210 protein-coding genes, 1 tRNA gene, 1 other RNA gene and 1 pseudogene (2 of these 213 running past the window's edge) are annotated in these 225,147 nt (G+C 65.6%); 87 read left to right on the forward strand and 126 right to left on the reverse strand.

Going from position 1 to position 225,147, the window contains the following annotated elements; genetic code table 11:
* The 6 genes from FGU64_RS06125 to FGU64_RS06150 form a co-directional block, all read left to right on the forward strand.
* A protein-coding gene (locus tag FGU64_RS06125; RefSeq protein ID WP_139951317.1) for a UvrD-helicase domain-containing protein crosses the window boundary here: on the forward strand, positions 1-461 show its end. It extends 2,281 nt beyond the left edge of the window; 461 of the gene's 2,742 nt are visible here — the last part of the coding sequence; the start codon falls outside the window, past its left edge; it ends in the stop codon at positions 459-461.
* A 10-nt stretch (positions 462-471) separates the two neighbouring features.
* Positions 472-1,395 (forward strand): hypothetical protein, encoded by a 924-nt coding sequence (locus tag FGU64_RS06130; protein WP_139951319.1) that lies wholly within the window; start codon positions 472-474, stop codon positions 1,393-1,395.
* Positions 1,396-1,664: 269 nt separating this feature from the next.
* A complete protein-coding gene (locus tag FGU64_RS06135) occupies positions 1,665-2,144 on the forward strand; it encodes a VOC family protein (RefSeq protein ID WP_139951321.1) in 480 nt (159 codons plus the stop codon).
* 541 nt (positions 2,145-2,685) lie between these two features.
* On the forward strand, positions 2,686-2,880 hold the full coding sequence (locus tag FGU64_RS06140) for a hypothetical protein (RefSeq protein WP_139951323.1): 195 nt from the start codon (positions 2,686-2,688) through the stop codon (positions 2,878-2,880).
* A 260-nt stretch (positions 2,881-3,140) separates the two neighbouring features.
* Entirely contained in the window at positions 3,141-4,529 is a 1,389-nt protein-coding gene (locus tag FGU64_RS06145) for a DUF2778 domain-containing protein (protein ID WP_139951325.1), read from the forward strand.
* Between the two features lie 36 nt (positions 4,530-4,565).
* On the forward strand, positions 4,566-5,138 hold the full coding sequence (locus FGU64_RS06150) for a TMEM175 family protein (protein WP_139951327.1): 573 nt from the start codon (positions 4,566-4,568) through the stop codon (positions 5,136-5,138).
* Positions 5,139-5,184: 46 nt separating this feature from the next.
* Here the strand turns inward: FGU64_RS06150 and FGU64_RS06155 are convergent, their stop codons facing one another.
* Both FGU64_RS06155 and FGU64_RS06160 read right to left on the reverse strand, forming a co-directional pair.
* Positions 5,185-5,463: a hypothetical protein gene (locus FGU64_RS06155; RefSeq protein ID WP_136352924.1), complete on the reverse strand. Its 279-nt coding sequence runs from the start codon at positions 5,461-5,463 to the stop codon at positions 5,185-5,187.
* A 69-nt stretch (positions 5,464-5,532) separates the two neighbouring features.
* Positions 5,533-5,964 carry a low affinity iron permease family protein gene (locus tag FGU64_RS06160; RefSeq protein ID WP_136352922.1) on the reverse strand — a complete coding sequence of 144 codons (432 nt, stop codon included), beginning with the start codon at positions 5,962-5,964 and terminating at the stop codon, positions 5,533-5,535.
* Positions 5,965-6,290: 326 nt separating this feature from the next.
* Between FGU64_RS06160 and FGU64_RS06165 the strand changes: the two genes are divergently transcribed.
* A complete protein-coding gene (locus FGU64_RS06165) occupies positions 6,291-7,415 on the forward strand; it encodes a hypothetical protein (RefSeq protein ID WP_139951329.1) in 1,125 nt (374 codons plus the stop codon).
* An 84-nt stretch (positions 7,416-7,499) separates the two neighbouring features.
* Here the strand turns inward: FGU64_RS06165 and FGU64_RS06170 are convergent, their stop codons facing one another.
* Positions 7,500-7,838: a hypothetical protein gene (locus FGU64_RS06170; RefSeq protein ID WP_136352920.1), complete on the reverse strand. Its 339-nt coding sequence runs from the start codon at positions 7,836-7,838 to the stop codon at positions 7,500-7,502.
* A gap of 298 nt (positions 7,839-8,136) precedes the next feature.
* Between FGU64_RS06170 and FGU64_RS06175 the strand changes: the two genes are divergently transcribed.
* On the forward strand, positions 8,137-9,039 hold the full coding sequence (locus tag FGU64_RS06175) for a CPBP family intramembrane glutamic endopeptidase (protein WP_180375641.1): 903 nt from the start codon (positions 8,137-8,139) through the stop codon (positions 9,037-9,039).
* Here the strand turns inward: FGU64_RS06175 and FGU64_RS06180 are convergent.
* Positions 9,036-9,668 (reverse strand): DapH/DapD/GlmU-related protein, encoded by a 633-nt coding sequence (locus tag FGU64_RS06180; protein ID WP_139951334.1) that lies wholly within the window; start codon positions 9,666-9,668, stop codon positions 9,036-9,038. The genes FGU64_RS06175 and FGU64_RS06180 overlap by 4 nt on opposite strands.
* 209 nt (positions 9,669-9,877) lie before the next feature.
* Positions 9,878-10,366, reverse strand: a complete 489-nt coding sequence (locus FGU64_RS06185) for a CreA family protein (RefSeq protein ID WP_139951336.1) — start codon at positions 10,364-10,366, stop codon at positions 9,878-9,880.
* A 228-nt stretch (positions 10,367-10,594) separates the two neighbouring features.
* On the opposite strand from FGU64_RS06185, the gene FGU64_RS06190 reads away from it, so the two are divergent.
* The 3 genes from FGU64_RS06190 to FGU64_RS06200 all read left to right on the forward strand — a co-directional run bounded on the left by FGU64_RS06190 (position 10,595) and on the right by FGU64_RS06200 (position 13,989).
* Positions 10,595-11,173, forward strand: a complete 579-nt coding sequence (locus FGU64_RS06190) for an SCO family protein (protein ID WP_139951338.1) — start codon at positions 10,595-10,597, stop codon at positions 11,171-11,173.
* 12 nt (positions 11,174-11,185) lie between these two features.
* Positions 11,186-12,058 (forward strand): 50S ribosomal protein L11 methyltransferase, encoded by an 873-nt coding sequence (locus FGU64_RS06195; protein WP_136352910.1) that lies wholly within the window; start codon positions 11,186-11,188, stop codon positions 12,056-12,058.
* Positions 12,059-12,144: 86 nt separating this feature from the next.
* Positions 12,145-13,989 (forward strand): aminopeptidase P family protein, encoded by a 1,845-nt coding sequence (locus tag FGU64_RS06200; RefSeq protein WP_139951340.1) that lies wholly within the window; start codon positions 12,145-12,147, stop codon positions 13,987-13,989.
* 152 nt (positions 13,990-14,141) lie between these two features.
* On the opposite strand, the gene FGU64_RS06205 is transcribed toward FGU64_RS06200, so the two are convergent.
* From FGU64_RS06205 to mraZ, 23 genes are all read right to left on the reverse strand, one after another.
* Positions 14,142-14,438 carry an AzlD family protein gene (locus FGU64_RS06205; RefSeq protein ID WP_139951342.1) on the reverse strand — a complete coding sequence of 99 codons (297 nt, stop codon included), beginning with the start codon at positions 14,436-14,438 and terminating at the stop codon, positions 14,142-14,144.
* Complete coding sequence (locus tag FGU64_RS06210; RefSeq protein WP_139951344.1) at positions 14,435-15,163, reverse strand: AzlC family ABC transporter permease; 729 nt, start codon at positions 15,161-15,163, stop codon at positions 14,435-14,437. Before FGU64_RS06210 ends, FGU64_RS06205 begins: the two co-directional genes overlap by 4 nt.
* A gap of 109 nt (positions 15,164-15,272) precedes the next feature.
* Positions 15,273-15,965: a TIGR02453 family protein gene (locus tag FGU64_RS06215; protein ID WP_139951346.1), complete on the reverse strand. Its 693-nt coding sequence runs from the start codon at positions 15,963-15,965 to the stop codon at positions 15,273-15,275.
* Positions 15,965-18,169, reverse strand: a complete 2,205-nt coding sequence (gene ligA, locus FGU64_RS06220; RefSeq protein ID WP_139951348.1) for an NAD-dependent DNA ligase LigA — start codon at positions 18,167-18,169, stop codon at positions 15,965-15,967. The genes FGU64_RS06215 and ligA overlap by 1 nt, the downstream gene beginning before the upstream one ends.
* 144 nt (positions 18,170-18,313) lie before the next feature.
* Positions 18,314-19,987, reverse strand: coding sequence for a DNA repair protein RecN (recN, locus tag FGU64_RS06225; protein WP_139951350.1), 1,674 nt, complete (start codon positions 19,985-19,987; stop codon positions 18,314-18,316).
* Positions 19,988-20,040: 53 nt separating this feature from the next.
* Positions 20,041-20,910, reverse strand: a complete 870-nt coding sequence (locus tag FGU64_RS06230; RefSeq protein ID WP_136352895.1) for an outer membrane protein assembly factor BamD — start codon at positions 20,908-20,910, stop codon at positions 20,041-20,043.
* 299 nt (positions 20,911-21,209) lie between these two features.
* Entirely contained in the window at positions 21,210-22,160 is a 951-nt protein-coding gene (lpxC, locus tag FGU64_RS06235) for a UDP-3-O-acyl-N-acetylglucosamine deacetylase (protein ID WP_139951352.1), read from the reverse strand.
* A 294-nt stretch (positions 22,161-22,454) separates the two neighbouring features.
* Positions 22,455-24,116, reverse strand: a complete 1,662-nt coding sequence (gene ftsZ, locus FGU64_RS06240) for a cell division protein FtsZ (RefSeq protein WP_136352891.1) — start codon at positions 24,114-24,116, stop codon at positions 22,455-22,457.
* 69 nt (positions 24,117-24,185) lie between these two features.
* Positions 24,186-25,496, reverse strand: a complete 1,311-nt coding sequence (gene ftsA, locus FGU64_RS06245) for a cell division protein FtsA (protein ID WP_136352889.1) — start codon at positions 25,494-25,496, stop codon at positions 24,186-24,188.
* Entirely contained in the window at positions 25,493-26,434 is a 942-nt protein-coding gene (locus tag FGU64_RS06250; RefSeq protein ID WP_139951354.1) for a cell division protein FtsQ/DivIB, read from the reverse strand. Before FGU64_RS06250 ends, ftsA begins: the two co-directional genes overlap by 4 nt.
* Entirely contained in the window at positions 26,422-27,345 is a 924-nt protein-coding gene (locus FGU64_RS06255) for a D-alanine--D-alanine ligase (protein WP_139951356.1), read from the reverse strand. Before FGU64_RS06255 ends, FGU64_RS06250 begins: the two co-directional genes overlap by 13 nt.
* 230 nt (positions 27,346-27,575) lie before the next feature.
* Positions 27,576-28,541, reverse strand: coding sequence for a UDP-N-acetylmuramate dehydrogenase (gene murB / locus FGU64_RS06260; protein ID WP_139951358.1), 966 nt, complete (start codon positions 28,539-28,541; stop codon positions 27,576-27,578).
* Positions 28,538-29,947, reverse strand: coding sequence for a UDP-N-acetylmuramate--L-alanine ligase (gene murC / locus FGU64_RS06265; protein WP_139951359.1), 1,410 nt, complete (start codon positions 29,945-29,947; stop codon positions 28,538-28,540). Before murC ends, murB begins: the two co-directional genes overlap by 4 nt.
* Positions 29,944-31,071: an undecaprenyldiphospho-muramoylpentapeptide beta-N-acetylglucosaminyltransferase gene (gene murG / locus FGU64_RS06270; protein WP_139951361.1), complete on the reverse strand. Its 1,128-nt coding sequence runs from the start codon at positions 31,069-31,071 to the stop codon at positions 29,944-29,946. The genes murC and murG overlap by 4 nt, the downstream gene beginning before the upstream one ends.
* A 6-nt stretch (positions 31,072-31,077) precedes the next feature.
* Positions 31,078-32,238 carry a putative lipid II flippase FtsW gene (gene ftsW / locus FGU64_RS06275; RefSeq protein WP_139951363.1) on the reverse strand — a complete coding sequence of 387 codons (1,161 nt, stop codon included), beginning with the start codon at positions 32,236-32,238 and terminating at the stop codon, positions 31,078-31,080.
* Entirely contained in the window at positions 32,238-33,638 is a 1,401-nt protein-coding gene (gene murD / locus FGU64_RS06280) for a UDP-N-acetylmuramoyl-L-alanine--D-glutamate ligase (RefSeq protein ID WP_139951365.1), read from the reverse strand. The genes ftsW and murD overlap by 1 nt, the downstream gene beginning before the upstream one ends.
* Positions 33,639-33,646: 8 nt before the next feature.
* Positions 33,647-34,729: a phospho-N-acetylmuramoyl-pentapeptide-transferase gene (gene mraY / locus FGU64_RS06285; RefSeq protein WP_136352873.1), complete on the reverse strand. Its 1,083-nt coding sequence runs from the start codon at positions 34,727-34,729 to the stop codon at positions 33,647-33,649.
* Between the two features lie 24 nt (positions 34,730-34,753).
* Positions 34,754-36,181: a UDP-N-acetylmuramoylalanyl-D-glutamyl-2,6-diaminopimelate--D-alanyl-D-alanine ligase gene (locus FGU64_RS06290; RefSeq protein ID WP_139951367.1), complete on the reverse strand. Its 1,428-nt coding sequence runs from the start codon at positions 36,179-36,181 to the stop codon at positions 34,754-34,756.
* Positions 36,178-37,626 carry a UDP-N-acetylmuramoyl-L-alanyl-D-glutamate--2,6-diaminopimelate ligase gene (locus tag FGU64_RS06295; RefSeq protein ID WP_139951369.1) on the reverse strand — a complete coding sequence of 483 codons (1,449 nt, stop codon included), beginning with the start codon at positions 37,624-37,626 and terminating at the stop codon, positions 36,178-36,180. The genes FGU64_RS06290 and FGU64_RS06295 overlap by 4 nt, the downstream gene beginning before the upstream one ends.
* A 76-nt stretch (positions 37,627-37,702) precedes the next feature.
* Entirely contained in the window at positions 37,703-39,445 is a 1,743-nt protein-coding gene (locus FGU64_RS06300) for a penicillin-binding protein 2 (protein ID WP_139951371.1), read from the reverse strand.
* Positions 39,442-39,813 (reverse strand): hypothetical protein, encoded by a 372-nt coding sequence (locus FGU64_RS06305; RefSeq protein ID WP_139951373.1) that lies wholly within the window; start codon positions 39,811-39,813, stop codon positions 39,442-39,444. Before FGU64_RS06305 ends, FGU64_RS06300 begins: the two co-directional genes overlap by 4 nt.
* A gap of 6 nt (positions 39,814-39,819) precedes the next feature.
* Positions 39,820-40,836, reverse strand: coding sequence for a 16S rRNA (cytosine(1402)-N(4))-methyltransferase RsmH (gene rsmH, locus FGU64_RS06310; RefSeq protein WP_139951376.1), 1,017 nt, complete (start codon positions 40,834-40,836; stop codon positions 39,820-39,822).
* Entirely contained in the window at positions 40,833-41,291 is a 459-nt protein-coding gene (gene mraZ / locus FGU64_RS06315) for a division/cell wall cluster transcriptional repressor MraZ (protein WP_139951379.1), read from the reverse strand. The genes rsmH and mraZ overlap by 4 nt, the downstream gene beginning before the upstream one ends.
* 429 nt (positions 41,292-41,720) lie before the next feature.
* On the opposite strand from mraZ, the gene FGU64_RS06320 reads away from it, so the two are divergent.
* Positions 41,721-42,863 carry a cystathionine gamma-lyase gene (locus FGU64_RS06320; RefSeq protein WP_139951382.1) on the forward strand — a complete coding sequence of 381 codons (1,143 nt, stop codon included), beginning with the start codon at positions 41,721-41,723 and terminating at the stop codon, positions 42,861-42,863.
* Between the two features lie 6 nt (positions 42,864-42,869).
* On the opposite strand, the gene FGU64_RS06325 is transcribed toward FGU64_RS06320, so the two are convergent.
* From FGU64_RS06325 to FGU64_RS06360, 8 genes are all read right to left on the reverse strand, one after another.
* Positions 42,870-43,163, reverse strand: a complete 294-nt coding sequence (locus FGU64_RS06325) for a type II toxin-antitoxin system RelE/ParE family toxin (protein ID WP_139951384.1) — start codon at positions 43,161-43,163, stop codon at positions 42,870-42,872.
* 9 nt (positions 43,164-43,172) lie between these two features.
* Positions 43,173-43,445, reverse strand: a complete 273-nt coding sequence (locus tag FGU64_RS06330) for a type II toxin-antitoxin system ParD family antitoxin (RefSeq protein ID WP_136352857.1) — start codon at positions 43,443-43,445, stop codon at positions 43,173-43,175.
* 194 nt (positions 43,446-43,639) lie between these two features.
* Positions 43,640-44,049, reverse strand: an RNA gene (gene rnpB, locus FGU64_RS06335) — RNase P RNA component class A.
* 85 nt (positions 44,050-44,134) lie between these two features.
* A complete protein-coding gene (locus tag FGU64_RS06340; RefSeq protein WP_139951387.1) occupies positions 44,135-44,899 on the reverse strand; it encodes a transglycosylase SLT domain-containing protein in 765 nt (254 codons plus the stop codon).
* 196 nt (positions 44,900-45,095) lie between these two features.
* Positions 45,096-45,851 carry an N-acetylmuramoyl-L-alanine amidase gene (locus FGU64_RS06345; protein WP_139951390.1) on the reverse strand — a complete coding sequence of 252 codons (756 nt, stop codon included), beginning with the start codon at positions 45,849-45,851 and terminating at the stop codon, positions 45,096-45,098.
* Positions 45,848-46,567, reverse strand: coding sequence for a DnaJ family molecular chaperone (locus FGU64_RS06350; RefSeq protein ID WP_139951394.1), 720 nt, complete (start codon positions 46,565-46,567; stop codon positions 45,848-45,850). The genes FGU64_RS06345 and FGU64_RS06350 overlap by 4 nt, the downstream gene beginning before the upstream one ends.
* Positions 46,568-46,735: 168 nt before the next feature.
* Positions 46,736-46,951, reverse strand: coding sequence for a hypothetical protein (locus tag FGU64_RS06355; RefSeq protein ID WP_136352848.1), 216 nt, complete (start codon positions 46,949-46,951; stop codon positions 46,736-46,738).
* A gap of 160 nt (positions 46,952-47,111) precedes the next feature.
* Positions 47,112-48,494: a serine hydrolase gene (locus FGU64_RS06360; protein WP_139951397.1), complete on the reverse strand. Its 1,383-nt coding sequence runs from the start codon at positions 48,492-48,494 to the stop codon at positions 47,112-47,114.
* A gap of 234 nt (positions 48,495-48,728) precedes the next feature.
* Between FGU64_RS06360 and FGU64_RS06365 the strand changes: the two genes are divergently transcribed.
* On the forward strand, positions 48,729-49,529 hold the full coding sequence (locus tag FGU64_RS06365) for a GH25 family lysozyme (RefSeq protein WP_139951400.1): 801 nt from the start codon (positions 48,729-48,731) through the stop codon (positions 49,527-49,529).
* A gap of 111 nt (positions 49,530-49,640) precedes the next feature.
* The gene (locus FGU64_RS06370) at positions 49,641-50,870 is read left to right on the forward strand and encodes a lytic murein transglycosylase (RefSeq protein WP_139951402.1); all 1,230 of its coding nucleotides are present in this window, start codon (positions 49,641-49,643) and stop codon (positions 50,868-50,870) included.
* A 90-nt stretch (positions 50,871-50,960) separates the two neighbouring features.
* On the opposite strand, the gene FGU64_RS06375 is transcribed toward FGU64_RS06370, so the two are convergent.
* The gene (locus tag FGU64_RS06375) at positions 50,961-52,181 is read right to left on the reverse strand and encodes an alanine racemase (RefSeq protein ID WP_136352841.1); all 1,221 of its coding nucleotides are present in this window, start codon (positions 52,179-52,181) and stop codon (positions 50,961-50,963) included.
* Positions 52,182-52,355: 174 nt separating this feature from the next.
* Here FGU64_RS06375 and FGU64_RS06380 point away from each other — a divergent pair, with 174 nt between their 5' ends.
* The 3 genes from FGU64_RS06380 (at position 52,356) to FGU64_RS06390 (ending at position 55,435) form a co-directional block, all read left to right on the forward strand.
* Positions 52,356-53,435, forward strand: a complete 1,080-nt coding sequence (locus FGU64_RS06380) for a YeiH family protein (protein WP_139951406.1) — start codon at positions 52,356-52,358, stop codon at positions 53,433-53,435.
* A gap of 43 nt (positions 53,436-53,478) precedes the next feature.
* Positions 53,479-54,378 carry a LysR family transcriptional regulator gene (locus tag FGU64_RS06385; protein ID WP_139951409.1) on the forward strand — a complete coding sequence of 300 codons (900 nt, stop codon included), beginning with the start codon at positions 53,479-53,481 and terminating at the stop codon, positions 54,376-54,378.
* Positions 54,379-54,517: 139 nt separating this feature from the next.
* On the forward strand, positions 54,518-55,435 hold the full coding sequence (locus FGU64_RS06390) for a DMT family transporter (protein ID WP_139951412.1): 918 nt from the start codon (positions 54,518-54,520) through the stop codon (positions 55,433-55,435).
* A 362-nt stretch (positions 55,436-55,797) separates the two neighbouring features.
* Here FGU64_RS06390 and metF read toward each other — a convergent pair whose 3' ends face one another.
* Both metF and FGU64_RS06400 read right to left on the reverse strand, forming a co-directional pair.
* The gene (gene metF / locus FGU64_RS06395) at positions 55,798-56,730 is read right to left on the reverse strand and encodes a methylenetetrahydrofolate reductase [NAD(P)H] (protein ID WP_139951414.1); all 933 of its coding nucleotides are present in this window, start codon (positions 56,728-56,730) and stop codon (positions 55,798-55,800) included.
* The gene (locus tag FGU64_RS06400) at positions 56,730-57,749 is read right to left on the reverse strand and encodes a metalloregulator ArsR/SmtB family transcription factor (RefSeq protein WP_139951417.1); all 1,020 of its coding nucleotides are present in this window, start codon (positions 57,747-57,749) and stop codon (positions 56,730-56,732) included. Before FGU64_RS06400 ends, metF begins: the two co-directional genes overlap by 1 nt.
* 127 nt (positions 57,750-57,876) lie before the next feature.
* Here FGU64_RS06400 and tsaA point away from each other — a divergent pair, with 127 nt between their 5' ends.
* The 3 genes from tsaA to FGU64_RS06415 all read left to right on the forward strand — a co-directional run bounded on the left by tsaA (position 57,877) and on the right by FGU64_RS06415 (position 59,748).
* Positions 57,877-58,380, forward strand: a complete 504-nt coding sequence (gene tsaA / locus FGU64_RS06405) for a tRNA (N6-threonylcarbamoyladenosine(37)-N6)-methyltransferase TrmO (protein WP_139951420.1) — start codon at positions 57,877-57,879, stop codon at positions 58,378-58,380.
* A complete protein-coding gene (locus FGU64_RS06410; protein WP_139951423.1) occupies positions 58,377-58,691 on the forward strand; it encodes a DUF2293 domain-containing protein in 315 nt (104 codons plus the stop codon). Before tsaA ends, FGU64_RS06410 begins: the two co-directional genes overlap by 4 nt.
* 100 nt (positions 58,692-58,791) lie before the next feature.
* A complete protein-coding gene (locus tag FGU64_RS06415) occupies positions 58,792-59,748 on the forward strand; it encodes an aminotransferase class IV (RefSeq protein WP_139951426.1) in 957 nt (318 codons plus the stop codon).
* Between the two features lie 12 nt (positions 59,749-59,760).
* Here FGU64_RS06415 and FGU64_RS06420 read toward each other — a convergent pair whose 3' ends face one another.
* The 6 genes from FGU64_RS06420 to FGU64_RS06445 form a co-directional block, all read right to left on the reverse strand.
* Positions 59,761-60,375, reverse strand: a complete 615-nt coding sequence (locus tag FGU64_RS06420) for an MOSC domain-containing protein (RefSeq protein WP_139955277.1) — start codon at positions 60,373-60,375, stop codon at positions 59,761-59,763.
* A gap of 14 nt (positions 60,376-60,389) precedes the next feature.
* Positions 60,390-61,511 (reverse strand): beta-ketoacyl-ACP synthase III, encoded by a 1,122-nt coding sequence (locus FGU64_RS06425; RefSeq protein WP_139951429.1) that lies wholly within the window; start codon positions 61,509-61,511, stop codon positions 60,390-60,392.
* Between the two features lie 93 nt (positions 61,512-61,604).
* A complete protein-coding gene (locus FGU64_RS06430; RefSeq protein ID WP_246671250.1) occupies positions 61,605-61,907 on the reverse strand; it encodes a hypothetical protein in 303 nt (100 codons plus the stop codon).
* 142 nt (positions 61,908-62,049) lie between these two features.
* Positions 62,050-62,823, reverse strand: a complete 774-nt coding sequence (gene tam, locus FGU64_RS06435; protein WP_139951435.1) for a trans-aconitate 2-methyltransferase — start codon at positions 62,821-62,823, stop codon at positions 62,050-62,052.
* Between the two features lie 53 nt (positions 62,824-62,876).
* Positions 62,877-64,526, reverse strand: coding sequence for an energy-dependent translational throttle protein EttA (ettA, locus tag FGU64_RS06440; RefSeq protein WP_139951438.1), 1,650 nt, complete (start codon positions 64,524-64,526; stop codon positions 62,877-62,879).
* 141 nt (positions 64,527-64,667) lie between these two features.
* A complete protein-coding gene (locus FGU64_RS06445) occupies positions 64,668-65,687 on the reverse strand; it encodes a ribonuclease (RefSeq protein ID WP_139951441.1) in 1,020 nt (339 codons plus the stop codon).
* Positions 65,688-65,879: 192 nt separating this feature from the next.
* On the opposite strand from FGU64_RS06445, the gene FGU64_RS06450 reads away from it, so the two are divergent.
* The 3 genes from FGU64_RS06450 to FGU64_RS06460 are packed head-to-tail and all read left to right on the forward strand — an operon-like array spanning position 65,880 to position 69,709.
* Positions 65,880-66,833, forward strand: a complete 954-nt coding sequence (locus tag FGU64_RS06450) for an alpha/beta hydrolase (protein ID WP_139951444.1) — start codon at positions 65,880-65,882, stop codon at positions 66,831-66,833.
* A 54-nt stretch (positions 66,834-66,887) separates the two neighbouring features.
* Complete coding sequence (locus FGU64_RS06455) at positions 66,888-68,063, forward strand: CaiB/BaiF CoA-transferase family protein (RefSeq protein ID WP_139951447.1); 1,176 nt, start codon at positions 66,888-66,890, stop codon at positions 68,061-68,063.
* Positions 68,060-69,709, forward strand: coding sequence for a thiamine pyrophosphate-binding protein (locus FGU64_RS06460; protein ID WP_139951450.1), 1,650 nt, complete (start codon positions 68,060-68,062; stop codon positions 69,707-69,709). Before FGU64_RS06455 ends, FGU64_RS06460 begins: the two co-directional genes overlap by 4 nt.
* Before the next feature lie 41 nt (positions 69,710-69,750).
* Here the strand turns inward: FGU64_RS06460 and FGU64_RS06465 are convergent, their stop codons facing one another.
* The 9 genes from FGU64_RS06465 to FGU64_RS06505 form a co-directional block, all read right to left on the reverse strand.
* A complete protein-coding gene (locus FGU64_RS06465) occupies positions 69,751-70,560 on the reverse strand; it encodes a class I SAM-dependent methyltransferase (protein WP_139951453.1) in 810 nt (269 codons plus the stop codon).
* Positions 70,561-70,672: 112 nt separating this feature from the next.
* A complete protein-coding gene (locus tag FGU64_RS06470) occupies positions 70,673-71,956 on the reverse strand; it encodes a cystathionine gamma-synthase family protein (protein WP_139951456.1) in 1,284 nt (427 codons plus the stop codon).
* Positions 71,957-72,091: 135 nt separating this feature from the next.
* A complete protein-coding gene (locus FGU64_RS06475) occupies positions 72,092-73,063 on the reverse strand; it encodes an ABC transporter substrate-binding protein (protein ID WP_136352797.1) in 972 nt (323 codons plus the stop codon).
* 49 nt (positions 73,064-73,112) lie between these two features.
* On the reverse strand, positions 73,113-74,270 hold the full coding sequence (locus tag FGU64_RS06480; protein WP_139951459.1) for an ABC transporter permease: 1,158 nt from the start codon (positions 74,268-74,270) through the stop codon (positions 73,113-73,115).
* Entirely contained in the window at positions 74,267-75,145 is an 879-nt protein-coding gene (locus FGU64_RS06485; protein ID WP_136352793.1) for an ABC transporter permease, read from the reverse strand. The genes FGU64_RS06480 and FGU64_RS06485 overlap by 4 nt, the downstream gene beginning before the upstream one ends.
* Before the next feature lie 173 nt (positions 75,146-75,318).
* Positions 75,319-76,140: an ABC transporter ATP-binding protein gene (locus tag FGU64_RS06490; protein WP_136352791.1), complete on the reverse strand. Its 822-nt coding sequence runs from the start codon at positions 76,138-76,140 to the stop codon at positions 75,319-75,321.
* Positions 76,141-76,186: 46 nt separating this feature from the next.
* The gene (gene hydA, locus FGU64_RS06495; protein ID WP_139951461.1) at positions 76,187-77,638 is read right to left on the reverse strand and encodes a dihydropyrimidinase; all 1,452 of its coding nucleotides are present in this window, start codon (positions 77,636-77,638) and stop codon (positions 76,187-76,189) included.
* 59 nt (positions 77,639-77,697) lie between these two features.
* Positions 77,698-78,948 carry a Zn-dependent hydrolase gene (locus FGU64_RS06500; protein WP_139951464.1) on the reverse strand — a complete coding sequence of 417 codons (1,251 nt, stop codon included), beginning with the start codon at positions 78,946-78,948 and terminating at the stop codon, positions 77,698-77,700.
* 70 nt (positions 78,949-79,018) lie between these two features.
* Positions 79,019-80,347, reverse strand: coding sequence for an aspartate aminotransferase family protein (locus FGU64_RS06505; protein WP_139951466.1), 1,329 nt, complete (start codon positions 80,345-80,347; stop codon positions 79,019-79,021).
* Between the two features lie 227 nt (positions 80,348-80,574).
* Between FGU64_RS06505 and FGU64_RS06510 the strand changes: the two genes are divergently transcribed.
* Both FGU64_RS06510 and FGU64_RS06515 read left to right on the forward strand, forming a co-directional pair.
* A complete protein-coding gene (locus FGU64_RS06510) occupies positions 80,575-81,222 on the forward strand; it encodes a TetR family transcriptional regulator C-terminal domain-containing protein (RefSeq protein WP_139951468.1) in 648 nt (215 codons plus the stop codon).
* 99 nt (positions 81,223-81,321) lie between these two features.
* On the forward strand, positions 81,322-82,062 hold the full coding sequence (locus FGU64_RS06515; protein ID WP_139951470.1) for an NYN domain-containing protein: 741 nt from the start codon (positions 81,322-81,324) through the stop codon (positions 82,060-82,062).
* A 46-nt stretch (positions 82,063-82,108) separates the two neighbouring features.
* Here the strand turns inward: FGU64_RS06515 and FGU64_RS06520 are convergent, their stop codons facing one another.
* The 5 genes from FGU64_RS06520 to FGU64_RS06540 all read right to left on the reverse strand — a co-directional run bounded on the left by FGU64_RS06520 (position 82,109) and on the right by FGU64_RS06540 (position 86,441).
* Positions 82,109-82,567 (reverse strand): carboxymuconolactone decarboxylase family protein, encoded by a 459-nt coding sequence (locus tag FGU64_RS06520; protein WP_136352780.1) that lies wholly within the window; start codon positions 82,565-82,567, stop codon positions 82,109-82,111.
* 13 nt (positions 82,568-82,580) lie between these two features.
* Positions 82,581-83,096, reverse strand: coding sequence for an Rrf2 family transcriptional regulator (locus tag FGU64_RS06525; protein ID WP_139951473.1), 516 nt, complete (start codon positions 83,094-83,096; stop codon positions 82,581-82,583).
* 135 nt (positions 83,097-83,231) lie between these two features.
* Positions 83,232-84,545: an NAD-dependent dihydropyrimidine dehydrogenase subunit PreA gene (gene preA / locus FGU64_RS06530; RefSeq protein WP_139951475.1), complete on the reverse strand. Its 1,314-nt coding sequence runs from the start codon at positions 84,543-84,545 to the stop codon at positions 83,232-83,234.
* A 113-nt stretch (positions 84,546-84,658) separates the two neighbouring features.
* A complete protein-coding gene (locus tag FGU64_RS06535; protein ID WP_246671251.1) occupies positions 84,659-85,078 on the reverse strand; it encodes a GFA family protein in 420 nt (139 codons plus the stop codon).
* A gap of 7 nt (positions 85,079-85,085) precedes the next feature.
* Positions 85,086-86,441 (reverse strand): NAD(P)-dependent oxidoreductase, encoded by a 1,356-nt coding sequence (locus tag FGU64_RS06540; protein WP_139951478.1) that lies wholly within the window; start codon positions 86,439-86,441, stop codon positions 85,086-85,088.
* Positions 86,442-86,662: 221 nt separating this feature from the next.
* On the opposite strand from FGU64_RS06540, the gene FGU64_RS06545 reads away from it, so the two are divergent.
* Together FGU64_RS06545 and FGU64_RS06550 are read left to right on the forward strand one after the other, a co-directional pair.
* Positions 86,663-87,439, forward strand: coding sequence for a VOC family protein (locus FGU64_RS06545; protein WP_139951481.1), 777 nt, complete (start codon positions 86,663-86,665; stop codon positions 87,437-87,439).
* A 149-nt stretch (positions 87,440-87,588) separates the two neighbouring features.
* Complete coding sequence (locus FGU64_RS06550) at positions 87,589-88,176, forward strand: hypothetical protein (RefSeq protein WP_139951484.1); 588 nt, start codon at positions 87,589-87,591, stop codon at positions 88,174-88,176.
* A 6-nt stretch (positions 88,177-88,182) separates the two neighbouring features.
* On the opposite strand, the gene FGU64_RS06555 is transcribed toward FGU64_RS06550, so the two are convergent.
* From FGU64_RS06555 to FGU64_RS06585, 7 genes are all read right to left on the reverse strand, one after another.
* Complete coding sequence (locus tag FGU64_RS06555) at positions 88,183-88,602, reverse strand: hypothetical protein (protein ID WP_139951487.1); 420 nt, start codon at positions 88,600-88,602, stop codon at positions 88,183-88,185.
* A 177-nt stretch (positions 88,603-88,779) separates the two neighbouring features.
* Positions 88,780-91,155, reverse strand: coding sequence for an ABC transporter ATP-binding protein (locus FGU64_RS06560; protein ID WP_139951490.1), 2,376 nt, complete (start codon positions 91,153-91,155; stop codon positions 88,780-88,782).
* Between the two features lie 64 nt (positions 91,156-91,219).
* Positions 91,220-92,377: an ABC transporter permease gene (locus tag FGU64_RS06565; RefSeq protein ID WP_139951493.1), complete on the reverse strand. Its 1,158-nt coding sequence runs from the start codon at positions 92,375-92,377 to the stop codon at positions 91,220-91,222.
* Positions 92,378-92,389: 12 nt separating this feature from the next.
* Entirely contained in the window at positions 92,390-93,424 is a 1,035-nt protein-coding gene (locus FGU64_RS06570) for an ABC transporter permease (protein ID WP_136352762.1), read from the reverse strand.
* Between the two features lie 210 nt (positions 93,425-93,634).
* Positions 93,635-95,293 carry an ABC transporter substrate-binding protein gene (locus FGU64_RS06575; protein ID WP_136352760.1) on the reverse strand — a complete coding sequence of 553 codons (1,659 nt, stop codon included), beginning with the start codon at positions 95,291-95,293 and terminating at the stop codon, positions 93,635-93,637.
* A gap of 417 nt (positions 95,294-95,710) precedes the next feature.
* Positions 95,711-100,195, reverse strand: a complete 4,485-nt coding sequence (locus tag FGU64_RS06580; RefSeq protein WP_139951496.1) for a translocation/assembly module TamB domain-containing protein — start codon at positions 100,193-100,195, stop codon at positions 95,711-95,713.
* A gap of 3 nt (positions 100,196-100,198) precedes the next feature.
* Positions 100,199-102,037, reverse strand: coding sequence for an autotransporter assembly complex family protein (locus tag FGU64_RS06585; RefSeq protein WP_139955279.1), 1,839 nt, complete (start codon positions 102,035-102,037; stop codon positions 100,199-100,201).
* A gap of 404 nt (positions 102,038-102,441) precedes the next feature.
* Between FGU64_RS06585 and FGU64_RS06590 the strand changes: the two genes are divergently transcribed.
* The 8 genes from FGU64_RS06590 (at position 102,442) to FGU64_RS06625 (ending at position 116,248) form a co-directional block, all read left to right on the forward strand.
* Positions 102,442-107,907, forward strand: coding sequence for an alpha-2-macroglobulin family protein (locus FGU64_RS06590; RefSeq protein WP_139951499.1), 5,466 nt, complete (start codon positions 102,442-102,444; stop codon positions 107,905-107,907).
* A 239-nt stretch (positions 107,908-108,146) separates the two neighbouring features.
* On the forward strand, positions 108,147-110,237 hold the full coding sequence (pbpC, locus tag FGU64_RS06595) for a penicillin-binding protein 1C (RefSeq protein WP_139951502.1): 2,091 nt from the start codon (positions 108,147-108,149) through the stop codon (positions 110,235-110,237).
* 237 nt (positions 110,238-110,474) lie between these two features.
* Positions 110,475-111,503, forward strand: a complete 1,029-nt coding sequence (locus FGU64_RS06600; RefSeq protein ID WP_139951505.1) for a sulfate ABC transporter substrate-binding protein — start codon at positions 110,475-110,477, stop codon at positions 111,501-111,503.
* Positions 111,504-111,624: 121 nt separating this feature from the next.
* Positions 111,625-112,476 carry a sulfate ABC transporter permease subunit CysT gene (cysT, locus tag FGU64_RS06605; RefSeq protein ID WP_139951507.1) on the forward strand — a complete coding sequence of 284 codons (852 nt, stop codon included), beginning with the start codon at positions 111,625-111,627 and terminating at the stop codon, positions 112,474-112,476.
* Positions 112,469-113,353: a sulfate ABC transporter permease subunit CysW gene (gene cysW, locus FGU64_RS06610; protein WP_139951511.1), complete on the forward strand. Its 885-nt coding sequence runs from the start codon at positions 112,469-112,471 to the stop codon at positions 113,351-113,353. The genes cysT and cysW overlap by 8 nt, the downstream gene beginning before the upstream one ends.
* A 13-nt stretch (positions 113,354-113,366) precedes the next feature.
* Positions 113,367-114,410: a sulfate/molybdate ABC transporter ATP-binding protein gene (locus FGU64_RS06615; RefSeq protein ID WP_139951514.1), complete on the forward strand. Its 1,044-nt coding sequence runs from the start codon at positions 113,367-113,369 to the stop codon at positions 114,408-114,410.
* A 173-nt stretch (positions 114,411-114,583) separates the two neighbouring features.
* Entirely contained in the window at positions 114,584-115,570 is a 987-nt protein-coding gene (cysP, locus tag FGU64_RS06620; protein ID WP_139951517.1) for a thiosulfate ABC transporter substrate-binding protein CysP, read from the forward strand.
* A 228-nt stretch (positions 115,571-115,798) separates the two neighbouring features.
* Positions 115,799-116,248 carry an Rrf2 family transcriptional regulator gene (locus FGU64_RS06625; protein WP_139951520.1) on the forward strand — a complete coding sequence of 150 codons (450 nt, stop codon included), beginning with the start codon at positions 115,799-115,801 and terminating at the stop codon, positions 116,246-116,248.
* A gap of 13 nt (positions 116,249-116,261) precedes the next feature.
* On the opposite strand, the gene FGU64_RS06630 is transcribed toward FGU64_RS06625, so the two are convergent.
* Positions 116,262-117,494: an MFS transporter gene (locus FGU64_RS06630; protein WP_139951523.1), complete on the reverse strand. Its 1,233-nt coding sequence runs from the start codon at positions 117,492-117,494 to the stop codon at positions 116,262-116,264.
* A gap of 150 nt (positions 117,495-117,644) precedes the next feature.
* Here FGU64_RS06630 and FGU64_RS06635 point away from each other — a divergent pair, with 150 nt between their 5' ends.
* Positions 117,645-117,938, forward strand: a complete 294-nt coding sequence (locus FGU64_RS06635) for a DUF3175 domain-containing protein (RefSeq protein WP_180375642.1) — start codon at positions 117,645-117,647, stop codon at positions 117,936-117,938.
* An 18-nt stretch (positions 117,939-117,956) separates the two neighbouring features.
* On the opposite strand, the gene FGU64_RS06640 is transcribed toward FGU64_RS06635, so the two are convergent.
* The 7 genes from FGU64_RS06640 to FGU64_RS06670 all read right to left on the reverse strand — a co-directional run bounded on the left by FGU64_RS06640 (position 117,957) and on the right by FGU64_RS06670 (position 124,500).
* Positions 117,957-119,507: an alkaline phosphatase family protein gene (locus FGU64_RS06640; protein WP_139951530.1), complete on the reverse strand. Its 1,551-nt coding sequence runs from the start codon at positions 119,505-119,507 to the stop codon at positions 117,957-117,959.
* A 25-nt stretch (positions 119,508-119,532) separates the two neighbouring features.
* On the reverse strand, positions 119,533-120,306 hold the full coding sequence (locus FGU64_RS06645; protein WP_139951533.1) for a FadR/GntR family transcriptional regulator: 774 nt from the start codon (positions 120,304-120,306) through the stop codon (positions 119,533-119,535).
* Positions 120,307-120,379: 73 nt separating this feature from the next.
* Complete coding sequence (locus FGU64_RS06650) at positions 120,380-121,150, reverse strand: ATP-binding cassette domain-containing protein (RefSeq protein ID WP_136352729.1); 771 nt, start codon at positions 121,148-121,150, stop codon at positions 120,380-120,382.
* A 10-nt stretch (positions 121,151-121,160) separates the two neighbouring features.
* Complete coding sequence (locus tag FGU64_RS06655) at positions 121,161-121,865, reverse strand: ABC transporter permease subunit (protein ID WP_139951536.1); 705 nt, start codon at positions 121,863-121,865, stop codon at positions 121,161-121,163.
* A 5-nt stretch (positions 121,866-121,870) separates the two neighbouring features.
* Positions 121,871-122,593, reverse strand: a complete 723-nt coding sequence (locus FGU64_RS06660; RefSeq protein WP_139951539.1) for an ABC transporter permease subunit — start codon at positions 122,591-122,593, stop codon at positions 121,871-121,873.
* 101 nt (positions 122,594-122,694) lie between these two features.
* On the reverse strand, positions 122,695-123,534 hold the full coding sequence (locus tag FGU64_RS06665; RefSeq protein WP_139951542.1) for a transporter substrate-binding domain-containing protein: 840 nt from the start codon (positions 123,532-123,534) through the stop codon (positions 122,695-122,697).
* Between the two features lie 198 nt (positions 123,535-123,732).
* Positions 123,733-124,500: an IclR family transcriptional regulator C-terminal domain-containing protein gene (locus FGU64_RS06670; RefSeq protein ID WP_139951545.1), complete on the reverse strand. Its 768-nt coding sequence runs from the start codon at positions 124,498-124,500 to the stop codon at positions 123,733-123,735.
* Between the two features lie 123 nt (positions 124,501-124,623).
* Here FGU64_RS06670 and FGU64_RS06675 point away from each other — a divergent pair, with 123 nt between their 5' ends.
* The 4 genes from FGU64_RS06675 (at position 124,624) to FGU64_RS06690 (ending at position 128,794) form a co-directional block, all read left to right on the forward strand.
* Positions 124,624-125,481 (forward strand): CoA-transferase, encoded by an 858-nt coding sequence (locus FGU64_RS06675; RefSeq protein WP_139951548.1) that lies wholly within the window; start codon positions 124,624-124,626, stop codon positions 125,479-125,481.
* Positions 125,478-126,281 carry a CoA-transferase subunit beta gene (locus FGU64_RS06680; RefSeq protein WP_139951551.1) on the forward strand — a complete coding sequence of 268 codons (804 nt, stop codon included), beginning with the start codon at positions 125,478-125,480 and terminating at the stop codon, positions 126,279-126,281. Before FGU64_RS06675 ends, FGU64_RS06680 begins: the two co-directional genes overlap by 4 nt.
* Entirely contained in the window at positions 126,274-127,482 is a 1,209-nt protein-coding gene (pcaF, locus tag FGU64_RS06685) for a 3-oxoadipyl-CoA thiolase (protein ID WP_139951554.1), read from the forward strand. Before FGU64_RS06680 ends, pcaF begins: the two co-directional genes overlap by 8 nt.
* Positions 127,483-127,630: 148 nt before the next feature.
* Positions 127,631-128,794, forward strand: coding sequence for a M20 aminoacylase family protein (locus tag FGU64_RS06690; protein ID WP_139951557.1), 1,164 nt, complete (start codon positions 127,631-127,633; stop codon positions 128,792-128,794).
* 6 nt (positions 128,795-128,800) lie between these two features.
* Here FGU64_RS06690 and FGU64_RS06695 read toward each other — a convergent pair whose 3' ends face one another.
* The 5 genes from FGU64_RS06695 to FGU64_RS06715 all read right to left on the reverse strand — a co-directional run bounded on the left by FGU64_RS06695 (position 128,801) and on the right by FGU64_RS06715 (position 134,475).
* Complete coding sequence (locus tag FGU64_RS06695; protein ID WP_139951559.1) at positions 128,801-129,868, reverse strand: ABC transporter ATP-binding protein; 1,068 nt, start codon at positions 129,866-129,868, stop codon at positions 128,801-128,803.
* Positions 129,865-130,920, reverse strand: coding sequence for an ABC transporter ATP-binding protein (locus FGU64_RS06700; protein WP_139951562.1), 1,056 nt, complete (start codon positions 130,918-130,920; stop codon positions 129,865-129,867). The genes FGU64_RS06695 and FGU64_RS06700 overlap by 4 nt, the downstream gene beginning before the upstream one ends.
* Positions 130,917-131,861: an ABC transporter permease gene (locus FGU64_RS06705; protein WP_139951565.1), complete on the reverse strand. Its 945-nt coding sequence runs from the start codon at positions 131,859-131,861 to the stop codon at positions 130,917-130,919. The genes FGU64_RS06700 and FGU64_RS06705 overlap by 4 nt, the downstream gene beginning before the upstream one ends.
* Positions 131,858-132,838 carry an ABC transporter permease gene (locus tag FGU64_RS06710; protein ID WP_139951568.1) on the reverse strand — a complete coding sequence of 327 codons (981 nt, stop codon included), beginning with the start codon at positions 132,836-132,838 and terminating at the stop codon, positions 131,858-131,860. The genes FGU64_RS06705 and FGU64_RS06710 overlap by 4 nt, the downstream gene beginning before the upstream one ends.
* Before the next feature lie 68 nt (positions 132,839-132,906).
* On the reverse strand, positions 132,907-134,475 hold the full coding sequence (locus FGU64_RS06715; RefSeq protein ID WP_246671327.1) for an ABC transporter substrate-binding protein: 1,569 nt from the start codon (positions 134,473-134,475) through the stop codon (positions 132,907-132,909).
* 406 nt (positions 134,476-134,881) lie between these two features.
* Between FGU64_RS06715 and FGU64_RS06720 the strand changes: the two genes are divergently transcribed.
* Complete coding sequence (locus tag FGU64_RS06720; RefSeq protein WP_139955280.1) at positions 134,882-135,727, forward strand: MurR/RpiR family transcriptional regulator; 846 nt, start codon at positions 134,882-134,884, stop codon at positions 135,725-135,727.
* A gap of 20 nt (positions 135,728-135,747) precedes the next feature.
* Here the strand turns inward: FGU64_RS06720 and FGU64_RS23235 are convergent, their stop codons facing one another.
* The gene (locus FGU64_RS23235) at positions 135,748-136,083 is read right to left on the reverse strand and encodes a hypothetical protein (protein WP_180375513.1); all 336 of its coding nucleotides are present in this window, start codon (positions 136,081-136,083) and stop codon (positions 135,748-135,750) included.
* A gap of 123 nt (positions 136,084-136,206) precedes the next feature.
* Between FGU64_RS23235 and FGU64_RS06725 the strand changes: the two genes are divergently transcribed.
* Genes FGU64_RS06725 through FGU64_RS06740 form a run of 4 tightly spaced genes read left to right on the forward strand, consistent with a single transcriptional unit; the run spans position 136,207 to position 139,645 of the window.
* On the forward strand, positions 136,207-137,082 hold the full coding sequence (locus FGU64_RS06725) for a TRAP transporter substrate-binding protein (protein WP_246671252.1): 876 nt from the start codon (positions 136,207-136,209) through the stop codon (positions 137,080-137,082).
* A gap of 15 nt (positions 137,083-137,097) precedes the next feature.
* The gene (locus FGU64_RS06730; RefSeq protein WP_246671253.1) at positions 137,098-137,667 is read left to right on the forward strand and encodes a TRAP transporter small permease subunit; all 570 of its coding nucleotides are present in this window, start codon (positions 137,098-137,100) and stop codon (positions 137,665-137,667) included.
* Positions 137,664-138,968 (forward strand): TRAP transporter large permease, encoded by a 1,305-nt coding sequence (locus FGU64_RS06735; protein ID WP_139951574.1) that lies wholly within the window; start codon positions 137,664-137,666, stop codon positions 138,966-138,968. Before FGU64_RS06730 ends, FGU64_RS06735 begins: the two co-directional genes overlap by 4 nt.
* Positions 138,965-139,645, forward strand: coding sequence for an aspartate/glutamate racemase family protein (locus tag FGU64_RS06740; protein WP_139951577.1), 681 nt, complete (start codon positions 138,965-138,967; stop codon positions 139,643-139,645). Before FGU64_RS06735 ends, FGU64_RS06740 begins: the two co-directional genes overlap by 4 nt.
* Positions 139,646-139,861: 216 nt before the next feature.
* Here FGU64_RS06740 and FGU64_RS06745 read toward each other — a convergent pair.
* Positions 139,862-139,937: transfer RNA gene (locus FGU64_RS06745), tRNA-Ile, on the reverse strand.
* A 142-nt stretch (positions 139,938-140,079) separates the two neighbouring features.
* Here FGU64_RS06745 and FGU64_RS06750 point away from each other — a divergent pair.
* Complete coding sequence (locus FGU64_RS06750; protein ID WP_139951580.1) at positions 140,080-140,790, forward strand: SIMPL domain-containing protein; 711 nt, start codon at positions 140,080-140,082, stop codon at positions 140,788-140,790.
* Positions 140,791-140,889: 99 nt separating this feature from the next.
* On the opposite strand, the gene FGU64_RS06755 is transcribed toward FGU64_RS06750, so the two are convergent.
* Together FGU64_RS06755 and FGU64_RS06760 are read right to left on the reverse strand one after the other, a co-directional pair.
* Positions 140,890-141,246, reverse strand: a complete 357-nt coding sequence (locus FGU64_RS06755) for a hypothetical protein (protein WP_139951583.1) — start codon at positions 141,244-141,246, stop codon at positions 140,890-140,892.
* Between the two features lie 160 nt (positions 141,247-141,406).
* Positions 141,407-141,853 (reverse strand): YcgN family cysteine cluster protein, encoded by a 447-nt coding sequence (locus FGU64_RS06760; protein ID WP_139951585.1) that lies wholly within the window; start codon positions 141,851-141,853, stop codon positions 141,407-141,409.
* 181 nt (positions 141,854-142,034) lie between these two features.
* On the opposite strand from FGU64_RS06760, the gene FGU64_RS06765 reads away from it, so the two are divergent.
* From FGU64_RS06765 to FGU64_RS06780, 4 genes are all read left to right on the forward strand, one after another.
* Entirely contained in the window at positions 142,035-144,284 is a 2,250-nt protein-coding gene (locus FGU64_RS06765; RefSeq protein WP_139951589.1) for an OmpA family protein, read from the forward strand.
* A 223-nt stretch (positions 144,285-144,507) separates the two neighbouring features.
* Positions 144,508-145,395 carry a transferrin-binding protein-like solute binding protein gene (locus FGU64_RS06770; RefSeq protein ID WP_139951591.1) on the forward strand — a complete coding sequence of 296 codons (888 nt, stop codon included), beginning with the start codon at positions 144,508-144,510 and terminating at the stop codon, positions 145,393-145,395.
* Positions 145,396-145,397: 2 nt separating this feature from the next.
* Positions 145,398-146,567: a surface lipoprotein assembly modifier gene (locus tag FGU64_RS06775; protein ID WP_139951594.1), complete on the forward strand. Its 1,170-nt coding sequence runs from the start codon at positions 145,398-145,400 to the stop codon at positions 146,565-146,567.
* Between the two features lie 90 nt (positions 146,568-146,657).
* Positions 146,658-147,734, forward strand: a complete 1,077-nt coding sequence (locus tag FGU64_RS06780) for a helix-turn-helix transcriptional regulator (RefSeq protein WP_139951597.1) — start codon at positions 146,658-146,660, stop codon at positions 147,732-147,734.
* Between the two features lie 44 nt (positions 147,735-147,778).
* On the opposite strand, the gene FGU64_RS06785 is transcribed toward FGU64_RS06780, so the two are convergent.
* Both FGU64_RS06785 and FGU64_RS06790 read right to left on the reverse strand, forming a co-directional pair.
* Positions 147,779-148,645 (reverse strand): NAD(P)-dependent oxidoreductase, encoded by an 867-nt coding sequence (locus FGU64_RS06785; protein WP_139951600.1) that lies wholly within the window; start codon positions 148,643-148,645, stop codon positions 147,779-147,781.
* Between the two features lie 96 nt (positions 148,646-148,741).
* Positions 148,742-149,167, reverse strand: a complete 426-nt coding sequence (locus FGU64_RS06790) for a VOC family protein (protein ID WP_139951603.1) — start codon at positions 149,165-149,167, stop codon at positions 148,742-148,744.
* Between the two features lie 69 nt (positions 149,168-149,236).
* On the opposite strand from FGU64_RS06790, the gene FGU64_RS06795 reads away from it, so the two are divergent.
* The gene (locus tag FGU64_RS06795) at positions 149,237-149,830 is read left to right on the forward strand and encodes a TetR/AcrR family transcriptional regulator (protein ID WP_139951606.1); all 594 of its coding nucleotides are present in this window, start codon (positions 149,237-149,239) and stop codon (positions 149,828-149,830) included.
* A gap of 24 nt (positions 149,831-149,854) precedes the next feature.
* Here the strand turns inward: FGU64_RS06795 and FGU64_RS06800 are convergent, their stop codons facing one another.
* Both FGU64_RS06800 and FGU64_RS06805 read right to left on the reverse strand, forming a co-directional pair.
* Positions 149,855-150,148: an HlyU family transcriptional regulator gene (locus FGU64_RS06800; protein WP_139951609.1), complete on the reverse strand. Its 294-nt coding sequence runs from the start codon at positions 150,146-150,148 to the stop codon at positions 149,855-149,857.
* Between the two features lie 142 nt (positions 150,149-150,290).
* Positions 150,291-150,962, reverse strand: coding sequence for a PadR family transcriptional regulator (locus FGU64_RS06805; protein ID WP_139951611.1), 672 nt, complete (start codon positions 150,960-150,962; stop codon positions 150,291-150,293).
* Positions 150,963-151,210: 248 nt separating this feature from the next.
* Here FGU64_RS06805 and FGU64_RS06810 point away from each other — a divergent pair, with 248 nt between their 5' ends.
* The gene (locus FGU64_RS06810; RefSeq protein ID WP_136358759.1) at positions 151,211-151,468 is read left to right on the forward strand and encodes a DUF2798 domain-containing protein; all 258 of its coding nucleotides are present in this window, start codon (positions 151,211-151,213) and stop codon (positions 151,466-151,468) included.
* A 5-nt stretch (positions 151,469-151,473) separates the two neighbouring features.
* Here the strand turns inward: FGU64_RS06810 and FGU64_RS06815 are convergent, their stop codons facing one another.
* Both FGU64_RS06815 and FGU64_RS06820 read right to left on the reverse strand, forming a co-directional pair.
* Entirely contained in the window at positions 151,474-151,899 is a 426-nt protein-coding gene (locus FGU64_RS06815; RefSeq protein WP_139955282.1) for a secondary thiamine-phosphate synthase enzyme YjbQ, read from the reverse strand.
* A gap of 11 nt (positions 151,900-151,910) precedes the next feature.
* Positions 151,911-152,522, reverse strand: a complete 612-nt coding sequence (locus FGU64_RS06820; RefSeq protein WP_139951614.1) for a LysE family translocator — start codon at positions 152,520-152,522, stop codon at positions 151,911-151,913.
* 218 nt (positions 152,523-152,740) lie between these two features.
* Between FGU64_RS06820 and FGU64_RS06825 the strand changes: the two genes are divergently transcribed.
* The gene (locus FGU64_RS06825; protein WP_246671254.1) at positions 152,741-155,032 is read left to right on the forward strand and encodes a cation:proton antiporter; all 2,292 of its coding nucleotides are present in this window, start codon (positions 152,741-152,743) and stop codon (positions 155,030-155,032) included.
* An 86-nt stretch (positions 155,033-155,118) separates the two neighbouring features.
* On the opposite strand, the gene rpoD is transcribed toward FGU64_RS06825, so the two are convergent.
* From rpoD to aphA, 4 genes are all read right to left on the reverse strand, one after another.
* Entirely contained in the window at positions 155,119-157,152 is a 2,034-nt protein-coding gene (gene rpoD / locus FGU64_RS06830) for an RNA polymerase sigma factor RpoD (RefSeq protein WP_139951619.1), read from the reverse strand.
* 301 nt (positions 157,153-157,453) lie between these two features.
* Entirely contained in the window at positions 157,454-159,394 is a 1,941-nt protein-coding gene (gene dnaG / locus FGU64_RS06835; RefSeq protein WP_139951623.1) for a DNA primase, read from the reverse strand.
* A 142-nt stretch (positions 159,395-159,536) separates the two neighbouring features.
* Positions 159,537-159,878 carry an RcnB family protein gene (locus FGU64_RS06840; RefSeq protein WP_139951626.1) on the reverse strand — a complete coding sequence of 114 codons (342 nt, stop codon included), beginning with the start codon at positions 159,876-159,878 and terminating at the stop codon, positions 159,537-159,539.
* A gap of 184 nt (positions 159,879-160,062) precedes the next feature.
* Positions 160,063-160,749, reverse strand: coding sequence for an acid phosphatase AphA (aphA, locus tag FGU64_RS06845; protein WP_136358775.1), 687 nt, complete (start codon positions 160,747-160,749; stop codon positions 160,063-160,065).
* A 358-nt stretch (positions 160,750-161,107) separates the two neighbouring features.
* Here aphA and FGU64_RS06850 point away from each other — a divergent pair, with 358 nt between their 5' ends.
* Positions 161,108-162,772, forward strand: a complete 1,665-nt coding sequence (locus FGU64_RS06850; protein ID WP_139951629.1) for a Na/Pi cotransporter family protein — start codon at positions 161,108-161,110, stop codon at positions 162,770-162,772.
* 102 nt (positions 162,773-162,874) lie between these two features.
* Entirely contained in the window at positions 162,875-164,059 is a 1,185-nt protein-coding gene (locus tag FGU64_RS06855; RefSeq protein ID WP_139951632.1) for an MFS transporter, read from the forward strand.
* Positions 164,060-164,104: 45 nt separating this feature from the next.
* On the opposite strand, the gene FGU64_RS06860 is transcribed toward FGU64_RS06855, so the two are convergent.
* Positions 164,105-164,758 carry a glutathione S-transferase family protein gene (locus tag FGU64_RS06860; protein ID WP_139951634.1) on the reverse strand — a complete coding sequence of 218 codons (654 nt, stop codon included), beginning with the start codon at positions 164,756-164,758 and terminating at the stop codon, positions 164,105-164,107.
* A 138-nt stretch (positions 164,759-164,896) separates the two neighbouring features.
* Here FGU64_RS06860 and FGU64_RS06865 point away from each other — a divergent pair, with 138 nt between their 5' ends.
* The 6 genes from FGU64_RS06865 to FGU64_RS06890 all read left to right on the forward strand — a co-directional run bounded on the left by FGU64_RS06865 (position 164,897) and on the right by FGU64_RS06890 (position 167,854).
* Entirely contained in the window at positions 164,897-165,772 is an 876-nt protein-coding gene (locus FGU64_RS06865) for a sigma-70 family RNA polymerase sigma factor (protein ID WP_139951637.1), read from the forward strand.
* A 77-nt stretch (positions 165,773-165,849) separates the two neighbouring features.
* The gene (locus FGU64_RS06870) at positions 165,850-166,173 is read left to right on the forward strand and encodes a metalloregulator ArsR/SmtB family transcription factor (protein ID WP_139951639.1); all 324 of its coding nucleotides are present in this window, start codon (positions 165,850-165,852) and stop codon (positions 166,171-166,173) included.
* On the forward strand, positions 166,170-166,580 hold the full coding sequence (locus FGU64_RS06875) for an SRPBCC domain-containing protein (protein WP_139951642.1): 411 nt from the start codon (positions 166,170-166,172) through the stop codon (positions 166,578-166,580). Before FGU64_RS06870 ends, FGU64_RS06875 begins: the two co-directional genes overlap by 4 nt.
* A 148-nt stretch (positions 166,581-166,728) precedes the next feature.
* Positions 166,729-166,944: a hypothetical protein gene (locus FGU64_RS06880; RefSeq protein ID WP_139951646.1), complete on the forward strand. Its 216-nt coding sequence runs from the start codon at positions 166,729-166,731 to the stop codon at positions 166,942-166,944.
* Positions 166,925-167,395, forward strand: coding sequence for a DUF1801 domain-containing protein (locus FGU64_RS06885; protein WP_139951649.1), 471 nt, complete (start codon positions 166,925-166,927; stop codon positions 167,393-167,395). Before FGU64_RS06880 ends, FGU64_RS06885 begins: the two co-directional genes overlap by 20 nt.
* 39 nt (positions 167,396-167,434) lie before the next feature.
* Positions 167,435-167,854: a DUF1801 domain-containing protein gene (locus FGU64_RS06890; RefSeq protein ID WP_139951652.1), complete on the forward strand. Its 420-nt coding sequence runs from the start codon at positions 167,435-167,437 to the stop codon at positions 167,852-167,854.
* Between the two features lie 52 nt (positions 167,855-167,906).
* Here the strand turns inward: FGU64_RS06890 and FGU64_RS06895 are convergent, their stop codons facing one another.
* Complete coding sequence (locus FGU64_RS06895; protein WP_139951655.1) at positions 167,907-168,356, reverse strand: GatB/YqeY domain-containing protein; 450 nt, start codon at positions 168,354-168,356, stop codon at positions 167,907-167,909.
* Positions 168,357-168,612: 256 nt separating this feature from the next.
* Here FGU64_RS06895 and FGU64_RS06900 point away from each other — a divergent pair, with 256 nt between their 5' ends.
* Both FGU64_RS06900 and carA read left to right on the forward strand, forming a co-directional pair.
* Positions 168,613-169,056 (forward strand): SRPBCC family protein, encoded by a 444-nt coding sequence (locus tag FGU64_RS06900; RefSeq protein WP_139951658.1) that lies wholly within the window; start codon positions 168,613-168,615, stop codon positions 169,054-169,056.
* A gap of 172 nt (positions 169,057-169,228) precedes the next feature.
* The gene (gene carA, locus FGU64_RS06905) at positions 169,229-170,425 is read left to right on the forward strand and encodes a glutamine-hydrolyzing carbamoyl-phosphate synthase small subunit (protein ID WP_139951661.1); all 1,197 of its coding nucleotides are present in this window, start codon (positions 169,229-169,231) and stop codon (positions 170,423-170,425) included.
* 234 nt (positions 170,426-170,659) lie between these two features.
* On the opposite strand, the gene FGU64_RS06910 is transcribed toward carA, so the two are convergent.
* The 5 genes from FGU64_RS06910 to mntR all read right to left on the reverse strand — a co-directional run bounded on the left by FGU64_RS06910 (position 170,660) and on the right by mntR (position 174,497).
* Positions 170,660-171,028: a hypothetical protein gene (locus tag FGU64_RS06910; protein WP_139951663.1), complete on the reverse strand. Its 369-nt coding sequence runs from the start codon at positions 171,026-171,028 to the stop codon at positions 170,660-170,662.
* Between the two features lie 140 nt (positions 171,029-171,168).
* Positions 171,169-172,440 carry a TCR/Tet family MFS transporter gene (locus FGU64_RS06915; protein WP_139951666.1) on the reverse strand — a complete coding sequence of 424 codons (1,272 nt, stop codon included), beginning with the start codon at positions 172,438-172,440 and terminating at the stop codon, positions 171,169-171,171.
* Positions 172,441-172,643: 203 nt separating this feature from the next.
* Complete coding sequence (locus tag FGU64_RS06920) at positions 172,644-173,582, reverse strand: neutral zinc metallopeptidase (RefSeq protein ID WP_139951669.1); 939 nt, start codon at positions 173,580-173,582, stop codon at positions 172,644-172,646.
* 172 nt (positions 173,583-173,754) lie between these two features.
* The gene (locus FGU64_RS06925; protein ID WP_136358811.1) at positions 173,755-173,943 is read right to left on the reverse strand and encodes a hypothetical protein; all 189 of its coding nucleotides are present in this window, start codon (positions 173,941-173,943) and stop codon (positions 173,755-173,757) included.
* Positions 173,944-174,041: 98 nt separating this feature from the next.
* Positions 174,042-174,497, reverse strand: coding sequence for a manganese-binding transcriptional regulator MntR (gene mntR, locus FGU64_RS06930; protein WP_139951672.1), 456 nt, complete (start codon positions 174,495-174,497; stop codon positions 174,042-174,044).
* A gap of 280 nt (positions 174,498-174,777) precedes the next feature.
* Between mntR and FGU64_RS06935 the strand changes: the two genes are divergently transcribed.
* A complete protein-coding gene (locus FGU64_RS06935; RefSeq protein WP_139951675.1) occupies positions 174,778-176,154 on the forward strand; it encodes an Nramp family divalent metal transporter in 1,377 nt (458 codons plus the stop codon).
* Positions 176,155-176,161: 7 nt separating this feature from the next.
* On the opposite strand, the gene FGU64_RS06940 is transcribed toward FGU64_RS06935, so the two are convergent.
* Positions 176,162-177,343 carry an MFS transporter gene (locus FGU64_RS06940; RefSeq protein ID WP_139951678.1) on the reverse strand — a complete coding sequence of 394 codons (1,182 nt, stop codon included), beginning with the start codon at positions 177,341-177,343 and terminating at the stop codon, positions 176,162-176,164.
* Between the two features lie 208 nt (positions 177,344-177,551).
* Between FGU64_RS06940 and FGU64_RS06945 the strand changes: the two genes are divergently transcribed.
* From FGU64_RS06945 to carB, 4 genes are all read left to right on the forward strand, one after another.
* Entirely contained in the window at positions 177,552-177,887 is a 336-nt protein-coding gene (locus FGU64_RS06945) for a helix-turn-helix transcriptional regulator (RefSeq protein WP_139951681.1), read from the forward strand.
* 116 nt (positions 177,888-178,003) lie between these two features.
* Entirely contained in the window at positions 178,004-178,660 is a 657-nt protein-coding gene (locus tag FGU64_RS06950) for a dihydrofolate reductase family protein (protein WP_139951683.1), read from the forward strand.
* Between the two features lie 215 nt (positions 178,661-178,875).
* Positions 178,876-179,826 carry an SH3 domain-containing protein gene (locus FGU64_RS06955; protein WP_180375644.1) on the forward strand — a complete coding sequence of 317 codons (951 nt, stop codon included), beginning with the start codon at positions 178,876-178,878 and terminating at the stop codon, positions 179,824-179,826.
* Positions 179,827-180,003: 177 nt separating this feature from the next.
* The gene (gene carB / locus FGU64_RS06960; RefSeq protein WP_139951686.1) at positions 180,004-183,489 is read left to right on the forward strand and encodes a carbamoyl-phosphate synthase large subunit; all 3,486 of its coding nucleotides are present in this window, start codon (positions 180,004-180,006) and stop codon (positions 183,487-183,489) included.
* A 101-nt stretch (positions 183,490-183,590) separates the two neighbouring features.
* Here carB and FGU64_RS06965 read toward each other — a convergent pair whose 3' ends face one another.
* From FGU64_RS06965 to FGU64_RS06980, 5 genes are all read right to left on the reverse strand, one after another.
* Positions 183,591-184,157: a hypothetical protein gene (locus FGU64_RS06965; protein ID WP_180375645.1), complete on the reverse strand. Its 567-nt coding sequence runs from the start codon at positions 184,155-184,157 to the stop codon at positions 183,591-183,593.
* 107 nt (positions 184,158-184,264) lie between these two features.
* Positions 184,265-185,394, reverse strand: a protein-coding gene (locus tag FGU64_RS06970; RefSeq protein WP_139950890.1) for an IS3 family transposase whose coding sequence is annotated in 2 segments (ribosomal slippage) — positions 184,265-185,151 and positions 185,151-185,394 — 1,131 coding nt in all. Because the reading frame shifts where the segments join, the coding sequence is not laid out codon by codon here.
* Between the two features lie 56 nt (positions 185,395-185,450).
* Positions 185,451-185,585 carry a hypothetical protein gene (locus FGU64_RS23715; RefSeq protein WP_281405290.1) on the reverse strand — a complete coding sequence of 45 codons (135 nt, stop codon included), beginning with the start codon at positions 185,583-185,585 and terminating at the stop codon, positions 185,451-185,453.
* A 911-nt stretch (positions 185,586-186,496) separates the two neighbouring features.
* The gene (locus FGU64_RS06975; RefSeq protein ID WP_139951692.1) at positions 186,497-187,015 is read right to left on the reverse strand and encodes a hypothetical protein; all 519 of its coding nucleotides are present in this window, start codon (positions 187,013-187,015) and stop codon (positions 186,497-186,499) included.
* A gap of 130 nt (positions 187,016-187,145) precedes the next feature.
* Positions 187,146-188,153 (reverse strand): lytic transglycosylase domain-containing protein, encoded by a 1,008-nt coding sequence (locus FGU64_RS06980; protein ID WP_246671255.1) that lies wholly within the window; start codon positions 188,151-188,153, stop codon positions 187,146-187,148.
* A gap of 160 nt (positions 188,154-188,313) precedes the next feature.
* Here FGU64_RS06980 and FGU64_RS06985 point away from each other — a divergent pair, with 160 nt between their 5' ends.
* Positions 188,314-188,877 carry a methylated-DNA--[protein]-cysteine S-methyltransferase gene (locus FGU64_RS06985; RefSeq protein ID WP_180375646.1) on the forward strand — a complete coding sequence of 188 codons (564 nt, stop codon included), beginning with the start codon at positions 188,314-188,316 and terminating at the stop codon, positions 188,875-188,877.
* Between the two features lie 21 nt (positions 188,878-188,898).
* On the opposite strand, the gene FGU64_RS06990 is transcribed toward FGU64_RS06985, so the two are convergent.
* Positions 188,899-189,240, reverse strand: coding sequence for a hypothetical protein (locus FGU64_RS06990; RefSeq protein WP_246671256.1), 342 nt, complete (start codon positions 189,238-189,240; stop codon positions 188,899-188,901).
* Positions 189,241-189,517: 277 nt separating this feature from the next.
* Between FGU64_RS06990 and FGU64_RS06995 the strand changes: the two genes are divergently transcribed.
* Positions 189,518-189,730, forward strand: a complete 213-nt coding sequence (locus FGU64_RS06995) for a cold-shock protein (RefSeq protein ID WP_136358829.1) — start codon at positions 189,518-189,520, stop codon at positions 189,728-189,730.
* A gap of 225 nt (positions 189,731-189,955) precedes the next feature.
* Here FGU64_RS06995 and FGU64_RS07000 read toward each other — a convergent pair whose 3' ends face one another.
* From FGU64_RS07000 to FGU64_RS07015, 4 genes are all read right to left on the reverse strand, one after another.
* Positions 189,956-190,582: a glutathione S-transferase family protein gene (locus tag FGU64_RS07000; protein WP_139951698.1), complete on the reverse strand. Its 627-nt coding sequence runs from the start codon at positions 190,580-190,582 to the stop codon at positions 189,956-189,958.
* Positions 190,583-190,625: 43 nt separating this feature from the next.
* Positions 190,626-191,243: a glutathione S-transferase family protein gene (locus tag FGU64_RS07005; protein ID WP_136358831.1), complete on the reverse strand. Its 618-nt coding sequence runs from the start codon at positions 191,241-191,243 to the stop codon at positions 190,626-190,628.
* Between the two features lie 93 nt (positions 191,244-191,336).
* On the reverse strand, positions 191,337-192,206 hold the full coding sequence (locus FGU64_RS07010; protein WP_139951700.1) for an EAL domain-containing protein: 870 nt from the start codon (positions 192,204-192,206) through the stop codon (positions 191,337-191,339).
* Positions 192,203-193,102: an EAL domain-containing protein gene (locus tag FGU64_RS07015; RefSeq protein ID WP_139951702.1), complete on the reverse strand. Its 900-nt coding sequence runs from the start codon at positions 193,100-193,102 to the stop codon at positions 192,203-192,205. The genes FGU64_RS07010 and FGU64_RS07015 overlap by 4 nt, the downstream gene beginning before the upstream one ends.
* 177 nt (positions 193,103-193,279) lie before the next feature.
* Here FGU64_RS07015 and FGU64_RS07020 point away from each other — a divergent pair, with 177 nt between their 5' ends.
* A complete protein-coding gene (locus FGU64_RS07020; protein ID WP_139951705.1) occupies positions 193,280-194,482 on the forward strand; it encodes a pyridoxal phosphate-dependent aminotransferase in 1,203 nt (400 codons plus the stop codon).
* 87 nt (positions 194,483-194,569) lie between these two features.
* Here FGU64_RS07020 and FGU64_RS23825 read toward each other — a convergent pair whose 3' ends face one another.
* Complete coding sequence (locus FGU64_RS23825; RefSeq protein ID WP_348639795.1) at positions 194,570-194,860, reverse strand: DUF2127 domain-containing protein; 291 nt, start codon at positions 194,858-194,860, stop codon at positions 194,570-194,572.
* Entirely contained in the window at positions 194,806-195,054 is a 249-nt protein-coding gene (locus tag FGU64_RS23830; protein ID WP_348639784.1) for a DUF2127 domain-containing protein, read from the reverse strand. Before FGU64_RS23830 ends, FGU64_RS23825 begins: the two co-directional genes overlap by 55 nt.
* Before the next feature lie 38 nt (positions 195,055-195,092).
* Between FGU64_RS23830 and FGU64_RS07030 the strand changes: the two genes are divergently transcribed.
* Positions 195,093-195,635 (forward strand): phosphatase PAP2 family protein, encoded by a 543-nt coding sequence (locus tag FGU64_RS07030; protein WP_139951708.1) that lies wholly within the window; start codon positions 195,093-195,095, stop codon positions 195,633-195,635.
* Positions 195,636-195,686: 51 nt separating this feature from the next.
* On the opposite strand, the gene FGU64_RS07035 is transcribed toward FGU64_RS07030, so the two are convergent.
* Positions 195,687-196,082, reverse strand: coding sequence for a cupin domain-containing protein (locus FGU64_RS07035; RefSeq protein ID WP_139951711.1), 396 nt, complete (start codon positions 196,080-196,082; stop codon positions 195,687-195,689).
* A gap of 234 nt (positions 196,083-196,316) precedes the next feature.
* Between FGU64_RS07035 and FGU64_RS07040 the strand changes: the two genes are divergently transcribed.
* Entirely contained in the window at positions 196,317-198,383 is a 2,067-nt protein-coding gene (locus tag FGU64_RS07040) for an elongation factor G (protein WP_139951714.1), read from the forward strand.
* Positions 198,384-199,124: 741 nt separating this feature from the next.
* Here FGU64_RS07040 and FGU64_RS07045 read toward each other — a convergent pair.
* Together FGU64_RS07045 and trxB are read right to left on the reverse strand one after the other, a co-directional pair.
* Complete coding sequence (locus FGU64_RS07045; RefSeq protein WP_139951717.1) at positions 199,125-200,021, reverse strand: LysR family transcriptional regulator; 897 nt, start codon at positions 200,019-200,021, stop codon at positions 199,125-199,127.
* A gap of 82 nt (positions 200,022-200,103) precedes the next feature.
* Positions 200,104-201,078, reverse strand: coding sequence for a thioredoxin-disulfide reductase (gene trxB, locus FGU64_RS07050; RefSeq protein ID WP_139951720.1), 975 nt, complete (start codon positions 201,076-201,078; stop codon positions 200,104-200,106).
* 228 nt (positions 201,079-201,306) lie between these two features.
* On the opposite strand from trxB, the gene FGU64_RS07055 reads away from it, so the two are divergent.
* Entirely contained in the window at positions 201,307-201,783 is a 477-nt protein-coding gene (locus FGU64_RS07055; protein WP_139951723.1) for an Lrp/AsnC family transcriptional regulator, read from the forward strand.
* A 534-nt stretch (positions 201,784-202,317) separates the two neighbouring features.
* On the opposite strand, the pseudogene FGU64_RS23500 reads toward FGU64_RS07055, so the two are convergent.
* The 4 genes and pseudogenes from FGU64_RS23500 to FGU64_RS07075 form a co-directional block, all read right to left on the reverse strand.
* Positions 202,318-202,548 (reverse strand): annotated as a pseudogene (locus FGU64_RS23500) (glycosyltransferase family 25 protein); the annotation flags it as partial.
* A 329-nt stretch (positions 202,549-202,877) separates the two neighbouring features.
* Positions 202,878-203,918 carry a glycosyltransferase family 4 protein gene (locus tag FGU64_RS07065; protein ID WP_139955286.1) on the reverse strand — a complete coding sequence of 347 codons (1,041 nt, stop codon included), beginning with the start codon at positions 203,916-203,918 and terminating at the stop codon, positions 202,878-202,880.
* 64 nt (positions 203,919-203,982) lie between these two features.
* Entirely contained in the window at positions 203,983-204,456 is a 474-nt protein-coding gene (greA, locus tag FGU64_RS07070; protein ID WP_136358855.1) for a transcription elongation factor GreA, read from the reverse strand.
* 183 nt (positions 204,457-204,639) lie between these two features.
* Positions 204,640-204,990: a DMT family protein gene (locus FGU64_RS07075; RefSeq protein WP_139951728.1), complete on the reverse strand. Its 351-nt coding sequence runs from the start codon at positions 204,988-204,990 to the stop codon at positions 204,640-204,642.
* A 134-nt stretch (positions 204,991-205,124) separates the two neighbouring features.
* Here FGU64_RS07075 and FGU64_RS07080 point away from each other — a divergent pair, with 134 nt between their 5' ends.
* The 5 genes from FGU64_RS07080 (at position 205,125) to FGU64_RS07100 (ending at position 209,554) form a co-directional block, all read left to right on the forward strand.
* Entirely contained in the window at positions 205,125-205,550 is a 426-nt protein-coding gene (locus FGU64_RS07080) for a DUF3775 domain-containing protein (protein WP_139951731.1), read from the forward strand.
* Positions 205,551-205,626: 76 nt separating this feature from the next.
* Entirely contained in the window at positions 205,627-206,523 is an 897-nt protein-coding gene (locus tag FGU64_RS07085) for an extensin family protein (protein ID WP_139951733.1), read from the forward strand.
* A gap of 104 nt (positions 206,524-206,627) precedes the next feature.
* On the forward strand, positions 206,628-207,440 hold the full coding sequence (locus tag FGU64_RS07090; protein ID WP_139951736.1) for an extensin family protein: 813 nt from the start codon (positions 206,628-206,630) through the stop codon (positions 207,438-207,440).
* A 36-nt stretch (positions 207,441-207,476) separates the two neighbouring features.
* Positions 207,477-208,178, forward strand: a complete 702-nt coding sequence (locus tag FGU64_RS07095) for an LssY C-terminal domain-containing protein (protein WP_139951739.1) — start codon at positions 207,477-207,479, stop codon at positions 208,176-208,178.
* A 65-nt stretch (positions 208,179-208,243) separates the two neighbouring features.
* Complete coding sequence (locus FGU64_RS07100; protein WP_139951742.1) at positions 208,244-209,554, forward strand: hemolysin family protein; 1,311 nt, start codon at positions 208,244-208,246, stop codon at positions 209,552-209,554.
* 77 nt (positions 209,555-209,631) lie between these two features.
* Here the strand turns inward: FGU64_RS07100 and FGU64_RS07105 are convergent, their stop codons facing one another.
* Positions 209,632-210,237, reverse strand: a complete 606-nt coding sequence (locus FGU64_RS07105; RefSeq protein ID WP_139951745.1) for an NADPH-dependent FMN reductase — start codon at positions 210,235-210,237, stop codon at positions 209,632-209,634.
* Between the two features lie 88 nt (positions 210,238-210,325).
* On the opposite strand from FGU64_RS07105, the gene FGU64_RS07110 reads away from it, so the two are divergent.
* The gene (locus FGU64_RS07110; RefSeq protein ID WP_230978795.1) at positions 210,326-210,697 is read left to right on the forward strand and encodes a helix-turn-helix domain-containing protein; all 372 of its coding nucleotides are present in this window, start codon (positions 210,326-210,328) and stop codon (positions 210,695-210,697) included.
* Between the two features lie 2 nt (positions 210,698-210,699).
* On the opposite strand, the gene FGU64_RS07115 is transcribed toward FGU64_RS07110, so the two are convergent.
* Positions 210,700-211,098 carry an acyl-CoA thioesterase gene (locus FGU64_RS07115; protein ID WP_139951748.1) on the reverse strand — a complete coding sequence of 133 codons (399 nt, stop codon included), beginning with the start codon at positions 211,096-211,098 and terminating at the stop codon, positions 210,700-210,702.
* A gap of 179 nt (positions 211,099-211,277) precedes the next feature.
* Between FGU64_RS07115 and FGU64_RS07120 the strand changes: the two genes are divergently transcribed.
* A complete protein-coding gene (locus FGU64_RS07120) occupies positions 211,278-212,894 on the forward strand; it encodes a GMC family oxidoreductase N-terminal domain-containing protein (RefSeq protein ID WP_139955287.1) in 1,617 nt (538 codons plus the stop codon).
* A complete protein-coding gene (locus FGU64_RS07125; RefSeq protein ID WP_139951751.1) occupies positions 212,891-214,102 on the forward strand; it encodes a mandelate racemase/muconate lactonizing enzyme family protein in 1,212 nt (403 codons plus the stop codon). The genes FGU64_RS07120 and FGU64_RS07125 overlap by 4 nt, the downstream gene beginning before the upstream one ends.
* A gap of 58 nt (positions 214,103-214,160) precedes the next feature.
* On the opposite strand, the gene FGU64_RS07130 is transcribed toward FGU64_RS07125, so the two are convergent.
* Positions 214,161-215,096, reverse strand: coding sequence for a diacylglycerol kinase family protein (locus tag FGU64_RS07130; protein ID WP_139951754.1), 936 nt, complete (start codon positions 215,094-215,096; stop codon positions 214,161-214,163).
* A gap of 649 nt (positions 215,097-215,745) precedes the next feature.
* Between FGU64_RS07130 and FGU64_RS07135 the strand changes: the two genes are divergently transcribed.
* From FGU64_RS07135 to FGU64_RS07145, 3 genes are all read left to right on the forward strand, one after another.
* Positions 215,746-216,180: a DUF4383 domain-containing protein gene (locus FGU64_RS07135; RefSeq protein ID WP_139951757.1), complete on the forward strand. Its 435-nt coding sequence runs from the start codon at positions 215,746-215,748 to the stop codon at positions 216,178-216,180.
* A 6-nt stretch (positions 216,181-216,186) separates the two neighbouring features.
* The gene (locus FGU64_RS07140; protein WP_139951759.1) at positions 216,187-217,317 is read left to right on the forward strand and encodes a hypothetical protein; all 1,131 of its coding nucleotides are present in this window, start codon (positions 216,187-216,189) and stop codon (positions 217,315-217,317) included.
* A gap of 263 nt (positions 217,318-217,580) precedes the next feature.
* Complete coding sequence (locus tag FGU64_RS07145; protein WP_139951762.1) at positions 217,581-218,945, forward strand: hypothetical protein; 1,365 nt, start codon at positions 217,581-217,583, stop codon at positions 218,943-218,945.
* Between the two features lie 72 nt (positions 218,946-219,017).
* On the opposite strand, the gene FGU64_RS07150 is transcribed toward FGU64_RS07145, so the two are convergent.
* Both FGU64_RS07150 and FGU64_RS07155 read right to left on the reverse strand, forming a co-directional pair.
* Positions 219,018-219,644 (reverse strand): hypothetical protein, encoded by a 627-nt coding sequence (locus FGU64_RS07150; RefSeq protein WP_246671257.1) that lies wholly within the window; start codon positions 219,642-219,644, stop codon positions 219,018-219,020.
* Positions 219,641-221,272 (reverse strand): FAD-binding oxidoreductase, encoded by a 1,632-nt coding sequence (locus FGU64_RS07155; protein WP_139951765.1) that lies wholly within the window; start codon positions 221,270-221,272, stop codon positions 219,641-219,643. The genes FGU64_RS07150 and FGU64_RS07155 overlap by 4 nt, the downstream gene beginning before the upstream one ends.
* Positions 221,273-221,461: 189 nt before the next feature.
* Here FGU64_RS07155 and FGU64_RS07160 point away from each other — a divergent pair, with 189 nt between their 5' ends.
* Entirely contained in the window at positions 221,462-221,719 is a 258-nt protein-coding gene (locus tag FGU64_RS07160) for a SemiSWEET transporter (RefSeq protein WP_230978797.1), read from the forward strand.
* Between the two features lie 6 nt (positions 221,720-221,725).
* On the opposite strand, the gene FGU64_RS07165 is transcribed toward FGU64_RS07160, so the two are convergent.
* A complete protein-coding gene (locus FGU64_RS07165; protein WP_139951767.1) occupies positions 221,726-222,901 on the reverse strand; it encodes a CapA family protein in 1,176 nt (391 codons plus the stop codon).
* A gap of 190 nt (positions 222,902-223,091) precedes the next feature.
* Here FGU64_RS07165 and uvrB point away from each other — a divergent pair, with 190 nt between their 5' ends.
* Positions 223,092-225,147, forward strand: the 5' portion of a protein-coding gene (uvrB, locus tag FGU64_RS07170; RefSeq protein ID WP_139951770.1) for an excinuclease ABC subunit UvrB. It continues 1,067 nt past the right edge of the window; the window shows 2,056 of its 3,123 coding nt (coding positions 1-2,056); the start codon lies at positions 223,092-223,094; the stop codon falls past the right edge of the window.

The raw sequence follows: 225,147 nt of genomic DNA on the forward strand, positions 1-225,147 counted from the left end.
CGGCCGGCCGCCAGAACCCCTACGGCGCCTCTCGCTTCGACAGCGTCGGCTCGCCGTCAGGCGCCCGCGCCGCCAGAGGAGATCAATCCGGTTCGGGCGGCGGCGCCTTCTCCAACACCTACGCCACCCCCGGCTGGCAGCGCGCGCAGCAAAACCGCACCGAGGCGACGAGCCGCAACTGGGGCACGCGCAGCGGCCACCAGGTCGAGCGCATCGGCTACGGCGAGGTGGATTCCGGCTACGGCGCCGGCAGAGGCTCGGTGAAGGGCCGCGTCATCGACGGCGAACTGGTGGCGAAATCGGTCGCCGACACCCCCTCCCCCTTCGCCGTGGGCGACCGCGTCTTCCACCAGAAATTCGGCAACGGCAACATCGCGGCCATCGAGGGGAATAAGCTTACGATCGACTTCGATCGCGCGGGGCAGAAGAAGGTGCTGGATGGGTTTGTGAATGCGGTTTGAGGGATGATACGTGCTATCCGAAGAAAAATACGCAATTGCAAGTATCTTTTTGAGCGATCGATTTCTCCATGAAATATCCTTTGCAGACTTTGCTCGATACCGCAAATCCTATTTGTTCTTACTCGAATATATGACACTTGAAGAATTAGTTTTACAGAATTTATATGCATTTGAGGATTATGAGAAATTTATTTTAGAATCGGCTCTTCACAATCACCTTTTTCCCTTGAGTGAATATCATTTCCATCAAGATCACAGGATACGCGCCAACATCAAAGTAGTTGGCTTTCTAAATTCTGTAACAAGCTTACGCGATCAGTTTCCAAAATTCAGAGAAAGTGCGCCTGAAAAAGGCATAAGAGACGATTTTATTAAATTTTGGAATGAAGAGAAGAGTAAGTCTATTCCTTTTGAGTTTTGTGAAGCTTTTAGAAATTATGCTCAGCACCAAACTCAGCCAGTCGCCTACTCGACAAGCGGTAGCAATTGGGACGAAAGTCGAGCTCTTTCGGAGGCCCACGCTACAGTATACGCGGATGTCACCGACGTTTGCAAAAACAGAAATATCTCTCCGGATAAACGCGAAAAGTTTTTCAAGGAATTTGGATTAAAGGCTGATATAAGCCTTATATTTAGAGAAACAGTCGGAAAAATAGGAAAAATTATTGAAAAAATTCGCGAAGAAACTCGTAGCGAATTCGAAATTTCAGCAAAAATATATAAGGATATTTTAGACACATACAGATATAATGACGAAGATGTCATTGTCTTTGATATTGTCAGAATTTCTGAAGGTAAGAGATATAAGGAGTTCTCCATTTTTTTGGAATTTCTAGAGCGGGCAAAGAATCTCAGGCGGACCTTTCTGATAAAGAACAACGAGTGTCATTTGGTCTCAAATCGCGCGTTCGGTCACAAAACTAAACCAAAATGATCGGTTCAAAGTTAGAACACTCTGGCTTTTACGCGGCAGGCGCAGTCTCGCCCCGTTTACGGGGAGAGATGTCCGGCAGGACAGTGAGGGGCAGAGCCTAGCTTGCGAAGGTTCGCACCGCCCCTCATCCCGTCACTTCGTGACACCTTCTCCCCGTAAACGGGACGAAGGAAGAGTTTTCTCCCCCCTGTCGGCATCCCTCCCCTTGGAACGTCCTATGCCTAGCCGTCGTTCAGGACGCGCAGTTAAACCAGCGAGGAGTTCCGCCCATGCCTGCCCCGAAAAACCAGATCTGCTTGTGGTACGACAAGGACGCCGAGGCCGCGGCGCGGTTTTATGCGAGCGTCTTCCCGGACTCTGAAGTCGGTTCTATCTGGCGTTCGCCCAGCGACAATCCGGGTAACAAGGAAGGCGACGTGCTGGTCGTCGAGTTCACTGTCTGCGGTATCCCCTGCATCGGCCTCAACGGCGGGCCGCAGTTCCCGCACAGCGAAGCCTTTTCCTTCCAGATCGCCACGGACGACCAGGAAGAAACCGACCGCTACTGGAACGCCATCGTCGGCAACGGCGGCCGGGAGAGCGAATGCGGCTGGTGCAAGGACCGCTGGGGCGTCAACTGGCAGATCACGCCGCGCACGCTGACGGACGCCATGGCCGCCGGCGGCGCCGAGGCCAAGCGCGCTTTCGATGCGATGATGACGATGCAGAAGATCGACGTCGCCGCCATCGATGCCGCCCGGCGAGGGTGAAGCGTCGGCGTCGAAACTGTCTCCTCTCCCCGTAAACAGGGAGAGGAGCGTCGGCGGCGCATCCCCTCCTGCAAATAATTTTCCCGAAATCTATCCCCGCCCTTCGGACCCGCCTCATACTCCCCGTCAGTTCCTTCCATGGGAACACCGGTCGCGACGGTGATTGCGTGGGAAGGAACCGGCGCCTCCGTCCTGTTGCTAACGTGGCGACGGGACCGGGGAGGGTGAGAAGCCGGTTTCGAGCGCAGCGAGAAAATCATGATGCCAGTGGCATCATGATAGGCGCCGAACGCCCTGAGCCGGAGCGAAGGGCCGTCCAAGGGCCCTGCCGGGCGTTCATCACTCGAAAAGCCAAGCAATTGGCTTTCGTCCGCTGCGCGGACCGCTCTTCACCCCCTACGGGTATTACGGCCCGTGTGCGCTGGACGAGCGCTGCAAGCCATCGGCCGATGTCGGCGCAAATGCTGGCACCGTAAGCTGCGGCGAAGCGGAACGGACGGGAACAGAAATCGCCGGACGGCGGTCTTCGGATCGCAGTTTTATGAAATTCGGCAGCGTTTCGACGACCGCCGTCTTCCCGACCTCAATTCACCGAGGTCCGCTCCTTGACAATGGCCAGACGGATGAAAATCCGGGCGTGGTGGCGGCAGGTTTTGCCCGCCCGCATCTTGCCTCATCTGTTCAGGCTTTAACGATCTTCTGCGACGGGAGCGCGCAAGAACTTGCATTTCCTTGACTTTCCCGGCAAAACCGGGCAGCAGAACCTCAGGAAACGGCGATTTCGCCATTTCCGGACCAAGGAGGCGGCAACGCCCGCACGGGCACATGCCAAAAAATGAAGGGGACCGGCAAAGGGTTGGTTAACCATCTTTGTCCATCTTGAAAGTCAATCGGCAACAAACGACGGGCGCGGGGGCGCGCTGAGGGGTCGTTCCTGACATTCGCAGCGGCAAGCGTCGCAGGCTGGAAGGCCGATTGAGAAAAGATTGGTTTGGCATGGCGTTCTTGCGTATCGACACCGCTCACCATGAGCCCACCGGCCGCACCGGCCGTTCCTTCATCAAGCCCGAGGCGCTGCTGCGCTGGGTCACCGTGCCCGGCGCGGTGGCTGGCCTTGCGCTATGGTCGCTGACCACGCTGTCCAGCGCCTATACGGCGACGGCGCCGGCCGCTTCCGCCACCTCCTTCATGCCGCACCTGCCGCCCGGCGCCATCGTCGCGCAGAACGGCGCCGCCGTGCAGCAAGGCAAGGCCGGGCGCGTCGCGCCGGTCCAGGTAGCCTCGGCTGCCGCCATGAACGTCTCGATCTTCCCCCGCCGCACGCTGAACGAACGTTTCGAGAAGGTCGCCTCCGCCGCCGACCTGTCACCGAAGAAGCTGGCGAAACTGTTCGCCGGCGCCGGCCTGTCGCGCGCCAAGGCCGCGCACACCCCGCCTGCGCGCGAGCGCTTCGAGGCTGCCCATGCGGTGGCGGAAGCCGGCCATGCCGCGCCGGTGTCCAACCGCTTCGGCCCCGGTCCGGCCGAAACCGTGCGCGCCTCGCGCCTCGCGCTGGCGCTCTCCGGTTCGTCCGACATCCAGCTTGCCTATGCCGATCCTTCGCCGGCGTCGGCCGCCTCGGCGGCCTTCGACGCGGTGCTGGTCGCGCCGCAGGATGACGCGCTGCAAGCCGATACCGGCGAGGACAGGCCGCTGTTCAGCGAACTGCCGGACAGCATCGCCCCGCCGATGGCCCGTCCCCGGATCGCCAAGCCGGAGGCGCAGGCACCCGAAAGGGCCGTCGCCGAAAAGCCTGCCGAAGCGGCAAAACCTTCGGTGGCGGAGGATACGAAACCGGCCAAGCGCAGCAAGTCGCAGCAGATGCTGGCCTTCGCCAAGCCCGACAACCCGACCGAGCGCGGCGGGCTGGCCGGCGCCTTCTCCAACCTGTTCTCGCCCAAGCCGAAGCGCCCGCGCGCCGGCGTCGCCATCTACGACATCAGCGCCGCCAAGGTCTACATGCCGGACGGCTCGGTGCTGGAGGCGCATTCGGGCATCGGCAAGATGGCCGACAACCCGCGCTACGCGAACCAGAAGATGCGCGGGCCGACGCCGCCCGACACCTACAACCTGTCGATGCGCGAATCGCTGTTCCACGGCGTCCAGGCGCTGCGCATGACCCCGACGGACGGCAAGGTCGAATTCGGCCGCAGCGGCATCCTGGCCCATTCCTACCTGCTGCGCGGCGGCCGGGCGGAATCGCATGGCTGCGTCGCCTTCAAGAACTACGACAAGTTCCTGAACGCCTTCAAGCGGGGTCACATCAAGCAACTCGTCGTCGTGCCCGGCTCGCGCGGCCGCAAGGCGCCCGCCACGACCGTGGCGCAGAACGGCCGCGGCGCCTGAATGCAGCCGATCTGACAAGGCGCCGCGAAGGGCAGGATGGGCAAGGGACGGGTCGAAGCCTTCACCGATGGCGTCGTCGCCATCATCATCACCATCATGGTGCTGGAACTGAAGGTTCCGCATGGCGAGGACTTTTCGGCCCTGCTGCCACTGTGGCCGGTCTTTTCCAGCTATGTCCTGTCCTTCATCTTCGTCGGCATCTACTGGAACAACCTGCACAACATGTTCCATGCGGTGCAGCGGGTCGACGGCCGCGTCCTGTGGGCCAACCTGCACCTGCTGTTCTGGCTTTCGCTGATGCCCGTTTCCACCGCCTTCATGGGCGAGAACCATTTCGCGCCCGCGCCCGTCGCCATCTATGGCATCGACCTGACCCTCTGCGCCGCCGCTTACTGGGTGCTGGCGACGCAGCTGCACCGGCTGCATGCCGAAGACACCGCTTTCGCCAAAGCCTTGGGAGACGACCGCAAAGGCAAGTTTTCCCTCCTCTTGTGCGTCGTGGGCGTGCTGCTGAGCTTCGTCAGCCCGTGGCTGGGTTTGGCCTGCTACGTGGCGGTGGCCGCGATCTGGCTGGTTCCCGACCGGCGGTTCGAAAACCAGTTGGAATAGGCGCCGGAATATCCTTCGACGGGCGACCGGTGCCGCGTAAGCCAGATCAGAGCATCGCCTTCAGCTTCTCGGCGACGACGGCGGCAAGGTCGGCATAGCGCTCCTCCAGCCGCTCGGCGGCCTCGATGACGGGAAAGTCGTGGCCGGACGTTTCCAGCGCCATGCGCAGCTTCTCGGCGAAATCGGCCTGCGTCTCCAGCGCAGAGAACAGCGTGCGGACCTGCCGTTCGCTGATATCGGGATTGCCCAGCATATCGGGAACTTCGCGGGCCATCGTCTCGCCCGTCGCGGTCTGTTCTTCCAGGATCGCCAGCCAGTCGGTCATCGTCACCTCACACGAGGGAACAATGGGCAGCCCCGCCGTCGCGGTCAACCCGGCGAGCTATCGGAGCATTCAGGCGCGGGTCCGTTTGCGGGATCCGCCTTCCTCCTTCAGCACCTCGTGCGCGGTCTCCTTCGCCACCTGCTTTTCATGCCGCTTCACGGCATTCTCGCAGGTCCGGCGGATGTCCTCGACCTCGCTCTCGGTCAGGTGCTCGATGCCGATGAAGTGGTTGTGGCCTTTGCTGACGCGGATCAATTCGTCCAGCTTGGCCTGCATGGCGGCGCCGTCGCGATTCTGGGTGTTCTGGATCAGGAACACCATCAGGAAGGTGACGATGGTGGTGCCGGTGTTGATGATGAGCTGCCAGGTGTCGGAAAAGCCGAACACCGGTCCGCTCATCGCCCATACCAGCACGATCAGGCAGCAGCAGGCAAAGGTGACCGGCAAACCGGCCAGATGCGCGACCTGATTGGCGATGCGGGTGAACGTTCGTTCGATCATGGATGTCCTCGGCCACGCCAAGAACACGCAGGACCGGCATCCGGTTCCCATGACGGAGACACAACTCGATACAACCTAAAAACGCATCCGATACAACCTGCGCCTTAAAGGCGATATGCGAGAGTGATCTCGCAGGCAAGAAGCCTGCTCCTTCCGCCCAAGAGCGGTACCTCCGGCCCCTTCCGCCTCGCCACCCCCGCACGGCGGAAGGGGCTCATACCCCCGGGAGAGGAACGATGGGTTCGGGACGGCAAGCATCGAGGCTTCGGACGAAGTGCCTGCCTGCCCTCCCCCTGACAGCGCTCGGCCTCGCCTTTTCCTGCTCGATGATTAACCCAGTCCTGGCAGACGCCGAACCGTCCGCCCGCTTCACCGGCTCGCTCGAGCGCCACTACACCACCAATGCGCTGGACAGCGATCGCGCCGTGGGTGACTGGTACACGCTGCTGCGCGGCTCGCTTCGGCACGAGTTCGGCGAGGCCGACGCCAATGCGGTCCTCGGCGCCGATTTCGAGGCCACGCGCCACGATACCGTCTCCATCGAGGACGACAGGGCGCTCGGCCTGTCGCTCACCGCTTTCCGGCGGCTGGAGACGGGGCTGGAGCTGAAAGGCACGCTGAGCTACCGCGTCACCAGCGACGGCGACGACCTCCCGATCGGGCCGGTTACGCTCGGCATGCGCACGCTCAAGCAGGTCGTCGCCGGCCATGGCCAGATCGGCATCGACCTCGGCAACGCCACCGCACTGATCCTCGAAGCGGGCGACAGCCTGGAAAGAGCCAGGCCGACGCGTTTCGAACACGACCTGCTTCCCGAAAGCCGGCTCGATCCCGACACCAACAGGTTCCAGCTTGCCGCCCGGATCACGCGCACATTCGGCCGCCTCGCGCTCGGTACTTCCGCCTCCGCGCTGCTGACGACGGTCGAACGGCTGGGCTCCCCGCCGGTCGGCGTGTCGTTCGAGCAATATGGCGCCCGCATGGAAGCGGCCTATACGGCTGCCGACGGCACGACGCTCGGCGCCGCCCTTGGCGTGGAACTGCTGGACGCTGCCGACGGACTTTACCGCCGGGTCCGTCCAGCGTGGCAACTGACCTTCGCCAAGCCGATCCCCCATGGCTTCAACCTGCGGGGAACCTATTTCGGCCGCTACGAGAGCACCGACAGCGACGATCCGCTGGCCTCGTGGCTGCAACGCGCCGAACTGGAAGGCAGCCTGCAGATACGGCCGGATTGGACCCTGGCGGCCGGCCTGTTTTGCGAAGTGAAGGAAAACCTGCTGTTCGAGAACAAGGAGCGTAGCCGCGGCTTCTACGCCGAAGCGACCTATCGGGTGACGCCTTCCACGTCGCTCGTTCTGCGGCTGGACGCCTCGCGGACCGAGAAGACTGTCATCGACGTCCGCGAAAGCACCGTCGACACGTTCGTCGGCCTGCGCGCGAAGCTTTGAACGTCCTCTCCACAACGTGAAAGGCAGGGGGCTTGCAAGGCCCCCTGCCCTTTCGATCCGGGTCTGCTCACCCGGAACGAGCGCTCAGTGCCGGCGACCCAGCTTGTAGGAGTGGTTGCCCTGCGACACGGCGTTGCCGACCGTACCGAGGATACCGCTCAGCACATTGGTGTTGTTCCCGTTCAGGATGCCCGACACGGTGTTGCCGCTGAGGATGGCATTGCCGCTCAGCACGTTGTTGAGCGCCGTGACATCGCCGAGCCCAATCGACGGCGAAATGTTGATCAGCCCGCTCGAAACGCCGGTGTTGCCTCCCGAACGGAACATGTTGGTGCTGCCTTTATGGCCGAAGCCACCGGCATAGGCACCCGCTGCCGAAAAGGAACAAACGGCGACGGTCAGTGCAAAAGCGTACTTCTTCATGACTACTCTCCTGTGTTGCCAATGTTTCCTTCCGTCCTTTGCAAGTATCTCCGCCATCTGTACTGCCTGTTCGATTTTGATATTTCAACTGAAAATTGAAAACAAAGACGAACACAACCAGTTTTCACATTTTTAACGCTAATGCTTTACCTTAAGCGGAATGGTTACCGCGCCGCTGAGTTCAGGTCGGCGGATCGATGCCAAAGACGGTCGCGGCTGCGACACTGGCCCCGCCGCTTTGACAGGCCTTCGCCAAGCGGATATCGAGGCCCGCCAACCTGCATTCGCGGCGAACCGGATGACGCGCTACAGAAACCTTGCCCTCCTGCTGATCGGCTTCACCCTGGCGATCGTCGTCGCGGAGGCGATCCTGCGTCTCGCCGACGCGCCGATCTCGGTCACCGATCGCAAGGGACCGGGAGAGATGATCGTCTTCCTCATCGCCCTGCCCATGCTGGTCTGGTTCTCGGTGGCTGTCGGCGGCGTCAATCCGCTAATCTGGTTCGGCGGCTACCTGCGCGATTGGCCCCGCATGCTGCGCGGCTTCCTGACCATGTTCCTGGTCGCGACGGCGACGATGATCGTCATCTATCTGGTGCTCGGCCTGACGGGGAAGGTGCAGTGGTCCGAGGAGGCCTGGCAGAATCTGACGCCGAAGATATGGTGGCGCACTGTCGTTTCCCTGCTGGTGGTCGTGGTGCTGGCGACGACGGAAGAAGCGATCTTTCGCGCCTTCATCCTGCGTTACCTGCGCTGGAAAGCGACGCTCGCCGTAACCGTGTCGGCGCTGCTCGTCTCGTCCGTGATCTTTTCCTTGTCGCACCTCATCGCATTGCTCGGTTCGGTGAACCAGCCGGACTATCTGCCGCTGCTGTTCGGCCTGTTCCTGTTCGGCTTCCTGATGGGCACCGTGTACCTCGTCACCGGTTCGCTCTCATGCTCGATTGGCCTGCACGCCGGCCTGCTCGGATTCAAGGTCTTCCTGCGGCGCACCGAGCTTCTCATCCAGCATGAAAGCTGGCTGACCGGTGGCTCCGACCTGCGCACCGGACCGGCCATGTGGGGATTGCTCCTGCTTGCGGCGCTTATCGTCTTTCTCTGCCGCAACTGGCTGTGGCCGCGCCTGTGGATCGAGAACGTCGTTTCCACCCGTCAGGATTCGCCCGAAGGACTCGGCTTCCGGCTGGCATCGAGGATCTAATCCCGCTCCTCCCAGCGCGCCAGGAATTCGTCTATCGACAGGCTCTGCATGTCGGGGATCGCCTCGGCGAGCCGCTCGAACGGCAAGTCCCACCAGGCGAGCGCCTCGATGCGGCGGGCGATATCTGCCGAAAAACGCTGTTTTAGAGGCTTCGCCGGTACACCGGCGACGATGGCGAAGGCAGCGACGTCACGTGTGACCACTGCGTTGGCACCGATGACAGCGCCGTTACCCACCGTCACGCCCGGCAGGATGACAGCGCCATGGCCGATCCAGACGTCGTGCCCGATCGTCACCGGCCTGCCGCGTCGCCGCTCCAGAAAATCTGAATCGACACCCAGCCCGCGAAAATACTCGTTCGGCCGATAGCTCACCTTGTGCGTTGTGAGACGTTCGACCGGATGCTCCAGCGCATTCAGGCGCGTGTTGGCGGCAATCGAGCAGAACTTGCCGATGCTGGTGTAGGCCGCCTCGGCGTGCCTTTCGAAATAGGAGAAATCCCCGACCGTCACTTCGCGCAGGATGACCCGCTCGCCGACGGCGGCATAGCGGCCGAGCCGGCAGCCCTTCAGCTCCGCCGTCGGATGGATGCGAGGCTCGGGTTGCCTGAGAAGCAGATGCGGGTCCATGGGCGGGCTTTACGACGCTTGATGAGGGCCAGCAAGAAGGCGTCAATTTTCAGAAATCTGAAGACACAGAATGTGCCGAAATTCAGGTCAGGCCGAGTCGAAAATGGTGGGTTTCGAGAACCGGAGCGGAGCGTACTTGTAGTACGTGAGCACCGGAAGCGGAGAAAGCCGCTATTTGCAGGCCGGCCCCACCTGAATTACGGCACATCCTACTGCGGCTTGCCCTTCGTCCATGTCACCTGCTGCCCGTAGAGCGGCACGCTGGTCAGCGCCATCTTGGCCGAGCCGTCCTGCACCTGCCGCGAATGGGAGAGATAGATCAGCGTGTCGTTGGCCTTGTCGTAGATGCGGTTCACCACCTGCTTCTTCCAGATCAGGCTGATGCCTTGCTTGAACACCTCCTCGCCACCTTTGCCGAGGTCGATATCGCCGATGGTGATCGGCCCGGTCTGCTGGCAGGAAATGGCGGAGTCGGACGGGTCCTCGAACCAGTTGCCCTTGCGCAGCCGGTCGATCACGCCGCGGTCGAAATAGGAGACGTGGCAGGTCACGCCGTCTACCTTGGGGTCCTTGATCGCTTCCACGATGATGTCGTTGCCGGTCCAGTCGACGCCGACCTTGCCGATCTCCTGCGCCAGTGCCGTACCGGCGCAAAGGACCAATGACGCCGCCGCCAGCCAGCCGATTCGTTTCAGCAATGGAGCCTCCTGTGGACGTGGGTGCTGGCGTCAGGTGGGTGGGCGGCCGGGCTTTTGCAAGCCGCCGTCTGCGACAATGGCTGCATGGTCCCCTCCTTTGCGCGGCGTGCCCGAACGGATAAGATCGCATCATGAAACCCGACCCGCTGTCTCGGCCAGTCCCATCGTCATTCGCCCGCCGGCCCCTTTGAGGCTGGCTAAGCGCGAAGCCCAACCGGATATTGTTCCATGATGCGCTCCATCCTGATCGGCATACTCGTGCTCATGGCCGCCGGCATCGGCTGGCTCACCTTCGACTGGTATCGCGGCCACTATGGCGGCGAGCCGTTCGGCGCGCCCTTCGCGCTGACCGACCAGAAGGGCCAGCCGATCACCGAGGCCGCCTTCCGCGGCCACCCGAGCGCGGTCTTCTTCGGCTTCACCCACTGCCCGGAAGTCTGCCCGACGACGCTGTTCGAGCTTGCCGGCTGGCTCAAGACCATCGGCGACGAGGGCAAGGACATCCATGCCTACTTCGTCTCCATCGACCCGGCACGCGACACGCCGGACGTGTTGAACACCTATGTCAGCAACTTCTCCGATCGCATCGTCGGCATCTCCGGTGACCCGGACAAGGTCTACGCCATGGCCAAATCCTTCGGCATCTACTGGAAGAAGGTGGACACCGGCGACGGTGACTATACGATGGACCATACGGCCTCCGTCCTGCTGCTCAACAGCAAGGGCGATTTCGCCGGCACCATCGCCTATGGCGAGAATGCCGACACGGCCATGACCAAGCTGAAGAACCTTGCCGCCAAGGGATAACGGATCGCTCCGATGGGACAGACCCGCCTTTACCTGACCGGCTCGAAGGCCGAGACCGACCGCATCTATGCCGCGCTCGACCTCGCCTTCGAGGACGACGGACTGCCGCTTGCCGTCATCGAGATCGACGAGGACGGCGACGTGCACGAAGTCTCGCTCTACGCCGAGGAGGACGTCGAGACGGTCGAAAACCGCATCCGCGACGTGCTGGCGGGGCTTTCGCTGTCACGCGCCGTGCAGCGCGAGGAGCTGCCCGACATCGACTGGGTGGCGAAGTCGCTCGAAGGGCTGCAGCCGGTTCGCGCCGGCGGTTTCTTCGTCCACGGCGCACACGACCGCGACAGGATCGAGGAAACCGATATCCCGATCGAGATCGAAGCAGGGCTCGCCTTCGGCACCGGCCATCACGGGACCACCGCCGGCTGCCTGGAAACCATCGCCCGCGTCGTGGCCGAGGAAAAGCCGGCCAATGCGCTCGATCTCGGCGCCGGCAGCGCAGTGCTCGCCATCGCACTCGCCAAGCTGGCCCGCATCCCCGTGCTGGCGACCGACATCGACCCGGTGGCGACGGACGTAGCCGAGGCGAACGTGCGGCTGAACGGTGTCGGTGACTTTGTGGAGACCGTCACCGCAACCGGCTTCGACCATCCCGTTTTCGCCGGGCGCGGCCCGTTCGCCCTCGTCGTCGCCAACATCCTCGCCGGACCGCTGATGGAACTGGCGCCCGCCATGGCCCGCAACGTTGCGCCGGGCGGTTCGCTGGTGCTCTCGGGCATCCTCGACCGGCAGGAAGATGGTGTTCTGGCCGCCTACACCGCGCAAGGCTTCCGCCACATCGACACACTGCACCGCGAAGGCTGGGTGACGATCCGCATGAAGCGGTGACCCGCTGGCCCAGCGCCGCCCGATTGTCAGCCGCTGCGCCTGCCGCTACGGTCGCGGCCCGTCAACCAGCGAGGCAAGCGGCAGCCATGTTCCAGACCTTCGATTCGGCCGGCGACCCGTCCGTCGGCAAGCCGCGCGTGGCGAAGCTGCGCGAATGGCTGGCGGCGCACGATCTCGATGGCTTCATCGTGCCGCGCGCCGACGAGCACCAGGGCGAGTACGTCCCGCCCCACGCCGCGCGGCTGAGATGGCTGACCGGCTTTTCCGGCTCGGCGGGTGCGGCCGTCGTGCTGAAGGACCGCGCCGTCATGTTCGTCGACGGCCGCTACCAGTTGCAGGTACGCCAGGAGACCGACCAGACTGTATTCACCGTCGAGAGCCTGATCGACAACCCGCCTGCTGCCTGGCTCAGGGACAATATCGGCAAGGGCGCGCGTATCGGCTTCGACCCGTGGCTGCATACCGTAGGCGAGGTCAAGGCGCTCAGGGCTTCGGCCGGCAAGGCCGGCGCCGAGCTGGTGCCGGTGGCGGAAAACCCTGTCGACGCGATCTGGGACGACCAGCCGGCGCCGCCGCTGGAGCCGGTCGAGATCCACCCCATAGCCTTCGCCGGCGAACTCGCCAAGGACAAGCTGGCCAGGCTCGCGGCAGCGATCGAAAAAGACGGCGCGACCCACGCCATCCTGACCGACCCTTCCTCCATCGCCTGGGCTTTCAACATCCGCGGCAACGACGTGCCGCACACGCCGCTGGCGCTCGGCTTCGCCATCCTGGCCGCTGACGGCAAGCACCAGCTTTTCATGGCCGGCAGGAAATTCTCGCGCACGGTCGCCGCCTACCTCACCCAGCTTGCCGACCTGCACGAACCGGCCGGCTTCGAGCCCGCCGTGGCGGCACTGGCCAAGGCCGGCGCGAGGATCGCGCTCGATCCCGCGCTGGCGGCGGAAAAGCTGCGGGCGCTGATCGCCGACAATGGCGGCACCGTCGTCGAGGCGCCGGACCCCGCCCGTATCCCGCGCGCGGTGAAGAACGCGGCGGAGATCGCCGGCAGCCGCGTCGCCCACCGTCGCGACGGCGCGGCCATGGCGAAGCTTCTCGCCTGGCTCGACCGCCAGGAGCCCGGCACCACCGACGAGATCTCCGTGGTGACGAAGCTGGAGGAATGCCGGCGCCGGACCGGCGAAGAAACCCAGATGCCGCTGCGCGACGTCTCCTTCGACACCATTTCCGGCGCCGGGCCGAACGGTGCCGTCATCCACTACCGCGTCTCGCGCGCCACGAACCGGCCGCTCGCCGACGGCGAGCTGTTCCTGCTCGATTCCGGCGCGCAATATCAGGACGGCACCACCGACATCACCCGCACGGTTCCCGTCGGTCGGCCGAGCGAGGAGATGCGCGAGCGCTGCACGCTGGTGCTGAAGGGCCTGATCGCCCTTTCGATGTTGCGCTTTCCCGCCGGCACGCGCGGCTCCGAGATCGACGCCATGGCGCGCATGGCGCTGTGGCGGCATGGCCTCGACTACGCCCACGGCACCGGCCATGGCGTCGGCTCCTACCTCGCCGTGCACGAAGGCCCGCAGCGCATCGCCAAGACTGGCACGGAAAAGCTGCTGGAAGGCATGATGCTCTCCAACGAGCCCGGCTACTACAAGGAAGGCGCCTACGGCATACGGCTAGAGAACCTCATCCTCGTCACCCCGGCAGAGCCTGTCGAGGGCGGCGACATCGCCATGCACGCCTTCGAGACGCTGACGCTGGCGCCGTTCGACCGCCGGCTCATCAAGCCGCATCTCCTGACCCGCGACGAACTGCACTGGCTGGACCAGTATCACGCCCGCGTGCTGGCCGAGATCGGCCCGATGCTGGACGGCGAGACGCTGGCCTGGCTGGAAGCCGCCTGCGCGCCGTTTCCGCAGGAAGAGAAGGGGTGATGACCGAATTCGTCGGTGCGTCCTTCGAGGCGAGCTCCGCTCGCACCTCAGGATGAGGGAGGCAGGGTGCCAACGCAATCTACCGAGGTTTGCACCAAACGGTCCTCATCCTGAGGTGCGAGCGGAGCTCGCCTCGAAGGACGCAGTGAAAATCAAGCCACGAACTGCCTCAGCGCGACCAGCACGACCGCACCCGCCAGAAACATCGACATCAGGCCGCCGCGCAAGGCGACCAGCGTCGCGACAATGACGGCGGCCCATTCGGCCGGCCCGGCGTCCAGCATGGCCGGCGCCACCAGCGTCGTCAGCACGGCCGCCGGCACGGCGTTCAGGCCCGCCTCGACGCGCGGATGGATATTCTCGAAGCGCGAAATGACGAGATGGCCGCCTATGCGCGTCAGGTAGGTCGCCACCGCGGCGGCAATCGTGATCCAGAAGATCGTGCTCATGGCCGCGCCTCCCGCTTGCCCGAGGATGGCATCAGCGCGGCGAAGACGACGCCGGCGAAGGCGCCCACGGTGACGTGCCACGGCGAACCGATAGTCTTGTAGGCAAGGATCGAGGCGACGGCGCTGGCCACCACCACCGGCAGCCACAGCGGCCGCTTGCGAAAGCCCATCACCAGGCCGAGGAAGTAGATCGGCAGCAGGAAATCGATACCCAGCGCATGCGTGTCGGGGATCATCTGGCCGAAGAAGGCGCCGAGCGCCGTCAGGATGTTCCAGGACACATAGACCGGCAGCGCGGCCCCCATATAGAAGGCGAAGCCGACCTTGCGTCCGCTCTCGGCCTTGCTCTCGGCGATGGCGTATTGCGGATCCGTCAGGATGAAATAGCCTACCGCCTGCTGGAGGAGCGGCCAATGCGCCAGGTGCCGGCCGATCGCCGCCGAATAGAGCACATGGCGGAAATTGACGGCGAAGATCGACAGCACGATCAACCATGGTGCCACATGCTGGCCGAACAGTTCGATGCCGACCATCTGGCTGGCGCCGCCGAACACCGCAGCGCTCATGAGGAAGGCCTCGAAGACGGTGAAGCCGTTACCCACGGCCAGCGCGCCGAACAGCATGGCGAAGGGGCCGGACGCCACCACAACGGGGATGCTCAGCCTGAAGCCTTCCCAGAAGTCGCCTGTGGCCGGCGAGCGTTCGGCAGTAGCCTGCGATGACATTGGATTTCTTCCTTTGGGAGCGCCGTATGTAGGGACGGCGGCCGGCCGTGTCACACGAATTCGCTTGAGCCAAACGATCAGCGGAAGTGATGCCGTGTCAGGAGCGGCGTCAGGATCGGGCCACCCTGCCCTCGATCGCCCGCCCCCAGTCGAGCAGCGGCCGCGCGCGCCGGACGAAATCGAACAGCTCGTCGGCAAGCGCCGGCGAATGGATGCGCCCCGGCTCGATCTCATGGCGCACGACGAAATGGCGGTTGCGCACCGCCGCCGCCAGATCCGGCTCGGTCACCGCCTCGAAACCGCGCGGCGCCCGCTTCAGCTGCCCCTCGGCGCCGATCTCCAGCCCGTTCTTCTTGAGCGCCGAGACCATCGCGCGAAAGACCTTCGGCTTTTCCACGATCGCCATGCGCATGGCTTGTAGAAGCGGCGGTGCCGGCTGCCACCATGCCACGGCCGCGAAACAGCGTTCCAGCCCGACATGGACGAAGAAGACGCCCTGCTCCATCTTGGTGCCGTCCGGCGACAGGATCGCCGACACGTGGTCGGTATAGGGCCGCTTGTCCTTGGAAAAGCGCACGTCGCGGTTGATGCGGAACTGCGATCTTTTCCGGTCACCCCTGAGGGCAATCCCGGCCTCGCCGAAACGCTCGCTCAGAACGTCGATCAGGTCGCCCAGCGGCTCGCGCAGGTCCTGCTCGAACAAAGCGCGGTTTTCCTGGAACCACTCCCGGCTCTGGTGGAAATTCAGCGCCTTGAGGAAGGGAAGCACCTTCTCGCCGAAACCGTTGAATTGAGCGGCCATCAACTGCGTCCAACCCGCTCGAGCCACGCATCCTCGTCGATCACCTCGATGCCGAGTTCGGTCGCTTGCTTCAGCTTGGAGCCGGCGCCCGGCCCCGCCACCACGAGGTCGGTCTTGGCCGACACCGAGCCGGCTACCTTGGCGCCCAGCCGCTCGGCCATGGCCTTTGCTTCGGAGCGCGTCATCTTCTCCAGCGAGCCGGTGAACACCACCGTCTTGCCGGCGACGACGCTTTCAGCCGAGACCGTAACGACGTAGGGCTTCGGCCGGACCTCGGCCAGCAGCGCGTCCAGCACCGCGTCGTTGCGCTCGTTGCCGAAGAAATCGCGCAGCGCCCCGATCACCGTGTCGCCGATGCCGTTGACGGAGGGGAACACCGTATGCGGGTCCTCGGCCGCCGCCGTCTCCTTGCCGACGCGAATCCATTCCTCGACGGTCGAGAAGGTGCGGGCGAGCACCGCCGCCGTGGTCTCGCCGATGTGGCGGATGCCGAGGGCGAAGATGAAGCGGTCGAGTTCCGGCTCACGGCGCGCGTCGATGGCGGAAAACAGCTTGTCGAGGCCCTCGAAATTGCGCTGGTCGGCGCTGCGCACGTTCTTGCGCTCCTTGCCCGACGCCGCCTCGCGCAGTCTTGCCTGCTCCTCGCGGCGCGTGGCCAGCGCCTGCTGTGCCTCGGCCCGGCGGTTCTTCAGCGTAAAGATATCGGCGGCGGTCCTGATCAGCCCGGCATTGAAGAACAGGTCGATATTTTCCGCCCCCAGCCCCTCGATATCAAAAGCGCCGCGCGACACGAAATGGCGCAACCCCTCCACCGCCTGTGCCGCGCAGATCAGTTCGCCGGTGCAGCGCCGGCGCGAATCCTCCTTGCCCGTCTTCTCGTTGATCTCGCGCGTCGCCGGCGAACCGCAGACCGGGCAGGTATGCGGCATCCGATAGGGTTCGGCCGTCGGCGGGCGCTTGTCGAGCAGGACGTCGACGATCTGCGGGATGACGTCGCCGGCGCGCTGGATGACGACTGTGTCGCCGATACGAATGTCCTTGCCGTCACGGATTAGCTGACCGGTGGAATCGATGCCGGCAATGTAGTCCTCGTTGTGTAGCGTGACGTTTTCGACAGTGACACCACCCACCGTCACCGGGTCGAGCCGTGCGACGGGGGCGAGTGTGCCTGTGCGGCCGACCTGGATGTCGATCTCCCTCAACGTCGTCGTCGCCCGCTCGGCCGGAAACTTGTGGGCGATGGCCCAGCGCGGTTCGCCGGTGACGAAGCCCCAGCGCCGCTGCAATTCCAGCTGGTCGACCTTGTAGACGACGCCGTCGATGTCATAGCCGAGCGACGACCGCTGTTCCTCGATCAGCCGGTATTGGGCGATCAGCTCGTCCACCGATTTCGCCCGCACCATCAGCGGGTTGACCCTGAAACCCCAGTCGCCGAACTTCTGCACCGCCTCGTATTGCGTCGGCGCCGGGTCCTGGGTGGTGAAGCCCCAGGCATAGGCGAAGAATTTCAGGTTGCGGCTGGCGGTGACGGAGGCATCCTTCTGCCGCAGCGAGCCCGCCGCCGTGTTGCGCGGATTGACATAGTCCTGCCCGCCGGCCGCCGCCGAGCGCGCCTTCAGCGCCTCGAACTCGGCATAGGTCATGTAGACCTCGCCGCGAATCTCGATCACGTCCGGCCAGCCGGAACCTTTCAGCCGGTGCGGTATGTCGGCGATGGTCTTCAGGTTCGCGGTGATATCCTCGCCGACGGCTCCGTCGCCGCGCGTCGCGCCCTGCACGAACACGCCGTTCTCGTAGCGCAGCGAGGCCGACAGGCCGTCGATCTTCGGTTCGGCGGTGAAGGCGATGTTGAAGTCCTTGTCCCGCTCGAAGAAGCGCTTCGCCCGCTCAAGAAAATCGACCACGTCCTGGTCCGCATAGGCCTTGGCCAGGCTGAGCATCGGCACCGCGTGGCGCACCTTGGCAAAACCCTCGGCCGGCGGCGCGCCGACCTTTTGCGAGGGAGAATCCTCACGAACCAAATGAGGAAAACGGTCCTCGATGGCATCGTTGCGCCGGCGCAGCGCATCATATTCGGCGTCCGAAATCGTTGGCGCATCTTCCGTGTGGTAGCGCCGGTCATGCCCGGCGATCTCAGCGGCCAGACGTTCCAGTTCGGCCGCGGCTTCGCTTTCGCTGAGGTCTTCGACGGGCTTTTCGGACATTGCTCTGCTTCCTCGGATATCGGGCGCCACCATAGAGCAGGATCAATCGGCGCGGGAGCCGGAATTAGGGAAGATGCCACGCAAACAGCAGGATGGCCCCGCTTGCTGACTCACGCTGACAGGGACCGTTTGGCGGCAAAATCGTCAGGATACCGCCGTGTTTTCCCTCAGCAGGCGCTCGGCGGCGGCGCGGGCTTCTTCGGTGATGGTGGCGCCGGCAAGCATGCGGGCGATCTCCTCCTGCCGCGCGGCGCGATCCATCTCGGCGATGCCCGTCGCCACCCGGTCGGCGCCGCCAGCCTTGGAAATAAGGAAATGCGTCGCCGCACGCGCCGCCACCTGCGGCGCATGGGTGACGGAAAGCACCTGTACCCGCCCCGCCAGCCGCGCCAGCCGCTGGCCGATGGCATCGGCCACCGCGCCGCCGACGCCGGTGTCGATCTCGTCGAAGACCAGCGTCGGCGCCGAGCCGCGATCGGCCAGCGCCACCTTGAGCGCCAGCAGGAAGCGCGAAAGCTCGCCGCCGGACGCCACCTTCATCATCGGCCCCGGCCGCGTGCCGGGATTGGTGCGCACCCAGAACTCGACCTGGTCGATGCCTTCCTCCATGCGGCTGTCCGGCTCGCTGGAAAGCTCGACGATGAACTCGGCGCGCTCCAGCTTGAGCGCCGGCAGCTCGGCCATCACCGCCCTGGCAAGGCCGGTCGCGGCACCATGGCGCTGCGCCGAGAGCTGGGCGGCCGCCTCGTCATAGGCCTGTCGCGCAGCGGCGGCCTGCTTTTCCAGCCCATGCAGCTTTTCCTCGCCGGCATCGAGGTCGGCAAGGTCGGCGGCCATGGCGTCGCGCAACTGCGCCAGGTCGTCGACGGCGACATTGTGCTTGCGGCCGGCGGCGCGCAGTGCGAACAGCCGCTCCTCCGTCCTCTCCAACTTCTCGGGGTCGTATTCGGTGGCGCGCAGTGCCGCCTCGACGCCCGATTGCGCGGCGTCGAGCGAGATCATCGCCTCGTCCAGCGACTTCACCACCTCGTCGAGCAGGCCGGGCACCTCCCCCGCCTTGCGCTGCAGCCGGCGCAGCAGCGCCGCAAGCTGCGGCAGCGGCGACGCCGGGCCGGACAGCACGTCCTCGGCGTCCTTGATCTCGGCGGCGATCTTTTCCGAGCGCATCATGACGGCGCGCTGTTCGGCGAGGTCGGTTTCCTCGCCGGGCTCGGGATCGAGCTGGGCAAGCTCGGCCACCGCCGCGCGCAGGTAGTCGGCCTCACGCGCCGCCGCTTCCACCCTCGCTCTGTGGCGGGCAAGCTCGCTCTCGCAGGAACGCCAGTGGCGCCACGCCTCGCCGACGGCGCGCACCGAGCCGAAATGGCCGCCGAAAGCGTCCAGCAGGTCGCGATGCGCGGCCGGGTCGACCAGCGCGCGCTCGTCGTGCTGGCCGTGGATCTCGACCAGTGCATGGCCGATAGCGCGCATCAGCGCGACGCTGGCCGGCTGGTCGTTGACGAAGACGCGCGTGCGCCCGTCCGCCGTCTGCACGCGGCGCAGGATGATGTCGCCGTCGTCCTCGATGGCGTTGTCGGCGAGGATGGCTCGGGCCGGATGGTTGCGCGGCACGTCGAAGACGGCGATCACCTGGCCCTGGGTGGCGCCGTGGCGCACCAGCGAGGCGTCGCCGCGCGCGCCGAGCGCCAAGGACAGGGCGTCGAGCAGGATGGACTTGCCCGCGCCCGTCTCGCCCGTCAGCACCGACAGGCCGGACGAGAAATCGATGTCCAGCTTCTCAATCAGGACGATATCGCGAATCGACAGTCTGGAGAGCATCGGCGCTCTATACCATCATACGCCGCCGGCGTGATGCCGCCGACGTCTCTGGATCAGGCGTCGCCGCCGATGATGAGCTTGCCGGCCTTGGAAATCCACGAGCCGGCGTTCTCGCGCGGCTGCAAGCCCTTGCTCTGCAACAGCTTGTAGGAATCCTTGTACCACTGGCTGTCCGGATAGTTGGTGCCGAGCACCGCCGCCGCCGTCTGCGCCTCGTCGGTCAGGCCCATCGCGTAATAGGCTTCCGTCAGGCGCGCCAGCGCTTCCTCGATGTGGCGCGTGTTGGAGTAATTCTCGACCACGGTGCGGAACCGCTTGATGGCGGCGATGTATTCGCGCCGTTCCAGATAATAGCGGCCGATCTGCATCTCCTTGCCGGCGAGCTGGTCGTTGGCGAAGCGGATCTTCGCCTTGGCGTCCTCGACATATTCGGAATCGGGCCAGCGCTGCACCAGGTCCTGCATCGCCTGGATCGTCTGGCGGGCTTCCTTCTGGTCCTGGGTGACGTCCTTGATCTGCCGGTAGTAGGACAGCCCGATGATGTATTCCGCGTAGGCCGCGTCCTCGGTCGACGGATAAAGCGTCAGATACCGCTTGGCCGAGGAAATGGCGTCGTCGTAATTGCCCTGGCGGTAGTTGGCGAAGGCGCCCATGACCATGGATTTGCGGGCGGCTTCCGAATAGGGGTGCTGGCGGTCGACCGCCGCGAACTTCTTGCTCGCCTCGTTCAGCCTTCCGGCGTTCATGTTGGCGAGGCCCTGATTGTAGAGCACGTCGGCCGGTTCCGTCTGGTCGACATAGGTGGAGAGGTCGACGTCCTTCTCCGACATGCAGCCGGACAGCAGCAGTGGCGCGGTCGCGGCCAAGGCAAGGACCAGAGACTTCGCCGGCGCGGTCGTCTTGTCGGCTTTGTTGAACAGCATAATCGGTTCTCGCCCTCTACCGAATGTCTCCCGAAAGTGGCCCCTGTCCCGGGAAAGACATACGTAAAATCAAAAAGCTAAAGCGTACCGGGCGATTCTGAAAGATCGCGACACGCTTTAGGCGCCTTGTCGATCGTCGGCGCGCAGCCATAGACCATAACCGCATCGCGCGGCAACGCCATGACCCGGCAATCGCACATTTTTATGGCTTTTTGCAAAGCGCACGCTTTCGCGCCATTTCCTCGGCCGGTGATGCAACGGGGCAACAGCCCGGCCGGCGACGGACGTGAAGCGGGAGATCAGAGGATCCAGGGCGCATGCAGCGGCGCACTCACCGCTTTCATCTCGGCGCCGCGGCCGCGTTCGCGCCGGGTCGTCTCGACGATCTCGAACGCCGAGCGGTCGGACAGCAGGCGCCGCAAGGCGGCGGCGTTGAGCCGGTGGCCGCCGCGATAGGAGCGGAAGCAGCCGATGAAGCAGGCGCCTGCCAGCGCAAGGTCGCCCATGGCGTCGAGCGTCTTGTGGCGCGCGAATTCGTTCGGGAAACGCAGGCCGCCCATGTTGATGACCTTGTGGTCGTCGCCGATGACCAGCGAGTTCTCCAAGGAGGAACCGAGCGCGTAGCCGGCGGCCCACAGCCGCTCGACGTCCTTCATGAAACCGAAGGTGCGGGCGCGCGCGATGTCGTGGCGGAAGACGTCGGCATTGATGTCGGAAGCGAATTTCTGCCGGCCGATGGCCGGGCTCTCGAAATCGATCTCGACCTCGAAACGCGTGCCGTCGTAAGGCCGGAACTCGGCCCAGGAGGCACCGTTCTCGATGCGCACCGGCTTGACGATGCGGATGAAGCGGCGCTTGACCGCCTGGGTTTCGATGCCAGCAAGGTCGATGGCCTCAACGAAGGGCATGGAACTGCCGTCAAGGATCGGCACTTCGTTGCCGTCGATTTCGATGACCAGATTATCGATGCCGAGCCCGAACACCGTCGCCATGAGATGCTCGACGGTGGCGACATGAGGACCGTCCGGATTGCCGAGCATCGTGCACAGGTCGGTCGCGCCGACTTCCGAAACCAGAGCACGCAGCTCACGCACCTGGCCATCATTGCCGGCGAGATGGAAGACGATCCCAGTATCGGCGTCGGCGGGAAGAAAATGGATCGAAACGGGCTTGCCGCTATGGACTCCGGTGCCGGAAAGAGTCGCGCGCGTTTTCAGGGTCGTCTGATAGTCGTTCAAAATGATCCCCATATGCCCGCGCGCTTCGGTCGGCCATGCCGACTCCCGGTCGTAATCTGCGATCGAAGCTGTTCGTCTGTTGGTACCGCGCCAGACCTCCACCCCAAGAGAAAATCCGCGCCGCTTATAAGATGCCGCGAAGATAAGCACGCCGCAGGCATCCTCCAAATCACGCTTTCTTACTTTTTGTAACGACGAAGCCGATTACACCCCGCATCATAAGCAATTGTTTTAAAACGACAATAAAAGAAAGCGGGCAAACGGTCTCCCGTTTGCCCGCTTACGATCGTCGCAATGCGCTTTCGATCAGTTGGCCTGGCGGCGCAGGAAGGCCGGAATCTCCAGCTGATCGTCCTCGTGAGTCGCGCGCGGCTGTGCGGCGATGCGGCCATGATCGTCGAGCTGGCCACGGCGCGGCGCGTAAAGCTGCGCGTCCTGCGGCGCGAGACGGCGCACTTCCGGAGCCGCCTGGCGCAGCTTCGGCTCGCGCGGCTGCGCGGGCTGCAGGCGTGCCGGCTCTTCCTCGCGGCGGGTCAGGCCGGTCGTCAGGCGCTTGAGAAGCCCCATCGGTCCGCGATCCTCATGATCAATCGGGTTGGTCTTGGCCTCGACCTCGGCCTTCACCACCGGCGGGAAATCCTCGACGCGCGGCATGCGCTGCGGTGCCGCGGCAACCGGCTGCGGAGCGGGCTCCAGGCGCGGCTGGTGGACAGGCGCGGCCATCGGCTGCGGCTGCATCTGCGGCTGGGCCGGCGGCGCCTGGAAGATGCGGTTCTGCGGATGGATGTCGTCGGCCGGCTGGTGCGCCGGAGCCGGGCGGGCCTGCGCCATCGCGGCGGCGTTGGCTTCGGCCTGCTGGATCGCTTCGGCCACCGGATCGGCGGCGCGCGGCTGCTGCACCGCCGGCTGCGCCGCGGCCGGACGCTCATCGGTTACCGGCCGACCGGCCGGCTTCGGCTGCGCCGGACGGATGGCGATCGGCGCGGCGGCGATCTGCTCGGCCGTCTTGTCGATGCCGGTGGCGACGACCGACACACGGATGACGCCTTCCAGTTCCTCGTCGAAGGTGGCGCCCAGGATGATGTTGGCGTCCTGGTCGACCTCCTCGCGGATACGGGTCGCGGCTTCGTCCACCTCGAACAGGGTCAGGTCCCGGCCGCCGGTGATGGAGATCAGCAGGCCCTTGGCGCCCTTCATCGAGGTCTCGTCGAGCAGCGGGTTGGCGATCGCGGCCTCGGCCGCGGCCATCGCCCTGCCCTCGCCGGAAGCCTCGCCGGTGCCCATCATGGCCTTGCCCATCTCGCGCATGACCGAACGCACGTCGGCGAAATCGAGGTTGATGAGGCCTTCCTTGACCATCAGGTCGGTGATGCAGGCGACGCCCGAATAGAGCACCTGGTCGGCCATGGCGAAGGCGTCGGCGAAGGTGGTCTTGTCGTTGGCCAGCCGGAACAGGTTCTGGTTCGGGATGACGATCAGGGTGTCGACGCACTTCTGCAGTTCCTCGATGCCGAGGTCCGCCGTCTTCATGCGGCGCTGGCCTTCGAAGTGGAACGGCTTGGTCACCACGCCGACGGTCAGGATACCCTTCTCGCGGGCAGCGCGGGCAACGACGGGAGCGGCACCCGTGCCGGTGCCGCCGCCCATGCCGGCGGTGACGAAGCACATATGGGTGTTGGACAGGTGGTCGATGATCTCGTCGATGCACTCCTCGGCGGCGGCGCGGCCGACTTCAGGCTGGGAGCCGGCGCCGAGCCCTTCGGTGACATGCGCGCCGAGCTGGATCAGGCGCTCGGATTTCGACATGGTCAACGCTTGGGCATCTGTGTTGGCCACCACGAATTCGACCCCGCGCAAACCGGCGGTGATCATGTTGTTGACCGCGTTGCCGCCGCCGCCGCCGACACCGAAAACGGTGATGCGGGGCTTCAGCTCGGTGATGTCCGGCTTTTGCAGATTGATGGTCATTGTTCCTCGTCCTTTGTCTTTCCCGCCGCTTCGCCGCTGCGGCCGCCTATGGGGCTGTCCCCGTCAAACTTAAAAACTGTCTCTCAACCACTGACTTACGCGCTGTAACCGCCCCCCGGTTCCCGTCATCCTGAAGCGGAAACCGCCGAAAGCCGCCTGGCTTTCGAAACTCGCCATCTGCTGCGGATAGATGAGCAGGCCGACCGCCGTGGAAAACGCCGGCCCCTTGGCCGCTTCCGGCAGGCCGGCGACGCCGAGTGGGCGGCCGACGCGCACGTTGCGGCCGAGCACGCGCCGCGCGGCTTCCGGCAGGCCGGCAAGCTGGCTGGCGCCGCCCGTCAGCACGACGCGCTTGCCGACCGCGTTGCCGAAGCCGGACTTGTTGATGCGCTCACGCAGGATTTCCAGCGTCTCGTCGACGCGGGCGCGGATGATGCGCGTCATCACCGCGCGCGGGATTTGCAGCGGCGCCTCGCCGTCCTCGCCGATCGGCTGGATGCTGATGACGTCGCGGTCGTCGGCGATGCCGGGCAGAGCCGAACCGTGCATGACCTTGAGCCGTTCCGCCGCCTCCAGCGACGTGGACAGGCCCTTGGCCAGATCCAGCGTGACATGGTTGCCGCCGACGGGAACAGAGTCGCCATGGACGAACTTGCCTTCGGCGAAGATCGAGATCGTGGTGGTGCCGCCGCCCATGTCGATGCAGGCAGCCCCCATCTCCAGTTCGTCGTCCACCAGCGAGGCCAGGCCGCTGGCATAGGGCGTCGCCACCATGCGCTCGACCGAAAGATGCGAGCGGTTGATTGCGAGCTCGATGTTGCGCAAGGGCGCGGCATCACCCGTCACGACATGCATGTCCACGCCCAGCGTCTCGCCGACCATGCCGCGCGGATCGCGCACGCCGCGTTCGGCGTCGAGCGAGAAGGCCACCGGCAGCGAATGGATCACCTCGCGCTCGGCCTTCAACGCCTGCTTGGCGCCGGCAGCCAGCACGCGGCCGATGTCGGCTTCGTCGACCTCGTGTCCGCCGAGATTGATGGTGGCGGCGAAGGTGTCGCTCCTCAGGCGGCCGGCCGTCATGTTGACGATCAGCGAATCCACCGTCAGCCCGGCCATGCGCTCGGCCGCGTCGACGGCCAGCCGGATCGCATGCTCGGCGCGGTCGAGATCGACCACGACGCCCGACTTCACGCCCTGCGACTTCTGGTGGCCGATGCCGATCACGCGGGCGCGATGCGAGCGGCCGCGCAGCAGATTGCCGTCATCGCACGGCTTGAGCTGCGCCACCACGCAGCAGACCTTGCTGGAGCCGACATCCAGCACCGTCAGAACGCCGGAGCGGCGCGCGGCGGCATCGCCATGGGAGCCGAGCCAGTTCATATCTTGCGCTCCAGCTTGCGCGTCGCCGCCTTGGGCTTGTTCTTCAGCGCCGCGACGCGCGCCTCGGCGGCATCGGGCGACAGCTGCACGACCAGCCGGTCGGCGATGCGCATGTCGACGGCGACGATGTCGCGCGACAGAAGACCCTTGTCGTGATCCAGCCGGACCAGGTCGGCGATCGCCTGATCCTCGCCGCTTTCCGGCAGCTTGACGGTGACGCCGTTGTCCAGTTTCAAATCCCAGCGCCGTTCGCCGACGCGGATATAACCCTTCACCCGAGCCGCCAGTTCGGGATAGCGACCGATCCTGGCCATCAGGTCCGGCGCATATTGCGGCGCGCCGACGCCGACCAGCAGCGGCAGCTCTGCCTGCTTGCCGCCCGAATAGGGCGCGATGATGCGGCCGTCCTTCTCGATGACGGAAAGCTCGCGGCCCTGTTGCCAGATGGCAAAGGCCTGACGCTCGTCGACGCGGACTTCCAGCGTGTGCGGATAGACCTTGCGCACCGCCGCCTGCTCGACCCACGGCAGCGAGGCGATGCGCTCGCGCGCGGCCTCGGCATCGAAGCCGATCAGCGACGTCCAGCCGTCCAACCCGAGCTTGTCCAGCACGTCGATCTCGGACGTCTGGCGGTTGCCCACCACCTTGATCTGGTCGACGGCGAAGCCGGTGCGCGCCGTCACCCCTTGCACGAAGCCGTCGAGATGACCGCCGAGATAGCCGCCATAGGTGGCGCTCGAAGCCAGGAGCACGGCGGAAAGGACAGCCGCCGAGAACGGCGGCGCGGAGAAATCGTCCTCGCCGAGACGCGCGATGAGGCGCACCGGCCGGCGCAGCCAGCGCGGTAACACGAAACGCTCGAACGAGGGGAACGTGCCAAAAGCCGGGCGACGGCCCGCGCCCCTCCTGCTTTCCTGTCCCCACCTCAACGCAGGCACGAAGCGTCCTCCACCATCCAACTCAACAGATCGCCGAACGAATGTCCCGCATGCGCGGCGATTTCAGGCACCAGAGACGTCGGCGTCATGCCCGGCTGGGTATTGATCTCCAGCCACACGACCTCGCCATTTTCCGAATGGCGGTCGTCGTAGCGGAAGTCCGACCGGGAGACGCCCCGGCATCCCATAGCTTGATGAGCCTTGAGCGCCAGTGTCAGTATTTTTTGGTAAATATTCGGTGAAACTTTCGCGGGGCATTCGTGTTTTGAGCCGCCCGCGACATATTTCGAGTCGTAATCGTAGAAGGCGTGACCGGTCGGGATGATCTCGGTAACGCCCAACGCCACATCGCCCATCACCGCGCAGGTCAGCTCGCGTCCGTGCACGTAGCGCTCGACCATGACCGCGGAGCCGTACTTCCACTCGGTCGAGGAGATGACCTGCGGCGGATGCGACTGCCCTTCCTTGACGATGACGACGCCGAAGCTCGAGCCCTCGTTCACCGGCTTGACCACGTAGGGCGGCTTCATCGGATGCTCGCCGCCGATGGAGAAACGATCAATGATCTTCGATTCGGCGACCGGGATTCCCGCCGCCTTGGCGATCTTCTTGGCCTGCCCCTTGTTCATCGCCAGCGCCGAGGCCAGCACGCCCGAATGCGTATAGGGGATGGCGAGATACTCGAGGATGCCCTGGATGGTGCCGTCCTCGCCGAAGGGCCCATGCAGCGCATTGAAGGCGACGTCCGGCTTGAGGTCCGCCAGCACCGAGCCGACATCGCGGCCGGCATCGATGCGGGTCACCCGATAGCCCTCCGCCTCCAGCGCATCCGCGCATGCCGTGCCGGACGACAGCGACACCGGGCGCTCGGACGAAAACCCTCCCATGAGGACAGCGACATGCTTCTTCATACGCCGGTGATCCCCTCTCGCGGCGGCCTACACTCCTGTTTCCCGATTCAGAGTCCGAGTCTTCCGGCAGGTGCCCCCTCCAGACGGAAAACGCGCCGTACGCGACGCACGACTCAAATCAGGAAACGCTTCAGGGCAGAGAATCAGAGAGTTGATTCCGTGGCAAGTCCTTAAGATTCCGAGAGATTCACTTTATGGAAAAAATCGGAAAAATTTCCGGACCTGAGTCCCTAGAGCAACTGGCCGAGGAACTCCTGAACCTCGCGTCCCGGCCGGAAGGCGCCGGTGCGCTTGATCTCCCAATGCAACCGGACGCCGGAGTTTTCCAGCACCCGCGCGCGTACGGTTTCACCCAGAAATTCAAGGTCGTAGCCGGTGGCGTTACCGGTGTTGATCATGAAGTTGCAGTGCATGGGCGACATCTGCGCGCCGCCGACCATCAGGCCTCGGCAGCCGGCCTCGTCGATCACTTTCCAGGCCGAATGGCCTTCCGGGTTCTTGAAGGTGGAGCCGCCGGTCTTCTCGCGGATCGGCTGCACCGTCTCGCGATGATGCTGGACGGCGTCCATCGCCGCCCTGATGGCGTCCTTGTCTTCCGCATAGCCTTCGAACACGGCTGACGTGAAGATCAGCCCGGCCGGAGCCGAGGAGTGCCGGTAGGCGTAGCCCATCTCGGCATTGGACAGGACATGGAGATTACCCTGCCGGTCGAGCGCGCGCACCTCGACGACACGCTCGCGCGTCTCCACGCCATTGGCGCCGGCGTTCATCCTGAGCGCCCCGCCTAGGGCGCCCGGAATGCCGTGATAGAAGTGGAAGCCGCCGATGCCGGCCTCCAGCGCCGCCGCCGCCAGCCGCTTGTCGGGAAGTGCGGCACCGGCGCGGATGCGCGTCGGCGACACGACTTCCGCCTCGCCGAAGCCCTTCGCCGAAAGCCTGACGACGAAGCCCTCGATGCCGCCGTCGCGCACCAGAAGGTTGGAGCCGATGCCGACGATGGTGAGCGGGATGTCCCGCGGCACCGCCTTCAGGAAGGCGGCGAGATCGTCCTCGTCGGCCGGCTGGAACAGCGCGTCCGCCAGGCCGCCGGCACGGAACCAGGTGATCTTGTCCATCTCGGCGTTTGGCGTGATACGGCCGCGCAAGGTCGCGAGCCGGTCGCCCAGCGAGGCAAGGAGCTTTTCACCGCGCGTCATGAGGCTCCTGCCTCCGCCAGTTCCTTCGGCAGCGCGTAGGCCCATTGGGTGATGTTGCCGGCACCGAGGAAGATGACGAAGTCGCCGGGTTTTGCGATCTCGCGCACGATCGGCGCGATCGCCTGCGGCCCCTCGATGTAGCGCGCGTCGCGATGGCCGCCGGCGCGGATGCGCGCCACCAGCGTCTCGCCGGTCACGCCCTCGATCGGGTCTTCGCCGGCCGTGTAGACCGGCGCCACCATCACCGTATCGGCGTCGTTGAAGCAGGCGGCGAATTCGTCGAACAGGTCGTGCAGGCGGGTGAAGCGATGCGGCTGGGCAATCGCCACGATGCGCCCCTTGGTGGCGTCGCGCGCCGCCTTCAGCACCGCCTTGATCTCGACCGGATGGTGGCCGTAGTCGTCGAACACCTCGACGCCGTTCCACGATCCGGTGTGGGTGAAGCGCCGCTTGACCCCGCCGAAGGACGACAGGCCCTTGCGGATGTCCTGCTCCGAAATGCCGAGTTCGTTGGCGACCGCGATTGCCGCCGTGGCGTTGGAGACATTGTGACGGCCCGGCATCGGCAGGCGCAGGCCGGCGATGGTCTTGTCCGCGCCGCTCTTGCGGTTGCGGATCGTCACGTCGAACAGGGAAGCGGCGCCATCCATGCGGTGGTTGATGAAGCGTACGTCGGCCTGCGCGTTGCCGCCATAGGTGACGACGCGGCGGTCGCCGATGCGCGAGACCAGCGCCTGTACCTCCGGGTGGTCGGTGCACATGACGCCGAAGCCGTAGAACGGCACGTTCTCGACGAACTGGCGGAATGCTTCGCGCACCGCGTCGAAGGAACCGTAGTGGTCGAGGTGCTCGGGATCGATGTTGGTGACGACGGCGATGTCGGCCGGCAGCTTGAGGAAGGTGCCGTCGCTCTCGTCGGCCTCCACCACCATCCAGTCGCCGGCGCCCATGCGCGCATTGGTGCCGTAGGCGTTGATGATGCCGCCGTTGATGACGGTGGGGTCGAGCCCGCCGGCTTCGAGCAGCGTCGCCACCATGGAGGTGGTCGTCGTCTTGCCGTGCGTGCCGCCGATGGCGACGGCATTGCCGAAACGCATCAGTTCGGCCAGCATTTCGGCCCGGCGCACCACCGGCAGAAGCTTTTCGCGCGCGGCCATAAGTTCCGGGTTCGATTTCTTGATCGCGGTCGAAACCACCACGACCTCGGCGTCGCCGAGGTTTTCAGCCCTGTGGCCGACGAAGCACTCGATGCCCTTTTCGCGCAGGCGCTGCACGTTAGCGCCGTCGGCCTGGTCCGAACCCTGCACCTTGTAGCCGAGGTTGTGCAGTGCCTCGGCGATACCGCTCATGCCGATGCCGCCGATGCCGATGAAATGCACGAGGCCAATGGTCTGCGGCATCTTCATGCGCGCTCTTCCTTCCTGAACGTCTCTACGGATTTGCGCGCTGCAATAGCCTCTGCGAGGTCGGCAAGCAACCGCGTGGCGTCGGGCTTGCCGGCGGACTTCGCCGCCGCAGCCATTTTCGCCAGGCGCGCCGGATCGTTCATCAGCGCGCCGATCAGTTCGGCGATGCGCCCGGGCGCCAGCGTCGATTGCGGGTGCACCTCCGCCCCGCCCGCCGCCGCAAGCGCCGCCGCATTGGCCGCCTGGTCATGGTCGAGCGCATGCGGATAGGGCACCAGCAGCGCCGGCCGGCCGACGACGGCGATCTCCGAGACGGTGGAAGCGCCGGAGCGCGACAGCACCAGATGCGACGCCGCCATGCGGGCGGCCATGTCGGTGAAGAAGGGAGAGACCTCGGCCGTGACGCCGAGTTCGCCATAGGCGGCCTTCACCCGCTCCGCGTCGTCGGCGCGTGCCTGCTGGGTGACGACCAGCCGCGCGCGCTCGGCCGGCGAAAGCAACTTGATCGCGGCGGGCACGGCATCGGAAAAGAACTGTGCGCCCTGGCTGCCGCCGAACACCAGCAGCCGGAACGGCGCACTGCCTTCGGCCGGTAAATAGGGTTGCGCCGACGCCTCGATAACCGCCGGGCGCACGGGATTGCCCGTCGTCACCGTCTTGCCGGCGAACGCGCCCTGCCCTTGCGGCAGGAAACCGCCGGCGATCGCGTCGACACGCGCAGCCAGCGCCCGGTTGGCGCGGCCCATCACCGCGTTCTGCTCATGGATCAGGCTCGGCACCTTGCGGCGTGTCGCGGCATAGACGGGCGGCAGCGTCGGATAGCCGCCGAAGCCGACGACCGCCGCCGGTTTTGTCCGCGCGATGACGGCCGAAGCCTGCCTGACGCCGCGCCAGATCGCCCACAGCGCGCGCGCCAGCGCCAGCGGATTCTTCGAACCGATGGTGGCCGAGCCGACGGTATGCACGGCGTCCGCCGGAAAGCTGCCGGTGAAGCGGCCGACGCGCTCGTCGGTGACGAGATGCACGCTCCAGCCGCGTGCCTCCAGTTCATGCGCCAGCGCCTCCGCCGGGAACAGGTGGCCGCCGGTGCCGCCGGCGGCGAGAAGGATGGGACCCTTTGCCATCGTGTCTCATTCTGCCGGCAGGGTGCGCCGGACGAAATCGGTGAAGCCGACCTGCTTGCGCCGTTCCGGCTTGCGCCGCGTCAGCGCCAGCACCATGCCCATCGAGATGGCGATGGCGATTTGCGAGGAGCCGCCATAGGAGATGAAGGGCAGCGTCATGCCCTTGGCGGGCATCAGCTGCAGGTTGACGCACATGTTGATCATCGATTGCAGGCCGAACACCGTCACCAGCCCGCCGATGGCGTAGCGGGTGAAGTCGTCGTGCTCCTTCAGCGCCGTGTTCAGGCCGCGCAGCACGATGAAAGCGAAGATCGCCATGATGAAGAAGCACATGATGAGGCCGTACTCCTCGCCCGCGACGGCGAAGACGAAGTCGGCGTGGCTGTCGGGGATGACGCGCTTGATCGTGCCCTCGCCCGGCCCGAGCCCGAACCAGCCCCCGTTGATGAGCGCTTCCTTGCCCATGTCGACCTGGAAGGTATCGCCCTCGCCGGTGAGGAACTTGTCGATGCGCAACGCCACGTGCGGGAAGACCGAATAGGCGGCGAAGATGCCGCCGACGCCGGCCGCGCCCAGCACCACGATCCACAGCCACGACAGGCCGGCCATGAAGAACATGACGCCCCAGGTGCCGGTCACCAGCATGGTCTGGCCGAGGTCGGGCTGCGCCACCAGAAGCGCGAGCACGAGGCCGAGCAGGATCATGGCCAGCACGTTGCCGGGGATGTCGGGCTGGCGCTTCTGCTCGGAAAACAGCCAGGCGCAGATGACGACGAAGGCCGGCTTGAGGAATTCCGACGGCTGGATCGACATGCCGGCGAGCGACACCCAGCGCCGCGCGCCCTTGACCTCGATGCCGATGTAGAGTACCGCCACCATCAGCACCAGCATGACGGCCAGCATGAGGATCGCCATGCGCCGGATCTGGCGCGCGTCGAGGAAGGAAACGGCGAGCATGGCGCCGAGCGCCAGTACGGTGAAGACGATCTGGCGGGTGGCGAAATGGAACGGGTCGAGGCCGATGCGCAGCGCCACCGCCGGGCTTGCCGCGAAGGACAGCACGATGCCCAGCCCCATCAGCGACAGGAAGGCGGCGAGGAACCAGCGGTCGATCGTCCACCACCAGGTGGCGACGGGGCTCGTGTCGAGACGGCTTGCAACGGCCATTATCGTGACCCTCCGATAGCTTCTATGCCCTCGATAGCATTCACGGCTTGCCTGAAGGCTTCGCCGCGCACCTCGAAATTGCGGAACTGGTCGAAGCTGGCGCAGGCCGGCGACAACAGCACCACCGCCTCGCCGCCGTCGTCTCTGGCCGCATCGGCCGCCGCATGTTCGACAGCCGCCGCCAGCGTGCCGGAAATCTCGTAGGGCACGGCGTCGCCCAGCGTCGCCGAAAAGGCGGGGGCCGCCTCGCCGATCAGATAGGCCTTGGCGATGCGCGGGAAGAAACCGCGCAGCGAGGAGATGCCGCCTTCCTTGGGCAGGCCGCCGGCGATCCAGTAGATGCGCGGGAACGACGACAGCGCGGGTGCCGCCGCATCGGCGTTGGTCGCCTTGGAATCGTTGACGAACAGGACGCGGCCCTTCCGGCCAACCTGCTCCATGCGGTGCGCAAGGCCCGGAAAGCTTTCCAGCCCCGACTGGATCTCGCCGAGATCGAGGCCGACTTTCAGGCACGCCGCCACGGCGGCCAGCGCGTTCTGCGCGTTGTGCTGGCCGCGCAGCGAGCCGATGCCCTCGAGGAAGCCGATGCGCTCGTAGCGGCCATGTATGGCCTCCATCAGGTCCGTGCCGTCGGCGAAATAGCCGTCGGGCAGCGGCAGCCGCTTGGAGATGCGCACGACCTGCCTTCCGGCCTGCTCCAGCCGGTCGGCGATCTGCGCGCAATAGCTGTCGTCGACGCCGACGATGGCCGTGTCGCTGCCGGCCACCAGCCGTTCCTTGATGTCGGCGTAGTGCTGCATGGTGCCGTGGCGGTCGAGATGGTCGGGCGTCAGGTTGAGCAGCACGCCGGCGGTCGGATTGATCGAGGGCGCGAGGTCGATCTGGTAGGACGAGCATTCGACCACGTAGAAGCGGTCCGGCGACGGCTCGTCGAGCGTCATCACGGCACGGCCGATATTGCCGCCCATCTGCGCGTCGCGCCCGGACGCCTTGATGATGTGGGCGGTCAGCGCCGTCGTGGTCGACTTGCCGTTGGTGCCGGTGATGGCGATGAAGGGCGCCCCCGGCGCGCGCCGATTGCGCTCGCGCACGAACAGCTCGACATCGCCGATCACCTCGACACCGGCGGCCCTGGCAAGCTCGACGGTCCAGTGCGGCTTCGGATGCGTCAGCGGCACGCCGGGCGACAGCACGAAGGAGGCGAAGCCGCTCCAGTCGACGCCGCGCAGGTCCGTCGTGGCGATGCCTTCTGCATCCGCCTTGGCGACGCTTTCGGGATTGTCGTCCCAGGCGAGCACCTCGGCGCCGCCTTCGGCCAGCGCGCGCGCGGTCGCCAGCCCCGAGCCGCCGAGCCCGAACAGCGCGACCTTTCTGCCTGCGAAGGAAGTGGCGGGGATCACGGACGACCCTATCTCAGCTTGAGGGTGGAAAGGCCGATCAGGGCCAGCATCACGGCGACGATCCAGAAGCGGATCACCACCTGGCTTTCGGTCCAGCCGAGCTTTTCGAAATGGTGATGGATCGGCGCCATCAGGAAGACCCGCTTGCCGGTCATCTTGAAGTAGCCGACCTGGATGATGACCGAGAAAATCTCGACCACGAACAGGCCGCCGATGATGGCCATGACGATCTCGTGCTTGGTCGCCACTGCGACCGTGCCGATCAGGCCGCCCAGCGCGAGCGAGCCGGTGTCGCCCATGAAGATGGCGGCCGGCGGCGCGTTGAACCACAGGAAGCCGAGGCCGGCGCCGATGACCGCGCCGAGGATGACGGCGAGCTCGCCGGTGCCGGGCACGAAATGGATCTGCAGGTATTCCGCGAACACCGCGTTACCCGACAGATAAGAGATGACGCCGAAGGAAGCGGCCGCGATCATGATCGGCACGATCGCCAGCCCGTCCAGCCCGTCCGTCAGGTTCACCGCGTTGCCGGCGCCCACCATGACAAAGGCGGCGAAGGGAATGAAGAACCAGCCGAGGTTGATGATCAGTTCCTTGGCGAAGGGAAAGGCCAGCGACGAGGAGAAAGGCTCCAGCCCAGCGCGCATGATGACGAAGGAAGCGATGCCGGCGATGACGAACTCCAGCGCCAGCCGCGCCTTGCCGGAAAAGCCGAGGTGCGACTGCTTGGTCACCTTCAGGTAGTCGTCATAGAAGCCGATGCCGCCGAAGCCGATCATGACGAACATCACCACCCAGACATAAACGCTGGTCAGGTTCGCCCACAAAAGCGAGGAGCCGATGATGCCGGTGAGGATCATCAGCCCGCCCATGGTCGGCGTGCCGGCCTTCTTGAAATGCGTCTGCGGCCCGTCGGCGCGGATCGGCTGGCCTTTGCCCTGGCGGATGCGCAGCGAATTGATGATGGCCGGGCCGAAGATGAAGACGATCAGCGCCGAGGTGATCAGCGCGCCGCCGGTGCGGAAGGTGATGTAGCGAAAGACGTTGAACACCGTGTGGTGCTCGGCGAAATCGACGAGAAGCGTCAGCATGCGATTCTATATCCCCCGATCGCCTCAGGCCCGTTTCTGGGCCTGGGCGGGAAATCTGTTGAGCAAAGCGTCCACCAGCCTGGCGAGGCCGATGCCCTTCGACGATTTGACCATCACCACGTCGCCCGGCTTCAGCGCCTGCATGAGCACGGGCTTCAAATCCTCGGCCGTGGCCTTCAGCGTGACGGCGATCCCTTCCGGCAGCGCCGCGGCGAGGTTCTGCATCTCGGCTCCGGCGAGCAGCACGACATTGGCGCCGGCATCCACCACCGGCTCGGCCAGAGCGGCATGCAGCTTCTGTGACTGCGCGCCGAGTTCCAGCATGTCGCCCAGCACCGCCACGCGCCGTCCCCCCTCGGGAACCGGCGTCGCCTTGAGCAGCGCAAGGGCCGCCCGCATGGAGACGGGATTGGCGTTGTAGCTTTCGTCGATCAGCGTGATCGGCCCCTTGGGGTGCGGCAGCACATGCCGCCGGCCCCTGCCCGGCTCGGCCGAAAGATCGGCGAGCGCCAGCGCCGCTCTGGCGACGTCGGCGCCGACCAGATGCGCCGCGCCCAAAACGGCGACCGCGTTCTGCACCATGTGGCGGCCCGGCGCGCCGATGCGCGCGACGATCTCCTTGCCGCCGATCTTGGTGGTGACGGTGGAATGGTCGGCCTCCAGCGTGAAATCGACCAGCCGGTAGGTCGAGCGCGCATTCTCGCCGAAGCCGTAAACATGCTCTACGCCGGCCGTGCGCGCCATCTTCTCAAGCAGTTTCCAGCGCGGGTCGTCGCGGTTGAGCAGGGCGGCGCCGCCGGGCTCCAGCCCCTCGAATATCTCGGCCTTGGCGGCGGCGATCTCGTCCAGGCTGCGGAAGAAGCCGAGATGGGCGGCGGCAATGTTGGTTATGACGGCGATGTGCGGGCGCACCATCCTGACCAGCGGGCGGATCTCGTTCGGATGGTTCATGCCGATCTCGAACACCGCATAGGCACAGTCGGCCGGCATGCGCGCCAGCGTCAGCGGCACGCCCCAATGGTTGTTGAAGGACGCCGCCGAGGCATGCACCTTGCCGACGCTGGCAAGGACGTGGCGCAGCGCTTCCTTGGTCGAGGTCTTGCCGACCGAACCGGTGACGGCGACGATCTTCGCCTGGCTGCGCGCGCGCGACGCCAGCCCCAGCCGCTCCATGGCGGCCAGCACGTCCGGCACCACGATCATCGGCGCAGTCAGCCGGCCGAGCGCCGGCAGTTTGCCCTCGGCCACCACCAGCACGGCGGCGCCCGCCTTGACAGCGGCGGTGGCGAAGTCATGGCCGTCCATCGCGTCGCCCTTGATGGCGAAGAAGGCCTCGCCGGGCTTGAGGGTGCGGCTGTCGATGGAGATGCCCGAAATGCCCTCCGGCATTGGCCCGAGCGGCCTGCCGCCCATTGCCTCCACCATCGCTTCGGATGTCCACAGATGGCTCATGCGGCGCGCTCCGTCAGCGCTGCGCGCACTTCCGCATGGTCCGAGAACGGCAGGGTCTGGGTCCCGACCGTCTGGCCTTCCTCATGGCCCTTGCCGGCGACGATGAGGGTATCGCCTGCGGCCAGCATCGCCACCGCCTCGTGGATCGCCTTGCGGCGATCGCCGATCTCGATGGCGCCGGGCGCGGCGGCCAGGATGGCGGCGCGGATGTCTTCCGGCACTTCCGAGCGCGGATTGTCGTCGGTGACGATGACGACATCGGCGAGACGGGTGGCGATCTCGCCCATGATCGGCCGCTTGCCCCGGTCGCGGTCGCCGCCGCAGCCGAAGACGACGACGACGCGGCCGGTGGTGAAAGGCCGGACTGAGGTCAGAACGTTCTCCAGCGCATCGGGTTTGTGCGCGTAGTCGACATAGACCGGCGCGCCGGCGGCCGTGGTGCCGACGAGGTCAAGCCGGCCGGGCGCGCCCTTGAGCTTTTCCAGTGCGGCGAGTGCCTTGCCCGCCGGCGTGCCGGTGGCGATCGCCAGCCCGGCGGCGACAAGGGCGTTGGAAATCTGGAAGTCGCCGGCCAGCGGCAGGTCGATCTCCGAAATCAGGCCGTCATGCTCGATCTCGGCGCGCTGCCGGTGGCGCTCGTGCTCGACGCGTTTCAAGGTCAGGAAGTCGCCGTGGCGGCCGACGGTCAGCACGGCCAGCCCCGCAGCCTTGGCCGCCGCGACCGTCGGCGCCGACCACGGATCATCGGCGAAGATCACCGCCGGCGCGCCCTTCGGCAGCAGGTCCTTGAACAGGCGAAGCTTGGCGCGGTGATAGTCCTCCACCGTCGGATGGTAGTCCATGTGGTCGCGGCCGAGATTGGTGAAGGCGCCGGCGGCAAGCCTGACGCCGTCCAGCCGGCGCTGGTCGAGGCCGTGGCTGGAGGCTTCCATCGAAGCGTGCGTGACGCCGGCCTCGGCAAGTTCCGCCAAAAGCCGGTGCAGCGCCACCGGATCGGGCGTGGTCAGCGAGCCGTATTCGTTGCGGCCGGGCGCCACCACGCCGGTCGTGCCGATGGAGGCGGCGGAAAACCCGGCCTGCTCCCAGATCTGGCGCGTGAAGGCGGCCACGGAAGTCTTGCCGCTGGTGCCGGTCACCGCCACCATGGTCTCGGGCTGCCTGCCGAAGAAGCGCGCCGCGACCAGCGCCAGCGCAAGGCGCGGGTCGTCGACCGCGATGACGGGGACGGTCAGGCCGTCCAGCGTCGCTCCTTGAGCCACGACAACCGCAGAGGCGCCGCGCCGTGCCGCATCGGCGGCATAGGCAGTGCCGTCGGCCTTCGTTCCATGCAGCGCGAAGAACAGGTTGCCGGCTTCGACATGGCGGGAATCCGACGACAGCCCGGTGACCGCGATGTCGGAGAGCCTCTCGACAGGCAGGATACCGGCTAGGTCTTTCAGCTTCATAGAGATCGCAAACTCACAAATTCGTTTGAACAAGGCGCCGGTTGTCCCCTCGGCGCCCGCATTCAGGAGCTAAGAATCACTCATCCAAGGAAACCAGCGTTGCGCCGTTTTCATGGCTGAAATCTGGCTTCACGCCAAGCATGGCAGCCGAGCGGGCGATAATGTTGTGGGCCATGATGCCGGCGTTGGAAGCGGCCGTGGCGCCCATGCCCGGCTTTTCCGGCTTCGGCTCGTCGGCGATGGTCAGGACGATGTATTGCGGATCGTCCATCGGGAACGCCGCGACGAAGGCGTTGAAGTTCTTGTCCTTGGAATAGCGGCCGTTGACGACCTTCTCGGCCGTTCCGGTCTTGCCGCCGACGCGGTAGCCGGGAACACGCGCATTGCGGCCGGACCCCTTCTCGGCGTTGAGGGCATAGACGTAGCGCATGGCGGCGACGGTGCTGTCCTTCACGACGCGCTTGGCCGTCTCCATCGCCTCCTGCTCGGTACGCTTGAGGAAGGTCGGCTCCATCAGGAAGCCGTTCATCAGCGCCGCGCAACCCACCGCCGTCTGCAAGGGGGTGGTGGAAACGCCATGGCCGAAGGCGATGGTGATGGAATTGACCTGCTTCCATACCCGAGGCTCCGTCGGCCGCGCCACTTCCGGCAGTTCCGTGTTCATCCGTTCCAGGATGCCCAGCCGGTGTAGGAACGCGCGGTGCCCGTCGATGCCGACGGCCAGCGCCTCGCGCGCCGAGCCGATGTTGGAGGAGTAGATGAACACCTCCGGCAGCGTCAGCACCCTGCCCTTGCCGTGGAAATCGTGGATCGTCTGGCGACCGACCCTGAGCGGGTGGGACGCGTCGAAGCGGCTGTTGAGCGTCGCGTCGCCGTCGTCGAGCACCATGGCGGTGGTGAAGCTCTTGAAAGTCGAGCCCATCTCGTAGAGGCCGGCCGACATGCGGTTCAGCCGGTTCTTGTCCTGGGCGTTGTAGGGGTTGTTGGGATCGAAATCGGGCACCGAGGCCATCGCCACCACTTCGCCCGTCTTGATGTTGAAGACGACGGCGCCGGCGGCGATCGCATGGAAGCGTTCCATGCCGGTGGTGATCTCGTCATGCACGACATGCTGGACGCGCAGGTCGACCGACAACTTGACCGGCTTCAGGTCCTTCGGGTCGGCGAGGCCCGACTGCTGGAGCGCGGTCAGCCCCTGCTGGTCGATATACTTCTCCATTCCGGAGATGCCCTGGTTATCGATGTTGGTCAGGCCGACGATGTAGGCCGCCGTCGAGCCGGCCGGATAGAAGCGCCGCTTTTCGGTGCGGAAGCCGATGCCGGGAATGCCGAGCTGAAGGATTTCGGCCTGCTGCTTCGGCGTGAGCTGACGTTGCAGCCAGACGAAGCCCGCGCCGCTCTTGAGCTTGTGGTAGGTCTGCTCGTAGTCTATTTCCGGCAGCACCGTGGCGAGCTTCTCGATGGCCTCGTCTGCATCGACGATGTGGCGCGGCTCGGCATAGAGCGAGGCCGTCTTGATGTCGGTCGCCAGCACCTCGCCGTTGCGGTCGACGATATCGGGGCGAGAAGCCGTCACGCGGCTGGCCGGCGGGCCGGAATTGTCGGGCTCCTGGAAGCCCAGCCAGACGAGACGGCCGGCGATCGCAGCATAGATGCCGAGGAAGACCGCCATCGTCATGACGACGCGCGTGCGGGTGCGCCCGCCCGTCGCCTTGCGCGCGCCGTCGACGACGATGGTATTGGCGTCGGCCGGGCCGGACTTGCGCCGGAACCTGAAGGCCGGAAGCCTGACCTTGAATTTGGGCAGTGAACCGATCATCGCACCGCTCCGGTGATCGTCTGGTCGGGCTGGGCGTCCGCCGCGCCGCGGGAACCGTCGGCGGTCAGTTCCTCAATGGTGACCGGCCGCGCCGGCAGGTCGTCGAGCGTCACGAACTGATGCCCGTCCACCGGCTCCAGGTTGAGCTGGGCCTTGTAGATGTCGGCCAGTTTCTGCAACCGCGCCGGCTGGGTCAAAAGGCTCCAGTCGGCCTTCAGAAGGTCGATCGTGTCCTCTTCGGTGCGGATCTGCGCCTGCAGGTAATGCACCTGCGCGCGCTGCTCCTCCGCCTCGCGCTTGATCTTGTAGGTCATGGCGGCGGCCGAGACCATGACGGCAATCAGCACTATGTCACTCGTACGGAACACGCTGTCTCACCTCTCTCCCGGCAAGGCGGCGCCGGGCAATCTGGGAAGGCCGAAGGCCGAAAGGTCGTCCTGGCGGGCAGGCGCCGCGGTGCGCACGGCGGCACGCAGCCGCGCGGAGCGGGCGCGCGGATTGCCGGCGAGTTCGGCCTCGCCCGCCGTCACCGCGCGGGCGGGCTTCTCGAACGTCGCTTCCCGCGTCTTTGTCTCGGGCATGTGGCGCGAGCCGGCCGACGCCGTCGCCCGCTCGGCGATGAAGCGCTTGACGATGCGGTCTTCGAGCGAATGGAACGTCACCACGGCGAGCCGCCCGCCGGGCTTCAGCACGCGCTCGGCCGCCATCAGCGCCTTCGCCAGCTCGCCAAGTTCGTCGTTGACGTAGATGCGCAGTGCCTGGAACACCCTGGTCGCCGGATGGATCTTGTCGCCCAGCTTGCGGCCGACATGCGTCTCGATGGCGTCGGCAAGGTCGAGCGTGCGCTCGAACGGGCGCTTGGCTCGCCGCTGCTCGATCATGCGGGCGATGCGCCCGGCATGCCGTTCCTCGCCCAGCAGGCCGAAAATGCGGGCGAGATCGTTCGCCTTGAAGCTGTTGACCACGTCGGCCGCGCTCATGCCCGCCTGCGCCATGCGCATGTCGAGCGGCCCGTCGGCGCGGAAGGAGAAGCCGCGTTCAGCCTGGTCGATCTGCATGGAGGAAACGCCGATGTCGAGCACGAGGCCGTCGGCGCTCTCCACCGCCTCGTCGAGGGTCGAGAACGGTGCCTGCACCAGCCTCAGGCGTCCCGCCGCTTCCTGCTCCAGCGCCCGGCCGGCCTCGATGGCGTCGGGGTCGCGGTCGATGGCCACCACGGAAGCACCGGCATTCAGGATCGCGCGCGTATAGCCGCCGGCGCCGAACGTGCCGTCGACGACCGTCTCGCCGGGCTTCGGGGCAAGTGCGGCGAGCACCTCGGCAAGGAGGACCGGAATGTGGCGGGCCGGTCCGCCAACGGCGTGGAGGTCATCGCCGTGGCCCGCCATCATTCCGGCCGCTCCCCGGGCTTCGTCCCCTGCCGAAGCTGCAACAGCCGTGCCCTCACCTCGGCGCCATGGGCGGCAAGCCGGGAAGGCTCCCAGATCTGGAAGAAGTTGCCGCGCCCCACGAAGGCCACCTCCGAGGAGATGCCCGTGTGCTCGCGGATGAAATCGGAAACCGTGATGCGCCCATCCTGGTCGAGCTTCAGGAACATCCCGTCGCCATGGCAGAAGAAGGACATGTCGTCCGCCGTCCGCAGGAACGGATCCTCCTGCGCGATGCGCTGCTCGTAGCGGTCGAGCAGGTCGAGCCCGCCGACGTCCAGCGCCGGAACATCCAGGCAGCGCAGCGCGTAGAGTTCCGAATAGCCGCGCTTCTGCACCACCGCGCGGAAATGCGCCGGCACCGACACCCGCCCCTTGGCGTCGATCCTGTTCACCGCGCTCGACAGGAAACGGTCCATCCGATGCTCCGGCCGCCCTGCCCTGCAGCGCAATCGCGCTGCCCGGGGCCAAGGCCGCCGTACCCCTTTCCATTGTTGCGTCCGCGCTGCCGCAGCGCGGCCCCTTCCCGGCTTTTCCGTCGCCTGCGCAGGCTGAAACCGGCAAACGGACAGCCGCCGCGACGGCCCGTTTGGCGTACGCTTCACCCTGACACGGAACGAAGGCTTGATTGTCGAAATGGGATACCATGGGGCACTATGGGCGTCAACGGGAACAAGCTTCACGACGATGGGCTGAAGGCCGCTTCGGGCGACTTTCCGGGGCATCGCCTGTTTATCCTCCATTAAGCCTAATGAAGTGTTTAAGCCGCCCGCTGAGCGCATCCGGCCCTTGCCGCGCCGGGCCGGCGGTTCTAGGACCGGATCGGCATTTTGAAGAAAGGCCTCTCCATGTCCCTGTCGTCCAAGGATCGGTCCTCCCCGAATCGGTCGTCCAAGGCACGCGCCGCCGGTCTCGCCCATCTGCGCGACAAGGGCCTGAAGCGCGGGGACGCGATCCCGCTGCCGCTGACGATGGCCTCGATCTTCCATTCGCCCGGCGATTCCACCGGCTTCCATCAGTACGGCCGTTTCTCCAACCCGACATGGACGGCGGTGGAGGAGATGCTGGGGCATCTGGAGGATGCGCCCTGCGTCGGCTTCCCCTCCGGCATGGCGGCGATCTCGGCGGTGCTGTTCGGCCTCGTCAAAGCCGGCGATCGCATCCTTCTGTCGTCGGACGGCTACCCCACCACCCGCCTCGTCGCCGAGCGCCTGCGCACCTTCGGCGTCGAGTTCGATGTGCGCCCGACCGCGTCCTTCCTCGACGGCGGGTTCGACGGCTATCGGCTGGTCTATGCCGAGACGCCGGCCAATCCGGGACTGGATATCTGCGACATCGCCGCCGTGGCGAAGGCGGTGCATGCGGCCGGCGGCCTTTTCGTCGTCGACAACACGACCATGACGCCCTTCGGCCAGCGCCCGCTCGACCTTGGCGCCGACATCGTTCTCGCCGCCGACACCAAGGCGCCGAACGGCCATTCCGACGTGCTGTTCGGCCATGTCGCCAGCCGTGACCCGGAGATCGTCACCGCCATCCAGGACTGGCGCAAGACGACGGGTTCGATCCCCAGCTCCTTCGACGCATGGCTGCTGCATCGCGGGCTGGAAACGCTGGAACTGCGCTTCGAGCGCATGTGCGACAATGCCGAACTGATCGCGCCGCGCCTGAAGGCGCATCCGGCCGTGCGCTCGATCCGCTTCCCCGGCCTGCCGGACGATCCCTCGCACAACCTCGCCCGTGTCCAGATGGAACGCTTCGGCTTCCTCATCAGCTTCGTGCTGGATTCCGAGGAAAAGGCGGAAGATTTCATTCAGGGCTGCGCGCTGATCCACTCGGCCACCTCCTTCGGCGGCGTTCACACCTGCGCGGAGCGGCGCACCAAGCGCGGCGACGCCGTGCCGCCGGGCTTCGTCCGGCTTGCCGTTGGCTGCGAACCGGGCGAGGAACTGTGGCAGGCGATCGAGGCGGCGCTGGACGGCCTGGGCGACTGAGGCCGGCTATTCCTCAAGGTTTTCCGCCGCCAGATCGCGCCTGCCGTGCAGGACGCGCGGGATCAGGATGTCGTCGCCTTCCACGCGGTATAAGAGCAGGTAGTTGCCGACGACCACCTGTCGTATCTCCCTGCCAAGATCGTCCCGCGCGACACCCGAAAGAGGCTGCGTCGCCAGCAACCGGATGCGCCGCTCGAATCGATCCAGCAACCGGTCGGCCGCATCAGGATTTTCCGTTGCGACATACAGCCAGATCTCGATCAGGTCGTCTTCGGCGAGTGCGGAGTGCCGGACTTTCATGCAGGCTGCCTACCGTTCACCGGCGATATGCCGCCGTCGCGCCTCGGCCTTGATTTCGTCCATCGAGGCGAAGCGGCCCGGCCCGCTGGCGATCCCTTCATCCCAAAGCACCCTGAGTTCCTCCACCGTATAGCCGAGCAGGTCGCGGCGCTCCTTCCACAGCCTCAGCGCATCGCGCACGACCTCGCTGGCCGAGGCGTATTCGCCGGTCGCGACGGCCTCGTCCACCGCCGTCGCCAGTTCGGACGAGAGGGTGATGCTGCGCTTGTCGATCTGGCCCATGGTCGTGCCTCCATTTCAGATGCGAAATGGTAGGATTAAATCGTACCAGCTTAAAGCCGGAGCGCGGCCGCTCAGCCAATCTTGATTCATCGCGTCAGGATCATGACTCGAAACGGCAGCTCACCGTTGCAAGCCTTTAGGATGACGGCGATTTCGCCGAAAGAGGACGAAGACCACCATATCTGAGGGAGAAAAATGCCAGCCGGCCTGTAAGCCGGGTTCTGTATGGCCCCTGCCCTTGCAGACAGGAACGTGGCGGCCATTCATCTTGGACGCGCATTGCTGCGCGCCTCACGCAACCTACCCGGACGGCTGGGCCGGAAACAGCCCCGAGGGTTGCCCCTCGCACCGCCCCTATTCGGTTTTGCTCCCGGTGGGGTTTGCCGTGCCGCTCCCGTTTCCGGTCGCGCGGTGGGCTCTTACCCCACCCTTTCACCCTTGCCACGCGTCGCCCCGGAGGACGGGCATGGCGGTTTGCTTTCTGTGGCACTTTCCCTGGGGTCGCCCCCGCCGGCCGTTAGCCGGCACCGTGTCTCCATGGAGCCCGGACTTTCCTCATCCGCAGCCTTTCGGCTGTCGCGGATGCGGCCGCCCGGCCGGCTGGCAGGGCGTATAAAGGGGTTCGCGCGGCAAAACGCAAACGAAAAAGCCGGCGCGGGACGCCGGCTTTCTTGTCTCACACGCAAAAATCAGGCGGGCGAGCCCGCCGAGGCCATCTGAACCTTCACCTTGCGGCAATAGGCGGACGAGATCGGATTCATGCGCGTCGCCGCATGGCCGGCATTGTATTTCAGGATCGTGCCGCAGGTCGTGCCGCCGCCGAGGTCATGCGCCATAGCCAGGTATTTCATGCCGAACCTGATGTTGGTTTCGGGATCGTAGAGACCCTTGACCGAACCGGTATAGCCCAGCATGCGCGCCGTGGCCGGCTTGATCTGCATCAGGCCGACCTCGCCGGCGCTGCCGGTCATGTGCGGCCGATAGTTGCTCTCGATGCTGATGACGGCCTTCGCCAGCGACACCGGCACGCCGTAGCTGGCGGCATAGCGGGCGATGATCGCGCCATAGGGTCCGGCACCCGTCGAGGTGGACGGCGCGATCGATCCCGTCCGCACCGGATCGACGGTCGAAGCACGTGCCGCTGCCGTGTGCCGGCCCTTCTTCTTCACAGACCGGGATTTCGTTGCCTTCTTCGCAACGTGCGCGGATTTGCTCGTTTTCGCGCCGGCGGCGGCTTTCGCCTTGGCCGGACAGCCGAAAAGATAAGGGCACGGTTCTTCACTCTTTGCCGCCTTCGCGGCGGCAGCGGATTTACGGGCGGGCTTGGCGACCGTCGCGGCGGCGGTCGCGTTGCGTCCGACCGTCAGGCTCCTGGCCGCTCCGGCATCCGTGCTGATGGCAAAACTTGTCAATGCGACAGCGAAGGCTGTCGCCAAAAGGGTCGGGGTTTTCATGCAGTCCTGTCGTGTATGGCCGGCGAAAAAGCTTCGCGCGGCCCTTGTCTCGGTTGGATGCCGGATGGGGGATCATAGCCGGCATCGGCGGGGAAGCCGGCACTTGCAGGGCGAATGAGCGCCAAAAATGACCGCTCAAGTCACTTTGCGTGACAGAATGTAATCCGGAACTAATACAGCGATTGCTTGAAGGCCACTACGCGGCAGCTGTAGCGACCGCACGGCGAAGCGTCCGCAGCGTGGAGCCGTCGGCGACGCCGTCGACGCGGCGGGGGCGGAAATGCCGCTGGAACGCCTCCACCACCACCCGCGTGCGGTCATCGAAGACGGCGGTGATGTCGATGCCGTAGCCGTAGAGCGAAAGCAGCGTCTGGAGTTCTTCGACCGCGCCGCCGGCATCACCCTCGGCCAGAACCGCTCCCTGCCGGATCGGCGAGGCCGGCACGAAAAGCCCGACGCCGGCCTCGGCAAGCCGCCGCCAGGGAAACTTCTCGCCCGGATCGACCTTGCGCCCCGGCGCGACGTCGGAATGCGCCAGCACCCGCTCGGGCCGGATGCCGTGGCGTTCGCAAATGCCGGCGCTGAGTGCGATCACCGCCTCCACCTGCCGCTTCGGGAAAGCGCTGTAGCCCAGCACATGGCCCGGATTGACGATCTCGATGCCGACCGAGCAGGAGTTGATGTCGGTGACGCCCTGCCAGAAGCTCTTGCCGGCATGCCAGGCGCGCTCGGTCTCGCGCACCATCTGCACGATGCGGCCGTCCTCATGCACGAGATAGTGCGAGGACACCTCGCTCGCCGGGTCGCACAGCCAATCCTCGGCCGCCCGTCCGGTCGCCATGCCCGTATAGTGGAGGATCAGCATGTCCGGCGCCGACGGCCCCCGCCGCGCCCCGAAATTCGGCGACGCTCGCACCTCGGCGCCCGGCTGGTCGGCGGCGAAGCCGCTCATGCGGGCGCCAGGTCCCGCTCGATCATCTCATAGGCGGCGTTGATCGCCGCCAAGCGTGTCGTCGCGATCCGGATGAATTCCTGCGGCAGGCCGCGCGCGATCAGCCGGTCGGGATGGTTGGCGGCGACGAGCTGGCGGTAGCGTGTCTTGATCTCGGCGAACGGCTTGCCCCGCTCTATGCCCAGCACGACGTAGGGATCGCCCTCGCCGAGATGGACATGCCGGGCCATGATCGTCTGGTAGTGGTTTTCCTCGATCTCGAAAATCTCGGCCACATGATGCAGGAAGCGCCCTTCCCGCTCATGCAGCACGCCGTCTGCGGTCGCGATATGGAACAGGCCGTCGAGGATGTCTTCCAGCATCATGCAGTTGCGATGGCCGGACCCGCACAGCCGCGCCAGCTGCGCCGCATAGGCCTCGTAACCGGCAACGTCCTGCTTGGCGAGATCGTAGAGACGCGCGACGTTGCGCGCTTCCTCGGGCGGGACCTCGAAAATCTCGCGGAAGGCGCGGATCTCGTCCTGCGTGACGATGCCATCGGCCTTCGCCATCTTGGCCGACAGCGCGATCATCGCCACCGAGAAGGCGACGCGCCGCCTGAGCTCGGCGTCGCCGGCAAAGACCGTACGCACGGCCTCCACCATCTCGGCGATCCCCGACGAGGCGGAAGACGACAGGCGGGCGATGAAATCGCCGATACGGCCCCAAATCGACATGCGCGCCCTTTTAGGGCCACGGCATGCGCCTATCAAGCAGGACGTTTTTGCAGACCGGTTCCGCTCGTCACGATGCAGTGAACGCGCAGGGGCGATACGGCAACGCTCCCCGCAAAGAAGAAGGCCGGCGCGAGGCCGGCCTTCCCGATCGGATCAGGGCATCCGCGTTCAGTTCGCCGGGGCGGGCGAACTGGGCGCCGGCTGCGGCTGCATCGTGTTGTCGGCCGGCGGGGTCGCCTCGGGCGTCGCCGGGGCCGGCTGCTCGGTCGCAGGCGGCGTGGTGCTCTGGGTGGTTGTGCTGTCCGACCCGCTGCCGCTATCGCTGCACGCAGCAACGGCCAGCAGGGCCAACGCCGAAACCGACGCGAAAATGAGCTTCCTCATATCTCTCTCCTTCGCAAACAACGCCCGGTCAGTCATTTAACGGGCGGTCGACACCAAAATGCGGCCGCCGCCGTTCGGTTTCGTCACATTGCGTTTCGCGCTGTAACAGCATTCACGAACTTGTGATCCGCGGCAGGAGATCGTGCGACTGTCCCGCCCGCTACTTCAGCGCCTGCATCAGCGCCAGCAAGAGCGTCTGCGGGCGATAACGGAGCTTGGACGGCGTCAGCCCCATGCGCACCACGACAAGCTGCTCGGACGGAATGACGGCGACGGTCTGCCCGTCATGGCCTTCCAGCCAGAAGGTATCGGCTGGCAGGCCGCCTGCGACGCCGGCGCCGGGCTTGTCCTCGTCGCCCGGCGCCTCGATCCACACCTGTCCCTTGCCATAGGCTTTCGAGGCCGACGCCGGCTCGTGCATCCAGCCGACGAAGCCGTCCGGCAGGATGCGGTTGCCGTTCCATACCCCGTCCTGAAGCAGGAACTGGCCGAAGCGCGCCCAGTCATGCGCGGTCGCGTACAGGTAGGAGGAACCGACGAAGGTGCCGTGCTCGTCCGTTTCCAGCACGGCCGAGCGCATGCCGAGCGGAGCGAAGAGCGCCTGCCTGGGCCACGCCAGCGCCTTCGCCGGATCGCCGACCGCGTCCTGCCACAGCCGCGACAGTATGTTGGCGGTGCCGCTGGAGTAGTTGAAAACCGTGCCCGGCTTCTCCGCCAGCGGCTTGGCGGCGGCGAAACCCGCCATGTCGGTCTCCAGATAGAGCATGCGGGTGACGTCCGTGACGTCGCCGTAGTCCTCGTTGAAGGCAAGCCCGCTCGACATCGCCATCAGGTCGGCGAGGCTGATTTCCGCGCGCCCGTCCGCCTTCCAGGCCGGAAAGAGACCTTTCGCGTCGAGGCTCATGCGCCCGTCCTTCACCAGCGTGCCGATGAGGGCGGCGTTCACCGTCTTGGTCATCGACCAGCCGAGCAGCGGGGTGGCTGTAGAAAAGCCTTCGCCGTAGCGTTCGCCGACGATGCGGCCGTTCTTGACCGCCACGATGGCGCGCATCCCCTCGCCCACCAGCGCCGCGTCGTCGAGGACCGCCGCCAGTGCCCGGTCCTGCGAGGCATCCACCTGCTCGCCCTCAGGCCACACCGCCTCGGTGTCCGGCGCGGCCGCCGGCGGCACGGTGGCGCCCAGCGCCTTCACCGCCTCGACATTGCCGTCCGGCGCGTTTGCGCAGCCGAAGCCTTCGCGCGCCACCGCGACACTCCTGCCCAAGATCCACAACAGCCCAGCCGAGACGGTACCCGCCTCGCGGTCGACATTCACCTTCATCAGCCTCAGCAGCGGATGCCCCGGCGCCTGAACGTCGACCGCCAGCACCTCGCCGGGGTCGCGCCCGGCGAGGAAGACATTGGAGCAGACGATCTTGGCGCTGTAGCCGGAGCCGACGCGGATCAGGTCGGGCGGCGCGAGATAGAGCCAGACGAACAGGCCGACGACGGCGACCACCACCAGCCGGACAAGCCACTTGAGCCCCGTCAGCACAACACCCATGTCGCCTCCCCGCAGACCGATTCCGCCATCGATTTGCCGCCATTGCTCCCGCAAATCGACCGGCATGTCGAGCGCCATCAACCGAAAATCAACCATGATGGCCGATGACGCTGGGAGACAGGACGGTGTGCGTGGGGCTGCCGTTCGCCGGGGGATCGCAGGATCACCACAGGATTGAACCCACCAGCGGCCGGCTGGCACCGGCCTTGGACACGTCTGGGGTCGGGAGAGGTCATGCGCCGTTTCGCGGCATTGATAGCGCTGGTCACGCTCGCCGCCTGTTCGACCGCGGGCGGGCTCGCCGACCTGGCACCTTCCGGGTCCGAGACGCCGACGGTGGCGGTGCGCGCGCCGCGCTTCGCCGACGCCGACCCGCACGAATGGGAAAGCGGCGCGCCCTGGACCTACGCCGTCCACGGCACCGACGTCGCCAAATACCAGACCAACATCGATTGGAGTTCGGCGAAAGCCAGCGGCATTTCCTTCGCCTTCGTCAAGGCGACGGAGGGCGGCGACCGCTACGACGAGAATTTCGAGCGCCACTGGGCCGGCACGCGCGCGGCCGGCATTCCGCGCGGCGCCTACCATTTCTTCTATTTCTGCCGGCCGGCGAGCGAGCAGGCCCAGTGGTTCATCGACCATGTGCCGAGGGAGCGCGGCGCCCTGCCGCCTGTGCTCGACATGGAATGGAACCCGCATTCACCGACCTGCAAGACAAGGCCGCCGGCGGCGACCGTGCGTGCAGAAATGAAAACCTTCCTGACCATGGTGGAACGCCACTACGGCAAGAAGCCGATCATCTACACCTCGGTCGACTTCTTCGACGACAACGATCTTTCTACCTTCCGCGGCTATCCCTACTGGCTGCGCTCGGTCGCCGGCCACCCGCGCGAGAAATACGGCAGCCACCCCTTCACCTTCTGGCAGTACACCGGCACGGGCCTCGTTCCCGGCATGCCCGGCCAGTCGGACATCAACGTTTTCAACGGCTCCGAGTCCGCCTGGCGCACATGGCTGCGGCAGAACACCCGTTGACAGGGACCCTGTCGCCTGCTTTTCGGAGCGCGGGATCGCAGCCCGATCCTTGAAGAAGCGATGCAGGCGGACAGTTGCCTCCATCGGCTCGACAGGTTCGGAAGGAAAGCGATGTCCCCGCGCATCACGTTCAGGTGCCACCGGCTGGCTTTGGCGCTGCTTCTGGCGGGCACCGCCTGCACCACGGCGACCGCCTTCGCGCAGGAAGCTCCCGCAACGGCGCCGTCCGTCGCCTGCGGCGGCGATTTCGAGGCTTGGAAGCAGGGCGTCGCCGCCGAGGCCAAGGCTGCCGGCGTCGGCCAGGCCGGGCTCGATGCGCTGGAAGCGGCGACCATCGACGAGAAGGTGCTTGCCCGCGACCGCGCGCAGGGCGTCTTCACGCAGACCTTCATCCAGTTCTCCGGCCGCATGATCTCCGCCTACCGGCTGAAGCAGGGCACGGCCAACCTGAAGAAGTATGCCGAGGTTTTCGCCCGCGCCGAGGCCGAGTTCGGCGTGCCCGCCCCTATCGTCACCGCCTTCTGGGCGCTGGAGACGGATTTCGGCGCGGTGCAGGGCGATTTCCACACGCTGAGCGCGCTGGTGACGCTGGCGCACGACTGCCGCCGCCCGCAGGTGTTCCGGCCGCAACTGGTGCCGCTGCTGACCCTGATCGACCGCGGTACCGTGCCGGCGGACGTGCAAGGCGCCTGGGCCGGCGAGATCGGCCAGACGCAGATGCTGCCGATCGACTATCTCGCCGACGGCGTCGACGGCGACGGCGACGGCAAGGTCGACCTGCGCAACAGCGTGCCCGACGTCATCATGACGACAGCCAAGAAAGTGCAGATGAAGGGCTGGAAGGCCAACCAGCCCTGGATCGAGGAAATACGCGTGCCCAAGGTCATGGACTGGAGCCAGACCGGCCGCACCAACAAGCTGCCGCTTTCGCAATGGGCCGAATGGGGCGTGACGCGGCCGGACGGTTCCCCTCTCCAGGACAACGGTCTGAAAGCCGGCATCGTGCTGCCGATGGGTCACAAAGGCCCGGCCTTCCTCACCTACGAGAACTACGACGTCTATATCGAGTGGAACCAGTCGGCGACCTATGCGCTGACGGCGGCGGTGCTTGCCTCGCGCTTCGCCGGCGCGCCGGCCTACAACCCCCGCGATCCCGATCCGGGCCTCGACCAGGCCGGCATGAAGGCATTGCAGACGAAGCTCGAAGCGCGCGGCTACGACGTCGGTACCGTCGACGGCATCCTCGGCACCAACACCCGCGAGGCCGTGCGTCAGGAGCAGATGCGGCTCGGCCTGCCCGTCGACGGCTGGCCGACAGCGGAACTGCTGGGAAAGCTTTAAAGAGAGGGGAATAAGGCAGTAGAAGCGGGCGAACATACTGCCCTATTGCCCTATTGCCCTATTGCCCTATTGCCATATTCCCTTACTCCCCTAATCCGCCATCGTCTCCAGGCTGGCGAATCCCTGCGGCGCGTCGCCCTCGTCGAACGGCGTGGCGATCTCGACGAAGGTGTCGGGATAGAAGCCGTTGAAGCGCGTCCTCAAGGACAGCGAATAGGCGCCGATATGGCCGATCTCGATCCAGTCGCCGGTATCCACCGTTTCCGGCAGCCAGAACGGGCGTGACAGGATATCGACGGAATCGCAGGTCGCGCCGCACACCTTGAACGGCACGATATTCTTTTCCGAGCCGTTGCGGTTGCGGATCGCCGGATCGGGAATGAAGCGCGCCGGCAGCGTGATCTTGCCGGTCCACGAATCCGACAGCGAGGCCCAGATGCCGTCGTTGATGTAGAGCCGCCTGCCCTTGCGCATGAGCACGCGCACGATCAGCGACAGGCAGCGCGCCACGATCACCCGGCCGGGCTCGGCCACCAGCGGCATGTCGGCGAAGCCATATTCCGTAAGGTCGCCCGAGAGCCGCGACATGATCTGGCCGAGCGACGGCATCTCGACCGCCTTGCGGTTCGGATCGTGGCCGTATTCGGCCGGGAAACCGCCGCCGACGTCGAGCCCCGCAAGGTCGAAGGTCAGCCTGTTGCGCACCCAGTCGGCGGAGGCCAGCGCGCGCTCGTAGGTATCGGGGTCTTCGATCTGGCTGCCGACATGGAAGCAAAGCCCGACCTTGTAGCCCGTCCGGTTGAGCCGTTCCGCCAGTTCCACCGCGTTCGCCGGCCCGGCGCCGAACTTCTTCGACAGTTCGTAGGCGGCGTGGCCCTTGGTCTGCACGCGCACGAACACCGTGATGGCGCCGGGATCGATGTCGAGCGCGCGCACCACGCGCGTCAGCTTGGTGATCTCGTCCTCGTGGTCGATGGCGACGACGCGGATGCCGTATTCCTCGAGTGCCAGCCTTATGTGCGACTGCGCCTTGACCGGATGCATGTAGAGCATTTCGGCATTCGGCGAAACGGCCCGCACGGCGGCGAATTCGCCGGGCGAGGCGACGTCGAAGACGGTGACGCCGGCTTCGGCCAGCGCCTTTAGTACGATCGGCTCGCCGTTGGTCTTGACCGCATAGGCGGTCCTGCCGGGAAACATCTCCATGAAACGGCGGGCGTCCGTCTTCAGCACCTGCGGCCGGAAGCAGTAGACGGGATCGTCGGGGCGAAGCGCCAGCGCCGCCTCGCGGGCATTGTCGAATCGTTGCATGGACGTTTCCTCGGGCGATGGGGCGGCAATCTAGGGCAAGCGGCGGACAAGGAAAACCGTCTGCAACGACTTCTCAACCATTCGTTTTTATAGAACGATAAAAGCGATATAATGAGTTGGATCGATATTTTGGAATGAGCGACAGCATGGCTGAAAACAAACGGACCTTCAGCCATGAACGCTCACACACCGCCTCCCGCAGCACGTCGCCTGCCGGACGAGGCTCTCAACCCGCCGCCGGCCTCCGGGCCAATCCAGGCCAATGTCACCCCGGATCTCTTGCCCGGCCTCGGCCTGACGGCGACGATCGCGCTGGCCGCCTTTGCGCTGCGGCTGGTGCCGGGCGTCTCGGCACTGAGCCCGATGATCCTGGCGATCCTGATCGGGCTGGTCTTCCACAATCTCGTCGGCACGCCGGCGCGGGCCAAGCCCGGCGTGCGGTTCGCCTTGCGGCCGGTGCTGCGGCTGGCCATCGTGCTACTCGGCCTGCAACTGACGGCGGCGCAGGTCGCCGAAGTGGGAGTGCGCGGCCTCGCCGTCATCGCGGCGACGCTTTGCGCTACCTTCCTGTTCACGATCTGCCTTGGCAGGGCGATCGGCGTGGAGCGCAAGCTCGCCCAGTTGATCGCCGCCGGCACCTCGATCTGCGGCGCGTCGGCGGTGATCGCCGCCAGTTCCGTAACCCGCGCCGCCGACGAGGACGTCGCCTATGCGGTCGCCTGCGTGACGGTCTTCGGCTCCATCGCTATGTTCGCCTATCCGCTGCTTCCGGCGGTGCTCGGGCTTTCGCCGCATGCCTACGGCCTGTGGGCCGGCGCCTCGATCCACGAGATCGCCCAGGTGGTCGCTGCCGCCTTCCAGGGCGGCCAGGCGGCCGGCGAGTTCGGCACCGTCGCCAAGCTCAGCCGCGTCATGCTGCTGGCGCCGCTGGTGCTCTGCCTCGGCTTCGCCGAAGCCCGCCGCGCCGGCAGGACCGGCGACCGCGCCGAGACCGCCAGGACGCCCATTCCGTGGTTCGTGCTCGGCTTCATCGCCGTCGTGGCGCTGAACAGCGTCCTGCCACTCCCGCAGGCCGCGACGAATGTGGCTTCGACCATCACGACCTTCCTGCTCAGCACAGCGCTTGCCGCCATGGGCCTGGAAACCGACATCCGCAAGCTGAAGGCCAAGGGCCTACGCCCGCTGCTGCTGGGCCTCGCAGCCTTCCTGTTCATCGCCGGCTTCAGCCTGTCGCTGATCCTGGCAATGGGTTGAACCGCATTCGTGCTCCCGGCACGACCCTTGCCGGGAGCCTGCGGTGACGCTCGAACAGCTGCGCATCTTCGTCGCCGTGGCCGAGCAGGAACATCTGACCCGCGCCGCCCGCGACCTCAACCTGACCCAATCGGCCACCAGCGCCGCCATCGCGGCGCTCGAGGCGCGGCACGCGACACGGTTCTTCAACCGCGTCGGCCGCCGCATCGAATTGAACGAGGCCGGCCGGCTGTTTCTCACCGAGGCGCGGGCGGTGCTGGCGCGCGCCGCTTCCGCCGAGGCCGTGCTGGCCGATCTCGCCGGCCTGAAGCGCGGCTCGCTGCATCTCATCGCCAGCCAGACCATCTCCAACTACTGGCTACCGGGCGTCATGCACCGCTACGGGACCCGCTTTCCCGGCATCGCGATGCGGTTGACCATCGGCAACACCGAGCAGGTGGCGGCTGCCATCCATGACGGGCTGGCCGACCTCGGCTTCGTCGAGGGCGGCATAGACGACCCTGCCCTGTCGATCCTGCCGGCGGCGGACGACGAGATGGTGCTGGTGGTGGGTGCCGGCCACGCCTGGGCCGGCCGAACAACCATCGCCGCCGCCGAACTGACGGCGACGCGCTGGGTCCTGCGCGAGCGCGGTTCCGGCACGCGCGCCGTGTTCGAGGAGGCGCTGCGCGGCTTCGGCCTGGAGCCGGCGCGGCTCGACGTCGCTTTCGAGCTGCCGTCGAACGAGGCCGTGCGCAGCGCCGTCATCGCCGGCGCCGGCGCGACCGTGCTGTCGCGCGTCGTCACCGACGCCGCCGTGGCGGCCGGACATCTCGTCCAGATCCCGCTCGCCTTGCCGCCCCGGCAGTTCCTCGCCATCCGTCACAAGGAACGGCACCTGACCCGAGCGCAGGAGGAGTTCCTGGGCCTGATGCGGGATCATGGAGCGGAAACGGCGACCTGAACGGCTTCAGCCGGAAGGGAATGCCCGCCATCGTCGCGGCAGCCACGTCTTGTCATGGGCTGGTTTCGGGTGGCGCCCCACCGTCAGGCCCTTATGGCTTCCAACGAAGGCGCAAGCCGGATCGCAGGAGGTTCGTGAAATGGCCGTGACCGATCAGGCAGCACAACGAGGTCCCATGAGGCTCGCCGATTGGAGCCAGCTCATCCTGCTCGGCGCCATTTGGGGCGGCTCGTTCTTCTTCGCCCGCGTCGCCGTGGCGGAAATGCACCCGCTGGTGCTGGTGCTGTTTCGCGTGGCGATCGCAGCCGCGGCACTGCAGGTCTATCTTGCCGTCCGCGGCCCCTCTTTCCGGCTGGCCCTGCCGCATGCCGGCCTGTTCTTCCTTCTGGCGCTGACCAACAACGTCATCCCCTTCTCGCTGATCTTCGCCGGGCAGACCGAGCTCGGTGCGGGCATCGCCGCGATCCTCAACGCGACGACGCCGTTCTGGACGCTGATCGTCGCCAACGCGATGACCGCCGACGAGAAACTCTCCTGGAACAAGCTCGCCGGCATCGGACTCGGCATCGCCGGCACCGCCGTCATGGTCGGCCCCGGTGTGCTTGCCGGCCTCGGCGGACCCGTCTGGCCGAAATTCGCGCTGATCGGCGCCTCGCTGTCCTATGCCTTCGCCCTGATGGTGGCGCGGCGCCTGAAAAGCGTGCCGCCGCCGGTGCTGGCGACCGGACAGCTCACCGCCTCGACCGTCATCATGGTCCCGGTGATTCTCCTGACCACCGGCCCCGCCGGCCTGTTCTCGGCCAGCGTGCCGGTATGGGCGGCTGTGCTCGGGCTGGCGCTGCTCTCCACCGCCTTCGCCTATATCCTCTATTTCAATCTCGTCGCCTCGGCCGGCGCCACCAACGCCTCGCTGGTCACGCTGATCGTGCCGGTCAGCGCCATCCTGCTCGGCATCGTCTTCCTCGGCGAACGCATCGAGATGTTCGAACTCCTCGGCATGGCGCTGATCGCGCTCGGCCTCGTCACCATCGACGGGCGGTTGCTGATACGAAAATAAGGCGGTTCGTCACAATTTTTGCACAAGTCGATAGCCGGCGATTAATCAGGGATTTCAACGGGCAACCGGGTACCGCTGGTCGGAAATTCCACAATGCTGTCGCATTGCAGCACATTTTACCCTTGCCTGTGGCCCAAATGCCCCTAGACTCCACGCATAGCTTTATCAGAGGAGGCTATCCATGGGACTGACCAAGCCACTTAACGCTCTGATGATTTGTTTTGCGTTTGCATTCATCGGTGCCCTTATCGTGGGGGTTCTTCCATAACCCGCCAGTAGGAAGACAACCTGGACGGCACACTCCAAATCACTGAAAAGGCCGGGTTTTTACCCGGCCTTTTTGATTCCCGGCCGAGCGCCGCCTACGCCGCGGCCGACCCTGCGGCCTCGCCGATCCCACGCTCCGAAGGTTGCGAGCGGATGCCGATCATGTGGCAGATGGCGAAGGCGAGATCGGCGCGATTCATCGTGTAGAAATGGAAGTCGCTGACGCCGCGTTCGACCAGGTCGAGAACCTGTTCGGCGGCCACCGCCGAGGCCACCAGCGCGTGCGTCTGCGGGTCGTCGTCCAGCCCCTCGAACCGTTCGGAAAGCCATGCCGGCACATGGGCGCCGGCGCGGGCGGAAAAATTCGCCACCTGCCTTATGTTGTGGACCGGCAGGATGCCCGGCACGATCGGGATGTAGATGCCGGCCCGCCGCACCCGCTCGACGTAACGCTCGTAGATGTCGTTGTCGAAGAAGAACTGCGTGATGGCGCGGGTGGCGCCATTGTCCACCTTGCGCTTCAGCATCTCGATATCGGTGGCGAAATCCGGGCTTTCGGGATGCTTTTCCGGATAGGCGGAAACCGAGATGTCGAAGTCGCCGTGCCGCTTCAGCGCCGCCACCATGTCGGCGCCGTTGGCGTAGCCGCCCGGATGCGGTTGGTAGCGCGTGCCGACGCCCGCCGCCGGGTCGCCGCGCAGCGCCACGAAGCGGGTGACACCGAGATCGACGAACTGGCGGATCACCTGGTCGACGCTCTCCTTGTCGGCGTCGATGCAGGTCAGGTGCGCGGCCGGCGGCAAGGCCGACTGGTCGAGGATGCGCTTGACCGTGCGGGCGGTGCGCTCGCGCGTCGAGCCGCCGGCGCCGTAGGTGACGGAGACGAAATTCGGCTTGAGCGGTTCCAGCCGCGTCACCGTCTCCCACAGCCTTGTCTCCATCTCGTCGGTCTTCGGCGGGAAGAATTCGAAGGAAACGCGGATCTTGTCGCCGATGTCGGGCCGGCGCGAAAAGCGGAACTGGTTCATCAGGCGACTTCCCCTATGGGACGCAGGGCGGCTTGGGTATCGTTGGACGGATCGGCGATCAGCATGCGGCGGTCGCGGCCGAGCCAGAGCTTGACGGTGAGCTTCGCGCCGGTACCGGGGCGCGGCTCGAAATCTTCCTTCTGTTCCAGTTCCAGTCCCGCCTCGGCGAACCAGTCGGCGATCTGGCGGTCGGAGAAGCCGAGCCGCTGGTGGGCATGGTCGTTGCGCAGGAACTCCAGCGCATGCGGCGCGAAATCGACGATGACGAGCCGCCCGGACGGACGCAGCAGACGCGCCGCCTCGGCGATCGCCCGGCCTGGGTCGTCAAGGTAATGCAGCACCTGATGGATGGTGACGAGGTCGAAGGCGTCGCGCTCCACCGGCGGCGAGAAGATGTCTCCCTGCCGAACCTGCGCGTTGGCGACACCCGCCTTGTCGAGATTGGCGCGCGCCACCGAAAGCATCTCGCGCGACATGTCGATGCCGACGCCGCGCCGGTAGAGCGGCGAAAAGATCTCGAGGATGCGCCCGGTTCCGGTGCCGAGGTCGATCATGGACTGGAACGGCCGCTTGCCGACCAGCTTCAGCAGTGCTGCCTCCACCGCCTTGTCGGGCGCGTGCAGCGAACGCAATTCATCCCAGCTTGCCGCGTTGTCGGAGAAATACTCGGCGGCGCGCTCCTGCCGGCGGCGCTTGACGGCGGCCAGCCGCTCGAAGTCGCGCTCCACCTGCGGGTCGGTGGCGCGGATATCGGCGACCAGCCTGAGCACGAATTCGCGCGCCGAGTCGGCATCCGACAGGCGAAAGAACGCCCACGATCCTTCCTGGTAGCGGCCGATCAGTTCGGCCTCCAGCAACAGCTTGAGATGGCGCGATACGCGCGGCTGCGACTGGCCGAGGATTTCGGTGAGGTCGGAGACGGTGAGGTCCCCGCGCGACAACAATACGAGGATACGCAGTCGGCTGGATTCGGCCGCCGCCTTCAATATATCTACCATCGTGTCGAGCGCGACGTGCATGCGGCAGTCTCCGAAAAAGATATAAACATATCTTTATGTCGATTTCGCGCCCGTTGCAATCACCAATGTCGCAGCCGGACAGGAAAACGGCGCTGGCGTGCGATGGAAAAGGGGTCGGGAGGGCGCGATGTTTGAGAACCGCGAAGGCGAACGGCAACTCGAAACCGATCCGGCGACGATGCCGGCCGACGCCCATCTCGTCTTCATCGGCCACATCGCTTCGCCGTGGACGCGCCGCGAGGACTGCCCGAAGAACATGCGCGCCGCGCGCGAGACCGGCCGGCCGGCGACCTTGACGGTCGACGCGCCCTACCGCGAGGGCCTCGCCGGACTGGAAGGCGTCAGCCATATGGCGATCCTCACCTGGCTGCACCACGCGCCGCGCCACCTGATTGTCCAGAAACCGCGCCATGCCACGGAACCCAAAGGCGTTTTCGCCCTGCGCTCACCCGTGCGCCCCAACCCGATCGGCCTGCACATCGTGCGTCTGGTCGGCCTCGACGCGGAATCCGGACGGCTCGATCTGGAAGCCATCGACGTGCTGGACGGCACGCCGGTCATCGACATCAAGCCCTATTTCGCCTCCGTCGATTCGGTGCCGGATGTCGTCGTCGAGCGAGCGGACAGATGAGCGCGCCGACCGGCCGCCGGCGCGCGCTCGCCAGGGCGCTGACGCTGCTTTTGCCGATGGCGCCCTATGCCGACATCGAAAAGATCCGCGCCGATGCCGGTGCCGTCCACATGAAGACGCTGCCGCCCTCGGTCGCCGCCTGGCTGGCGACCGTCGCCCATGTCCGCCACGCCCACACCGACTACGAGACGCTTCTCGAGGAAGGCTACGACCGCGACGCCGCCCGCTTCTTCGTCATCGACCGCATCAACGCGGTGCTCACCTCCTGGCGCGCCACCCGCCTGCTCGATCCGGACGACGAGGACGCCTGAGCCGGCATGGCTCATAGGATAGCGGCCCTCTGCCGCTTGGCCCCGCCCCCATAACCGCCCACCCTTCGCGAAAGAAAAGCACGAGCAAAAGGAGAGAGGCATGGATCAGCCCGTCACGCCGTCGAGGCCGCTGCCTCGCCTTGTCGAGCGCCATACCGACCCGCATGCCTATCCCGAGGGCGTCGCCTTCCTCGACGGACAGTTCGTGCCGATGTCGCAGGCCAAGGTCTCGGTCCTCGACTACGGCTTCCTGCATTCCGACGCGACCTACGACACGGTGCATGTGTGGAACGGCCGCTTTTTTAGGCTAGACCTGCATATCGAGCGGTTCTTCGGCGGACTCAAGCTGTTGCGCATGAGCATCCCGTTCGACCGCGAGGCCGTGGCCGGCATCCTGCACGACTGCGTGGCGCTTTCCGGCCATCGCAGCGCCTATGTCGAAATGCTGTGCACGCGCGGCGCCTCGCCGACCTTCAGTCGCGACCCGCGCGACGCGGTGAACCGCTTCATGGCCTTCGCCGTCCCCTTCGGCTCCGTCGCCAATGCCGAGCAGATGAAACGCGGCCTGCACGTCGCCATCAGCGACCGCGTGCGCATCCCGCCGGCGTCGGTCGACCCGGCGATCAAGAACTACCACTGGCTCGACCTCGTGCGCAGCCTCTACGACGCCTACGACCGCGGCGCCGAAACGGCTCTTGTTCTCGATTTCGACGGCAACGTCGCCGAGGGGCCGGGCTTCAACGTCTTCACCGTCAAGGACGGCGCGCTGACAACGCCGGCGGTGGGCGTGCTGCCCGGAATCACCCGCCGGACCGTCTTCGACCTCAGCGCCGAGACCGGCCTGCCGGCTCGTGCGGCGGCCCTTTCCGTGGCGGCCCTGAAAGGCGCGGACGAGGTGTTCATCACCTCGACGGCCGGCGGCATCGTGCCGGTGACGAAGATCGACGGCGCGCCCGTCGCCGGCGGCACGGTCGGGCCCGTCACCGCGCGGCTGAAGACGCTCTACTGGGAACGGCACGACGACCCCGCCTGGTCGACGGCGGTGCGCTACCCCTGAAACCGCCGGTTCTCAGCCGCGATAGATCCACTGCTCGGGAATGCGGAGGGAAATCTCTTCGCCGGCCCTGACGGTGCCCGGTTTCTCCACCCAGGCGACCAGCCCGCGCAAGCGTTTGGCCAGCTTGGCGAAGGCGAGCGCACCGGCTTCCGGATCGGTCATGCCGGCGCGCTCCGCCATCAGACGGCCGGCGTAACGGCAGGGATGGTTCTGCGCATCGACTTTCAGCGTCGCGCCGCCCTTGAAGAACAAAAGTGTTCCGGCCGGCAGCATGGAAAGGTTCGGCACGCCCTCGATGACGAGGTTGGCGCCCACCCATTCCGGCTCGATGGCCGCGATGCCCATGCGCTCGGCCACCACCGCCAACTCGTCCGCCGCGATGAGGGAAATCTGGCGCGCGTTGCGCATCTCGGTGCCGCGCGGATACCACGGCTCGCGGCCGCCGGCCCGCCGCGTCATGCCGGCGTGAAAATCGCCTTCTATGCCCGTGAAGCCGAACACCAGTTCATCGACCGCGCGCGTCTCGAAATGATCGCCCGTCGCGCTGTAGATGCCGGCGACACGCGCCGCGAGTTTTCGCACCGGGACGATCTCGTCCCCCGCCCCGGCCGGCACCAGGTCGAACATCGCGGCCCGCCCGGTCACATCATCCTCAGCAGCGCGCCGCCGATGGAATAGCCGGCGCCGAAGGCGCACAGCAGGCCGAAATCGCCTTGTCTCAGGTCGGCATGGTTCTCCGCCAGGGCGACGACCGCGCCGGCGCCCGCCGTATTGCCAAGCCGGTCGAGCACCATCGGCGCGCGGTCGTGGCCGACCTCGTGGCCGAAGGCGAGTTTCAGGATCATGGCGTTCATGCGCGCATTGGCCTGATGCAGCCAGAAACGGCGGATGCCTTCCGGCGTCAGCCCGTGCTCGGCCAGGAAATCGATGATGAAGCGATGGCCGGCGATGGTGACTTCCTTGAACACCTTGTTGCCGACCTGCCTGATCATGTGGCCTTCGAGATCGATGACCCAGGGATTGTCGAGGCCGGTGCGCGTCAGGTAGCCGAGATTGGTGCGGATGTTGCTCGACATCTGCGTCCAGGTGCGCGTGTCGAGCACCTCGAAGCGGCCGGGCCGCGTCTCGCCCTCGCCGATCGCCTCCACCACCATGGAAACGGCTGCGTCGCCGAAAATGAAATGCGTCTGCCGGTCGCGGAAGTTGAGATGGCCGGTGATGATCTCCGGCACCACGACCAGCACGCGCTTCTGCGCGCCGGTGCGCACGAGGTTGACGGCGACGTGAAGTGCGGCCGCCGCCGAGGAACAGCCGAGCCCCATGTCGAAGCCCGCTCCCCTGGTGCCGAGCGCCTGCTGCATCTCGATGGCGATGGCCGGATAGGGCCGCTGCAGGTGCGAGGACGAGCAGATCACCATATCGACGTCGGCCGGCTCGACGCCGGCATTTGCAAGCGCCTTGCGCGCCGCCGCCATCCCGAATTCGGCCTGCAGGGAAAGCGCCTCGTCCGGCCGGGGCGCAATGCGCGGCGCCATGCGCGCCGGATCGAGGATGCCTTCGCGCTCGACGACATGACGCTGGCGCACGCCCGAGGCGTGGACGATGAAAGCGGCATCCGACTTCTGCAGCGGCGGTTCGCCGCGCGCTTCGCGCTTCGGGTTCTCGGCGTCCACCCAGGCGTTGAAGGAGGCGACAAGCTCCTCGTTGGTGATGACCGGCTCCGGGATCTCGACGCCGATACCGCTGATGATGGTGCGATTCATGTCCGGTCCCGTCTGCACTGGGCCTGTCGCGCCGCATGGTGGCGCACCGACCGTTTACGCCAAGTCAGCACGAGCCGCCACCGTTTCCGGTATCTACCAGGCGCAGACCCTGGTGTTGGTTTCCGGATTGTTCCAGCAGGCGCCGTCGTCGCGGCTGCGCACATACTGGCCGGGCAGCGGAACGTTGGGCCCGCCGAGATTGATGAACCCGAAGGCGAAACCCGGCTGGTCGACTTCCAGCGTGATCGTCGGATAGCCGGGCGCCGAGATGCGGAAGCTGCCGGCATCGTCCAGCCCCCTGAAATTGCACTGGTAATAGCCGTCGTCCGTGGTGAAGCAGCGCGCCCGCTTGGCCTCCGCGCCGGACGACAAAGCCAGCATGGTCGCAACGCACAAGCCTCCACCGAGAAGAATTCTGCCTGAAATCATCCGAACCCCCGTTCCGAACGCCGCCTCCGTCCGGGCGGCCGTGCCTTGCTGACACGGACATGACGGCAAAATTGGGTCAAGCCCAGTGACGCCGACCGAAGACCGCGACTCAATCCGCGCCGCGAATCGCCACGATGAACAGGCGCGGGAACTTCAACAGCACCTTGCCGTCGGCCGCCGGCGGATAGGCCTCACCGATCCGCGCCAGGTAGCGGTCGAGGAACAGGCGCCGTTCGTCTTCGTCCAACGGGTCGATGAAGGGTTTCAGCCCGGTCGACTTCAGCCACTCCACGATGGCCGCTGGACCGGCGAGCGGGTGGTAATAATGCGTGTGCCAGATATCGAGCCGCGCCGACTGCGGCTTGAGCAGGTCGTAGTAGAACGACACCGGCGGTAGCGGCGCCCGCGCCGCCCCTTTCAGCCTGTCCGCGAAGGGCGCCTCCGCCGCCACCGCGCGCATCAGGCTGTGCGACGGCTCCGACAGATTGTCCGGCATCTGCACGGCGAGCACGCCGCCCGGTGCCAGCAGCCCCATCAGCCGCTTGAACACAGCCGGATGCTGCGGCAGCCACTGGAAAATGGCATTGGCGAAGATGACGTCGACCGGCTCCTCGGGCGTCCAGCCTTCGGCATCCGCAAGCTCGAAGGAAACGCCCGGCAGGCGCACCCTCGCCTTCTCGATCATGTCCGGCGAGGTGTCGAACCCGCTCACCTTCGCCTTGGGCCACCGCTCGACCAGCAGTTCGGTCGAATTGCCCGGCCCGCAGCCGATATCAACCACGCGCTTCGGCTCCGCCAGCGGCACCTGCGCCAGCAGATCCCGCGCCGGCCGCGTGCGCTCGTCTTCGAATTTCAGATACTGCGCGGCGGACCAGTCGGCCATTGGCATGCTCCTTTAAACAAAACGCCCCGCTCGGGTGGCGGGGCGTCTTCAAATCAGCGGGTCAACCTCTTGTGCGTCATGCGGTGCGGGGTGAGCGCTTCCGGTCCGAGGCGCCGCACCTTGTCCTTCTCGTAGTCCTCGAAGTTGCCCTCGAACCACTCGACATGGGCGTCGCCCTCGAAGGCGAGCATGTGGGTCGCCAGGCGGTCGAGGAACATGCGGTCGTGGCTGATGATGACGGCGCAGCCCGCATAGGCCTCCAGCGCGTCCTCAAGCGCTGCCAGCGTCTCGGTGTCGAGGTCGTTGGTCGGTTCGTCGAGGAGCAGCACGTTGCCGCCGTTCTTCAGCATCTTGGCCAGGTGCACGCGGTTGCGCTGGCCGCCCGAGAGCGAGCCGACCTTCTGCTGCTGGTCGCCGCCGCGGAAGTTGAAGGACGAGCAGTAGGCGCGGGAATTGACCTCGTGCTTGCCGAGCTTGATGACCTCGGCGCCGCCAGAGATTTCCTCCCACACGGTCTTGTTCGGGTCGAGCGCGTCGCGGCTCTGGTCGACGTAGCCGAGCCTGACGGTCTCGCCCTTGCGGATCGAGCCGGCGTCGGGCTGTTCCTGTTCGGTGATCATCTTGAACAGCGTCGTCTTGCCGGCGCCGTTAGGGCCGATGATGCCGACGATGCCGCCCGGCGGCAGGCGGAACGACAGATCCTCGATCAGCACCTCGTCGCCAAAGCCCTTCTTCAGCCCCTCGACCTCGATGACGACGTTGCCCAGCCGCTCGCTGGTCGGGATGACGATCTGCGTGTCGGTCGGCTTGCGGTTGTTGGCCTGCTCCAGCAAATCCTCATAGGCGCTGATGCGCGCCTTCGATTTGGTCTGGCGCGCCTTGGGCGAGGACGCGATCCACTCGCGCTCGCGCCAGATCGCCTTCTGGCGGGCGTCGTCCTCGCGGCCTTCCTGGATCAGGCGCTTGGCCTTGGCATCGAGATACTTGGTGTAGTTGCCCTCGTAGGGAATGCCGCGGCCGCGATCGAGCTCGAGAATCCAGCCCGTGACGTTGTCGAGGAAGTAGCGGTCGTGGGTGATGATGAGCACGGCACCCGGATAGTCGCGCAGGTGCTTTTCCAGCCATTGCGTCGTCTCGGCGTCGAGGTGGTTGGTCGGTTCGTCGAGCAGCAGCAGGTCGGGCTGCTCCAGCAGCAGCCGGCACAGCGCTACCCGGCGGCGCTCGCCGCCCGAAAGCGTGGTGACGTCGGCGTCCTTGGGCGGACAGGCCAGCGCCTCCATCGCCATCTCGACCTGCTGTTCGAGGTCCCACAGGTTGAGCCGGTCCATCTCGTCCTGCAACTGCGCGGACTCGTCAGCCGTCTCGTCGGAGTAATTCATCATCAGTTCGTTGTAGCGCTCGATGATGGCGGTCTTCTTCTTGACCCCGTCCATGACGTTCTCGAACACGGTCTTGTTCGGGTCGAGCTGCGGCTCCTGCGCGAGGTAGCCGACGGTCGCCCCTTCGGCCAGCCAGGCTTCGCCCTGGAACTCCTTGTCCATCCCCGCCATGATCTTGAGGATGGTCGACTTGCCGGCGCCGTTAGGGCCGAGGATGCCGATCTTGGCGTCCGGGTAGAAGGACAGATGGACGTTGTCGAGCACCTTCTTGGTGCCGTAGGCCTTGGAGAGGCCGGACATATGATAGATGAACTGGCGTGCCACGCTTGGCGTTTCCCTGATCGATCTTTGTGGATTTGCCGGATAGCCGGAGTTGGCCGCTATGTAGGCGATAGGCGCCGAAACGGCAATCGCCTTTCGGTCGCGGTCGGCTGGCGGCGTCGCCCGCGCAAGGCGGCCCCCGGCCTATTGATGGCCGGCGGCGTCCACGAGCCCCTTCGGACAGCCGGCATTGCCGGTCGCCGCCGACGCCAGGAGCATGTCGGCAAGCTTGCCGTCACCGCCCGGCACCCCTGCCAGCCCCAGCGTGATCTCGCCGATCATGCGCCGGCCGTTCGACGGGTCCTTGACGCAGGACACCCTGACCCGGTCGCCCGCGCCCGGACCGAACGCCGCGTCGAAGGCGCCGCGGATCTGGACGGAAGTCAGGTCGCGACCGACATTCTGCACAAAAAGGTCGCGGACCGGCGAAGCGTTGACGGTCCGCGCCAGTGCCAGCGCCGCCGAGAAATAGGCCTGCGGGTCCATGCCAGAGCAGGTGCCGTGCTTGATCCACTCGTGCCGCTCCAGCGCCGATTGCGTGCCGGGCATGACCGTGTCCAGTTCCTGCCGGGTCGCTGCATCGAGCGTCACCGCCGGCAGGTCGGTCCAGCGGTCGGGCTTGTCGTTGACCCGGTCGGAGGCCTTGACCCCGCAGTAGAAATTGCCGTTCGGCTGCGGCCACAGCCCGTGCAGGGTGAAATGCACGGCGTCGAACCCTTGCGCCGTCTGGGCACGGCACTCCGGCTTCTTCGATTTCGTCTCGCAGAAGGCCGGCTGCCAGCTCAGCGCCAGCACATATTCCGGCTTGCCGCCTGCGGACGCGGCAGCCTTGCCTGCATCCTTGTCAGGCACGGCAGCCGGCGCCTCGGTGGCCTGACCACCGGCCAGATGGCCGCACGTCACCTTGATCCAGCGCCGGTCGGGATCGGCACCGGGAACCTCGATCAGGTAGTGCGTCGGCATCGCCTTGTTGCCGGCGAGAAGATCGTAGGTCTTCCCGGCTTCGGTCGCGACGTTGCCCGGATTCTTTGCCGTCTTGATCGACTGGGTTGCCGCGCAGACGCGGGTTGCGACGAAGGAGCCGCTCAGCTTTACCTCGGCCTGTGCAGCGCCACCGAAGAACACGCCCGCCAGAAGTGCCGCGAAAGCCAGACCGATGCGCATGATGATTTCCTTGCCGAACCAGATGCACCCGACATTGCCACGGGCGCCGCGTCAGAATTGCGGCTGGGACACGAACAGGCAAGTCCGATGACGAAAAATGGTCATTGCGGGAAAACATCCGCAGCGATTGTCAAATCCGGCACCGACCTGCTCTTGACGCCATCCCGCGCCGCGCTCATCAGTTGGCGAACCATGCCGTTCGACAGTCGCACGACGCTCGCCTCGCCCACCGGCGCGGCACTCAATCTCTACACGAAACGCGCGGTCGTCCCGCCCCGCGCCGTGGTCCAGGTCAATCACGGGCTGGCCGAGCACGCGGCGCGCTATGCGCGCTTCGCCGATTTTCTCAGCGAACGCGGTTTTCATACCTACGCCCACGACCACCGTGGCCACGGCCACACGAAGGCGCCTGACGCCCCGCTCGGGCGCTTTGCCGAAGCCGGCGGCGGCGACAAGGTGCTGGCCGACGTCGCCGCCGTTCACGACCTGATCGCCAAGGAAAACCCTGGCCTGCCGGTGATCCTGTTCGGCCATTCCATGGGCGGGCTGATCGCGCTGAACTTCCTGCTGCGACATTCGACGCGCGTCCATGCCGCCGCCGTCTGGAACGCCAATTTCACCGCCGGCCTCGCCGGGCGTGCAGCGCTCGCCATCCTGGCATGGGAGCGGTTCCGTCTCGGCTCCGACGTGCCGTCGCGCCTGCTGCCGAAGCTGACGTTCCAGGCCTGGGGCAAGGCGGTGCCGAACCATCGCACGCCATTCGACTGGCTGTCGCGGGACGCGGCCGAGGTCGACGCTTACATTGCTGATCCGCTGTGCGGCTGGGATGCCTCTGTGTCGCTGTGGCGCGACCTGTTCGGCTTCATCTTCGCCGGCGCCGACGACGCCAATTTCGCCGCCATGCGCCGCGACCTGCCCGTCCTGCTCGTCGGCGGGGAAAAGGACCCGGCGACCGACGGCGGCAGGGCTGTCACGCACCTGGCGGGCCGCATGCGGCGGATGGGTTTTTCGAATCTGGTTTCAACGATTTATCCGGAAACCCGGCACGAAAGCCTCAACGAGGTGAATCGAAACGTTATCATGGCAGATTTCGTCGCCTGGGCGGACGGCGCGCTGCGCCGTTCTGGCCCATCGCAAGGCCAGTGACAGACGGCGGCGGGCTTGATAGAGCCTCCCCGTCCGACCATTTCCCGGTGATCCATGGCTGAACCACCGCTCAAAGGCATCCGCGTCATCGAGCTTGCCCGCATCCTCGCCGGCCCCTGGGCCGGGCAGTTGCTGGCCGACCTCGGCGCCGACGTCATCAAGGTCGAGAACCCGGACGGCGGCGACGACACCCGCAAATGGGGGCCGCCCTTCGTCACCGGCCATGACGGCGAGAACCTGTCGGCGGCCTACTATCACGCCTGCAACCGCGGCAAGCGCTCGGTCGCGGTCGACTTCTCCAGCCCGGAAGGCGCGGAGACCGTGCGCCGCCTCGTCGCCACAGCCGACGTGCTGATCGAGAACTTCAAGCTCGGCGGCCTGAAGAAATACGGCCTCGACTACCAGAGCCTGAAGGCGATCAACCCGCGCCTCGTCTATTGCTCCATCACCGGCTTCGGCCAGAGCGGCCCCTACGCCCCGCGCGCGGGCTACGATTTCATCGTGCAGGGCATGTCCGGCCTGATGTCGATCACCGGCCCGGCCGGCGGCGAGCCGCAGAAGGTGGGCGTCGCCGTCACCGACATCTTCACGGGCCTCTATTCGGTCGTCGCCATCCAGGCCGCGTTGCGCCATGCCGAGGCGACCGGACACGGCCAGCACATCGACATGGCGCTGTTCGATTCCCAGGTCTCGGTGCTCGCCAACCAGAACCTGAACTATCTGGTGTCCGGCAACTCGCCCGTGCAGATGGGCAACGCGCACCCCAACATCGCACCCTACGAGGTGCTGCCGGTGAAGGACGGGCACTTCATCCTCGCCGTCGGCAATGACGGCCAGTTCGCGAAATTCTGCGGCGTCGTCGGACTCGGCACCCTGGCGACGAACCCCGATTTCGCCACCAATTCCGCTCGCGTCGCCAACCGCGCGGCGCTTCGCGGCCATATGGTGGCGGCGCTTGCCGCCTTCACCCGCGAAGCTCTTTTGCCGAAGCTGGAGGCCGCCGGCGTGCCGGCCAGCCCCATCAACACAATCGGCCAGATGTTCGCCGACCCGCAGGTGGCCGCGCGCGGCATGCGCATGGACCTCGACGACGGCCACGGCAATGCGCTGCCTTCGGTGCGCGCGCCGATGGTCATGAGCGAAACACCGCTTAACTATTCCCGTCCCTCGCCCCGGCTCGGCGAGCACACGGACGAAATCCTCGCCGAACTGGAGAAACGCAAACCATGAAGACGGGCGGACAACTGATCGTCGAGGCGCTGGAAGCGAACGCGGTCGAGCGCATCTTCTGCGTTCCCGGTGAAAGCTACCTCGCCGTGCTCGACGCGCTGCACGATTCCTCGATCAAGACCGTCGTCTGCCGCCAGGAAGGCGGCGCGGCCATGATGGCCGACTGCGAAGGCCGCCTGACCGGCCGCCCCGGCATCTGCTTCGTCACCCGCGGCCCCGGCGCCACCAACGCTTCGGCCGGCATCCACATCGCCATGCAGGATTCCGTTCCGATGATCCTGTTCATCGGCCAGATCGCCGCGCACGCGAAACACCGCGAGGCGTTCCAGGAGGTCGACTACAAGGCCTTCTTCGGCGACATCGCCAAATGGGTGGTGGAGATCGAGGACGCCGCCCGCATCCCCGAACTCGTCACCCGCGCCTTTGCGGTGGCCACCTCCGGCCGCCCCGGCCCGGTGGTCATATCGCTGCCGGAAGACATGCTGACCGACGAGGTCGAGGCGCCTGCCGCCCTGCCCTTCACGCCGGTCGAGACGCGGCCGGGCGAAGCCGAGCTGGCGGAACTGGAAACGCTGCTCAATGCGGCGAAGAATCCGTTCGTCATCCTCGGCGGCACCCGCTGGGGCGAACAGGCCGTCGCCGACATGCGGCAGATCGCGGAGAACTGGGCGCTGCCGGTCGGCGTCTCCTTCCGCCGCCAGATGCTGTTCGATCACCTGCACGAAAACTATGCCGGCGACGTCGGCATCGGCCTGAACCCGAAGCTCGCCCAGCGAGTCAAGGAGGCCGACCTGATCCTGCTGGTCGGCGGCCGTTTCGGCGAGATGCCGTCCTCCGACTACACGCTGATGAAAAGCCCGTACCCGGACCAGAAGCTGGTCCATGTCCATGCCGACGCCAACGAGCTTGGCCGCGTCTACCGGCCGACGCTGGCGATCAACGCCTCGCCGGCCGCCTTCGTCGAAGCCTTCGCGAAGCGCAAGGGTCCGGCCTCGCCGAACTGGGCCGCCGAGACGAGCCAAGCGCATACCGACTATCTCGCCTGGTCGACGCCGCCGAAGACCGGCCCCGGCGCGGTCCATATGGGGCCGATCGTGGAGTATCTGGAAGGCGTGCTGCCGGAAGACGCCATCATCTGCAACGGCGCCGGCAATTTCGCCACCTGGATGCACCGCTTCCACCGCTTCCGCCGCTACAACACGCAGGCCGCCCCCACTTCCGGTTCGATGGGCTACGGCCTGCCGGCCGGCGTCGGCGCGAAAAGCGTGTTCCCGGACCGCGAGGTGATCGTATGGGCCGGCGACGGCGATTTCCTCATGCACGGGCAGGAATTCTCGACCGCCGTCCAGTACGACCTGCCCATCATCGTCGTGATCCTGAACAACGGCATCTACGGCACGATCCGCATGCATCAGGAGCGCGAATATCCCGGCCGCGTCTCCGGCACCATGCTGAAGAATCCCGATTTCGCCGCCTACGCCCGCGCCTTCGGCGGCCATGGCGAGACGGTTGAGAAGACCGAGGATTTCGCGGCGGCCTTCGAGCGCGCGCGCGCAAGCGGCAAGCCTTCCATCATCGAGGTCAAGCTCGACCCCGAGGCGATCACGCCGACCCGCACGCTGAGCGACATTCGCGAGAAGCGCTGATCTGCATCTTCCGAAACCGGCCGCCGATCTCCGGAGATTCCTCAGACAGCGGCCACGATGACGTGTGCCTGGATCTTGGCGGAAATCGCGCCGCGCCCGTACCTGTCGGCAAGTGCTGCTTCGGCACGGTCGGTCGCCGCTTCCAGGTTGCCCGCCCTGGCTTCGATTTCGTCGCGAACCGGGGTGCCCTGGCAATAGGCGAGCGCCGCGAAACGCGGCGAGGGAGCGCGGCTTTGCTCGGCTTTCGTCTCGATGGTCACGCGGGAGAAGCCGGCCGCTTCGACATCGCTGCGGATCAATGCCGTATCGTGGTAGCCGTGCGGCGTCCGCGCCATGAAGCGTGGCGGGTCGTCCGGAAACATCTGCGCCAGCGCCTTCGTCACGTCGTCGGCAAAGACGTTTTCCTCGATGCGGTCCCATACGCTGAACAGGAAATGGCCTCCGGGCTTCAGCACCCGCCTCGCCTCGCGATGGCCGGCGACGCGGTCGGGAAAGAACATCGCGCCGAACTGGCAACAGACGACGTCGAAGGAAGCATCCTCGAAAGGCAATGCCAGAGCGTCCGCCCTCAGCCATTGGATGCGGCTGTCAGCAGGCTGCCGTGACGCGGCATGGTCGAGCATCGGCTGGCTGAGGTCGGTCACGACATAGATCGCATCGGACGACAGCTTCGGCGCCAGTGCCCGCGTGACGGCCCCGGTGCCCGCGGCGATTTCCAGAACGGCTTTCGGCGACAGCAACGCCACGCGCCGCGCGAGATCGGCGGCATACGGCTCGAAAATCAACGGTACCATGTAGCGGTCGTAATTTTCCGGGACCGAGCCGGCGAACGCCTTGTCCGCTTCCAGCATGGGTGTCACCTGCGGCCTGTGCGACGACGCTCCAATATTAGCATTTCCTGAAGCCGCGTTCCACGAAGCGCCCGACGGCACCCATCATCATTTCGGTTGATGGCAGCGGAACTCAGGCCGCCGCCAGCGCCTGCGCAAGGTCAGCAACAAGGTCGTCAGGATGTTCCACGCCGATCGATAGCCGGATGGTGGTTTCCAGCACGCCGATCTTCTGGCGGACCTCGAACGGCACGCCCGAATGCGTCATCGCCGCCGGATGGCTGGCAAGCGATTCCGTGCCGCCGAGGCTGACCGCCAGCTTGAACACCTGCAATGCGTTGAGGAAGGCGAAGGCCGCCGCCTCGCCGCCCTTGATATCGAACGAAAAGGTCGATCCGGCGCCGCTGCACTGCGCGGAAAACACCTTCGCCGCCGGCGATCCCGCCGGCAGGAACGGCGGATAGTGGACGCGGGTGACCTTGGCGTGGTCGCGCAGGAATTCGGCCACCGCGCGCGCATTCTCGTTGGCCTTGTGCATGCGGATCGACAGCGTCTCCAGCGAGCGGCCGAGCATCCAGCACGAATGCGGATCGAGTTGCGTGCCGATGGCGCCGCGCAGCGCCTTGATCGGCTTCGTCGCCGCCTTGGAGCCCATCACCGCGCCGGCGATGAGGTCCGAATGGCCGCCGACATATTTGGTCAGCGAATAGACCGACAGGTCCGCCCCATGCTCGATGGGCCGCTGGAAGACCGGGCCGAGCAAGGTGTTGTCGCAGGCGACCACCGGCCGCGAGCCCTGCTTTTCGCCGATCTCGTCGGCGATCCTTTTCATCAGCGCGATATCGACCAGCGTGTTGGTCGGGTTGGAGGGCGTCTCGATCAGGATGACGGCGACGCGCCCCTTGGCCGCCGCCTCGTCCGCCGCCGCGCGCACCGCCTGCTCGTCGACACCGTCGGCGAAGCCCACGGCCGCGATGCCGAAGCCGGCCAGCGTACGCGTCAAAAGCGTCTCCGTGCCGCCGTAGAGCGGCTGCGAATGCAGGATGACGTCGCCCGGCCGCGCCAGCGCAAGCAGCGTGGTGGCGATCGCCGACATGCCCGAGGAAAACAGGATGCAGGCTTCCGTGTTCTCGTAGACGGCCAGCCGGTCCTCGACGATCTCGCTGTTGGGATGGTTAAAGCGTGAATAGACCAGCCCGGCCGCGGTGCCGCTCGGCGGCTCCTTGCGGCCGGCCGTGTAGTCGAAGAAATCGCGCCCCTCCTCCGCAGTCTTGAACACGAAGGTCGAGGTCAGGAACACCGGCGGCTTCACCGCGCCCTCGGAGAGCAGCGGGTCGAAGCCGTAACCGAGCATCAGCGTTTCGGGATGGAGCTTGTGGTTGCCGATATGGGTCTTGGAGGGACGCGGAGCGGTCATGATGATCCTCGGGATTTGCGGCTATGCAGCCTTCATGGCCGCCAGCCTACACCCCGCCCCGTCGGCTCGTCATCGTCGCGCAAACAAAAAGGGGCGGTCGCCCGCCCCTTTCGCGCTCGAAGCGTCCAATGACGGCTACTGCGAAGCCTTGTCGGTGATCGCCGTGGTGTAGGCGCCGGTCGGCTCCTTGGTGATGATCTTCTGGTCGAGCAGCGCCTTGGCGGTGCGCTCGTAAGCTTCCGGGATGAGCTTGCCGTCGGCGTTGTCGATCAGCTTGGCCACCTCGCCCATCATGAACTTCTGGTGGTTCTCGTCCTGGCCGCCATTGTCGACGACGATGCCGGCGGCTTCGTCGACATGCTCGGTGGCGTATTTCCAGCCCTTCATCGAGGCACGCACGAAACGCACCATCTTGTCCTCGAAGGCCGGGTCCTTGAGCTTGTCCTCCATCGCGTAGAGGCCGTCCTCAAGCAGGTCGTTGCCCATGGCCGTGTAGTTGAAGACAATCAGGTCTTCCGGCTTGTAGCCGGCGTCGAGCACTTGGCCGTATTCGTTATAGGTCATGACCGAGATGCAGTCCGCCTGCTTCTGGATCAGCGGCTGCACGTCGAAGCTCTGCTTGAGCACGGTCACGCCGTCCGGGCCGCCGTCGGTCGACAGGCCGATCTTGTGCATCCAGGCGTAGAACGGGTACTCGTTGCCGAAGAACCAGACGCCGAGCGTATGGCCCTTGAAGTCGGCTTCGGTCTTGATCGGCCCGTCCTTCGGGCACACCAGTTCCATGCCCGCCTTCTTGTAGGGCTGGGCGATGTTGACGAGATTGACGCCCTTGTCGCGCGCCGCAAGGGCCGCCGCCATCCAGGTGACGATGACGTCGGCGCCGCCGCCGGCGATCACCTGCTCGGGCGCGATGTCCGGCCCGCCGGGCTTGATGTCGACGTCAAGACCTTCCTCCTCGTAGAAACCCTTGTCCTTGGCCACATAGTAGCCGGCGAACTGCGCCTGCGTGACCCACTTGAGCTGCAGCGTCACCTTGTCGGCGGCGATCGCCTGGAAAGCGGCCAGCGACATTGCCCCCGCCAACATAGAAACGATAAGCTTTTTCATGCCGTTACCCTCTGGTTCTGGTTGGTTGTCATACCTGCCTGAAACCGCCCTATCCCCCGCGGATGGACGGATGCCAAAACGTGGCTGCTCTCTCCAACAGCGCGACCACGCCATAAAAGACCGAACCCGCAAGGGCTGCAACCGCGATTTCGGCCCATACCATGTCGATGTTCATGCGCCCGACTTCCGTCGAGATGCGGAAGCCCATGCCGACCACCGGAGTGCCGAAGAATTCGGCCACGATGGCGCCGATCAGCGCCAGCGTCGAATTGATCTTCAGCGCGTTGAAGATGAAAGGGCCTGCCGCCGGCAGCCTGAGCTTGAACAGCGTCTGCCAGTAGCTCGACGCATAGGTGCGCATCAGGTCGCGCTCCATGTGGCTGGACGCCGCCAGCCCCGCCACCGTGTTCACCAGCATCGGGAAGAAAGTCATGATGATGACAACGGCGGCCTTGGACTGCCAATCGAAGCCGAACCACATGACCATGATCGGCGCCACGCCGATGATCGGCAGCGCCGAGACGAGGTTGCCGATCGGGATCAGTCCGCGCCGCAGGAACAGGAAGCGGTCCGCCAGGATGGCGACGACGAAACCAGCGGCGCAGCCGACGACATAGCCGACCAGCACAGCCTTGAAGATGGTCTGGCGCACGTCCTCGCCGAGAATCGGCAAGGAGTTGACGATGCGCGCGCCGATGGCGCTCGGCGGCGGCAGGAGAATGAAGGGGATGCCGGCGCCGCGCACGACCGCTTCCCACAGGATCAGCAGCCATGCGCCGAACAGCGCCGGAACGACGAGATTCAGCGCCAGCCGCTCCCAGCGTTCGGCCGGTCGCATGGAAGACAGCACCGCCACGCAGCGCCAGCCGAGCAACCACGCGGCCGTCAGCGCGCAATAATAAGGCGCCTTCGCCGTTCCCTCGAAACCGCCGATGCCGGCAAGCAGCAGCCATGCGGCTCCATGCGCGCCGACGAACAGCACCAGCGCCTCGGCGAACGGCCGCAGGCGCAGCATCGAGCCCAGCGCCGCAAGGCCGATCAGGCCGAGGATCACGCTTTTGGTGCCGAGATAGGGATAGGCGGCGCCGGCCGCCGGATTGGCGATAGCGTCGGCTTCCGGCTGCGTCATGGCACCGAGGACGAGGCCGATCACGACCAGCAACAGGGCAAGCATCGCCTGCCATGAGGGCTTGAGCCGCGCCGTCATGCCGGCCTCCCGCCCATGGCGCGCTCGACGATGCGGCTGGCCAACCCGACCGCCGCCACCAGAAGCGCCGCCACTACCGAACCGGCGACCAGCGCCGCCCAGATGTCGATGGTCTGGCTGTAATAGGCACCCGCGAGCAGCTTGGCGCCGATGCCGGCGACGGCGCCCGTCGGCAATTCGCCGACGATGGCGCCGACGAGGCTGGCGGCGACCGCGACCTTCATCGAGGCGAACAGGAACGGCACCGAGGCCGGCACGCGCAGCTTCCAGAAAATCTGCGCGCGGCTGGCATTATAGGTGTGCATCAGGTCGAGATGCATGAGTTCGGGCGAGCGCAGCCCCTTCACCATGCCGACGGCGACGGGGAAGAAGGAGAGGTACGTCGAGATCAGCGCCTTGGGTATCAGACCGGTGATGCCGACGGCGGCCAGCACCACGATGATCATCGGCGCCACCGCCAGGATGGGGATCGTCTGCGAAGCAATGATCCATGGCATCAGGCTCTTGTCGAGCGTCGTCACATGGACGATGCCGACGGCGATGACGATGCCGAGGATCGTGCCGAAGGTAAAGCCGAGCAGCGTCGACGACAGCGTCGCCCACGAATGGTAGACGAGGCTGCGGGCGCTGGTGACCTTGCGCAGGAAAGTGTTCTCGAAGAAATTCTGCGCCACCTGGTGCGGCGCCGGAAGCGTCGGCTTCTTCTGCGCCAGCGTCCTGACGACGAATTCCATCGTCGTCGGCGTCTCGCCCGCGCGCCGGTCGAGATCGCGCTGGAACGGCGCGTTGAGCACCACGGCGAAGACGTACCAGAGCACCACGATGCCGGCCAGGATGGTGGAAACGGGAACGATCTTGGAGCGGAGAGAGTCCATGTCAGGCGCCAACCGGCGAAAATATTTGCGGTGCGTCCTTCGAGGCTCGCTGCGCTCGCACCTCAGGATGATGACCGTTTGTGCCAGTCTCTCCTGACAGGTGAGCGCCAGCCTCCCTCATCCTGAGGTGCGAGCGCAGCGAGCCTCGAAGGACGTACCACAATTTTCCAATATCAATCCTCATAGCTGTGCCCTGCCCTGAGGCCGTCGCGGACGCGGGCGGCGATGGCGAGGAATTCCGGCGTCTCGCGGATATCGAGCGGCCGTTCCCTGGGCAGCGTCGATTCGATCACGTCGGTGACGCGGCCCGGCCGCGGCGACATCACCACGATGCGCGTCGACAGATACACCGCCTCCGGGATCGAATGGGTGACGAAGCAGATCGTCTTGGAGGTCCGCCCCCACAGGTCGAGCAACTGCTCGTTGAGGTGGTCGCGCACGATCTCGTCCAGCGCGCCGAACGGCTCGTCCATCAGGAGCAGGTCGGCATCGAAGGCGAGCGCGCGGGCGATGGAGGCGCGCTGCTGCATGCCGCCAGAAAGCTGCCACGGATATTTCTTCTCGAACCCCTTCAGGTTGACCAGGTCCAGCGTGCGGGCGATGCGTTGCGCCTGCTCCGCCCGCGGCAATCCCATGACCTCCAGCGGCAGCGCCACGTTGCGTTCGATGGTGCGCCATGGAAACAGCGCCGCCGCTTGGAAGACGTAGCCGTAGGCGCGCGCCTCGCGCGCCTGCTCGGCGCTCATGCCGTTGATCGAAATCGAGCCGGAAGTCGGCTTCTCCAGATCGGCGATGACGCGCAGCAGCGTGGTCTTGCCGCAGCCGGACGGGCCGATGAACGACACGAACTCGCCCTTGCCGATGGTGAGGTCGACATTCGACAGCGCCTGCACGGGGCCGTCGTTGGTCTGGAATGTGAGGCCGAGGTTCTTGGCCGATACGACTTGCCGGGCGGTTTCGGCGGTGGCTGGCTTGGTGCTGGCTGGCTGGTTCATGGGCGGGTTCTTGCCGTCCGGGTGGGCGATGCGATGCAGACCAAGCTCACACCCCCGTCGCCGGAATGCCGGTGCGTTCCACCTTGCGCGGCGCTGTGATCTCCTTCCAGGTCGACAGCGCGCGGTTGACCGCCTGATAGGGCTCGCGGGCGACGAATTCGCCGTGGCCGGGTCTCGTCTCGACCTTGCCGTCGTCGATCGCCAGTTCGCCGCGCGTGAAGACGAAGCGCGGCACGCCCGTCACCTCGACGCCCTCGAAGACGTTGTAGTCGATGACCGACTGCTGGCCCTTGGCCGAAATCGTCTTCTTCTTCTTCGGGTCCCACACCACGATGTCGGCGTCCGCCCCTTCGAGGATGGCCCCCTTCTTCGGATACATGTTGAGGATCTTGGCGATGTTGGTCGACGTCACCGCGACGAACTCGTTCATCGTCAGCCGGCCGGTGTTGACGCCACGCGTCCACAGCACCGGCATGCGGTCCTCGAGACCGCCGGTGCCGTTGGGGATCTTGGTGAAGTCGCCGACGCCGAAACGTTTCTGCTCAGTGGTGAAAGCGCAATGGTCGGTCGCCACCGTTTGCAGCGAGCCGGCCTGCAGACCGGCCCACAGCGAATCCTGGTGCAGCTTGTGGCGGAAGGGCGGGCTCATGACGCGGCGCGCGGCGTGGTCCCAATCCTTGTCGAAATACTCGCTCTCGTCCAGCGTCAGGTGCTGGATCAGCGGCTCGCCATAGACGCGCATCCCCTTCTGGCGGGCACGGCGGATCGCCTCGTGGCTCTGCTCGCAGGAAACGTGCACGACATAGAGCGGCACGCCGGCCATGTCGGCGATCATGATGGCCCGGTTGGTCGCCTCCCCTTCCACTTCCGGCGGGCGCGAAAAGGCGTGGCCTTCCGGGCCGTTGTTGCCTTCGGCCAGCAGCTTCTGGCTGAGTGCGGCCACCACGTCGCCGTTCTCGGCATGGACGAGAGGCAGCGCGCCGAGGGCTGCGCAACGCTGGAACGAGGCGTACATCTCGTCGTCGTCCACCATCAGCGCGCCCTTGTAGGCCATGAAGTGCTTGAACGATGGGATGCCCTTGTCCACGACCTGTGCCATCTCGTCGAACACCTGCTTGCCCCACCAGGTGATCGCCATGTGGAAGGAGTAGTCGCACGACGCCTTCGAGGTCTTGTTGTCCCACATCTGCAGGGCCTCGAGCAGCGACTGCTGCGGCGCCGGCAGGCAGAAATCGACCACCATGGTCGTGCCGCCGGCAAGGGCGGCGCGCGTGCCGGATTCAAAATCGTCGGACGAATAGGTGCCCATGAAGGGCATTTCGAGATGGGTGTGCGGATCGATGCCGCCCGGCATCACGTAGCAGCCGGTGGCGTCGAATTCATGGTCGCCGTGCAGGTCCGGCCCGATCGCCTCGATCCTGCCGTGCCTGAACAGCACGTCGGCCTTGTAGGTACGGTCGGCGGTCACGACGGTGCCGTTGCGGATAACTCTGGTCATGTTCCCGTTCCTTTGTTCGTTCGCGCTTCTGGTGAGCTGCGTTCGCAGATGTCTTCAGGTCATTCGACGATCCCCGCCGTCTCGACGACGGCATGGAACAGCACGTCAGCGCCGGCGGCGGCCCATTCCTTGGTGATGTCCTCGGCTTCGTTGTGCGACAGGCCGTCGACGCAGGGGCACATGATCATCGTCGCCGGCGCGACCTTCGCCGCCCAACAGGCGTCGTGGCCGGCGCCGGAAATGATGTTCATATGGCTGTAGCCGAGCCTTTCGGCGGCCGCGCGCACGCGCCTGACCAGCGTCGGATCGAAGGTGACGGGATCGAAATGGCCGACCGCCTCGACCGAACAGCCGACGCCGAGCTTGGCGCAGATTGCCGCGGCTTCCTTCTCGATGCGCGCCCGCATGCCGTCGAGCTTCGCCTGGTCGGGCGAGCGAATGTCGACGGTGAAAACCACCGTGCCGGGCAGCACGTTGCGGGAATTGGGCGAGAATTTCATCTGGCCGACGCCGCCGACGCAGCCCGGCTGGTTGGCAAGAGCAACCTCCTGCACCATCTCCAGAATGCGGGCCATGGCAAGCCCTGCATTGACGCGCATCGCCATGGGCGTGGAGCCGGTATGCGCCTCCTTGCCGGTCAGCGTGAATTCCAACCACCACAGGCCCTGCCCGTGGGTGACGACGCCGATCTGCTTGTTCTCGGCCTCGAGGATCGGCCCCTGCTCGATGTGGTATTCGAAGTAGGCGTGCATCTTGCGCGCGCCGACCTCCTCGTCGCCGACCCAGCCGATGCGCTTCAGCTCGTCGCCGAAGCTCTTGCCGTCCATGTCGGTCCGGCCATAGGCGTAGTCGAGCGGGATCACGCCGGCGAACACGCCCGACGCCAGCATGGCCGGCGCGAAGCGGGCGCCCTCCTCGTTCGTCCAGTTGGTGACGACGATGGGATGCTTCGTCCTGATACCGAGGTCGTCCAGCGTGCGCACGACTTCCAGCCCCGAAAGCACGCCGAGCACGCCGTCATACTTGCCGCCGGTCGGCTGCGTGTCGAGATGCGAGCCGACATAGACCGGCAGTGCGTCGGGGTCAGTGCCGGGCCGCGTCATGAACATGGTGCCCATCTTGTCGACGCCCATGGAAAGCCCCGACGCATCGCACCAGCGCTTGAACAGCGCACGGCCTTCCTTGTCGGAATCGGTCAGCGTCTGGCGGTTGTTGCCGCCGGCTATGCCCGGACCGATCTTCGCCATCTCCATCAGCGAATCCCACAAACGGTCTGGATTGATTCGCAGATTCTCGCTTGGCGCAGCCATTCACATTCCTCTCATTCCAAAGACGCATGGGCGGCGGTTCCCGACGCCGCCCATGCGGATAGGTAAAAGGTCAGTCGACCATACGCAGCACCTCGCGGACATGATCGATCAGCTCGTTGATCTGTCCCTTGGTGATGATGAGCGGCGGCGACAGCGCGATGATGTCGCCGGTGGTGCGGATCAGCGCGCCGCGTTCGAACGCCTTGACGAAGGCCTGGAAGGCACGCTTGGTCGGGGCGCCGGCGATCGGCTCAAGCTCGATGGCGCCGATCAGGCCGATGTTGCGGATGTCGATGACATGCGGCTCGCCCTTGAGCGAATGCAGCGCGTCGGCCCAGTAGTCTTCCAGCTCGGCGCCGCGCGTCAAAAGGCCCTCTTCCTTGTAGGTGTCGAGCGTGGCGAGAGCCGCCGCCGAGGCGATCGGGTTGCCCGAATAGGTGTAGCCGTGGAAGAACTCGATCATGTGCTCGGGGCCGTTCATGAAGGCGTCATGGATTTCCTTCTTCACGAACACCGCGCCCATCGGGATGACGCCGTTGGAGACGCCCTTGGCAGTGGTGATGATGTCGGGCGTAACGCCGAAATAGTCGGCCGCGAACGGCGTGCCGAGACGGCCGAAACCGGTGATGACCTCGTCGAAGATCAAGAGAATGCCGTGCTTGTCGCAGATTTCGCGCAGGCGCTTGAGATAGCCCTTCGGCGGCAGGATGACGCCGGTGGAGCCGGCCACCGGCTCGACGATGACGGCCGCGATGGTCGAAGCGTCATGCAGCGCAACGATGCGCTCCAGCTCGTTGGCGATGTCGCCGCCGTGCTCCGGAACGCCGCGCGAGAAGGCGTTCTTGTCCGGGAAATGGGTGTGCGGCATGTGGTCGACGCCGGTGAGCAGCGTGCCGAACATCTTGCGGTTGGAGACGATGCCGCCGACCGAGATGCCGCCAAAATTGACGCCGTGGTAGCCGCGCTCGCGGCCGATCAGCCGCGTACGGCTGCCCTCGCCGCGCACCCGCTGGTAGGCGAGCGCGATCTTCAGCGCGGTGTCGACCGATTCCGAACCGGAATTGGTGAAGAAGACATGGTCCATGCCCTTCGGCGCGATGTCGACCAGGCGGTTGGCCAGTTCGAAGACGATCGGATGGCCCATCTGGAAGGCCGGCGCGTAATCGAGCTCGGCGGCCTGCTGCTGGATCGCCTCGGTGATCTTCGGGCGGCAGTGGCCGGCATTGACGCACCACAGACCGGCGGTGCCGTCGAGGATCTTGCGCCCGTCGCTGGTGGTGTAGTGCATGTCCTTGGCGGCAACCAGCATGCGCGGCGCCTGCTTGAACTGCCTGTTTGCCGTGAAGGGCATCCAGAATGCGCTGAGATCGTTCGGCGTTACATTGAGCCGGTTGGACATGACCAAGCCTTCCTTTCGTAATCGTGTTTCGCTGCGGCCAACGCTTGGTCTTCGGCGCGCTTTCGTGCTACGCAAATTTTGACCGGATGGACAAACGTTAGCACCGCCCCACGGGCGGTCAAGGGATTACTAGCGGAAATGCGGCAGGCTCGGCGCGCTCCACAGCTTCGCAAAAAACTGGTCCAGACAATTGGTCCAGAAAGCGGCGAAGCCATTGGGGAAAAAGGATGAGCGCCGACGTCCAAGCCCCTGCCCCGCGTCGCCGCACCCGCATCCAGCGGGAAAAGCGGGACCTGATCCTGGAAGCGGCGCTCGAGGTCTTCTCCGCGCATGGCTTCCGCGGCGCCACCATCGACCAGATCGCCGAGGCGGCCGGCATGTCGAAGCCGAACCTGCTCTACTATTTCCGCCGCAAGGAAGACATCCACGAGACGCTGATGCAGCGCCTGCTCGACACCTGGCTGGCGCCGCTGCGCGAGCTTGACGATGTCGGCGACCCGTTGACGGAACTCAGAAGCTACATCCACCGCAAGCTGGAGATGGCGCGCGATTTTCCGCGCGAAAGCCGTCTGTTCGCCAATGAGATCCTGCAGGGCGCGCCGCGCATCATGCCGCTGCTGGAGGGGGAACTGAAGGCGCTGGTGGACGACAAGGCCGCCGTCATAGACGGCTGGATGCGCTCCGGAAAAATCGCCCGCACCGATCCTCGCCACCTGATCTTCTCGATCTGGGCGACGACCCAGCACTATGCCGACTTCGACGTGCAGGTGCGCGCCGTGCTCGGCCCCGGCCGCGGCGACGAACACCGCTTCGAGGATGCGGCACGGTTTCTGGAAAACCTTTTCATGGACGGATTGCGGCCGAGGGCAAGATGATCGGACTTGACGTCCTTAAAATGCCGCCAATCGAAGCAACCGATATTTGAATGCCCGCATCTATCCTCGCCAAACTGAAATCTTAAGCGAGCGAAACACATGCAGGTTCTCGCACTACTCATCGACGGCGAGAATATATCCGCCAAGCTCTTGCCGGAACTGGAACAGCATATCGTCGGGTTGGGAGAACCAGTCGTTAAATGCGTGTTCGGCGACTTTACTGAAAACCGCTTGTCGGATTGGGTCGGCGCCGCGCGCGATCATGGCCTTGAGTTGGTCTTCCAGGTTTCTGGCGGCAAGGGCAAGAACAGCACGGACATAGCCCTGACGATCCGCGCCATGGAGCTTCTTCACGCAAATCTGGTGGAAGGGTTTTGTCTGGTTTCGAACGACCGGGATTTCCTTCCCCTGACGACGAAGCTCCGGCAGCGCGGCAAGAAGATCTACGGGTTCGGCGACGCCAGGATCGATGGTGCCCTGCGAAAGAACTTTACCCAGTTCTTCCTTCTCGGGACCGCCCCCAGCAAACCAGCGGTCGCACCTTTGGCAAAGACCACCGACGCGGCGAAGCCGACCGGCACGGCGAAGGCCGGCACCCCGCTTCCTTCAAAAGTCGTCGACTTGCTGCGTGATTTGAGCGGTGCCGATCCCGTAGGCTCGATTCATCTGTCGGTTCTTGCCGCGACCATGCGCCGGGAAGTCCCCGACCTTGCCGCCCAGATTTGCGGCAAGGGCAAATTCCTCAAAAATCTGAAGCAGACGGGCCAAATCGAACAGGTCGGCAAGGGAGGTTCCGTTCGGGTGCGGCTGCGGCATGGTCACCGAGCCGCCACGGCTTGAGGCAGCGGTACGCATCCAAAAGCCGCGGCAGCACGCCACTCCTCGATCACGCCGCCTTGGCGCGCTCGACCGGATGGATGGCGTGGAACGGCACGCACAGGCGGTTCCAGACGTTGATCATGCCGATCGCCACGCTGAGCTTGACCAGCTCCTCTTCGGAAAAATGCTTCAGGGTCGCCTCGTAGAGCGCGTCCGGAACGCCGTCCTTGGAAATCAGCGTCACCGCTTCGGTATAGGCAAGTGCGGCGCGTTCACGCTCGGAAAACAGCGGCGATTCCTTCCATGCCGCCACCAGGATGACGCGCTGCAGCGTATCGCCGTCGCGCAACGCTTCCTTGCTGTGCATGTCGACGCAGAAGGAACAGCCGTTGATCTGTGAGGCGCGCAGCTTGATGAGATGCAGCAGGCCTATTTCCAGCCCGCATTCCTCGACCGCCTGGTTGAGCGCCTGCACCTGCTTCAACAGGGCTGGGGCGACGTTGAAGAACTGAAGTCTCGGTTTCATGGTCTTTCCTTTCTTACTGCTTGGGGGAACCGGATTTCTGTGGCCGCTGATGCCGCTCGGCAAAGGCACAGGCGGCGGCGACCGAGCGCGGATCGGCGTCGCCCATGAAGTCGGCGACGATGTCGGAGAGTTTTTCTTCCGCCAGCGCGGCCCGATAGGCCCGCTCGGCCCTCAGCATCGCCACCTTGATGCCGCACGGCTTCACATAGGCGTCCGCCGGCAGCTTAACCGGACCGTTGCGCCGGATCTCGCCGCAGCGGAACGCCGGTTGCGGCCCTTCCACCGCCAGCACGATATCGAGCAGGGAAATGCGGTCCGGCGCGCGCGCCAGCCGGTAGCCGCCGGCGGGGCCGGGGACGGATTCCAGGATGCCGGCGGCGGTCAGCGCCTGCAAATGCTTGAGCAGGTAGCTGCCTGACAGGCCGAACTGCTCGGCCAGCGCGGCGCCCGGCATCGTCGCCCCACCCTCGACGCCGGCGAGCGTCGCGGCGCAATGGATCGCCGCCTCCACGCCTTCGCTCAGTTTCATCACGCCAGCTCCTTATTCATGGATAATAGATATCCTCGATAATTATTATCGTCAATAGACACAAAGAAAAACTCCGCCCCGCAGGCGAAACCGTCGATACGCAACGCGACGGCCTCGCCTGCTCCGGGAGGAGTTTTATTCCGCGGCCTGACGGGCCATCGGATTGTTGGGATGCGTCGTCCAGTTGGCGTAGTCCGGCGACACCGTCTTGCCGGTGCGCTGGTCGAGCGCGCCGACTTCCAGCGGCACCATGGTGATGCAGCCTTCAACCGGGCAGACGTTGACGCACAGGTTGCAGCCGACGCACTCGTCTTCCATCACCTCGAAGTGGCGCGCGCCGTCCACCATGGATGTGATCGCCTGGTGCGAGGTGTCCTCGCAGGCGATGTGGCAACGGCCGCACTTGATGCAGGCGTCCTGGTCGATATGCGCCTTGGCGATGTAGTTGAGGTTGAGATACTGCCAGTCGGTGACGTTGGGCGTGGCCCGGCCGATGATGTCGTCCAGCGAGCGATGGCCCTTCTCGTCCATCCAATTCGACAGGCCCGAGATCATCTCCTGCACGACCTTGAAACCGTACGTCATGGCTGCCGTGCACACCTGAACGTTGCCGGCGCCGAGCGCCAGGAACTCGGCAGCGTCGCGCCAGGTGGTGACGCCGCCGATGCCCGAGATCGGCAGGCCGGCCGTCTGCGGATCGCGGGCGATCTCGGCCACCATATTGAGCGCGATCGGCTTCACCGCCGGGCCGCAATAGCCGCCGTGCGAGCCCTTGCCGTCAATCGACGGTTCGGGCGAAAACGTATCGAGATTGACCGACGTGATCGAGTTGACCGTGTTGATCAGCGACACGGCATCCGTTCCACCGGCGTGAGCCGCCCGCGCGGGTTTCCTGATGTCGGTGACGTTGGGCGTCAGCTTGGTGATGACCGGCATGCGCGTATACTGCTTGCACCAGCGCGCCACCATCTCGATGTATTCCGGCACCTGGCCGACAGCCGAACCCATGCCGCGCTCGCTCATGCCGTGCGGACAGCCGAAGTTCAGCTCGATGCCGTCGCATTCGGTTTCTTCCACCGCCGGCAGGATCGCCTTCCAGCTTTCCTCGACACAGGGCACCATGATGGAGGCGACCAGCGCCCGATCCGGCCAGTTCTTCTTGACCTGCTTCATCTCCTGCAGGTTGAGCTGAAGCTGGCGATCGGTGATCAGCTCGATGTTGTTCAGGCCCAGCAGACGCCGGTCCGCGCCCCAGATCGCACCGTAGCGCGGTCCGTTGACGTTGACGACCGGCGGGCCTTCCTCGCCCAGCGTCTTCCACACCACGCCGCCCCAACCGGCCTTGTAGGCGCGCTCGACGTTGTAGGCCTTGTCGGTCGGCGGCGCCGAAGCCAGCCAGAACGGGTTTGGCGACTTGATGCCGACGAAATTGTTGCGGATGTCTGCCATGGGTCTTGTCCTTTGGCTTGGCGGTCTGCCCGCCGGCTATTCACAACGCTTGTAATTCAGGCATCCGCTGCCTTCGGCGGACAGGTTGGACCGGATGGCCAGCCGGCGCCACGTCATGGACGCTTCTCCGGCATCTTGTCGAAGGCGGGAATGCCGTCGGGGATCAGGTGGAAGACGGCTTTTTCCTCGCAAAAAATCGCGAAGTCCGGCCCCACATAGGCGTTCGGATCATCCAGAGTCCCAGCCTTGACGATCGGGTGCGCCATGTCTGGGCGACGTGTCAGGATCTGCGTTCCGCAAGTGCCGCAGAATTCGCGGGTGCGCGGGCTTTCGAGGTCAGGCCGGCGGAAAGCCTTCGGCTCGCCCCTGGTATAGGCAAAGCCCTCGGCCGGGATCACCATGAAATAGTTGGGACCGCCGCCGGACACATGCTGGCACGGGCGGCAATGGCACTGTCCCTTGCGAAGGGGCTCGGCCGTGATCCGGTAGCGCAAGGCCCCGCAGTAGCATCCGCCGTCCAGTTCGATGCCCATAGCGCGCCTACCCCATCAACACCCGATGGATGCTTTCGGCCGCGTCGCGGCCGGCCGCCACGGCCGAAACCGTCAGGTCCTCGCGGCCGTCGACCACGCAGTCGCCGCCGGCCCAGACTTTGGCCATCGAGGTGCGGCCTTCGCCGTCCACCTTGATGCGCCCGCCTTCCAGTTCGATCGCAGCGCCCGAGCCGTTGAGCGCCCCGGGCACGAAGGACTGGCCGATGGCCTTGAACACCTGGTCGGCGGCCAGCGTCAGCGTCTCGCCGGTGCCCTTGAGCTTTTCGCCGTCGAGCGCGGTGTATTCCAGTTCGATGCCGCTCACCTTGCCGCCGTCGGCGATCACCCGCTTCGGCTGCATCCAGTGGCGGATGGTGACGCCGTTGGCGCTGGCCAGATCCTGCTCGAACTCCGAGGCATTCATGTGCTCCTGCCCGCGCCGGTAGCAGATCGTCACCTCCTCGGCGCCGAGCAGCTTGGACTGCACGGCGGCGTCGATGGCCGTCATGCCGCCGCCGATGACGACGACGCGCCGCCCGACCGGCAACCCGGCGAGGTCGCTCGCCTGCCTGAGTTCGGAAATGAAGTCCACCGCGTTGGCGACGCCACCCGCATCCTCGCCGTCGGCCCGCAGCGCGTTGACGCCGCCGAGCCCCATGCCGAGGAACACGGCGTCATATTTCTTCACCAGGTCGGCGAGATGGTAGTCGCGGCCGAGCGCCTTGCCGTTCTCTATCGTGATGCCGCCTATGGCGGTCACGTAGTCGACCTCGGCCTGCGCGAATGCGTCGGTGCTCTTGTAGGCGGCGATGCCGTATTCGTTGAGACCGCCGGACTTCGGCCGCGCTTCCAACACCGTCACGTCGTGACCATAGCGCGCCAGACGGTGCGCCGCCGCAAGGCCTGCCGGCCCCGCCCCGACCACCGCGATCTTACGGCCGGTCGACGCGGCGCGGCTGTAGAACTGCTTGCCCTCTTCCATCGCCACGTCCGTGGCGTAGCGCTGCAGGCGGCCGATCTGCACCGGCTTACCTTCCGCCGTCTCGCGCACGCAGGCCTCCTCGCACAGCGTCTCGGTCGGGCAGACGCGCGCGCACATGCCGCCGAGGATGTTCTGGTCGAAGATGGTCTTGGCCGAGCCCAGCGGATTGCCGGTGGCGATCTCGCGGATGAACATGGGAATGTCGATCGCCGTCGGGCACGCGTTCATGCACGGGGCGTCGTAGCAGAAATAGCAGCGGTCCGCCTCGACCAGCGCCTCGTGATGGTCCAGCGGCGGATGCAGGTCGGAAAAATTCTCGGCATACTGCTCGGACGACAGCCGCCCACCGGCAATGCCTTCCTTGTAGAGACTGAGTGCCATCAGGATTCCCGCTCTTGATTGTTATGATTTTCAAGCAGGCTAGCACGTTCTGATTTTTTATCAATCGGTCAAATTTCCATCCAAGACATTGAAACCGTTCATCAAAATCATGAGAAAAATAGTCATGATTTTGGCGACAAATTATTTGCGGACCTGTCGGTTTCCCTGGCTTGTCCGCGTCCTATGTTTGCCCCCGAGCGGGCGCACGAGAGGAGCCAGCCATGCCCAGAACCCCTTCCTTCTTTTGGTACGAACTGCTGACGACCGACACCGAGGCCGCCAGGGATTTTTATGCCAGCGTGGTCGGCTGGCGGCCCGAGGCCTGGGGCGGATCGGATATGTCCGGCAAGCCCTATATCGTCATGAATGCCGGCGACCGCGGCGTCGGCGGCATCATGAACCAGCCCGAGCAGATGAAGGCGATGGGCGGGCCGCCTGCCTGGGTCGGCTACATCTACGCCGCGGACGTCGACGCCGCGACGAAATCGGTGAAGGCCGCCGGCGGCTCGGTCTTCTGCGAGCCGATGGACATTCCCGATGTCGGCCGTTTCTCGGTGGTTACCGATCCGCAGGGCGCCCCTTTCCAGATGCTGCAGCCCGACGGCCCCGACCAGCCGCCGGTCGCGCCCGGCACGGTCGGCCATGTCGGTTGGCACGAGCTCTACACCAGCGACTGGAAGGCGGCGATGGCCTTTTATTCCGGCCAGTTCGGCTGGAAGAAGGACAACGAATTCGACATGAGCGAGATGGGCATCTATGCGCTGTTCTCCGTCGACGGCCAGCAGGTCGGCGGCATGATGAACCGGCCGCCACAGATGCCGATGTCGGTCTGGCAGTTCTATTTCACCGTCGACGCCATCGACGCGGCCGCCAAACGCGTGACCGACGGCGGCGGCAAGGTTCTGATGGGACCGATGGAAGTGCCCGGCGGAAGCTGGATCGTCCAATGCCAGGATCCGCAAGGCGCGCATTTCGCGCTGACGGCGCCCCATCGCTAGGGGCAACGGATCGATCCGCTGCCGCATAGCGGCCACAGACCCGCGCCGGCTCCGGCCGGCGCACCGTCTCGACGTTTTCAGGCCGCCGGACCGAACCGTTAACGGACCGCGAAAGGTTCCTTTCACGCTTTTTGATTAAAAGGCAGCGCATGTATGCGTTGCGTTTCAATCGGGTTCTGGCGGTCGCTCCGCTGCTGGCGCTGACGGCCTGCGCCACGGCGCCCCGCCACATCAACAACATCTGTTCGGTTTTCGACCAGCGCGACGGCTGGTTCAACAACTGGCAGTCGGCCGCCTACCGCACCGAGCGCAAATACGGCGTGCCGGTGCCGGTGCTGATGGCGACGGTGCGCAAGGAGTCCGGCTTCAAGGGCAATGCGCGGCCGCCGCGTACGAAGCTGCTGGGCTTCATCCCGTGGAAGCGCCAGTCCAGCGCCTACGGCTATTCGCAGGCACTCGACGGCACCTGGACGCAGTACAAGATGGAAAGCGGCAACTGGGGCGCGCGGCGTTCCAGTTTCGCCGATGCGGTGGATTTCGTCGGCTGGTACCATTCCAAGACCGCCGATACCTACGGCGTCGCCAAGAACGACACCTACCGCCTCTACCTCGCCTATTATCTCGGCTGGAACGGCTTCAAGCGCGGCAACTGGCCCGCCAGCGTGCAGAGCTACGCCAAGGCCACCGACGACATGGCGCGCAAATACGCCGGCCAGTTGCAGGGCTGCGGAGGATAAGGCCGCTCACAGACGGTTGCTGTCGGTCAGCAGAACCTGTTGCTCGCCACCGCCGGTGGTATCGACTTCGCCCAGCAATTCGCCGCCCTGCTGGCCATAGTCGCCAACCGACCAGCGGACGCGCGAAAAGATGTACCATCGTGCTCGAGGCACCCCGGCAAACCTGAAATTGCCTTGGGCGTCGCAGGTGGCGATGCGGGCGACTTCCTTGAAGCGCGGATCGGCTGAATCGCCGAGCACGGGCTGGACATGCTGCCGCGCGAGGGCCACCACCTTCTCGAACGACGCGGTGTGCGGAAACAGCACCACCGGTTCGCCGGCACAGACCACCACGGCCCCGCCCTGCTGCCGCAAGAACGCCTGGCCATAGACAGTTGCGTCGCCTTTACCCTTGTAGGCGTCGAACTCGGCAGCGGTGTAGTTCATCTGAACGGGTTGCTGGGGTGCGGCGACACAACCGGCAAGAACCGCCAACACAGCCGCAGCCCAGACCGCCCGGGCGATCCGGGCCGAGTTCCCGATTGTTGCCGACATATCCTCCCCCCAAGAGAACACCGCCTTGTTCGAGATCGCGCGGCGGCGGAATCTCCCCTGTCCTCCCGCCTATTTCTTCGGCTTCCCGCGCTTTCCCGAGCCGAACGGCGACGGCGCCTTGGCGTCGTCGGACTGTCCGCCCCAGCCCACTTGCACCGACCGGCTCCTCGGCTTGCGGGCGGCGCCCTCGCTGCGCCCCATCCGTGCGCCTCCATCGGCTTCCTCGGCATCGTCGGCGTCGTCCGACAGGTCGGCGGTACCGGTCTTGCCATGCGGCCGCCGCGGCACTTCCCCGGTGAAGCCCGGCCCTGCGCGGCGCGGTGCATCGTCGGGCACGCCTTCCTGTTCGGCATGCTTCTCGTCGAAGCTGATGACGGGATCCATCTTCGCCAGGATGTCGTCGGACAGCCAGCACAGGCTCTTGTGGCCGTTGCCGAGGTCCTTGACCGGCGGCACCTGTTTCTCGCACAGGCCGTCCGGCACCAGATGCTTGTAGCGGCAGCGCGTCTGGAACGGGCAGCCGCTCGGCGGATTCATCGCCGAGGGAATGTCGCCTTCCAGTACGATGTGCTTCTTCACCACCGACGTGTCGGCGATCGGGATCGCCGACAGAAGCGCCTCCGTATAGGGGTGATAGGGCGGCGCGAATATCTGGTCGGTCGTGCCCTGCTCGACGATGTAGCCGAGATACATGACGACGACGCGGTCGGCGATGTAGCGCACCACCGACAGGTCGTGACTGATGAACAGCATCGTCGTGCCGTTCTTGCGCTGGATGTCCATCAGAAGCTCGGTGACGGCCGCTTGCACCGACACGTCCAGCGCCGAGACCGGCTCGTCGGCCACCACCACCTTGGCGGCACCGGCGAAGGCGCGCGCCACGCCGATGCGCTGCTTCTGCCCGCCGGACAGCTGGCGCGGCTTGCGCTCGGCGAACTGGCGCGGCAGCTTGACCAGGTCGAGCAGTTCCAGCATCCGCTGCCTGCGTTCCGCCACCGTCTTGCCGACGCCGAATTTCTCCAGCGTGCGGATGATCTGCGAGCCGATCGTGTGGCTGGGATTGAGCGTGTCGAACGGGTTCTGGAACACCATCTGGATCGACGACACCGTCTCGACGTCGCGCTTCTCCACATGCGTGTCCTGGATCGGCGCGTTGCCGAGCAGAACCTTGCCGGAACTGGCCGTCTCCAGCCCGAGCAGAACCTTGGCCAGCGTGGACTTGCCGCAACCGCTCTCGCCGACAATGGCGACGGTCTCGCTCTCGCGCGCCTCGAAGCTGATCGTCTCGTTGGCCTTGACGGTACGGCCCGGCCCGCCGCCGAACACGCCGCCGGAACCGATGTGATAATATTTCTTGAGGTCGTCGACCTTGAGCACCGGTGCGCCGGGCTTCACCGGTTCGCTCGCTTCCTTGGCGCCGGGCGGCATCTCGGCCCAGTCGATCTCGTTGAAGCGCACGCAGCGAGAGAAGTGCCCTTCGTGCCCTTCCACCGGGATCATCGGGATTTCGGCGGCGTTGCACACGCCTTCCACGAAATGGTGGCAGCGCGGCCCGAAATTGCAGCCCTTCGGCCGTTCCTGCGGCAGCGGCAACTGGCCGGGAATGGCGATCAATGGCCGCGCGTTCTTGTCCGCGCCGGGCAGCGGGATCGAGCGGAACAGCCCCTGCGTGTAGGGGTGGCGCATGCGGTCGAAGACGTCCTCGATCTTGCCCGTCTCGACCGCCTCGCCCGAATACATCACCGTGATGCGGTCGCAGGTCTCCAGGATGAGACCGAGATTGTGCGACACGAAGATCATCGACGTGCCGAACTCCTTGCCGAGCCCCTTGACCAGCTCGACGATGCCGGCCTCGACGGTCACGTCCAGCGCCGTCGTCGGCTCGTCCAGAAGCAGCAGGGCCGGTTTCGATAGGAGCGCCATGGCGATGACGATGCGCTGCTGCTGACCGCCGGAAAGCTGGTGCGGATAGCTGCGCATCATGCGCTCGGGGTCTGGCAGCTTGACGGCGCGAACCGTTTCCAGCGCGCGCTTGTAGGCCTCTTCCTTCGACACCTTGTCGTGCAGGATCGGCACTTCCATCAACTGCTGGCCGATCTTCATGGCCGGGTTCAGCGAGGCCATCGGCTCCTGGTAGATCATGGCGATCTCGTTGCCGCGGATGGAGCGCAGCTCCTCCTCCGACATCTCGCCCATGTCCTTGCCCTTGAAGACGATGCGGCCGCCGACGATCTTTCCGATGTTGGAGAGGTCGCGCATGATGCCGAGCGACACTGTGGACTTGCCGCAACCCGACTCGCCGACGATGCCCATCGCCTCGCCCGGCATGACCTCGCAGGAAAAGTCCATCACCGCTGGAATCTCACCCTTGCGGGTGAAGAAGGAGATCGACAGGTTCTCGATCTCGATGATGGGTTCGGCGGGATTTCGAACTGCCTCGTTCATCGGTCGTTCCAATCCTTGATCTGGTCGTCGGTTCCGCCGCGGGCCGGGCCCACGCGCGGGTCGTTCAATCCTTCAGCGACTGTTCGCGCAGCGAGTCGGCAAGCAGGTTCAGGCCGAGCACGAAGGACATCAGCGCGATCGTCGGCGGCAACGCCGGGTGGATGGTCTGGCGCAGAAGCCGGCTGGCGTCCTTGATCGCCGTGCCCCAGTCCGGGCTTTCGGGCGCCAGGCCGAGGCCGAAATAGCCCAGCGTGCCGAGCAGGATCGTCGTGTAGCCGATCCGCAGGCAGGTATCGACGATCAGCGGCCCGCGCGCGTTGGGCAGGATCTCCCACAGCATGATGTACCAGGGCGTCTCGCCGCGGGTCTGCGCCGCCGCCACATAGTCGCGCGTCTTGATGTCCATGGTAAGGCCGCGCACGATGCGGAACACGCCGGGCGATGAGGCGAACACCACCGCCACGAAGATGTTGAGCTGGTTGGGATCGATATGGACGATCCTGAGCGGGTCTTTGTCGAAGACGAGGCCGACATAGATCCAGCCACCGATGACCAGCGTCAGCCCCAGCAGCAGGTAGAGCCGGTCGGGTCGGTTCTTGTAGCGCGTCCAGAACAGCACGCAGAAGAAGATGATCGGGAAGATGAAGAACAGGCCCGCCATGCCGTAAGGAATGGGCGTGTCCATGATGCCCGGCGTCACCAGCAGGTAGAACAAAAGGATGACCGGGAAGGCCAGCACCAGATTAGCAAGGAAAGACAGCACCGTGTCGATCTTGCCGCCGTAGTAGCCGGCCGGCAGGCCGAGCGTGATGCCGACCATCAGCGCGAAGCCGGTCGCGGCCGGCGCGATGATGAGCACGATCTGGCTGCCGTAGACCATGCGCGAGAACACGTCGCGCGCCAGCTTGTCGCCGCCGAACAGGAAGACTTTGTGCGTTTCGGGCTCGATGGCGCCCGGCAACGCGTCCTTCATCACCACGATCTGCTGAAGCGGATTGAACGGCGAGATGGTGGAGGCGAAGACGGCGGTGAACAGCCAGAACAGGCAGATGATGACGCCGGCGATGCCGACATAGCTGTCGAAGAGCTGGCCGTAGAGACCGAGCCGCTTCTTGTAGGTGAAGCTTGCCGCCAGCACGAGCGCGAGCGCTAGCCATACCGGCCAGAAACGCACCAGCACCCCGGTGATGACGCCCAATGGACCTACGAATTCGGAAACCATCGCCGCCCCTTCCTACTGCACGCGAATGCGCGGGTTGAGATACGCATAGCCCACGTCGGAAATGAGCTGGGTGATCAGCACGATGAAGACAGACGCCAGCGAGCAGCCGAGCAAAAGGTCGATGTCGTTGTTGCCGGCCGCCTCGACCAGGATGTAGCCGAAGCCCTGGTAGCGGAACATCACCTCGACGATGACGACGCCGGTCAGCAGCCAGGGAAACTGCAGCATGATGACGGTGAACGGCGCGATCAGTGCGTTGCGCAGCGCGTGCTTGATGACCACGGTGGAGAAGGACAGGCCCTTCAGCCGCGCCGTTCGGATATATTGCTGGGTCATCACCTCGACCATCGACGCGCGCGTCATGCGCGCGATGTAGCCGATGCCGTAGATGGCCAGCGTCATCACCGGCAGGGTGAAATTATAGAAGGTGATGCCCTGGCTGGCGGATGCGGCCGAGCCGTTCAGCCAGCCAAGCCACGAAGCGAAGATGACGGTGAAGATGACGCCCGAGACGTATTCGGGCGTCGCCGTCGTGGCAATCGAGGCGACCGACAGCGTGCGGTCGGTCCGCGATCCCTCCCGCATGCCGGCCAGGATGCCGATCAGCAGTGAGATCGGGATCATCACCACCAGCACCCAGAACATCAGGATGCCGGTGGCCCCGAGCGCCGGGAACAGCCTTTTCGCGGCGGTGGTCTTGAATTTGGTCGAACAGCCGAAGTCGCCTTGCAGCACGCCCGAATAGACCGGTTCGACCGGATCGTTACAGAAGGAGAAGCGCTGCTCGGCCTTGCCGGTCTCGGGATTGATGATCGGCGCCTTCTTGATCACGCCGAGCCACTGGCCGTAGCGGACGAAGAAGTTCTGCCGATAGCCGTGATTGACCAGCCACTGCTCGAGCTGCTCGGCGCTGGTGTGCATTTCGGTCTGGCTGATCGCGAGCTTCTTCAGGTTCGGCTCGAGATTGACCAGAAAGAAGACGACCAGTGTGAGGCACACCATGGTGAGCAGCATCGTGCCCAGCCGTCTCAGAATGAAGAAAAGCATGTTGCCCCCCTGCCGGTCGGGTTGGGGTCAGATGCAGTCAACCCTGTCGCATTGAAAGGATGCAGCCGGAGCGGCCGCCGTCAACCGAAAACCGCCCGCCCTGGCGTCTGCTCGCAATTCCGGACTGAAAATCGTTTCCGCCTGGAATCGCGCTGAAGGCGAGCGTGGAGGGAGAGGGGCAAAACCCCTCCCCCGGCGCAGAAGGATCGATCACGCCTGATCCAGCCAGACCTTGCCGAATTCGTATTCGTAGGTCGGGTGCATGGCGTGGTTCTTCACCTCGGGCTTGATGTTGATGTAGAGCTTGCGCCAGTACGGCTGGATGATGATGCCGGACTCCTGCAGCATCTGCTCGATGTCCTTCATCGGCACCTTGCGCTTCTCCGCATCGGCAATGCCAAGCGCCTCGTTGACCTTCTTGTCGAACTCGGGATTGGCATAGGCCGTCTCGTTCCAGGCTTCGCCCGTGCGATAGGCGATGGCGATGACCTGGATGCCTAGCGGACGCATGTTCCAGTTGGTTTCCGAGAACGGATACTTGGTCCAGTCGTTCCAGAAGGTCGAGCCCGGCAGCACCGTGCGCTTCACCTTGATGCCGGCGTCACGCAGCTGGGCCGCGATCGCGTCGGTGGTGTTCTTGTGGTAGTCCTCGTCGTTGGAGATCAGCTCGTGCTCGTGGTCGGCGACGCCGGCCTCCTTGAGCATCTCCAGCGCCTTGGCGGGATCGCGCTTGAGCGGCGGCAGCTGCACGTATTCGGGATGGATCGGCGCGACATGGTGGTTTTCCGCCACCGTGCCGGCATTGCCGTAACCAAGCTGCAGCACCACCGCATTGTCGACGGCCAGACACATCGCCTGGCGGACCTTCTGGTCGTCGTAGGGCTTGTTGTTGACGTTGAAGCGCGAGCAAACGGTGGCCGACGTCACCGATTCCGACGCGGGCGCGCCGACATCGGCGATGATCTGGACGTAGTCCGCCGTCGTCTCATGGTTGGTCTGCACTTCGCCGGACTCGAAGGCCGAGACGAGCGCGGCCGGATCGGTGCCGTAGTCGATGAACTCGACGCCGTCGAGATAGACGTCGCCCATCCACCACTTGCCGGTCTCGCGGCGCTTGAAGACCACCTTCTGGCCGACGTCGTAGGACACCAGTTCGAAGGCGCCTGTGCCGATCGGGCAGTTCTTGAAGTTGGCGCCCTTCTCGTCGAAGGTCTTGTGCACGACCAGCGCCGGGTAGTCGGTCAGGTTGGCGATGATGGCGATGTCGGGCGACGTCAGCTTGAGCTTGATCGTCATGTCGTCGACCTTCTCGATCGACCCTTCGCGCAGCTTGCCGGTCTTCTCGTCCACCAGGCTGCCGAGACGGCCCGGCATCGAGTTGCCTTCGGCCTTCTTGTCGGCCCAGCGGGTGAAATTGTAGATCACGTCGTCGGCGGTGAACTTGTCGCCGTTGTTCCACTCGACGCCCGGGCGCACATGCAGCGTGTATTCGGTGGCGTCGTCGTTGATTTCCCAGCTTTCGATCAGATAGGGCTCGAACGTGTATTCGCGCGTGTACTTCACCAGCGGCTCAAGCGCCTGGCGCTGGGCATTGGAAATCTCGGACCAGTCGGCCGTGCGCGGGTCCTTCGGATCCTTGATCGACATGGCGACTTTCAGCACGCCGCCCGTCTTGGGTGTCTCGTCGGCTGCTTTCGCCGGCGTCGGCGCGGCAAGGCCAAGCATGCCGTAGGCCATGGCGGTGGAAGCGCCGAAGATGCTCGCCATCGCCAGGAATTCGCGACGGTCGACTTCACCGGACCTGGCCTGCTCCGCCATCTTGACGATGTGGCCAGGAACGTGATCGCCGTTGCTCTTATAGGTTACCATTCTTTTCTCCCATTTCTGGCTTTGCGCCTTTTAACATTCCGCATCCGCCCCCTGATGTCAAAGAAAGCGGGCGCGGAACCCCGGATGAAATGTGCAACTTTGCAAGGGAGGCAGTCCGCGCGATTGCGACAGAGTTGACGCAAAATTGCTAATTCTGTCGCTTTCCGGTCAGGCTGCATCCCTTGGTGCCCAACAAGGACAGCAGCATTGACTCTTCGCTCGATGCAGCGCGGCCAGCACGCTGCCGGCTCCGTCGAAAACCATTCGAATATATGTTGTGAAGAACGGCCGGCGGCAGCGGTCAGGTCCGGAACAGGCTACCGCAAACCCTCGATATGGGAATCGGGCGGTTCGCTGTAGCTTTTGTTTTCGCATCGCTTTTGCCGAAAACCGGTATCCACTTTTCGGCGCGATACCCTAATATTCTTTTTCGTAGAAGATGCCGCCCTTGGCCTCGCCGGCATCCGACGCCTCGCCGCGCAGCTTCAGCCCGCGGCCGACATCGAGGTCGATTCGCGCCTTGCCGGAGCCGGGCTTTTCGCCCTTCTGGATGGTCACATAGGTGCGGTCGTTGAGGTATTTTCCCGCCGACACCGATGTTCCGCCCTTCTCGTCGGTGGTGACGTCGAGATCGTCGATGCCGAGGCTGTTTTGCAGCTTCTGCAACAGCGAGCTGGACCCGCCGGCGCCGGTGAGTTGCGCCACCGCGTCGGCGAGCTGGGCGATCTGCAGGGGCGACAGGTTAGACATCGAGCGGCCGAAGATCAGCCGCGCCAGCACCTCGTCCTCCGGCAGGGCCGGAACGGAGGTGAAGGCGAATTTCGGATTGGTCGCCTCGCCGGTGATGGAGATGGTCACCGTCGCGTCGGTGGCCGTCGTCTCGGCCGCCAGCGAGATGTAGGGGATCACCGATCCCGAGAACGTCATCGTGCCTTGCGTGAAGGTCAGCCGCTTGCCAAGGATGCCGAGGCGCCCGCGCAACAGGTTGAACTGGCCGACGGCCTGCGGCGCCGAAGCCGGGCCGGTCAGCCGGATCGAGCCGCCGAGCTCGGCATCCAGCCCCCTGCCCTGCACGAAGATCTGGTTGGGCGCGTTGACAGCGATGTCGAGCGTCGGCCCGCCCCCGCTGCCGCCGCCTCCGCCGCCGGTATCGGCCGGCCGCATCGCCTTGTCCTGCGCGCGCACGTCGGCCGGCGCGTTCTTGCGCTTGACGTCGAGCGCCGAGATCGAGCCAGGCAGCCGGTCGGGAACGGTGACGACGGTGCGGCCGAGATTGACCGTGCCCGAAATCACCGGCGCCAGCGCCAGCTGTCCCTTCACCGCCAGATCGCCGGAGAAATTGGCCGTAACCAGCCGCCCGTCGCTGTAGCGCCCGTTGGCGAGCTTGATGGCGAGGTCGGCCGGGAAGCCGCCGGCCGGATCGATGCCGACCGATCCGCTGACCGAAAGCGCTCCGCCGGTCGACAGGTTGCCGGTCAGCCGCTCGATGTTGGCTCGCTTGCCGCCGAAGGTGACGCGCGCGCCGATGTCGTTGATGGCGATGCCGGAGCCGGCATGGATGAAGCGCGCGCCGGCCGTTGTGACCGAGCCGGTTATGTCCGGTGCGGTGGCCGGCCCGCGCACGCCGAGCGCCACGTCGGCCGATCCGCTGAGCGAAAGGCCCTGCTGGGCGAGCTTGGCGGAGAGGAAGCCGAACGGCACGCGCCCGGAAATGTCGAGCGCCAGCGCCGGCGTGCCGGCGACCGTCACCGTGCCGCCAGCCTTCAGGCCGATACCTGAGCCTTCGTTGGCGGTCGCGTTGAAGGTCAGCTTGTTGGCGGCGAAGGTGCCGGCCGAGGCAATGCCGATACCGCCGAGCCCGGCGCCGCGCGACTGCGCGGCCTGAATGCCGGTGCCCTTGATGTCGTAGGTCACGGAAGGATTGGCCGCTTGCCCGGTCACCTTCACCGTACCGGACAGCGAGCCTGCCGCATCCAGCCCGGCGACAAAATTGTTCGCCACCGCCACCGGTATGGCCGACAGCGTCACGGCCAGATCGAGCGCCGTGCCGGCGGTGCCGGTGATGATCGCATCGCCTGAGCCGATGCCGATGGTGAGCTTGTCCAGCCGCGTCACGCCGTCCTTGACGACGATGGTGGCCGGCTTGGAGACGGCCGCCTTGGCGCCGCGGAAATTCGCCTGTGCCGAGGCAAGCTCCAGCGTGGTGGTGCCGTCGGCGACCTTGACGCGGCCGGCGGCCTTGGCCGGAATGTCCTTCACCGTCACGCCGCCGGAAAACGCGGTCCATTCACCGTCGCGTTTCAGGTCTATGGCGATGTCGCTGACGGTGGTGCCGCCCGAGACGACCCCGCCGGCCTTGACCGTGCCGGAAATGGCCGGCGCGGCGGTATAGTCGGCCACCAGCGCGTCGATGGCGACCTTCGCCACCGACAGGCTGTCGCGCACGATCCGTCCCGCATTGGCCTTCACCGCGACCTGCGGCTTGCCGTCCTCGCTGGAGAAACGCACCGTCGCCTTGAGGTCGCCGTCCACCTTCTGGGCGGCGAGCGCCGCCAGCGGGCCGATCTCCGGCAGGTCGATATCGAGCGTCCCGACAGGCAGGAACTTGTCGTCGAGCACGAGGTCACCGCCGATGCGGCCGGGACCGAGCGTCAGCGCCAATCCCTTGATCTCGCGCCGGCCGTCCACGGTGCGCAGCGTCGCCGTGCCGTTAAGCGGCTGGCCTGAAACATTACCTTTCAGCTTCACGTCGGCGGCGGGATTGGCGACGTCGGCCTTGCCCGCCGCCGTCAGATCCAGTCCGGTGATCTGGTGGCCGGCGACCGTCAGGCCGGCACTGTTGAGCGTGAACGACACATTCGGCGCCGTCGCCTCGCCCTCGGCCTTGATGGCGAAGCCGATGGCGCCGGCCACCTGCTCGGACAGCACCGAGAGGTCGCCGAAGTCGCCTGTCACGTCGGCCGTCATCTTGCCGTCGGTGGTCGCCATCGTGGCCTTGAGGTTGAGCGGCTTGCCCTCGACCGAGCCGGTCAGCGACACGTCGGCCGTCGGAGCCGCGATATCGGCCTTGCCGGTGGCGCTGAGCGACAGGCCGGTCACGGTCTTGCCCGATGCAACCAGTTTGTCGCTGCTGGCGGTAATGGAAAAGTCCGGCGCGGTGCGCGCGCCGCTCGCCTTGAGCGCGAAGTCGACGCCGCCGGCAAGGTCGGTGCGCGCGAGCCCCGATAGCGGAGAAATATCGCCGAGACTGCCTTTCAGGTCCGCGCTGATTTCGGTGCCGGATGCGCTCGCCGTGCCGCTGGCCTTGAGCGACCCCGAGGTCAGCTCGATGGTGTTGGCCGCGAACGAGCCCTGCGGATCGCGCGTCGCGGTGGCGGAGAACTGCACCCGCTCGCCCAGCACCGGCTTGAGTTGCGGCGGCAGCGCGCTGGAAACGGCGTCGGCCTTCATGCCGAGCGTCATGGCGAGGTCGGCGACGTTGAGCGTGGCATTGACCGAAGCGTTGAGCGCGTCTGAGGTCAAGGTGCCCTCGTCCAGCTTGATCTGGTCGGGACTGACGGCACCTGCAAGGTTGACCGTAACCCGTCCCGCCGCCAGCGGCGCCAGGGTCGCCACGTCGGTCTTCAGTGTATCGGCGACCAGCGCGATCTTCACCGGACCGCTGCGGTTCTGGACGTCGAAGCCGTCGGAATGGATCTGTGCGGTAAGATCATGCACTTCCGTCCCGCCGGTGACGATGGACACGAAGTTGCCGGCGACATCGACCATCGGCTCCTTGCCGTCGCCGAAGGCGCGCGCCGTCAGGCCCTTGATGGCGACCGTCACCGGGGCGCCGCCGGTTGGCAGGCTGAGCACCACCGGCGCATCGCGGGCCGCAAGCTCAACGGAGATGTCGGTCGCCGACTGCGGATCATACGTGCCCTTCGCGGTAAGATGGATGGCATCGCTTTCGACGTTCGCGCGCTCCACGGCGACGCCGCCACCCGGCATGGCGGTGCCGGCAATGTCGAAATCGGCCGTACCGGCCAGCAGCGGCTTCAGCATTTCCGGCAGAAAACGCTCGAACGCGCCCTGCCCTTTGGCCTCGACGCGATGGCCCTGGTCGGTCAACTGATGGCGGCCGGACAACTGCGCCACCGTCTGTCCGTCGACGTTGAAGCTTCCGCTCCCCTGCCAGTCCGCCAGCGGACCGTTGCCCGACACGACGACGTCGACGGCCGGCGTGCCCGGCAGCTTGAGCAGGTTGGCGATGATGCCGCCGGCCGGCTCGGACGCCTTCACGTCGAGGTCGAGACGGTTGTCCTGCGGCGCGAAGTTGACCTTGGCGATCACCGTGCCCTGCTGCCCGTCGCGCCGGGCGATCGTGAGGTCGCCGGCAACCGAAAGCGGGTTGGCATCGGCCTTCGCAGACCCCTTGGCCGACAGTTCGGCTACACCGGCGCCGGCAAGCTCCTTGCCGAGCGCGATGTCGGGAAGGTCGATCTGCGCGATGTCCACCGACACCGGCAGGCCCGAACCGCCGCTCGCTTCTTTCTGCTGACTGCCACCGACCGGCAGCCGCGCCACCTCGATACGGCCGGCGGCGATGCGCTCGGCGCGGAAGGTCTTGGAAAGCAGCGCCAGCGGTGACCAGTCCACGGCGACGTCGCGCACCACCAGCCAGGGGCCGTTGCGGTCCTCGACCACGACATGCCCGACCCTGAGCGCACCCGACCAGATGCCGTCGAGCCCGGCGATCGTCACCTTGCTGTCGGCCGACGAGGCGAGGTTGGAGACGATGCCTGCGAGGTTGTCGCGGCCGCGCTCGGTCGTCGTCAGCACCACCAGCGCGCCGACGACCGCCGCGACCAAGATGGCCACAGCGTAGAAGAAATAGCGCAGGATACGCCGGAAAACCTTCATGCCTCAGAACGCCTGCCCGATGCCCGCATAGATGCCGTAGTCGGGATCGCCGGGATCGGGGTTGAGCGGCACCGCGACATCGACCCTGAGCGGACCGAAAGGCGTCAGATAGCGCAGGCCGATGCCGGCGCCCACCTTGAGGTCGGAAAAATCGGGAAAGGTCTTGGTGGAAACGGTGCCGGCATCGACGAAGGGCACGATGCCGATCGTGTCGGTGACGGCGACGCGCATCTCCGCCGAGGTCTCGAACCAGGACAGGCCGCCGATCGGCTGGCCATCGGCGGCCTTCGGGCCGATGCCCTGATAGGCGTAGCCGCGCACCGAGCCGCCGCCGCCGGCATAGAAGCGCCGGTCGGCCGGCACATCCTGCAACGAGGCGCCGACGATGGAGCCGAGGCTGGCGCGGCCGGCCATGACGAACTTGCCGCCCGAATCGATCGCCTGGTAGACCGAGCCCTCGCCCTTCAGCTTGACGAAGGCGGCGCCATTCAGGAGGTCGTAGCTCGGCTCGGCATAGGCGAGCAGCCGGAAGCCGCGCGTCGGGTTCAGCCGGTTGTCGCGGTTGTCGTAGACATATTGCAGCGGCACCGAGGCGATCAGGTAGTCGTGCTTGCCGAAGCTGTCGGTGATCTTGGAATAGTCGAGCGCGAACTCGGCCGACACCGTCTGCTTCTTCGTCAGTTCGTAGGACAGGCCGACGTCGCCGCGCACGGAGAAGCGGTCGTAGGCGTCGGGATGCTCGTAGACCGTCTTCAGGTGGCTGTAGAACTTCGAGGCCGGTCCGAGCACGCCCGGCTTCTCGAACAGGATGCCGGCATTGTAGTTGAGCTTGGAGATGTCGTTGGCGCCGATGCCGCTGATCGAGCCGTCGATGCGCAGTTTCTCGGCGCGGCCGAACAGGTTGCGGTGCCCCCAATAGCCTTCCAGCCCCAGCCCCTCGGTGTTCGAGGCCGTGGCGCCGAGGCCGAAATAGCGGAACTTGCGCTCGCTCACCTCGACATCGATGGGAATGTTGCCTTCGGCGTCCAGCGCCTCGCCTTCCTTGAGGGTGACGCTGTTGAACACCTCCAGCCCGAGCAGCCTTTCGCGCGCCTCGTCGATCTCCTCCGGTGAATACTGGCGGCCGCGCTTCAGGCCGGTCATGTATTCGGTGAAGTCGCGGTCCACCGCCTCGGTTCCCTCCACCACGGTGTCGCCGTAGCCGGCGACCGGGCCGGCGGCGACCGTCAGCGTGACGTCAAGGGTGGCGGTCTTGTGATCGGCGACGATCTCGCGCCCGGTCACCTTGGCGAGCGGCCTTCCCTCTTCCTTCAAGGCGCGCACGATGGACGCCTCGGCCTTGAGGATCGCACCCGAGCCGGCATCGCCGCCGGAAATCAGGCCGAAGTCGGCGCTCGCCAGTTGCGCGGCGTCGCCTTCGAGGCGGATGTCGCCGAGGGTGAACTTCGGACCGGCCTGCACCGTGACCGTGACCGGGATCGGCTGCGCCCCGGTGAACTCGGCGTCCGGTGGCAGGTCGTCGATGGAACGGCCCTGGATGGCGACGGTGACGACACCCTCGTAGCGGGCGTCCTGATAGAGCGCGGCGACCAGTTGCTCGCGCTCGGCGCGCGCCTTGGTGAGCAGGCCGAGCGAACCGGACACCGGGCGATCCTCGTCCGCCTTCAGCGTCGAGGCGCTTTCCAGTTTGTCCTTGAGGTCGCTATCGGCGTCGGGCGCCTCGATCGTCACCGCATAACGCAGCGGATCGACGATCTCGGCGTCTTCCTTGTCGGATGCCGATTCCCACAACTTGATGCCGAACAGCTCGAAGGCGGCGGCCGGCCGGTTCACGGCGATCATGGCGGCGGCGCACAGGAGCCCGCCCGCAAGGACGCGCGAAAGCACGCGCCCCGGCGCAAACCGCTCCGTACTCCGTGTCCACCGTACCGTCACACCTGACCTTATCGCGCAAAACCTAAAATTGCAGTGAACTTCTGAAGCGCCCGTAAAGCAGCCACAATCCAATTGTCTCAATTGGCCCGGGCTTGGAACTCACACCTTTTATGCTCCGGCAAAAAAGTGTGATCCGCAGCCTGTGAACATACGCTGAATCGCGCCGGTGATGGGCTGGCGACGGCTTTCGGTCGGGTGCTCTCGACGGGCTTTGCCGGGTCCTCGCATTGACAAGCGCAACCCAAGCTTGAACATGCCGGGCATACGGAAAGCAACAAGACTTCAGAAAAGCAACGTCCTGGAGGGGTGTCATGGCATTGCGAGCGGCGCGCTTTTTCTCTGTCCTCGTCCTTCTGCTGATGGCCGCAGGCGCGGCACAGGCCGCCGAAGCCCGGCGCGTCGTCACCACCGACAATTCCGACTATTTCGGCTTCGACCTGCGCTCCGCGCAGAATGTCACGCTCGACCAGTGCAAGACGACGTGCCTCGGCGATTCGGCCTGCCGCGCCTTCACATACAACACCAAGGCCAAGTGGTGCTTCCTGAAGTCCGACTTCAACACCATCAAGCCCTTCGTCGGCGCCGTCGCCGGCAAGGTCGTGCCGGTGGACGGCGATCCCGACATCGGCGCGCCGCCGGAACTCGCCTTCTTCCCTTCCTGGATGGCCGACCAGGCTCAGCAGTACCGCAACTTCATCCTCGGCCCCGGCTTCACCAGGCCGACCGACGGCCTGAACGCGCTGATCGACGCCGCCGAAGAAGCATCGCGCAGCGGCAGCCACCGCACCGCCATGCAGAAATACGAGCAGGCGGTATCGATTCTGCCCGACGACGGCCAGTTCTGGTTGAAGGTGGCGCACGAGGCGCTTGGCGTGGATACTGCCACCGGCGGCGAAGCCGCGACCCTGCAAGCCAACGCCACCTCGGCCGCCTTCAACGGCTACAAGCTCGTGCGCACCGCCGCCTTGCGGGCCGAGGCCCTTGCCCTGCTCGCCGCGGGGCTCGACCGCCGCGACCTCTATCGCCCGGCCCTGCAGGCCTATGAGGCGAGCCTTGCGCTGGTCAACTCCGCCGCCGTGCAGGCCGCCTACGAGGACCTGAAGGCGCGCAAGGGCTTTCGCGTCGTCGATCACTCGGTCGATGCCGACACCAGCGCGCCGCGCATCTGCGCGCAGTTTTCCGAAGAACTGGTCAAGACCGGCATCGATTACGCCCAGTTCGTCACCGTCGACGGCCATGCGCCGAAAGGCGTCGAGGCCAAGGACAAGCAGATCTGCGTCGAGGGGCTGGAGCATGGCCAGCACTATGACGTGACCTTCCGGCCCGGCCTGCCGGCCGCCATCGGCGAGGTGATCTCCACGCCGATCGTGCTGTCGGTCTACGTGCAGGACCGCGCGCCGTCCGCCCGCTTCACTGGCGACAGTTTCGTGCTGCCGGCCGGCGCCCGCCGCGGCATTCCGGTCGTCACCGTCAACATGGACGCCGCCGCGATGAAGCTCTACCGCATCGGCGACCGCTCGCTGGCGCAGCTTCTGTCGGGCTGGCAGTTCCTGCGCCAGCTTGACGGCTACGACGTCTCCAATATCTCCGACCAGATGGGCGAGCCCGTATGGGAAGGCCGCATGGAGATCGCCAACGCGCTGAACAAGGAGGTGACCACCTCCTTCCCGGTCGACGAGGCGCTGCCCGAGCGCAAGCCCGGCGTCTATATCCTGACCGCCCAGGCGATCGACGACCACAGCGAGGAATACGATTCGCGCGCCACGCAGTGGTTCGTCGTCTCCGACATCGGGCTTTCCACCTATACCGGCCAGGACGGCCTGTCCGTCTTCGCCCGCTCGCTCGGCACCGCCAAGCCGATCGAGGGCGCCGAACTCACTTTGCTCGCCCGCAACAACGAAATCCTCGGCACCGCCACCACCGACGCCGAAGGCAAGGCGGTGTTCAATCCCGGCCTGACGCGCGGCGAAGGCGGCATGGTGCCGGCCGTGCTGATGGCCAAACAAGGCGACCAGGACTTCGTCTTCCTCGACATGACCAAGGCCGGCTTCGACCTCTCCGATCGTGGCGTGGAAGGCCGGCCAGCACCCGGCGCGCTTGACATCTACGCCTGGACCGAACGCGGCATCTACCGCGCCGGCGAGGTGGTGCATGTCGCGGCGCTCGCTCGCGACGACGCCGCCAAGGCCGTCGACAACCTGCCGCTGACCTTCATCTTCACCCGTCCCGACGGCGTCGAGGCACGCCGTGTCGTGTCCGACGCGCCTTCGGCCGGCGGCTATGCGGTCGACCTGCCGCTCGAGCCCAACGCCATGCGCGGCACCTGGACGGTGGCGATCCACACCGATCCCAAGCAGCCGGCGGTGGCCAGCCACATGTTCCTGGTCGAGGATTTCGTCCCCGATCGCATCGAATTCGACCTGTCCGCCGACAGGACCGAGATCGCCCGGGGCGAGACGGCCAACGTCACCGTCGACGGCCGCTTCCTCTACGGCGCGCCGGCCGCAGGGCTGGCGCTGGAAGGCGAGATGACGCTGTCCGCGACGCGCGACTGGGATCGCTTCAAGGGCTTTTCCTTCGGCCTCGCCGACGAGCAGACGGCCGAACCCTCCGTGACGCCGCTGACCGACCTGCCGCTGGTCGGCGAGGACGGCAAGGCGACCTTCCCGGTGACGGTGGACCAGCTCCCCTCCACCACCAAGCTGGTCAAGGCCAAGGTGACCGTGCGCATGCGCGAGACGGGCGGCCGCGCCGTCGAGCGCTCGCTGGACATCGGCGTGCGCCCGCAAGGCCAGATGATCGGCGTGCGTCCCGATTTCGCCAATGACGAGGTGCCGCAGGGCGGCACCGCCAAGTTCTCCGTCATCGCCGTCGATGCCGACGGCAAGCGCGAGGCGCTGAAAGGCGCGCTGTGGTCGCTGGTCAAGGTAGAACGCAACTACCAGTGGTATCGCAACGGCAGCTCGTGGAACTACGAGCCGGTCGAGTTCACCAAGTCGGTCGCCAACGGCACCCTCGATGTCGCCGCCGACGGCGAGGCGACCGTCTCGGTTCCGGTCGACTGGGGCCGCTACCGCCTGCAGGTCGAGACGGCCGATCCGGAAGGGCCGGCGACCAGCTACGAGTTCTACGGCGGCTGGTATGTCGACGTCTCCTCGACCGAGACGCCGGACGCGCTGGAGATCGCGCTGGACAAGGATAAGTACGCCGCCGGCGAAGTCGCCAAGCTGAAGGTCTCGCCGCACTATGCCGGCGAACTGCTGGTGACCATTGGCGCCGACAAGCTGCTGAAGACGGTTTCCGCCTCGATCCCCGCCGACGGCGGTACGGTCGACATCCCGGTTGGCGAGGACTGGGGCGCCGGCGCCTACGTCACCGCCACGCTGTTCAGGCCCGGCGACGGGCAGGAAACGCGCATGCCGGCCCGCGCCATCGGCGTGAAGTGGCTTGCGGTCGATCCGGGGACGAGGAAGCTTGCCGTGACGCTGACGCCGCCGGAAAAAATGGAGCCGCGTCGCACGCTCTCCGTCCCCGTCGCGGTGGCGGGCGCCGAAGCCGGCGATCAAGCCTATGTCACGGTGGCTGCCGTCGATGTCGGCATCCTCAACCTCACCAACTACAAGGCGCCCGATCCCGATGGCTGGTATTTCGGCCAGCGCATGATGGGACTGGAACTGCGCGACCTCTACGGCCGCCTCATCGACGGCTCGCTCGGCGCGACCGGCAGGCTGCGCACTGGCGGCGACGGTGCGGCCATGCAGAGCCAGGGCAATCCGCCGACCGAAAAGCTGGTCGCCTTCTTCTCCGGTGTCGTCGAGCTCGACGCCGAAGGCAAGGCGACGGTCAATTTCGACCTGCCGCAGTTCAACGGCACCGTGCGCGTCATGGCCGTCGCCTGGACCAAGGAGGCAGTCGGCCATGCCCAGACGGACGTGATCGTGCGCGATCCGGTCGTGCTCACCGCCGGCCTGCCGCGATTCCTGGCGCCCGGCGATTCCGCCGCCATGCGGCTCGACGTCACCAACACCGACGGTCCTGACGGCGACTATGCCGTGGCGATCGAATCCACCGGCGGCCTCTCCGTCGGCACCGATGGGGTGCCCGAAAAGCTGACTCTGGCTTCCGGAAAGCGCCAGACCTTCACGGTGCCGCTGACGGCCGTCACCGCCGGCGATTCCTCGATCACCGTGCGGCTTTCGCATGAGGGCGGTCCGGAGGTCGAGCAGACGCTCCTCCTGCCGATCCGCCCCTCGCAACTGCCGGTCACCACCCGCCTCGTGGTGGACCTGAAGGCCGGCGGCTCGCTGCGCGTCGACCGCGAATTGCTGGCCGCGAGCCTGCTGGAAGGCGCTTCCGTCAGCGTCGGCGTCTCGCAGGCGGCCGCCTTCGACGTGCCCTCGCTGCTGCTCTCGCTCGACCAGTATCCCTATGGCTGCGCCGAGCAGACGACCAGCCGGGCGCTTCCGCTGCTCTATATGTCGGAGATGGCGAAGCCCTACGGCATCCCCGAGGACCCGGACCTGCACAAGCGTGTGCAGGACGCGATCTACCGCGTCCTCAGCTACCAGGCCTCCGCCGGCAGCTTCGGCCTGTGGGGGCCGGGCTCGGGTGACCTGTGGCTTGACGCCTACGTCACCGACTTCCTAACCCGTGCCCGGGAAGCGAAGTACGACGTGCCGGCGCTCGCCATAAGCCAGGCACTGGCGAACCTGCAGAACGGGCTCGGCTACGACCAGAACGTGCAGGACCGCGGCAGCGAGATCGCCTATGCGCTCTACGTTCTGGCCCGCAACAAGAAGGCCTCGGTCGGCGACCTTCGCTACTATGCCGACACGCAGCTGGAGGCCTTCTCCAGTCCGATGGCGGTGGCGCAGCTCGGTGCGGCCCTTGCCCTCTACGGCGACGCGCAGCGCTCGGAAGCGACCTTCCAGGCCGCCCTCCAGCTCGCCAACGCGACGCCGAACTACGACTGGTACCGCTCCGACTACGGCTCGAAGCTGCGCGACGGCGCCGCCATGCTGGCGCTCGCCGCCGAATCGAAGCCGGTGCCGTCCATCGTGCCGGAACTGGTCAGGATGGTGACGAGGGATCGCGCCCTGAAGACCTGGACCAGCACGCAGGATGAAGCCTGGATGCTGCTCGCCGCCCGCGCTTTGAAGGAGGGCAACAATTCCATCCAGCTCTCCATCGACGGCAGCCCGCATGGCGGCGCCTGGGCGACCACCGTCAGCGGCGACGATCTTCAGGCCAGCCCCATCACGGTCGCCAACACCGGCAAGGACGCCTTGCAGGCGGTGGTGACGACCGTCGCGGCGCCGGCTCAGCCGCTGCCCGCCGGCGGCGACGGCTTCACGATCGAGCGCACCTACTACCGGCTCGACGGGACCGAGGCCAACGTCACCGAGGTGAACCAGAACGAACGCTTCGTCGTCGTGCTCAAGGTGCACGAGAACAACGACTGGCAGCATCGAGTTCTCATCACCGACCTGTTGTCGGGCGGCTTCGAGATCGACAATCCGGGCCTCGTCTCCAGCGCCCAGCTGTCGAACTTCTCGTGGCTGGCGCAGACCGACGCCGCGCATCTGGAATTCCGCGACGACCGTTTCGTCGCCGCCTTCAATCCGAGCCAGGACAGCCGCGACATGACGCTCGCCTATGTCGTGCGCGCGGTGACGCCCGGCGTCTATGCCCACCCCGCGGCCAGCGTGGAGGATATGTACCGGCCGCAATACTCGGCCCGCACCGCCACCGGCATGATGGAAGTGAAGGCGCCGTAATCCGGCGCCTTCAGAGAGCAACTGCCGATGGCATTGCGTATTACCCCCACCCCTAACCCCTCCCCGCAAGGAGGAGGGGAACACAGCCGCCCTTCCGCACGCCGTAGCGATCAACCCTGGACGTGGGGCCGCCGCGCTGACGAGTCCCCCTCCCCCTTGCGGGGAGGGGTTAGGGGTGGGGGTACTGCGCCATATGCGATCACCCTGCCGTTTACAGTCAAAGGGTGAGGGGCGACGCGATGCTTTCCCAAAAAGCCCTTCGCCGCATCGCCTGGAGCACCGGCGCCTTCGCCGCCCTCCTCGCCATCTCGGCCATCGTCCTGTGGCAGCTCGACCGCGCCTATCCGCCACCGCTCGACAGCCAGGCCACAACCTCGGCAGAAGTTCTCGACCGCGACGGTCAGCTGCTGCGCGCCTTCGCCACGCCGGACGGCTACTGGCGCCTGCCGACCAGCCTCGACAAGGTCGACAGGAATTTCGTCGACATGCTGGTCGCCTACGAGGACAAGCGCTTCTGGGACCACCCCGGCATCGACCTTCTGGCGATCGGCCGCGCGGCGCTGCAACTCGTCACCAACGGCCGCATCGTCTCCGGCGGCTCGACGCTTTCCATGCAGCTCGCCCGGCTGATCGAGCCGCGCGACAGTCGCTCCATCGCCTCGAAGGTCAAGCAGGTGCTGCGCGCGCTCCAGATCGAGCGCCGTCTGACCAAGCGCGAGATCCTGGAACGCTATCTGACGCTGGCGCCCTACGGCGGCAACCTCGAAGGCGTGCGCGCCGCATCGCTCGCCTATTTCGGCAAGGAACCGGCGCGACTGACCGTTTCGGAGTCCGCCCTTCTGGTCGCCCTGCCGCAACTGCCGGAGAAGCGCCGGCCAGACCGCAACGCGCTGATCGCCCAGGCCGCGCGCGACCGCGTGCTGCAGCGCATGGTGTCGGCCGGCCGCCTTTCCGAGCGCGAGGCCGCGCGCGCCGCCGTCGACCCGGTGCCGGACCTGCGCCGTCCCCTGCCCGCGCTCGCCGCCCACGCCGCCTATTCGGCGCTGAAAAGGATCGAGCCCGGCAAGCCGCTGCAACTGACCGTCAAGAAGAGCGTGCAGGCGGGGCTGGAAGCCGTCGCGCGCGAGGCTGCCAAGCGCCTCGGGCCGAAGCTCTCCGTCGCCATGGTCATGGCCGATTCCCGCACCGGCGAGATTCTCGGCGAAGTCGGCTCGGCCGATTTCTTCAATGCCGGCCGCTCCGGCTGGATCGACATGACGCGCGTGCTGCGCTCCCCCGGCTCGACCCTGAAGCCCTTCATCTACGGCCTCGCCTTCGAGCAGGGCATGGTGGCGCAGGAGACGATGATCGAGGACAGCCCGGCCGATTTCGGCGGCTACCGGCCGAAGAACTTCGACATGGGCTACCAGGGCGACGTCACCATCCGCCAGGCCTTGCAACTGTCGCTCAACGTACCGGCGGTCCGCGTGCTCGACGGGGTCGGCCCGGCGCGGCTGCTGGCGCGCTTCCGGCAGGCCGGCGTCAACCCGACCCTGCCGATCAACGAAGCGCCCGGCCTCGCCATCGGGCTCGGCGGCGTCGGCATCAGCCTGCGCGACCTGGTGCAGCTCTATACGGGCCTCGCCAATGGCGGCAAGGTGCATGCGTTGCGCGACGGCACCGAGGCGACGCCCGTCGACAACACGGCCGCCACGATCCTCGACGATCAGGCCACCTGGCAGATCGCCGATATCCTGCGCGGCGTAAAACCGCCGCAGGGCGCCCTGCCCCGCGGCATCGCCTACAAGACCGGCACTTCCTACGGCTACCGGGACGCCTGGTCGGTCGGCTTCGACGGCCGCTATGTACTCGGCGTCTGGGTCGGCCGCGCCGACGCCAGCGCCGTGCCCGGCCTTTCCGGCTACGTTTCGGCCGCCCCCATCCTGTTCGAGGGCTTTGTCCGTACCGGCCTGCCGGCCATGCCGCTGCCGTCGCGTCCGGCCGGCGTCCTCAGCCCGAAACGCGAGGAATTACCGGTAACACTCGTCCGTTTCGGCCCGGCATCCGACAGCCAATCCGCCGCGGGACCGGCCGAGCCGGCGCCCCGCATCGTCTTCCCGCCTGACGGCGCCCGCGTCGACCTGGCGCCGGCCACTGCGCAAGCGACGCCGCTGGTGCTGAAACTGCAAGGCGGCCGAGCGCCCTTTCGCTGGCTGGCCAACGGCAAGCCGCTCGTCGGCGTGGACCGCACCCGCACCGCCACCTGGCTTCCGGACGGGGCCGGCTATTCGACGCTGACCGTCATCGATTCCGCCGGCCGCGCCGCCAGCGTCAAGGTGTTCGTGGAATAGACGCCGCCTCGTGTGCCGCAGCATCGCCCGGTGCCCGCCCGCACTTGCCGAAAGGTTCCGCCCCGCTAATTGACGCTGAAAGCACGCGGCCGGTCCCGGCTCACCGCAAGCGAAAACATTTTCAAAGGAGCGAAGAAAAGGCCTGAAATTTTCTGCGATGGATCGAAAAAGGCAACATTGAGTGCATTCAAATTCTACCAAATCGATAGAGTAGAAATGTGTTCAACGGAGACTGAAATGACCCATCCTCATTTCAACAAGCTGCTCGGCGCACTCATCGCCGGTTCCGTTCAGTTCGGCACGCTCGGCTTCGCGCTGGCCGACACCACCATTCTCAACGTTTCCTATGACCCGACGCGCGAACTGTACAAGGCCTATGACGACCTGTTCGCCAGGCACTGGAAGGACCAGACGGGAGAAACCGTCACCATCCAGCAATCGCACGGCGGGTCCGGCGCCCAGGCGCGGGCCGTCATCGACGGTCTCGACGCCGATGTCGTGACGCTGGCGCTCGAAAGCGACATCAACGCCATCGCCAGCAAGACCAAGAAGATCCCGCCGGACTGGCGGACAAAATTCGAGAACAATTCCGCCCCTTACACATCGACCATCATCTTCCTGGTCCGCAAGGGCAATCCCAAGGGCATCAAGGATTGGGACGATCTGGTGAAGGACGGCGTGCAGGTCATCACGCCGAACCCCAAGACCTCCGGGGGCGCTCGCTGGAACTACCTCGCCGCCTGGGCCTACGCCAATGCCAAGGACGGCAACGACGAGGCCAAGACCAAGGAGTTCATCGCCAACCTCTATGCCCATGTGCCGGTGCTCGACACCGGAGCGCGCGGCTCCACCGTGACATTCGCCCAGAAGGGCCTCGGCGACGTGCTCCTGGCCTGGGAGAACGAAGCCTTCCTCGCCCTGGATGAATTCGGCGCCGACAATTTCGACATCGTCTATCCGACGTCCTCGATCCTGGCCGAACCACCGGTGGCGGTCGTCGACGGCAATGTCGACGCCAAGGGCACCCGCAAGGTGGCGGAAGAATACCTGAAATACCTCTATTCCAAGGAAGCCCAGGCGATCATCGCGAAGAACCACTACCGGCCGAGCAAGCCCGACCTTGTCGATAAAGCCGACCTGGCCTGGCAGAAGGATTTGAAGCTCGTCACCATCGACGACCCGCAGTTCGGAGGCTGGAAGAAGGCACAGCCCTATCACTTCGGCGACGGCGGCATCTTCGATCAGGTCTACAAGCCGGCGCAATAGGAGACGGTACGCCAAAGGGGGCACTGAGCCGGGAAAAGCCGCAGGAACGGCTTTCCCGCCCCAAGTGCCGCCGTTATAGCGAACAACCGCGGTTGATCAGGAAGGGACGATCGACAACGACATGAGCAACGCAACCACCCGCACGGGGTGGCGGTTCAGGCAGCCGAGTGTCATTCCCGGTTTCGGGTTGACGCTCGGCTTCTCGCTTGCCTACCTCACCCTCATCATCCTGATCCCGCTGTCCGGCCTGGCATGGCGCTCGGCCGCCCTCGGCTGGGCCGATTTCTGGCGCATTGCGCTCGACCGGCGCACCCTTCACGCCCTTGAAATCAGCTTCGGCACGGCGCTGATCGCCGCCGCCGTCAACGTCGTCTTCGGCACCATCGTCGCCTGGGTGCTGGTCCGCTACCGGTTTCCCGGCCGGCGCATCGTCGACGCCATGGTGGACCTGCCCTTCGCGCTGCCGACGGCGGTGGCCGGCATCGCGCTGACCACCCTCTACGCACCCAACGGCTGGCTGGGAAAGCCGCTGATGGCGCTCGGCATCAAGGTCGCCTATTCGCCGCTCGGCATCGTCATGGCGCTGATCTTCATCGGCCTGCCTTTCGTCGTGCGCACGGTGCAGCCGATCATCGAGGAGATCGACAAGGAAGTGGAGGAGGCCGCCGCGACGCTCGGCGCCAGCCGCTTCCAGACCATCACCCGCGTGCTGGCGCCGGGGCTGCTGCCGGCCGTCGTCACCGGCTTCGCGCTCTCCTTCGCGCGCGGCGTCGGCGAATACGGCTCCGTCATCTTCATCGCCGGCAACCTGCCCAACATCTCCGAGATCGCGCCGTTGCTCATCGTCATCCGGCTTGAGGAGTACAACTACGCCGCAGCCACCGCCATCGCAGCGGTCATGCTGGCGCTGTCCTTCCTGATGCTGTTCGTCATCAACCTCCTCCAGTCGTGGAGCCGCAAGCGCTATGGCTGACCCGCACATCGAGACCTACGATCCCGAGCACGAGGCGACGTCGGCGGCGATCACCGAAAGCCGCCCGGCGCGCGCGCTGTTGATGGCGATCGCCTTCGTCTTCCTCGCTCTGTTCCTCGTCCTGCCGCTCGTCGTCGTCTTCAACCAGGCCTTCGCCAAGGGCCTGGAAACCTACCTGACCTCGCTCAACGACGGCGACACGCTGTCGGCGATCAGGCTGACGCTGATCGTCGCGGCGATCTCGGTGCCGCTGAACCTCGTCTTCGGCCTCGCCGCTTCCTGGGCGATCGCCAAGTTCGAGTTCAAGGGCAAGGCCTTCCTCACCACGCTGATCGATCTGCCGTTTTCGGTGTCGCCGGTCATTTCCGGCCTCGTCTACGTGCTCCTGTTCGGCGCCCAGTCGGCGCTCGGCCCGTTCCTGAAAGCGCACGGCATCGAGATCCTGTTCGCCGTGCCGGGCATCGTGCTCGCCACCGTCTTCGTCACCTTCCCCTTCGTCGCGCGCGAACTGATCCCGCTGATGCAGGAACAGGGCACCGGCGACGAGGAGGCCGCCCTTTCGCTGGGCGCCAGCGGCTGGCAGACCTTCTGGTACGTCACCTTGCCCAACATCAAATGGGGACTGCTCTACGGCGTGCTCCTGTGCAACGCCCGCGCCATGGGCGAATTCGGCGCCGTCTCGGTGGTGTCGGGCCACATACGCGGCCAGACCAACACCATGCCGCTGCATGTCGAGATCCTCTACAACGAATACAACGCAGTCGGCGCCTTCGCCGTCGCCTCGCTGCTGGCCGGGCTGGCGCTGGTGACGCTGGTGCTGAAGACCGTGCTTGAAATGCGCTATGGCGCCGAGATCGCCGCGACGCGCGGACACTGACAGGGAAAAAGCGATGGAAGTTCGCGTAGCCAACGTGCGCAAGGAATTCGACCGGTTTCCGGCGCTGCACGACGTGTCGCTCGACATCAGGTCGGGCGAACTGATCGCGCTGCTGGGGCCGTCCGGCTCCGGCAAGACGACGCTTCTGCGCCTCATCGCCGGACTGGAACGCCCGACGCGCGGAAAGATCTTCTTCGGCGAGGAAGACGCCTCGCTGAAATCGATCCAGGAGCGCAACGTCGGTTTCGTCTTCCAGCACTACGCCCTGTTCAGGCACATGACGGTCGCCGACAACATCGGCTTCGGCCTCAAGGTGCGCCCCGGCGCCACCCGCCCGCCGGCGGAGGAAATCCGCCGCCGCGCCTCCGAACTGCTGGATTTCGTCCAGCTCTCCGGGCTGGAGAAGCGCTATCCGGCGCAACTGTCCGGCGGCCAGCGCCAGCGCGTGGCGCTCGCCCGCGCCATGGCGATCGAGCCGGCCGTGCTCCTGCTTGACGAACCTTTCGGCGCGCTCGATGCGCAGGTGCGGCGCGAACTGCGCCGCTGGCTGCGCGACATCCACGACACCACCGGCCACACGACGATCTTCGTCACCCATGACCAGGAGGAGGCGCTGGAACTGGCCGACCGCGTCGTCGTCATGAGCCAGGGCCGCATCGAACAGGTCGGCACGGCGGACGAAGTCTACGACACGCCCAACTCGCCCTTCGTCTACGGCTTCATCGGCGATTCCAGCTCCCTGCCGGCAAGGGTCGAGGACGGCCAGGTGTGGCTTGCCGAAAGGCCGATCGGCCTGTCTGCGCCCGACCTGCCGGCCGGTGCCGCGACGCTGTTCTTCCGGCCGCACGACGTCGAACTGCTCGACGGCTGCGGCGGCTGCATCGCCGGCACCGTCGTCAACAGCCGCCGCGTCGCCGAGACGCGGCGCGTCGAGCTGGAAGTCGGCGGCGACCGGCAGCGGGTCGAGATCGAACTACCCATCGACCATGCCGCGGCGAACAAGAGCCGCATCGCCTTCCGCCCGCGCAAATGGAAGCTGTTTCCGCGCGCGGACTGAGGAAGCCAAATGCCGCTGATCGCATCCCGCGATCGTTGGAATATCATTCCTCGCGGATGCCTAAATATGGGATGATATCCTAAGGCGTCTTCACCATGGAAACCGCGGTTTCTCGTTTTCGGATGGGCGTCGGCTATGGTTCCGGCAGATTTCTCGCATCCCACGGAGCCTTCATGAAACGCCTTCTTCTCGCCGGCGCAGCCGTCGCCTCCCTGCTGTTCGCCAGCACCTCGGCCTTCGCCGCCGACAAGCTCTTGAACGCCTCCTACGATGTCGGCCGCGAACTGTTCGTGGCCATCAACAAGGCGTTCGTCGAGGAACACCCCGGCGTCACCGTCGACCAGTCACATGCCGGCACCTCCAAGCAGGCGCGCTCGATCGTCGAGGGGCTCGGCGCCGATGTCGTCACCTTCAACCAAGTTCCCGACATCGACTTCCTGGTGAAGAACGGCTACGTGGCCGCCGATTGGCAGAAGGCGCTGCCGAACAACGCCTCGCCCTTCTATTCGCTGCCGTCCTTCCTGGTGCGCGCCGGCAACCCGAAGAACATCAAGGACTGGGACGACCTCGTGCGCGACGACGTGCAGGTGATCTTCCCTAACCCCAAGACCTCGGGCAATGCGCGCTACACCTACCTGGCAGCCACGGCCTACGCCAAGGAGAAGTTCAACAACGACGAAGCCAAGGTGAAGGACTTCGTCGGCAAGATCTTCGCGCACGTCCCGGTGTTCGACACCGGCGGGCGCGGCGCCACCACCACTTTCGCCGAGCGCGGCATCGGCGACGTGCTGATCACCTTCGAGTCCGAGACGCAAGGCATCGCCAGGGAATACGGCACCGACAACTACCAGCCGGTGACGCCGTCGGTCAGCCTGCTGGCCGAGTTCCCCGTCGCCATCGTCGACAAGGTGGCGAAGGAGCATGGCAGCGAAGACCTCGCCAAGACCTATCTCGATTTCCTCTACACGCCGAAGGCGCAGGAAATCGAGGCCGAGTACAGCCTGCGCGTCCACGACGAAGCGGTGGCGGCCAAGTTCAAGGACAAGTTCCCGCAAGTCCGCCTCGTCACCGTCGAGGACGTCTTCGGCGGCTGGGAGAAGGTGCAGGCCGAGCACTTCGCCGAGGGTGGGCTGCTCGACCAGATCTACGGCAACCGCTGACCGACCGATCATGAACGACGAAAGGCCGGCGACACGCCGGCCTTTTGCGTTTGCGGCTTGTGGAAACCGCCCTCACTCCGTCGACACGGCGCGGTCAGGAACCGTCAACGTCTTTGGAATACTATACCAAGTCGCTGGAATTTGTTTAAACCACCCTGCGCCCGCCGCGATCTGTGCAAGAACGGCTGGTACACAGGACGGACCGGAACAAGGCGGATCATCGCGGGCATGCTCACCAAGAAAGGCAAATACGGGCTGAAGGCGCTGGTGCATCTGTCGCGGCTGCCGGACGGTCAGTTGGCCTTCGTCCACGACATCGCCGACACCAACCACATTCCGAAGAAATTCCTGGACGCCATCCTCGGCGAACTGCGCAACGCCGGTTTCGTGCAGAGCCGCAAGGGCAAGGAAGGCGGCTATCGGCTCGCCCGCCCGGCCGCAGACATCAAGATCGGCCATGTCATCCGCGTCCTCGACGGCCCGCTGGCGCCGATCTCCTGTGCCAGTCGCACCCGCTACGAGCGCTGCGAGGATTGCGACGAGGAGACCTGCGCGGTGCGTCACATGATGCTGGAGGTGCGCCAGGCCATTGCAGACGTGCTCGACAACCGCAGCCTCGCGGCCATGCGCGATGCCGACAACGACGATTTTCCGATGGAACTGGCCACGCACCAGTAGCGGAGCGACGGTCTCACGAGCGAGCGGGCAGAGCCCGCCGCGCCGACCAGAAGACCAGCACCATCGCGGTTACGTTCAGCAGGTTCCAGGCGATGCCGTTGAGGAAGGCAGCGCTGTAGGAGCCGGTCAGGTCGTAGATCCAGCCCGACATCCAGCCGCCGATCGCCATGCCGAGAATGGTCGCCATGATGACGATGCCGACGCGCTGTCCCGCTTCCGCCGCCGGCATGTATTCGCGCACGATCACCGCATAGCAGGGCACGATGCCGCCCTGCGACAGGCCGAAGATCAGCGACACCACGTAGAGCGAAGCCAACCCGTCGAACGGGATGTAGAACAACAGCGCCAGTCCCTGCAGCACCGAACCGGCCAACAGGGTCCTGATGCCGCCGATGCGGTCGGCAATGAATCCCGACGCCACCCGGCTGACGATGCCCGCCGCCATCATGATCGACAGCATGTCCGCGCCGCGCGCCACGCCGTAGCCGAGGTCCATGCAATAGGCGACGATGTGGACCTGCGGCATCGACATCGCCACGCAGCAGCCGAGACCGGCCACGACAAGCAGCGCCTGCAGCCCCGCGGGCGACAACGCTATCGGCAGGACCGGCCTGCCGCCGTTCCCGCCGCCGGCTTCGGCATGCGGCGGCTTGGCGCGCAGCATCAGCGTCAGCGGCACCATCGTCACGAGACAGATGATGCCGATGACGACATAGGCGGTGCGCCAGCCTTCCGTCCCCGCGACGCTGGGGATAACCGCCGGCCAGAGCGTGCCGGCAAGGTAGCTGCCCGTCGCGGCGGCCGAGACCGCCACGCCGCGGCGCCGGTCGAACCAGTGCGAAAGGTCGGCGATCAGCGGGCCGAAGGTGGAGGCGGTCCCCACCCCGATCAGAAGGCCGTGGACCAGCGAGAACTGCAGGACAGACGTCGTCAACGATGCCGCGATAAAGCCAAGGCCGAGCAGGATCGACGTCACGAACGCCGGAATCCAATAGCCGATCCGGTCGATCGCACGCCCGATCACGACGTTGCCGACGGCAAAGCCCAGCATGGTCGCCGTATAGGGCAGCGACGCGTCCGCCCGGTCGACGCCGAATTCCGCCTGCACGGCCGGCAGCACGACGATGACGGCCCACATGCCGACGCCGCCGATGGTGCCCAAGGCCAGGGAGACGACCAGGCGCATCCAGGCCTGCGGTCCGTCGATCGGCGAGGCCGGCGCGCGCATTCCATTTGCAGAAAGCATGACAAGCTCCGTCGCGGCCGGAATCCGCGTCCCGGCGCACTATTTAGCCATATGAAGCCGGACGGCAGCGCCAGCACCACGGAAGCGGTCGCTCCAGCGGCCGGAACCCCTTCCCGCTCCATCCATTGAAAACACGGAAAGGAGACGATGATGGCTACCGCCCACAAGGAAAAATGGTCTGCCGACGTGACCGAGCACAGCGATGCGCTGGATCTCGAGGAACACGTCTTCGAGCAGCACGACCCGAAGGCAATCGCGGCCTCGCTGAAACGCTCGGCTGAGCGCAGCGACCGCCGCAAGGCCGAACCGTTCCGCTCGGCCATGTCGATGCTGACCTTCTACATCAACCGCGCCGGCAAGAACCTGCCGGACAAGCAGAAGAAGGTGCTGGAGGACGCCAAGGATGAGCTGCGCGCCGCCTTTGGTCGCGAAAAAGAGGATTGAGGCTGTCCTAGCTCTCTCTCAGGGCCGCGACACCAACCCGTCCTTGGTGATGAACATATTGGTCAGCGTTCGGTCGGCATGGCTGAGGCGCCAGTCCAGCATCTTCTGCGCATAGGCGAGCACCGTCGCGGCCATCTCCGGCCGGTCGGCGAGGTTCTGCGTCTCGTGCGGGTCGTTGACCATGTCGAACAGCAGCGGCGGCAGGGCGGCGAAGTGGACATATTTGTAGCGCCGGTCGCGCACGGCCGCATAGCTGCACTGGTCGGAGGAAATCCCGAGCGTCGTTTCCGCCTTCTGCGTCGCCACGGTGCGGAAGTCGTGCTCGAAGAACACCGCATCGCGCCAGTCCTGCGGCGTCCCACCCTCGATCAACGGCAGCAGCGAGCGGCCGTCGCAGGCGCGCGGCACCGGGCGTCCCAGCCAATCGAGAATCGTCGGCATGATGTCGACCGCCTCGGTGAAGGCGTCGACGCGCGATCCGCGGGTGCCATCAGCCTCCCGGCGCGGATCGCGGATGACCAGCGGCAGGTGGAAGGCCTGGTCGAAATAGATTTCCTTGCCCCAGGCGTGGTGCTCGCCCAGCATTTCGGCATGGTCGCTGGTGACGATGATCAGCGTGCGATCGTATTCGCCGGTCGCCTTCAGATGCTCGACGATGCGGCCGAGATGGTGGTCGACCTCCGAAATCAGCCCGTAATAGGTTGCCCGCATCTGGCGGATTTCGAGATCGTCCGCCGAAATCGGATCGAACGGGCTGTGCTCGTCATAGCGGCCGGGCTCGCTCATCCGCTCCAGTTCGTAGCCGAGCATCGGGTGCTGGCTCTTTTCCGCCTCCAGCGAGGCCGCGCGCGCCGGCAAGGCGACGTCGGCGGGATCAACCATGGCGTTGTAAGGCTCCGGCGCGATCAGCGGCGGATGCGGCCTGAGGAAGACGAAATGCGCGAACCATGCACTGTCGCGCCGCGCTGAGACCCATTTCAGGAAAGCGTCGGTGAGGAAGGCCGCTTCGCTATGCTCGGCCGGATAGACGGTCGGGATATAGCGGAAGCCGCGATCCGCCGGCTTGTCGAAACCGGGCTTCGGTTTGAACACGTCGTGGCGTCCGCCGGGCAGGTCGTAGCCCTTGGCGAGAAGGTCGGCGATCCATTCCTCCATCTCGTCGGGCAGGTGAAGAGCCGCCTCGAAGCCCGGCATGACGCTTTCATAGGTCGTCAGCGCCGGATCGTTGGCGTCGAGATCGCGCGGGTCGGCGCTGGTGTCGGTATAGCCGAACAGTGCCGGCCGATAGCCGGCCTTGCGCGCCTCCAGCGCGACGTTTGTGTGGCGGGCGTCGAGCGGCGTGCCGTTGCGCCCCGAGCGATGGTTCATCAGGTAGAGGCCGGTCAGCAGGCTGGTGCGCGAAGGCCCGCACGGCGTGCACTGGCCGAAATGATTGGTGAACAGCACGCCGTCGGCGGCCAGCGCGTCGAGGTTCGGCGTCTTCACGTTGGGATGACCGAGTGCGGAAATGCAATCGCCGCGCCACTGGTCGGCGCAGATGAGCAACACGTTGGGCCGTTGCGCGGTCATTCGTTCGCCTCGTCGGTTGGCGGTGTCAGTCGCTGGATTGGCCCGGATAGGGGCCGATGATCTTGTCGGTGTTGGCGAGCAGGCGCCGCACCGCGTTGCGTGCCGCATCCGGGCGGCGCAGGCGGATATTGCGCTCGATCGCCTCGTGCAGCTTCTGCGCATGGTCGAGGTCGTCGCCCTCGCGCGTCACATAGCGGAAAAGATGGTCGAAGGCCGTCTCGATCAGCACGCCGAGCGGCACCAAAAGGTCGTTGCCGGCGGCGCGCAGGATGGCGAGATGGAAGCGCGTGTCGGCATGCGTGCGCTCCTCCAGCGAGGTCGCCGCCGCCATGGCGCGGCAGGCACCGCTTATCTCCTCCATCTGCTCGTCGCTGCGCCTCAGCGCGGCAAAGGCCGTGGCCTCCGGCTCGATGATGTAGCGGAATTCCTGCACGGTGCGCATGAAGGTGTCACGCCCCGGCGAGGTCGCGTACCAGGCCAGAACGTCGCGGTCGAGCAGGTTCCAGCGCTCGCGCGGCTCCACCCGACTGCCGACCTTCGGGCGGGAGGCGAGCAGGCTCTTGGCCATCAGCATCTTGATCGCCTCGCGCACCGCCGAGCGGCTGACGTCGAAGGTCTGCGACCACTGCGCCTCGTTGGGGAGGATCGAGCCGGGCGGATAGTCGCCGCGCACGATGCGCGAGCCGATCTCGTCGGCAAGCGCGGCATGCACGCTGCCGCTCCTGCGCGCGGCGCCCGCAGCCGTCCGGCTTGCTGCCGGTCCCTGCGCCGGCCCCTTCCTGGGCTTGTCCTGGCTCATCCCTGCCTCTTCCTCATGGGCCGACACGCTATACGCGCACACGCCCGAAAGCGACAGGTCAAAGGTGATCGCCTCACGCCTGGAAATGGCCGATGAACTGCCGGAAGGCCGGCGAAGCCCCGGCACCGAACATCTCCTGCGGCGATCCCATCGAATCGACCAGCCCCTCGCGCATGAAGGCGACGCGGTTGGAGACGTTGCGGGCGAAACCCATCTCGTGCGTGACGACCAGCATCGTCGTGCCCTCCTCGGCCAGCGCGCGCATCACGCGCAGCACCTCGCCCACCAGTTCGGGATCGAGCGCCGAGGTCGGCTCGTCGAACAGCATCAGCTTGGGCTTCATGGCGAGCGCCCGCGCGATCGCCGCGCGCTGCTGCTGGCCGCCCGACAGATGCGCCGGATAGGCGTTCGCCTTGTCGCCGATGCCGACCTTCTTCAGCAGCGCATGCGCTTCCTCCACGCATTCGGCACGCGGGCGTTTGAGCACATGCACCGGCCCCTCGATGACGTTCTGCAGGATGGTCATGTGCGACCACAGATTGAACGACTGGAACACCATGCCGAGTTCGGCGCGGATGTGGTCGACCTGCTTCTGGCTCGCCGGGCGGTTCCGGCCTCCCTTCTGCACCATGCGGATCTGCTCGCCGTCTACCCATACCTCGCCGCTGTCTGCGACCTCCAGCAGGTTGATGCAGCGCAGGAAGGTGGATTTGCCGGAACCTGAAGCGCCGAGCACCGAGATCACGTCGCCGTCGCGGGCCTCCAGCGAGATGCCGCGCAACACTTCATGGGCGCCGAAGCTCTTGCGGATGTCGCGAACCGAAAGGCGGGGGACTTCGGGCATGAACGCTCCGTTACGCTTTCGCCGCCGGCGGCGCGGCGCGCAGGTGGCGTGAGAGGAAATGTTCGAGCAGCGCCATGGCCTGCAGGACGATGAAATTCAGCACCAGGTAGATGACCGCCGCGCACAGGAACACCTCCATGGTGCGGTAAGTGTGCGAGATCAGCCGCTGCGCCACGCCGGTCACCTCCCAGACGGTGACGAGGCTGGCCAGCGAGGTCGACTTCATCATCAGCACCACCTCGGTCGAGTACGCCGGCAGCGCGAAGCGCAGCGCGATCGGCGCGATGATGCGGCGCACCAGCAAAAAGCCCGACATGCCGATGGCGCGCGCCGCCTCGATCTCGCGCGGCGGCACGGAGCGGATGCCGCCGCGAAAGATCTCGGCCGAATAGCCGGCGGTGCACAGCGCCAGCGACAGCACCGCACAAACGAACGGCTCGCGCAGCAGCGGCCACAACGGCCCGTTGCGGATGAAGTCGAACTGCGCCAGCCCGTAGAAGACGAGGAACATCTGGATCAGCAGCGGCGAGCCGCGAAAGACGAAGATGTAGCCCTTGGCGAAACCGGCGAGATGGCGGTTGCCGCCGACGCGCATCCACACGATGACCAGCGCCAGAACGCAGCCGATGGACACCGAAAGCGCGAACAGCGCCAGCGTCACCGGCAGCGCCTTGAGCAGCGTCACCATGGTCGAGGAAAGGAACTCGATATCCATGGCGCTCAGACCTGTCCCATCGCCGACGGCATGGACCGGTTGGCCCGCCGCTCGGCCCGGTTGAACACCTGGTCGGACAAGCTGGTGAGGATCAAGTAAAGCGCGCCGCCGACGATGAAGAACAGGAAATACTGCCGCGTCGAGCCGGCGGCCACCTGGCTGGTCCGCATCAGTTCGGCCAGCCCCGTCACCGAGATCAGCGCCGAATCCTTCAGGCTCAGCTGCCAGACATTGCCGAAGCCGGGCAGCGCATAGCGTAACACCTGGGGCATGATGATGCGCCGGAACCGCAGGCCACGGCTCATGCCGATGGCAGAGGCCGCCTCCAGTTCGCCCTTGGCGACCGCGAGGTAGGCGCCGCGAAAGACTTCCGCCTGGTAGGAGCCGGAAATGATGCCGACGGCCAGCGCGCCGGCGGCGAAGGACGGCAGGCCGAGAAAGCCCTCGTAGCCCATCGCCTGGCCGATGGCCGTCACCGCCGAGGAACCGCCGAAATAGATGAGATAGATGATGAGCAGTTCCGGCACGCCGCGAAAGATGGTGGTGTAGACGCTGCCGAGGAAGGAGAGCACGCGGTTGCCGGACAGCTTCGCCGCCGCGACGACGGCGCCGAGCACGGCGCCGATCAAAAGCGCCACCGCCGTCACCGCCAGCGTCACGCCGGCGGCGACGAGAAGCAGCGCGCCCCATCCCGTGGAGCCGAAACCCAGCAGTTCCAGTGTCGAAATGGCTGCGCCCTCCCCTCTGCGGCCAGCCTTTGTGGCCGGCTTCTATACTCGGCCGTGCGGCTCACGCCCTCCGCATGAGCCGCACAAGCCAGTGGCAGACCTTACTTCGGCGAAACGTCGGTCTTGAACCACTTTTCCGACAGCGTCTTGACCGTGCCGTCGTCAAGCGCTGACTTGATCGCCGCGCTGAACATGTCGCGCAGGTCGGTGTCGGACTTGCGCACGCCGAGCCCCTCGCCCGCGCCCCAGATGGGGCCGACGATCTGCGGACCGGTGAAGGCAAGTTCGCCCTTGGCGGCGTCGAAGGCGCTCTGGAAATAGACGCTGTCGTCGAAGCCGAGGTCGATGCGGCCGTTCTGCAGGTCGATGTCGCGGTCGGCGCCGGTCTTGTATTCGCGCACCGTGGCGGTATCGCCGAAATTGTCATAGATGAACTTGGCGTAGACGGTCGCCGCCTGGATGCCGATGGTCTTGCCCTTGAAGGCTTCCTTCAGCGCCTCGACTTCCTTCACGCCGGTCTGGCCGACATCCATCCGCACTTCCGTGCCGGTGCCGGCGGCATTGGCCAGCGCGTTGTCCTTGGTAGTGGCGAAGGCGGCGGGCGTCGCCGCATAGGGGATGGTGAAGTCGATCACCTGCTTGCGCTCGTCGGTGATCGACAAGGCGTCCATGATGATGTCGAACTTACCGGCATTGAGCGCCGGGATCATGCCGTCCCAGTCGGAAGCGACGAGCTTGCATTCGACCTTGGCGCGCTCGCACAACACCTTGGCCAGTTCCGGCTCGAAGCCGCCCAGCGTGCCGTCCGGATTGGTCATGTTCCACGGCGCGTAGGCGCCTTCCAGTGTGATCGTCACGGTCTTCCACTCCTTGGCGGAGGCGGGACCGGCGAGGCCGGCGAGCGCAACGGCGCCGGCGACGATGAAGTTACGGAATTTCATGGAGTGTCTCCTCTGGGACCGGCCACAAGCCCGATGGCCGATTGGATACCCGGCGCCGGATATGGTTCCGGTCGTCGCGGCGGCCGTTGCCGCCGGGGTTTGGCAGGCACCTTATGAGAGGCGCTTTGTCCGGCGCAAGAGGCAGCGCGCGGCAACGAGCCTGTAGCCGTGCAGAATCCACGCCGGGCGGACGGCGCCTCAGACGAAGAAATCCTCGATGCCGGCCGCCGTCTCCTGGAGCCGGGGCAGGAACAGGCGCTGCATCTCCGCCGCCGAATGGCGCGCCGATTGCGTCGAGGCATTGAGCGCGGCGACGATCCTGCCCGAACGGTTGCGCAGGGGAACCGCGAGCGAGCGCAGGCCGACCTCCAGTTCCTCGTCCACCGCCGCATAGCCGTCGCGGCGCGCCCCGGCGACGATGTCGGCCAGCCTTTTGCGGTCGGTGACCGTCCTGTCCGTCCTCGGCAGGAGGCGGGTGCCGGCGAGGAAGCTGTCGAGTTCGCCCGCATCCATGGCCGAAAGCAACACGCGGCCCATGGCCGTGCAATGGGCCGGAAGTCGGGCGCCGACATGCAGGTCGAGGCTGACGATGCTCGGCCCCTGCACGCGGGCGACATAGACGATGTCTTCCCCGGCCAGCACCGCCGCCGAGCACGATTCTCCCAGCGCCACCGCCGTCCGGCGCATGAACGGCTCGGCGAACGCCCACAGCGACGTGCCCTGCAGCCACGTCCGCGCCAGCGACAGCAGGCGCGGCGACAGGGTGAAGATGCGGCCGGTCTGCGTGGCGTAGCCGCTCGTCACAAGGGTCAGCAGGAAACGTCGTGCGCCGGCGCGCGTCAGCCCCGCTTTTTCGGCGGTTTCCGTCAGCGTCAGGCCGCCGGGATGGGCGGCGAGGATTTCCATCACGCCAAGCCCTCGTTGGAGCGAGCCCACATGATCCTTCGCGGCCGGCGTCTCGTGCATGGTAAGTTCTCCGAACGGCACCGAACCCGTCCCGCCGAATTGACTCCGTGGGCGGCCTCATCCATTAATATCAGATATAATACATAAGTTCGCAATACGAACTTTTACGCGGAGGATCGGGAGTTGACTAGTTTCATGCCGCTGGAACGGGCGGTCGCCGAAAACCTGAAGGATGGCGATACAGCCGCCTTCGAAGGTTTCACCCATCTCATTCCGACAGCCGCCGCGCACGAAGCGATCCGCCAGGGCTTCAAGGACCTGACGCTGGTGCGCATGACGCCCGACCTGATCTACGACCAGATGATCGGCATGGGCATGGCGAAGAAGCTGGTCTTCTCCTATGCCGGCAATCCGGGCGTCGGCCTGCTGCGCCGGCTGCGCGACGCCGTCGAGAACGGCTATCCGCGCCCGCTGGAGATCGAGGAGCACAGCCACGCCGCCATGGCCAACGCCTACGAGGCGGGTGCCGCCGGCCTGCCCTGCGCGATCTTTCGCGGCTATCGCGGCGCCGGGCTCGCCGAGGTCAATCCCAATATCCGCTCGGTCACCTGCCCCTTCACCGGCGAGACGCTGGCGGCGGTGTCGGCCCTGCGGCCAGACGTCGCCTTCATCCATGCGCAAAAGGCGAACAGGCGCGGCGACGTGCTGGTCGAGGGCATCATCGGCATCCAGAAAGAGGTCGTGCTGGCGGCGAAGCGGGCCGTGGTGACAGTCGAGGAAGTGGTCGACGACTTCGCCGGCCTGCATCCCAACCTGACCGTCCTGCCGTCATGGACCGTCACCGCCATCGCCGTCGTGCCGGGCGGTTCGCATCCCTCCTACGCGCACGGCTACTACGACCGCGACAACGCCGCCTATCTGGAATGGGACCGCATCGCCGCCGACCGCGGGACCTTTCGCGCGTGGATGCAGGAAAACGTGCTGGAGAAAGGCGCCGACGCCTTCGCCGCCCGCGTCGCGCACTTGAGGAAAGCCGCATGAGCGCCTTCACCGCCAACGAGATGATGACGATTGCCGCCTCGCGCGCCCTGAAGGGCAGCGACGTCTGCTTCGTCGGCATCGGCGCGCCGTCGGCCGCCTGCAACGTCGCGCGCCTGACCCATGCGCCGGGCATCACGCTGATCTACGAATCCGGCACCATCGGCACAGCGCCGGACGTGCTGCCGCTGTCGATCGGCGACGGCGAATTGTGCGAAACCGCGGTCACCACCGTCTCGGTGCCGGAAATGTTCCGCTACTGGCTGCAGGGCGGACGCATCACCATCGGCTTCCTGGGCGCCGCGCAGATCGACAGGTTCGGCAACATCAACACCACCGTCATCGGCGACTACGCCCACCCGAAGACGCGCCTTCCCGGCGGCGGCGGCGCGCCCGAAATCGCGACGTCGGCGCAGCAGATCTTCATCACCATGGCGCAATCGAAGCGCGCCATGGTCGACCGGATCGACTTCTTCACCTCCTTCGGCCATGGCGAAGGCGGTGACCATCGCAAGCGCCTCGGCATCGACACGGCCGGCCCGACGCTGCTCGTCACCGATCTTGCCGTGTGGAAACCCGACCCCGCGACGAAGGAATTCACCGTCGTCTCCTTGCATCCGGGCGTCACCCGTGAACAGGTGCAGGAGACATGCGGCTGGCCCGTCCGGTTCGCCGCCACGGTCGAGGAAACGCCGGCGCCGACGGCGCTGGAACTGCAAACGCTGCGCGACCTGAAGGCGCGCACAGAGGCGGCACACAAGGCCGGCGCCAACGCCGGCAAGCGAGGCTCGAAGGATGGCTGAGGCTTTCATCTGCGACTATATCCGCACCCCCATCGGCCGCTTCGGCGGGGCGCTCTCGCCGGTCCGCACGGATGACCTCGCTGCCGTGCCGCTGCGGGCGCTGATGGAGCGCAACGCGGCGGTCGACTGGGCCGCCGTCGACGACCTGGTCTACGGCTGCGCCAACCAGGCGGGCGAGGACAACCGCAATGTCGGCCGCATGGCGCTGCTGCTCGCCGGCCTGCCGCAGGAGGTTTCGGCCAGCACCGTCAACCGCCTCTGCGGCTCCGGCATGGACGCCGTGACCATCGCCGCGCGCGCCATCAAGGCCGGCGAGGCGGACCTCGTGATTGCCGGCGGCGTCGAATCGATGAGCCGCGCTCCGTTCGTCATGCCCAAGGCGGACGCCGCCTTTTCCCGCAAGGCCGAGATTCACGACACCACCATCGGCTGGCGCTTCGTCAACCCGCTGATGAAGCAGCAATACGGCATCGATTCCATGCCCGAGACGGCCGAGAACGTGGCCGAGGAATTTTCCGTCGGCCGCGCCGATCAGGACGCCTTCGCGGTCCGCAGCCAGGAGAAGGCTGTGGCAGCACAAGCCAATGGCCGGCTGGCGGAGGAGATCGTAGCCGTCACCATTCCGCAGCGCAAGGGCGAGCCCGTCGTCGTCGCGCAGGACGAGCACCCGCGCGCCGGCACCACCGTCGAGGCGCTGGCTAGGCTGCCGACGCCGTTCAAGAAGGAGGGCGGCACCGTTACCGCCGGCAACGCGTCGGGCGTCAACGACGGCGCCGCCGCCCTGATCGTCGCCTCCGAGGCCGCCGTCCGCAAATATGGCCTGACGCCGCTCGCCCGCGTCCTCGGCGGCGCGGTCGCCGGCGTCGCGCCGCGCATCATGGGTTACGGCCCGGTGCCGGCAACAAAAAAACTCTGCGCCCGGCTGGGATTGCAGCCGGCCGACTTCGACGTCATCGAACTGAACGAAGCCTTCGCCTCGCAGGGCATCGCGGTGCTGCGCGACCTCGGCATCGCGGAAGACGCCGAACACGTGAACCCGAACGGCGGCGCCATCGCGCTCGGTCATCCGCTGGGCATGTCCGGCGCCCGCATCGCCGGCACGGCGGCGCTGGAACTGCACAAGCGCGGCGGCAGGCTGGCGCTGGCCACCATGTGCATCGGCGTCGGCCAAGGCATTGCACTGGCTCTGGGCAGGGTCTGAGCGGCCGCCGGCTGGCCGCGCAGACCGGCCTCGACGGTGGCGTAAGCGAAGCGGGCCGCCGGCTTCGCGACCGGGTTGCGCCGACCTTGCCGAACCGCCATTGTTGCCGTTTCCCGCCCCGCCGCAAAAACCGACCGAGGAGAGACTTATGCCGATCATCAACCGGATCGCGGATTTCCATGACGACGTCACCGGGTGGCGGCGCGATATCCACGCCCACCCCGAACTCCAGTTCGAGGTGCATCGCACGGCGGCGCTGGTGGCTGAGAAGCTGAAGGAATTCGGCGTCGACGAGATCGTCACCGGCATCGGCCGCACCGGCGTCGTCGGCGTCATCAAGGGCCGCAAGAGCCACAGCGGCAGGACTATCGGCCTGCGCGCCGACATGGACGCGCTGCCTATCCAGGAGGTCATCGAGCGCCCCTACAGGTCGAAGACGGCGGGCGTCATGCACGCCTGCGGCCACGACGGCCACACGGCCATGCTGCTGGGTGCTGCGCGCTACCTCGCCGAGACGCGCAATTTCGACGGCACGGCGGTCGTCATCTTCCAGCCGGCGGAGGAAGGCGGCGGCGGCGGGCGCGAGATGGTCAAGGAGGGCATGATGGAGCGCTTCGCGATTGACGAGGTCTACGGCATGCACAATGCGCCGGGCATTCCCTTCGGCCAGTTCTCGATCCGGCCCGGCCCGATGATGGCCGCCGCCGACATGTTCATCATCGACATCGAAGGCAAGGGCGGCCACGCCGCCAGGCCGCAGCGCGTCATCGACACGACGCTGGTTGGCGCCCACATCATGACGGCCCTGCAATCGGTGGTGTCGCGCAACGTCGACCCGGTCGAGGCGGCGGTGATCTCGGTCACCACCTTCAAGGCCGGCGACGCCTTCAACGTCATCCCGCAGACGGCGCGGCTGACCGGCACGGCGCGCACGCTCTCCTCCGAGGTGCAGGATATTCTGGAAATCCGCATGCGCGAGGTGATCGAGCACACAGCCGCCGCCTTCGGCGCGAAAGCGACGCTGGACTACCAGCGCCACTATCCGGTGCTGTCGAACAATGCCGAGAAGACCGAGTTCGCCGGCAAGGTGGCGCGGCTGGTTTCGGACAAGGTCGACATGAACACGCCGCAGGTGATGGGCGGCGAGGATTTCTCCTTCATGCTCGACGCGCGGCCAGGCGCCTTCATCTATATCGGCCAGGGCGACACACAGTACCTCCACCACCCCGAATACGACTTCAACGACGAGATCATCCCGATCGGTGCGTCCTACTGGGCGAAACTGGTGGAGACCGCGCTGCCGGCGAACTGAGGCGCGTCAGGACGCGGATCGTGCGGTCCCCGCGTGGTCCGCTCCGTCGTAGAGGTGGCACAAAACCTTCGCATCGCCGACCGCATAGGACGGCGGCACGACGGTTCGGCATTGCGGCATGACGTGCGGGCAGCGCGGGTGGAAGTGGCAGCCCGACGGCGGATTGATCGGATTCGGGATCTCGCCGGCGATCGACGGGCGCTCGACGCCCTCCATGCCGATATCGGGTACGGCGTCGAGCAGCATCTTCGTATAAGGATGCTTCGGCGCCGCGAAGAGCTCGCGTGCGGGGGCCTCCTCGACCAGCCGGCCGAGGTAGAGCACGCCGACGCGGGTCGCCATATGGCGCACCACGGCGAGGTTGTGGCTGATGAACAGGTAGGTCAGGCCCAGCCGCTGCTGCAGGTCGCGCAAAAGGTTGAGCACCTGCGCCTGCACCGAGACGTCGAGCGCCGAGGTCGGTTCGTCGCAGACGATGAATTCTGGCTCGGAAGCGAGCGCGCGGGCGATCGCGATGCGCTGGCGCTGGCCGCCTGAGAATTCATGCGGGAACTTAGCCGAGTCGCGCGGGTCGAGGCCGACCAGCGACAGGAGTTCGCCCACCCGCGCCTCGCGAGCGGCGGCATCGGCGGCCAGGCCGAACGCCTTGATCGGCTCGGCCAGGATCGAGCCGACGCGCCAGCGCGGGTTCAGGCTGGCATAGGGATCCTGGAAGATCATCTGGATGCGGCGGCGCAACTGGCGCTGGCGCGCGAGGCTGCGCTCGGCCCAGATGTCGGCGCCGGCGATATGCACGCTGCCGCTGGTCGGCGGGAGCAAGCCCACCACCATCTTGGCGATGGTCGACTTGCCCGATCCGGATTCGCCGACAAGCGCATAGGTTCCGCCGCGTTCGATCGACAGGCTGACGCCGTCCACCGCCGTCAGCATCACCTTGCCGCTGCCGTCGAGGACACGGTTGAGCCAGCGCTTGGACAGGTCGAAGACGCGGCCCAGCCCCTCGATCTCGACAAGCGGCGCGGTATCCGGCGGGGAGATGGCCGTCCGCGCGGCCCGGGTTTCGGCCGCGCTCATGCGTCCGCCCCCGTCGGCGCACCGGCGCGAACCTCGATGCCGGCGGCGCGCGCCGCCGCGACCGTTTCGGGCGGCGGTGCCGCACCCGCCGCGTCGAGCAGAAAGCAGGAGGCCTCGCTGCGGGACGTCGGGTATGCCGCAGGTCGTTCGGCCCGGCAGCGTTCGAAACGGAAGCCGCAGCGCGGATTGAAGGCGCAGCCCTCGGGTATCGCGCCGAGGCGCGGCATCGATCCCGGTATCTGTTCCAGCCGGGCGTCCGGATCGCCTTTCAGCGACGGAATCGCCGTCATCAGGCCGTGCGTGTAGGGATGCTGCGGGTGCTTGACGACGTCGCGCACCTTGCCGATCTCCGCCAGGCGGCCGGCATAGAGGACACAGACGCGGTCGGCCGTCTCGGCGATGACGCCCATGTCATGGGTGATCAGCATGACGGAGGCACCCCTGTCCTTGCACAACCGCTTGAGCAGCGAAATGACCTGCGCCTGCACCGAGACGTCGAGCGCCGTGGTCGGCTCGTCGGCGACGACCAGTTCAGGATCGGCCGCCAGCGCCAACGCAATGACGACGCGCTGGCGCATGCCTCCGGAAAACTGATGAGGATACGAGGAAAGCCGCGCCCCGGCGGCCGGGATGCCGACCTCGACCAGCAGGCGCTCGGCCTTGTCGAGCGCCGCCCTCGCCGTCATTTTCTCATGCGTAAGGATGGTCTGGGTAAGCTGGTCGCCGATACGGTAGAGCGGGTTGAGGCTGGTCAGCGGGTCCTGGAAGATCATGCCGATGCGCTTTCCCCGGACGCGTCGCATGGCCGGCGGCGGCAGGTTGTCGATGCGCTCGCCGCCGAGCAGGATCTCGCCGCCGGCTATGCGGCCCGGCGGATCGAGCAGGCCGATGATCGCCGAACCGGTGATCGATTTGCCGGCGCCGGATTCGCCGACGACGCCCAGCACTTCGCCCGGCGCGATGTCGAAGGAAAGATCGTCGATCGCCGTCAACACGCCGTGGCGCGTCGGTATCTCGACCCGGAGGTTCCTGACGGAGAGCGTAGCAGTCATCTGAGCTTCGGATTCAGCGCGTCGCGCAGCCAGTCGCCCAGAAGGTTGACCGCCAGCGCCAGGATGGCAAGCGTGATGCCGGGAAAGATCGTAACCCACCATTCGCCCGAGAACAGATAGTCGTTGCCGATGCGGATCAGCGTGCCGAGCGAAGGCTGGGTCGGCGGCACGCCGACGCCGAGGAAGGACAGCGTCGCCTCCGTGATGATGGCGAGCGCCAGGTTGATGGTGGCGATCACCAGCACCGGGCCGACCACGTTGGGCAAGACATGGCGGAACATGATGGCGGACGAGCGCAGCCCGATCAGCCGCGCGGCCAGCACGTATTCCTTGTTCGCCTCGACCAGCACCGAGCCACGCACCGTGCGCGCATACTGCACCCAGAAGGAGAGCCCGATCGACAGGACCAGGACGAAAAAGACGATTTCCTCATAGGCCTGCGGGCCGGCCAGCGCGCGCGCCACGCCGTCGATCAAGAGCGCCGTCAGGATCGCGGGAAAGGTCAGTTGCACGTCGGCGACGCGCATGATGATGGTGTCGGTGATACCGCCGACATAGCCGGCGATCAGCCCCAGCGTTACGCCGAGCGCCATGGCAAGAATAACGCTGGCGAAGCCGACGGCGAGCGAGATGCGCATGCCGTAGAGGATGGTCGAGAGCACGTCGCGGCCCTGGTCGTCGGTGCCGAGCAGGAAGCCGGCCTGGCCGTCGGCCGTCCATTGCGGCGGCAGGAGGCTGTTCATGATGTCGAGCGAGGCCGGGTCGAACGGATCGTGCGGCGCGATCCATGGCGCGAACAGTGCCGCCAGGATCAGCACCAGCGTCACAGCCGCCGAGATCACCGTAATGGGCGAGCGGCGGAACGAATAAAAAAGGTCGCTGCGCAGAATGCGGCTGAGCACGCCCGGCTGTTCTTCCTTGACCCTGATCGCGTCGGTCACGCCCCGGCACCTCCGATGCGAATGCGCGGGTCGACGGCGACGTACAGCAGGTCGACGATGAAGTTGATGATCGTGAACAGGAACGCGATCAAGAGCAGGTAGGCGGCCATGATGGGGATGTCGACGTTCTGCACCGCCTGCAGGAACAGAAGCCCCATGCCCGGCCACTGGAAGACCGTCTCGGTGATGATCGAGAAAGCGATGATCGAACCGATCTGCAGCCCGGTGATGGTGATGACCGGGACCAGCGTATTCTTCAGTGCATGGCCGAAATTGACCGCCCGGCTCGACAGGCCGCGGGCGCGCGCGAACTTTATGTAGTCGGTGCGCAGCACTTCGAGCATCTCGCCGCGCACCAGTCGCATGATCAGCGTCATCTGGAAGAGACCCAGCGTGATTGCCGGCAAAATGAGCGAGCTTAGCCCCGAGCGAGTGAGCAGCCCTGTCGTCCAGAAGCCGCCGATGGTGACAACCTCGCCGCGCCCGAACGACGGCAGCCAGCCGAGATTGACCGAGAAGATGAAGATCAGGAGGATGCCGATCAGGAAGGTCGGCAGCGAAATACCGGTGAGGCTCAGCGCCAGGAACAGGCGCGACAGCAGCGTCTGGGGATAGAGGCCGGTATAGACACCCATCGGCAGGCCGACCAGCAGCGCGAAGACCGCCGAGACCAGCGACAGTTCCAGCGTCGCCGGCAGGCGCGAGGCGATGAGGTCGGCAACGGGTTGCTTGATCTGATAGGAGATGCCGAAATCGAAGCGGGCGGCCTTGCCGACGAAGCGCCCGAACTGGACATAGACCGGGTCGTTGAGGCCAAGGTCCTGACGCAGTTGCGCCCGCTGCTCGGGCGTGGTGTCGACGCCGACGAGTTGGTTCACCGGATCGCCGACGAACCGGAACAGCAGGAACGAGATCAGCGCCACTACCAGCATGACGCCGACGGCCTGAATCAGGCGCCGGATGGCAAAAGCGAGCATTCAAGAAACCCCGCTGACTGTGCCGCCCGGATCGGCCTTCGACCCGGGCGGGTGGCTTCCCATGGGGCTTAGTTCAGCTTCGCCCAGTAGAACAGCACCTGGTCGTCGGAGCGCTGGACGATGTCCAGGTTCTTGCGCTTGCCCCAGGCCAGCGACTGCTGGTGCAGCGGGATGTGCGAGGTGTCGTCCAGCAGGATCTTGTAGGCGTCGTGGATCATCTGGTTGCGCTTGTCCACATCCGTCTCGACGACGATCTGCTTGGCCAGTTCGTCGACTTTCGGATTGCAGTAGCCGCCCAGATTGAACGGGCCGCCCTTGCCGGTCGCGTCGCGGCAGGTCGCCAGGCTGACGAAGACATTCCACGAATCGAAGGAACTGGGTGTCCACCCGAGAAGCGAGAAGTCGTTGTCATAGCCACCAGGCGCCAGAACCTTGGCAAAGTATTTCGCCTTCGGCTGGGCGTTGAGGTTCACCTTGACGCCGATCTTGGCGAGCATGGAAACCACGGCCTGACAGATCTGCTCGTCATTGACGTAGCGGTCGTTCGGGCAATCCATGCCGACTGTGAAGCCGTCGGGATAGCCGGCGTCGGTCAGCAGCTTCTTGGCCGCTTCCGGATCGTAGGGCCAGCGCTTGAGGTCCGGCGCGGAATAGAGCTGCGGCGCGATCAGCAGCGGGATCGGCGTCGCAAGGCCGCGCATGACGCGCTTGTCGATCGCTTCGATGTCGATCGCCTGGTAGAACGCCTTGCGCACGTTCGGATCCTTGAACGGGTTCTTGCCCTTGATGTTCGAGGTCGGAAGTTCGTCGCGGATCTGGTTCATGTTCAGGAAGATCGCGCGCAGTTCCGGCCCGGTCAGCGCCTCGGTGTTCGGATCCTTGTTGACGCGGTCGATGTCCTGAACCGGGACCGGCTCGATCAGATCGACATCGCCGGAAAGCAGGGCCGCGACGCGGGTCGAATCGGAGGCGATCGGCGTGAAGACGACACTGTCGAGATTGGTGTCGATCAGCTTCTCGCCCCAGTAGCCGTCGCGACGCTTGAACACGGTCTTGACGCCGGGCTCATGGCTTTCGATCGTGAAGGGGCCGGTGCCGTTGGCCTTGTAGGCGGCGGGTCCGGGGTTGGTGTCCTTGGCCGATACCGGCTTGGTCGCGCCTTCCTTCTCGGCCCATTCCTTGTCCATGATGTACCAGGTGTCCCACTCGGCGAAGAGAATGGGATTGGGCGTCTTGAGGGTGACGTCGACCGTATAGTCGTCGACCTTCTTCCACTCCGAATCGGCAGGGATGCGCGTCTTCAGGTCTGAGCCGTCGGCGCGCACCCGTTCCGCCGAGAACAGCACGTCGTCGGCGTTAAAGGCGTCGCCGTTGGAGAACGTCACGTTTTTGCGCAGATGGAAGCGCCAGTGCAGCGGGTCGATCGTCTCCCAGCTTTCGGCAAGGCCGGGGATGATCTTCAGATCCTTGTCGCGCTTGGTCAGGCCCTCATAGACGTTGCCAAGCATGCCCAACGTGAAGGTCTCGTTCAGCGAATAGGGATCGAGCGCGTTGAGCGTGCCCTGGAAGGCGAAACGCAGCGTCTTGCCTTCGGCATGGGCGCCGAGCGTCGCGGCGGCCAGCGCGCCGGCGACCATGCCTGCGCGGATCGCTCCGCCCACGGCTCTGCCAAACAGGGATTGTCGGTACATGCTCCACCTCCTCATCATGATCTTGTTTTGGCTTTTTGTTGCATGGAAAGACACGTCGGGAAACCCCGGCAAGGCCGAACACCCACGCCCGCGCTCCCCATAGGGTCTGCACAATGCTATCGATCGTATCGTATGTCGATACAGTCGTTTTCCCGGAAGCGTGGATCGTTCAATCAACGGCAACCCGTTCGACGATTACGCCGTCGCGTTTTTCGGCGTGTTCGGCCCTGCGCTCGTCGGCTTGGGTGGCGAGCCGGCCCTCGGCCGGATGCCCGAACGGATCGACAGCTCCTGCTTCCATTTCAGGAGAAACTGCAATAGCTGTGACGAAACTGGAATTTCAGGAGCGGTGATGGCGCCGGCGCCGGACAGGTCTTTTCTAAGTCGCATCAGGGCTGCCCTTCCGTCGCTGCATCCCGCTGAGCGGCGGCTTGGCGAGTTCCTTTGCGATTTTCCAGGCGAACTCGCCAGCTACGATGCCCAGGAACTCGCCCGCCTCGCCAATGTATCCAAGGCGACTGTCTCGAGATTCGTGCGGCGGCTCGACTATACCAACTACGAGGAGGCACGCCGCCATGCCCGCCAGGAGCAGCGTTCGGGCTCGCGCTTGTTCCTCAGCCATCCCGAAATGACCAGTGCGGAAGCTTCGTTGCTCGCGGCGGTGGAGCAAAGCAAGTCCAACCTCGACCAGACCTTCAGTATGATCGTGCAGGCCGAGATCGACGCCCTTGCGCAGGCGATGCTGGCGGCGCGCAAGGTCTGGGTGGTGGGCTTTCGCGCCAGTCACCCTTTCGCCAATTATTTTCGCTGGCAACTGACGCAGGTGATCGAAGACGTCGTAGCCATACCCGGCGGCGGCGAAACGCTTGGCGAACATTTCGCCAGCATCGTCCCCGGCGATTGTGTCGTCGTGTTCGGCCTCCGTCGCCGTGTCGCGGCCACCGACGCGCTTCTCGACTGCGTCGCCTCGGCAAAGGCGACCCTTGCCTATGTCACCGACGAAGGCCTGGAGCCGGACCGCCGCGCGCGCTGGCATTTCCGGTGCCAGACAGCGTCGACGGGGCCGCTGTTCAATCATGTGTCCGTGATGGCGCTGTGTCATGTGCTGGTGATGCGCACGATCGAGCTGGCGGTCACCAAGGGGCGCGCCAGGCTGAGCCGTATCGAAGCCGCCAACGAGATCATCGGCGAGCTTTAGGTCACAACCGTCCACGCCGACTAGGCGAACCGGCCGTTTTTCGCGCCCGGTCGACTGCCGTGCATCTTTGCTGCGTATGAAATCTCAATTTCATTGATAAGAAGCAAGAAATCTGCTTCTCTTAGCAACCGGTAGCGAGCGACCGTGGCCACAAGGGGTCTGATCACGCTGAACGAAGGCATGCCTCCCGAAAGCGGGAACCGGTTCGGGCAGGATGTGCAGGAGGGCATACGCAAAACCAGGAACCTGAAACGCGCCAAGTAAATCGGAAAGATCGCGACGCGCCTTGGGCAAATCAACAAAAAGGGGAAATCGATGTTCAAACATGCACTGATAGCAGGGTTGGCGACTGTCATCCTGGCTTCCGCCGCCGAGGCCGACACATTGTCGCTCAAGGTCCTTGGCCAGCCCGCCGGCTCCGGCCTCATCGCCCAGAACAAGGAAAAGCCTTTCTCGAGAACCTGGCCAAGAATGCGGGTATGGACGTGTCCACGCAGTACCTGCCGGTCGACGTCGCCGGCATCCCGGATTCGGACGGCCTGCGTGTGCTCAAGTCGGGACTGTTCGACATCGTTTCGATCCGCGGCCCGCAGGTGAGCCGTGACGAACCGTCCATTCTCGGCCTCGACCTGATCGGGCTCAACACCAGCTTCGCCACGGCAAGGGCCAACATGGATGCCTTCAAGGCCACCGTCGACGAGCGTTTGCAGGCGAATTTCAACGCCAGGCTGCTCGGCGTCTGGCCTGCCGGCCCCCAAATCATCTTCTGCAAGCCTGACGTGTCCAGCCTTGCCGATATGAAGGGGCTCAAGGTCCGTGTCGGCGACCAGAGCGCCGCCAACTTCATGGCGGGGCTCGGCGCCACCGGCATGCCCTTGCCTTTCGGCGAGGTGCAGCAGTCCCTGGCGCGCGGCGTCGTCGACTGCGCGATCACGGGTCCCGCCTCCGCCAATGCGGGCGGCTGGCCGGAAGCCACGACCACCGTGCTGCCGTTGGCCTTGCAGATGGCGGTGAACGGCTATGCCGTCAACCTCGACAAATGGAACGCCATGTCGGCGGAAGACCAGGGCAAGCTCCAGGCGGCGGTCGGCAAGCTGACCGACGAGATATGGGCCTATTCGGAGGAGCTCTATGCCGACGCCATGCGCTGCAACAGCGGCGAAAAGCCCTGCGGCCTGACGGCCTCCTACAAGCTGAAGCAGGCGCCCGTATCGGAGGCGGACCTTGCGACGGTTGCTGATGCCGTCGGCAAGGTGTCGCTGCCGGTCTGGGCGAAGCAGTGCAACGCGGTGTTCCCCGAATGCGAAGCCAAGTGGCGCGCTACCGTCGGTTCCAGAATCGGCCTCAAGCCCTGAGTCGGGAGAAGGCTGATGAAACCCATGGTTCACCTGCCGAGTGCGATTTTCGGCGCGATCATGATCCTGCTTTCCTTCGCGATCGCCATAGAGACGATCCTGAGGAAATTCTTCTCGCTGTCGCTGGGCGGCATCGACGAGATCGGCGGCTATGCCGTGGCGATCGTCGCGCCGCTGGCGTTTCTGGTGACAGCCTCGGAGCAGGCCCATATCCGCATCAACGTCCTGCACGCCAAGCTCTCGCTTGGCGCGCGGGCGGTGCTCAATGTCGCGGCGGCCGTCTCGCTGGCCCTGCTGGCGCTTTTCCTGCTCTACTTCACCGTTGAGACGGTGCGCGAGACGCTCGCCTACCAGTCGATCGCCCAGACGCCCTGGGCGACGCCGCTGATTTACCCGCAGGCCGTCTGGCTCTGCGCCATGCTGGTTTTCGCGGCGGGAGCGACCGTGCTGGCGGCGCGGTCCGTCCTGCTGCTTGCGCGCGGCGAACTCAAGGTTCTGGACCGCCGCTTCGGACCGGGCAGCGCCGAGGAGGAACTCGAGGCCGAGCTTGCCGACCTCAAGATTCGCGAAGAGGTGGCGCAATGAGCATCACTATCGTCGGACTGGGCTTTGCGATCATGCTGGCCCTTATGTTCCTCAGCATTCCCGTGGCGGTGGCGATCGTCGCAGTCGGAGCCCTGGGAGGAATGGCCTTCTACGGCTTTCCCCTGGTCGACATGATGGGCGGGGTCGTCTGGACCAGTCTCAACTCGCCAGCCATCCTGGCGATACCGCTCTTCATGCTGCTCGGCGAACTGCTGCTTCGCGGCGGCATCGCCGACAAGATGTTCGACGCCTTTGCCGTATGGCTCGACCGGCTGCCGGGTGGCCTGCTTCACACCAACATCGCCACATGCGCGCTTTTTTCGGCGACGTCGGGTTCGTCGGTGGCGACCGCCGCAACCGTCGGCACCATCGCCTTGCCTGCGCTTGCCCAGCGGCAGTACTCCATGCAGGCATCGCTCGGCTCGCTGGCGGCCGGCGGCACGCTTGGAATCCTGATCCCTCCGAGCATCAACCTTCTCGTCTACGGCTCGCTCGCCAATACCTCCGTGGGCCAGCTTTTCGCGGCGGGGCTCATCCCCGGCCTGCTGCTGGCTTCGTGCTTTTCGGCCTATATCGCGCTGTTCCACGGCGGCAGCGGGCTCGATCCGAACCGGCCGCGCCTGCCGCTGCGCGTCAAGATCGGCTACCTGAAGCATCTGTTCGCGCCTTTCCTGATCTTCGGCGTGGTGATGGGATCGATCTACGGCGGGCTGGCGACACCCACCGAATCGGCGGCGCTCGGCGTGGTGATGGCCCTGGCGATCGTCGCGGCGACGGGCAGGCTGACGCCCGCCCTGTTGCTGAACTGCTCTGTCCAGGCCGCCCGCACCACGGGGATGACGGTCATCGTGCTCAGTTGCGCCTTGCTGCTCAACGTCACCATATCCATGCTGGGCGCCACGCAGGTGGTGACGCAGTGGGTGGCCGGCTTCCAGTTGCAACAGGTCTCGCTGCTTCTGGTCCTGATCGTGTTCTACGTCATCCTCGGCATGTTCATGGATGCGATGTCCATGCTGGTGCTGACGGTGCCCATCGCGGTGCCGATGGTGGTGACGGTCGGCGTCGACCCGGTCTGGTTCGGCATCTTCATCATCCTGATGTGCGAGATCGCATTGATCACGCCGCCTGTCGGCATGAACCTGTTCGTCGTGCATGGCCTGCGCCGCGACGGCGGTAGCTTTCGCGACGTCGTCGCGGGCGCCTTGCCCTACGTGTTCATCATGATCGGCTTCGTGATCCTCACCATGTTCTTCCCGCAGATCGTCATGTGGCTGCCGGACAGGCTGGCAGGTCGAGGATGACGCCGGTCGCGCCCGGAGCGGGGCGGCCCCGCCGCCTCCTCGTCATCAACCCCAACACCAATGGCGCCGTCACCATGCAGATCAGGGAGGCGGCGCTGGCGGTCGCCCCGCCGGGCACCGAGATCGAGGTGGTCAACCCCGCGCACGGTCCCTTCGCCATCGAGACGCCGCTGGACCGTACCGAGGCGGTGCCCAACGTCGTCTCGCTGATTGAGGCGCGCAGGGACGAAGGTTTCGATGGCTATGTGCTGGCCTGCTTCGACGACATCGGCGTCGAGGAAGCACGGAAGCTGGTTCCGGTTCCTGTCGTCAGCATGTTCGGCGCCGCCATCGCCAGAGGGGCCGAAACAGGAGGCCGCTTCGCCATCATCACCACTGTCGAGAGCGCCGTGGCCGGGATCGAGCACCTGGCCGCCGCCTATGGCGTGGCGCATCTGTGCACGGTCCGCGCCGCGGGTATCGGGGTCGCCGAGACGGCGGCCCGCACGCCCCTTGCCGAGGCTCGCCTCATCGCCGCCATCGAGCGCGCAATGGTGGAGGACCGTGCCGCCGCGATCGTGCTCGGCTCGGGCGCTTTGACGGGTCGCGCCGACGCCCTGGCCAAACGCTTCGGCATTCCCTTCATCGACGGTCTCACGGCGGCGGTCGTCTCGGCGGATGGCGGCCCCGGATCTTGAGCACCACCCCGAGAACCTGGTCATCCGATGTCAGGCTGCGCCGCAGGAGTACAGGTCGCTTGCGACCGGTGCGACTGTCAGCCCGGCGAAAACCCTACTGAGTTGATTCAACGCAGGTGAAACGTCGTAATGTCGTTCGGCGAACCTGCGGAACGGCGTCGGAGGGCACCGAGACGTTCTTTTCATCCGGGCTGGGCGCTGCTGCCTCGGGGAGATTGGTGGGCCCGGAGGGACTCGAACCCCCAACCAAGCGGTTATGAGCCGCCGGCTCTAACCATTGAGCTACAGGCCCCACGCGGCTGCCTTAGAGTTTTTCGTCTTCCCGCACAAGGCTTTCAGCAACCATCCGTTGCTGTCGCCGCGCCCCAGCCCTTAATCGCGCCACAGTGCGTCCATAGTGGGCGTGGGCAAGCATTCGCATGATGGAGATACAGATGCCGAAACAGTTCCTGCCGCTGGCGCTCGCAGCCGCGCTCGCTTTGCCCGCCGCCGCCAGGGCGGCCGAGCCGGTGCCGCCGCCGCACATCACCGTTTCGGGGGAAGGCGAGGCCACCGTGGCGCCCGACATGGCGCTGATCTCGCTGTCGGTCATGCGCGAGGCGAAAACCGCCCGCGAGGCCATGGACGCCAACAACGACGCCATGGCGGCGGTGATCGCGGCGATGAAGGCGTTCGGCATCGCCGAGCGCGACCTGCAGACGGCGGGCATCCAGATCAGCCCGCGCTACAACTACACCAACAACAAGGACGGTGGCCAGGAAGCCGAACTGGTCGCCTACCAGGTCACCAACACGCTGTCGGTGCGCCTGCGCGACATCGACAAGGCCGGCGAAGTCCTCGACAAGGCCGTCATCCTCGGCGTCAACCAGGGCGGCAACATCACCTTCTCCAACGAGGATCCCGCCGCCACCCTCACCCAGGCGCGCAAGAAGGCGATGGCCGATGCCATGGCCAAGGCCAGGACGCTCGCCGAGGCGGCCGGCGTCAGCCTCGGCCGCGTGATCGAGATCAGCGACCAGAACACCCGGCCGGCCCCGATGCCGATCCAGGCCAAGGCGTTCGACGCCGCCGGCGCGGCCGCGCCCGTGCAGGCCGGCGAGAATTCCTACACGGTGCAGGTCACCGTCACCTTCGAGCTGAAGTAGAATCGGGCACCGGTCCCGAAAATGCTGAAAGCCCCGGAGGATCGATCCTCCGGGGCTTTTCCTTGGCCGATGCAGGCGCGCGTTACGCGCCAACGCGAATCAGCGATAGACGACCGGGCAGCCGCGCTCGCGGCCGAACACCACCACGACCCTGTCGCTGTATTTGCGCCCGGCCACCTTGATCGTGTGGCGGCTCATGTCGACGATGCGGGCCCGGCGCAGCCCCATCCGCTCGGCCTTGTCGAGCGCGCGCTCCGGCGAGCAGCCGCGGCGCCAGTCACGCTCCCGGCGCCAATCACGGACACGCTCGCGGTCGCCGTCATAGGTGCCGAAGCGCGGGCCGGAATGGCCGAAATTGAGGTAGATGCCGTCCGCTTGGGCGACGGCGGGAACGGCGGCAAGCGCGCCGAGGCCGATGAGAGCCGAAAGGGCCGCGGTCTTGAAGGTCTTGAACATCTGTCTTCTCCAGTTGGCGTTTCGAGTGGTTCGCCGAAGCGATGCCCGAAACCTAAGGCCACGCCCCTGAACGGTTCGGGAATCGGCCGTTCACCTGCCGTTCACGCGGCCAGCGGGGAAACGCCGTGCCCGCACGCCGGTTCCGGCTTTCGGAACGCTTCTACGGCTCCTCTTCCAGCACGTAGTCGAAATAATCTTCCGGCTCGGCGAGGTCACTCTCGCTGGCGCGCACGCGTCCGCGCATCGATATGCCGGCCTCATGCACCGTCTCGGCGCTGCCCGAAACCAGCGGGTGCCACCAGAACAGATCGCGTCCTTCGGCGACGAGGCGGTAGGCACAGGTCGCCGGCAGCCAGTGAAGCGTGCGCACGTTCTGCGGCGTCAGGCCGACGCAATCGGGAACGCGCTTCAGCCGGTTGGCATAGTCGCCGCAGCGGCAGGTGCCGGCGTCGAACAGGCGGCAGGCCACGCTCGTCCAGTAGATCTCGCCGGTGTCCTCATCCTCCAGCTTGGACAGGCAGCACTTGCCGCAGCCGTCGCACAGCGATTCCCATTCGGCAGGGCTCATCGCCTCCAGTGATTTGGTTTTCCAGAACGGCTCAGTCATCAGGGGGATGTGCGCCCGACGCATGGCGAAATCAAGCCACCGGCTCCGGCTCGCCCCGGTATGACCACCAAATCGCCCTTCGCTCGCCTTGTGCGGTTGCCATTCGGTGGCCGGCGCGTCGGAACCAAATGCGGTTCTCAGCGGTTTGGGCGGCGAAGGGGCGTGCGAGAGGAGATTTCGGATGAAACGCCAATCACAAATCCTGGCCGGCAGCGCGATTGCCCTGTTGATGGCATCCGCGCCGATGAGCGCCCTGCCGCTCGACCGCGTCGCCAGCCCCGTATCGGAAACGGCGGGAAGCCTGCCGCTGCTCAGGGTCCAGGCCGACTGCCCCGAGGGCGAAACCTGCGCGCCGGCTGCCGACGAGGCCTCGCCGGACGCGGCCCAGCCGGAAGAAAAGCCGCGCAAGAAGCGCAGAGGCGAAGAGCAACAGGAGAACGCCGCACCCGCCGAGCAGGCGCCACAGGCCGAACAGGCTCCCGCCGAGCAGGCAGCGCCAGCTGAACAGCCACCCGCAGAGCAGGTGGCTCCCGCCGAACCTGAGCAGAAGCCGCGCAAGAAGCGCAAGAGCCAGGAACAGCAGGACAACGCCGCGCCCGCGCAGGAAGCGGCACCAGCCGAACAGGCTCCCGCCGAGCAGGCGGTCCCCGCCGAACCCGAGCAGAAGCCGCGCAAGAAGCGCAAGAGCCAGGAACAGCAGGACAATGCCGCCCCCGCGCAGGAGACGGCTCCGGCCGAACAGGCTCCCGCCGAGGCAGCGCCATCAGGCGCCGAGCAGCCGGCGGACCAGGGAGCCGAAACCGGTTCCAAAAAGGACAAGCTGCGCAACTACCTGAAGAAGAAGCAGAGCGGCGAGGAAGCGCCTGCCGAGCAGACCAAGCCGGCCGAGGAAGCAGCGCCGACACCGCAAGAGAAACCGGCCGAGGCCCAGCCCGAACAGAAACCCGCCGAGGCCGCACAGCCACCGGCGCAGGGGGAGCAACCGACAGACCAGGGGGCCGAAACCGGTTCCAAAAAGGACAAGCTGCGCGACTACCTGAAAAAGAAGAAGCAGGGCGGTGGCGAGGCAGCTCCGGCCGAAGAACAGCCGGCCGAAAACGCCAAGCCCGCCGAGGAAGGCCAGCCTGCCGATCAGGCCCAGCCAGAGCAGCCCGCGACCGACCAGAAGGCCGGAGGCGAGGCAAAGCCGACGACCGAGCCGGAGCTTCCCACCAATACCCGCGAGCAGGCCATGCCGGAAGGCAAGGCCGAAGCCAGGCCGCAGCCCGAGAACGCCGCCCCGCTGCCCGACAGCGCCAAGGGCGCCGGCAGCGCGGAAGGACAGGCCGGCGCCGGCAAGCCCGCCGGCGAAGCGCCGCAGGCCGGCCAGGAACAGGCCGAACAGCCGGCGACCGGCCAGGCGGAAGGCAAGCCCGAAGCGGTGCCGGATTCGGATTCGGCCGCGCAGACCGAGATCGGCAAGATCGACAGGATCGAATCGGTCGAAGCCGTGGAAGGCAAGCGCGTCGACCGCGACGAGTGGCAGCAACAATGGCGCAAGCGGCGCGAGGAACAGCGCAGCCGCAACGACGGCCAGGTCGTCAAGGAGGTCAACAACCGCATCATCATCAAGGAAGGCGACAACATCTATGTCGACAACCGCGACGTGAACGTGCGGCTGGAGCGCAACGCCCGCGATTCCTATGTCGAGGAACTGCCGGACGATTTCAGCCGCTACACCATCGTCAAGGACGACGGCACGCGCGTCGTCACCATCCGCAACTCCTACGGCGATATCGTGCGCCGCTCGCGGATCACGCGGGACGATCGCGAGGTCGTGCTCTACTACGTGCCGGAGTCCGACTATGATCGCCTGAGAGGCGGCTACTACGACGCCGGCGCCGACCTGCCTCCGCTCCGGCTCGACATTCCGGCCGACCAGTACATCCTGGACGCCCAGTATGCGGAGCCGGACGACTACTACACCTATCTCGACGCACCGCCCGTCGAGCCGGTGGAGCGCATCTACTCCATCGACGAAGTGGTGCATTCGGCCCGTATCCGCGACAAGGTGCGCCGCGTCGATCTCGACACGATCACCTTCGACACGGGTTCGGCCGAGATCGGCGAGGATCAGGTGAACCACCTTCAGGCGCTTGGCGATGCCATCAACAAGATCCTGAAGCAGAATCCGGCCGAGACCTTCCTGATCGAGGGCCACACGGACGCGGTTGGCTCGGACGAGTCCAACCTCGTTCTGTCGGACGAGCGGGCACAGGCGGTTGCCGAGGCGCTGACCAGCGTCTTCGACATCCCGGCCGAGAACCTGACCACGCAGGGTTACGGCGAGCGCTACCTGAAGGTGAACACCGAAGGCGCCGAGCGGGAGAACCGACGCGTCGCCATCCGCCGCATCACGCCGCTGGTGGCGCCGGTGGCCTCGGCCAAGTAGCGTTCGCGGCCCGCGCTTCAGTCCACCATTGAAACGCGGGCCGTCCGCCTTAGATTCTAGGGGTGGGGTTCCCTGCCCCGTCCCGCACCCCGCGGGACACGGCCCGGCCGGTCCCCCCTCGCCGGCCGGGCCACTTCCGAGCCCTCCCCAAATGGGAGTTGTCGATTATCGACCTGCGACGCTTTATCGAATTTCTGAAAGGCGACAAAAGCAGGAGCAGGGCGTGAATCCTTTCAAAGCAAGCAAGTTGTTGGTCTGTGTTGCGGCGCCGCTGGCCCTGGCCGGCTGCGGCGGTGGCTCGGGCGGACCTGGAGGGCCTGGCGGTCCGGGCGGCGCGCTGGGCTTCACCAAGTTTCCAATGCAGGCGGGCAAAACCACGACCATCAAGGGCAACGGCCGTGAAGCGGCCTACACCGTGGACCAGCAGGGCCTCGCACTGGCGCCGTTCGGCGCTTCGTCGGCGGTGCAGGCGGACGTGGAAACGGACGCTGACGGCGATATCGCCTCGGTCAGCCTGAAGACGGGCACCACGTCCAAGACATGGAACGGGAGCAACGCCGACCTAGCCTATGCCGGAAACGGCAAGCTGGTCATCGGCGAGGCCAAGGACGGCAGCGCCGCCATCGGCTTCGCCGATCCGGATGCAAACGGCTTTTCCTACCAGACCTACGGTGCCTGGATGACGGAAGGCGCCAGTGGCGGCAATGTCGGAGCCTTCAGCATGGGCGCCGAAACGGCTGCGGCGGACATTCCCTCCAGTTCGACCGCGAAGTTCAAAGGAACGGCCGGCGGCATCTATGCCAATGCGGCAGGTCCTGACGTGATGACGGCGGACACTGCGCTCGACGTCGATTTCGGAGCCAAGACCGCCCAGTTCTCGACCACCAACACCACGCTTCAGAACGGCGGCCCGGACGCCAACCTCGACATGTCCGGCAACCTCGCCATCGCAGCGGGCGGCCTGTCCGGCAACGTCACGACGGCCGACAACTCGATGACCGGCACGGCGGACGGCCGCTTCTACGGACCGGGTGCGGAAGAGGTCGGCGGCACCTTTGAACTGAGGGGCGCCAACGGGGCGATGGCCGGCGCATACGGTGCCGTCAAGTAACCATGACCCGCATCGGGGTGCTTGCCGGACTGTTGCTTGCAGGCGTGGCGACGAATGCGGTCGCCGCCACGCCGGCCGAGATCGAAGCCGGCTTCAGGCAGGCGATGATCGAAGCCCGCGAAGGCCGTCCGGACGTCGCGATCCAGCGTCTTCGGGCCTTGGCGAGCGAAACGGGGGCGCCGCGCATAAGGCTCGAACTCGGACTGCTGCTGCTGCGCACCGGCGACAGCGCCGGGGCGCTCACGCTGTTCCGGCAGGTCTATCTCGAGGCGGGCACCCCGCAGACCGTACGGCGCAATATCCTGCCGCTCATCGAGGAGGCGGAACTGCGCGTGCTGCGAGTCCGCTACGGTGCCAGGATCATCACGGACAGCAACCCCTCCCAGGTCAGCGAGGGCGGCACGATCTATTTCAACGGCGTGCCCCTGGAGTATCAGCCGCCCGCGCGGAAAGAGACCGCCTACGGCATCGAACCCTGGTTTTCAGCGGAAAAGCTCTGGCAGAACGGTTATCTGACGAAGTTCAACGCGTCGGCCCGGCTCTTCGAGGAGGATGACCTACGCAGGGGCCGGTTCCAGATCGCGGCCGGCAGGCGCGTAGCCGCCGTTCCCGGCCTTTTCGCCCAGGTCAGCGTCGACACCGAGATCGCCAACCACGGCTCCTATGTGCTGCCCTCGATCGAATCCTGGAAGCGGTTCCGGCTTTCCGACACCGCCGGTGTCGGCCTGGGCGGCCAGGTCGGCTACAGGGTCTCGCAGGAAGCGGATGTTTCCGGGCCGTTCTATCGCGGCTATGTCTTTGGCGACTGGACCTTCCAGCCGAACGCCACCGTGTTCGGGCGCCTGTCGGCGGAGATGCTCGACAGCCGGAACGACTTCTACGACTATGTCTCGACCAGGGTCGATTTCGGCTTCAATCTCGACATCGCCGATGTGGACGTCACGCCGCAGGTGAGCTGGAAGCAAACGCGGTTCGTCGAATACAGCCCGTTCTGGGGCAACCATCGCAAGGATACCACGATCAGGCCGGAGGTGACCGTCTCGAGCGGACAGCTCGAATGGAACGGCATTCGTCCCGAAATCAGCGCCTTCTACGAATGGCGCTCCAGCAACGTCGAAATCTATAAATACGACCAGCTCGGCGGCTACGTGAATTTGCGCAAGCTGTTCTGAAGCTCCCTCGCCCGCCCGTTGCCCTTGCGAGCGGGCCCTTGCGAACGGGATCGGAAGGCAGTTACGATGTAGACGGTTTGGGGGGAGACAATGGAGCATCCGCTGGTCGAGCGGCTGCTGGATGCCGTACTGGATACGGCGGCGTGGCCCGATGTCCTGCGCATGGTTGCGAACGAGTTCGCGGCCGATCACGTCTTTGCCTATCTCGTTTCGCCCGACGAAGTCAGGCCCTTCGCCTCGCGCGACAGCGAGGAGATCGTGCGGCTGCTGGTCGCCGACGACTGGCACGAGCGAAATCCGCGAATGGTGCGTGGACTTCAGCATGCCCGCAGCGGCCAGTTCAGCCTGCTGACCGACTGGCGCCTGTTCGATGCCGAGGAAATTGCAAAGGACCCGTTCGAGCAGGAATTCGCGGTCAAATACGATGCGGTTCACTATGCCGGCTCGTTCATTCCGTTCTCGAAAGGATCGTTCCTGACGCTCTCCATCGAGCGGGGACGGTCCAAGGGCGCTTATGCCGGCGCGGAAGAAGAGCGGGTCGGCCGTTTCATCGCCGAGGCGGCCCGCTCGTTGCGCTACGCCTTGCGGGCGCAGGCGCACCTTGCCTGCAGGCTCGTCGATTCGTTGAGCGGCTGCGGCGTTGCACACGCCTGGGTCGACAGCCGGGCGAGGCTCCATCATGCCTCTCCGGCCTTTGACGAAATGATCGGCCGCTACCTGGGCGTGCGCAATAGCCGTGTGGTGCCCTTGGCGGGTAGTCCCCACCAGCTGCATTGGCTGATTGCGCAAGCCGGGAACGGCGAGCACGCCTGCGCGACGCTAAGGCTCGAAAACCCGTCTGACCCGCGCGACAGCGTCATCGTGCGCGCGGTTCCCCTGCGCACCGGAGGAGCGTTCGTCGGCGCATCGGCGGATGTCCTGCTGTCCGTCGAAACGGTGGCGATCGAAGAAGATCCTGCGCAGATCCTCAAGAGCCGTTTTGGCCTGACGCCGGCGGAAGTCCGCCTGGTTGCGCAATTGAACGGGGGAAAGACGCTGCGCCAGGCGGCTGATCTGGAATCCGTTTCCTACGAAACCGCGCGAACGCGCCTGAAGGTCATCTTCCACAAGACGTCGGTATCGCGGCAGGCCGAGCTTATCCGACTTCTCGGCACGCTGGATCGGTGAGCCGGGCGCAGGCCCGCTATCCCCACCCCGACGACGGCCGAGCGTCAGAACAGGCTGCCAACTTTCGTGTCGGTCCGTGCGAACACCTCGTCGGGCACGAAGAAATCGCCGGCGAGCGGCCCCTTGGCACCCGGTGCGTAGTGGGAAAAATCGGTGACGCCCTCGGCCCGCAACACTTCCTCGTCGATGTAGAAATTGCCGGTCGCCTCGCGCGACGGCCGGTTGAAGATGGCGTAAGCGGCGTCGGCCATGATGTCGGGCGAGCGGCTCATCGAGGCCACCGTCTCGCCGCCGAGCAGGTTGCGCACGGCGGATGTGTCGATGGCCGTCAGCGGCCACAGCGAGTTCACGGCGATGCCGTCCCTGGCGAACTCGGCGCTCATGCCCAGCGTGCACATCGACATGCCGAACTTGGCCATCGTGTAGGCGACATGGTTCTTGAACCACTTGGCCTTCATGTCGAGCGGCGGCGCCAGATTCAGAATGTGAGGGTTTTCCGCCAACTTCAGATGGGGAATGCACATTTTCGAGACAAGAAAGGTGCCGCGCGTGTTGATGTGGTGCATCAGGTCATAGCGCTTCATGTCGGTTTCCAGCGTGCCGGTGAGCTGGATCGCCGAGGCATTGTTGACGCAGACGTCGATGCCGCCGAATTTTTCGACCGTCGCAGCGACGGCAGCAGTCACCTGTTCCTCCTCGCGGATGTCGCACAGCACCGGCAGCGCCTTGCCGCCGGCCTTCTCGATCTCCTCGGCGGCGGTGTAGATGGTGCCCGGCAGCTTCGGATGCGGCTCGACGGTCTTGGCCGCGATGGTGACGTTCGCGCCGTCGCGCGCGGCGCGTAGCGCGATCGCCAGGCCGATGCCGCGTGACCCGCCGGAGATGAACAGCGTCTTTCCCTTGAGCGACATGATCGGCCTCCAATCCTCGATGGCCGATCCTTGCCCGCTCCCATACCGCCGTGCAAGCCCGTGACACGGCTCGCGTCGGTTACGCTGCGTCGCCTCTTATGCGCTGACCGCTTCGGGCGCATACTGGGCGAGGAACTCCGCGCTCGGCGGGATCGGCTTGATGACGTCGATCAGCACGCCGTTCGGGTCCTGCGTGATGAAATGGCGCTGGCCGAAAGGTTCGTCGCGCAGCGAGCGCAGGATCGGCAACCCGGCGGCCGCCACGCGCGCATGGACGGCATCGACATCCCTGACCTCGAAATTGAGCAGCAGGCCGCCCGCCCTGCCCCGGCCGGCTTCCGGAATGGTCTCGTGGTCGCCCTGGACGATGCCCAGATTGACCCGCTTGTCCTCGGCGGACTGGAGATGGACGTACCAGTCGCTTTCGAACAGCGGCTTGAAGCGGAAATGCTCGACGTAGAAGCGCATCGTGGCAGTGACGTCGCCGGTCATCAGCACCGGATAATAGCTGGTCGTTTTCATGGCTTTCCATCTTTCATCAAAAAACATACAGTCTGCATGTAAACACAAATTAACATACAGGCTGCATGTATGCAAGATGGGAAACCGCGACGCTCCAACCGTGAGCGCACCGACGCCACCCGCGCCGACCTGATCGCGGCCGCGCGCACCCTGTTCGTCGAGAAATCCTATGCGGAGACCGGCACGCCCGAGATCGTCGCGGCGGCGGGCGTCACGCGCGGCGCGCTCTACCATCATTTCCCCGACAAGCAGGCGCTGTTCCGCGCCGTGGTGGAGAAGGAGGCGGAGGCTGTCGCCGCCGAGATCGAGGCAGGGGCGCCCGAAACGCTTGCGCCGCGCGACGCGCTGATGGCCGGCTCGGACGCCTATCTGGCCGCCATGCGCGCGCCCGGCCGCACCCGCCTGCTGCTGCTCGACGGGCCGGCCGTGCTCGGCCGTACCGAAATGGACGAGATCGACGCCCGCCACGGCAACCGCACGCTGCGCGAAGGGCTTGTCGCCGCCATGCGCTCGGGCGCCGTCAGGAAACTTCCGGTCGATGCGCTGACGCTGCTGCTGGCGGCGCTGTTCGACCGTGCGGCGCTGGCGGCGGACGCCGGCGCTCCGGCCGACGATCACCGGCAGGTCATCGCTGCCCTGATCGAGGGATTGGGAAAGACGTGAACCGGCGGATTCAGGCCGACGGGCTCAGCCGAAAAGCCGCTCGCCCTGCTCGTCGATGAGCTGGATGCCCTTCTTGATGGCGATGTCGGCTGCGTCGTCCAGGCCGGCGAAGCGGTCTGCGCGGATGAAGCGATGCTCCTTCGTCTCGCCGTCGACCGTCTTGGTGATGACGCCGCAGGTCTGGTACTGGCCCTCTGCCTTGTAGGGCGTCGCGCTGACGACGAAGCCCTTGTGCTCGACCTGCTTGACCGGCTTGGCGTCGGCATCCGCGCTCTCGCTGGCACCGCCGCCGCCGAAAAGACGTTTCAGGAAAGACATGCCATTCTCCTCGGCATCCACAATGGCGGACCCGGCCGGCCCGATGCAACCGCTTTGTTGCAGACCGGATGCCATGCCGCAAGCACCATGCGCCGGCCCATGACGGAAGCCGGCGCACGATGGCGTACCTTCCCGCGCACGTTCAGTCGCGCGACAGGGCTTCCATAGCCTGGATGGCGTTTTCGAGGATCGCGATCGCCTCGGCCTGCTTTTCGGCCGGTGCGTCGGCGATATCGGCCAGCGCCGCCTTGAGGCGATGGCGCAGCGCCCGGAAACGCGGATCGCGCGCATGGCGTCCGCGCCGCTCCTCCTTGTCGTCCTCCCAGCCGAACCACTCGCGCGCCTTGGCCATCTTGCGGCCGAAGCGCTCGATCTGTTCCAGCACGCCTTCCACCATGGCGCGGTTCTCATCCAGATGCGCCTGCCCCGCCTCGGTGATCGAGAACACCTTCTTGGTGCCCTCGGTGGCCGAGACGGCGTAGCCGGCCTCCTCGAGGAAGGTCAGCGTCGGATAGACCACGCCGGGGCTCGGGGTGTAGACGCCGCTCGAGATTTCCTCCAGCGCCTTGATGATGTCGTAGCCGTGGCGTGGCGTCTGCGACAGGAGCAGGAGCGTGATGAGCTTGAGGTCGCCGTCGGCCAGCATGCGGCCGGCGCGCAGCATGTCGGCCGGGCCGCCGCGACCGCCGCCGCGCATTCCGGGTCCATGGCCGCCGAACGGGCCGAAACCGCCGCCTCGCCCGCCGAAGCGTCCGGCCATGTGCCTGAACGGCGGCTCGCCGCAGGGACCGTGTCTATGTCTGTGTCCGAACATCGGAACTCCTTTCGATATGTCTTACGATATATCTCACATAAAGGCAGTCGCGCGCCATTTCAAGATATATCTTACGATACATCGTCACGGGTTGCATCCCGCAGGCGAAGCCTCTATAGGAGCCCGCGAAGGCATCGCCTTCCGTAAGCGTGTGACGTCAGGCAACGCATCCAACCCCGGCCGCCCGCCGGGCCTGCCCCAAAGGCAAGGATGCCCTGTGACGACCGGAACGCTTCGAGGAAATTCCCATGACTTCCAGACTTCGACGCAGGAAGCTGCCTGCGCGCTATGCCGCCTTCGTCAGCCCGCTCGTGCTCTCGGTGCTGATGACCTTCATCGTCTCGCTGATCTCGACGCTGAAGGGCGTCGGCTTGCGGCCCGATTTCATATCGCTGTGGATGGCGGCCTGGGGCCTGTCCTGGCTGGTCGCTTTTCCGACGCTGCTGGCGGTCCTGCCGGCGGTAAGGCGCATCGTCGGCTTGCTTTGCCACTCGCGGCCGGCCTGACCCCGTCAGGCCAGATGCAGCACGATCTCGCGTCGGTGCGGCCGACCGCGATGCTCGAACAGGTAGAGACCCTGCCATGTGCCGAGCATCAGCCGTCCGGCCGAGACCGGAATGGACAGCGAAACCGCCGTCAGCGCCGCCTTGATATGGGCCGGCATATCGTCCGGCCCCTCATCGCGGTGAACCAGATAGGCCATCGATGGCGCATCGGCATCGGGAACAAGCCGCCGGAAGAAGGCGTCGAGATCGTGCCGGACATCGGGGTCGGCGTTCTCCTGAATGAGCAGCGAGCAGGACGTGTGGCGAACGAAGGCCGTCAGAAGCCCGGCATCGATACCGGCGCCGTCGACAAAGCGGCGCGCCTCATCGGTGAACTCGTAAAGCCCCTGCCCGCGCGTGGCGATCGTCAGGAGCGTTTGCGTGCCGGCCAGCGTCCCGGTTCCTACTGCTGCTGCACCGCAAGGCGCGCGCCGAGCGCCACGAAGGCGGCGGCGAAAGTGCGCCGCATCCACATCATGATGCGGGGGCTGGAGACGATCCGGTCGCGCATCGCCGCCGCGCAAAGCCCGTAGAGCGAGAAGATGACGAAGGTCGCCAGCATGAAGATGCCGGACAGTTCCAGCATGCGCGCCAGAACGTGCGTTTCGCCCGCCGCGATGAACTGCGGCAGGAAGGCGACGAAGAAGATCGAGAGCTTCGGGTTGAGCAGGTTGATGAGGATGCCGTCGGTTATGACCTGAACCGCGCTGCGTGCGTCCGGCCTCTCCTCGATCTTCAGCGCGCCGTGCTCACGCAGCGTCCCCCAGGCCATGTAGAGCAGGTAGGCGACGCCGGCGTATTTGACGATCTCGAAGGCCAGCGCGCTTGTGTGCAACAGCGCGGCAAGGCCGGTCAGCGCCGCGACCAGATGGGGCACGATGCCCAGCGTGCAGGCGAAGGCAGCCAGGATGCCTGCCCTGCCGCCACGCGACAGGCCGGCCCCGATGGTGAACAACGCGCCCGTTCCGGGTGAAGCCACGACGACGAGCGTGGTGATGAGGAATTCAATGGACATTGCATCGCCTCCGGGACACGCACAATAACGGTCCCGGCGGCCGCGTAAAGCGGCGTCCATGGCCGGAAAACGGTTGCCCTGGCAGGCGGCGCACGCGTAGGTAGATCGAGACACGTCGGGACCGTCCCCTCTCACGAGGACTTATGCAGGCACAAACACGTTCAACGCCACGTTTCCGCGCGCTGCCCATCGCAGCTTTCCTTTGCGTAGCCACGGCGTTGGCGACCACTGCCGCATGGGCTGCCGGGGGACAAAAGTCCGCCGGTGCCAGCGAGGCCCTGTTCATCGCCCAGATCCTGCTCCTGCTCGTTGTCGGGCGCAGCTTCGGCGAACTGCTGGAACGGCTCGGTCAGCCGGCGGTAATGGGCCAGCTCATCGGCGGCATCCTGCTCGGCCCCTCGCTGTTCGGCTGGCTGTGGCCGGAGGCCCAGCACTTCATTTTCCCCGCCGACGCCGCGCAGAAGAGCATGACCGTCGCCGTGGCCGACCTCGGCATCCTGATGCTGCTGCTTTTGACCGGCATGGAAACCGACCTCAGGCTCGTGCGGCGGGTCGGCGCCGCCTGCTTCTCCATCTCGGCGACAGGCATCGTGCTGCCGTTCGCCTGCGGTTTCGGCCTTGCCCAGTTGCTTCCCGATTCGCTGCTGCCGCGGCCGGACCAGCGGCTCGTCGCTGGCCTGTTCCTCGGCACCGCCCTGTCGATCTCCTCGGTCAAGATCGTCGCCATCGTCGTGCGTGAGATGAATTTCATGCGCCGCGACCTCGGCCAGGTCATCGTCGCCTCCGCCATCATCGAGGACACCATCGGCTGGGTCGTCATCGCCATGACCTTCGGCATCGCCACCAGCGGCACGCTCAATCCAATGTCGCTGCTGGCGACGGTGGGCGGCACCATCCTGTTCATGGTCCTCAGCCTCACCGTCGGCCGGCGCATCGTCTTCGTGCTGATCCGCTGGGCCAACGACACCTTGCGTTCCGAATACGCCGTCATCACGGTGATCCTCATCATCATGGGCGCCATGGCGCTGATCACCAACTTCATCGGCGTCCATACCGTGCTCGGCGCCTTCGTCGCCGGCATCCTCGTCGGCGAATCGCCGATCCTGTCGGACCGCATCGAAAGCCAGCTGCGCGGCATCATCACCGCACTCTTCATGCCCGTCTTCTTCGGCATGGCCGGGCTCGAAGCCGATCTCACGGTGCTGGCCGACCCGACGCTGGCCCTTTTGACGTTCGGCCTGATAATCGTCGCCAGCGTCGGCAAATTCAGCGGCGCCTTCGCCGGCAGCCGGCTGGCGAACCTGTCCTGGAAGGAAGCCTTCGCCGTCGGCAGCGCCATGAACGCGCGCGGCTCCACCGAGGTCATCGTCGCCACCATCGGCCTGTCGATGAACATTCTGTCGCACAACCTTTTCACCATGATCGTCACCATGGCGGTGGCCACGACGCTGATGATGCCGCCCATGCTGCGCTGGGCGCTCTCGCGCATCCCGCTGCATCCGGGCGAGAAGGAACGGCTGGAGCGCGAGACGCTCGATGAGCGCGGTTTCGTCGCCCGGCTGAAACGCCTGCTTCTGGTCGCCGACGACAGCGCCATCGGTCGCTTCACCGCCCAGCTTGCGGGCCTGCTCGGCGGCGCCAGGGGCATGCCGACCACGCTTTTGCCGCTCGCCGCGCGCAGCGACCCGCAAAGCGCCGCCGACAGCCATCTGGAAGCGCTGAAGCATGGCGCGAGGGTCAGCGCCAGCGCCGCCATGGAAGGCGAGAACCTGTCCGTCGACCACATGCAGTTCACCACCCGCACCGATCGCCCGGCCAACGCCGAATCCGTCGCCGAGGAAGCGCGCAAGGGCTATGACCTGATGCTGATCGGCATCGACAGGGCGCTGACGTCGAAGGGAGCCTATTCGAAGAAGCTCGACGAGTTGACCAGCGGCTTCGACGGCCCGCTCTGTCTCGTCTTCAAGGGCAAGAGCAAGGGCGCCAGGGTCCCGGTTCTCGATCAGGGCACGACCATCCTCGTGCCGGTGAACGGCACGGAGGTTTCGCGCCGCGCCGCCGATGTGGCGCTCACCATGGCGCGCGCGACGGGCGCAAACGTGCGCGCGCTTTATGTGCAGCTCACCGGCCAGGGAAGCGGCTCCGGCACCTCGCTCTCGCACCGGCACGAGGAAGCGACGCTTAAGGACGTGTCGGACATGGCCGAACGCTACGGCGTTGCCGTCAAGACCGATTTGCGCACCCGCCGTGCCGCCGCTGAGACCATCTGCAAGGAAGCCGCCAGGGGCACGGCCGTCGTGGTGATGGGCGTGACCCAGCGTTCGGGCAAGGAACTGCTCCTGGGCGAGACGGCTGCCGGCGTCGTCGCCAGGTGCGAGGCCCCCGTCGTGCTGGTGGCGGCCGAGCGCGCGCGCCGGGGCGACACGGAGGCGGAGGCCCAGCGCACCGGCAAAGCCGACGCCCGTGACCCGCGCGCCGAGCCGTCGTCGAACGAATACAAACCGGACTGACGCGGCAATCCCGGCGAGTCAAAAACAAAACCCGGTCAATCGCTTGGCCGGGTTTTTCGATTCAGATTGAGAGCGGTGAAGCTGACTCAGCTGTCGAGGAAGCTCCTCAGCTTGCGGCTGCGGCTCGGATGCTTGAGCTTCCTGAGCGCCTTGGCCTCGATCTGGCGGATGCGCTCGCGCGTCACCGAGAACTGCTGGCCGACCTCTTCAAGCGTGTGGTCGGTGTTCATGCCGATGCCGAAGCGCATGCGCAGCACGCGCTCCTCGCGCGGAGTGAGCGAAGCCAGCACGCGCGTCGTCGTCTCGCGCAGGTTCGCCTGGATCGCCGCGTCGATCGGCAGGATGGCGCCCTTGTCCTCGATGAAGTCGCCGAGGTGCGAATCCTCCTCGTCGCCCACCGGGGTCTCGAGGCTGATCGGCTCCTTGGCGATCTTCAGGACCTTGCGCACTTTTTCGAGCGGCATGGCGAGCTTTTCCGCCAGCTCCTCCGGCGTCGGCTCGCGGCCGATCTCGTGCAGCATCTGGCGCGAAGTCCGCACGATCTTGTTGATCGTCTCGATCATGTGCACCGGAATGCGGATGGTGCGCGCCTGGTCGGCGATCGAACGGGTGATCGCCTGCCGGATCCACCATGTCGCATAGGTCGAGAACTTGTAGCCGCGCCGGTACTCGAACTTGTCCACCGCCTTCATCAGACCGATGTTGCCTTCCTGGATCAGGTCGAGAAACTGCAGGCCACGGTTGGTGTACTTCTTGGCGATGGAGATGACGAGGCGCAGGTTCGCTTCCACCATCTCCTTCTTGGCGATGGCGGCCTCGCGCTCGCCTTTCTGCACCTGGTTGACGATCTTGCGGAATTCCAGGATCGAAATGGCCGTCTCGGTGGCGAGGTTCTGGATCTCGCCGCGAATGTCGCGGATCGTGTCCTTCTCGTTGCGCGTGAATTCCTTCCAGCCGCGCGAGGTCAGGTTGGCGATCGAGCGCGTCCAGTTCGGGTCCAGTTCGGACCCTTGGTATTCCCGCAGGAACTCGTCGCGGCGCACGCCGTAGCTTTCGGCGAGGCGCAAGAGCTTGCCCTCGTTCTGCACCAGCCGCTTGTTGATGTCGTAGAGCTGCTCGACCAGCGCCTCGATGCGCGCCTGATTGAGCGACAGCGACTTCACCGCCTTGATGAGCTGGTCCTTCAACTCCTTCAGGCGCCGGTCCTGGCTGGGTGACAGCGTGCCGGCGGCGGCCAGCCGGTTTTCGACCTGCTGGTCCTGCAGCTTGCGCAGCTTCTTGTAGGTATCGGCGATGACGTCCAGCGTCTCCATCACCTGCGGGCGAAGCTCGGCCTCCATCGCCGCCAGCGACAGGTTCGCCTCGTCCTCGTCTTCCTCGTCGTCCTCGACGCGGCTTTCGCCGCCGACATTGGTGATGTCGTCTTCCTCTTCACCGCGAGCACGGCGGGCCGCTCCGCGCGGCTCGTCCTGCTTCGGCTTGGCGTCTTCGTCGACACGCTCGACCACCGGTGCCTGCTTGGCCTCGGGGCCGGCATAGGTGGCTTCGAGGTCGATGATCTCGCGCAGCAGGATCTTGGCTTCGTTGAGTTCGTCGCGCCAGATGATGATGGCCTGGAAGGTCAGCGGCGATTCGCACAGGCCCGCGATCATCGTCTCGCGGCCGGCCTCGATGCGCTTGGCGATGGCGATTTCGCCCTCGCGCGACAGGAGCTCGACCGAGCCCATTTCGCGCAGATACATGCGCACCGGATCGTCGGTGCGGTCGGTCGGTTCCTTCTTGGCCGGGGCCGCGACCGCCGTGCCGGTCTGCTCGGCGATCTCGTTGGCGTCCTCCTCGGCGTCCGCCTGAGTGTCGCCGCCCTCGGCCTCCTCGGCCTGCTCGTCGTCCTCGACGACGTTGATGCCCATGTCGGAGAGCATCGCCATCGTGTCCTCGATCTGCTCGGAGGTCACTTCCTCCGACGGCAGCACCGAGTTCAATTCGTCCATCGTGACATAGCCGCGCTTCTTGGCGGCCTTGATCATCTTCTTGACGGCATCGTCGGAAAGGTCGAGCAGCGGGCCGTCGCTCGTGGCCTCGCGTTCGTTCTCGACCTCTTCCTTTTCCTTAGTCGCCATTCTTTGTCGTCTCCATGCGGCCCTGTCACGGCCGCGTCGCTGTCAGATCGGGCAAATCAGTTGCAATCGCTCACGCGCGCGCCGACAAGCCAGTATATGCCTCTGCGTTAAGTCCAGATTAACCCTGATATCTGTGGCGGGAATTCATCCCGTCCAGTCCTTGTGCTCCACATCGCTCTTTCCCGTCGATGCCGGATGCGGGTTAACGTTTCGAATCGTCCTGATTCCGTCATTCCACTGGAAGGTCAAGCGCCTGTCGCATGATTCGCACTAAAAAAGCGAATCAAATGCCTGCTCGCACTCAAACCCGGCCGGCTCGCCCGGAAGACACGCCGAAGCCTTCGATCAGCGCCTCGGTGGCCTGCACGTCGCGGAACTGCGCCTGGATTTCGACCAGATGCCGATAATTTTCGTCGGTCGGATCGCTGGCAAGTGCTGCTTCCGCCTGCTTCAGCTCCCTATGTAAGGTGCGCGCGCTGCGGTGCAAGTGCAGCGCCTGGGTGAAGGCGTCGCGGGCATCCTCGATCGCAGCCGCCTCGAGCGCCGGCCACTGGCGCGTGCGCCGCACCAGCGCCACCGCGCGTTCCCACACCTCTCGGCAGCCGGCCCGGTCGATCGCCTCGACCACCGCGTTGCGGTCGGTGGCAAGGTCATGCGCCAGCGCATCGAGCAGCGCTGTGTGCAGCCGGCGCAGATCGCCGTTTGCAAGGTCGAGGAATTCGACATGCTCGAAATTCTCGTCGATCAGCAGGGGATGGTTGACCAGCGCCACCACGATGGTCGCCTCGCGCACCGACATCGCCTCGCCGGCCCGCCGCACCAGCGCCGAGCGGCCGAGGCTTTCGGTGATGGCGCCGCGCCCGCCGGCACCGCCGCCGCGCGACCATTGGCCGCCCTGCCCCTGCTTCCAGCCCTGGTTCTGGCCGCGCCCGCCGGGACGCTCCCGGCCGCCGCCGCGCTGCGCGCCGAAGAAGGAGTGCACGCGGTCGCGCATCTCCTGTTGGTAGTGGTAGCGCACGCTCTCGTCGCGGATGCGGCTGGTCAGTTCGCGCAGCGTTTTTTCCAGTTCCGCCCGGCGCTCCGGCGTGTCGAAGACGCCACCGGCCGTCTCGCGCATCCACAAAAGGTCGGCCAGCGGGCGCGCCTCGGAAAGCACGGCGCGGAAAGCGTCCGGCCCATCCGCCTTGACGAGATCGTCGGGGTCCTTGCCTTCCGGCAGCAGCGCGAAGCGCGCCGTGCGGCCGGGCTGGATCGAGGGCAGGATCAGGTCCGCCGCGCGCCACGCCGCCTTCAGGCCCGCCTGGTCGCCGTCGAAGCACAACACCGGCTCGCCGGCCATGCGCCACAAAAGCTCCATCTGGTTTTCGGTGAGCGCGGTACCGAGCGGCGCCACCGCGTTCTCGAAACCGGCCTGTGCCAGCGCGATCACGTCCATGTAGCCTTCGACGGCAATGGTCGTCCCTTCCTTGCCCAGTGCCTTGCGGGCGCGGGCGAAATTGTAGAGCACGTTGCCCTTGTGGAAGAGTTCGGTCTCGGGCGAGTTGAGGTATTTCGCCGCGACGTCCGGCGACATCGCCCGTCCGCCGAAGGCGATGATTTTTCCGCGCGAATCCGGGATCGGAAACATGATGCGGTCGCGGAAACGGTCGTAGGAGACGGGAACGTCCTCGAAGACGGTCAACCCGCAGGCCTCCATCTGCGCCTTCTCGACGCCCTTGGATGCCAGAAATTCCTTCAGCGCGTTGCGGCTGTCGGGCGCATAGCCGAGGCGGAAACCCTGCTGCGTGGCCGAGGTCAGGCCGCGATCGCGCAGATAGGCGCGCGCCCTGGCGCCGTCGCTGCCCTGCAACCGCTCCTGGAAGAAGGCGGTCGCCATCTCCATCACGTCGGTCAGGCTGGCGCGCTGCCGCTCCCTGGCCTCCGCCTGCTCGTCGCGCGCCGGCATCGGCACGCCGGCCATGTCGGCGATGCGCTCGACCGCTTCGGGAAAACTGAGACCGTCAAGTTCGGTGAGGAAACGAAAGTGGTCCCCCGATACGCCGCAGCCGAAGCAATGGTAACGGCCCTTGCGGTCCTCGCAATGGAAGGACGGGCTCTTCTCGCCATGGAAGGGGCAGCAGGCCCACCAGTCGCCTTTCGAGGCATTGGTCTTTCGCCGGTCCCACGACACGCGCGCGCCGATGACCGCGGAAATCGGCACCCGATCGCGGATCTCGTCGAGGAAGGAAGGCTGGAAGCGCATCGCAGAGGCTCGTTTGGCATCCATATAACCACGCGCGACCAGCCGGACGAGCCCTATCGTCAAGCATGCCCGGTTTTCACAGGCTGACCACGAAAAAGGCGGCCCTTGCGAGCCGCCTTCTTTGGTCCCGATAGGGATAGTTTTAGTTCGCCGCGACGATGCCGGCGATGACGCCCGAGAGCACCGAGACGAGCAGGTAGTCGTTGCCGACGCGCACCCACTGCTGGCCGTGGCCCGGCCGGCGCAGATGGTGGCGCTGCCAGTCGACGCGCTGGTGGCGGCGCCAGTCGGAATATCTCTGGCCGCGCTTCCACTGATTGCGCTTCACCACCTTCTTCTTGACGATGACGCGCTTCTCGACCCGGCGGTGGTCCGGCTTGCGCCAGTCGACATGGACCGTGTTCGCCTGCGGCGCAGCCTGGCCCGAGATCGCCGAAGCCGCCAGCATCGAAATGGCGAGAGCCGAAAGAACAAGACGCTTCATGGGAGGTACTCCTTGGTTGTCGATGCCATGAGGAGTAGCGCCCCATCGATGAACCGAAACTGAATGGCAATCTTACATTTTTGTAATGATTTCCTCTACTTGGTTTCGTTTCCTAAACAAGCTCCGACTAATATGGATCGAGGCGGCGGCGCGGCGGACAACCCGCCGCGCAGTCGCGACCGCTTCAATAGGCGGAATCGATGATCACCTCCTCGCCGAAGGAACCGTTCTTCGGCAGTGGCAGATAGGTGGAGTTGGGCGCCCGTAGCACCCGGATCGGCCGCGCATCGACTTCCAGCGCCGAACGCATGTCGCTGTCGGCGTCACCGTAGTAGATCTTGATGGCGTGCTCGCGCATGAACGAGGTCTTGGCGTCGCTGCCCTGGGTGAAGACCACCGGATGCATTTTCTTGATGCCGAACGTCTTTTCCAGGATGCCGGACAGCTTCTCGCCTTCCGTCGCCGTCCGCCCGGTGATGAAATAGATGTCGTCGCCGCGCCTCTGGTGCAGATCGATCAGCTTGCGCCCCACCTGTTTGGGGATGGAGTATTCGTCACAGCCGTCGTTGACCTCCTTCCAGAATTCGATGTTCTTCAGGTAGTCCTCGCTGCCGGGCGAGTATTTTTCCCGGCCGTGATAGAAGCAGGCGCTGGAAAACAGCAGCGTGTCGTCCACGTCGAAACCGACGACCATCGGCGCCTGCCCCTCCAGGCTCGCCTCGATCTGGTCGATGGACACCCAATGCACCGGCGCCGTGTGCATCAGCTCGTCGGTGCTGATGCCGGGATTGAGGTTTTTTGCCTCCTCGGCCATTGCCGGCATGGTCACGGCAAGGCTGAGCGCCGCCGCAAGAATGCTCCAGACTTTCATGTTCGTTCCCCTCTGGTCCGTTGAGTTCGCCGACAGATCCGGCACGACGATCCTAATGCAGGACCACGCCCGAGAGTACCGGCAGAACGATCCGACGACTGGGGCAGCCGCGTCTTCGACACTCGCCGGCGAGCACGCAAGGAGATATAGGAATTATACAATTATTACCGCAGCTTATGTGTCCGTAACCGCGCTTGCGCGGACTTATGAAAAGCTGTATTGCCTGCGGTTCGCTTTGGCCGAAAAAATTAACCGGCTAAGATAGACCGACTGAAGGATAGGGTGTGATTCGCAACCTCCTCTCGATTCTCTGGAATGTGGCGCGGCCCTCGCGCGGCCCTCGCTGCGGAGCGTCGTCATGAGCGGTTCCGTCGTCCTGCTCCATCTTGCCGGCGCCGTCGCGCTGATGCTGTTCGCCACCCGCATGGTCAAGACCGGCGTCGAGCGCGCCTATGGCGACGTGCTGCGCCACCGCCTGCGCGCCACCATGCGCAACCCGATCCTGGCCGTGCTGGCCGGCACGGGGCTGGCCATCGCCTTCCAGAGCTCGACCGCCGTCACGCTTCTGGTCGGCTCCTTCGCCGGCGCCGGCATCGTCTCGGGCGCGGCCGGCCAGTTGGCCGTTCGCGGCGCCGAGATCGGTTCGGCCATCGTCACCAAGCTGCTCACCTTCGACCTGACGCTGCTGGTGCCGCTCTGCCTCATCACCGGCACCTTCATGTTCATGGCGACCGAGCGGCGCGACTGGCGCCAGGTCGGCCGCATCCTCGTCGGTATCGGCCTTTTGATCCTGTCGCTGGAGATGATCGGCCAGGCCTCCGAGCCGCTGCGCGACAGCCAACTGATGCCGGTCATCATCGACTATTTCTCCGGCGATCCGCTCACCGCCTACCTCTTGGCGGCTCTTATAACGTGGCTGTTCCAGTCCTCCATCGCCGCCGTGCTGCTGATGGCGACGCTTGCCGGGCGCGGCCTCATCACCCCAGAACTCGGCGTCGTTCTGGTGCTCGGCGTCAACCTCGGCTCCTCGGTCATCGCGCCGATGCTGACGCGCGGCGCCGAGCCCGGCGTGCGCGTCGTGCCTGTCGGCAACCTTCTGATGCGCGGGCTCGGCTCGCTGGTGATGCTGGTGCTGATGATGATCTTCAAGCCGACGGTCGGCTTCCTCGGCGCCACCGCCTCCGACCAGATCGTCAACGCCCACATCCTGTTCAACGTCATCATCCTGATCGCCGGCCTGCCGCTGGCAGGCCTCGTCTACCGCGCTTCCGAGAAGATCGTCGCGCTCGGCGTGAAGCCGGAAACCGCAGACGCGCTGCATGTCACCGAGCTTTCGGCGCTGGACGAAAAGGCGCTTGGCACGCCTTCGCAAGCGCTCGCCAACGCCACGCGCGAGGTGGTGCGTGTCTGCGAGACGGTCGAGATCATGCTGAAGCGCATCATCGAGCTCTACGAGGATGCCGACGCTGACAAGATCCGCGCGCTGGCCGCTCTTGACGACCGCGTCGACGCCAAGCATGCGGCCATCAAGATCTATCTCGCCAAGCTGACCAAGAATTCGCTGACCGAAGCGGAGGCGCTCCGCTGCCAGGAGCTGATCGGCGCCTGCGTCAAGCTCGAGCAGGTCGGCGACATCATCGTGCGCAACATGCTGGTCCACGTCCGCAAGAAGTTCGAGCAGGGCCTCGCCTTCACCGACGAGGGCTGGCGCGAGCTGACCGCCTTCCACGCCGCCGTGCTCGCCAATGCCCGCATGGCCTTCAACGTGCTCGTCTCGCGCGACGCCGAGACGGCGCGCCTGCTCGTGCTGGAGAAGGACCGTCTGCGCGACAGCGAGAAGGAAGCGAGCCAGAGCCACTTCCTGCGCCTGCGCGACGGCACGCCGAAGTCGATCGAGACGAGCTCGATCCACCTCGACACCATCCGTGACCTGAAGCAGATCAATTCGCTTCTGACCTCGATGGCCTATCCGGTGCTGGAGGAGCGCGGCCTGCTGCGCGGCTCGCGCCTCAAGGCAAGCTGAGGCCGGATCAGCCGGCCTGAATCCCGGTCCAGAATTTCTGCATTGCCGGTCGGCCGCGATCGTGGTCTGTGAAGCGCCGCCCAACTGGTCATGATCGCACACATGCCGCTTCCGCTGATTGCCCTGTTCATCGCCGCCTTCGCCTTCGGCACGACGGAGTTCGTCATCGCCGGGGTGCTGCCGCAGGTCGCTGGCGGCCTTGGCGTTTCGGTACCGACGGCGGGTTATCTCGTCTCCGGCTATGCTCTCGGCATCGCCGTCGGCGGCCCGCTCCTGACGCTCGCCACGCCGAAGGTCGCACGCAAGACGCTGCTGCTTTGGCTCACTCTGGTCTTCACGCTTGGTCAGGTTGCCTGTGCGCTGGCGCCCGACTTTTTCTCGATGCTGGCGCTGCGCGTCGCGGTGGCCGTGGCGCACGGCACCTATTTCGGCGTCGCCATGGTGGTGGCGACCAGCCTGGTCAGCGAGGCGCGGCGCGGCATGGCAGTCGCGCTGGTGCTGGCCGGCCTGACCGTATCCGGCATCGTCGGCGTGCCGGCCGGCACGGCGATCGGCAACGCCTGGGGCTGGCGCGCGACATTCTGGACGATGACGGCCCTCGGCGTGCTTGCCGCCGCCGCGATCGCCTTGCTGATTCCATCCTCGCGCGTGGTCACCGCACCTCATGCCGGCCTACGGCGCGAGATCGGCGTGCTCGGCCGCCAGCAGGTCTGGACCTCGCTGATCGTCATGCTGATGCTGATGATGGGACAGTTCGTACCCTACACCTACATCACCCCCCTGCTGGAAGAAGTCACCGGCCTGACCTCGCAAGCCGTGCCGTGGGTGCTGCTCGCCAGCGGCATCGGCGCCACGCTCGGCGTCTTCATCGGCGGCAAGCTCGCCGGCCCGCGGTTGATGGCGGCCCTTGTCGCCATGCTCGCCCTGCAAGGCATCGTCCTTGCCGCCATGTATGCCGTAAGTCCCTATCCGCTGCCGATGGTCGTCGTCATCGTCGTCTGGGGCGGCGTCAACTTCGCCATCGGCACCGCCGTGCAGACCCGCATCCTGCGCTGGACCGCCGATGCGCCCAACCTCGCCTCCTCGCTCATCCCGTCAGGCTTCAACGTCGGCATCGCTCTGGCCGCTTTCGTCGGCGCGACGATGCTCAACGCCGGCCTGTCGTACCGCAGCCTGCCGCTGGTCGGCGTCGCGGCGATGGCGGTCGCGGTGGTGACCGCCTGCCTATCCTATGCCGCCGAGCGGCGCAGCACGATGACGCCGCCCGCGTCCGCGGCCGCCGGATAGGATTTTGATACGGCGGCAACGCGCGGCCGCCCAACTGCCGTGGGCTTACGCCGGAATCAGGTCCGGCACGGCAACCGTTGTCTCCGGCGGAGCGGCCTTCACCCAGGCTTCGGTCTGGCGGATGCTGTCGAAATAGCGGTTGATGTTGGCGAAAGGCGTCCAGCCGAACGCAGTCGCACCGCGATAGGCCTCCAGGCAGACCATCGCGTAGTCGGCGATGGTGACGGCGTCGCCCACCAGCGTGTCGCGTCCGGCGAGATGCGCATCGAGGACCCGCGCGCGCACCCCCGTCTCCTCCAGGCAGAAATCCACCAGCCCCTGGCTCGGTTGGCCCATGCCGAATTTCGGCTTGATGATGCTTTCGAAGATCAGCGTGCCGAAGGCGCGGTTGAAATGCGCCTGCTCCCAATAGAGCCAGCGATTGACGTCGGCACGGATTTTCAATTCGCGCGGATAAAGCGAGGCGTCGCCCGCCTTGTCGGCGAGGTAGCCGCAGATGGCGTTCGATTCCCACAGGACGAAGTCTCCGTCGACCAGCACCGGCACCATGCCGTTCCGGTTGAGCGCCAGGAACGCCGGGGTTCTCGTCTCCCCGCGCGCGAAGTCGAGCGCGCGAATATCCACCGTCAGGCCGAGATGGCGGATGACGGCGACTGCCTTGCGCGAATTGGGCGAACCGGGAAGCGTATAGAGTTGCATGACCGAACTCCTTTGTTGGGGTCATGGGCAAGACGAACGGGGCGCCGCAAAGGATTCGGCGACAAGAATATTTTTGTGCTCGCGTATCCTTTTGGCTTCGCCACACGTCCTTGCTATGCCAGCAGCGAGGACGCGCACATGAACGAACAGCCGATCGACCGGAACCGGGAGGAATTCGAGGACGCCGCCCGCGTCCTGCGGCCGAAGCTGCACCGATACTGCGCGCGCATGGCAGGCTCCTCGATCGACGGCGAAGACATCGTCCAGGAGACGCTGCTCAAGGCGACGCTGGCTTATGAGCGCGGCACAACGGTCGACAGCCTGGAGGCATGGCTGTTTCGCATCGCCCACAACACCGCGCTCGATTTCCTGCGCAAGCGTGTCCGTCTGGAGGCTTTGAGCACCACCGAACAGGACATCGACATCGCCGATCCAACCGACGAGGTCGCCCGCCGCGAGAACGCCGCGATCGGCCTGCGCCCGTTCATGAAACTGTCGCCGGCCGAGCGCAGCAGCGTCATCCTGATGGATGTCGTCGGCTATTCGCTGCGCGAGATCGGCGACATCATGGGCACGACGATCCCCGCCATCAAGGCATCCCTGCACCGGGGCCGGGCGCGGCTGGCAACGCTTCAGGATGCGGCCGAAGACGAAGAAACGGTGCTGAACCGGGAGGAACAGGCGCGTCTCGAGCGCTATGTCGAACTTTTCAACGCGCGCGATTTCGACACCGTGCGCGACATGCTGGCCGAGGATGCGCGCCTCGACCTCGTCGCCCGCCAGTCCCTCGTCGGCAAGCCGTTCGTGGGCAAGTATTTCACCAAATACGGCGGCCGGGACGGTTGGCGGCTCGCCGTCGGCCGCGTCGATGGCCGGCCTGCGGTGCTGTCGCATGAGAACAACTCGCCGACACCGACCAATTTCATCCTGCTCGACTGGCGCGGCGGCCAGATCGTGCGCATCCGCGACTTCTATTTCGCGCCCTACGTGACCGAGGCCGCCGAAATCGGCTGAACGCATCACAATCCTTATTGACTAATCCATATCCGGCTGGTTATAGATTTCTCATAACCAACTGGCTATCGATTACGATGTCTAACACCGAGGACCTGCTGTTCAAGACTCTGGCCGACCCGACGCGGCGGGGCATTTTCGAGCGCCTTTGCCGCGAAGGAGAACAGACCGTCGGTGCCCTGACGGCGTGGGCGGGCGTCTCGCAGCCGGCCGTGTCGAAGCACCTTGGCGTGCTGAGGCAAGCCGGCCTGGTAAGCGACCGCCACGAGGGGCGCCAGACGCACTATAGCGCGCAACGCGACGCGCTGGCGCCGCTGGCCGACTGGACGAAACAGATGACCGGGTTTTGGCAAGGCCGGTTCGACGACCTCGAAGACCTGCTCAAAAGGATGGACCAATGACCGCTGCCGAAACCGAGACACGCTCCGTCGTCGTCGAACGTGACGTCCCCTTCTCGCCGGAAAAGATCTGGCGGGCACTGACTCAGCCGCATCTCATCGCGGAATGGCTGATGAAGAACGAGTTCAAGCCCGCCGTCGGCCACCGTTTCAACTTAAGCGCCGACTGGGGCGCCGTCGATTGCGAGGTGCGCGCCGTCGAGCCGAACAGGCGGCTTGCCTACACGTGGGATGCCGGCGAACTGAAGAGCGTCGTCACCTGGACGCTCGCGCCGACCAACGACGGAACACGCCTGCGCATGGAACAGAGCGGCTTCCGGCGCGACCAGCCCCGCTTCTACGGCGGCGCCAAGGCCGGCTGGCCGCTTTATCTGGAAAAGCTGGAACAGGTGCTGGCTAAAATGGACTGATGCCCTGAGCATCGGGCCAGAAAGTGCGAAGCGGTTTTTGGAAAAACCCGATGCTCAGGCAAGAGATAGAGCCGCGAGCCATTCCGATGGAACGTTCGTCGCTCAGGCATCCCCACCCGCTTCATCGATAAGACCTCAGGGAGACGACATGAACTGGAACAAGGGTATCCGGCAGGTTCACCGCTGGCTTTCGATCATCTTCACGGCCACCGTCGCCGCCAACTTCATCACCATGGCGCTGGGCGAACCGCCCGCCTGGGTGGTCTACTCGCCGCTGCCGCCACTTTTCCTGCTGCTGTTCAGCGGGCTCTATATGTTTGTGCTACCCTACGTGGCGGGGCGCCATGCAACGCAGACGGGATGAGCGCGTGACTGCAAAAACAGCGAAACCGCAGACCGGCCCCTCCGGGGAGCCGGTCCTGCTTTCGGGCGGCAATCCGCAGATCGCCAAGGGCTACGGCGACGCGCCGGTGCAGGCCTACATCGAAGCCATGCCGGGCTGGAAAAGCGATCTCGGCCGCCGGCTCGATGCGGCTGTCGTCCGCGCCGTGCCGGCCGTGCGCAAGGCTGTCAAATGGAACTCGCCCTTTTACGCCGCCGCCGGCGACGAGGGCTGGTTCCTCAGTTTCCACTGCTTCGCGAAATACGTCAAAGTGGCCTTCTTCCGCGGCGCGGCGCTGAGCCCGCTCCCGCCTGGCCAATCGAAGCAGAAGGACGTGCGCTATCTCGACATTCACGAGGACGACACGCTCGACGAGGCCCTTTTCGTTTCATGGGTCGAGCAGGCGAGCCGCCTGCCCGGCGAGAAGATGTGAACGCCTCACGGACGGCACGCAAGCAAGGCAGAACCCACGATGACCACCGCAACAGGAAATTCCGCAGACCTCTCCGCCTCCGAGCAGATCGACGCCCGGATCAGGGAACTCGGCGACTGGCGCGGTGAAACCCTCGCTAAGGTGCGCCGCCTCATCCATCAGGCCGCCCCCGACGTCGTCGAAACATGGAAATGGCGCGGTGTGCCCGTATGGGAGCATGACGGCATCATCTGCACCGGCGAGACCTACAAGGCGGCCGTCAAGCTGACCTTCGCCAGGGGTGCCTCGCTGGAAGCCCCGGCCGGCCTTTTCACGTCCAGCCTCGAAGGCAATGTCCGGCGCGCCGTCGATATCCGCGAAGGCGAGGCGATCGACGAGGATGCGCTGAAAGCGCTCGTCCGCGCCGCCGTGGCGCTGAACACGGCGAAGCGCGCGCCGAAGAAGCCGAAGGACGCCTGACGGCAATCCTGTCCATCAGCCTCGGCCTCGCCCCGAGGATGGCGTCACCGTGTCAGGAAAGCAGGCTTTTCACCATACCGCTCGCCTTGCCGAAATCCATGCGGCCGGCGAACTGCTCGCGCAGGCGGGCGATCACCTTGCCTATGTCCTTGACGCTGGCCGCACCCGTCTCGGCGATCGCGGCGCGGATCGCTGCTTCCGTCTCGGCCTCGTCCATCTGCTTCGGCATGAAGTCGCGGATCACCGCGATCTCCTCGCGCTCCTTGGCGGCGAGTTCGGGCCGGCCGCCGTCATCGAACGCTTTGGCCGATTCCTCGCACTGCTTCACCATCTTGGCGAGCAGTTGCAGGATCTCGTCGTCGCTGGCCGCTTCCTTGCCTGTGCCGCGATTGGCTATGTCGCGGTCCTTGATCGCCGCCTGGATGAGGCGCAGCGTGGAGAGCCGCGCCTTGTAGCCGCCCTTCATGGCGGCCTTGACCTCTTCCGTCACCTTCTCGCGCATGGCCGATGTCCTTTTGAATGTCGTGCGTCCTTCGAGGCTCGCTCCGCTCGCGCCTCAGGATGAGGGTGGCAGGATGCCAACGCAATCTACGAAGGTCGGCGCCAAACGGTCCTCATCCTGAGGTGCGAGCGGAGCGAGCCTCGAAGGACGCACTGATAAATGGCATTTCGGCTATAATCTCAAGTGCGGTTGTCGGATCGGCGAAGCGTCGCCCGTCCTTGGAAGGTCCAACCAGTCAACCAAAGGGAGAAACGACATGCCAGGAACCGTGCGTCTGCACCGCGTGCTCACCACCAGCCCGGAGAAACTCTACCGCGCCTTCGTCGAGGCCGATGCGGTGGCGAAATGGCTTCCGCCGAACGGCTTCCTGTGCACCGTCCATCATCTGGAGGCGAAAGTCGGCGGAACGCACAGGATGTCCTTCCGCAACTTCACCACCAGCGAAAGCCATTCCTTCGGCGGCGAATACCTTGAACTCGTGCCCGGCGAGCGCCTGCGCTACACCGACAAGTTCGACGACGCGAACCTGCCCGGCGAGATGATCGTGACGGTGACGCTGAAGAAAGTCTCGTGCGGCACCGAACTCAATATCGAGCAGGCCGGCATACCGGACCTCATCCCCGTCGAGTCCTGCTATCTCGGCTGGCAGGAATCGCTGCGCAACCTGGCCAAGGTCGTCGAGCCCGAGATCAACCAGTAGCGACGACGCCGGGAATACTGGCGGGCGCAGGGTCCACAACGATTGACCCTGCGCCCGCCTTCCCCTATGTGCAGGCCTTGCAACCACACCGGTTACATGAACGACGCGGGGCGCCGGCGCTCTGCGTCTTGTGCTGCGCCGAAGCGCGGCCGCGCCCCGAAGGAGAGCCGCCATGGCCACTGCCCCCTGGACAACCGAAATCCCCACAGCGCTGCTGGTGCTGGCCGACGGCACGGTGATCGAGGGGCGAGGCCTGGGCGCGACCGGCTCGGCGGTGGCGGAAGTCTGCTTCAACACGGCCATGACCGGCTATGAGGAAATCCTCACCGATCCGTCCTACGCCGGCCAGATCGTCACCTTCACCTTTCCGCACATCGGCAACATCGGCACCAACGAGGAAGACATCGAGGATCTCAACCCGGCGGCGCGCGCCGGTGCGGTCGGCGCCGTCTTCAAGGCCGATGTCACCGACCCGTCGAACTACCGCGCCAAGGACCATCTCGACCGCTGGCTGAAGCGGCGTGGCATCGTCGGGCTCGCCGGCATCGACACCCGCGCGCTGACCGCGCTGATCCGCGAAAAGGGCCTCGCCAACGCCGTCATCGCCCATGCGCCCGACGGCAAGTTCGACATCGCCGACCTGAAGAGGCAGGCCGCCGCCTGGTCGGGCCTGGTCGGCCTCGATCTCGCCAAGGACGTCACCTCAGGCCAGTCTTCGGTGTGGAAGGAGACGCCCTGGGTGTGGAACGAAGGCTACGGCGAGCAGGAGAAACCCTCCATCCACGTCGTCGCCGTCGACTACGGCGTCAAGCGCAACATCCTGCGCCTGCTGGCCGGGCTCGGCGCCAAGGTCACCGTCGTGCCGGCCAGGACGAGCGCCGACGAGATCCTCGCCATGAAGCCGGACGGCATCTTCCTGTCAAACGGCCCCGGCGATCCCGCCGCTACCGGCGAATACGCCGTTCCCGTTATCAAGGACCTGCTGAAGACCGATATCCCGATCTTCGGCATCTGCCTCGGGCACCAGATGCTGGCGCTGGCCGTCGGCGGCAGGACGCAGAAGATGCACCAGGGCCACCACGGCGCCAACCACCCGGTGAAGGACCACACCACCGGCAAGGTCGAGATCGTGTCGATGAACCACGGCTTCGCGGTCGACGGAAAGTCGCTGCCGCAGGGCGTTGAGGAGACTCACGTTTCGCTGTTCGACGGCTCGAACTGCGGCATCACGCTGACCGGCAGGCCGGTCTTTTCCGTCCAGCACCATCCCGAGGCCTCGCCCGGCCCGCAGGATTCGCACTACCTGTTCCGCCGCTTCGCCAACCTCATCCGCGAGAAGAAGGGCGAGCCGGCGCTGGCCGAGCGCTGAAATACGGCCCGGCCGGATGACAGGGCAATCACATACGGCGCATTTCCCCTCTCCGTCTCGGCTTCGCCGAGCCACCTCTCCCCCCGTTTCGGGTGGAGAGGATAAGCTGGCTGTAACGCCTGGCACCTATCCTCTCCCTCACGAAGTGGGGGAGAGGGGGCGCGCGAAGCGCGACGGAGAGGGGGCAATGCGCCCTATTCGATAGTCTGACCCCCGGGTCAGAGTCCGTTGGGCCTAGCTCTTCTTCTTCGTTATAAGCGTCAGCGTGCCGTCCTTGCTCATGGCGGTCGCCACGACCTGCTCGGACGTCGCGCCCTTGGCGTCCAGCGCAGCCTTCGCCTCGGGCGTGGCGTCGATCGTCGAGTGCAATTCCTTCAGCGTGGCATCGTTGCCCTGCGCCACGACCTGCTCGACCTGCTTTTGCGTCTCCTGCGGCAGTTCGCTGACGTCGACCACGTTGAAACGCTGGATCTTCGGGGTGGCGTCCGGTTCGGCGGCCGGTGGCTGGGCCGGCGGCTGCGATGGCGTCGGCGACGTCTGTGCATTCGCGGCGCTCGCGCCGATAAAGGCAAGGCTCGCCGCCAGCATGAAAACTTTGCGCATGGGTTTCCCTTCCAGTTGGCCCCGCAGGAGGGCAACTGACAGGGACAATGAGTCCTCAGCCTGCCGGCCACCGGGTTATTTCGTGACCAATCCGTGGCGGCAATGTGGAGACCGCAGCTGGCGCATTCGCGGTCAGAACCTCAGTGCCCGCCCGCGCCCGCGGCTTCCGGCGCATGCATACGTTCGACCTCCTTCGGCGTCGGCTTCGCCACCTTGGTGACGAAGACGAGCAGCGCGAGCGCCAGGAAGACGCCGCCGAGCAGATAGGGCGCGCCGGCGAACACGACCGGCGCGTCCGGCCCGGTGAACCACGAGAAGATCGCCGTGTAGAGCAGCGGCGTGATGATCGAGGTGATCGAGAAGATCGAGGTCATCGCGCCCTGCAGCTCGCCCTGCGCCGAAGGCGGCACCTTGGCGGCGGCGAGACTGCGCAGCGGCGGATCGGCCAGCGCCTCCAGGCAGCCTGCGACGATCACCGCATAGATCATCCAGCCCTGCCAGGCGAAGGCGTAACCGAAGGCGCTGACGGCGGTGAAGGCGAGCCCAATGGCCGCCGTGCGCCATTCGCCGAGCTTCGGGATGACGCGCGGCAGCACGGTCGCCATGACGATGGCGCCGCACAGGCCGAAGGCGCCGAGCGAAAGGCCGATCTGCGTTTCGCTCCAGCCGTAGCGGTAGGTCGAGACGAACGACCAGACCGCCGGATACATCATGTGGCCGAGCGTCATCAGGAAGAAGGCCAGCCCGATCCAGCCGATGCCCTGATAGTTGCGCATCTGGAGCAGCGTGCCGATCGGATTCGCCCGCTTCCACTCGAAACGGCGGCGATGCTTTTGGTCCAGCGTTTCCGGCAAAAGCACCAGCGCGATCAGGAAGTTCACGAAGGCGAGTGCGGCGGCGAAATAGAACGGCACGCGCGGCCCGAAGGTGCCGAGCAGGCCGCCCAGCACCGGGCCGATGACGAAGCCGACGCCGAAGGCGATGCCGAGCAGGCCGAAATTCTTCGCCCGATTGTCGTCGTTCGAGATGTCGGCGATGAAGGCCGAGGTGGTGGAATAGCTGGCGCCGGAAATGCCGGCCAGCACCCGGCCGATGAACAGCATCGGATAGGACCACGCCACCGCGCAGATCAGGTTGTCGATGGAGAAGGTCAGCACCGAGGCGAGCAGCACCGGCCGGCGGCCGAAGCGGTCGGACAGGCCGCCGATCACCGGCGCGAAGAAGAACTGCATGGCGGCATAGACGAAGAACAGCCAGCCGCCCTCGATCGCCGCCTCGCTGACGCCGACACCGGTCAGCTGCTGCAGATAGGCCGGCAGCACCGGCATGATGATGCCGAAGCCGATGACGTCGAGCAGCAGCGTGGTGAAGACGAGCGCAAGGCCCCGTTTGGCGGTCTTTTCGTCGATCATGGCCGATTTCCGTTTGCTTGGCCGCGTGGCATCAAACGGTGCCGGCGGGGCGCTGTTTATAGGCGAGCCGCCCTGCCGCAACAATCACCCATCGCAACGCCGGCTTTCCTCCTGACACAAGCCGACATCGCGGAAAGCCGCAGCCTGGATGCCCCTCTCCGCGTCCTTACGGAGAGAGGAAAGCAACATCCCAGCGACAACCCTCAGATCGGGTTGTTGAAGGTATCGCAATCCGAAAGCTTGCCGGACGTGAAGCCGCGCTTGAACCAGCGCACACGCTGCTCCGAGGTGCCGTGGTTGAAGCTCTCGGGCACGACGTAGCCCTGCATCTTCTTCTGCAGCGTGTCGTCGCCGATCTGCTGGGCGGCGTTGAGCGCCTCTTCGAGGTCGCCCTTTTCCAGAATGCCCTTCTGCGCGGTGAAGTGGCCCCACACGCCGGCGAAGCAGTCGGCCTGCAACTCGACCTGCATCGACATGTGGTTGGCGTCCGCCTCGCTCATCGACTGCCGCATCTGGTTGAACTTCGGCAGGATGCCGGTGAGGTTCTGCACATGGTGGCCGACCTCGTGCGCGATGACGTAGGCCTCGGCGAAGTCGCCGGACGCGCCGAACTGCTGCGACAGCTGCTGGAAGAAATCGGTGTCGAGATAGACCTTGTGGTCGCCCGGGCAATAGAACGGCCCGGCGGCCGACGTGGTGAAGCCGCAGGCCGACCGCACCTGCCCCGAGAACAGCAGGAGCGTCGGCTCCTCGTACTTCATGCCGTTGGCCTGGAAGATGCCGTTCCAGACGTCTTCCGTCTCGGCCAGCACCGTCGAGACGAACTGCTTCATCTCGTCGTTGGCAGGCGCGCTGCCGCCCTGCCCGCTGTTGTCGGTGATCTGGCCGCTGCTGTCGGTACCGTCCAGCAGCCCGCCACCGCCGCCCAGCACCTGCATGGGATCGATGCCGAGGAATTTCAGCCCGAAATAGAGCACCACGAGAATGACGATGGTGGATAGCCCGCCGCCGCCGGCGCGGCCGCCGATGGGAATGCGGAACTGACCGCCCGGCCCTCCCAGTCCGCCGCCGCCGAACCCACCGCCCGTACTGCTGCGGTCGTCCTCGACATTATCGCTCTGCCGCCGGCCTCTCCAAAGCATTGCAATTCCTCGTGGTAGGTCGTGCCCTTCACGCAACAATTATCGCAAGGGTTGCGCCAAGTCACAGGGATTTTTCGTCCCGGACGTCAATGCCAGCCGCCAGGCGCCGTCCTGGCAAGATCAGCATGCAGGGAGATGGCGTCCGCAAGCGACCCCGGCGAGGTCCGGCGGATCAATCCCTCTGCTTTGCTCCGGCGCTCTTGCCGTCCGAGCTTCTGGAGCGCTCATCGAAGCGCTTGGCGCCCTTGGCCAGGTCCTTGCCCATGGCGCGCTCGGTCTTCTTCTCGTCCTTCGCCGCCGCCGCCTTCAATCCGGCGGCCGCCTTCTTGCCCTTTGCGCTCGGTGCCTGTTCGACGCCCATGCTTTCCTCCATCGAAGACGCCGCGAGGACAATCGTCGCGGCGGCCATCAACGCGCCAGCGGGCCCTGCGTTCCGGCCCCGCGTTCCCATGGCGTGAATCAGCCGTCCTTCGTCATGGCGCGGCGGAAGGCCTCCAGCGTCTCGGCGCTGACATGGTGCTCGATGCCCTCGGCATCGATGCGCGCCGTCTCGGCCGAGACGCCGAGCGAGCGCAGGAAGGCCTCGACCGTCTGGTGGCGGATGCGGCTCTCCTCGGCCACCTTGCGGCCGGCCTCGGTGAGGAACACGCCGCGATAGGGTTTTCGCGAAACCAGCCCGTCGGCGGCGAGCCGCGCCAGCATCTTGGCCACCGTCGGCTGCGCCACGCCTAGCCGCGCGGCGATGTCGACCTGGCGCGCCTCGTTACCGTCCTCGATCAGGTCGGCGATCAGCTCGACATAGTCCTCGACCAGCGCCGAACGCCGCGCCTCGCGCGTCTGCCGAAAGCCCTCGGAATGCACCTCGGCATCGGGCAGCGGCTCGTCGCGCCGGACAAGTCTCGATCTGGCCGCCACGCGTTTCTCCCTGGTCCAGCGATGCCTTTCACTTTCATAGCACGGGCTTTGATTCTTCGGGAAAGTTTATCCTCGCACCGTCGAACGCCATCGCCCGCTTCGGTCAAATCCTGCCACAAGGTCCGGCAAAACCTTCCACATCAACAGTTTCCAGCCGGCGCTTGAATCGTTTTCCGACTTTCGGCCTTCCCATCAAAGAAGCACAGACAATGAAATATAGCCTATTGCATAATGATGAGCCTTTGCATAAATTGGCGTCGACCAGCCACGAGACGTGACCATGACCCCTCCGCCGTCCGAAGCCGAAGCCACCCTGTCTTCGCAGGAGCAATGGCGCTTCTTCCGCGACACCGGCGAGAACCGCCCCAGCCTGCCCGAAGTGAACGCTTCCGTGGCGGTGCCGAAGGGCGCGACATGGCTGCGCCGGCTGTTCGCCTTCGCCGGGCCAGGCTACATGGTCTCGGTCGGCTACATGGACCCCGGCAACTGGGCCACCGACCTCGCCGGCGGCGCGCAGTTCGGCTACACGCTCCTGTTCGTCATCATGCTGTCGAACCTGATGGCGATCCTTTTGCAGGCGCTGTCGGCGCGGCTCGGCATCGCCACCGGCCGCGACCTCGCGCAGGCCTGCCGCGCCTACTATCCGCGTCCGGTCAACTTCGCGCTATGGGTCGCCTGCGAATTGGCCATCATCGCCTGCGACCTCGCCGAGGTCATCGGCACGGCCATCGCGCTCAACCTTCTGTTCGGCATCCCGCTGGTCGCCGGCGCTATCATCACGGCGCTCGACGCCTTCCTGCTGCTCTACCTGATGAACAAGGGCTTCCGTTTCCTGGAGGCCTTCGTCGTCGCGCTGCTGATCGTCATCTTCGGCTGCTTCGCCGCGCAGATCATCGCCGCCCAGCCTTCGGTCAGCGGCATTCTCGGCGGCATGTTCGTCCCCTCGCCCGAGATCGTCGCCAATCCGGCGATGCTCTACATCGCCATGGGCATCATCGGCGCCACCGTTATGCCGCACAATCTCTACCTGCACTCCTCCATCGTGCAGACCCGCGCCTATGAGCGCACCGAGGAAGGCCGGCGCGACGCCATCAAGTGGGCGACCGCCGATTCCACCATCGCGCTGATGCTGGCGCTGTTCGTCAACGCCTCGATCCTCATCGTCGCCGCCGTCGCCTTCCACGGCACCGGCCATGAGGACGTGGCCGAGATCGGCCAGGCCTACGAACTCCTGTCGCCGCTGCTCGGCCTGTCCGTCGCCTCGGTCCTGTTCGCGGTGGCGCTGCTCGCCTCCGGCATGAACTCGACGGTGACGGCCACCCTCGCCGGCCAGATCGTCATGGAAGGCTTCCTCCACCTGCGCATTCCGCAATGGGCGCGCCGGCTGATCACCCGCGGCATCGCCATCGTGCCGGTAGTCGTCGTCACCTGGCTTTATGGCGAGAAGGGCACGGCCGAGCTTCTGGTGCTGTCGCAGGTCATCCTGTCGATGCAGCTTCCCTTCGCCGTCATCCCGCTCGTCCACTTCGTCTCCGACAGGAAGAAGATGGGTTCGCTGGCGATCGCGCGCTGGGTGAGCGTGCTTGCCTGGATCGTCGCCACGGTCATCGTCGCGCTCAACGTCAAGCTGCTCTACGACACCTTCTACGGCCTGTAGGCGGCCGTCACTCGGCCGGTTGCGCGGCCAGCCTGTGCCGCGACAGCCTGCCGGCCAGCATGACGCCGAGTGCCGCCAGCGGCAGCGCGCCCGCCACCAGGCCGAGATCGGACGGCGTGGCGTATTCCAGCACGCGGCCGCCCACCACCGTTCCCAGCGCGACGCCGAAATAGATCGCCGAGGCGTTGAGCGACAGCGTCAGGTGCGCGACGTCGGGCGCGTAACTCACCACCCGGCTCGCCTGCGCCGGCGGAAACGCCCAGCCGATGATGCCCCAGGGCAGCATCAGGCCGATCAGCAGCGGACCGGACAGGTCGTGCGGCAAAAGCTTCAGATCGAGGGCGATCAGCAGGCACATGGTGATCGACAGGAGCAGCGACAGCACCACCACCCGGCCGGCGCCGATGCGGTCGGCCAGGAAGCCGCTGGACAGATTGCCGATCACCGCGCCGATGCCGAAGGAAAGCAGCATGCCCGGCAGCGCCATCTTCGACAGGCCGGCTCCTTCCATGGCGAGCGGAGCCAGATAGGAGATCACCACGAAGGCCCCGGTAAGGTAGAGCAATGTCACGAAAAGCGCGGCCGGCACACCGGGGCGCGTGATCGCAAGAAAACGCTCGCTCAATGTCAGCCGGGCGCCGCGCATGCCGCGCGGCAGCCGCCACCACAGCACCAGCGCCGTCAGGAAGCCAAGGCTGGCGACGGAGAGGAAGGTGCCGCGCCAGCCCCAGAAGGTCGCGATCAGCGAACCGAGCGGGGCGCCGAGCGCGACGGCGAACGTCGTGCCGCCGACGACCACCGAGATCGCCAGCGCCCGGTGCTCCGGTCCGGCCAGCGCCACGGCGGTCGCCTGCGCGGTTGCGGCGAAAAGGCCGGCCGCCGCCCCCATCACCAGCTGCGCCGCCAGTAGCATGGCGAACGACGTGCTGGTTGCCGCAAACGCATTGCCGGCGACGAACAGCAGCATCGCCGCCGTCAGCACCAGACGGCGGTCCATCGCGCCGGCGAAGGCGGAAAGCGTCGGCGCGCCGACCGCATAGGCCAGCGAGAAGGCGGTGATGAGATAGCCGGCGCTGGGGATGGAGATATGCGTGTCGGCCGCGATCGACGGCAGCAGCGCGGAAAAGACGAAACCGACCGTGCTCATGGCGAACGAGCCGACCGACAGCCACAACAGGCGCTTGTCCATGGGAAATGCCTTTGTTCAAAATTCATTGAACAATTGTACTTCTGTTGGCCTTCTGTCAATTCTATGCCACAACGCTCCTGCCAGCCTCATGTCATGAGGCCATGTCCGGACGCCGCAACTTGCCGGTATCGCCGGGCCACGGCATTGCATCCCGCCCCGCCGCTCGGCAGGAACGGGACCGGACGCGAAAGGAAAGCAAGACCAGGCCATGAACCCGCAGCACCCCGCCGTCGACCAGATCAGCCTTTCCAACGTGCTGGCCGCCCTCGGCGATCCCACGCGGCTGGCGATCGTGGCGGAGCTGGCACGCAAGGGCGACGGGCCGGTGAGCTGCAGCCATTTCCTGATCTTCACGTCCAAGACCAATCTCAGCTACCACCTGGCCAAGCTGCGCGAGGCCGGCGTCACCCGCACGGAAGTCAGCGGCACCAGCCGATTCACCACGCTGCGCCGCGCCGATCTCGACCAGCGCTTCCCCGATCTTCTGGCGTCGGTCATAGCCGGCGCGTCGACCGCAGACGAATCCGAAGCGCAAACGACATAAGCCGCCGCACACGTCATTTTCCTTCTCATCGATGTCGGCATCGCCGCCGGCCGTCCGTCCTTGGGACATCGAGCGCGCCTGAACCTCAGGCAAGCGCAGGATCAAGGGAGAGTTTTATGAGAAAGATCGTTGCCGCCACCTTCGTCAGCCTCGACGGCGTCATGCAGGCCCCGGGCGGGCCGGAGGAAGACCCGACCGGCGGCTTCGCCTTCGGCGGCTGGACGTTTCCCTTCTGGGACGAGGCCTCGGGCGAGGCCGTGGGCGAGATCTTCGCCGAACCCTTCGACCTGCTGCTCGGCCGCCGCACCTACGATATCTTCGCCGCCTACTGGCCTTACGCGGACAAGGACGATTCGATAGCGAAAGCCTTCAATCCGGCGAGGAAATACGTCGCCACCCACCGTCCCGAAAGCCTGGCCTGGCAAAACAGCGAGGCGCTCGGCGCCGATATCGTCGCGGCCCTGCGCGCGCTGAAAGCGCAGGACGGGCCGCGCCTGCTGATCCAGGGCTCCAGCGACCTGATCCATCAGTTGCTCGCCGCCGAGCTGATCGACGAATTGCGGCTGATGATCTTCCCGCTGGTGCTGGGCAAAGGCAAGCGCCTGTTCGACGGCAGCACCCCGCCCCGAACCTTCCGTGTTGTCGGCACCAGGTCATTCCCGACCGGCGTGATCGCGGCGCGCTATGAGCCCGCCGGTGCGGTGGCCACCGGTTCCTTCGGGCACGAAAACCCGAGCGAGGCCGAAATCGAGCGGCGCCGGACGTTGAGCTGACGTTCCGTCATCTGTGCTGCCGATGCCACGGCCGGGAGCGGAAGCGGCACGGGCTCCGCATGACGAGACTTTCAATCGCCACACTGCTCGTGCAATCTGCGCGCCGGCTCCCAGGGCAGAACAGACGAGCGGACACGTTGACGATATCGAAACCGATACCAATCCCTTCGGTCGGGGCCCGGTCGCGCCCCGCCTGCCGCTGAAGGGGCCGGCGGATGCTTCGACGCGCATTTCCTGCGCTGGCGATCCTGATTCTCGCCGGCCAGGCACCGGCGGCGGCAGAGCCGCAGGCTTCGATGGCCGTCGTGCAAGGGCTTGCCGAAGGCGATATGCTTAACCTGCGTGCCAGCGCCTCCCCCACTGGCCGGGTCGCGGCTCGCGTGCCGAACGGCACGGCCCTGAAGAAATTCGGCTGCGACACCTTCAAGGGTTACGACTGGTGCGAGGTGCAGGACATCGCCAATCCGCAGATGCGCGGGTGGGCGCCGGCACGCTACCTGCTCGACGCCGGGCCGGTGGACGACGCTGCACCCGCGATGGCCACGGGTACGACCGAAAACCCGCAGGAAGGACAACTTGCCGTGCCGCCCAACCTCGCGGCTCGCTTCGGCGAGGCGCAACCGGCTCCCGCCGACGATGCCGAGGAAAAGTCGGCGGCGATCCGCAAGGCCATGCAGGACGCCTACGGAACCGCACCGGCTGCGGAAGACGACGATACCTCCTTGCTGGACGACGGGATCGAAGGCGTCGAAGCGGATTCAGACGCCGGCAGCGACGAAGCCACGACCGCCGACGTTCCCGTGCCCACGCCGCGGCCTGGCGAGGCGACCGACGCCGCGACCATGGTGGCGCGGACGGAGGAGCCGGCCTCGTTGGCAACGGGCTCGCCCGCGCCTACCGGTGGCGACATCCCCTGCGCCCGCTATGTCGGCCAGCCGATGACCCGTTGCACGATCTCCGTGACGCACAAGGGCGAAGGTGCTGCCGACGTCACCGTGACATGGCCGGACGGCGGCACGCGCATCATCAATTTCCGCGACCGCAAGCCCGCCGGCTCGGATTCGGCCGACGCCTTCCGCTTCACGCGCGAGGGTACGCTGAACATGATCCGCATCGGCCAATCCGAGCGCTTCGAGATCACCGACGCGCTGTCTTTCGGAAAGTAAGCGGAGTTCCCGGGCCGGGGGTGAATTTCCAGCGGGAAATCGTGCATTTTCGGGGTTACATAGCCCCTCCTCCTCCCCTATAAGACCCGCCTAGCCACAGATCAGAATCCCCTTGCGCAGCGGCCGGGCCGAACCCCTGTCGTGCTTTTGCGCAGCCTGCCGAACGGACCGCCACACATGCCAAAACGCACCGATATCAAGTCGATCCTGATCATCGGGGCCGGCCCCATCGTCATCGGCCAGGCCTGCGAGTTCGACTACTCCGGCACGCAGGCCTGCAAGGCGCTGCGACAGGAGGGCTTCCGCGTCATCCTGGTCAATTCCAACCCGGCCACCATCATGACCGACCCGGAACTGGCCGACGCCACCTACATCGAGCCGATCACGCCGGAAGTGGTGGCGAAAATCATCGCCAAGGAGCGGCCGGACGCGCTGCTGCCGACCATGGGCGGCCAGACGGCGCTCAACACCGCCCTTTCGCTGCGCCGCATGGGCGTGCTGGAGCGCTACGGCGTCGAGATGATCGGCGCCGACGCGCACGCCATCGACAAGGCCGAGGACCGCGCGCTGTTCCGCGAGGCGATGAAGAAGGTCGGCCTCGAAACGCCGAAATCGATGCTCGCCAACGCCACCTCGGTGAAGGACGAGGACCGCAAGAAGCACGAGGCCGAGCGCGCCGCGCTGAAGGAGGCGAACGCTTCCGACACCGAACTCGACGCGCTCGAAACCCGCTGGAACCTCGGCGAAGGCGACCGCAAGCAGCGCTATATGGGCCACGCCATGGGCGTTGCCGCGACCGCGCTCGACCATGTCGGCCTGCCGGCGATCATCCGCCCATCGTTCACGCTGGGCGGCACCGGCGGCGGCATCGCCTTCAACCGCGAGGAATTCTTCGCCATCGTCCAGTCCGGCCTCGACGCCTCGCCGACCACCGAAGTGCTGATCGAGGAATCGGTGCTGGGCTGGAAGGAATACGAGATGGAGGTGGTGCGCGACAAAGCGGACAACTGCATCATCGTCTGCTCCATCGAGAACATCGACCCGATGGGCGTGCACACCGGCGATTCGATCACCGTGGCGCCGGCGCTGACCTTGACCGACAAGGAATACCAGATGATGCGCAACGCCTCGATCGCGGTGCTGCGCGAGATCGGGGTGGAAACCGGCGGCTCCAACGTGCAGTTCGCCGTCAACCCGGCGGACGGCCGGCTGGTGGTGATCGAGATGAACCCGCGCGTGTCCCGCTCCTCCGCGCTCGCCTCCAAGGCGACCGGCTTCCCCATCGCCAAGATCGCCGCGAAACTCGCCGTCGGCTACACGCTGGACGAGCTTGAGAACGACATCACCGGCGGCGCGACGCCCGCCTCCTTCGAGCCGTCCATCGACTACGTGGTGACCAAGATCCCGCGCTTCGCCTTCGAGAAATTCCCCGGCGCCGAACCGGTGCTGACCACCGCGATGAAGTCGGTCGGCGAAGTGATGGCGATCGGCCGCACCTTCCAGGAATCCTTGCAGAAGGCGCTGCGCGGGCTGGAAACCGGCCTCACCGGCCTCGACGAGATCGAGATTCCGGGGATGGAGGGCGGCGACGACAAGAACGCCATTCGCGCGGCCCTTGGCACGCCGACGCCGGATCGTCTCCGCATGGTGGCGCAGGCGATCCGCCTCGGCACCTCGCTGGAAGACGTGCATGCCATGTGCAAGATCGACCCGTGGTTCCTCGAGCAGATCGCCGGCATCATCGCAACGGAAGCCCGCATCCGCGAGCACGGCCTGCCTCAGGACGCCCAGAACCTGCGCATGTTGAAGGCGATGGGCTTCTCCGACGCTCGCCTCGCCTCGCTGACCGGCAAGACGGCCAAGGAAGTGGCGCATCTGCGCAACGCGCTGGACGTGCGCCCCGTCTACAAGCGCATCGACACCTGCGCGGCCGAATTCGCCTCGCCCACCGCCTACATGTATTCCACCTACGAGGTGCCGTTCGCCGGCCAGACCGCCAACGAGGCCGGCGTTTCGGACAGGAAGAAGGTGGTCATCCTCGGCGGCGGCCCGAACCGCATCGGCCAGGGCATCGAGTTCGACTATTGCTGCTGCCACGCCTGCTTTGCGCTCAACGAGGCCGGCTACGAATCGATCATGATCAACTGCAACCCGGAGACGGTCTCGACCGACTACGACACCTCCGACCGGCTCTATTTCGAGCCGCTGACGGCCGAGGACGTCATCGAGATCCTGAAGATGGAGCAGACGCGCGGCGAACTGGTCGGCGTCATCGTCCAGTTCGGCGGCCAGACGCCGCTGAAGCTCGCCGAGGCGCTGGAGAAGAACGGCATCCCGATCCTCGGCACCTCGCCGGACGCCATCGACCTCGCCGAGGACCGCGACCGCTTCCAGAAGCTGCTGCAGAAGCTCGACCTGACCCAGCCGAAGAACGGAATCGCCTATTCGGTCGAGCAGGCCCGCACCGTCGCCTCCGAGCTCGGCTTCCCGCTGGTGGTGCGCCCCTCCTACGTGCTGGGCGGCCGCGCCATGCAGATCATCCACGACGAGGGCCAGCTCCAAACCTACCTGCTCGACACCGTGCCCGGCCTGGTGCCGGAGGACATCAAGCAGAAATACCCCAACGACAAGACCGGCCAGATCAACACGCTGCTGGGCAAGAATCCGCTGCTGTTCGACACGTATCTCTCGGGCGCCATCGAGGTCGACGTCGACTGCCTGTGCGATGCGGCCCAGGGAGGCAAGGCCGTCTTCGTCTCCGGCATCATGGAACACATTGAGGAGGCCGGCATCCACTCGGGCGACTCGGCCTGCTCGCTGCCGGTTCATTCGCTGTCGAAGGAGATGGTGGACGAGCTGGAGCGGCAGACGGCAGCACTGGCCCGCGCGCTCAAGGTCGGTGGCCTGATGAACGTGCAGTATGCCATCAAGGACGGCACGATCTACGTGCTGGAAGTGAACCCGCGCGCCAGCCGCACCGTGCCCTTCGTGGCGAAAACCGTCGGCAAGCCGATCGCCAAGGTCGCCGCCCGCATCATGGCCGGCGAGACGCTGGACGGCGCCTTCGCCCATTATGGCGAAAAGCCCGACCCGCGCACGCCCGGCCATATCGCGGTGAAGGAAGCCGTCTTCCCCTTCGCCCGCTTCCCCGGCGTCGACATCCTGCTCGGACCCGAGATGAAGTCGACCGGCGAGGTGATGGGGCTGGACCGCGACTACGCCATGGCCTTCGCCAAGAGCCAGCTCGGCGCCGGCATCGACCTGCCGCGCTCGGGAACGCTGTTCGTGTCGGTGCGCGACGAGGACAAGAAAGGCATCCTGCCCGCCGTCAAGCGGCTGGCCGACCTCGGCTTCAAGGTGCTGGCGACCTCCGGCACCGCGCGCTTCCTCAAGGAGAACGGCGTCGAGGCGGAGAAGATCAACAAGGTGCTGGAAGGCCGCCCCCACATCGAGGACGCCATCCGCAACCGCCAGGTGCAGATCGTCTTCAACACCACGGACGGTCAGAAAGCGCTGTCGGACTCCAAATCGCTCCGCCGCGCCACGCTGATGCAGAAAGTGCCGTATTACACCACGCTGGCGGGTGCGGCGGCAGTGGCCGAAGCCATTGCCGCGCTGAAGGCGGGGAGCCTGGAAGTGCGGCCGCTGCAGGAGTATTTTTAAAAGCGCTCTCTATCTCCGCTTTGTGAAAGAGAAAGCGATTTCAGAGCCTGAGCGCAGTGTGCGGCGATAAAAAATGACAAAACCTGGATTGCAGGTTTTTGTCACACGATCGCTGCCTCTTTCCGCTTCGCCCTCTCCATCTTCTTCAACGCCTTGTTGATCCGCGCAGACGCTTCCTTGGCTTTGTCGCCTTCAACCGCCTCACGCTTGATCACCTCTTCCGCAATCAGGGTAGCGAGATTTTCCGGCGCCACTTTCAAATCAGGAAACAACCTTCGCAATTCCCGCCGCACGACGGAGACAACAGGTTCCGAGCAAACGATTGCGGCAACGGTGAACTTGTTGAAGAGTTGCGCCTGTTGATGGAAGGCGTCCATCGCGTCGGTGGTCAGCCCTTCCTTGGCGAACAGAAACAATTGCTGAAGGTGATCCTGATTTTTGGGGCTGACGCCCGCGAGATCGAACCGGCACACCTCCTCGTGGCTGATCTGGTTCGCGACATAGATGCGGATCAGCCGCCATTCGACAGCATTCGTCAGGATTACCCAGTGAATGCCTTGATGTGCACCGTAATCGATGACCTGCCGCAAATGATTGTCAGCAAGGCTGCTTCCCGCTGACTTCACTTCTATCAACAGCCTCAACTTGCCGCCGATCTTAACCGCCAAGTCGCAATATGTGGCTTTTATCTGATGTTCGAGGTCAGTTCCTCGTATTTGTCGTATCCGAAGATATCGGCAAGTGAATAGCCCCGAGTTTCGTGGACGCCCTCGGGTTACATTTCCTGCTGCCTTTCGAACTCGACGGGTGACAGCATCCCGTTTCTGACGTGCTTGCGCTTCGCGTTGTAGAACATTTCGATGTAGTCGAACACGTCCTGCCTTGCCTCTTCGCGTGTTCGGTAGGTCCTGCGCCGTATCCTCTCGCGCTTGAGGAGATTGAAGAAGCTTTCGGCCACGGCGTTGTCATGGCAGTTTCCGCGACGGCTCATCGAGTGCTCGAGATTGTGGTGCTTCAGGAAGGCTGCCCAGTCCATGCTGGTGAACTGCGAGCCCTGATCCGAGTGGACCAGGACCTTGCTCTTCGGCTTTCGACGCCACACGGCCATCAGCAACGCCTGCAGAACGACGTCGGTGGTCTGGCGGCTCTGCAATGACCAACCGATGACGCGGCGCGAGAACAAGTCGATCACCACGGCCAGATAGGCAAAGCCCTCCTGGGTCCGGATATAGGTGATGTCTGTCACCCACGCCTTGTCCGGCGAATCGACATCGAACTGTCGAGCCAAGGTGTTGTCGACCACGACTGATGGCTTGCCGCCATGGGAACCGGGCCGGCGCTTGTAGCCGATCTGTGCCTTGATCCCGGCCAGCTTCGCGAGACGGGCGATGCGATTGACACAACTGGTCTCTCCCTGATCGAGGAGGTCGTCGTGCAGCTTGCGATAACCATAGACCCTGCCACTCTCCTTCCAGGCCTTTCTGATCAGATCAGTCTGACGTGCGTCTTCCCGAGCCCGTCTGCTCAACGGGCTCTTCAGCCATGCATAGAAGCCGCTGGGTCGGATGCGCAGGCAGCAGCACATCGCCCGCACCTTGAACTGCTGGCGATGCTCGGCAACGAACGCGTATCTCACCTTGCATCCTTGGCGAAATACGCGGTGGCTTTTTTTAAGATGTCGCGTTCCTCGGTGACGCGTGCCAGTTCCTTCTTCAGCCGACGGATCTCCGCCGCCTGATCGCCATCAGTCGAACCGGATGGCTTCGAGAACTTCCTGCGCCACGCGTAGAGCGAGTGCTGGCTGACGCCGAGCCGCTTCGATACCTCCGCAACGGGGTAGCCCCGCTCGGTGATCTGCGCGACCGCATCACGCTTGAACTCGTCACTGAAATTGCCAGTCCCCATCACGGCCTCCTTGCCTCAAAATTAGGGAAGAAGGCGTCCACAAATCTAGGGGCTATTCAAAGGATGTCCTTCACCAAAGTGACGGTGTCAGCTTCGGCAACATCGGCCTTTTGCTGTGCGGCAGCAATCTTCTGGTATTTTTTGAGATCAGCCGTTATCCGCTCAACAAATTTTTTCGGTAGCTTGGTCATGTTACGTCCCCTCCCGGACCAATACTGCGCACGGAGAGGGATTCGGACAAGCTTTTTCGCTGAAGTTCGGGAATCTCGCGGCCGTCATCCCGGAAGCTGATCGCAGCGCAGCGAAGATCTGCTATCCGGGATCCATTCCGGAACATCGGCAAGGTTACGGACTGGATCCCGGCTCTGCGCTCGCAAGCTCGCTTGGCCGGGATGACGAAGTGGTGGTGGCTGCCCGGGCGAAAAAATTCTCCGAAACTTATCCCCTCTCCCGCACCTCCCCCATACTCACACCCAGCTTCTCGCGCGGGAACACCGGTCATGACGGTGATTGCGTGGCGGGAGCCGGCGCCTCCGGTGGTTGCTCAACATAAGCAACTGCCCGGGGAGGTTCCGTCCAAGGCTTCCCCTACGGGTATTACGGCCCGTGTGCGCTGGACGAGCGCTGCAAGCCATCGGCCGGTGTCGGCGCAAATGCCGGCATCGTGAGCTGCGGTGAAGCGGAACGGACGGGAACAGAAATCGCCGGCTGGGGTGAGAACCCGGTTCGCCGCAGGCGAAGTGAAAGGTCCAGTGGACCTTTCAAAGGGTTCGAACGCCCTGAGCCCTAGCGAAGGGCCGGTGGGAAACCGCGCCGCACTTTTACACTCGGAAGGCACGGCATCCCACGCCCGCTTCCCGACCTTCTCCCCTCGGCGCGAGGGGAGCGTTCTTCGATCAATGGCCAGACGGACGAAAATCCGGGCGTGACGATGAGGAGTGATGCGCATAGCGCACGAAAAGCCCTGAACGGGCTTTTCGAACGACGAATGGTGAAAGACCGGCCCGCCCTCGGGCGAATCAAAACGTCCGGTGGACGTTTTGAAGATCTTGAACGCCAGAAGGGCTGAGAGCCGTAGCCAAGGGCCTGAAGCGCGCCGCCCTCAATGCGCTGCGGCGGTCTTGCCATTTTTCTGCGCCAGTTCCATGGCGCGCAGTTCGCCCTCGGTGACTTCCTGGCGCAGGAAGGTGCAGGATTTCTCGGTGGTCGCGGCGGCGCGGCGGGCGGCCGACTGCCATGACAGTGTGGCCAGCATGCCGTCGGCATGCGCCTCGGCGTCGCTCGCCGCCTTCAGCGCCGGCGCGTTCGCCACCCCGCAGCGCGGCGCGATCAGCACCGAAAGCGCATAGGTGTGGGTGAAGGAGGTCTCGGCGGCGAGTTCGGCCGAGATCGAGGACACCTGCATGGCGTCCTTGCCCTGCCCGCCTTCGCCGTCCGCCGCGCGGGCGACCGCGCCGGCCTCGGCGCCGGCAAGCAGCATCCAGCCGGCATAGCCGCCGCCGGCCAGGACGAGCGGCGCCAGCACCAGCAGCGCGAGCTTCAGCCCGGAGCGTTTCTTCGGTCCATCGCCTGCTTTTTTGGAGAGGGCGGGCTTGGCGGATCTGGCAGGCGGTTTGGTCATGCGGCCTTCAAGCATACCGGCCGTTAGGAGCAGGTAAGCCGCATCGGTCGCAATTTATGTTTTCGGCTGCCGGCAAGCGGATGGTTAAGGGGTCTCGTCGCTTCCGCACCTTCGCCGGTTGCGGTGGGTTTCAGCTCTCGGAGCCAACCGGAACCACCGGCGGGCGCACGATTCCCTCGGGATCGAGCGTCACCTCCACTCCGGCCCGGCGCCGCTTGCGGTCCTTGCCGAGGCCTGTCTCCTCCAGCATGCCCTTGCGCTTGGCCTCATAGTAATAACCGGTCTGGTACAGCCAGTCGGCGCGCTTGGCGTTGCGGCCGGAAACCAGCCAGGCGCCGCGCAGGTATTTCACCGCGTATTTCAGGTTGGTCTCTGCGTCGAACAGGCCGCTGGCCGAGCCGCTGTAGCCCATGCCGCGCGCCGTCGCGTGCTTGATCTGCATCAGCCCCCAGTGGCCGTTGTTGTAGGCCTTGGGATTGAAGGTGCTCTCGCGGTTGACGACATGGCGGACCAGTTCCACCGGGACTTCGTAGAGGGCGGCGTATTTGGAAATCAGCGTTTCGACGTCGGCGCGGCCGCGAACGGTCGTGCGCGGAAAGTCACCGGCGGGCTCGGTCTTCAGGACCGCCGGCGCAAGATAGGCCGGTACCGTCCCGCTATAGGCGATCGGCGTCACCGGCAGGCTCGATACGGCCGAGGCCACGAGCACCGGCGCGGCCGGGAAGGTTTTCGTGAGATCAGGCTTCGCCTCGTCGCTTGCGAATCGGGCTGCGTCCGGCTGCACGGCGTCCTGCTTTGCTGCGGTCGTGGCGACCGCCGGCTGGGCCGCGTCTGCCGCCACCTGCGCGGGTGCCGGGGCAGTCGCGGGCGTCGCCCCGGCAAAGGCGGCCGGCTGCATCTCGAGCGTCGCAGTCTGGACCGCCGCCAGCACGGACGGCTCCGGCAGCACCGCCACCGTCTCCGGCAAGGCCAGCGCGAAGCCGGCGTCCGTCGTTCCCGACACCGTCGTCTCCGTCACCCCCACCGTCGGGCCGGCGAAGCCCGGCGCCGGCGCAACGGTCGATGTCGAAGTGCAGCCGCCGAGGGCTGCGCCGCACAGGGCCATGCCGATCAGGGTAAGGGGAGCTCTTGCTGGCAAGCCGCGGTCGAAGTCCGTTAGTCTGATTTGTTAACGGAGTCCTTACACCACAGGTTTTGCCGGAGCAACCGGGGCGGGTGGCGGTTTTCGGGTGGCGAGTCGTCCGTGAAAATGCGATATTGTTCGCGGTTTGTACCGAAGATGACTGCGAGGAATCGCCATGACGCACGCTGTCGGCCATATCATATTCGAGACGCAACTGGGCTTCATGGGCCTTGCCTGGAGTTCGGCCGGGCTGACGCGGCTCTGCCTGCCGCAATCGAGCCGCGAGGCGGTGGAGCGCCGGCTGCTGCGGCTGGACGACATTGCCGGCCCCGACAGCGAAACGCCGCCGCAATGGGTGGCTGACCTGATCGCCGCCATCCGCGCCTATGCCCAGGGCGAGACGGTCGACTTCTCCGGCGTGCCGGTCGATCTGGCCGGTGTCGACGATTTCCGGCTCGCCATCTACGACGCCGCCCGCAAGCTCGCCTTCGGCGAAACCGTCACCTATGGCGAACTGGCCAGCCGCGCCGGCCATACCGGCCTCGCCCGCGAAACCGGCGCAGCACTTGGCGCCAACCCGGTGCCGCTGGTCATCCCCTGCCACCGCATCCTGGCGGCCGGCGGCAAGATCGGCGGCTTCTCAGCACCCGGCGGCTCGGCCACCAAGGAAAAGATGCTCGGGCTGGAAGGTGTGCGCGTCGGCCCGCCGCCGGCGGCGCAAGCCTCGTTCGGTTTCTGAAGGTCCGGCCCGGACAGCCCGTCAATCGAAGGGGAAGATGAGGCGGCGACGCCGGTCGTCGAAATCGACCCGCTGGCATTTGTAGACCGGGCAGGATTTCAGGTCCGCGCTCGGCACGTAGCTCCCTGCCCTCACCTCGTCGAAATTGCAAAATCGCCCGGACGCGACATAGCGGTCATAGAGCGTGAGCGAGGGATTGCGCGGCGAGCGGTAGCGCAGGATGACGGCGCCGTTTCTTTCGACGACGGCCTGGACCCGATCGCAACTCATGCGGGTCGGATCGTAGCGCGAGATCGCCCAGGCGTCGGCGGAAAGCAGGCCAACGCACCCGGCAACCAGAAGGGCTTTCACGAGGATCTTCATGGCGCTTCTCCGCAGGTTCGGCCGTCCATGCCGCCGCAACGCCGGCCGCCGGCAACGGTTCCACAAGATTGAGGCCGCTTTTCGCTCCGGTACGCCACCGCGTTGAAATGGCCTTGTTTTCGACGCATACCGCCTCTATATACGGCACATTGATATTCGGCCGATCGATCCGGGCCTCGCGGTTTTCGCGTTCGCTGACGTCTTTCTGCAAAATCTCGATACCAAGCCGGGCTTCTGGCCCGACACGTCAACGTAAAGTGAACTTAAGGAAAATCGCATGGCTACCGGAACCGTCAAGTGGTTCAACTCGACCAAGGGCTACGGCTTCATCGCTCCCGACAATGGCGGCGCGGACGTTTTCGTCCACATCTCCGCCGTCGAGCGCGCCGGCATGACCTCGCTGGTCGAGGGACAGAAGATCAACTTCGAGATCGAGCAGGACCGCCGTACCGGCAAGTCGTCCGCTGGATCTCTGAGCAAGGCAGCCTGATTTGACGAAGGCGCGCGGCGGATAGCATCCGCAGCGCCCGGCAAGTCACGGATGTACTGGCGGCCGCGCGACAAGCGCGCCGGAGCGGGACGGACCCGACAAGTCGAAGCGGCGGATTGCCGCCGGCCCGGCCGAAACGTTCCCATCAGGCTACCGAGCATGGAAGGCGGGCTTTGTCCCGCCTTTTTTGTTGCCTGCCGCGCCCCGCTGCCCGTAGCGGGCGTATCAGGCCGGAGCGATGAACGGCTGCGAGATCGCCCGGAACACCGGCAGCGCCTCCAGCCTCTCGGCATGCGCCTTCAGCGCCGGGTAGGCGTCCATCGCCACCAGCCCCGGATGCGCGTCGTTGAGATGGCGCAGCGCGCAGGCGACCGCGACGTCGGCATGGCCGATCCGTTCGCCGAACCAGTACGGGCCGGCGCGTCTGGTTCGATCCTCCTCCAGCACGCCGAGGGCGGCCTCGATCTGCACGCGGCAACGCCCGGCCCATATGTCCGACGGCGTTTCGTGCAGGTGCAGTTCGTAGAACAGCGCCACCGCCTTGTCGGCCATCCCGGTCGCCAGCGCGGCGATCCTGAGCGCCTTGTGGCGCTCCGGCTCGGCGCGCGGGAACATCGCCTGCTCCGCCGGCACCAGGCCGTCGAGATAGTCGAGGATGATGTGGCTTTCGACCAGCGCCTCGCCGTCGTCCAGCACCAGCGTCGGCACCCGCGTCAGCGGATTGTGGGCGCTGATCTGCCCGGCATCGCCGAAGGACGACCAGGGCCGGTGCTCGAACGGCAGGCCGTAAAGCGTCAGGGCGATGCCGACGCGCCGAACGAACGAGGAATCGTATTGGCCGATCAGGATCATGCGCGGATTTTCCGATTCATCTCGTCAATCGCCCTGCCGTCGATCAGGCGGCGGGCAGCCACTCGATCGGTACATGGCCCGGATCGGCCTCGACCCGCTTCAGCCATGTCGCGACGGCTGGATAGGCATCGATCTGGAAACCACCCTGCTCGGCCGTGTGGGTGTAGGCATAGAGCGCGATGTCGGCGACGCTAAGGGCCGTGCCGGCGAAGAAGGGGCTCTGCTCCAGCCGCTTGTTCATGACGCCGAGCGCCTTGTTGCCGCGCTCGAGCGTCAGCGCCAGCCGTTCGGGCGTGGCGTCCCTGGCACGCTCGGGGAAAGTCAGCAACGCCTTGCGCACGGCAATGTAGGGTTCGTGGCTGTACTGCTCGAAGAACAGCCATTGATAGGCGAGAGCCCGTTCGTAGCGGTCGGCCGGCAGGAAGCGGGTCCCTTCGGCCAGATAAAGCAGGATGGCGTTGGATTCGGCGATGCGCCGGCCGTCGTCCAGTTCCAGCAACGGCACCATGGCGTTGGGATTCTTGGCGACATAGTCGGGCTTGCGGGTGTCGCCGGTATGCGAGCTTACCTCGATATTGGTGAAGGCGACGCCGAGCTTGGCCATCAGCAGGCGCGGCTTGTAGCAATTGCCGCTGTCGGTCATGCCGTAAAGGATCGTCATCGTTCCACCTGTGTTGCGGCGGCAGCATGCTCCTCGGCCACCGATCCATCCAGTAATTTGTTTTCACCGTTGTCCATCAGCATCGATGATGGATCAGGTCCCGGTCTGGCCGAACAGCGGAATCACCTTGGCGCTTGGCCTGAGCAGCGCATCGAGTGCCAGCGGCTTGTCGGGAAAGATCGTGCCGACCAGCGCCGGCTTCGCCATCAGGAAGCCTTGCAGGAGATCGGCGCCGCCGTCCAGCGCCACGCGCAGCTGCTCCGGCTGTTCGATGCCTTCGACGAGAACCTGCGCCCCATGGTCGTGCAGCAGCGAAAGCAGCGGCCTGAACAGCTTCTCGGCGGCGGCGTGACGGCATACGTCCGCGAACCAGCCGCCGTCGATCTTGACGATGTCCGGTTCGAGCAGGCGCAGCCGCTCCTCGGTCGAATGCCCCGCGCCGAAATCGTCGATGGCGATGCGCAGTCCGTTGCGCCGCATTTCGGCGACCACGCGCTGCAGGACGGCCTCGTCGCTCGCCGCCTGCTCGGTGATCTCGCACACCAGCATGTCGCCCTTCAGGCCGAAGCTGCCGAGATGGCGGGCCATCAGCCGGATCTCGGCCAAGGCCCGGCCCAAATGGTCGTTCACCTGCGGATTGTAATTGAAGAACAGGGTGAGCCCGTCGACGCCGAGGAACTGGAAATTGTGCAGATGCAGCGCCCGGCACAGGGACTCGACATAAAGCCTGTCCTTTGCCGGCACGCCCTCCAGGAACGTTCGCGGCGGCACCGGCTGCCCGCCGATCTGCGGCTGGATCAGCGCTTCGATGGCGACCGGCACCAGGCAGCCGTCGCGCGGCGCGAAGATCGGCTGGTAGGCGCTGCGCAGCCGGTACTCGCCGTAGATGCCGTACTCCAGGCCGATCTCGTCGGCAAAGATCGATTGGCCGATGTCGCGGCGCCGTTCGCGAACTGTGGTCATTGCGCCACCCGCCTGCCGAACGCCCTCGCACGTCGACCGTTCGCCGGCGCTGTCGCCGACTGAGGACGCGGCTCTCTCGCTTCTGCGGCTGCCGTCTCGGCCCCGTCCGGGCCGAATGCGCCAAAACTGGTCGGCACGACTTCCGGCCGCGCCAGCGCGTAGCCCTGCACCATCGAGGCACCGGATTTCTCGGCGAGGTCGAGTTGCCAGCTCTCCTCGATGCCCTCGAAGACGGTGCGGATGTCCTGTTCCTCGAAAGTGCGCACCATGGTCGCCAGCAGTGCGAAACCGGGGCCGGAATCCATCAGCCGCGTCAGCCATTGCGCGTCGAACTTGACGATGTCGGGCTTGAGATCCTTGATGCGGCCGATGTCGGAATCGTCGGCGCCGTAGTCGTCCACGGCGATGCGGAAGCCGCTGGCGCGCAGCGCGTCGACGAACTGGAAAAGCGTTTCCTGCGAAGTCGACCGTTGCTCGGTGACCTCGCACACCACGCGGCGCGGATCGATCCCCGCTTCGTGCAGCACGAGCCGCATGTCGCGCAGCGCCTGGTCGGAAATGGCGCGATCCACGAACACCGACGGGTCGAAATTAACGAAGACGGCCGCCTCGACGGGCAGGCATGCGCCGGCGTTGAGAAGATGCAGCGTGCGCGTCAACGTCTCCACATGCAGGCGGTCGCGCGCCGGGCAGGTGGAGAAGAAATTCTGCGGCGATTGCGGCTCGCCGTCGCGGAACGGCCGGATCAGGCCCTCGAAGGCGGCGATCTCCAGCCTGCCGTCGTTGAAGGCGAAGATCGGCTGGAAGGCGCTCTTCAGTGCATAGACCCCCCACACACCGCTGGAGGTGCCGTCGTCATGGCGGATGATGTGGGCGAGCCCGATGCTGCGCGACAAGGCTCCCTCGCCGGATCGACCGAAACCGCGTCACTTTAGCCGATCAGGTTTTATCGCTCGTTAATGCGGCGCGGCGGCTCGCTGGCTCAGCCGTCCGTGCTTGCACTCGCGTTCCCGATGCGACAATAGAGGCGCGCGGCTGCTCCTGGCCGCGCGATCTTCTGGAGACGAACAGTCATGGCCTTCCTCGCCGACGCCCTTTCGCGCGTAAAGCCCTCCGCGACCATCGCGGTGACGCAGAAGGCGCGCGAGCTGAAAAACGCCGGACGCGACATCATCGGGCTTGGTGCCGGCGAGCCGGATTTCGATACGCCGGACAACGTCAAGAACGCGGCGATCGAAGCGATCCGCCGCGGCGAGACCAAGTATCCGCCGGTCTCCGGCATCGCGCCGCTGCGCGAGGCGATCGCGAAAAAATTCAAGCGCGAGAACAACCTCGACTACCAGCCTGCGCAGACCATCGTCGGCACCGGCGGCAAGCAGATCCTGTTCAACGCCTTCATGGCGACGCTGAACCCCGGCGACGAGGTCGTCATCCCCCGCCCCTACTGGGTCAGCTATCCCGAGATGGTGGCGCTCTGCGGCGGCACGGCGACCTTCGCCGAAACCTCCATCGCCAACGGCTTCAAGCTGACGGCAGCCGCGCTGGAAAAGGCGATCACGCCACGGACAAAATGGCTGGTGATGAACTCGCCGTCGAACCCCTCCGGCGCCGCCTACACGGAGGCCGAACTGCGCGCGCTGGCCGACGTGCTTTTGAAGCACCCGAACGTCTGGATTCTGACCGACGACATGTACGAGCACCTGACCTATGGCGACTTCGTCTTCAGGACCATCGCCGAGGTCGAACCGAAGCTCTACGAGCGCACGCTCACGATGAACGGCGTGTCGAAAGCCTACGCCATGACCGGCTGGCGCATAGGCTATGCCGCCGGCCCGCTGCCGCTCATCAAGGCGATGGACATGATCCAGGGCCAGCAGACGTCGGGCGCCTGCACGATCGCGCAATGGGCGGCGGTCGAGGCGCTCAACGGCCCGCAGGATTTCGTCAAGAAGAACAAGGCGATCTTCCAGGCTCGCCGCGACCTCGTCGTCTCCATGTTGAACCAGGCGCGCGGCATCACCTGCCCCTCGCCGGAAGGCGCGTTCTACGTCTATCCTTCCTGCGAAGCGCTGATCGGCAAAAAGACGGCCGCCGGCACGGTCATCGACAGCGACGCCACCTTCTGCTCCGAATTGCTGGAGGCCGAGGGCGTGGCGGTGGTGTTCGGCTCGGCCTTCGGCCTCGGCCCCAACTTCCGCATCTCCTACGCGACGTCGGAGACGCTGCTGGAGGAAGCCTGCACGCGCATCCAGCGCTTCACGGCCGGCCTCAACTGATCCGGCCAAGCGATTCCAAAGCTTTGAGAAGCCCGGCCTAGCGCCGGGCTTTTCCGTTTGGAACGCAAAGCCGGACCGTAACCCTGATCATGGTCTCCCCTTGAGCGGATCGAGGCGCCGGACGACGCGATACTCGTGCCAGATCAGCCAGATCACGACGATGTCGAAGACGCTGAGCACGATCAGCCCCCAGCCATGCGTGTAGGAGAAACGGTAGAGCTGGTAGACGATGAACAGGCCCATGACGACCAGCGACGCCGGATAGGCCCACAGCTTGTTTCGAAGCAGCCCCGCCACCAGGAAGAGTTTCACCAGGCCGTGGCTCAGCAGATAAAACGCATAAAAATGCTTGGTTCCACGGAAAAGCCTTGAGCCCAGGCCAACAGATGCGTGGCGAGAAAATCTTTGGGATCCTCGATCAGTTCTTCTTGCGTGAGCGCTTCGACCACCCTTGAGACCGTATCCATACCGATCAGGCCGATCGCGATGCCGCCGGCGCATTCAAGCAGGGCATGGAGGCCCTTGAGCACGATGCCTACCCGGAAGATCCGGTGAATCTGCCGTTCTTCCATTGCCACTCTCTCGAACAACCCGTTGCGAAGTACTACCGATGGACCAGGAAATCACACGTTGGATCAATGCGCCGGCGGGCAGCCATGCGGCACTGGACATGGCGATGATCGCCCTGACCCGATATGGCGTGCCGCTTCTCGTCCTGCTGGTCGTGGTGCAATGGTGGAGCCGGCAGGACCGCCTGCGGCTGCGCCATACCTGCATCGCCGCCGGCCTGTCCTTCCTGGCCGGCCTCGGCCTCAACCAGATCATCCTGCTGTTCGTCCATCGCGTCAGGCCCTATGACGCAGGCGTCAGCCACCTGATCATCGAGCACAGTGCCGACTGGTCGTTTCCTTCCGACCATGCGACGGCTTCCTTCGCGATCGCAGCCGCCTTCCTGCTGCACGGCTTCAAGGGACGCGGAAGCGCGTTTCTGGTCGCCGCGCTGGCCGTCTGCCTGTCCCGCGTCTATGTCGGGACGCACTACACGACCGACATTCTGGGCGGCGCCGCGACCGGCATCTTCGCCGCCATTCTAGTGCGCCAGCTCTATCGGGCGGGTACCACGATGGACAGGCTGGTGACCGGCCTGCTGTAACGCATCCATCCGCCAGGCTCGGCGGCATCCGGGCGCGCCGGCCCTGCCCCATCACCCGCCGTACTGCTCGTCCGAAACCTTCTCCAGCCAGTCGACGGGCGAGCCGTCGAGCGCCTCCTGCATGGCGATGTGGGTCATGGCCGTCTTCGGCCCGGCTCCGTGCCAGTGCTTTTCGCCCGGCTCGAACCAGATCGTGTCGCCGGCCCTGATCTCCTGGATCGGCTCGCCCCAGACCTGGACGCGCCCGGCGCCCGAGACGACATGCAGCGTCTGGCCGAGCGGATGGGTGTGCCAGGCGGTGCGCGCGCCCGGTTCGAAGCTCACCGATGCGGCGCGCAGCCTGGCCGGCGCCTGCGTGTCGATGATCGGATCGATGCGGACCCGGCCGGTGAAATAGCTGTCGGGTCCGGCAGCGCTCGGCTTGCTGCCGCAGGCAATGATCTTCATGGCGGTTCTCCTTGCTGTCCTCATGATGAGGCCACCATCGCGCCATGCGCAAGGATGCGCCCGCTATTTCCCTTGCCCTGCCCGCGAACCCGTGTGACGATATCCATGGCCATGCGCCGAGAGCCGCCTGGCCGCGACGGCTGCAGGCCGGCCGCCGCTCAACAAGAGTGCGGTCGGCGAAGCACGGCCCGTTTTGCTGACTGCACCGCTGAGAAACGCGAGTGGAGGTCAGCCATGGGAAATCGTGCAGGGGGTAATCGCGCCGGAGGACGACGCACGGGACCGAAATGCATCGCCATCATCGGTCCCTTCGCAAGCGGTAAGACGACACTTCTGGAAGCCATCCTCGCCCGGACGGGCGCCATTCCCCGCCAGAACCCTGTTTCCTCCGGCAACACCGTATCCGACCACTCGGCCGAAGCCCGCGCCCATGCCATGAGCGTCGAGGCGACCTTCGCCACCACCGAGTTCATGGGCGATACGCTGACCTTCGTCGACTGCCCCGGCTCCATCGAATTCGCCTTCGAGGCCGAGCCGGTTCTGGCTGCCTGCGACGTCGCGGTGGTCGTCGCCGAGGCAGACGAGAAGAAGATCCCGGCTCTGCAGCTCATCATGCGCAAGCTGGACGATCTCGGCGTGCCGCGCATCCTGTTCCTCAACAAGGTCGACAAGGCGATTTCGGGCGTTCGCGAAACGCTGAAGATGCTCCAGCCCACCAGTTCGGTGCCGCTGCTCCTGCGCCAGATTCCGTTGCGCAAGGACGGCGTCGTCATCGGCTCAATCGACCTCGCGCTGGAGCGCGCCTACGTCTATCGCGAATATGCCGAGAGCGAAGTCATAGACATTCCCGGCGACGACAAGGCGCGCGAGACGGAAGCGCGCTTTTCCATGCTGGAAACGCTGGCCGATCACGACGACCAGCTGATGGAACAATTGCTGGAGGAGATCGAGCCGCCGAAGGACGCGGTGTTCGACGACCTCTCCGCCGACCTGCGCGACGGCACCGTCACCCCGGTGCTGATCGGCACCGCCGAGAAGGGCAACGGCGTGCTGCGCCTCCTGAAGGCGATCCGCCACGACGCCCCGGATATCGAGGCGACCCGCAAGCGGCTCGGCGTCGCCGAAGACGGCGCCACGATCGTGCAGGTGATGAAGACCGTCCACACCGCGCATGGCGGCAAGCTTTCGGTGTCGCGCATCCTGTCGGGCCAGGTGGCCGACGGCGCAGAGCTTTATCTGTCCGACGGCGAGACCGCCAAGGTTTCGGGTATCTATCGCATGCTCGGCAAGGACCAGGCCAAGGTTTCCTCGGCAGCGACCGGCGACACCGTCGCGCTGGGCAAGCTGGATCGCGTGGCGACCTGCGATACGCTGACCTCCGCCAAGGGCGGCATGAAGCCTCTTGTGAGGCTGGAGCCGCCGGCGCCGGTCTATGCCGTCGCGCTGCGCCCCAAGGAGCGCAAGGACGACGTCAAGATGTCGGCGGCCATCCAGCGGCTCGCCGAGGAGGACCCGTCGCTGACCCTGACGCACAACCAGGACTCGGCCGAGACGGTGCTGTCGGGCCACGGCGAGATGCACTTGCGGGTAGTGCGCGAGCGACTGGAAGGCAAGAACCAGATTGCCGTGGAAGGCCACGCGCCGGCCGTCCCCTATCGCGAGACCATCCGCAAGCCGGTGGAGCAGCGCGGCCGCCACAAGAAGCAGTCGGGCGGCCACGGCCAGTTCGGCGACGTCGTCCTGCAGATCAAGCCGCTGCCGCGCGGCTCAGGCTTCGAGTTCACCGACACCATCACCGGCGGCGTCGTGCCCAAGACCTACATCCAGTCCGTCGAGGCCGGCGTGCGCGATTATCTCAGGAACGGTCCGCTGGGCTTCCCCGTCGTCGACGTCGCGGTAAACCTGTCGGACGGCTCCTACCACTCGGTCGATTCCTCCGACATGGCCTTCCAGATGGCCGCCAAGCTCGGCATGAAGGAAGGCATGGCGCAGTGCTCGCCCGTACTGCTGGAACCGGTGATGAAAGTCACCATCGTCACCCCCTCCGACGCCACCGCCAGAATCATCGCGCTGGTGCCGCAACGGCGCGGCCAGATTCTCGGCTACGACGCCCGCGACGGTTGGCCGGGCTGGGACGTGGTGGAAGCGACGATGCCGCTGGCCGAGATCGGCGACCTCATCATCGAACTGCGCTCCGCCACCGCAGGCGTCGCGACCTACCAGGCGGCGTTCGACCACATGGCCGAACTCACCGGCCGGCTGGCCGACGCAGCCACCAACGCCGCCGGCAAGGCTGCGTAACGAATATCGAGTTGATCGAGAAAACGGCGCCCGGAAAAACCGGACGCCGTTCGTCGCGGACCGTTTCCGGGAGGAAAACGGCAGGTCCGCCGCACCGTATCGCCGGGTTCGCCTGAAGGAACTCCGACAAGAAAAGGCTGGACGCGGTCGCCGCCTGAGCCCGGCTTTCCGAGTGATGCCCCCATCTCCCGGATCGCCACACCGCGTCCTATTTTTTCTTAGCCGGATAGAACGCGCATATGCACGTTACCTGATGTTACACGTCACCGTTACGCGCGGGAAAATCCCGCTTTCCCCGCACAGGAGCGAAAAACGGTGAGGGGCGGCTCGTTCGATCTATCGACGAGAAGAAGCGGGCGCCGACGGGTTCGCATCGGCCCTAGCGCAGACAACAAAAAAGCCGGATCCAAGAAGATCCGGCTGAGTTGATGGAGTTGCCTATAAGGCTAAACCTCCAGAGGGGAACACTCGTGAGCGCTAATGGGAGGAGAACGCGCTCAGGAGATGATCTGTATATGGGCCTACCCTGCCCAAGAAACAAGCATCTATTTTGCAACGCACACATGCAAAAAGACGAGACCTGTGGTCCAATGCACATTTTACGATCAGTAGGCCAGAATCCGGGCACTCAAACCGATTAATTGTTTCGGGGACAGGCATATTGCATTGCGGGAGCAAGACCGCCCGCATCGCCGCCGGACGCCAGTGCCGAAGATGCGCGCATGGCTCGTGCGGCGGCGCTCAATAAGTCCAGTTGCGCGCCTTGGCGAACATGAAATCGCGGAAGACTTTCAGCTTGGCCTGGTTCTTCATCGCTTCGGGATAGACGAAGAAGGTATCGAAGGACGGTCCCTCGAGCTCGGACAGCACCGGCACCAGGCCGGAATCCTTGCCCGCCATGTAATCGGGAAGCATGGCCAGACCGACGCCGCGCCGCACCGCCCGCATGATCGACATCAGGTCGTTGATCTGCAGCACCGACGTGCGCCTCTGCCCCTCGGACTTGCCGACCGTCTCCAGCGCGTTGAGGCCGGCGAGATAATGCGGAACCGGTTCACCGAAGGTGACGATGCGATGGTCGTCCAGATCGGCAACCGACTTCGGCGTGCCGTGCTTGTCGAGATAGGCCTGTGCGGCGAAGACGTGCAGGTGCACCGTGAACAGCCGCCGCTGGATCAAATCCGGCTGCGACGGCTCGCGCAGGCGCACCGCGCAGTCCGCCTGCCGCATGGTGAGATCCAGTTCCTCGTTGGTGAACACCAGTTGCAGGTTGATCTCCGGATAGAGGTCGAGGAATTCCTTGGACCGCTCGGTCAGCCAGCCGGTGCCGAGCCCCACCGTCGTCGTCACGCGCAGCACGCCGGACGGCCGGTCCTTGGTCTCGGCCAACCGGCTCTTGATCGATTCCAGCTTCATCAGCACGTCGTGGGCGGTGCGGAACAGCATCTCGCCCTGCTCGGTCAGCACCAGCCCGCGCGCGTGCCGGCTGAACAGCGGCACCCCGACGTCGTGCTCCAGCGCACTCACCTGCCGCGAGATCGCCGACTGCGACAGATGCAGCGTCTCGGCGGCATGGGTGAACGACCCGGCCTCCGCCGCCGCGTGAAACACGCGCAACTTATCCCAATCCAACGCCATGGTTTCCCCTCGTTATGGTTTTGGCGTCTTAATGCGGAATCAGGCTTTTACGCGACTTGCCTCGCCGCTTTCATGAGCCGCGTCATTCCGCCGCTTCGCGGTGCACCTCTACTCCCGCCAGATATTTTTCCGCCTCCAGCGCCGCCATGCAGCCCATGCCTGCCGCGGTCACCGCCTGGCGGTAGATGTCGTCGGTGACGTCGCCGGCGGCAAAGACGCCGGGAACGTCCGTGCGCGTCGAATCGGGCGCCGTCCACAGATAGCCGTTGGCCTTCTGCTTCAGCTTGCCGGCGAACAACTCGACCGCCGGCGCATGGCCGATGGCGACAAAGACGCCGTCCACCTTGAGCAGGCTTTCCTGGCCGGTCGCGACATTGCGCAGCTTCAAGCCCTCGACCGAGGGCGGCAGCGGTGCCTTGCCCGGCCGGCCGGTGATCTCGTCCACCACCGTGTCCCAGATGACGCGGACGTTTTCCTTGGCGAGCAGCCGCTCGCGCAGGATGCGCTCGGCGCGGAATTCGCTGCGGCGATGGATGACGGTGACGCTTTTCGCCAGGTTGGCGAGATAAAGCGCTTCCTCGACCGCCGAATTGCCGCCGCCCACCACCGCGACGTCCTTGCCGCGATAGAAAAAGCCGTCGCAGGTGGCGCAGGCCGACACGCCGAAGCCCATGAAGGTCTGCTCGGAGGGAATGCCCAGCCACTTCGCCTGCGCGCCGGTGGCGATGATCAGCGCGTCTGCGGTGTAGACGGTGCCCGAATCGCCGCGCGCCACGAACGGCCGCACGTCGAGGTCGACTTCCGTGATGATGTCGTTGACGATCTCGGTGCCGACATGCTCGGCCTGCTTCTGCATCTCGCCCATCAGCCACGGCCCCTGCACGGGGTCGGCGAAGCCCGGATAGTTCTCGACATCGGTGGTGATCATCAATTGCCCGCCCTGTTGCAGGCCGGCGACCAGCATCGGCTTCAGCATGGCGCGGGCAGCATAGATCGCCGCCGTATAGCCGGCCGGGCCGGAACCGATGATGAGGACTGGCGCGTGCTTGGTGGTCATGGAGCCCCACAGGAAACAACCGCCGGACGCGGCGGAACATGGCATCGGGCGGTAATGTAAGGGCTGCCCGCCACCCCAGCAAGGACGCATGCACAGTGTCCCCGGAAAGCTGCATCGGGCTGACCGGCCGGACAGACCACAGAATCCCGCATGCCGGGGACTGGCGCGCAGCCAAAAGTCGTTTAATGACTAGGGCACGAAAGAATCTTGCGCACGGAAAAGGCGCCCATGCTGCAAAAAGCCGATCTCGACGCCATCGACTGGAAAATCCTGCGCGAACTCCAGGAAGACGGCCGCATGACCAATGTCGAACTGTCGCGCCGGGTCGGCATTTCCGCGCCGCCCTGCCTACGCCGGGTGCGGCGGCTGGAGGAGACCGGCATCATCCGCGGCTATCGTGCGCTCCTCAATGCGCCGGCGCTGGGCATGGACGTGGTGGCCTTTTGCCTGATCGGCCTCAAGCACCAGTCGGAAACGGAACTGAAGGCGTTCGCCGACCTCACGCGCGGCTGGCCGATCGTGCGCGGTGCCTGGATGGTATCGGGAGAATCGGACTTCCTCCTGCACTGCGTCGCTTCAGACCTCGCCACCTTCCAGAGCTTCGTCATCGAGGCCCTGACCTCGACGCCCAACGTCGACACGGTGCGCACCGCGCTGACCATCCGCAAGGTCAAGGACGAAGGGCTGGTGGAGATTCCTGCCTGAACCGGCGAGGCGATATGCGCTGAGCCGGGAAATGGCGACGACCTTGTCTTCGAACAACCGTCTATGCTTGGCGAATTGATAGTACCATCTGCGTTCACGCTGCCCCCGGCTCCTGCCGGCCGCATAAATCAGACTGCCGAACGCAGCGTCCGTGAACGGCGCCGGCCAGAGTGCATAGCCGTGACCATGTCGCGTCAGCCAGTGGCGAAAGAAATTGTCGACCGGCGCGAAAATCTTGTCGTGCCCGGCAAGGAAGGCCTCGGCGCCGCGACGCGACCATAGGATCGCGCGCGTCAACACCGGGAAGTAGTGGGCAGCCTGTAAGGTGCTTGTGAATGTGCCGACCGTGAAGCTCGAAACGCGGGTCCCGAAAAGTGTCCTGTGGGCGCCGAGGTTGGCGAGAATCCACTGTCGGTCGAGCCCATCCAGCACCGGCACCATCTGCGTAAGCAACTGCCGGGGATCGCATAACGGCACGACGTCGTCCTCGAGCACCAACCCGTAGTGGGCTCCCGATGCGACGAACCGGGCGGCGGCGGCAAGATGGCTGCGGTAGCAGCCGATCTCCGCCCCGATGAGCGCGCGCCCCATATAGCGCTCGGCGCGGCTATCGTCGTAATCCTCCAGCATGGACAGGTCGAGCTTGCGCCCATCGACCGCCGGCACGCGCTCGAACTCGACGCCGAATGCCTCGAGCCGCTCAGCGATTGCGGCAAGGCGGTCGGCACTTCCGTCGAGATTGATGACATAGACGCCGAGGCTCATGACTTCAGCATCCTCAGGCCGATATCGAAATCCGCCCTGACAGGCGGAACGACATACAGGCCCTGCGGGGAACAGACGATCAGATGATGACCACTCGACAGGCAGGAAAGCGCACTGACCTGCTCGATCGGACCCAGCGCGCGTCCTGTCCAGAACGACGCAAGCGTCCGGCTTACCTCGATGCCCAAAATTCCCCCATTCCGGCAGCCCCCGCTGCCGTCGCCCCAAAAGAAGAGCAGATTCGGTTTCCTTGAAACCGAAAACTACTCTAACTCTCTACTTCAAAAATAATCTTGAATGCAATTCTTCTTTACGCGGAAAATCCTCTATTACCCGCCGTTCAGCTGACGATAGATATCGATCAGCTTGCCAGCCTCCCCCTTCAAGGGAAAGGTCTCGCGCACAAGAGTCAGGGCGTCTGCGGACGCTTGCCTGCGTTCCGGTTCAGCATCCATCCATCGCCCCGTCGCATCGATCATCGCGCCAGGATCGTCGCGTGGAATAAGCGTGCCTGTCGCGCCATCCTCGATCAACTCGGAAAAGGCACCGACATCGGCCGCCACCACCGGAACGCCGCTCGCCATCGCCTCCAGCGGCGTCAGGCCGAAGCCTTCCCAGCGCTGCGGCGCCACGAACAGTGACAGTGCCCGGTACCAGCGCTCGATATCCTTGTGCTCACCGACGAACAGGATGCGGTCGGCAAGCCTTGCCTTCTCAACCCGCTGCTTCAGTTCCGCCTCGAAACCCTTGTGTTCGGCCGTGGCGCGACCGGCGACGATCGCCGACCAGCCGGGCCGCGAGGGCAGCAGAGAGATCATCGCGTCGACGAACAGGTCGGTGCCCTTCTGGTGCCGGACCCGGCCGAAGCAGCCGACATAGGTTTGCGCCGGATCGAGGCCGAGGTCCGCCTTCGCCGCCGCGCCATCGGCCGGCGGATGAAAACGGTCCAGGTCGATGCCGTGCATGATGACGGTGTTGGGCACTTCCAGATAGGCGGCGGTCTTGCGGCTGGTGGCGATGACCGCGTCCATCCGCCGGATGAGGAACTTCGTCCAGCGCTTATGCCGCCGCTGCGAAGCGGACGTGAAGACGAGCTTCAGCGGCGCGCGCAGGACGTTGCGCAGCACCACGCCTGCCAGCATCTCGACGTTGCGGCGGGCGTGCCAGATCCGATACCGGCCGCTGGCGGGCCGGCGCAACAGGCTGGGAACCTGCCACCAGCGCATTTTCGGCAGGCCGTCCGGCAGGCCCGGACCCAGTGTCGCGATGCCGATCTCCGCCGCCTGCAACGGCACAAGCTGGATGATGGTACTGGTGACGCCGGAGAGGCGGCGCTTGAAATTCGGCGCCACCACCTCGACCTTGCGCATGTCGACGCCGGGGCCTTTGCCAGCGGCTATGCCGCCCTGCTCCTGCGCCCCCACGCCCGGCCCCTTACCGGAACTGCACTTCCACGATCTCGTAGCCGCGCGCGCCGCCCGGCGCGTTGACCTCGATGGCGTCGCCGACTTCCTTGCCGATCAGCGCCCGCGCGATCGGCGAGGAGATGGAGATACGGCCGGACTTCACGTCCGCCTCCTGGTCACCGACGATCTGGTAGGTCTTCTGCTCTTCCGTGTCCTCGTCGACCAGAACCACCGTCGCGCCGAACTTGACCTTGTCGCCCGACAGCTTGGTCACGTCGATGACCTCAGCGCGCGCGATCAGGTCCTCCAGCTCGGCGACGCGGCCTTCGTTGAGGCTCTGCGCTTCCTTGGCGGCATGGTACTCGGCGTTCTCGGAAAGGTCGCCGTGCGAGCGCGCCTCGGAGATCGCCTCGATGATGCGCGGCCGCTCTTCCTGCTGGCGCCAGCGCAGCTCCTCCTTTAGCGTCGAAAACCCGTTCGCGGTCATCGGGACCTTGTTCATGATCTCAGTCTCGCCTTTCCTGCCGCCCTCCCGACATTTTGGGGAGGGAAACATCCTCTTTGAGTCAAAAAGAAAACGGCCCGCCAGCCATAGGCTGGTGGAACCGCAGACCTTCCAACTCATGAATATAGCAAGCTTTGCGGGTTTTTCACGCTCAAAAAGCGAAAATCCCCATTCACCCGCTCAGCCCTTAAAGATGAAAGCCGCGCCACCGGCGATCAACGCGAAGCCGATGGCGTGGTTCCAGGTCAGCGACTCCTTCAGGTAGAGCACCGAGAAGACGGCAAACACCGTCAGCGTCACCACCTCCTGGATCGTCTTCAGCTCCGCCGCCGAATAGACTTGGCTGCCGATGCGGTTGGCTGGCACGGCCAGCCAATATTCGAAGAAGGCGATCATCCAGCTGGCGACAACCGCCATCCAGATCGGCGAGGTCTTGAATTTCAGGTGCCCGTACCAGGCGAACGTCATGAAGACGTTGGAGGCGACGAGCATCAGCACGGGCAGGACCCTGGCGGAAAGAAGCGTGTCCATGACGGGAACCGGAACTGGAAGGAACGAGGATGCGGCGGCGACGCCGCCGATTCCATTATCCCGACTGGCGCAAACTGCAAGTGGTGACGAACGCCGCCAATCCGCTATCATCGCCCCAGCAAGGAGGCTCGGCGGTGAAACGGCATCGCGACAAGGAATGGGAACTGGCCATCGGCCCCGACACGGTGCGCCTGTTCATCCTCAAGGCCAAGGCGCTGAGCGCGGCCGTCAACGACGATTACGCCGACGGCACCGAGCATGAGGTCGAGTTCGACGGCGACCGTCACGACCGGCACGGCCACGACGGGCTCGCCGAGGAAAAGACGGAAGACCTGACCGAGAAGGAACTGCGCGAGCTGATCGGCGACCTCAATGTCGACGAGGCGGCCGAACTGGTCGCGCTGGCCTGGATTGGGCGCGGCGACTACGACGCGTCGGAATGGGTCGACGCTCTTGCGGCGGCGCGCGAGCGGCCGCATCGCCACACCGCGAAATACCTGCTCGGTATGCCGACGCTGGCCGACTGGCTGGAAGAAGGACTGGAAGCGATCGGCGCGTGACAGTGCCGTAACCGAGATTGATCGGCCGCGGACCTTGCCGAGGCAACCCGTTCGCCGCCCTGCCGTTTTAGGCGGCATGAGGGAAATCCGTTTCGCAACAATCGCCGCCCTGGCCTTCGCCGCACTGATCTGGCCCGGCGGCCAGCCATGGGCAAAGACACCGAAACTGCCGCCGACCGCCCCGCTGCCCGCTCCGAACGAAGCCGCGCCGGCCAAACCGCAGACGCCGGATGCGCCGCCGGCCGAAGCGCCGGTGCCGGCCCCACGCCCGGCAGAGGCGCCGGGCACCGACAAGGCCGAGCCTCCAACCGTCGCGCCGGCTCCGCCCGAAAAGCCGGAACCGCCGCCGGACGCGCAGGACAAAGCCGAGGAACCGGAGAAACCGAAGCCCAAGCCCGATCCGCGCTCGGACGAGACGGCCGCCGACACCTTGCCGTCCGGGGAAATCGCCTGCCGCATGAGGCTGCAAGCCCTCGGCGTCGCCTTCGAGAACCGCAAGGCGGAGCATGACGCCGCCATCGGCTGCTCGATGCCCTACCCCGTTGCCGTCAAGAAACTGGGCACCGCCGGGCTCTCTCCGGACGCCGAGATGAACTGCGCGATGGCCGAAGCGGCCGCCCGCTTCCTGGCCGACGTGGTTGAGCCCGCAGCCAGGGTCGAGCTCGGCAGCGGGTTGAAATCGGTCGAGCAAGCCTCGGCCTTTGTCTGTCGACCGCGCCACAACGGCCAAAAGCTGTCCGAACACGCTTTCGGCAACGCGCTGGACATTTCCGCCTTCGTCCTCGACGACGGCACCCGCATCGAGATCGGCCCTGCCCCGCCAGAAAAGCAGGCGAAATTCCTCGCCAAGGTGCGGCAGGCCGCCTGCGGGCCGTTCAAGACGGTGCTCGGCCCCGGCAGCGATGCCGACCATGCACGGCACTTTCATCTCGATCTGGAATCGCGCCGCAACGGCGGTACCTTCTGCCAGTGAGGTCGCCCTCGCCGCATTTGCGCCGCACGAGTGAACGGCTGTGCTGATCTTTCCTTTACCGATACATCCTATCCTCGGTCGTTCAAGGGACCGGGACCTTCCAGATGGCAAAATCTCCTGCCGCTGCATCGGCCGCGCGCCGCCCGCGGCGCCTGCGCATCACGGGCTGGCTGCTTGCGCTTTCGGCGGCCGGCGCGATCTCGGCCTGCACCAGCAGCGGCGTGCTCGACCTACAGCCGCCGGTCGACGTCGGCACGCAGACGGCCGCCGTTCCCTCTTATTCCGTCGCCACCGTCGTGCAGCCGCCGATCTCCAGCCCGACCATGACGATCGGATATCCGCGCGTGGAAGAACCGGCCTTCGGGCCGGAACCGATGCCGGCCGACGAAGTCGACTGCCGCAAGGAACTGAAGCGCCTCGGCGTCGCCTTCACCGAAGTCGAGCCGATCCATGAAGGCCAATGCGGCATCGACCATCCCGTCAAGGTCTCCGCCATCGGCTCGGTCAGGATGAAGCCGGCCGCGACGCTGACCTGCAACATGGCGGCCACCTTCGCCGCCTGGACCAAAAGCGAACTCGTTCCCGCCGCGCGCTGGCGGTACTGGTCGGGCGTCAAGACCATCCGCCAGGGATCGAGCTATTCCTGCCGCAACATCGCCGGCGAAGGCGTGCTGTCCGAACACGGCAAGGGCAATGCGCTTGACGTCATGAGCATCGAACTCACCAACGGCGAGGAGATCGACGTGCGCAAGCCCGGCCTGTTCGCTTTCCGCACGCGCGGCTTCCTCAACACGGTGCGCGCCGACGGCTGCCAGTATTTCACCACCGTGCTCGGCCCCGGCTACAATTACGACCACCGCAACCATTTCCATTTCGACGTGAAGAACCGCCGCAGCGGCTATCGCGCCTGCCGCTGAAAAGCATAGAATAGCCGGTCTCGCACGGGGGTGCACATGAGCCGGCGAAGGCGCCTGCGACGAGCCTCGAACTGGTTCGCCATCCTATGCGGGCTCTACCTCGGGCTCGCCTACTTCGCCTTGCCAGCCCTGTGGGAATTGCGCGAGCGCGGCGCAGCCGTGCGCGAGATGGTGACGCGCACGTCGCAAGGCATTGCCGGCGACCCCATCAATGTCGGCCTTATCGGCAGCCGGGCGAAGGTCATCCGCGCCTTCGGCCTTGCGAAATGGGATACCGCCGACGCGGTGACGCTGAAGACCGCCGTCGAGATCGGCGAGAGCGTTCTGTTCGACCATCCATATCCCGACGCGCCGGTGAGCACGCTGCTGTTCGATGGACGGCCGCAGGATCTCGCCTTCGAGAAGCCGGTAGGCGGCAGCGCCGACCAGCGCCACCACGTACGCCTTTGGCGGACGGCGGAAACGGACCCGGAAGGCCAGTCGCTCTGGCTGGGCTCTGCGAGCTTCGACCGGGGCGTCGGCCTGAGCCGCGACACCGGCGCCATAACCCACCACATCGCGCCCGACATCGATGCCGAGCGCGCCTTCCTGATCGGCGATCTCACCAGGGCGGGCGTCCTCGGCTCGACCGTCGAGATCGACGGCGTCGGCGCGACGCAGAACGGCCGCAACGGCGAAGGCGATCCCTATTTCACCGACGGCAAGGCGGTCGTCGGCCTGCTGCGGGCCACACCCTGACCGCGCATCCGGGATCGCGCATTTGGTCGCTTCCGGGATGGCGGTCCGGATGCTAAGGACTCGCCATGCTTTACATCGAAATCGCCATCGTGGTCGCGCTCATCCTGGTGAACGGTCTTCTGGCGATGTCCGAACTCGCCATCGTCTCGGCGCGGCCGGCACGGCTGAAGACGATGATCGACCGGGGCGTCGGCGGCGCGGCAAAGGCGCTGGCGCTCGGCGCCGATCCGGGAAAATTCCTGTCTTCGGTACAGATCGGCATCACGCTGGTCGGCGTGCTGTCCGGCGCCTTCTCCGGCGCCACGCTGGGCGAGCGCCTGGCCGGATTCCTGGCGACGCAAGGCGTGGCTGACAGCGTAGCCCACCCGCTCGGCGTCGGCATCGTGGTGGCGCTGATCACCTACGGCTCGCTCATCATCGGCGAACTGGTGCCCAAGCAGATCGCCCTGCGCAATCCCGAGAAGGTGGCGGCGCGCGCGGCCCCGTTCATGGCCGCCCTGGCGAAGATCGCGGCGCCGCTGGTCTTCCTGCTCGATTTTTCGGGCCGATTCGTGCTGTGGCTGCTCGGCCAGCGCGGCGAGAGCGAGGAAAAGGTCACCGACGACGAGATCAAGATGCTGGTGGCGGAAGCCGAGCATCACGGCACCATCGAATCGGACGAGCGGCGCATGATCGCCGGCGTCATGCGGCTGGGCGACCGCGCGGTGCGCGCGGTGATGACGCCGCGCACCGACGTCGACTGGATCAACCTGCAGGCCGACGAGGCCGCCAACCGCAGGCTTCTGATGGAAACGCAGCATTCGCGCCTGCCGGCCGGCGACGGCGTCGATGCCATGATCGGCGTCGTCCAGACCCGCGACGTGCTGGCCGCCCTGCTCGCCGGCAAGGCGCTCGACCCGCGCAAATACGTCCGCGCCGCGCCCATCGTCCACGACCAGGCGGACGCGCTCGACGTTTTGGCCAGGCTGAAGGAGGCGGACATGCCGATGGCCCTCGTCCACGACGAGTACGGCCACTTCGAGGGCGTGGTCACTCCGGCGGACATCCTTGAGGCGATCACCGGTGTCTTCCGCTCCGATCTCGATGCCGACGACGAGAAGGACAGCGCCGTGCAGCGCGAGGACGGTTCCTGGCTGCTCGCCGGCTACATGCCGGCCGACGAGATGGCCGACATCCTCGGCATCGAGTTGCCCGAGAACCGCGACTATGAGACGGTGGCGGGCTATGTGCTGTCCCACCTCGCCCATCTGCCCGGCACCGGCGAGACGGTCGACGCGCAAGGATGGCGATTCGAGGTGGTGGACATGGACGGCCGCCGCATCGACAAGGTCATCGCCGCCCGCCTGCCCGCCGGCCATCGCGAGATCGTCCGGTAAAAGCGGAACGATCCGTCGCTACAAAAAAGGGCGGCATCGCTGCCGCCCCTTCGTCCTGGGAGGAATCTCTGGACCGCTCAGGCGGCTTCGGCTTCCGCCTCCACCACCTCGGCATCGCGCGCCTTCTTGAGCGCCGTGGCCCACCAGACGATGTCATTGACCAGCGCATGTGCCGCCTGGTTGAGGTGATCGATTTCCTCGAGCTTCTTCTCGCCCTGGCGAACGGCGAGGAAATCGCCCAAGGTGATGTGCACGGCCGACTTCACCGGCGCCATCTGCAATTCGACGGAAATCTGACGCAGTTGCTCGATGGCGCGCGCACCACCAACGCCGCCGTAGCCGACGAAGCCGGCCGGCTTCTTGTTCCACTCGGTATAGGCATAGTCGAGGGCGTTCTTCAGCACGCCGGTCGGTGCGTGGTTGTATTCGGCGGCGGTAAAGATGAAACCGTCGAATCCGGCGACTTTCTTCTGCCAGCGCTGCGCCACTTCGTTCTCCGAGGGCACCCACGCGGAAGAAGCGACCTCTTCGAAGAACGGCATCGGGAAATCGCGCAGGTCGACGACCTCCACCTCGATATCGGCATGCTGGCGGGCTATCTTGGCGATCCATTCGACCGGTGCGTCGGCGAAGCGCGCTGCACGCGTCGAACCGACGACAATGGCGATTCTGGGTTTGGACATTTGAGGCTCTCCTTTGGAAACTCTGGTATCCGTTAGATACCGACGCTATATGAGAGACCGGTCCAGTGAATTACAAGGAGGCACTTTTTTGAAATCGGGTCACCTTCATGCAACCGAGGACTGCCGCGCCGTTTCGGAAATCCTCCAGCGTATCGGCGACAAGTGGTCGCTGCTGGTGGTGCGCCGGCTGGGCGACGGACCGATGCGCTTCAACGAACTGCGCGCCGCCGTCGGCGGCATCTCGCAAAAGATGCTGACCGTGACGCTGCGCACCCTGGAGCGCGACGGCTTCGTCACGCGCACGGTCTTCCCCACCATCCCGCCGCGCGTCGACTACGAACTGACCGATCTCGGCCGGGAACTGGAAATACCGGTGCGAGGCCTCGCCGAATGGGCGATCGCCAACAGCGGCCGTATCAACGAGGCGCGGGCGCGCTTCGATACGGCCGCGGCCGCCTGAGGTCAGCTTTCGGACGGCACCGGCGTCGGCTTGCCGTCCTTGTCCAGCGCCACCATGACGAAATCGGCATCGGTGACCTTTTCCATCAGGTCGGAAAGGTAGCGCTGCGCCCACGCCTCGACCTTGAGCACCATCGAGGTGCGGCCGACATGCGCGATGTGGGAGTAGATGCACAGCGTGTCGCCGATCTTCATCGGCTTGGCGAACGCCATCTCCTTCACCGCCGCCGTCACCACGCGCCCCTTGGCGCGTTCAGCGGCGCGGATGCCGCAGGCAAGGTCCATCTGCGCCATCACCCAGCCGCCGAAGATGTCGCCTGCGGCGTTGGCGTCGGAAGGCATGGCCAGCGTCCTCAGCGTCAGTTCGCCATGCGGCTTCGTGCCGTCCACGTAATGCACCATACCGCCTGACCTCCCCTGCTGATTGTCTTCATGCCGTAGCCCTGTGACGGTGAAGCGTCAACGTCCGCTTCGCAGCGGAAAGATCGTCGTATTTTTCACAAGCGGCGACGCAACCGCCGGTGACGCTGTGCAGCGCCGTGTCTAGGCTGGCCGAAATCTCCGGAGCCGCCGTCGCGACCATGCAGACCTATGATTTCATCGTTGTCGGCTCCGGCTCGGCCGGCTCGGTGCTGGTCGAGCGGCTGTCGGCCTCGGGCCGCTTTTCGGTGCTGGTGCTGGAGGCCGGCGGCAGCGACCGGCGCTTCTACGTGCAGATGCCGCTCGGCTACGGCAAGTGCTTCTTCGATCCTGCCGTCAACTGGAACTACAAGACCGAGCCGGACCCCGGCCTGGCCGGCAATGCCGACCATTGGCCGCGCGGCAAGGTGCTGGGCGGGTCCTCTTCCATCAACGCCATGGTGTGGATCCGAGGCGCCCGCGAGGACTACGAGGACTGGGCGGCCGAAGGCAATCCCGGCTGGGACTGGGAAGACGTTCTGCCCGCCTTCAAGGCGATCGAGGACAATGCGACCGGCGCCGACGCCTGGCGCGGCGCCGGCGGCCCGGTTCACGTCACCCATTGCGAGAAGGCCGTCCATCCGCTGTCGCAACGCTATCTGGCCGCCGCGCAGCAGGCCGGCCTGCCACTCAATGCGGATTTCAACGGCGCAACGCAGGAAGGCGTCGGCATCTACCAGATCAACACCCGCGACGGCCGCCGCATGTCGGCGGCGCGCGCGTTCCTGCGGCCGGCGATGCGGAGAAAAAACGTCCGCGTCGAGACGAACGCGCTGGCGACGAAAATCCTGTTCGAAGGCAAGCGCGCCGTCGGCATCGAGTATGAGCAGAACGGCCGGGTGCACACCGTCCGCGCAGGGCGCGAAGTCATCCTCGCCGCAGGTTCGATCAACTCGCCGCAACTCCTGCAACTGTCCGGTGTCGGCCCCGGCACGCTGCTGCAGGGGCTGGGCATTCCGATGGTGCACGCTAACGCCAATGTGGGCGCCAACCTGCAGGACCATGTCGGCATCAATTACACCTTCAAGGGCCGCACGGCGACGCTGAACCAGATCCTGCGGCCATGGTGGGGCAAGGCGCTGGTCGGCGCGCAATACCTCCTGCTGCGCTCCGGCCCGCTGTCGCTGTCGATGAACAATGCCGGCGGCTTTTTCCGCACCGATCCGGGTCAGACGCGGCCGAACATGCAGCTCTATTTCCAGGCCTTCTCGACCGTCATCCCGAAAAGCGGCGAGCGGCCGATTCTCACACCCGACCCATGGCCGGGCTTCTCCATCGGCCTGTCCAACTGCCGGCCGTCGAGCCGCGGCGAGATCATGATCCGCACGAACAATCCGCGCGATTATCCAAGAATCGTCGCCAACGCGCTCTCCACCAACTCCGATGTCGAGGAGATGCTGGCGGCGGTGAAGTTCGTGCGCAGGATCGCCGCCATGCCGGCCATGGCCGAATATATCATGGAAGAAATTCTGCCCGGTCCGTCAGTGACTTCGGACGAGGACCTGATTCAGGATTTCAGGAAGCGCTCCGGCACCGTCTACCATCCGGTCTCGACCTGCCGCATGGGACCGGACGCCGGGCGCGCGGTGGTGGATGCGCGCCTGCGCGTGCATGGGCTCGAAGGCCTGCGCGTCATCGACGCCTCGGTCTTCCCCGGAAACATCACCGGCAACACCAACGCCCCGACCATCATGGTAGGCTGGAAGGGGGCGCAGATGGTGCTGGAGGACAACGCATGAAAATCACCGACGTCAAGACCTGGGTGGTCGGCAACCCGCCACCCGGCATCGGCGGCAAGTATTTCATCTTCGTCAGGCTGACGACAGATTCAAACGTCGTCGGCTATGGCGAAGCCTACAACGCCACCTTCTCCGCCCATGTCACCGCCCGCATGATCGAGGACATGGCCGAGCGCTATTTCATCGGCCACGATCCGCACGCCATCGAAACCTTCTTCCGCCGCTGCTATTCCTCCGGCTTCACCCAGCGGCCGGACGTCGCCGCCATGGGCTGCTTCTCGGCGCTGGAAATGGCCTGCTGGGACATCATCGGCAAGGAGGCCGGCCAGCCCGTCTATCAACTGCTGGGTGGCAGGGTGCACGAGACGCTGCGCTCCTACACCTATCTCTACCCGCACACCGGTTCGGTCCACACCGAGGACGTCAGCGGCAAGAACGTCTACAACGATCCCGATCTCGCCGCCGAATGCGCCGCCCTCTACGTCGAGCAGGGTTTTAACGCGGTGAAACTCGATCCGGCCGGTCCCTATACCGCCTTCGACGGCCACCAGCCGCGCCTCGTCGACATCGACCTGTCGGCCTGCATGCTGAAGGCGATCCGCGCGGCGGTGGGCACGAAGGCCGACATATTGTTCGGCACGCACGGCCAGTTCACGGCATCGGGTGCGCTACGCATGGCGCGTGCCATCGAACCCTACGATCCGCTGTGGTTCGAGGAACCGGTGCCGCCTGACATGCCTGAAGTGATGGCGGAGGTCGCGCGCAGCACAAAAATCCCCATCGCCACCGGTGAGCGGCTGACGACCAAATTCGAATTCGCCCGCGTCATCGAGAGCCGCGCCGCCACCATCCTGCAACCCGACCTCGGCCGCTCCGGCGGCATTCTCGAGACCAAGAAGATCGCTGCCATGGCCGAGGCATGGCACATTCAGGTCGCGCCGCACTGCTATTGCGGGCCGATCGTCGGCGCGGCCAACATCCAGCTCGCCGCGACGCTGCCGAACTTCCTCATCCTCGAATCGCTGAAGCAATGGGATGGGTTCCACGCGACGCTGCTGAAGAAAAAGATCGAGTGGCAGGACGGCCATGTCATTCCCTCGAGGGAGCCGGGCCTTGGCGTCGAACTCAATGAGGCCGTGTGCGAGGCGCATCCCTATGACGGTAAGGCCTTGCATCTGGAGATGATGCAGACGCCGCTGTTTCCTTGAAGCCAGCCATTTCAATGGCTTAGGCGACGGTGCGGAATCGCGTCCACAACGCCCTGAATCAATATCTGAGCATCAGCGCGCCGGGCAGCATCTCGAATGTCGCCGGGATTCGGCCGGGCGACTCGCCGTCGATATCGATCAGCGCCGCATCGCCGCCGCCGCCAGCCGGTTCGACCACCACCTTTTTGCCGCGCAGGATGGTGATGGCCGGATGGTTGCGGTGCCGTCCGCCATAGACCAGCCTGAGGTCCCAGATCAGCTTCGCCTTGTTGGCGGCGCGCAGGATGACGATATCGAACTGGCCATCATGCAGATCGGCGTCCGGCGCCACCATCATGCCGCCGCCGAAGAATTTTCCGTTGGCCACCGCTACCAGTGCCACTCGACTCTCAATCGGTTCGGCATCGTCGACGGTGATGCGAACGCTCTGGAACCGGTAGCGCACGAACTCCGCCACCGTGCGCCAGTAGAACAGCGCTTTCGCGCTGACGCGGCCCTTGCGCCTGTCGGCGTTGACCGCGCGGTCGGTGGCGCCCGACAGGCCGGCGCTGGCGATGTTGATGAAATGGCGGCTGGCCAGCGCGCCGTGATCGTCGATGTAGGAAATGCGGCCAGCGTCGACCGCCCTGCCCTTTGCCATGGCGATGCGCTCGATCAGCGCGTCCAACTCGCGCGCAAGGCCGAGCCCGCGGGCGAAATCGATGCCGGTGCCGCAGGGCAGCAGCGCCAGTTCGGCCGTGCGGCCCAGTTCGTCGACCGCCTGCAACAGGCCGTCCGCCGCCTCGCTGGCGGTGCCGTCGCCGCCGGCCGCGATCACTAGGTCGCAGCCTTGCGCGGCGAGGTCGAGCGCGAGCCGTTCCGCATCGCCCTCGGCCTGCGTCTCGCGCAGGTCGAAAGCGCCGAAATGCTTTTTCAGCGCGGCGGCGACCAGCGGCCACTCCCGCTTCAGCCTGCCGCCCCCGGCCACAGGGTTGAGAACGACCCCGACTTTCACCCGCGCCTTCCCCCGAGACCGCTCGCCATCTTTTGCCCCTGCCTCGGCGAAACCGCTCCGTTTATCCGAGATTCTGCGATTTACCACCGGATATGCCCGATAACCACTGTATCCACAGGCGCCAGCCGGTTTCCTCACGCGCTTCCGCAGCGTAACCTTCAATCATCTCAGGCGCCACGGATCGCCCCGTCGCAAGACGGAAGACCACGAGGAACGCTTGAGCCCGTACGGCACGACGGAAAGCGGGCTTGCCTGCCGGAAGACGGAGCCGGGACCTGCGGGGCCGCTGACGCGTGCGAACGCCGATGGCGGGCCGATGAGAGCCATGAAGGCCGGTCAAGTCCTTCGATGGCGCGTTGTGGAAGCCCGCAAGGGCCGAAGCGGCGCGATCCGGACCGGAAACCGTCTTCGGACGGCATCCGCAAGGATCGTCAACATCAGGATCGCAATGGCGCGGACTCTTCGGACGACGCCGACAGACCGATCCCAATGTGACAGGGAGGCACCGGGAGCGATCCCGGTGCCGACTGTCTTTTGCGGCAGGCATGCGCCGATCCAGCCCTCTCCCTGCCGCAACCTGTGATAGGCAATGCCTTCACGAATCCGTGAAATCGGCTAGTATCCTCGGCACCTGCAGCGAGGATTCGCCATGACGCTCATCCAGAAACTCGCCGTCGCCTATGGCGTGCTGTTCTTCGCCGTCGTCGCTGTCGGCTACGTGCCGGCCTTCAACGACGCCTCCGGCAACCTGTTCGGGCTGTTCTCGCTGCAATGGTACGACGACCTGCTGCACGCTTTCTCCGGCGTCTGGGCGCTGGTCGCGGCCATGCTGTCGCATCGCCAGTCGGTGTTCTATTTCAGGCTGTTCGGCTCGGTCTACCTGTTCGACGGCATCCTCGGCCTCGTCACCGGGTCGGGCTGTCTCGACGGCGGCATCTTCATCAACGGCTTCCGTTCCTTCGACGACATAGAGTTCCCGGTGCGGGTCTTCGCCAACCTGCCGCATATCGTCATCGGCGGCTTCGCGTTGTGGGTCGGCTTCGTGCTGGCGAAGCGGGTCGGCGATCGGCTCGCCGCGGCCTGAGCGGCGATGGTCCTGTTCCGCTGGCTCTGGCGCCTCGTCAAGCTGGCCATTTGGCTGGCGATCATCGTCGTGCTCATCCCGGTCGTCGGGCTGGGCTACGGTTTCCTGACCACGGAGTCTCCCGACGCGACGCCCCTTCCCGGCCTCGCCGACGGAGCGCCGCCCAAGGCGCTGGCAGCAAAGGTACGTGCCGAAATACCGGGCTACCAACGACCGGAAGAATCGACCTACCTGACCTACCCGGAATGGGCCATCGTCTACGCCGCGCGCGAATATGCCGGCTACGTCAAGGACAATCAGCCGAGCGGCTTTCCCTACTGGTCCTACATCGGCCGTTTCTGGCAGGACTACGCCGCGGTGATCCGCGCCAGTTCGGCCTACCCGTTCAATTTCCAGAACCACCAGATGCTGGCCGTCATCGGCACCAGCCACACCATCGAACATGCAATCCAGTGGGCCTATGAGAACACCGTCGGCCGCGTCACCGAGCTGGCCGCCGGCCGCCGCACGGCGGCGGACATCTATCAGGCCAAGGTCGCCGCCGACTATGCCGCCTTCCTCGACCAGGTGCCGTGGTACGAGTTCCCCTATGCCGAAAAACGCGCGGGCCTGTTCGCCGTCGAACCGGCGCCGGGCGACGGCAGCGTGCGGCCGGGCGAGCGCAAGCTTGCCTTCGGGCTCGCCGACACGATCAAGCAGGGCTACGCCGACCTGATCAAGTCGGCACTCGCCGCCACCGCCGACCCCGCCTTTCTCGATATCCATGTCTGGGCCAAGGGACCGGTTGCGGAAGCGACCCGCAACGAGCCCGACACCGCGCTGGAGCGCGACCTTGGCGCCGACGGCGCCGTCTTCGTGACGAAACGCTACCAGGTCTTCACCGAGATGATCCCGCGCCTCATCGACAAAGGCGTTTCCTTCGTCGAGATCGGCGGCAACGATGAGATCATGGTCACCGTGCTCTCGGCCGACGCGATAGCCGTGCCGGAAGGTGCGCGCCAGCTTTTCGCCTATCCGCTCCCGGCCGATCCAGACCGCCGCCGCACCGGCATGGTCGTTGCCGTGCGTCGGCTGCATACGGTGCTGCCGGCGCTGGCCAGGGCCGGCGCGAGGCTGGAACACGTCTACGACTACTGAAGCGACGTCCGCCCGCCGTGAGCGGCCACTCTCCGCGTTGCGCTGATCTTCAGTATTACGAGTATATCCGGAAGCAACGGCAAAGACGCCGACGTATTGATAGCGAACCATGCGGTCCGCCTTCTGACGCTTACATTGGCGTCATTTACTATAACCGCAAGTCGTCGCGGCACCCCATTTCCAACCCATTGAAAGTATGTATGATTTATTAACAAATTATGAACGCCGGCGTTGCGACCGGTTGAAACAGGCAGGGCAGCGCGATGAATCTCGCCAACATCCTCACCCGCAAGAGCACCATGAAACGTGCCTTCGTCGCGCTCGAAAGCGACATGGACGACATACTGAAGGAGGAGTTCCTTTTGCCGGCGGAGATGGAGGAATCCTCCGCCGCCGGCGAAAACGCCGTCGCCGAATCCGTCGAGGATGCAGGCTGGGAGGCCGAGCCCACCAACGGGGAGGATGAAGGCCACCCGAGCGAGGACGCCCCACAGGAACGCATGACCGCCCAGGCCCAGGCGCGCATTGCCGACATCGCCGCCTTCGAGGAGGCGCGCAGCGCCATGCAGGAGCAACTCGACGCCATCGGCGCCGCGCTGACCAAGATGCAGTCGTCGCATCGCCTCGACCGCGAATTCCTCGACGACTGCTATGCCGACGTGCGGCGCGCCAACGAACTGGAACATGCGGCGGCGGCCCTGTCCTCGGAGAACCGCAAGCTCACCGACCGGCTGGACAAGCTGGAGAAGCTGCGTGGCCGCTACGAGCAGTTGGCCGAGGTGCTGAAGCGGCGCGAGGCCAAGGCACTGGCCGAGGCCGAGCAGATGCGCGAGGAACTCGCTTCCGCCCGGATCGAGGCAATCGACGCCCGCGGCGTCGCTTCGCGCGCCGAGATGGCGCAGAGCGACATGCACACCGCGCTCGCCGCCAAGAACAGCGAAGCCGAACGCTTCATGCGCGAGAACGAGCTGCTGCGCGAGAAGAATGTCAGCCTGTCCCTCGACCTCGACAAGGCCTTGCAGCGGCAGGCCGAGACGCGCCGCAAGTTCGAGGACCTGTCGTCGCTGCATGCCGGCGAGTCCGCCCGCATGGCCAAGATGGCCGCCCGGCTCGCCAGCGAGGAAAAGGAAGCGAACCGGCTGCAGCAATTCGCCGATTCACTCGAGCAGAAGCTGATAGAGGCCAATGAGGCCGCCACCCGCCTCAACCGCGAAATGGACGAGCGCGAGGATATCTACCAGAGCGAGTTGCACGCCTTGCGCGCGGAGATCCAGAGCCTCGTCTCCCGTGTCCAGGCAGGAGTCTCCGACCAGAACGAGACGACGGCGGAGATCGCCGCGCTGAACGCCAGGCTGACGGAATCGGACACGCAGCGGGCATTCGCCGAACGCAAGCTGGCCGACACCATCGCCGAGACGCAGACCGAGAAGGCCCGGCAGTCGAGCCTGCACGAACGGCAGGTCAAGGAAATGCTGGCCAAGATCGAGACGCTGAACCGCACCGTCGCCTCGCTGAGGCAGCAGCGCACGGAAACGACCAACGGCAAGGGCGACCTGCCCGAGCCCTACGCGCCACGCTCGCGCGCCCGCACCACCGCCGGCCGCAAGCGCGCCCGCGCTTTCGCCTGACGCCTCAAGGCGTCGGGTTCGACACGATCCGGCGCCCGGATATCGCGCGGTCGCCCCGGAAGCCGCTCCGCTTCAGAAATCGATCGTCAGGCTTTGCCAGAACCGGTCGATCAGCGGTTGGTCGGTGCCGGCGTTGTCGGCGTCGATACGGGTGATGACCATCACGCCCTGGTCGGTCCCGCCATAGCCGAGAACCTCGTAGTCGACGCTCTCCGTGCGCGTCTTCACCGTTGCCTTGAGACCGATCAGTTCCTTGCCGTCGGCCAGCGTGCGGCTCGTCTTTTGTTGCGTCAGCTCACCGCCCGCCTGTACCGTTTCCTTGGTCATTTCCTGCATCATGAGCTGGTCGAGCGAGACGGGATTGACGGCGGCATAGTCCTGCACCACCACGACCGTGCCGACGGCGGTCGCCAGCAGATGTTGCACGATACCGTCGGTGAGCTGCGTCTTCGTCACCGCCATCGTGCTCGGATGGACAAAGGAGAAGCGCTCGCCCGCATAGGTCGCGAATTCGTTGCGCTCCAACCGCGCCGTCACCTTGCGTCCGTCCGGCAGCGTGATCTCGGCGCTTTCGCCGGCATCGATATCGGTCGCAACACCGTCGACGGTCAGCCGATAGGCTTTTAGCGTGTCCGCGTGTGCCGCCGACAGGCAGCAAGCGGCGGAGAGAAGGAAAGAAACGAGCTTCATCCCCATCATGCGTTTCCCTTTCCGCCGCTGAGCGCCTTCAGGGCGCGATAGAAGGTCGAGGTGAACAGCTCGTCCGGGTCGATTTCCTTCTTCCTCGCCAGGAAGGCCGGCAGTTCCGGATAGGAGGCCAGAAGCTGCGCGCCAGTATAGTGGATCTGGTAGGGCAGGAAGAAGCGGCCGCCGTGCTTCAAGGTCGCGTCGATCAGAGCGCGGGTCAGCGCCCGCATTTGCCGGTTTCCTTCGTCGGTTGCCTGTTGGTTGATGTAGAGCACCAGCGAGAAGGCCGGCTCCGGCGCATAGGTCAGCGCCACATCTTCCCTATGAACGACGCGGATCGAGGCGTTGAGCAGTTGCAGGGGCTGCGCGCGCAGGATTTCGCGCGCCTCTGCGATATAGGCGCCGTAGGCGGCGCGCGGCACGTAGTATTCGTGCAGGATGTCGGTGTCGCCGGCGAGATCGTTGAACAGGTAGGGTACGGAATCGTGCATGGGGTTATTGCGGGTGACGAGGCACGCCTCGCCCTCGCCCATCGCCTCGGTGCGCGCCACCGTGCAGGCCTCGAAGCGCGGCTCGAGCGTCTTTTCGGTGAACCATTTCAGTTCCTGGAACAGCCCGCCCCATTTGGCCATGTTCATGATGAGGCGCTTGATGCCGACCGCGCCCGGCTCGCCGATCGGCGGCTGGTCGGCGGGCGGCTCGTCCGCCACTTTGTCGTAGCGGTAGACGATCATGTCTTCGAGGAAGTTGCCCGGCGCGGTGGACAGATGGCCGTAGAACAGGCCGGTATCCCTGTCGGGCTCCAGCACGTCGGCGAAAAAGGCCGGAAAATCGTCGGATCGGATGATCTCGCGCGAGGTGCGGTAGACGGTGTTCCCGACGATATCCAGCGTCGCCTCCAGCACGACGCCGAACAGACCGTAGCCACCGACCACATGGCGGAACAGGTCGCCGTTTTGGTCACGCGAGCAGGTCGCCACCGAACCGTCGGCCAGCATCACCTTGAGCGAACGGATCGAACCGGCCACCGAGCCGGCCTGATGGTCCATGCCGTGCGCGTTGACCGACAGCGAGCCGCCGACGGAAAAAATGTCTGTCGACTGCATCGCCTTCACCGCGAAGCGCGGATGCAGGCGGTTCTGGATGTCGTGCCAGGTGGCGCCGGGCTGCGCCGTCATGGCCATGGCATCGGCATCGACCGTCACGGCGTTGAAGGCGCGCATGTCGAGCACCAGCGCGTTGTCGTCGAAGGCCTGGCCGCCCATCGAGTGGCGCACCGCTGCAATCGAGACTTTCAGGCCGTTGGCACGGGCGAAGGCAAGCGCCCGCGCGACGTGCTCTTCGCTCGAAACCTCGACCACGCCGTAGACCGGCGTGCGGGACAGGCCGCTGGCGTCGTTGAGCATGCCGCCCTTGGCCAGCCATGGCAGCGACGGATCGTAGGCGGGCTGAGGATCCAGCGGCTTGAGGGCCAGCGTCACGCCGTCGGCATCCAGGATGCGGCCGGCGTCCTTGGTGCCGGAAGGGCCGCGCATCAGCCGCGCCACCGTATTGCCGCCCCACAGCACCGCGCCGCCTACCACGGCCGTACCCAGAAGCATGCGCCGGGACAGGCGGAAGCCCTTGCGTTCCTCGATCATGCGGTCCCCTCGTGGAAGCCAATCGATAGCGCGCGCTTCCGCCAAAGGCCAGACCGCCCCGCCGGCCGCCGGGCCGTGAGAACCGGTCCGGTTCGATTGGGCCAGCACAGGCGTTGCCGCTTCACAGCGACGGGCAAATCTGGCATATCACGCGCCGCGCGGATGCGTGCCTTTCAGAAAGTCGCTGCCTTGAATCCCCTGTACGAACTCGTCGGCTCCCTCGCCGCGTGCATCACCACCCTTGCGTGGCTGCCACAGATCGTAAAAATCCTGCGTGAGCGACAGGCAAAGGACATTTCACTGGTCACCACCGCCGCGCTGGCCTCCGGCGTCTTCCTGTGGATCGTCTACGGCCTCGCCATCGGCTCGCTGCCGGTGATCCTCGCCAACACCGTCTCCTTCCTGTTCATCGCGGCCATCGTCGGCCTGAAGCTGCGCTTCGGCTAAAACGGCCTACGCCGCATCTTCGGCACCCATGACCGCCGCAAGCCGACGGACGACCTTGTCGCGCAACCGCACGTCCAGCGCCTCGACCGGCACCAGCCGCTCGCGCCCCGTCTCGCACAGACGAAAGAAGGGATGCATCCGGTAGCCGGCGATCCGGCCACGCATCGCCTCGTCGAGGCTGATGTCCACAGCAAGCATGGCGCCGATCCGCCCCGGCCAAGGCTGCCGCACGAAGGCCGTGCCGAGGAAATCGCCCAGCCCGTAGGCGACGAGCGAACCGCCAATGCGCTCCAGCGGCTGCACGACATGGGCATGGCCGCCGACGATCAGCCCGACGCCGGCTTGCGCCAGACGCCGCGCCAAGGCGCGGGTTTCGGCGCGGGGAAAGTGGCGGAACTCCCAGTCCCAGTGCGGCACCGCGCAGAGCAGGTCGCAGGCCTGCATGGTTTCGCGCGGCCATGACGCCGGATCGGTCGTCATGCCGACCCGTCCTGCGAAATCGCGTGCGGGGGCGTTATACCATTGAGTAAACGCGGAAAATCCGACCGTCAGCGTCCCCCCACCCCTAATCCCTCCCCTCAAGGGGGAGGAGGACTTGGGCGCGGCAGCTTCCCCTCCCCCTTGAGGGGAGGGGTTAGGGGTGGGGGTGCCTCGACGATATTGAGCCTGGAACGATGCTGAGAGAAGGACGACCCTCGCCACCGGCTCGCCGGCCAAACCGATGGTGCGGATGCCCAGCCCGGCGAGCGCCTCCAGCGTCTCCCTAAATCCCTCGACGCCCTGATCCAGCGCGTGGTTGTTGGCAATCGACAACACCAGCCTTTCGCGCACGATGCCCACGGCTTCCAAGGCCTCGCCAAGGAATCCCGCGGTCATGGTATGGCGGATGCCCAGCCGCGTGCCGAGCCCGAAGCGCGGCCGCTCGACCACCGGGCTCTCGCAATTGCCGACGACGAGATCGGCCGAGGCGAACAGGTCGCGAAGGGCCGGATCGACGGTCGGCGCCGCCCGGTTCGCCACCGCCGAAAGATCGCCGACGAACACCAGCCGCGCCTTATGGCGGGGCACCGGCTCGATCCATTCGGCCCGTCGTGCCGCAAAGCCCTTCCGGTCGCCGGCCAGCGACGGGCTCAAAAAGCGTGGCAGCCAGGAAAGCTTATAGGAAAGCGGAAAATTCGACACGAAGCGCCCGGATTTTTGCCTGTGTTAAACCGTCGCCGGTCGGTGGTGAAGCAGGCCGCGACAGATTCAGCGACCGCCCCCAAACTTGCCGCCTCTTCCTGACAGCCTGCTGTCAGGAAGAGGCGCGGCGCTGCCCCGGCCGATCCACTCGGCTCTTTCCATTTGCTCGGACTCCACCCATATTCGGCGCATGGCCAAATCTCCCGAGAAGACGACGCGCCCGGCGCAGGACGATCGCATGCCACCGCGCAAGCGCGGCAACGCCGTGACCGACTATCTGGACGCCTCCGAGCCGCTGGAGCGCAAGGGCTTCGCCGAAGCGCGGCAGGCCGAGTTCACCGGCGCCCCGCTGTCCGGCTCGATTTCGGATTGGGCCGAGCAGATTTCGCGCGAAGCCGAGCGCTCCACGCCGCCTACCCCCACCCCTAACCCCTCCCCGCAAGGGGGAGGGGAAGCTGCCGCGCCCGAATCCCCCTCCCCCTTGCGGGGAGGGGTTAGGGGTGGGGGTAAATCGGCAAAAAAAATCCCAGAGAAAAGCACGTCCCCTACCCGCACCGCGCGCGGTACCTCCATGGGCGGTGCGGCTTCGGCCAAGGAGCGCGCGGCCGCGGGGCTGAACCCCGTCGCCGGCCTCGATATTGCGCTGGAAGACGCCGAGACGCTTTCCAACACCGGCGTCACCGCCACGGTAAAGGCGCTGGCGGACCTGATCGAGAGCGGCAACCCGCTGCACAAGAACGGCGTGCTGTGGACGCCGCATCGCCCCGAGCGGCCGGAGAAATCCGAAGGCGGCATCGCCATCAAGATGGAGTCGGACTTCCAGCCGGCAGGCGACCAGCCAACCGCTATTAAAGACCTCGTCGAAGGCGTCGCCAACGAGGACCGCACGCAGGTGCTGCTCGGCGTCACCGGCTCGGGAAAAACCTTCACCATGGCCAAGGTGATCGAGGAGACGCAGCGCCCTGCCCTGATCCTCGCGCCGAACAAGACGCTGGCCGCCCAGCTCTATGCCGAATTCAAGAAATTCTTCCCGAACAACGCGGTCGAGTATTTCGTCTCGTACTACGACTACTACCAGCCGGAGGCCTACGTCCCGCGCACCGACACCTATATCGAGAAGGAATCCTCGATCAACGAGCAGATCGACCGCATGCGCCATTCGGCGACGCGCTCGCTGCTGGAGCGCGACGACGTCATCATCGTCGCCTCGGTATCGTGCATCTACGGTATCGGCTCGGTCGAGACCTATACGGCGATGACCTTCCAGATGACGATCGGCGACCGCCTCGACCAGCGGCAACTGCTCGCCGACCTCGTCGCCCAGCAGTACAAGCGCCAAGACGCCAATTTCGTGCGCGGCTCGTTCCGGGTGCGCGGCGACACCATTGAGATATTCCCGGCCCACCTCGAGGATCGCGCCTGGCGCATCTCGATGTTCGGCGACGAGATCGAGCAGATCACCGAGTTCGACCCATTGACCGGCCAGAAGACCGGCGATCTGAAGTCGGTCAAGATCTACGCCAATTCGCACTACGTGACGCCGCGCCCGACATTGAATCAGGCTATCAAGTCGATCAAGGAAGAATTGCAGCACCGCCTGCAAGAGCTTGAAAAGGCTGGCCGCCTGCTGGAGGCGCAGCGACTGGAGCAGCGAACCCGCTTCGACCTGGAGATGCTGGAAGCCACCGGCTCCTGCGCCGGCATCGAGAACTATTCGCGTTATCTCACCGGCCGCAATCCCGGCGATCCGCCGCCGACCCTGTTCGAATATGTGCCGGACAACGCCCTGATCTTCGTCGACGAGAGCCACGTCACCATTCCGCAGATCGGCGGCATGTACCGCGGCGACTTCCGCCGCAAGGCGACGCTGGCCGAATACGGCTTCCGCCTGCCGTCCTGCATGGACAACCGGCCGCTGCGTTTCGAAGAGTGGGACGCAATGCGCCCGCTCACCGTCGGCGTCTCGGCGACGCCCGGCAGCTGGGAACTGGAGCAATCCGGCGGCGTCTTCGCCGAGCAGGTCATCCGCCCGACCGGCCTGATCGACCCGCCCGTCGAGGTGCGCCCCGCCAAGACCCAGGTGGACGACGTCGTCGGCGAGATCCGCGAGACGACGAAGAAGGGTTATCGCACGCTCTGCACGGTGCTGACCAAGCGCATGGCCGAGGACCTGACCGAATACCTGCATGAGCAGGGCATCCGCGTGCGCTACATGCACTCCGACATCGACACGCTGGAGCGCATCG

Origin of the sequence: Mesorhizobium sp. 8 (assembly GCF_006351905.1) — a bacterium.
GTDB lineage: Bacteria > Pseudomonadota > Alphaproteobacteria > Rhizobiales > Rhizobiaceae > Mesorhizobium > Mesorhizobium composti.

Excerpts from the sequence above, each read along its gene's own strand:
- FGU64_RS06560 (WP_139951490.1), bottom strand. The coding sequence starts at position 91,155 with ATGAACGAGGCAGTTCGAAATCCCGCCGAACCCATCATCGAGATCGAG.
- FGU64_RS06785 (WP_139951600.1), bottom strand. The coding sequence starts at position 148,645 with ATGTCGCTCAAGGGAAAGACGCTGTTCATCTCCGGCGGGTCACGCGGC.
- FGU64_RS06990 (WP_246671256.1), bottom strand. The coding sequence starts at position 189,240 with ATGAAGATCCTCGTGAAAGCCCTTCTGGTTGCCGGGTGCGTTGGCCTG.
- FGU64_RS07075 (WP_139951728.1), bottom strand. The coding sequence starts at position 204,990 with ATGGACACGCTTCTTTCCGCCAGGGTCCTGCCCGTGCTGATGCTCGTC.
- FGU64_RS06480 (WP_139951459.1), bottom strand. The coding sequence starts at position 74,270 with ATGACGGCGCGGCTCAAGCCCTCATGGCAGGCGATGCTTGCCCTGTTG.
- FGU64_RS06575 (WP_136352760.1), bottom strand. The coding sequence starts at position 95,293 with ATGGTAACCTATAAGAGCAACGGCGATCACGTTCCTGGCCACATCGTC.
- FGU64_RS07135 (WP_139951757.1), top strand. The coding sequence starts at position 215,746 with ATGACGCTCATCCAGAAACTCGCCGTCGCCTATGGCGTGCTGTTCTTC.
- FGU64_RS06645 (WP_139951533.1), bottom strand. The coding sequence starts at position 120,306 with ATGAGCCAGGACAAGCCCAGGAAGGGGCCGGCGCAGGGACCGGCAGCA.
- FGU64_RS06730 (WP_246671253.1), top strand. The coding sequence starts at position 137,098 with ATGAAACCCATGGTTCACCTGCCGAGTGCGATTTTCGGCGCGATCATG.
- FGU64_RS06165 (WP_139951329.1), top strand. The coding sequence starts at position 6,291 with ATGATTAACCCAGTCCTGGCAGACGCCGAACCGTCCGCCCGCTTCACC.
- FGU64_RS07045 (WP_139951717.1), bottom strand. The coding sequence starts at position 200,021 with ATGGCGTTGGATTGGGATAAGTTGCGCGTGTTTCACGCGGCGGCGGAG.
- rpoD (WP_139951619.1), bottom strand. The coding sequence starts at position 157,152 with ATGGCGACTAAGGAAAAGGAAGAGGTCGAGAACGAACGCGAGGCCACG.
- FGU64_RS06640 (WP_139951530.1), bottom strand. The coding sequence starts at position 119,507 with ATGACCGCGCAACGGCCCAACGTGTTGCTCATCTGCGCCGACCAGTGG.
- FGU64_RS07005 (WP_136358831.1), bottom strand. The coding sequence starts at position 191,243 with ATGACGATCCTTTACGGCATGACCGACAGCGGCAATTGCTACAAGCCG.
- hydA (WP_139951461.1), bottom strand. The coding sequence starts at position 77,638 with ATGACCAGAGTTATCCGCAACGGCACCGTCGTGACCGCCGACCGTACC.
- FGU64_RS06985 (WP_180375646.1), top strand. The coding sequence starts at position 188,314 with ATGACGCACGCTGTCGGCCATATCATATTCGAGACGCAACTGGGCTTC.
- carA (WP_139951661.1), top strand. The coding sequence starts at position 169,229 with ATGGCCACTGCCCCCTGGACAACCGAAATCCCCACAGCGCTGCTGGTG.
- FGU64_RS06230 (WP_136352895.1), bottom strand. The coding sequence starts at position 20,910 with ATGCTGTTCAACAAAGCCGACAAGACGACCGCGCCGGCGAAGTCTCTG.
- FGU64_RS06210 (WP_139951344.1), bottom strand. The coding sequence starts at position 15,163 with ATGTCATCGCAGGCTACTGCCGAACGCTCGCCGGCCACAGGCGACTTC.
- FGU64_RS06975 (WP_139951692.1), bottom strand. The coding sequence starts at position 187,015 with ATGACCAAACCGCCTGCCAGATCCGCCAAGCCCGCCCTCTCCAAAAAA.
- recN (WP_139951350.1), bottom strand. The coding sequence starts at position 19,987 with ATGCTCTCCAGACTGTCGATTCGCGATATCGTCCTGATTGAGAAGCTG.
- FGU64_RS06710 (WP_139951568.1), bottom strand. The coding sequence starts at position 132,838 with ATGCTCGCTTTTGCCATCCGGCGCCTGATTCAGGCCGTCGGCGTCATG.
- FGU64_RS07115 (WP_139951748.1), bottom strand. The coding sequence starts at position 211,098 with ATGGTGCATTACGTGGACGGCACGAAGCCGCATGGCGAACTGACGCTG.
- FGU64_RS06420 (WP_139955277.1), bottom strand. The coding sequence starts at position 60,375 with ATGTTCGACCTGGTGCCGGCCGGGGCGGGGGACGAGATCGTCCCGGTG.
- FGU64_RS06505 (WP_139951466.1), bottom strand. The coding sequence starts at position 80,347 with ATGTCCAACCGGCTCAATGTAACGCCGAACGATCTCAGCGCATTCTGG.
- FGU64_RS07140 (WP_139951759.1), top strand. The coding sequence starts at position 216,187 with ATGGTCCTGTTCCGCTGGCTCTGGCGCCTCGTCAAGCTGGCCATTTGG.
- FGU64_RS06895 (WP_139951655.1), bottom strand. The coding sequence starts at position 168,356 with ATGCGCGAGAAGGTGACGGAAGAGGTCAAGGCCGCCATGAAGGGCGGC.
- FGU64_RS06870 (WP_139951639.1), top strand. The coding sequence starts at position 165,850 with ATGTCTAACACCGAGGACCTGCTGTTCAAGACTCTGGCCGACCCGACG.
- FGU64_RS06885 (WP_139951649.1), top strand. The coding sequence starts at position 166,925 with ATGCAACGCAGACGGGATGAGCGCGTGACTGCAAAAACAGCGAAACCG.
- FGU64_RS06320 (WP_139951382.1), top strand. The coding sequence starts at position 41,721 with ATGTCCCTGTCGTCCAAGGATCGGTCCTCCCCGAATCGGTCGTCCAAG.
- FGU64_RS06735 (WP_139951574.1), top strand. The coding sequence starts at position 137,664 with ATGAGCATCACTATCGTCGGACTGGGCTTTGCGATCATGCTGGCCCTT.
- FGU64_RS06455 (WP_139951447.1), top strand. The coding sequence starts at position 66,888 with ATGGCTGAACCACCGCTCAAAGGCATCCGCGTCATCGAGCTTGCCCGC.
- FGU64_RS06900 (WP_139951658.1), top strand. The coding sequence starts at position 168,613 with ATGCCAGGAACCGTGCGTCTGCACCGCGTGCTCACCACCAGCCCGGAG.
- FGU64_RS06345 (WP_139951390.1), bottom strand. The coding sequence starts at position 45,851 with ATGAGCGGCTTCGCCGCCGACCAGCCGGGCGCCGAGGTGCGAGCGTCG.
- FGU64_RS06805 (WP_139951611.1), bottom strand. The coding sequence starts at position 150,962 with ATGTTCGGACACAGACATAGACACGGTCCCTGCGGCGAGCCGCCGTTC.
- FGU64_RS07150 (WP_246671257.1), bottom strand. The coding sequence starts at position 219,644 with ATGATGGGGATGAAGCTCGTTTCTTTCCTTCTCTCCGCCGCTTGCTGC.
- FGU64_RS07095 (WP_139951739.1), top strand. The coding sequence starts at position 207,477 with ATGAGCCGGCGAAGGCGCCTGCGACGAGCCTCGAACTGGTTCGCCATC.
- FGU64_RS06935 (WP_139951675.1), top strand. The coding sequence starts at position 174,778 with ATGACCCCTCCGCCGTCCGAAGCCGAAGCCACCCTGTCTTCGCAGGAG.
- FGU64_RS06570 (WP_136352762.1), bottom strand. The coding sequence starts at position 93,424 with ATGCTTTTCTTCATTCTGAGACGGCTGGGCACGATGCTGCTCACCATG.
- FGU64_RS07145 (WP_139951762.1), top strand. The coding sequence starts at position 217,581 with ATGAATCTCGCCAACATCCTCACCCGCAAGAGCACCATGAAACGTGCC.
- murC (WP_139951359.1), bottom strand. The coding sequence starts at position 29,947 with ATGAAGATGCCGCAGACCATTGGCCTCGTGCATTTCATCGGCATCGGC.
- FGU64_RS06550 (WP_139951484.1), top strand. The coding sequence starts at position 87,589 with ATGTATGCGTTGCGTTTCAATCGGGTTCTGGCGGTCGCTCCGCTGCTG.
- FGU64_RS06470 (WP_139951456.1), bottom strand. The coding sequence starts at position 71,956 with ATGACCGCTCCGCGTCCCTCCAAGACCCATATCGGCAACCACAAGCTC.
- FGU64_RS07020 (WP_139951705.1), top strand. The coding sequence starts at position 193,280 with ATGGCCTTCCTCGCCGACGCCCTTTCGCGCGTAAAGCCCTCCGCGACC.
- FGU64_RS06565 (WP_139951493.1), bottom strand. The coding sequence starts at position 92,377 with ATGGTTTCCGAATTCGTAGGTCCATTGGGCGTCATCACCGGGGTGCTG.
- FGU64_RS06500 (WP_139951464.1), bottom strand. The coding sequence starts at position 78,948 with ATGGCTGCGCCAAGCGAGAATCTGCGAATCAATCCAGACCGTTTGTGG.
- FGU64_RS06175 (WP_180375641.1), top strand. The coding sequence starts at position 8,137 with ATGACGCGCTACAGAAACCTTGCCCTCCTGCTGATCGGCTTCACCCTG.
- FGU64_RS06300 (WP_139951371.1), bottom strand. The coding sequence starts at position 39,445 with ATGATCGGTTCACTGCCCAAATTCAAGGTCAGGCTTCCGGCCTTCAGG.
- FGU64_RS06460 (WP_139951450.1), top strand. The coding sequence starts at position 68,060 with ATGAAGACGGGCGGACAACTGATCGTCGAGGCGCTGGAAGCGAACGCG.
- murB (WP_139951358.1), bottom strand. The coding sequence starts at position 28,541 with ATGACGCGCGGTGAAAAGCTCCTTGCCTCGCTGGGCGACCGGCTCGCG.
- FGU64_RS06765 (WP_139951589.1), top strand. The coding sequence starts at position 142,035 with ATGAAACGCCAATCACAAATCCTGGCCGGCAGCGCGATTGCCCTGTTG.
- FGU64_RS06535 (WP_246671251.1), bottom strand. The coding sequence starts at position 85,078 with ATGGGCATCGAACTGGACGGCGGATGCTACTGCGGGGCCTTGCGCTAC.
- murG (WP_139951361.1), bottom strand. The coding sequence starts at position 31,071 with ATGGCAAAGGGTCCCATCCTTCTCGCCGCCGGCGGCACCGGCGGCCAC.
- FGU64_RS06995 (WP_136358829.1), top strand. The coding sequence starts at position 189,518 with ATGGCTACCGGAACCGTCAAGTGGTTCAACTCGACCAAGGGCTACGGC.
- FGU64_RS07035 (WP_139951711.1), bottom strand. The coding sequence starts at position 196,082 with ATGAAGATCATTGCCTGCGGCAGCAAGCCGAGCGCTGCCGGACCCGAC.
- FGU64_RS06915 (WP_139951666.1), bottom strand. The coding sequence starts at position 172,440 with ATGATCGACGAAAAGACCGCCAAACGGGGCCTTGCGCTCGTCTTCACC.
- FGU64_RS07040 (WP_139951714.1), top strand. The coding sequence starts at position 196,317 with ATGGGAAATCGTGCAGGGGGTAATCGCGCCGGAGGACGACGCACGGGA.
- FGU64_RS07125 (WP_139951751.1), top strand. The coding sequence starts at position 212,891 with ATGAAAATCACCGACGTCAAGACCTGGGTGGTCGGCAACCCGCCACCC.
- FGU64_RS23235 (WP_180375513.1), bottom strand. The coding sequence starts at position 136,083 with ATGACAGTCGCCAACCCTGCTATCAGTGCATGTTTGAACATCGATTTC.
- greA (WP_136358855.1), bottom strand. The coding sequence starts at position 204,456 with ATGAACAAGGTCCCGATGACCGCGAACGGGTTTTCGACGCTAAAGGAG.
- FGU64_RS06955 (WP_180375644.1), top strand. The coding sequence starts at position 178,876 with ATGCTTCGACGCGCATTTCCTGCGCTGGCGATCCTGATTCTCGCCGGC.
- FGU64_RS06850 (WP_139951629.1), top strand. The coding sequence starts at position 161,108 with ATGAGCGGTTCCGTCGTCCTGCTCCATCTTGCCGGCGCCGTCGCGCTG.
- FGU64_RS06215 (WP_139951346.1), bottom strand. The coding sequence starts at position 15,965 with ATGGCCGCTCAATTCAACGGTTTCGGCGAGAAGGTGCTTCCCTTCCTC.
- FGU64_RS07155 (WP_139951765.1), bottom strand. The coding sequence starts at position 221,272 with ATGATCGAGGAACGCAAGGGCTTCCGCCTGTCCCGGCGCATGCTTCTG.
- FGU64_RS06180 (WP_139951334.1), bottom strand. The coding sequence starts at position 9,668 with ATGGACCCGCATCTGCTTCTCAGGCAACCCGAGCCTCGCATCCATCCG.
- FGU64_RS06195 (WP_136352910.1), top strand. The coding sequence starts at position 11,186 with ATGGGACAGACCCGCCTTTACCTGACCGGCTCGAAGGCCGAGACCGAC.
- FGU64_RS06695 (WP_139951559.1), bottom strand. The coding sequence starts at position 129,868 with ATGAGCGCGGCCGAAACCCGGGCCGCGCGGACGGCCATCTCCCCGCCG.
- FGU64_RS06680 (WP_139951551.1), top strand. The coding sequence starts at position 125,478 with ATGAGCGCCTTCACCGCCAACGAGATGATGACGATTGCCGCCTCGCGC.
- FGU64_RS06635 (WP_180375642.1), top strand. The coding sequence starts at position 117,645 with ATGGCTACCGCCCACAAGGAAAAATGGTCTGCCGACGTGACCGAGCAC.
- FGU64_RS06365 (WP_139951400.1), top strand. The coding sequence starts at position 48,729 with ATGCGCCGTTTCGCGGCATTGATAGCGCTGGTCACGCTCGCCGCCTGT.
- FGU64_RS07030 (WP_139951708.1), top strand. The coding sequence starts at position 195,093 with ATGGACCAGGAAATCACACGTTGGATCAATGCGCCGGCGGGCAGCCAT.
- FGU64_RS06450 (WP_139951444.1), top strand. The coding sequence starts at position 65,880 with ATGCCGTTCGACAGTCGCACGACGCTCGCCTCGCCCACCGGCGCGGCA.
- dnaG (WP_139951623.1), bottom strand. The coding sequence starts at position 159,394 with ATGCGCTTCCAGCCTTCCTTCCTCGACGAGATCCGCGATCGGGTGCCG.
- FGU64_RS06400 (WP_139951417.1), bottom strand. The coding sequence starts at position 57,749 with ATGCACGTCGCGCTCGACACGATGGTAGATATATTGAAGGCGGCGGCC.
- FGU64_RS07085 (WP_139951733.1), top strand. The coding sequence starts at position 205,627 with ATGAGGGAAATCCGTTTCGCAACAATCGCCGCCCTGGCCTTCGCCGCA.
- FGU64_RS06690 (WP_139951557.1), top strand. The coding sequence starts at position 127,631 with ATGCCGATCATCAACCGGATCGCGGATTTCCATGACGACGTCACCGGG.
- ftsW (WP_139951363.1), bottom strand. The coding sequence starts at position 32,238 with ATGGCCGTTGCAAGCCGTCTCGACACGAGCCCCGTCGCCACCTGGTGG.
- FGU64_RS06665 (WP_139951542.1), bottom strand. The coding sequence starts at position 123,534 with ATGAAATTCCGTAACTTCATCGTCGCCGGCGCCGTTGCGCTCGCCGGC.
- FGU64_RS06855 (WP_139951632.1), top strand. The coding sequence starts at position 162,875 with ATGCCGCTTCCGCTGATTGCCCTGTTCATCGCCGCCTTCGCCTTCGGC.
- cysT (WP_139951507.1), top strand. The coding sequence starts at position 111,625 with ATGAGCAACGCAACCACCCGCACGGGGTGGCGGTTCAGGCAGCCGAGT.
- FGU64_RS06515 (WP_139951470.1), top strand. The coding sequence starts at position 81,322 with ATGCAGGTTCTCGCACTACTCATCGACGGCGAGAATATATCCGCCAAG.
- FGU64_RS06370 (WP_139951402.1), top strand. The coding sequence starts at position 49,641 with ATGTCCCCGCGCATCACGTTCAGGTGCCACCGGCTGGCTTTGGCGCTG.
- FGU64_RS06740 (WP_139951577.1), top strand. The coding sequence starts at position 138,965 with ATGACGCCGGTCGCGCCCGGAGCGGGGCGGCCCCGCCGCCTCCTCGTC.
- FGU64_RS06700 (WP_139951562.1), bottom strand. The coding sequence starts at position 130,920 with ATGACTGCTACGCTCTCCGTCAGGAACCTCCGGGTCGAGATACCGACG.
- FGU64_RS06410 (WP_139951423.1), top strand. The coding sequence starts at position 58,377 with ATGAGCGCGCCGACCGGCCGCCGGCGCGCGCTCGCCAGGGCGCTGACG.
- FGU64_RS06350 (WP_139951394.1), bottom strand. The coding sequence starts at position 46,567 with ATGTCGATTTGGGGCCGTATCGGCGATTTCATCGCCCGCCTGTCGTCT.
- FGU64_RS06190 (WP_139951338.1), top strand. The coding sequence starts at position 10,595 with ATGATGCGCTCCATCCTGATCGGCATACTCGTGCTCATGGCCGCCGGC.
- FGU64_RS06860 (WP_139951634.1), bottom strand. The coding sequence starts at position 164,758 with ATGCAACTCTATACGCTTCCCGGTTCGCCCAATTCGCGCAAGGCAGTC.
- FGU64_RS06725 (WP_246671252.1), top strand. The coding sequence starts at position 136,207 with ATGGACGTGTCCACGCAGTACCTGCCGGTCGACGTCGCCGGCATCCCG.
- FGU64_RS06750 (WP_139951580.1), top strand. The coding sequence starts at position 140,080 with ATGCCGAAACAGTTCCTGCCGCTGGCGCTCGCAGCCGCGCTCGCTTTG.
- lpxC (WP_139951352.1), bottom strand. The coding sequence starts at position 22,160 with ATGGGGATCATTTTGAACGACTATCAGACGACCCTGAAAACGCGCGCG.
- FGU64_RS07000 (WP_139951698.1), bottom strand. The coding sequence starts at position 190,582 with ATGATCCTGATCGGCCAATACGATTCCTCGTTCGTTCGGCGCGTCGGC.
- mraZ (WP_139951379.1), bottom strand. The coding sequence starts at position 41,291 with ATGGACCGTTTCCTGTCGAGCGCGGTGAACAGGATCGACGCCAAGGGG.
- metF (WP_139951414.1), bottom strand. The coding sequence starts at position 56,730 with ATGAACCAGTTCCGCTTTTCGCGCCGGCCCGACATCGGCGACAAGATC.
- FGU64_RS06820 (WP_139951614.1), bottom strand. The coding sequence starts at position 152,522 with ATGTCCATTGAATTCCTCATCACCACGCTCGTCGTCGTGGCTTCACCC.
- FGU64_RS06920 (WP_139951669.1), bottom strand. The coding sequence starts at position 173,582 with ATGCTTTGGAGAGGCCGGCGGCAGAGCGATAATGTCGAGGACGACCGC.
- FGU64_RS06790 (WP_139951603.1), bottom strand. The coding sequence starts at position 149,167 with ATGAAAACGACCAGCTATTATCCGGTGCTGATGACCGGCGACGTCACT.
- FGU64_RS06155 (WP_136352924.1), bottom strand. The coding sequence starts at position 5,463 with ATGACCGACTGGCTGGCGATCCTGGAAGAACAGACCGCGACGGGCGAG.
- cysW (WP_139951511.1), top strand. The coding sequence starts at position 112,469 with ATGGCTGACCCGCACATCGAGACCTACGATCCCGAGCACGAGGCGACG.
- FGU64_RS06625 (WP_139951520.1), top strand. The coding sequence starts at position 115,799 with ATGCTCACCAAGAAAGGCAAATACGGGCTGAAGGCGCTGGTGCATCTG.
- trxB (WP_139951720.1), bottom strand. The coding sequence starts at position 201,078 with ATGACCACCAAGCACGCGCCAGTCCTCATCATCGGTTCCGGCCCGGCC.
- FGU64_RS06585 (WP_139955279.1), bottom strand. The coding sequence starts at position 102,037 with ATGATCGCCGTGAACCGGCCGGCCGCCGCCTTCGAGCTGTTCGGCATC.
- FGU64_RS06160 (WP_136352922.1), bottom strand. The coding sequence starts at position 5,964 with ATGATCGAACGAACGTTCACCCGCATCGCCAATCAGGTCGCGCATCTG.
- mraY (WP_136352873.1), bottom strand. The coding sequence starts at position 34,729 with ATGCTGACGCTTCTCGTCGATTTCGCCGAGCACCACACGGTGTTCAAC.
- FGU64_RS06655 (WP_139951536.1), bottom strand. The coding sequence starts at position 121,865 with ATGGATATCGAGTTCCTTTCCTCGACCATGGTGACGCTGCTCAAGGCG.
- FGU64_RS06140 (WP_139951323.1), top strand. The coding sequence starts at position 2,686 with ATGAAATTCGGCAGCGTTTCGACGACCGCCGTCTTCCCGACCTCAATT.
- FGU64_RS06875 (WP_139951642.1), top strand. The coding sequence starts at position 166,170 with ATGACCGCTGCCGAAACCGAGACACGCTCCGTCGTCGTCGAACGTGAC.
- FGU64_RS06255 (WP_139951356.1), bottom strand. The coding sequence starts at position 27,345 with ATGAAGAAGCATGTCGCTGTCCTCATGGGAGGGTTTTCGTCCGAGCGC.
- FGU64_RS06865 (WP_139951637.1), top strand. The coding sequence starts at position 164,897 with ATGAACGAACAGCCGATCGACCGGAACCGGGAGGAATTCGAGGACGCC.
- FGU64_RS06290 (WP_139951367.1), bottom strand. The coding sequence starts at position 36,181 with ATGAGCCATCTGTGGACATCCGAAGCGATGGTGGAGGCAATGGGCGGC.
- FGU64_RS06475 (WP_136352797.1), bottom strand. The coding sequence starts at position 73,063 with ATGAAAAAGCTTATCGTTTCTATGTTGGCGGGGGCAATGTCGCTGGCC.
- FGU64_RS06520 (WP_136352780.1), bottom strand. The coding sequence starts at position 82,567 with ATGAAACCGAGACTTCAGTTCTTCAACGTCGCCCCAGCCCTGTTGAAG.
- FGU64_RS06465 (WP_139951453.1), bottom strand. The coding sequence starts at position 70,560 with ATGCTGGAAGCGGACAAGGCGTTCGCCGGCTCGGTCCCGGAAAATTAC.
- FGU64_RS06135 (WP_139951321.1), top strand. The coding sequence starts at position 1,665 with ATGCCTGCCCCGAAAAACCAGATCTGCTTGTGGTACGACAAGGACGCC.
- FGU64_RS07010 (WP_139951700.1), bottom strand. The coding sequence starts at position 192,206 with ATGACCACAGTTCGCGAACGGCGCCGCGACATCGGCCAATCGATCTTT.
- FGU64_RS06200 (WP_139951340.1), top strand. The coding sequence starts at position 12,145 with ATGTTCCAGACCTTCGATTCGGCCGGCGACCCGTCCGTCGGCAAGCCG.
- FGU64_RS06485 (WP_136352793.1), bottom strand. The coding sequence starts at position 75,145 with ATGGACTCTCTCCGCTCCAAGATCGTTCCCGTTTCCACCATCCTGGCC.
- FGU64_RS06880 (WP_139951646.1), top strand. The coding sequence starts at position 166,729 with ATGAACTGGAACAAGGGTATCCGGCAGGTTCACCGCTGGCTTTCGATC.
- FGU64_RS06715 (WP_246671327.1), bottom strand. The coding sequence starts at position 134,475 with ATGGTCGCCGGCGCGCTGGCCGCCGCGACGCTCGGCGCCCATGCCGAA.
- FGU64_RS06630 (WP_139951523.1), bottom strand. The coding sequence starts at position 117,494 with ATGCTTTCTGCAAATGGAATGCGCGCGCCGGCCTCGCCGATCGACGGA.
- FGU64_RS06375 (WP_136352841.1), bottom strand. The coding sequence starts at position 52,181 with ATGCAACGATTCGACAATGCCCGCGAGGCGGCGCTGGCGCTTCGCCCC.
- FGU64_RS06425 (WP_139951429.1), bottom strand. The coding sequence starts at position 61,511 with ATGAATCGCACCATCATCAGCGGTATCGGCGTCGAGATCCCGGAGCCG.
- ligA (WP_139951348.1), bottom strand. The coding sequence starts at position 18,169 with ATGTCCGAAAAGCCCGTCGAAGACCTCAGCGAAAGCGAAGCCGCGGCC.
- FGU64_RS06760 (WP_139951585.1), bottom strand. The coding sequence starts at position 141,853 with ATGACTGAGCCGTTCTGGAAAACCAAATCACTGGAGGCGATGAGCCCT.
- FGU64_RS23830 (WP_348639784.1), bottom strand. The coding sequence starts at position 195,054 with ATGGAAGAACGGCAGATTCACCGGATCTTCCGGGTAGGCATCGTGCTC.
- FGU64_RS06415 (WP_139951426.1), top strand. The coding sequence starts at position 58,792 with ATGGATCAGCCCGTCACGCCGTCGAGGCCGCTGCCTCGCCTTGTCGAG.
- FGU64_RS23715 (WP_281405290.1), bottom strand. The coding sequence starts at position 185,585 with ATGACCAAGCTACCGAAAAAATTTGTTGAGCGGATAACGGCTGATCTC.
- tsaA (WP_139951420.1), top strand. The coding sequence starts at position 57,877 with ATGTTTGAGAACCGCGAAGGCGAACGGCAACTCGAAACCGATCCGGCG.
- FGU64_RS06615 (WP_139951514.1), top strand. The coding sequence starts at position 113,367 with ATGGAAGTTCGCGTAGCCAACGTGCGCAAGGAATTCGACCGGTTTCCG.
- FGU64_RS06145 (WP_139951325.1), top strand. The coding sequence starts at position 3,141 with ATGGCGTTCTTGCGTATCGACACCGCTCACCATGAGCCCACCGGCCGC.
- FGU64_RS06555 (WP_139951487.1), bottom strand. The coding sequence starts at position 88,602 with ATGAACTACACCGCTGCCGAGTTCGACGCCTACAAGGGTAAAGGCGAC.
- FGU64_RS06580 (WP_139951496.1), bottom strand. The coding sequence starts at position 100,195 with ATGAAGGTTTTCCGGCGTATCCTGCGCTATTTCTTCTACGCTGTGGCC.
- FGU64_RS06540 (WP_139951478.1), bottom strand. The coding sequence starts at position 86,441 with ATGGCACTCAGTCTCTACAAGGAAGGCATTGCCGGTGGGCGGCTGTCG.
- FGU64_RS07100 (WP_139951742.1), top strand. The coding sequence starts at position 208,244 with ATGCTTTACATCGAAATCGCCATCGTGGTCGCGCTCATCCTGGTGAAC.
- rsmH (WP_139951376.1), bottom strand. The coding sequence starts at position 40,836 with ATGATGGCGGGCCACGGCGATGACCTCCACGCCGTTGGCGGACCGGCC.
- FGU64_RS07120 (WP_139955287.1), top strand. The coding sequence starts at position 211,278 with ATGCAGACCTATGATTTCATCGTTGTCGGCTCCGGCTCGGCCGGCTCG.
- FGU64_RS06840 (WP_139951626.1), bottom strand. The coding sequence starts at position 159,878 with ATGAAGCGTCTTGTTCTTTCGGCTCTCGCCATTTCGATGCTGGCGGCT.
- FGU64_RS06945 (WP_139951681.1), top strand. The coding sequence starts at position 177,552 with ATGAACCCGCAGCACCCCGCCGTCGACCAGATCAGCCTTTCCAACGTG.
- FGU64_RS06360 (WP_139951397.1), bottom strand. The coding sequence starts at position 48,494 with ATGGGTGTTGTGCTGACGGGGCTCAAGTGGCTTGTCCGGCTGGTGGTG.
- FGU64_RS06720 (WP_139955280.1), top strand. The coding sequence starts at position 134,882 with ATGGCGCCGGCGCCGGACAGGTCTTTTCTAAGTCGCATCAGGGCTGCC.
- FGU64_RS06205 (WP_139951342.1), bottom strand. The coding sequence starts at position 14,438 with ATGAGCACGATCTTCTGGATCACGATTGCCGCCGCGGTGGCGACCTAC.
- FGU64_RS06795 (WP_139951606.1), top strand. The coding sequence starts at position 149,237 with ATGCAAGATGGGAAACCGCGACGCTCCAACCGTGAGCGCACCGACGCC.
- FGU64_RS06950 (WP_139951683.1), top strand. The coding sequence starts at position 178,004 with ATGAGAAAGATCGTTGCCGCCACCTTCGTCAGCCTCGACGGCGTCATG.
- FGU64_RS06890 (WP_139951652.1), top strand. The coding sequence starts at position 167,435 with ATGACCACCGCAACAGGAAATTCCGCAGACCTCTCCGCCTCCGAGCAG.
- FGU64_RS06755 (WP_139951583.1), bottom strand. The coding sequence starts at position 141,246 with ATGTTCAAGACCTTCAAGACCGCGGCCCTTTCGGCTCTCATCGGCCTC.
- FGU64_RS06340 (WP_139951387.1), bottom strand. The coding sequence starts at position 44,899 with ATGAAAACCCCGACCCTTTTGGCGACAGCCTTCGCTGTCGCATTGACA.
- tam (WP_139951435.1), bottom strand. The coding sequence starts at position 62,823 with ATGGCCGACTGGTCCGCCGCGCAGTATCTGAAATTCGAAGACGAGCGC.
- cysP (WP_139951517.1), top strand. The coding sequence starts at position 114,584 with ATGAAACGCCTTCTTCTCGCCGGCGCAGCCGTCGCCTCCCTGCTGTTC.
- carB (WP_139951686.1), top strand. The coding sequence starts at position 180,004 with ATGCCAAAACGCACCGATATCAAGTCGATCCTGATCATCGGGGCCGGC.
- aphA (WP_136358775.1), bottom strand. The coding sequence starts at position 160,749 with ATGAAAGTCTGGAGCATTCTTGCGGCGGCGCTCAGCCTTGCCGTGACC.
- FGU64_RS06295 (WP_139951369.1), bottom strand. The coding sequence starts at position 37,626 with ATGAAGCTGAAAGACCTAGCCGGTATCCTGCCTGTCGAGAGGCTCTCC.
- FGU64_RS06390 (WP_139951412.1), top strand. The coding sequence starts at position 54,518 with ATGGCCGTGACCGATCAGGCAGCACAACGAGGTCCCATGAGGCTCGCC.
- FGU64_RS06590 (WP_139951499.1), top strand. The coding sequence starts at position 102,442 with ATGGCATTGCGAGCGGCGCGCTTTTTCTCTGTCCTCGTCCTTCTGCTG.
- FGU64_RS06510 (WP_139951468.1), top strand. The coding sequence starts at position 80,575 with ATGAGCGCCGACGTCCAAGCCCCTGCCCCGCGTCGCCGCACCCGCATC.
- FGU64_RS06910 (WP_139951663.1), bottom strand. The coding sequence starts at position 171,028 with ATGCGCAAAGTTTTCATGCTGGCGGCGAGCCTTGCCTTTATCGGCGCG.
- FGU64_RS07065 (WP_139955286.1), bottom strand. The coding sequence starts at position 203,918 with ATGCGCAAGGTCGAGGTGGTGGCGCCGAATTTCAAGCGCCGCCTCTCC.
- FGU64_RS07055 (WP_139951723.1), top strand. The coding sequence starts at position 201,307 with ATGCTGCAAAAAGCCGATCTCGACGCCATCGACTGGAAAATCCTGCGC.
- FGU64_RS06545 (WP_139951481.1), top strand. The coding sequence starts at position 86,663 with ATGCCCAGAACCCCTTCCTTCTTTTGGTACGAACTGCTGACGACCGAC.
- ftsZ (WP_136352891.1), bottom strand. The coding sequence starts at position 24,116 with ATGACCATCAATCTGCAAAAGCCGGACATCACCGAGCTGAAGCCCCGC.
- FGU64_RS06925 (WP_136358811.1), bottom strand. The coding sequence starts at position 173,943 with ATGGGCGTCGAACAGGCACCGAGCGCAAAGGGCAAGAAGGCGGCCGCC.
- FGU64_RS06490 (WP_136352791.1), bottom strand. The coding sequence starts at position 76,140 with ATGAACCAGCCAGCCAGCACCAAGCCAGCCACCGCCGAAACCGCCCGG.
- ftsA (WP_136352889.1), bottom strand. The coding sequence starts at position 25,496 with ATGAACTGGCTCGGCTCCCATGGCGATGCCGCCGCGCGCCGCTCCGGC.
- FGU64_RS06150 (WP_139951327.1), top strand. The coding sequence starts at position 4,566 with ATGGGCAAGGGACGGGTCGAAGCCTTCACCGATGGCGTCGTCGCCATC.
- FGU64_RS06355 (WP_136352848.1), bottom strand. The coding sequence starts at position 46,951 with ATGAGGAAGCTCATTTTCGCGTCGGTTTCGGCGTTGGCCCTGCTGGCC.
- pbpC (WP_139951502.1), top strand. The coding sequence starts at position 108,147 with ATGCTTTCCCAAAAAGCCCTTCGCCGCATCGCCTGGAGCACCGGCGCC.
- FGU64_RS06380 (WP_139951406.1), top strand. The coding sequence starts at position 52,356 with ATGAACGCTCACACACCGCCTCCCGCAGCACGTCGCCTGCCGGACGAG.
- FGU64_RS06775 (WP_139951594.1), top strand. The coding sequence starts at position 145,398 with ATGACCCGCATCGGGGTGCTTGCCGGACTGTTGCTTGCAGGCGTGGCG.
- FGU64_RS06525 (WP_139951473.1), bottom strand. The coding sequence starts at position 83,096 with ATGAAACTGAGCGAAGGCGTGGAGGCGGCGATCCATTGCGCCGCGACG.
- FGU64_RS07105 (WP_139951745.1), bottom strand. The coding sequence starts at position 210,237 with ATGTCCAAACCCAGAATCGCCATTGTCGTCGGTTCGACGCGTGCAGCG.
- FGU64_RS06800 (WP_139951609.1), bottom strand. The coding sequence starts at position 150,148 with ATGTCTTTCCTGAAACGTCTTTTCGGCGGCGGCGGTGCCAGCGAGAGC.
- FGU64_RS06600 (WP_139951505.1), top strand. The coding sequence starts at position 110,475 with ATGACCCATCCTCATTTCAACAAGCTGCTCGGCGCACTCATCGCCGGT.
- FGU64_RS06325 (WP_139951384.1), bottom strand. The coding sequence starts at position 43,163 with ATGAAAGTCCGGCACTCCGCACTCGCCGAAGACGACCTGATCGAGATC.
- preA (WP_139951475.1), bottom strand. The coding sequence starts at position 84,545 with ATGGCAGACATCCGCAACAATTTCGTCGGCATCAAGTCGCCAAACCCG.
- FGU64_RS06670 (WP_139951545.1), bottom strand. The coding sequence starts at position 124,500 with ATGCACGAGACGCCGGCCGCGAAGGATCATGTGGGCTCGCTCCAACGA.
- FGU64_RS06445 (WP_139951441.1), bottom strand. The coding sequence starts at position 65,687 with ATGCGCATCGGTCTGGCTTTCGCGGCACTTCTGGCGGGCGTGTTCTTC.
- FGU64_RS06940 (WP_139951678.1), bottom strand. The coding sequence starts at position 177,343 with ATGGACAAGCGCCTGTTGTGGCTGTCGGTCGGCTCGTTCGCCATGAGC.
- FGU64_RS06780 (WP_139951597.1), top strand. The coding sequence starts at position 146,658 with ATGGAGCATCCGCTGGTCGAGCGGCTGCTGGATGCCGTACTGGATACG.
- FGU64_RS06650 (WP_136352729.1), bottom strand. The coding sequence starts at position 121,150 with ATGCCCGAAGTCCCCCGCCTTTCGGTTCGCGACATCCGCAAGAGCTTC.
- FGU64_RS07090 (WP_139951736.1), top strand. The coding sequence starts at position 206,628 with ATGGCAAAATCTCCTGCCGCTGCATCGGCCGCGCGCCGCCCGCGGCGC.
- FGU64_RS06170 (WP_136352920.1), bottom strand. The coding sequence starts at position 7,838 with ATGAAGAAGTACGCTTTTGCACTGACCGTCGCCGTTTGTTCCTTTTCG.
- FGU64_RS06330 (WP_136352857.1), bottom strand. The coding sequence starts at position 43,445 with ATGGGCCAGATCGACAAGCGCAGCATCACCCTCTCGTCCGAACTGGCG.
- pcaF (WP_139951554.1), top strand. The coding sequence starts at position 126,274 with ATGGCTGAGGCTTTCATCTGCGACTATATCCGCACCCCCATCGGCCGC.
- FGU64_RS06810 (WP_136358759.1), top strand. The coding sequence starts at position 151,211 with ATGACTTCCAGACTTCGACGCAGGAAGCTGCCTGCGCGCTATGCCGCC.